General features: G+C 67.8%; 222 protein-coding genes, 2 tRNA genes, 5 pseudogenes and 1 riboswitch (2 of these 230 cut by a window edge). Of the genes and pseudogenes, 99 read left to right on the forward strand and 130 right to left on the reverse strand.

The window, feature by feature from the left end:
* The 9 genes from gltB to hisI all read right to left on the reverse strand — a co-directional run.
* Positions 1-2,685, reverse strand: partial view of a glutamate synthase large subunit gene (gene gltB / locus AC4D2O_RS07190; protein WP_490906121.1) — the 5' portion only. It extends 1,932 nt beyond the left edge of the window; the window shows 2,685 of its 4,617 coding nt (coding positions 1-2,685); it begins with the start codon at positions 2,683-2,685; the stop codon falls past the left edge of the window.
* A gap of 317 nt (positions 2,686-3,002) precedes the next feature.
* Entirely contained in the window at positions 3,003-4,256 is a 1,254-nt protein-coding gene (gene lgt, locus AC4D2O_RS07195) for a prolipoprotein diacylglyceryl transferase (protein WP_490906122.1), read from the reverse strand.
* The gene (gene trpA, locus AC4D2O_RS07200) at positions 4,253-5,029 is read right to left on the reverse strand and encodes a tryptophan synthase subunit alpha (protein ID WP_490906492.1); all 777 of its coding nucleotides are present in this window, start codon (positions 5,027-5,029) and stop codon (positions 4,253-4,255) included. Before trpA ends, lgt begins: the two co-directional genes overlap by 4 nt.
* A 74-nt stretch (positions 5,030-5,103) precedes the next feature.
* The gene (gene trpB / locus AC4D2O_RS07205; protein ID WP_490906494.1) at positions 5,104-6,459 is read right to left on the reverse strand and encodes a tryptophan synthase subunit beta; all 1,356 of its coding nucleotides are present in this window, start codon (positions 6,457-6,459) and stop codon (positions 5,104-5,106) included.
* A 141-nt stretch (positions 6,460-6,600) separates the two neighbouring features.
* The gene (gene trpC, locus AC4D2O_RS07210; protein WP_490906123.1) at positions 6,601-7,425 is read right to left on the reverse strand and encodes an indole-3-glycerol phosphate synthase TrpC; all 825 of its coding nucleotides are present in this window, start codon (positions 7,423-7,425) and stop codon (positions 6,601-6,603) included.
* A complete protein-coding gene (locus tag AC4D2O_RS07215) occupies positions 7,426-7,674 on the reverse strand; it encodes an HGxxPAAW family protein (RefSeq protein ID WP_442884872.1) in 249 nt (82 codons plus the stop codon).
* 192 nt (positions 7,675-7,866) lie between these two features.
* Entirely contained in the window at positions 7,867-8,730 is an 864-nt protein-coding gene (locus AC4D2O_RS07220; RefSeq protein WP_490906124.1) for a Trp biosynthesis-associated membrane protein, read from the reverse strand.
* Entirely contained in the window at positions 8,727-10,280 is a 1,554-nt protein-coding gene (locus AC4D2O_RS07225) for an anthranilate synthase component I (protein ID WP_490906125.1), read from the reverse strand. Before AC4D2O_RS07225 ends, AC4D2O_RS07220 begins: the two co-directional genes overlap by 4 nt.
* 5 nt (positions 10,281-10,285) lie before the next feature.
* Positions 10,286-10,726 (reverse strand): phosphoribosyl-AMP cyclohydrolase, encoded by a 441-nt coding sequence (gene hisI, locus AC4D2O_RS07230; RefSeq protein WP_490906126.1) that lies wholly within the window; start codon positions 10,724-10,726, stop codon positions 10,286-10,288.
* 81 nt (positions 10,727-10,807) lie between these two features.
* Here hisI and AC4D2O_RS07235 point away from each other — a divergent pair, with 81 nt between their 5' ends.
* Positions 10,808-11,452 (forward strand): TIGR03085 family metal-binding protein, encoded by a 645-nt coding sequence (locus tag AC4D2O_RS07235; protein ID WP_490906127.1) that lies wholly within the window; start codon positions 10,808-10,810, stop codon positions 11,450-11,452.
* Positions 11,453-11,511: 59 nt separating this feature from the next.
* On the opposite strand, the gene hisF is transcribed toward AC4D2O_RS07235, so the two are convergent.
* From hisF to aspS, 9 genes are all read right to left on the reverse strand, one after another.
* The gene (hisF, locus tag AC4D2O_RS07240; protein ID WP_490906128.1) at positions 11,512-12,282 is read right to left on the reverse strand and encodes an imidazole glycerol phosphate synthase subunit HisF; all 771 of its coding nucleotides are present in this window, start codon (positions 12,280-12,282) and stop codon (positions 11,512-11,514) included.
* Positions 12,283-12,290: 8 nt separating this feature from the next.
* Entirely contained in the window at positions 12,291-13,136 is an 846-nt protein-coding gene (hisG, locus tag AC4D2O_RS07245) for an ATP phosphoribosyltransferase (protein ID WP_490906129.1), read from the reverse strand.
* A gap of 62 nt (positions 13,137-13,198) precedes the next feature.
* A complete protein-coding gene (locus tag AC4D2O_RS07250) occupies positions 13,199-13,462 on the reverse strand; it encodes a phosphoribosyl-ATP diphosphatase (protein WP_334209689.1) in 264 nt (87 codons plus the stop codon).
* A 91-nt stretch (positions 13,463-13,553) separates the two neighbouring features.
* Entirely contained in the window at positions 13,554-14,036 is a 483-nt protein-coding gene (gene ribH, locus AC4D2O_RS07255; protein WP_490906130.1) for a 6,7-dimethyl-8-ribityllumazine synthase, read from the reverse strand.
* Between the two features lie 22 nt (positions 14,037-14,058).
* Entirely contained in the window at positions 14,059-14,697 is a 639-nt protein-coding gene (gene ribB, locus AC4D2O_RS07260; protein ID WP_490906131.1) for a 3,4-dihydroxy-2-butanone-4-phosphate synthase, read from the reverse strand.
* A complete protein-coding gene (locus AC4D2O_RS07265) occupies positions 14,694-15,350 on the reverse strand; it encodes a riboflavin synthase (protein ID WP_490906132.1) in 657 nt (218 codons plus the stop codon). Before AC4D2O_RS07265 ends, ribB begins: the two co-directional genes overlap by 4 nt.
* Positions 15,351-15,402: 52 nt before the next feature.
* Complete coding sequence (gene ribD, locus AC4D2O_RS07270) at positions 15,403-16,473, reverse strand: bifunctional diaminohydroxyphosphoribosylaminopyrimidine deaminase/5-amino-6-(5-phosphoribosylamino)uracil reductase RibD (protein ID WP_490906133.1); 1,071 nt, start codon at positions 16,471-16,473, stop codon at positions 15,403-15,405.
* Complete coding sequence (gene pnuC, locus AC4D2O_RS07275) at positions 16,473-17,156, reverse strand: nicotinamide riboside transporter PnuC (RefSeq protein ID WP_490906134.1); 684 nt, start codon at positions 17,154-17,156, stop codon at positions 16,473-16,475. Before pnuC (AC4D2O_RS07275) ends, ribD begins: the two co-directional genes overlap by 1 nt.
* A gap of 114 nt (positions 17,157-17,270) precedes the next feature.
* A riboswitch (FMN riboswitch) is annotated at positions 17,271-17,415 on the reverse strand.
* 142 nt (positions 17,416-17,557) lie between these two features.
* On the reverse strand, positions 17,558-19,342 hold the full coding sequence (gene aspS, locus AC4D2O_RS07280) for an aspartate--tRNA ligase (RefSeq protein ID WP_490906135.1): 1,785 nt from the start codon (positions 19,340-19,342) through the stop codon (positions 17,558-17,560).
* Between the two features lie 185 nt (positions 19,343-19,527).
* Between aspS and AC4D2O_RS07285 the strand changes: the two genes are divergently transcribed.
* Positions 19,528-20,790: an APC family permease gene (locus AC4D2O_RS07285; protein ID WP_490906136.1), complete on the forward strand. Its 1,263-nt coding sequence runs from the start codon at positions 19,528-19,530 to the stop codon at positions 20,788-20,790.
* A gap of 78 nt (positions 20,791-20,868) precedes the next feature.
* Here the strand turns inward: AC4D2O_RS07285 and hisS are convergent, their stop codons facing one another.
* Positions 20,869-22,197: a histidine--tRNA ligase gene (gene hisS, locus AC4D2O_RS07290; protein ID WP_490906137.1), complete on the reverse strand. Its 1,329-nt coding sequence runs from the start codon at positions 22,195-22,197 to the stop codon at positions 20,869-20,871.
* A 344-nt stretch (positions 22,198-22,541) separates the two neighbouring features.
* On the opposite strand from hisS, the gene AC4D2O_RS07295 reads away from it, so the two are divergent.
* Both AC4D2O_RS07295 and AC4D2O_RS07300 read left to right on the forward strand, forming a co-directional pair.
* Entirely contained in the window at positions 22,542-24,308 is a 1,767-nt protein-coding gene (locus AC4D2O_RS07295; RefSeq protein ID WP_490906138.1) for a DUF349 domain-containing protein, read from the forward strand.
* 111 nt (positions 24,309-24,419) lie between these two features.
* A complete protein-coding gene (locus AC4D2O_RS07300) occupies positions 24,420-25,070 on the forward strand; it encodes a hypothetical protein (RefSeq protein ID WP_490906139.1) in 651 nt (216 codons plus the stop codon).
* A 10-nt stretch (positions 25,071-25,080) separates the two neighbouring features.
* Here AC4D2O_RS07300 and AC4D2O_RS07305 read toward each other — a convergent pair whose 3' ends face one another.
* The 9 genes from AC4D2O_RS07305 to pdxT form a co-directional block, all read right to left on the reverse strand.
* Complete coding sequence (locus AC4D2O_RS07305; RefSeq protein ID WP_490906140.1) at positions 25,081-27,486, reverse strand: RelA/SpoT family protein; 2,406 nt, start codon at positions 27,484-27,486, stop codon at positions 25,081-25,083.
* A 178-nt stretch (positions 27,487-27,664) separates the two neighbouring features.
* Positions 27,665-28,663, reverse strand: a complete 999-nt coding sequence (gene secF, locus AC4D2O_RS07310) for a protein translocase subunit SecF (RefSeq protein WP_490906141.1) — start codon at positions 28,661-28,663, stop codon at positions 27,665-27,667.
* Positions 28,660-30,525 (reverse strand): protein translocase subunit SecD, encoded by a 1,866-nt coding sequence (gene secD / locus AC4D2O_RS07315; RefSeq protein ID WP_490906142.1) that lies wholly within the window; start codon positions 30,523-30,525, stop codon positions 28,660-28,662. Before secD ends, secF begins: the two co-directional genes overlap by 4 nt.
* An 84-nt stretch (positions 30,526-30,609) precedes the next feature.
* Positions 30,610-31,221, reverse strand: a complete 612-nt coding sequence (yajC, locus tag AC4D2O_RS07320; RefSeq protein WP_490906143.1) for a preprotein translocase subunit YajC — start codon at positions 31,219-31,221, stop codon at positions 30,610-30,612.
* A 102-nt stretch (positions 31,222-31,323) separates the two neighbouring features.
* Positions 31,324-32,439, reverse strand: a complete 1,116-nt coding sequence (gene ruvB, locus AC4D2O_RS07325; protein WP_490906144.1) for a Holliday junction branch migration DNA helicase RuvB — start codon at positions 32,437-32,439, stop codon at positions 31,324-31,326.
* Positions 32,436-33,065, reverse strand: a complete 630-nt coding sequence (gene ruvA / locus AC4D2O_RS07330) for a Holliday junction branch migration protein RuvA (protein ID WP_490906145.1) — start codon at positions 33,063-33,065, stop codon at positions 32,436-32,438. The genes ruvB and ruvA overlap by 4 nt, the downstream gene beginning before the upstream one ends.
* 156 nt (positions 33,066-33,221) lie before the next feature.
* The gene (gene ruvC, locus AC4D2O_RS07335) at positions 33,222-33,797 is read right to left on the reverse strand and encodes a crossover junction endodeoxyribonuclease RuvC (protein WP_334209672.1); all 576 of its coding nucleotides are present in this window, start codon (positions 33,795-33,797) and stop codon (positions 33,222-33,224) included.
* Between the two features lie 45 nt (positions 33,798-33,842).
* Positions 33,843-34,601, reverse strand: coding sequence for a YebC/PmpR family DNA-binding transcriptional regulator (locus tag AC4D2O_RS07340; RefSeq protein ID WP_490906146.1), 759 nt, complete (start codon positions 34,599-34,601; stop codon positions 33,843-33,845).
* 2 nt (positions 34,602-34,603) lie between these two features.
* Positions 34,604-35,416 (reverse strand): pyridoxal 5'-phosphate synthase glutaminase subunit PdxT, encoded by an 813-nt coding sequence (pdxT, locus tag AC4D2O_RS07345; protein ID WP_490906147.1) that lies wholly within the window; start codon positions 35,414-35,416, stop codon positions 34,604-34,606.
* A 113-nt stretch (positions 35,417-35,529) separates the two neighbouring features.
* Here pdxT and AC4D2O_RS07350 point away from each other — a divergent pair, with 113 nt between their 5' ends.
* The 4 genes from AC4D2O_RS07350 to AC4D2O_RS07365 all read left to right on the forward strand — a co-directional run bounded on the left by AC4D2O_RS07350 (position 35,530) and on the right by AC4D2O_RS07365 (position 38,867).
* Complete coding sequence (locus AC4D2O_RS07350) at positions 35,530-36,801, forward strand: MurT ligase domain-containing protein (protein WP_490906148.1); 1,272 nt, start codon at positions 35,530-35,532, stop codon at positions 36,799-36,801.
* Positions 36,801-37,571, forward strand: a complete 771-nt coding sequence (locus AC4D2O_RS07355) for a type 1 glutamine amidotransferase (protein ID WP_490906149.1) — start codon at positions 36,801-36,803, stop codon at positions 37,569-37,571. The genes AC4D2O_RS07350 and AC4D2O_RS07355 overlap by 1 nt, the downstream gene beginning before the upstream one ends.
* A 216-nt stretch (positions 37,572-37,787) precedes the next feature.
* Positions 37,788-38,150 (forward strand): VOC family protein, encoded by a 363-nt coding sequence (locus tag AC4D2O_RS07360; protein ID WP_490906150.1) that lies wholly within the window; start codon positions 37,788-37,790, stop codon positions 38,148-38,150.
* 162 nt (positions 38,151-38,312) lie between these two features.
* The gene (locus AC4D2O_RS07365) at positions 38,313-38,867 is read left to right on the forward strand and encodes a hypothetical protein (RefSeq protein ID WP_490906151.1); all 555 of its coding nucleotides are present in this window, start codon (positions 38,313-38,315) and stop codon (positions 38,865-38,867) included.
* 41 nt (positions 38,868-38,908) lie between these two features.
* Here the strand turns inward: AC4D2O_RS07365 and AC4D2O_RS07370 are convergent, their stop codons facing one another.
* Together AC4D2O_RS07370 and AC4D2O_RS07375 are read right to left on the reverse strand one after the other, a co-directional pair.
* Positions 38,909-39,403, reverse strand: a complete 495-nt coding sequence (locus AC4D2O_RS07370) for a DUF1990 family protein (RefSeq protein WP_490906152.1) — start codon at positions 39,401-39,403, stop codon at positions 38,909-38,911.
* A gap of 36 nt (positions 39,404-39,439) precedes the next feature.
* The gene (locus AC4D2O_RS07375; protein ID WP_490906153.1) at positions 39,440-40,627 is read right to left on the reverse strand and encodes a GNAT family N-acetyltransferase; all 1,188 of its coding nucleotides are present in this window, start codon (positions 40,625-40,627) and stop codon (positions 39,440-39,442) included.
* A 259-nt stretch (positions 40,628-40,886) separates the two neighbouring features.
* Here AC4D2O_RS07375 and AC4D2O_RS07380 point away from each other — a divergent pair, with 259 nt between their 5' ends.
* From AC4D2O_RS07380 to AC4D2O_RS07395, 4 genes are all read left to right on the forward strand, one after another.
* Positions 40,887-42,896, forward strand: a complete 2,010-nt coding sequence (locus AC4D2O_RS07380; RefSeq protein ID WP_490906154.1) for a M3 family metallopeptidase — start codon at positions 40,887-40,889, stop codon at positions 42,894-42,896.
* 22 nt (positions 42,897-42,918) lie between these two features.
* Positions 42,919-43,635, forward strand: a complete 717-nt coding sequence (locus AC4D2O_RS07385; protein WP_490906155.1) for a GNAT family N-acetyltransferase — start codon at positions 42,919-42,921, stop codon at positions 43,633-43,635.
* Positions 43,636-43,665: 30 nt separating this feature from the next.
* Complete coding sequence (locus AC4D2O_RS07390) at positions 43,666-44,166, forward strand: DinB family protein (RefSeq protein WP_490906156.1); 501 nt, start codon at positions 43,666-43,668, stop codon at positions 44,164-44,166.
* Between the two features lie 101 nt (positions 44,167-44,267).
* Positions 44,268-45,077, forward strand: a complete 810-nt coding sequence (locus AC4D2O_RS07395) for a MerR family transcriptional regulator (RefSeq protein WP_490906496.1) — start codon at positions 44,268-44,270, stop codon at positions 45,075-45,077.
* A 110-nt stretch (positions 45,078-45,187) separates the two neighbouring features.
* Here AC4D2O_RS07395 and pdxS read toward each other — a convergent pair whose 3' ends face one another.
* Positions 45,188-46,102, reverse strand: a complete 915-nt coding sequence (gene pdxS / locus AC4D2O_RS07400) for a pyridoxal 5'-phosphate synthase lyase subunit PdxS (RefSeq protein ID WP_334209659.1) — start codon at positions 46,100-46,102, stop codon at positions 45,188-45,190.
* Between the two features lie 229 nt (positions 46,103-46,331).
* Here pdxS and AC4D2O_RS07405 point away from each other — a divergent pair, with 229 nt between their 5' ends.
* Positions 46,332-46,769: a hypothetical protein gene (locus AC4D2O_RS07405; protein WP_490906157.1), complete on the forward strand. Its 438-nt coding sequence runs from the start codon at positions 46,332-46,334 to the stop codon at positions 46,767-46,769.
* 959 nt (positions 46,770-47,728) lie between these two features.
* On the opposite strand, the gene AC4D2O_RS07410 is transcribed toward AC4D2O_RS07405, so the two are convergent.
* A complete protein-coding gene (locus AC4D2O_RS07410) occupies positions 47,729-48,664 on the reverse strand; it encodes a LysR family transcriptional regulator (RefSeq protein ID WP_490906158.1) in 936 nt (311 codons plus the stop codon).
* A gap of 210 nt (positions 48,665-48,874) precedes the next feature.
* Between AC4D2O_RS07410 and AC4D2O_RS07415 the strand changes: the two genes are divergently transcribed.
* The 4 genes from AC4D2O_RS07415 to AC4D2O_RS07430 all read left to right on the forward strand — a co-directional run bounded on the left by AC4D2O_RS07415 (position 48,875) and on the right by AC4D2O_RS07430 (position 52,086).
* Positions 48,875-49,621 carry a LysE family translocator gene (locus AC4D2O_RS07415; protein WP_490906159.1) on the forward strand — a complete coding sequence of 249 codons (747 nt, stop codon included), beginning with the start codon at positions 48,875-48,877 and terminating at the stop codon, positions 49,619-49,621.
* A gap of 53 nt (positions 49,622-49,674) precedes the next feature.
* Entirely contained in the window at positions 49,675-49,887 is a 213-nt protein-coding gene (locus AC4D2O_RS07420; RefSeq protein WP_490906160.1) for a hypothetical protein, read from the forward strand.
* Between the two features lie 272 nt (positions 49,888-50,159).
* Positions 50,160-50,951: a ZIP family metal transporter gene (locus AC4D2O_RS07425; protein ID WP_490906161.1), complete on the forward strand. Its 792-nt coding sequence runs from the start codon at positions 50,160-50,162 to the stop codon at positions 50,949-50,951.
* A 181-nt stretch (positions 50,952-51,132) separates the two neighbouring features.
* Complete coding sequence (locus tag AC4D2O_RS07430; RefSeq protein ID WP_490906162.1) at positions 51,133-52,086, forward strand: manganese catalase family protein; 954 nt, start codon at positions 51,133-51,135, stop codon at positions 52,084-52,086.
* A 159-nt stretch (positions 52,087-52,245) separates the two neighbouring features.
* Here the strand turns inward: AC4D2O_RS07430 and AC4D2O_RS07435 are convergent, their stop codons facing one another.
* Genes AC4D2O_RS07435 through AC4D2O_RS07450 form a run of 4 tightly spaced genes read right to left on the reverse strand, consistent with a single transcriptional unit; the run spans position 52,246 to position 56,456 of the window.
* Positions 52,246-53,349 carry a zinc-binding dehydrogenase gene (locus AC4D2O_RS07435; RefSeq protein ID WP_490906163.1) on the reverse strand — a complete coding sequence of 368 codons (1,104 nt, stop codon included), beginning with the start codon at positions 53,347-53,349 and terminating at the stop codon, positions 52,246-52,248.
* Position 53,350: 1 nt separating this feature from the next.
* The gene (locus tag AC4D2O_RS07440) at positions 53,351-54,358 is read right to left on the reverse strand and encodes a Gfo/Idh/MocA family protein (protein ID WP_490906164.1); all 1,008 of its coding nucleotides are present in this window, start codon (positions 54,356-54,358) and stop codon (positions 53,351-53,353) included.
* Positions 54,355-55,482, reverse strand: a complete 1,128-nt coding sequence (locus tag AC4D2O_RS07445; RefSeq protein WP_490906165.1) for a glycosyltransferase — start codon at positions 55,480-55,482, stop codon at positions 54,355-54,357. Before AC4D2O_RS07445 ends, AC4D2O_RS07440 begins: the two co-directional genes overlap by 4 nt.
* A gap of 2 nt (positions 55,483-55,484) precedes the next feature.
* The gene (locus AC4D2O_RS07450; protein ID WP_490906166.1) at positions 55,485-56,456 is read right to left on the reverse strand and encodes a glucosyl-3-phosphoglycerate synthase; all 972 of its coding nucleotides are present in this window, start codon (positions 56,454-56,456) and stop codon (positions 55,485-55,487) included.
* A 213-nt stretch (positions 56,457-56,669) separates the two neighbouring features.
* On the opposite strand from AC4D2O_RS07450, the gene AC4D2O_RS07455 reads away from it, so the two are divergent.
* On the forward strand, positions 56,670-57,353 hold the full coding sequence (locus AC4D2O_RS07455) for a histidine phosphatase family protein (protein ID WP_490906167.1): 684 nt from the start codon (positions 56,670-56,672) through the stop codon (positions 57,351-57,353).
* A gap of 525 nt (positions 57,354-57,878) precedes the next feature.
* Here AC4D2O_RS07455 and AC4D2O_RS07460 read toward each other — a convergent pair.
* Positions 57,879-58,517, reverse strand: coding sequence for a hypothetical protein (locus tag AC4D2O_RS07460; protein WP_490906168.1), 639 nt, complete (start codon positions 58,515-58,517; stop codon positions 57,879-57,881).
* 409 nt (positions 58,518-58,926) lie between these two features.
* Positions 58,927-59,334: a four-helix bundle copper-binding protein gene (locus AC4D2O_RS07465; RefSeq protein ID WP_490906169.1), complete on the reverse strand. Its 408-nt coding sequence runs from the start codon at positions 59,332-59,334 to the stop codon at positions 58,927-58,929.
* A 297-nt stretch (positions 59,335-59,631) separates the two neighbouring features.
* Between AC4D2O_RS07465 and AC4D2O_RS07470 the strand changes: the two genes are divergently transcribed.
* From AC4D2O_RS07470 to AC4D2O_RS07490, 5 genes are all read left to right on the forward strand, one after another.
* Positions 59,632-59,994: a heavy-metal-associated domain-containing protein gene (locus AC4D2O_RS07470; protein ID WP_490906498.1), complete on the forward strand. Its 363-nt coding sequence runs from the start codon at positions 59,632-59,634 to the stop codon at positions 59,992-59,994.
* Positions 59,995-60,071: 77 nt separating this feature from the next.
* A complete protein-coding gene (locus AC4D2O_RS07475; RefSeq protein ID WP_490906170.1) occupies positions 60,072-62,318 on the forward strand; it encodes a copper-translocating P-type ATPase in 2,247 nt (748 codons plus the stop codon).
* 958 nt (positions 62,319-63,276) lie between these two features.
* Entirely contained in the window at positions 63,277-63,957 is a 681-nt protein-coding gene (locus tag AC4D2O_RS07480; RefSeq protein WP_490906171.1) for a DUF305 domain-containing protein, read from the forward strand.
* A 307-nt stretch (positions 63,958-64,264) separates the two neighbouring features.
* On the forward strand, positions 64,265-65,344 hold the full coding sequence (locus tag AC4D2O_RS07485; RefSeq protein WP_490906172.1) for a T6SS phospholipase effector Tle1-like catalytic domain-containing protein: 1,080 nt from the start codon (positions 64,265-64,267) through the stop codon (positions 65,342-65,344).
* 24 nt (positions 65,345-65,368) lie between these two features.
* A complete protein-coding gene (locus AC4D2O_RS07490; protein ID WP_490906173.1) occupies positions 65,369-65,593 on the forward strand; it encodes a hypothetical protein in 225 nt (74 codons plus the stop codon).
* Between the two features lie 204 nt (positions 65,594-65,797).
* Here AC4D2O_RS07490 and AC4D2O_RS07495 read toward each other — a convergent pair whose 3' ends face one another.
* On the reverse strand, positions 65,798-66,076 hold the full coding sequence (locus AC4D2O_RS07495; protein WP_490906174.1) for a GVDTG sorting domain-containing protein: 279 nt from the start codon (positions 66,074-66,076) through the stop codon (positions 65,798-65,800).
* 266 nt (positions 66,077-66,342) lie between these two features.
* On the opposite strand from AC4D2O_RS07495, the gene AC4D2O_RS07500 reads away from it, so the two are divergent.
* Positions 66,343-66,705 (forward strand): recombinase family protein, encoded by a 363-nt coding sequence (locus tag AC4D2O_RS07500; protein ID WP_490906500.1) that lies wholly within the window; start codon positions 66,343-66,345, stop codon positions 66,703-66,705.
* On the opposite strand, the pseudogene AC4D2O_RS07505 reads toward AC4D2O_RS07500, so the two are convergent.
* The 3 genes and pseudogenes from AC4D2O_RS07505 to AC4D2O_RS07515 all read right to left on the reverse strand — a co-directional run.
* Positions 66,622-66,912: pseudogene (locus AC4D2O_RS07505) on the reverse strand (hypothetical protein); the annotation flags it as partial. The gene AC4D2O_RS07500 and the pseudogene AC4D2O_RS07505 overlap by 84 nt on opposite strands.
* Before the next feature lie 577 nt (positions 66,913-67,489).
* Positions 67,490-68,006 (reverse strand): annotated as a pseudogene (locus tag AC4D2O_RS07510) (recombinase family protein).
* Between the two features lie 218 nt (positions 68,007-68,224).
* Complete coding sequence (locus AC4D2O_RS07515; protein WP_490906175.1) at positions 68,225-68,803, reverse strand: recombinase family protein; 579 nt, start codon at positions 68,801-68,803, stop codon at positions 68,225-68,227.
* A gap of 71 nt (positions 68,804-68,874) precedes the next feature.
* On the opposite strand from AC4D2O_RS07515, the gene AC4D2O_RS07520 reads away from it, so the two are divergent.
* From AC4D2O_RS07520 to AC4D2O_RS07530, 3 genes are all read left to right on the forward strand, one after another.
* Entirely contained in the window at positions 68,875-70,644 is a 1,770-nt protein-coding gene (locus tag AC4D2O_RS07520) for an IS30 family transposase (protein WP_490906176.1), read from the forward strand.
* Between the two features lie 130 nt (positions 70,645-70,774).
* Entirely contained in the window at positions 70,775-70,945 is a 171-nt protein-coding gene (locus tag AC4D2O_RS07525) for a hypothetical protein (protein ID WP_490906177.1), read from the forward strand.
* Positions 70,946-71,172: 227 nt separating this feature from the next.
* The gene (locus AC4D2O_RS07530; protein WP_490906178.1) at positions 71,173-71,976 is read left to right on the forward strand and encodes a hypothetical protein; all 804 of its coding nucleotides are present in this window, start codon (positions 71,173-71,175) and stop codon (positions 71,974-71,976) included.
* Positions 71,977-72,342: 366 nt separating this feature from the next.
* On the opposite strand, the gene AC4D2O_RS07535 is transcribed toward AC4D2O_RS07530, so the two are convergent.
* Positions 72,343-72,600, reverse strand: a complete 258-nt coding sequence (locus AC4D2O_RS07535) for an META domain-containing protein (RefSeq protein ID WP_490906179.1) — start codon at positions 72,598-72,600, stop codon at positions 72,343-72,345.
* Between the two features lie 453 nt (positions 72,601-73,053).
* On the opposite strand from AC4D2O_RS07535, the gene AC4D2O_RS07540 reads away from it, so the two are divergent.
* Positions 73,054-73,302, forward strand: coding sequence for a hypothetical protein (locus AC4D2O_RS07540; RefSeq protein ID WP_490906180.1), 249 nt, complete (start codon positions 73,054-73,056; stop codon positions 73,300-73,302).
* A 175-nt stretch (positions 73,303-73,477) separates the two neighbouring features.
* On the forward strand, positions 73,478-73,705 hold the full coding sequence (locus AC4D2O_RS07545) for a hypothetical protein (protein ID WP_490906181.1): 228 nt from the start codon (positions 73,478-73,480) through the stop codon (positions 73,703-73,705).
* Positions 73,706-73,752: 47 nt separating this feature from the next.
* Here the strand turns inward: AC4D2O_RS07545 and AC4D2O_RS07550 are convergent, their stop codons facing one another.
* A complete protein-coding gene (locus AC4D2O_RS07550; protein ID WP_490906182.1) occupies positions 73,753-73,974 on the reverse strand; it encodes a hypothetical protein in 222 nt (73 codons plus the stop codon).
* Positions 73,975-74,094: 120 nt separating this feature from the next.
* On the opposite strand from AC4D2O_RS07550, the gene AC4D2O_RS07555 reads away from it, so the two are divergent.
* Positions 74,095-74,289, forward strand: coding sequence for a hypothetical protein (locus AC4D2O_RS07555; protein ID WP_490906183.1), 195 nt, complete (start codon positions 74,095-74,097; stop codon positions 74,287-74,289).
* A 404-nt stretch (positions 74,290-74,693) separates the two neighbouring features.
* Here AC4D2O_RS07555 and AC4D2O_RS07560 read toward each other — a convergent pair whose 3' ends face one another.
* Together AC4D2O_RS07560 and AC4D2O_RS07565 are read right to left on the reverse strand one after the other, a co-directional pair.
* A complete protein-coding gene (locus tag AC4D2O_RS07560; protein ID WP_490906184.1) occupies positions 74,694-75,077 on the reverse strand; it encodes a DUF7793 family protein in 384 nt (127 codons plus the stop codon).
* A gap of 503 nt (positions 75,078-75,580) precedes the next feature.
* A complete protein-coding gene (locus AC4D2O_RS07565) occupies positions 75,581-76,084 on the reverse strand; it encodes a zinc-binding dehydrogenase (protein WP_490906185.1) in 504 nt (167 codons plus the stop codon).
* Between the two features lie 79 nt (positions 76,085-76,163).
* Here AC4D2O_RS07565 and AC4D2O_RS07570 point away from each other — a divergent pair, with 79 nt between their 5' ends.
* From AC4D2O_RS07570 to AC4D2O_RS07585, 4 genes are all read left to right on the forward strand, one after another.
* Positions 76,164-77,729: a DHA2 family efflux MFS transporter permease subunit gene (locus AC4D2O_RS07570; protein ID WP_490906186.1), complete on the forward strand. Its 1,566-nt coding sequence runs from the start codon at positions 76,164-76,166 to the stop codon at positions 77,727-77,729.
* A gap of 650 nt (positions 77,730-78,379) precedes the next feature.
* Positions 78,380-79,033, forward strand: a complete 654-nt coding sequence (locus AC4D2O_RS07575; protein ID WP_490906187.1) for a hypothetical protein — start codon at positions 78,380-78,382, stop codon at positions 79,031-79,033.
* Positions 79,034-79,398: 365 nt separating this feature from the next.
* The gene (locus AC4D2O_RS07580) at positions 79,399-79,905 is read left to right on the forward strand and encodes a GNAT family N-acetyltransferase (RefSeq protein ID WP_490906188.1); all 507 of its coding nucleotides are present in this window, start codon (positions 79,399-79,401) and stop codon (positions 79,903-79,905) included.
* An 85-nt stretch (positions 79,906-79,990) separates the two neighbouring features.
* Positions 79,991-80,491, forward strand: a complete 501-nt coding sequence (locus AC4D2O_RS07585; RefSeq protein ID WP_490906189.1) for a GNAT family N-acetyltransferase — start codon at positions 79,991-79,993, stop codon at positions 80,489-80,491.
* A 109-nt stretch (positions 80,492-80,600) separates the two neighbouring features.
* On the opposite strand, the pseudogene AC4D2O_RS07590 reads toward AC4D2O_RS07585, so the two are convergent.
* Positions 80,601-80,906 (reverse strand): annotated as a pseudogene (locus AC4D2O_RS07590) (beta-galactosidase); the annotation flags it as partial.
* Here AC4D2O_RS07590 and AC4D2O_RS07595 point away from each other — a divergent pair.
* Positions 80,881-81,915, forward strand: a complete 1,035-nt coding sequence (locus AC4D2O_RS07595; RefSeq protein WP_490906190.1) for an NAD(P)-dependent alcohol dehydrogenase — start codon at positions 80,881-80,883, stop codon at positions 81,913-81,915. The pseudogene AC4D2O_RS07590 and the gene AC4D2O_RS07595 sit on opposite strands and share 26 nt — an antisense overlap.
* A gap of 264 nt (positions 81,916-82,179) precedes the next feature.
* On the opposite strand, the gene AC4D2O_RS07600 is transcribed toward AC4D2O_RS07595, so the two are convergent.
* From AC4D2O_RS07600 to AC4D2O_RS07620, 5 genes are all read right to left on the reverse strand, one after another.
* Complete coding sequence (locus AC4D2O_RS07600; protein WP_490906191.1) at positions 82,180-85,218, reverse strand: alpha-mannosidase; 3,039 nt, start codon at positions 85,216-85,218, stop codon at positions 82,180-82,182.
* Between the two features lie 707 nt (positions 85,219-85,925).
* Positions 85,926-86,504 carry a vitamin K epoxide reductase family protein gene (locus AC4D2O_RS07605; protein WP_490906502.1) on the reverse strand — a complete coding sequence of 193 codons (579 nt, stop codon included), beginning with the start codon at positions 86,502-86,504 and terminating at the stop codon, positions 85,926-85,928.
* An 80-nt stretch (positions 86,505-86,584) separates the two neighbouring features.
* The gene (locus tag AC4D2O_RS07610) at positions 86,585-87,292 is read right to left on the reverse strand and encodes a DsbA family protein (RefSeq protein WP_490906192.1); all 708 of its coding nucleotides are present in this window, start codon (positions 87,290-87,292) and stop codon (positions 86,585-86,587) included.
* A 109-nt stretch (positions 87,293-87,401) separates the two neighbouring features.
* Positions 87,402-88,292: a cation efflux transmembrane domain-containing protein gene (locus AC4D2O_RS07615; RefSeq protein ID WP_490906193.1), complete on the reverse strand. Its 891-nt coding sequence runs from the start codon at positions 88,290-88,292 to the stop codon at positions 87,402-87,404.
* Complete coding sequence (locus AC4D2O_RS07620) at positions 88,292-88,636, reverse strand: ArsR/SmtB family transcription factor (RefSeq protein WP_490906194.1); 345 nt, start codon at positions 88,634-88,636, stop codon at positions 88,292-88,294. Before AC4D2O_RS07620 ends, AC4D2O_RS07615 begins: the two co-directional genes overlap by 1 nt.
* A gap of 60 nt (positions 88,637-88,696) precedes the next feature.
* On the opposite strand from AC4D2O_RS07620, the gene AC4D2O_RS07625 reads away from it, so the two are divergent.
* A complete protein-coding gene (locus AC4D2O_RS07625) occupies positions 88,697-89,512 on the forward strand; it encodes a DUF1648 domain-containing protein (RefSeq protein WP_490906195.1) in 816 nt (271 codons plus the stop codon).
* Positions 89,513-89,611: 99 nt separating this feature from the next.
* A complete protein-coding gene (locus AC4D2O_RS07630) occupies positions 89,612-91,003 on the forward strand; it encodes an amidase family protein (protein WP_490906196.1) in 1,392 nt (463 codons plus the stop codon).
* 162 nt (positions 91,004-91,165) lie between these two features.
* On the opposite strand, the gene AC4D2O_RS07635 is transcribed toward AC4D2O_RS07630, so the two are convergent.
* Positions 91,166-91,239: transfer RNA gene (locus AC4D2O_RS07635), tRNA-Met, on the reverse strand.
* Between the two features lie 368 nt (positions 91,240-91,607).
* Positions 91,608-91,805, reverse strand: a complete 198-nt coding sequence (locus AC4D2O_RS07640; protein ID WP_490906197.1) for a hypothetical protein — start codon at positions 91,803-91,805, stop codon at positions 91,608-91,610.
* Between the two features lie 301 nt (positions 91,806-92,106).
* Here AC4D2O_RS07640 and AC4D2O_RS07645 point away from each other — a divergent pair, with 301 nt between their 5' ends.
* On the forward strand, positions 92,107-92,931 hold the full coding sequence (locus AC4D2O_RS07645; protein WP_490906198.1) for a sigma-70 family RNA polymerase sigma factor: 825 nt from the start codon (positions 92,107-92,109) through the stop codon (positions 92,929-92,931).
* Between the two features lie 153 nt (positions 92,932-93,084).
* Here AC4D2O_RS07645 and aztD read toward each other — a convergent pair whose 3' ends face one another.
* The 4 genes from aztD to aztB are packed head-to-tail and all read right to left on the reverse strand — an operon-like array spanning position 93,085 to position 97,451.
* On the reverse strand, positions 93,085-94,338 hold the full coding sequence (gene aztD, locus AC4D2O_RS07650; RefSeq protein ID WP_490906199.1) for a zinc metallochaperone AztD: 1,254 nt from the start codon (positions 94,336-94,338) through the stop codon (positions 93,085-93,087).
* A gap of 26 nt (positions 94,339-94,364) precedes the next feature.
* Positions 94,365-95,294: a zinc ABC transporter substrate-binding protein AztC gene (aztC, locus tag AC4D2O_RS07655; RefSeq protein ID WP_490906200.1), complete on the reverse strand. Its 930-nt coding sequence runs from the start codon at positions 95,292-95,294 to the stop codon at positions 94,365-94,367.
* Entirely contained in the window at positions 95,291-96,553 is a 1,263-nt protein-coding gene (locus AC4D2O_RS07660) for an ABC transporter (RefSeq protein WP_490906201.1), read from the reverse strand. Before AC4D2O_RS07660 ends, aztC begins: the two co-directional genes overlap by 4 nt.
* On the reverse strand, positions 96,540-97,451 hold the full coding sequence (gene aztB / locus AC4D2O_RS07665; protein WP_490906202.1) for a zinc ABC transporter permease AztB: 912 nt from the start codon (positions 97,449-97,451) through the stop codon (positions 96,540-96,542). The genes AC4D2O_RS07660 and aztB overlap by 14 nt, the downstream gene beginning before the upstream one ends.
* A 53-nt stretch (positions 97,452-97,504) precedes the next feature.
* Here aztB and aztA point away from each other — a divergent pair, with 53 nt between their 5' ends.
* On the forward strand, positions 97,505-98,230 hold the full coding sequence (gene aztA, locus AC4D2O_RS07670; protein ID WP_490906203.1) for a zinc ABC transporter ATP-binding protein AztA: 726 nt from the start codon (positions 97,505-97,507) through the stop codon (positions 98,228-98,230).
* 288 nt (positions 98,231-98,518) lie between these two features.
* Here aztA and pgsA read toward each other — a convergent pair whose 3' ends face one another.
* The 4 genes from pgsA to AC4D2O_RS07690 all read right to left on the reverse strand — a co-directional run bounded on the left by pgsA (position 98,519) and on the right by AC4D2O_RS07690 (position 102,237).
* On the reverse strand, positions 98,519-99,178 hold the full coding sequence (pgsA, locus tag AC4D2O_RS07675; RefSeq protein ID WP_490906204.1) for a phosphatidylinositol phosphate synthase: 660 nt from the start codon (positions 99,176-99,178) through the stop codon (positions 98,519-98,521).
* Positions 99,178-99,792, reverse strand: a complete 615-nt coding sequence (locus AC4D2O_RS07680) for an HIT family protein (RefSeq protein WP_490906205.1) — start codon at positions 99,790-99,792, stop codon at positions 99,178-99,180. Before AC4D2O_RS07680 ends, pgsA begins: the two co-directional genes overlap by 1 nt.
* A complete protein-coding gene (gene thrS, locus AC4D2O_RS07685; protein ID WP_490906503.1) occupies positions 99,792-101,786 on the reverse strand; it encodes a threonine--tRNA ligase in 1,995 nt (664 codons plus the stop codon). Before thrS ends, AC4D2O_RS07680 begins: the two co-directional genes overlap by 1 nt.
* A gap of 148 nt (positions 101,787-101,934) precedes the next feature.
* Entirely contained in the window at positions 101,935-102,237 is a 303-nt protein-coding gene (locus AC4D2O_RS07690) for a chorismate mutase (RefSeq protein ID WP_490906206.1), read from the reverse strand.
* Positions 102,238-102,363: 126 nt separating this feature from the next.
* Between AC4D2O_RS07690 and AC4D2O_RS07695 the strand changes: the two genes are divergently transcribed.
* From AC4D2O_RS07695 to AC4D2O_RS07705, 3 genes are all read left to right on the forward strand, one after another.
* Positions 102,364-102,621 (forward strand): mycoredoxin, encoded by a 258-nt coding sequence (locus AC4D2O_RS07695; RefSeq protein ID WP_334209629.1) that lies wholly within the window; start codon positions 102,364-102,366, stop codon positions 102,619-102,621.
* Between the two features lie 102 nt (positions 102,622-102,723).
* Positions 102,724-103,809 carry an S-(hydroxymethyl)mycothiol dehydrogenase gene (locus tag AC4D2O_RS07700; RefSeq protein WP_490906207.1) on the forward strand — a complete coding sequence of 362 codons (1,086 nt, stop codon included), beginning with the start codon at positions 102,724-102,726 and terminating at the stop codon, positions 103,807-103,809.
* Complete coding sequence (locus tag AC4D2O_RS07705) at positions 103,809-104,438, forward strand: MBL fold metallo-hydrolase (RefSeq protein ID WP_490906208.1); 630 nt, start codon at positions 103,809-103,811, stop codon at positions 104,436-104,438. Before AC4D2O_RS07700 ends, AC4D2O_RS07705 begins: the two co-directional genes overlap by 1 nt.
* A gap of 91 nt (positions 104,439-104,529) precedes the next feature.
* Here the strand turns inward: AC4D2O_RS07705 and AC4D2O_RS07710 are convergent, their stop codons facing one another.
* The 5 genes from AC4D2O_RS07710 to AC4D2O_RS07730 all read right to left on the reverse strand — a co-directional run bounded on the left by AC4D2O_RS07710 (position 104,530) and on the right by AC4D2O_RS07730 (position 108,400).
* On the reverse strand, positions 104,530-105,270 hold the full coding sequence (locus AC4D2O_RS07710; RefSeq protein WP_490906209.1) for a lipoate--protein ligase family protein: 741 nt from the start codon (positions 105,268-105,270) through the stop codon (positions 104,530-104,532).
* A gap of 56 nt (positions 105,271-105,326) precedes the next feature.
* Positions 105,327-106,043 carry an alpha/beta hydrolase gene (locus AC4D2O_RS07715; RefSeq protein WP_490906210.1) on the reverse strand — a complete coding sequence of 239 codons (717 nt, stop codon included), beginning with the start codon at positions 106,041-106,043 and terminating at the stop codon, positions 105,327-105,329.
* Positions 106,044-106,064: 21 nt separating this feature from the next.
* A complete protein-coding gene (locus tag AC4D2O_RS07720; protein ID WP_490906211.1) occupies positions 106,065-107,096 on the reverse strand; it encodes an aldo/keto reductase in 1,032 nt (343 codons plus the stop codon).
* A 123-nt stretch (positions 107,097-107,219) separates the two neighbouring features.
* Positions 107,220-107,504, reverse strand: a complete 285-nt coding sequence (locus tag AC4D2O_RS07725; protein ID WP_490906212.1) for a DUF427 domain-containing protein — start codon at positions 107,502-107,504, stop codon at positions 107,220-107,222.
* 119 nt (positions 107,505-107,623) lie between these two features.
* On the reverse strand, positions 107,624-108,400 hold the full coding sequence (locus AC4D2O_RS07730; RefSeq protein ID WP_490906213.1) for a thioesterase family protein: 777 nt from the start codon (positions 108,398-108,400) through the stop codon (positions 107,624-107,626).
* Between the two features lie 304 nt (positions 108,401-108,704).
* On the opposite strand from AC4D2O_RS07730, the gene AC4D2O_RS07735 reads away from it, so the two are divergent.
* Positions 108,705-110,255: an MDR family MFS transporter gene (locus AC4D2O_RS07735; protein ID WP_490906214.1), complete on the forward strand. Its 1,551-nt coding sequence runs from the start codon at positions 108,705-108,707 to the stop codon at positions 110,253-110,255.
* 23 nt (positions 110,256-110,278) lie between these two features.
* Here the strand turns inward: AC4D2O_RS07735 and AC4D2O_RS07740 are convergent, their stop codons facing one another.
* A complete protein-coding gene (locus AC4D2O_RS07740; RefSeq protein ID WP_490906215.1) occupies positions 110,279-111,136 on the reverse strand; it encodes a Rieske (2Fe-2S) protein in 858 nt (285 codons plus the stop codon).
* Positions 111,137-111,363: 227 nt separating this feature from the next.
* On the opposite strand from AC4D2O_RS07740, the gene AC4D2O_RS07745 reads away from it, so the two are divergent.
* From AC4D2O_RS07745 to AC4D2O_RS07755, 3 genes are all read left to right on the forward strand, one after another.
* Positions 111,364-112,230: a pentapeptide repeat-containing protein gene (locus tag AC4D2O_RS07745; RefSeq protein WP_490906216.1), complete on the forward strand. Its 867-nt coding sequence runs from the start codon at positions 111,364-111,366 to the stop codon at positions 112,228-112,230.
* 89 nt (positions 112,231-112,319) lie between these two features.
* Positions 112,320-113,231 (forward strand): KPN_02809 family neutral zinc metallopeptidase, encoded by a 912-nt coding sequence (gene ypfJ, locus AC4D2O_RS07750; protein ID WP_490906217.1) that lies wholly within the window; start codon positions 112,320-112,322, stop codon positions 113,229-113,231.
* 11 nt (positions 113,232-113,242) lie between these two features.
* Positions 113,243-114,004 carry a glycosyltransferase family 2 protein gene (locus AC4D2O_RS07755; RefSeq protein WP_490906218.1) on the forward strand — a complete coding sequence of 254 codons (762 nt, stop codon included), beginning with the start codon at positions 113,243-113,245 and terminating at the stop codon, positions 114,002-114,004.
* Here AC4D2O_RS07755 and AC4D2O_RS07760 read toward each other — a convergent pair.
* The 5 genes from AC4D2O_RS07760 to AC4D2O_RS07780 form a co-directional block, all read right to left on the reverse strand.
* Positions 114,001-114,624 (reverse strand): DNA alkylation repair protein, encoded by a 624-nt coding sequence (locus AC4D2O_RS07760; RefSeq protein ID WP_490906219.1) that lies wholly within the window; start codon positions 114,622-114,624, stop codon positions 114,001-114,003. The two genes, AC4D2O_RS07755 and AC4D2O_RS07760, sit on opposite strands and share 4 nt — an antisense overlap.
* A complete protein-coding gene (locus tag AC4D2O_RS07765; RefSeq protein WP_490906220.1) occupies positions 114,624-115,364 on the reverse strand; it encodes a hypothetical protein in 741 nt (246 codons plus the stop codon). The genes AC4D2O_RS07760 and AC4D2O_RS07765 overlap by 1 nt, the downstream gene beginning before the upstream one ends.
* Positions 115,361-116,281, reverse strand: a complete 921-nt coding sequence (locus AC4D2O_RS07770) for an ABC transporter ATP-binding protein (RefSeq protein ID WP_490906221.1) — start codon at positions 116,279-116,281, stop codon at positions 115,361-115,363. The genes AC4D2O_RS07765 and AC4D2O_RS07770 overlap by 4 nt, the downstream gene beginning before the upstream one ends.
* Positions 116,282-116,304: 23 nt before the next feature.
* A complete protein-coding gene (locus AC4D2O_RS07775; protein WP_490906505.1) occupies positions 116,305-116,673 on the reverse strand; it encodes a GntR family transcriptional regulator in 369 nt (122 codons plus the stop codon).
* A gap of 67 nt (positions 116,674-116,740) precedes the next feature.
* Positions 116,741-117,562 (reverse strand): CPBP family intramembrane glutamic endopeptidase, encoded by an 822-nt coding sequence (locus tag AC4D2O_RS07780; protein ID WP_490906507.1) that lies wholly within the window; start codon positions 117,560-117,562, stop codon positions 116,741-116,743.
* 185 nt (positions 117,563-117,747) lie between these two features.
* On the opposite strand from AC4D2O_RS07780, the gene AC4D2O_RS07785 reads away from it, so the two are divergent.
* The 5 genes from AC4D2O_RS07785 to AC4D2O_RS07805 all read left to right on the forward strand — a co-directional run bounded on the left by AC4D2O_RS07785 (position 117,748) and on the right by AC4D2O_RS07805 (position 122,399).
* The gene (locus AC4D2O_RS07785) at positions 117,748-118,635 is read left to right on the forward strand and encodes a ribonuclease Z (protein ID WP_490906222.1); all 888 of its coding nucleotides are present in this window, start codon (positions 117,748-117,750) and stop codon (positions 118,633-118,635) included.
* Positions 118,636-119,048: 413 nt separating this feature from the next.
* Positions 119,049-119,606, forward strand: coding sequence for a GAF and ANTAR domain-containing protein (locus tag AC4D2O_RS07790; RefSeq protein ID WP_490906223.1), 558 nt, complete (start codon positions 119,049-119,051; stop codon positions 119,604-119,606).
* A 71-nt stretch (positions 119,607-119,677) separates the two neighbouring features.
* Positions 119,678-121,129 (forward strand): MFS transporter, encoded by a 1,452-nt coding sequence (locus AC4D2O_RS07795; protein ID WP_490906224.1) that lies wholly within the window; start codon positions 119,678-119,680, stop codon positions 121,127-121,129.
* A 35-nt stretch (positions 121,130-121,164) separates the two neighbouring features.
* Positions 121,165-121,620 (forward strand): GNAT family N-acetyltransferase, encoded by a 456-nt coding sequence (locus tag AC4D2O_RS07800; RefSeq protein ID WP_490906509.1) that lies wholly within the window; start codon positions 121,165-121,167, stop codon positions 121,618-121,620.
* A 248-nt stretch (positions 121,621-121,868) separates the two neighbouring features.
* Positions 121,869-122,399 (forward strand): sigma-70 family RNA polymerase sigma factor, encoded by a 531-nt coding sequence (locus AC4D2O_RS07805; protein ID WP_490906225.1) that lies wholly within the window; start codon positions 121,869-121,871, stop codon positions 122,397-122,399.
* Positions 122,400-122,445: 46 nt separating this feature from the next.
* Here AC4D2O_RS07805 and AC4D2O_RS07810 read toward each other — a convergent pair whose 3' ends face one another.
* On the reverse strand, positions 122,446-123,726 hold the full coding sequence (locus AC4D2O_RS07810; protein WP_490906226.1) for a hypothetical protein: 1,281 nt from the start codon (positions 123,724-123,726) through the stop codon (positions 122,446-122,448).
* Positions 123,727-124,061: 335 nt separating this feature from the next.
* Between AC4D2O_RS07810 and AC4D2O_RS07815 the strand changes: the two genes are divergently transcribed.
* Positions 124,062-125,108, forward strand: coding sequence for an AAA family ATPase (locus AC4D2O_RS07815; protein WP_490906227.1), 1,047 nt, complete (start codon positions 124,062-124,064; stop codon positions 125,106-125,108).
* Between the two features lie 34 nt (positions 125,109-125,142).
* Here the strand turns inward: AC4D2O_RS07815 and AC4D2O_RS07820 are convergent, their stop codons facing one another.
* Complete coding sequence (locus AC4D2O_RS07820) at positions 125,143-126,024, reverse strand: alpha/beta fold hydrolase (protein ID WP_490906228.1); 882 nt, start codon at positions 126,022-126,024, stop codon at positions 125,143-125,145.
* Between the two features lie 63 nt (positions 126,025-126,087).
* Between AC4D2O_RS07820 and AC4D2O_RS07825 the strand changes: the two genes are divergently transcribed.
* Positions 126,088-126,642 (forward strand): TetR/AcrR family transcriptional regulator, encoded by a 555-nt coding sequence (locus tag AC4D2O_RS07825; protein ID WP_490906229.1) that lies wholly within the window; start codon positions 126,088-126,090, stop codon positions 126,640-126,642.
* Between the two features lie 117 nt (positions 126,643-126,759).
* Here AC4D2O_RS07825 and AC4D2O_RS07830 read toward each other — a convergent pair whose 3' ends face one another.
* On the reverse strand, positions 126,760-128,205 hold the full coding sequence (locus AC4D2O_RS07830; RefSeq protein WP_490906230.1) for an NAD(P)-binding domain-containing protein: 1,446 nt from the start codon (positions 128,203-128,205) through the stop codon (positions 126,760-126,762).
* 56 nt (positions 128,206-128,261) lie between these two features.
* Entirely contained in the window at positions 128,262-128,729 is a 468-nt protein-coding gene (locus AC4D2O_RS07835) for an arsenate reductase ArsC (protein WP_490906231.1), read from the reverse strand.
* Between the two features lie 205 nt (positions 128,730-128,934).
* Between AC4D2O_RS07835 and AC4D2O_RS07840 the strand changes: the two genes are divergently transcribed.
* The 3 genes from AC4D2O_RS07840 (at position 128,935) to AC4D2O_RS07850 (ending at position 131,491) form a co-directional block, all read left to right on the forward strand.
* The gene (locus tag AC4D2O_RS07840) at positions 128,935-129,297 is read left to right on the forward strand and encodes an ArsR/SmtB family transcription factor (RefSeq protein ID WP_490906232.1); all 363 of its coding nucleotides are present in this window, start codon (positions 128,935-128,937) and stop codon (positions 129,295-129,297) included.
* 91 nt (positions 129,298-129,388) lie between these two features.
* The gene (locus AC4D2O_RS07845; RefSeq protein WP_490906233.1) at positions 129,389-129,811 is read left to right on the forward strand and encodes an arsenate-mycothiol transferase ArsC; all 423 of its coding nucleotides are present in this window, start codon (positions 129,389-129,391) and stop codon (positions 129,809-129,811) included.
* A gap of 159 nt (positions 129,812-129,970) precedes the next feature.
* On the forward strand, positions 129,971-131,491 hold the full coding sequence (locus tag AC4D2O_RS07850; RefSeq protein ID WP_490906234.1) for an arsenic transporter: 1,521 nt from the start codon (positions 129,971-129,973) through the stop codon (positions 131,489-131,491).
* A gap of 66 nt (positions 131,492-131,557) precedes the next feature.
* On the opposite strand, the gene AC4D2O_RS07855 is transcribed toward AC4D2O_RS07850, so the two are convergent.
* Complete coding sequence (locus AC4D2O_RS07855; protein WP_490906235.1) at positions 131,558-132,295, reverse strand: GAF and ANTAR domain-containing protein; 738 nt, start codon at positions 132,293-132,295, stop codon at positions 131,558-131,560.
* Positions 132,296-132,502: 207 nt separating this feature from the next.
* On the opposite strand from AC4D2O_RS07855, the gene AC4D2O_RS07860 reads away from it, so the two are divergent.
* The 3 genes and pseudogenes from AC4D2O_RS07860 to AC4D2O_RS07870 all read left to right on the forward strand — a co-directional run.
* Positions 132,503-133,384, forward strand: a complete 882-nt coding sequence (locus AC4D2O_RS07860; protein WP_490906236.1) for a GAF and ANTAR domain-containing protein — start codon at positions 132,503-132,505, stop codon at positions 133,382-133,384.
* Between the two features lie 413 nt (positions 133,385-133,797).
* Positions 133,798-135,159: a Na+/H+ antiporter NhaA gene (gene nhaA / locus AC4D2O_RS07865; RefSeq protein WP_490906237.1), complete on the forward strand. Its 1,362-nt coding sequence runs from the start codon at positions 133,798-133,800 to the stop codon at positions 135,157-135,159.
* A 99-nt stretch (positions 135,160-135,258) separates the two neighbouring features.
* Positions 135,259-135,474, forward strand: a pseudogene (locus AC4D2O_RS07870) (recombinase family protein); the annotation flags it as partial.
* Between the two features lie 369 nt (positions 135,475-135,843).
* On the opposite strand, the gene AC4D2O_RS07875 reads toward AC4D2O_RS07870, so the two are convergent.
* Positions 135,844-136,254, reverse strand: coding sequence for an ACT domain-containing protein (locus AC4D2O_RS07875; RefSeq protein WP_490906238.1), 411 nt, complete (start codon positions 136,252-136,254; stop codon positions 135,844-135,846).
* Positions 136,255-136,491: 237 nt separating this feature from the next.
* Here AC4D2O_RS07875 and AC4D2O_RS07880 point away from each other — a divergent pair, with 237 nt between their 5' ends.
* From AC4D2O_RS07880 to AC4D2O_RS07895, 4 genes are all read left to right on the forward strand, one after another.
* Complete coding sequence (locus AC4D2O_RS07880) at positions 136,492-136,719, forward strand: hypothetical protein (protein ID WP_490906239.1); 228 nt, start codon at positions 136,492-136,494, stop codon at positions 136,717-136,719.
* 155 nt (positions 136,720-136,874) lie between these two features.
* The gene (locus AC4D2O_RS07885; protein ID WP_490906240.1) at positions 136,875-138,629 is read left to right on the forward strand and encodes a PHP domain-containing protein; all 1,755 of its coding nucleotides are present in this window, start codon (positions 136,875-136,877) and stop codon (positions 138,627-138,629) included.
* 689 nt (positions 138,630-139,318) lie between these two features.
* A complete protein-coding gene (locus AC4D2O_RS07890; RefSeq protein ID WP_490906241.1) occupies positions 139,319-140,068 on the forward strand; it encodes a DUF7793 family protein in 750 nt (249 codons plus the stop codon).
* Positions 140,069-140,444: 376 nt separating this feature from the next.
* Positions 140,445-140,639, forward strand: coding sequence for a hypothetical protein (locus tag AC4D2O_RS07895; RefSeq protein WP_490906242.1), 195 nt, complete (start codon positions 140,445-140,447; stop codon positions 140,637-140,639).
* Positions 140,640-141,132: 493 nt separating this feature from the next.
* Here the strand turns inward: AC4D2O_RS07895 and AC4D2O_RS07900 are convergent, their stop codons facing one another.
* A complete protein-coding gene (locus tag AC4D2O_RS07900) occupies positions 141,133-141,498 on the reverse strand; it encodes a hypothetical protein (RefSeq protein ID WP_490906243.1) in 366 nt (121 codons plus the stop codon).
* Between the two features lie 964 nt (positions 141,499-142,462).
* On the opposite strand from AC4D2O_RS07900, the gene AC4D2O_RS07905 reads away from it, so the two are divergent.
* On the forward strand, positions 142,463-142,819 hold the full coding sequence (locus tag AC4D2O_RS07905) for a hypothetical protein (RefSeq protein WP_490906244.1): 357 nt from the start codon (positions 142,463-142,465) through the stop codon (positions 142,817-142,819).
* 93 nt (positions 142,820-142,912) lie between these two features.
* Here AC4D2O_RS07905 and AC4D2O_RS07910 read toward each other — a convergent pair whose 3' ends face one another.
* On the reverse strand, positions 142,913-143,083 hold the full coding sequence (locus AC4D2O_RS07910; RefSeq protein WP_490906245.1) for a hypothetical protein: 171 nt from the start codon (positions 143,081-143,083) through the stop codon (positions 142,913-142,915).
* A gap of 216 nt (positions 143,084-143,299) precedes the next feature.
* On the reverse strand, positions 143,300-143,518 hold the full coding sequence (locus AC4D2O_RS07915) for a hypothetical protein (protein ID WP_490906246.1): 219 nt from the start codon (positions 143,516-143,518) through the stop codon (positions 143,300-143,302).
* Between the two features lie 251 nt (positions 143,519-143,769).
* Here AC4D2O_RS07915 and AC4D2O_RS07920 point away from each other — a divergent pair, with 251 nt between their 5' ends.
* Entirely contained in the window at positions 143,770-143,988 is a 219-nt protein-coding gene (locus AC4D2O_RS07920) for a hypothetical protein (protein WP_490906247.1), read from the forward strand.
* Between the two features lie 18 nt (positions 143,989-144,006).
* Here the strand turns inward: AC4D2O_RS07920 and AC4D2O_RS07925 are convergent, their stop codons facing one another.
* From AC4D2O_RS07925 to AC4D2O_RS07940, 4 genes are all read right to left on the reverse strand, one after another.
* A complete protein-coding gene (locus AC4D2O_RS07925; RefSeq protein WP_490906248.1) occupies positions 144,007-145,227 on the reverse strand; it encodes an RNA polymerase sigma factor in 1,221 nt (406 codons plus the stop codon).
* A gap of 92 nt (positions 145,228-145,319) precedes the next feature.
* A complete protein-coding gene (locus AC4D2O_RS07930) occupies positions 145,320-145,676 on the reverse strand; it encodes a YciI family protein (protein WP_490906249.1) in 357 nt (118 codons plus the stop codon).
* Complete coding sequence (locus AC4D2O_RS07935; protein ID WP_490906250.1) at positions 145,598-146,095, reverse strand: helix-turn-helix domain-containing protein; 498 nt, start codon at positions 146,093-146,095, stop codon at positions 145,598-145,600. Before AC4D2O_RS07935 ends, AC4D2O_RS07930 begins: the two co-directional genes overlap by 79 nt.
* 644 nt (positions 146,096-146,739) lie before the next feature.
* Positions 146,740-147,204, reverse strand: coding sequence for a Fur family transcriptional regulator (locus AC4D2O_RS07940; protein ID WP_490906251.1), 465 nt, complete (start codon positions 147,202-147,204; stop codon positions 146,740-146,742).
* Between the two features lie 684 nt (positions 147,205-147,888).
* Between AC4D2O_RS07940 and AC4D2O_RS07945 the strand changes: the two genes are divergently transcribed.
* From AC4D2O_RS07945 to AC4D2O_RS07970, 6 genes are all read left to right on the forward strand, one after another.
* Positions 147,889-149,247, forward strand: a complete 1,359-nt coding sequence (locus tag AC4D2O_RS07945; RefSeq protein ID WP_490906252.1) for a TrkH family potassium uptake protein — start codon at positions 147,889-147,891, stop codon at positions 149,245-149,247.
* Positions 149,248-149,254: 7 nt separating this feature from the next.
* Entirely contained in the window at positions 149,255-149,938 is a 684-nt protein-coding gene (locus AC4D2O_RS07950; RefSeq protein ID WP_490906253.1) for a potassium channel family protein, read from the forward strand.
* A gap of 1,366 nt (positions 149,939-151,304) precedes the next feature.
* On the forward strand, positions 151,305-151,706 hold the full coding sequence (locus AC4D2O_RS07955) for a VOC family protein (RefSeq protein WP_490906254.1): 402 nt from the start codon (positions 151,305-151,307) through the stop codon (positions 151,704-151,706).
* Positions 151,703-152,182 carry a mycothiol transferase gene (locus tag AC4D2O_RS07960; protein WP_490906255.1) on the forward strand — a complete coding sequence of 160 codons (480 nt, stop codon included), beginning with the start codon at positions 151,703-151,705 and terminating at the stop codon, positions 152,180-152,182. The genes AC4D2O_RS07955 and AC4D2O_RS07960 overlap by 4 nt, the downstream gene beginning before the upstream one ends.
* Before the next feature lie 64 nt (positions 152,183-152,246).
* Complete coding sequence (locus tag AC4D2O_RS07965) at positions 152,247-152,603, forward strand: YciI family protein (protein ID WP_490906256.1); 357 nt, start codon at positions 152,247-152,249, stop codon at positions 152,601-152,603.
* 434 nt (positions 152,604-153,037) lie between these two features.
* Positions 153,038-153,475, forward strand: coding sequence for a VOC family protein (locus AC4D2O_RS07970; RefSeq protein WP_490906257.1), 438 nt, complete (start codon positions 153,038-153,040; stop codon positions 153,473-153,475).
* Between the two features lie 166 nt (positions 153,476-153,641).
* Here AC4D2O_RS07970 and AC4D2O_RS07975 read toward each other — a convergent pair whose 3' ends face one another.
* The 6 genes and pseudogenes from AC4D2O_RS07975 to nrdH all read right to left on the reverse strand — a co-directional run bounded on the left by AC4D2O_RS07975 (position 153,642) and on the right by nrdH (position 159,143).
* Positions 153,642-154,343, reverse strand: a complete 702-nt coding sequence (locus AC4D2O_RS07975; RefSeq protein WP_490906259.1) for a class I SAM-dependent methyltransferase — start codon at positions 154,341-154,343, stop codon at positions 153,642-153,644.
* 170 nt (positions 154,344-154,513) lie between these two features.
* Positions 154,514-154,651, reverse strand: a pseudogene (locus AC4D2O_RS07980) (RNA polymerase subunit sigma); the annotation flags it as partial.
* Between the two features lie 37 nt (positions 154,652-154,688).
* Positions 154,689-155,663, reverse strand: a complete 975-nt coding sequence (gene nrdF / locus AC4D2O_RS07985; protein ID WP_490906260.1) for a class 1b ribonucleoside-diphosphate reductase subunit beta — start codon at positions 155,661-155,663, stop codon at positions 154,689-154,691.
* A 574-nt stretch (positions 155,664-156,237) separates the two neighbouring features.
* Entirely contained in the window at positions 156,238-158,397 is a 2,160-nt protein-coding gene (gene nrdE, locus AC4D2O_RS07990) for a class 1b ribonucleoside-diphosphate reductase subunit alpha (protein WP_490906261.1), read from the reverse strand.
* Positions 158,394-158,861, reverse strand: coding sequence for a class Ib ribonucleoside-diphosphate reductase assembly flavoprotein NrdI (gene nrdI, locus AC4D2O_RS07995; RefSeq protein WP_490906263.1), 468 nt, complete (start codon positions 158,859-158,861; stop codon positions 158,394-158,396). Before nrdI ends, nrdE begins: the two co-directional genes overlap by 4 nt.
* Before the next feature lie 36 nt (positions 158,862-158,897).
* Positions 158,898-159,143 carry a glutaredoxin-like protein NrdH gene (nrdH, locus tag AC4D2O_RS08000; RefSeq protein WP_105030477.1) on the reverse strand — a complete coding sequence of 82 codons (246 nt, stop codon included), beginning with the start codon at positions 159,141-159,143 and terminating at the stop codon, positions 158,898-158,900.
* 504 nt (positions 159,144-159,647) lie between these two features.
* Between nrdH and AC4D2O_RS08005 the strand changes: the two genes are divergently transcribed.
* The 4 genes from AC4D2O_RS08005 (at position 159,648) to AC4D2O_RS08020 (ending at position 163,978) form a co-directional block, all read left to right on the forward strand.
* Positions 159,648-160,601 carry a LysR family transcriptional regulator gene (locus tag AC4D2O_RS08005; protein ID WP_490906265.1) on the forward strand — a complete coding sequence of 318 codons (954 nt, stop codon included), beginning with the start codon at positions 159,648-159,650 and terminating at the stop codon, positions 160,599-160,601.
* A 91-nt stretch (positions 160,602-160,692) separates the two neighbouring features.
* Entirely contained in the window at positions 160,693-161,718 is a 1,026-nt protein-coding gene (locus AC4D2O_RS08010; RefSeq protein ID WP_490906266.1) for an SDR family oxidoreductase, read from the forward strand.
* Between the two features lie 28 nt (positions 161,719-161,746).
* Positions 161,747-162,367, forward strand: a complete 621-nt coding sequence (locus AC4D2O_RS08015; protein WP_490906268.1) for a DUF1349 domain-containing protein — start codon at positions 161,747-161,749, stop codon at positions 162,365-162,367.
* Between the two features lie 381 nt (positions 162,368-162,748).
* Positions 162,749-163,978 (forward strand): glycosyltransferase, encoded by a 1,230-nt coding sequence (locus AC4D2O_RS08020; protein WP_490906269.1) that lies wholly within the window; start codon positions 162,749-162,751, stop codon positions 163,976-163,978.
* 153 nt (positions 163,979-164,131) lie between these two features.
* Here the strand turns inward: AC4D2O_RS08020 and AC4D2O_RS08025 are convergent, their stop codons facing one another.
* Together AC4D2O_RS08025 and AC4D2O_RS08030 are read right to left on the reverse strand one after the other, a co-directional pair.
* Positions 164,132-165,049, reverse strand: a complete 918-nt coding sequence (locus AC4D2O_RS08025; protein WP_490906271.1) for a methylenetetrahydrofolate reductase — start codon at positions 165,047-165,049, stop codon at positions 164,132-164,134.
* A gap of 229 nt (positions 165,050-165,278) precedes the next feature.
* On the reverse strand, positions 165,279-166,433 hold the full coding sequence (locus AC4D2O_RS08030) for an App1 family protein phosphatidate phosphatase (protein WP_490906272.1): 1,155 nt from the start codon (positions 166,431-166,433) through the stop codon (positions 165,279-165,281).
* A gap of 189 nt (positions 166,434-166,622) precedes the next feature.
* Here AC4D2O_RS08030 and AC4D2O_RS08035 point away from each other — a divergent pair, with 189 nt between their 5' ends.
* The 3 genes from AC4D2O_RS08035 to AC4D2O_RS08045 all read left to right on the forward strand — a co-directional run bounded on the left by AC4D2O_RS08035 (position 166,623) and on the right by AC4D2O_RS08045 (position 168,174).
* Positions 166,623-166,976, forward strand: a complete 354-nt coding sequence (locus AC4D2O_RS08035; protein ID WP_490906273.1) for a hypothetical protein — start codon at positions 166,623-166,625, stop codon at positions 166,974-166,976.
* Positions 166,977-167,128: 152 nt separating this feature from the next.
* Complete coding sequence (locus tag AC4D2O_RS08040; protein ID WP_490906274.1) at positions 167,129-167,512, forward strand: hypothetical protein; 384 nt, start codon at positions 167,129-167,131, stop codon at positions 167,510-167,512.
* Positions 167,513-167,562: 50 nt separating this feature from the next.
* Entirely contained in the window at positions 167,563-168,174 is a 612-nt protein-coding gene (locus AC4D2O_RS08045; protein ID WP_490906276.1) for an HD domain-containing protein, read from the forward strand.
* A gap of 137 nt (positions 168,175-168,311) precedes the next feature.
* Here AC4D2O_RS08045 and AC4D2O_RS08050 read toward each other — a convergent pair whose 3' ends face one another.
* On the reverse strand, positions 168,312-168,992 hold the full coding sequence (locus AC4D2O_RS08050; protein WP_490906277.1) for an SDR family NAD(P)-dependent oxidoreductase: 681 nt from the start codon (positions 168,990-168,992) through the stop codon (positions 168,312-168,314).
* Between the two features lie 87 nt (positions 168,993-169,079).
* Here AC4D2O_RS08050 and AC4D2O_RS08055 point away from each other — a divergent pair, with 87 nt between their 5' ends.
* From AC4D2O_RS08055 to AC4D2O_RS08070, 4 genes are all read left to right on the forward strand, one after another.
* The gene (locus AC4D2O_RS08055; protein ID WP_490906278.1) at positions 169,080-169,937 is read left to right on the forward strand and encodes a helix-turn-helix transcriptional regulator; all 858 of its coding nucleotides are present in this window, start codon (positions 169,080-169,082) and stop codon (positions 169,935-169,937) included.
* A 694-nt stretch (positions 169,938-170,631) separates the two neighbouring features.
* Positions 170,632-170,949, forward strand: coding sequence for a hypothetical protein (locus tag AC4D2O_RS08060; RefSeq protein ID WP_490906280.1), 318 nt, complete (start codon positions 170,632-170,634; stop codon positions 170,947-170,949).
* Positions 170,950-171,366: 417 nt separating this feature from the next.
* Positions 171,367-171,660, forward strand: a complete 294-nt coding sequence (locus AC4D2O_RS08065) for a hypothetical protein (protein ID WP_490906282.1) — start codon at positions 171,367-171,369, stop codon at positions 171,658-171,660.
* 197 nt (positions 171,661-171,857) lie between these two features.
* A complete protein-coding gene (locus AC4D2O_RS08070) occupies positions 171,858-172,160 on the forward strand; it encodes a DUF4193 domain-containing protein (protein ID WP_490906283.1) in 303 nt (100 codons plus the stop codon).
* A 54-nt stretch (positions 172,161-172,214) separates the two neighbouring features.
* On the opposite strand, the gene AC4D2O_RS08075 is transcribed toward AC4D2O_RS08070, so the two are convergent.
* Complete coding sequence (locus AC4D2O_RS08075) at positions 172,215-173,348, reverse strand: hypothetical protein (RefSeq protein WP_490906284.1); 1,134 nt, start codon at positions 173,346-173,348, stop codon at positions 172,215-172,217.
* A 248-nt stretch (positions 173,349-173,596) separates the two neighbouring features.
* Here AC4D2O_RS08075 and AC4D2O_RS08080 point away from each other — a divergent pair, with 248 nt between their 5' ends.
* The 3 genes from AC4D2O_RS08080 to AC4D2O_RS08090 all read left to right on the forward strand — a co-directional run bounded on the left by AC4D2O_RS08080 (position 173,597) and on the right by AC4D2O_RS08090 (position 175,595).
* Positions 173,597-173,863, forward strand: coding sequence for a hypothetical protein (locus AC4D2O_RS08080; RefSeq protein ID WP_490906285.1), 267 nt, complete (start codon positions 173,597-173,599; stop codon positions 173,861-173,863).
* A 129-nt stretch (positions 173,864-173,992) separates the two neighbouring features.
* On the forward strand, positions 173,993-174,268 hold the full coding sequence (locus AC4D2O_RS08085; protein ID WP_490906286.1) for a hypothetical protein: 276 nt from the start codon (positions 173,993-173,995) through the stop codon (positions 174,266-174,268).
* Between the two features lie 28 nt (positions 174,269-174,296).
* The gene (locus tag AC4D2O_RS08090) at positions 174,297-175,595 is read left to right on the forward strand and encodes a pyridoxal phosphate-dependent decarboxylase family protein (protein WP_490906287.1); all 1,299 of its coding nucleotides are present in this window, start codon (positions 174,297-174,299) and stop codon (positions 175,593-175,595) included.
* On the opposite strand, the gene AC4D2O_RS08095 is transcribed toward AC4D2O_RS08090, so the two are convergent.
* The 3 genes from AC4D2O_RS08095 to AC4D2O_RS08105 all read right to left on the reverse strand — a co-directional run bounded on the left by AC4D2O_RS08095 (position 175,579) and on the right by AC4D2O_RS08105 (position 178,482).
* Positions 175,579-176,037 carry a hypothetical protein gene (locus AC4D2O_RS08095; protein ID WP_490906288.1) on the reverse strand — a complete coding sequence of 153 codons (459 nt, stop codon included), beginning with the start codon at positions 176,035-176,037 and terminating at the stop codon, positions 175,579-175,581. The genes AC4D2O_RS08090 and AC4D2O_RS08095 overlap by 17 nt on opposite strands.
* A gap of 325 nt (positions 176,038-176,362) precedes the next feature.
* Complete coding sequence (locus tag AC4D2O_RS08100; protein WP_490906289.1) at positions 176,363-176,776, reverse strand: VOC family protein; 414 nt, start codon at positions 176,774-176,776, stop codon at positions 176,363-176,365.
* Positions 176,777-177,600: 824 nt separating this feature from the next.
* Positions 177,601-178,482, reverse strand: a complete 882-nt coding sequence (locus AC4D2O_RS08105) for a hypothetical protein (protein ID WP_490906290.1) — start codon at positions 178,480-178,482, stop codon at positions 177,601-177,603.
* 431 nt (positions 178,483-178,913) lie between these two features.
* Between AC4D2O_RS08105 and AC4D2O_RS08110 the strand changes: the two genes are divergently transcribed.
* A complete protein-coding gene (locus tag AC4D2O_RS08110) occupies positions 178,914-179,567 on the forward strand; it encodes a class I SAM-dependent methyltransferase (protein WP_490906291.1) in 654 nt (217 codons plus the stop codon).
* A 32-nt stretch (positions 179,568-179,599) separates the two neighbouring features.
* On the opposite strand, the gene AC4D2O_RS08115 is transcribed toward AC4D2O_RS08110, so the two are convergent.
* A complete protein-coding gene (locus AC4D2O_RS08115; RefSeq protein ID WP_490906292.1) occupies positions 179,600-179,755 on the reverse strand; it encodes a hypothetical protein in 156 nt (51 codons plus the stop codon).
* A gap of 398 nt (positions 179,756-180,153) precedes the next feature.
* Here AC4D2O_RS08115 and AC4D2O_RS08120 point away from each other — a divergent pair, with 398 nt between their 5' ends.
* The 3 genes from AC4D2O_RS08120 to AC4D2O_RS08130 all read left to right on the forward strand — a co-directional run bounded on the left by AC4D2O_RS08120 (position 180,154) and on the right by AC4D2O_RS08130 (position 182,058).
* Positions 180,154-180,630: an AAA family ATPase gene (locus AC4D2O_RS08120; protein WP_490906294.1), complete on the forward strand. Its 477-nt coding sequence runs from the start codon at positions 180,154-180,156 to the stop codon at positions 180,628-180,630.
* A gap of 17 nt (positions 180,631-180,647) precedes the next feature.
* Positions 180,648-181,220 (forward strand): P-loop NTPase family protein, encoded by a 573-nt coding sequence (locus tag AC4D2O_RS08125; protein WP_490906295.1) that lies wholly within the window; start codon positions 180,648-180,650, stop codon positions 181,218-181,220.
* 433 nt (positions 181,221-181,653) lie between these two features.
* Entirely contained in the window at positions 181,654-182,058 is a 405-nt protein-coding gene (locus AC4D2O_RS08130) for a hypothetical protein (RefSeq protein WP_490906296.1), read from the forward strand.
* A gap of 171 nt (positions 182,059-182,229) precedes the next feature.
* Here the strand turns inward: AC4D2O_RS08130 and AC4D2O_RS08135 are convergent, their stop codons facing one another.
* The 5 genes from AC4D2O_RS08135 to AC4D2O_RS08155 all read right to left on the reverse strand — a co-directional run bounded on the left by AC4D2O_RS08135 (position 182,230) and on the right by AC4D2O_RS08155 (position 186,213).
* The gene (locus AC4D2O_RS08135) at positions 182,230-182,832 is read right to left on the reverse strand and encodes a hypothetical protein (RefSeq protein ID WP_490906297.1); all 603 of its coding nucleotides are present in this window, start codon (positions 182,830-182,832) and stop codon (positions 182,230-182,232) included.
* On the reverse strand, positions 182,829-183,578 hold the full coding sequence (locus AC4D2O_RS08140) for an NUDIX hydrolase (RefSeq protein WP_490906298.1): 750 nt from the start codon (positions 183,576-183,578) through the stop codon (positions 182,829-182,831). The genes AC4D2O_RS08135 and AC4D2O_RS08140 overlap by 4 nt, the downstream gene beginning before the upstream one ends.
* A complete protein-coding gene (locus tag AC4D2O_RS08145) occupies positions 183,578-184,681 on the reverse strand; it encodes an AAA family ATPase (RefSeq protein ID WP_490906299.1) in 1,104 nt (367 codons plus the stop codon). The genes AC4D2O_RS08140 and AC4D2O_RS08145 overlap by 1 nt, the downstream gene beginning before the upstream one ends.
* The gene (gene pnuC, locus AC4D2O_RS08150) at positions 184,678-185,361 is read right to left on the reverse strand and encodes a nicotinamide riboside transporter PnuC (protein ID WP_490906301.1); all 684 of its coding nucleotides are present in this window, start codon (positions 185,359-185,361) and stop codon (positions 184,678-184,680) included. Before pnuC (AC4D2O_RS08150) ends, AC4D2O_RS08145 begins: the two co-directional genes overlap by 4 nt.
* Positions 185,362-185,583: 222 nt before the next feature.
* Positions 185,584-186,213, reverse strand: a complete 630-nt coding sequence (locus AC4D2O_RS08155; RefSeq protein WP_490906303.1) for a hypothetical protein — start codon at positions 186,211-186,213, stop codon at positions 185,584-185,586.
* A gap of 469 nt (positions 186,214-186,682) precedes the next feature.
* On the opposite strand from AC4D2O_RS08155, the gene AC4D2O_RS08160 reads away from it, so the two are divergent.
* The 5 genes from AC4D2O_RS08160 (at position 186,683) to AC4D2O_RS08180 (ending at position 190,672) form a co-directional block, all read left to right on the forward strand.
* A complete protein-coding gene (locus AC4D2O_RS08160; protein WP_490906304.1) occupies positions 186,683-187,519 on the forward strand; it encodes a formate/nitrite transporter family protein in 837 nt (278 codons plus the stop codon).
* Positions 187,520-187,800: 281 nt separating this feature from the next.
* Complete coding sequence (locus AC4D2O_RS08165; protein ID WP_490906305.1) at positions 187,801-188,712, forward strand: hypothetical protein; 912 nt, start codon at positions 187,801-187,803, stop codon at positions 188,710-188,712.
* A 127-nt stretch (positions 188,713-188,839) separates the two neighbouring features.
* Positions 188,840-189,583 (forward strand): hypothetical protein, encoded by a 744-nt coding sequence (locus tag AC4D2O_RS08170; RefSeq protein WP_490906306.1) that lies wholly within the window; start codon positions 188,840-188,842, stop codon positions 189,581-189,583.
* A gap of 72 nt (positions 189,584-189,655) precedes the next feature.
* Positions 189,656-189,961, forward strand: coding sequence for a DUF6966 domain-containing protein (locus AC4D2O_RS08175; protein ID WP_490906307.1), 306 nt, complete (start codon positions 189,656-189,658; stop codon positions 189,959-189,961).
* A 408-nt stretch (positions 189,962-190,369) separates the two neighbouring features.
* Positions 190,370-190,672, forward strand: a complete 303-nt coding sequence (locus AC4D2O_RS08180) for a hypothetical protein (RefSeq protein ID WP_490906308.1) — start codon at positions 190,370-190,372, stop codon at positions 190,670-190,672.
* Positions 190,673-190,929: 257 nt separating this feature from the next.
* Here AC4D2O_RS08180 and AC4D2O_RS08185 read toward each other — a convergent pair.
* From AC4D2O_RS08185 to AC4D2O_RS08255, 15 genes are all read right to left on the reverse strand, one after another.
* Positions 190,930-191,005 (reverse strand) — tRNA-Ala (locus AC4D2O_RS08185).
* A 94-nt stretch (positions 191,006-191,099) separates the two neighbouring features.
* Positions 191,100-191,780, reverse strand: a complete 681-nt coding sequence (locus AC4D2O_RS08190; RefSeq protein ID WP_490906309.1) for a histidine phosphatase family protein — start codon at positions 191,778-191,780, stop codon at positions 191,100-191,102.
* Positions 191,777-192,184, reverse strand: coding sequence for a ribosome silencing factor (gene rsfS / locus AC4D2O_RS08195; RefSeq protein WP_104049834.1), 408 nt, complete (start codon positions 192,182-192,184; stop codon positions 191,777-191,779). The genes AC4D2O_RS08190 and rsfS overlap by 4 nt, the downstream gene beginning before the upstream one ends.
* A gap of 27 nt (positions 192,185-192,211) precedes the next feature.
* On the reverse strand, positions 192,212-193,276 hold the full coding sequence (locus AC4D2O_RS08200; RefSeq protein ID WP_490906310.1) for a hypothetical protein: 1,065 nt from the start codon (positions 193,274-193,276) through the stop codon (positions 192,212-192,214).
* Between the two features lie 82 nt (positions 193,277-193,358).
* The gene (gene nadD / locus AC4D2O_RS08205) at positions 193,359-194,069 is read right to left on the reverse strand and encodes a nicotinate-nucleotide adenylyltransferase (RefSeq protein WP_490906511.1); all 711 of its coding nucleotides are present in this window, start codon (positions 194,067-194,069) and stop codon (positions 193,359-193,361) included.
* A 38-nt stretch (positions 194,070-194,107) separates the two neighbouring features.
* On the reverse strand, positions 194,108-194,344 hold the full coding sequence (locus AC4D2O_RS08210; RefSeq protein WP_490906311.1) for a hypothetical protein: 237 nt from the start codon (positions 194,342-194,344) through the stop codon (positions 194,108-194,110).
* A gap of 109 nt (positions 194,345-194,453) precedes the next feature.
* The gene (locus AC4D2O_RS08215; protein ID WP_490906312.1) at positions 194,454-195,773 is read right to left on the reverse strand and encodes a glutamate-5-semialdehyde dehydrogenase; all 1,320 of its coding nucleotides are present in this window, start codon (positions 195,771-195,773) and stop codon (positions 194,454-194,456) included.
* A 47-nt stretch (positions 195,774-195,820) separates the two neighbouring features.
* Positions 195,821-196,978 carry a glutamate 5-kinase gene (proB, locus tag AC4D2O_RS08220; RefSeq protein WP_490906313.1) on the reverse strand — a complete coding sequence of 386 codons (1,158 nt, stop codon included), beginning with the start codon at positions 196,976-196,978 and terminating at the stop codon, positions 195,821-195,823.
* Between the two features lie 3 nt (positions 196,979-196,981).
* Positions 196,982-198,565, reverse strand: coding sequence for a GTPase ObgE (gene obgE, locus AC4D2O_RS08225; RefSeq protein ID WP_490906314.1), 1,584 nt, complete (start codon positions 198,563-198,565; stop codon positions 196,982-196,984).
* A gap of 117 nt (positions 198,566-198,682) precedes the next feature.
* Entirely contained in the window at positions 198,683-198,943 is a 261-nt protein-coding gene (rpmA, locus tag AC4D2O_RS08230) for a 50S ribosomal protein L27 (protein WP_028280075.1), read from the reverse strand.
* A 56-nt stretch (positions 198,944-198,999) separates the two neighbouring features.
* Entirely contained in the window at positions 199,000-199,308 is a 309-nt protein-coding gene (gene rplU / locus AC4D2O_RS08235; protein ID WP_087073581.1) for a 50S ribosomal protein L21, read from the reverse strand.
* Between the two features lie 341 nt (positions 199,309-199,649).
* Positions 199,650-203,093, reverse strand: coding sequence for an Rne/Rng family ribonuclease (locus AC4D2O_RS08240; RefSeq protein ID WP_490906315.1), 3,444 nt, complete (start codon positions 203,091-203,093; stop codon positions 199,650-199,652).
* Between the two features lie 467 nt (positions 203,094-203,560).
* Positions 203,561-205,534, reverse strand: coding sequence for a 1-deoxy-D-xylulose-5-phosphate synthase (dxs, locus tag AC4D2O_RS08245; RefSeq protein WP_490906316.1), 1,974 nt, complete (start codon positions 205,532-205,534; stop codon positions 203,561-203,563).
* Between the two features lie 118 nt (positions 205,535-205,652).
* Positions 205,653-207,026 (reverse strand): class I SAM-dependent RNA methyltransferase, encoded by a 1,374-nt coding sequence (locus AC4D2O_RS08250; RefSeq protein ID WP_490906318.1) that lies wholly within the window; start codon positions 207,024-207,026, stop codon positions 205,653-205,655.
* Between the two features lie 5 nt (positions 207,027-207,031).
* Positions 207,032-209,008 (reverse strand): APC family permease, encoded by a 1,977-nt coding sequence (locus tag AC4D2O_RS08255; RefSeq protein ID WP_490906320.1) that lies wholly within the window; start codon positions 209,006-209,008, stop codon positions 207,032-207,034.
* A gap of 102 nt (positions 209,009-209,110) precedes the next feature.
* Between AC4D2O_RS08255 and AC4D2O_RS08260 the strand changes: the two genes are divergently transcribed.
* Together AC4D2O_RS08260 and AC4D2O_RS08265 are read left to right on the forward strand one after the other, a co-directional pair.
* The gene (locus AC4D2O_RS08260) at positions 209,111-209,785 is read left to right on the forward strand and encodes a potassium channel family protein (RefSeq protein WP_334209525.1); all 675 of its coding nucleotides are present in this window, start codon (positions 209,111-209,113) and stop codon (positions 209,783-209,785) included.
* Entirely contained in the window at positions 209,782-210,468 is a 687-nt protein-coding gene (locus AC4D2O_RS08265; RefSeq protein ID WP_490906323.1) for a potassium channel family protein, read from the forward strand. Before AC4D2O_RS08260 ends, AC4D2O_RS08265 begins: the two co-directional genes overlap by 4 nt.
* Before the next feature lie 4 nt (positions 210,469-210,472).
* On the opposite strand, the gene AC4D2O_RS08270 is transcribed toward AC4D2O_RS08265, so the two are convergent.
* From AC4D2O_RS08270 to dut, 4 genes are all read right to left on the reverse strand, one after another.
* Positions 210,473-211,261: a DUF3159 domain-containing protein gene (locus AC4D2O_RS08270; protein ID WP_490906325.1), complete on the reverse strand. Its 789-nt coding sequence runs from the start codon at positions 211,259-211,261 to the stop codon at positions 210,473-210,475.
* Between the two features lie 10 nt (positions 211,262-211,271).
* Positions 211,272-211,682 (reverse strand): hypothetical protein, encoded by a 411-nt coding sequence (locus AC4D2O_RS08275; protein ID WP_490906327.1) that lies wholly within the window; start codon positions 211,680-211,682, stop codon positions 211,272-211,274.
* 5 nt (positions 211,683-211,687) lie between these two features.
* The gene (locus AC4D2O_RS08280) at positions 211,688-212,560 is read right to left on the reverse strand and encodes a DUF3710 domain-containing protein (RefSeq protein WP_490906328.1); all 873 of its coding nucleotides are present in this window, start codon (positions 212,558-212,560) and stop codon (positions 211,688-211,690) included.
* 86 nt (positions 212,561-212,646) lie between these two features.
* A complete protein-coding gene (gene dut / locus AC4D2O_RS08285) occupies positions 212,647-213,153 on the reverse strand; it encodes a dUTP diphosphatase (RefSeq protein ID WP_490906331.1) in 507 nt (168 codons plus the stop codon).
* A 106-nt stretch (positions 213,154-213,259) separates the two neighbouring features.
* On the opposite strand from dut, the gene AC4D2O_RS08290 reads away from it, so the two are divergent.
* Positions 213,260-213,736: a DUF3093 domain-containing protein gene (locus AC4D2O_RS08290; protein WP_490906332.1), complete on the forward strand. Its 477-nt coding sequence runs from the start codon at positions 213,260-213,262 to the stop codon at positions 213,734-213,736.
* Positions 213,737-213,755: 19 nt separating this feature from the next.
* Here AC4D2O_RS08290 and AC4D2O_RS08295 read toward each other — a convergent pair whose 3' ends face one another.
* Positions 213,756-214,001 carry a DUF4193 family protein gene (locus AC4D2O_RS08295; protein WP_490906513.1) on the reverse strand — a complete coding sequence of 82 codons (246 nt, stop codon included), beginning with the start codon at positions 213,999-214,001 and terminating at the stop codon, positions 213,756-213,758.
* A 286-nt stretch (positions 214,002-214,287) separates the two neighbouring features.
* Between AC4D2O_RS08295 and sepH the strand changes: the two genes are divergently transcribed.
* A complete protein-coding gene (sepH, locus tag AC4D2O_RS08300) occupies positions 214,288-215,598 on the forward strand; it encodes a septation protein SepH (RefSeq protein ID WP_490906334.1) in 1,311 nt (436 codons plus the stop codon).
* Here sepH and AC4D2O_RS08305 read toward each other — a convergent pair.
* The 5 genes from AC4D2O_RS08305 to AC4D2O_RS08325 form a co-directional block, all read right to left on the reverse strand.
* Positions 215,595-215,804, reverse strand: a complete 210-nt coding sequence (locus tag AC4D2O_RS08305) for a hypothetical protein (protein WP_490906335.1) — start codon at positions 215,802-215,804, stop codon at positions 215,595-215,597. The two genes, sepH and AC4D2O_RS08305, sit on opposite strands and share 4 nt — an antisense overlap.
* A gap of 2 nt (positions 215,805-215,806) precedes the next feature.
* Entirely contained in the window at positions 215,807-216,553 is a 747-nt protein-coding gene (locus tag AC4D2O_RS08310) for a thymidine kinase (protein WP_490906336.1), read from the reverse strand.
* Entirely contained in the window at positions 216,546-217,745 is a 1,200-nt protein-coding gene (locus AC4D2O_RS08315) for an alkaline phosphatase family protein (protein WP_490906338.1), read from the reverse strand. The genes AC4D2O_RS08310 and AC4D2O_RS08315 overlap by 8 nt, the downstream gene beginning before the upstream one ends.
* 2 nt (positions 217,746-217,747) lie before the next feature.
* Entirely contained in the window at positions 217,748-218,425 is a 678-nt protein-coding gene (locus tag AC4D2O_RS08320; RefSeq protein WP_490906340.1) for a DUF5998 family protein, read from the reverse strand.
* A gap of 70 nt (positions 218,426-218,495) precedes the next feature.
* Positions 218,496-221,339: a bifunctional acetate--CoA ligase family protein/GNAT family N-acetyltransferase gene (locus tag AC4D2O_RS08325; protein ID WP_490906341.1), complete on the reverse strand. Its 2,844-nt coding sequence runs from the start codon at positions 221,337-221,339 to the stop codon at positions 218,496-218,498.
* 110 nt (positions 221,340-221,449) lie between these two features.
* Here AC4D2O_RS08325 and AC4D2O_RS08330 point away from each other — a divergent pair, with 110 nt between their 5' ends.
* Positions 221,450-222,876 carry the 5' portion of a DNA gyrase/topoisomerase IV subunit A gene (locus AC4D2O_RS08330; protein WP_490906342.1) on the forward strand. It continues 1,249 nt past the right edge of the window, so the window shows 1,427 of its 2,676 coding nt (coding positions 1-1,427); the start codon lies at positions 221,450-221,452; its stop codon lies off the right edge, out of view.

A 222,876-nucleotide genomic window follows, 5' to 3' on the forward strand; every position in this document is an offset into this window, starting at 1 on the left:
CACGATGGCGGAGACGGGCTCCACCTCGTCGATGCCGATGGGCGGGCGGGCGTCGCCGCGCAGCTTCAGGAGCCCGCGGAGGGTCATGAGGTCCTTGGACTGGTCGTCCACGCCGCGCGTGTAGGCCTTGAAGATGTCGTAGCGGCGCTCGCGCGTGGCGTGCTGCAGCCGGAACACCGTCTCGGGGTTGAACAGGTGGGGCGGGCCCTCGCGGCGCCACTGGTACTCGCCGCCGTTGTCGAGGCCGCGGTGGGGGTCCTCGATGCCGTCCTGCGGGTACGCGCTCTCGTGGCGGGCCGCGGTCTCCGCCGCGACGACGTCGAGCCCGACGCCGCCCAGCTGGGTCTGCGTGCCGTGGAAGTACTCGTCGACGAGTTCCTGCGCGAGTCCGAGCGCCTCGAAGGTCTGGGCGCCGCAGTAGGAGCTGACCGTGGAGATGCCCATCTTGGACATGATCTTCAGGACGCCCTTGCCGAGGCCCTTGATGAGGTGCGCGACGGCCTTCTCGGCGGTGACGCCGGTGATGTCCCCGTTCCGGACGAGCTCCTCGCAGCTCTCCATGGCCAGGTAGGGGTTGACCGCCGAGGCACCGTAGCCGATCAGGACGGCGACGTGGTGGACCTCCCGTACGTCGCCGGCCTCGACCACGAGGGAGGTCTTGGTGCGGTTCGCGCTGCGCAGCAGGTGGTGGTGCACGGCGCTGGTGAGCAGCAGGGACGGGATGGGCGCCCACTGGGCGTTCGAGTCGCGGTCGGAGAGCACCACGTACTCCACCCCGCGGTTCAGCGCACTGGAGACCTGCTCGCAGATCTCGGCGAGGCGGGCACGGAGGGCCGCTTCGCCGCCGTCGTGCCGGTACAGGCCGCGCACACGGACCGTGAGGCGGTCGCCGTCGTCGGTCTCGAGGTTGGCGATCTTCGCGAGTTCGTCGTTGGTGATGACGGGGAACTTCAGCGCGATCTGCTTGGAGCGCACCTGCCCGGTGGACAGCAGATTGCCGTCCGGGCCGATCGTGACGCCCATCGAGGTCACGAGTTCCTCGCGGATGGAGTCGAGCGGCGGGTTCGTGACCTGCGCGAAGGACTGCACGAAGTAGTCGAACAGCAGGCGCGGGCGCTTGGAGAGCACGGCGATGGGCGTGTCGGAGCCCATCGCGCCGAGCGGCTCGGCGCCGTTCTTCGCCATGGGGCCGAGGAGGATGCGCAGTTCCTCCTGCGTGTACCCGAAGGTGCGCTGGCGGCGGTTGATGGACGCCTTCGTGTGGATGACGTGCTCGCGTTCCGGCAGGTCCTCGAGCTGGATCAGGTTCTCCCTGACCCACTCGCCCCACGGGTTCGCGGCAGCCACCTCGGCCTTGACCTCCTGGTCCTCGATGAGCCGGCCGTCCTCGGTGTCGACGAGGAACATCTTGCCGGGCGAGACGCGTCCCTTGCGGACCACGCGGGAGGGCTCGATGTCGAGCACGCCCACCTCGGACGCGAGGATCACGAGCCCGTCCTCGGTGACCCAGTAGCGGGCGGGGCGCAGGCCGTTGCGGTCGAGGACGGCACCGACGAGGCGCCCGTCGGTGAAGGACACCGCGGCCGGGCCGTCCCAGGGCTCCATGAGCATCGAGTGGTACTGGTAGAAGGCGCGGCGGGCCGGGTCCATGGTGGCGTGGTTCTCCCACGCCTCGGGGATCATCATCATGATCGAGTGCGTGATGGGCCGCCCCGAGAGGGTCAGCAGTTCGGCGACCTCGTCGAAGGACGCGGAGTCGGAGGCACCCGGCGTGCAGATGGGGTACAGCTCCTCCGGGGAGTCACCGAGCAGCCGGTTGGACAGCTGCGACTGGCGGGCGCGCATCCAGTTGCGGTTGCCCTTGACGGTGTTGATCTCGCCGTTGTGGGCGATGGTGCGGAACGGCTGGGCCAGGGGCCAGGAGGGGAACGTGTTCGTGGAGAAGCGGGAGTGCACGATCCCGAGGCGCGTCTTGAAGCGCTCGTCGGAGAGGTCGGGGTAGAACGGCTCGAGCTGCGCCGTGGTCAGCATGCCCTTGTAGACGATCGTCTTCGAGGACAGGGACGGGAAGTAGACGCCGAACTTGTTCTGCGCGCGCTTGCGGACCCGGAACGCGCGTGCGTCGAGGTCGGACACGGCGCCGTCGGCCGGCGCCAGGAAGAGCTGCACGAAGTGGGGCATGCACGCCCGGGCCATGGCGCCCACGAGGTCCGCCACGACGGGCACCACACGCCAGCCCAGCACGTCCAGGCCTTCGGCCTCGGCGATCGATTCGAGGCCCGCACGGGCCGTCTCCTCCTCCTTCGCCTCGGTCGGCAGGAACGCCGTGCCGACCACGTAGGAGCCGGCGGCGGGCAGCGGGAAGTCGACGACGGCGCGGAAGAACTCGTCCGGGATCTGCGTCAGCAGGCCCGCGCCGTCGCCGGTGCCTTCGTCGGCGCCCACGGCGCCGCGGTGCTCGAGGTTGCGCAGAGCGGTCAGGGCGGCGTCGACGATGTCGTGGCCGGGCTCCCCGCGCAGGGTCGCGATGACGGCCAGGCCGCACGCGTCCTTCTCGTTCTCGGGGTCGTAGAGGCCCGTGGCCTCCGGGATGGCGGCGAAGCGCGTGAAGGGAGATTCGACGGGCGCCGTGGTCGACGGCGTGGGCTGCGTCCCGGTTGAGGTCTCTGGTGTTTCAGCAGTCATCGGATAAGGATCCTTCCCCCTTGATGGAGCGTCAGGAGGGGACAGCCTTGGCCCCGCGGTGTCCGCTTCGAGCGGGCACCGTGTCTTGTTCATCTGTCCGCCTGCGCCGGGTCGGCCCGGCGCTTTTGGCGGGCAGTCGCAGTGTTCGTGCTGCGCCGGGTGGGGCGATTCAGGTGCGGGCGGAGGTGATCCGGCCGTCGCACCGATGGTCCACAACTGTGTGGTGTTGCGTCCTTGGAGGGCGGTGGCCCGGGGACTGCTTGCGGGGACCGAATCCCGCGGCTCCGCTTTCGCGGGGCCCTGAGGAACATGGAGCGCTACTCGGGAGCCGTTGTTTCGGAAAGGTTACCACGGTCGTTCCGCGCCCTCTGCGCGGTGTCCGCCACGTGGCTACCTGTGGCCGAAGCGTTACCGGAGGCGGCCCGCGGAGCATCGCCGGCCGTGTCCGAGGAGCGCGCCGGGACGTCGTCCCCGCCGATCCTGTCGCCCTTCGCATCGCCGTTCACCCGACCGTTCGCAGGGGCGTCCGTGTCGCTGTCCACGCCACGGCCGCCGCCCGTGGTGCTGGTCGTGCCGGCGACCTTCCCGTCATCTCCGGACGCCGGGAGGTCCGCGTCGCCCTTCCGGTCCGCGTCGCCTGCGGAGTCCGCGCCGTCCTTCCGGTCCGCGTCACCCTCTACGGCGCCCTTCGGCTCCCGCCCGGGCAGGTACACGGAGGAGTCGTCGACGGGTCCGCGCCGGACCGACAGGTAGACGAGCACGGCGAGCGACACGAGGAAGACGGCGATGCTGGTCCACACGTTGAGGCGCTGCGTGATGCCGAAGAGGGTGACCATCTCGGCGTCGTCGATGCGCAGCGCCTCGATCCAGACGCGCCCGAGGGTGTAGTAGGCGGCGTACAGCCAGAACATGCGGCCGCCACGGAGCCGGAACCTCCGGGCGAGCAGCAGCAGGAGCGCCACGCCGGCGAGGTTCCACAGGAGTTCGTAGAGGAAGGTCGGGTGGAACAGCGTGCCGGGCGCCTGGTCGGGCGGGAAGTTCGGGTTGTCGGCGTCGATCTCGAGGCCCCACGGCAGCGTGGTGGGTGCGCCGAAGAGCTCCTGGTTGAACCAGTTGCCGAGCCGGCCGACGGCCTGCGCGAGGAGGACCCCGGGCGCGGCGGCGTCGGCGAACGCGGAGAGCTTCACGCCCGCGCGCCGGGCACCGATCCACGCACCGACGGCGCCCAGGGCGATCGCGCCCCAGATGCCGAGCCCGCCCTGCCAGATCTGCGGGATCCGCGCGAGGTCCCCCTCGGGCCCGAAGTAGGCGTCGGGCGAGGAGACCACGTGGTAGAGCCGCCCGCCGATGATGCCGAACGGGATGGCCCAGATGGCGATGTCCCAGACGGCGTCCGCGTGGCCGCCGAAGGAGACGAAGCGCTTCTGCGTCAGGATCAGGGCCAGGATGATCCCGGCCAGGATGCACAGTGCATAGGCGTGGATGGTCAGGGGGCCGAGGTCGAAGCTCGCCCACTCGGACGGAGGGCTCGGGATCGAGGCCGCGATGGTCAGGGTCGTGCCCGCGCTCACGCCGCCCCTCCCGTCGGCGCCTTCGGCGTCCCGGTGCTCAGCTCGCGGGTGAGGTCGGCGACCGCGTCCACGCCGCCGTCACGCAGGGCTGCCACGAGGGCCGTCCCGACGATGACGCCGTCGGCGTAGGCGCCGATCTCCCGCACCTGGGCGGAGGAGGAGACCCCGAGCCCCACGCAGACGCGGTCCGCGCCCGCCGCGTGGGCGGCGTCCACCACGGCGCGTGCCGCAGCTCCCACGGAGGTCCGGGCGCCGGTGACGCCCATGACCGAGACGGCGTAGACGAAGCCCCGGCTGGCCTCCACGGTGGCCTGCATGCGCTGCGGCGACGTCGAGGGCGCCACGAGGAACACGCGGTCCAGGCCGAACTCGTCCGACGCCTCGAGCCACTCGGCCGCCTCGTCGGGGATGAGGTCGGGCGTGATGAGCCCGGCTCCGCCGGCGGCCGCGAGGCGCTCGGCGAACGCGCGGACGCCCATGCGCATCACCGGGTTCCAGTAGGTCATCACCATGACGGCGGCGTCCGTCTCACGCGTGATGCCCTCGACGACGTCGAAGATGCGGGGCACGGTGAAGCCGTTGGCCAGCGCCTCGACGGTCGCCTCCTGGATCACCTGCCCGTCCATCACGGGGTCCGAGTAGGGGATGCCGATCTCGATGAGGTCGACGCCGTTCCGCGCCAGGGCGATGCCGGCGTCGATGCTGGTCTGCACGTCGGGGAAGCCCGCGGGCAGGTAGCCGATGAGCGCCGCGCGCCCCTCGCTCCGGGCCATCTCGATGGCGGCGGCGGCCTTGGACTGCCCGGCGGTGGCGGGGCCTCCGGCGGGACCGTTCGTGGACTGCGTGGTCACAGCTGCTCACCCTCCTCCGCGATCTCCTGCTCGGCACTGTCGTCCGGCAGCAGGTCGAAGTAGCCCGCGGCGGTCGCCACGTCCTTGTCGCCGCGGCCCGAGAGGTTCACGACGACGATCCGGTCCGAGGGCTTCTCCCCCGGTGCGAGATCCGCGGCGAGGCGCTGTCCCACCTTCATGGCGCCCGCGAGGGCGTGCGCCGTCTCGATGGCGGGGATGATGCCCTCGGTCCGGCTGAGGAGCTGGAACGCCTCCATGGCCTCCGCGTCGGTGATGGGCTCGTAGTGGGCGCGCCCGATGTCGGCGAGGTAGGCGTGCTCGGGACCCACGCCCGGGTAGTCGAGTCCGGCGGAGATGGAGTGCGACTCCATCGTCTGGCCGTCCTCGTCCTGCATGAGGTAGGACCGTGCGCCGTGCAGCACTCCGGGGCGGCCCAGGGTGATGGTGGCCGCGTGCCGCCCCGATTCGACGCCGTCACCGCCTGCCTCGAAGCCGTAGAGGGCCACGTCGCGGTCGTCGAGGAAGCCGTGGAACATACCGATGGCGTTGGAGCCGCCGCCCACGCAGGCGCAGACGGCGTCGGGCAGCCTGCCGGCCTGCTCGAGGATCTGCTCGCGCGCCTCCTCGCCGATGACCTCGTGGAAGTACCGCACCATCGCCGGGAAGGGGTGCGCGCCGGCGGCGGTGCCGAGGAGGTAGTGCGTGGTGTCGACGTTCGCCACCCAGTCGCGCAGGGCGTCGTTGATGGCGTCCTTGAGGGTCTGCGAGCCGTTGGTGACGGGGATGACGGTGGCGCCGAGCAGCTGCATGCGCGCGACGTTCAGGGCCTGGCGGCGGGTGTCCTCCGCCCCCATGTACACGACGCATTCCAGACCGAGGAGGGCCGCCGCCGTCGCGCTGGCGACGCCGTGCTGGCCGGCGCCGGTCTCGGCGATGACGCGCGTCTTGCCCATCCGCTTGGCGATGAGGGCCTGGCCGAGGACGTTGTTGATCTTGTGGGAACCGGTGTGATTGAGGTCCTCGCGCTTGAGGAACACCCGGACCCCGCCGCAGTGCTCGGCGAAGCGCTGCGCCTCGGTGAGCAGGGACGGCCTGCCGGCGTAGTTCCGGTTCAGCTCGGCCACCTGCGCGGTGAACGCGGGATCGGCCTTCGCCTTGTCGAACGTGTCCTGCAGCTCGTCGAGGGCGGCGATCAGCGATTCGGGCATCCAGCGTCCGCCGTACGCGCCGAAGTACGGTCCGGGGGCATGGCGGAGGCTCTCGTCGTGGCTGAGGAACGCCTCGGCCGTCCCGGCGTCGATGGCGTCCGCTGCTCCGGCGTCCGCGCCGGTCAGGCCCGTGTCCTGGTGCATCTCGGTCATGGCTTCAGCGTTCCTGTCCTGTTGGTCCTGGTCCGGGCGGCGGTGCCGTCCGTGTCCCTCGTGGGCCGGTGGCTGCCGGCCCGTCCTGCTGTGCGCCGCGCACCCTTGGCGGGGCCGCGGAGGCTGCGGCTGTCAGCCGCGGGCTGCCATGCCGGCATCCCATGCGGCGCTGCCGGCCCGCCGGAAGGCGCCGATCGTGGTGGCGGGGTCCTCGTGGCGCACGAGCGCCTCCCCCACGAGGACGGCGTGCGCACCGCTCGCGGCGTACCCGGCGACGTCGTCGGCGTCCCGCACGCCCGATTCGGCGATGATCACGGTGCCGCCCGGGATGAGGTGCGCCAGCCGGCCGAAGACGTCCCGGTCGATCTCGAGGGTCTTCAGGTTGCGGACGTTGACGCCGATGATGGAGGCCCCGGCGGCGACGGCGCGGCGGACCTCCTCCTCCGTGTGCGTCTCGACGATCGCGTTCATGCCGAGCCGGTGGGTCAGGGCGAGGAAGGAGGTGAGCTGCTCGTCGGTGAGGGCCGCGACGATGAGCAGGACGACGTCGGCGCCGTGCGCGCGGGCCTCCCAGATCTGGTACTCGTCAACGGTGAAGTCCTTGCGGAGCACGGGCAGGCCCACCGCGGCGCGGACGGAGTCGAGGTCGGCGAGCGAGCCGCCGAAGCGTCGTTCCTCCGTGAGCACCGAGATGACCGCCGCACCGCCGCGCTCGTAGGACGCGGCGAGGGCTGCGGGGTCGGCGATGTCCGCCAGGGCGCCCTTGGAGGGGCTGCTGCGCTTGACCTCCGCGATGACGGCGATGCTGCCGCCGTGCCCGGCGCCGAGCGCCTCGAAGGCGTCGCGGGGGGCGGCCGTCGCGTGGGCTGCTGCGCGCACGTCCTCGAGGGGCCGCGCGCGGCGGCGGTCCGCGAGGTCCTCACGGACGCCCTCGATGATGTCGTCGAGGACGGTCATCTAGTGGCCGTTGTTCTTGAGCTTCGACCCGCCGACGCCGTAGCCGATCCTGCGCAGGATGAAGCCGACGATCAGGCCGATGAACATGACACCGATGCCGGCCCAGAACAGCAGGGTGCCGAAGTCCTTGTTGCCCTCGGTGCTGGCCAGGATGTAGGCGAAGGAAGCCACGGCCGCGCCGGCCAGCATGATGAGGACGCAGGTCCACGCGGCGGGGCTGTTGCCGTGACCGATCGTCTCGTCGCCCATCTGGGCGTGGTTCGCGGGGGTGTTGCGGTTAGCGGAGGCGCGGGTCTCGGATGCCATGGGAAATCTCCTTCGAACGGGTCTGGTCCCATTCTGCCATCGATGGGTCGGCGCGGCGGTACGGAGGCGGTCACGCGTGCGGCCGTCGCGGCGTGGCGCATGGCGTGCTGGGACCGGATGCGCTGCGGCCGAAGGTCAGCCCGTCGGGTCGTTCCCCCGGGAGAGCTCGTCCCAGCTGTCGATCTCGTCGGCATGGGCGCTCGTGCGGCGGGGGCGCGGGGCCCGCCCCTCGGCGTGCCCGGGGTCGGAGTCCGCTGAGCCGGTGGCGTCGGCGGCGTCGGAGGTCGCGGGGACTGCGCCACTGCGGTCGGGGTCGGCGTGCTCGCGCGTGACCGCGCGGGCGCCCGGCGCGCCGCCGTCCTCGTCGGCACCGGCCTCCCCACCCGTGCCCGCGGCCTCGGGGACGACGCCGGGGGCCACGTCCCCGGTCGACGGCACGGGTGCGCCGGGCTGCAGGCTGCCCGCCGCGGGATGGACGCCGCGGGCGGCACCGGCGTCGTACCGCCGGTTCACGCCCCACGTCCTGCCGGCCAGGACCACCCAGGCCGCCGCGAGGACCAGCAGGACACCGGCTCCCGCTGCCAGCCAGGGCATCGCGCTCGCGGTCACGGCCGCGCCCGCGGAGCCGCTGACCCCGATCGCCGTCCCGATGGCGGGTTCGGCCGCCGTGGCCGGATCGAGGGCGACGGCGGCGCTGGAGAACGCGATGCCGACACCGGACAGCACCAGGATCACCGCGATGACCCACCGGGCCACCCGACCCGCGATGGAGACCGCCAGGGCCGCGGCGAGGGCCACGAGCGCGAACGCCGTCACGGGCGTCGCCGCATCGCTCCCGGGGATGCTGAGGTCGGGTGTCTGCACTGCCTCCTGTGGCAGGCGCACGCTGAGCCAGGTCTGCGTCGTGGACCCGAACGCGAGCAGCGCCAGGATCACGATCGCCATCACGACGGTGCCGCGCCGCGTGAGACGGCCGGCGGCGGGACGTTCGGCGCTCACGGCAGGTCCGCCGTCGCGGTCCGGAGCCCGGCCGCGGTCAGGGCGGCGCGGAGGGGCGCCGCGGCCTTGTTGACCGTCTCCAGGGCCTCCGCCTCGAGGACGGAGTCCGCGACGATGCCGCCGCCGGCCTGCACGTAGGCCTTGCCCTCGCGCAGCAGGGCCGATCGGATGGCGATCGCCATGTCCATGTCGCCCGCGAAGTCGAGGTAGCCGACCACCCCGCCGTAGATGCCCCGGCGATGCGGCTCCACCTCGTCGATCAGGCGCAGGGCGCGGGGCTTGGGGGCACCGGACAGGGTCCCGGCGGGGAAGGTCGCGGCGAGGACGTCGTAGGCGGTCTTCGAGGGCGAGAGCCGGCCGACCACCGTGGACACCAGGTGCATGATATGGCTGAACTTCTCCACCTCCATGAACTGCGTGACGTCCACGCTGCCCGGCAGGCAGACCTTCGAGAGGTCGTTGCGGGCCAGGTCCACGAGCATGAGGTGCTCCGCCTTCTCCTTCGTGTCCGCGCGGAGTTCGACGGCGAGGTCGCGGTCCTCCTCGGTGGTCCTCCCCCGCGGCCGCGATCCCGCGATCGGATGGGTGATGACCTCCTCACCCGTGACGGTGACCAGGGCCTCCGGCGAGCTGCCCACAATCGAGTAGCCGCGTCCGTCGGCGTCCTCGAGGCTGAAGAGGTACATGTAGGGGCTCGGGTTGGTGGTACGGAGGATCCTGTACACGTCGAGCGCCGAGGCATCGCACTCGATCTCGAAGCGGCGGCTGATGACCACCTGGAAGACGTCGCCGTCGACGATGGCCCGCTTGCCGCGCTCGATGGCCTGCAGGTACTCGGGCTCGAACCAGGACTCGCGGACCCGGTCCATGGACCGCTCCGCCGTCGGCGCGCCGACGGCCATCACGGACACGGCGAGTTCCGTGGGGGCCACGAGCTTCGCGAGCATCGCACGGATGCGGGCGACGGCGTCGTGCCAGGCCTCGTCCACGCGCTCGTCGGTGCCGTCGAAGTTGATCGCGTTGGCGACCAGGGTGAGGGAGCCTTCGGAGTTGTCGTGGATGGCGAGGTCCGAGACGAGGCACATCGCGAGCTCGGGCAGCAGCAGATCGTCCTCGGGCGGGCTCGTCAGTCTCTCCCAGTGCCGCACGGCCTCCCAGCCGACGAACCCGACCATGCCGGAGGTGAACGGGGGGAGGTCCTCGAACCGTTCGGTGCGCAGCGCCTCGACCGTGCGGCGCAGGGCCTCCACGGGATTGCCGCCCACGGGGACGCCGGCCGGCGGTTCACCGAGCCAGTGCGCCTCGCCGTCGCGCGTGGTGAGGGTGGCGCGGGAGTGCGAGCCGATGAAGGAGTAACGCGACCACACGCCGCCCACGGCCGCGGACTCCATGAGGAACGTGCCGGGCTGCCCGGCCGCGAGCTTGCGGTAGATGCCGATGGGCGTGTGCGCGTCCGCGAGGACCTTCAGGTGCACGGGCACCACGCGGCGGGCCTCGGCCAGGGCGCGGAACTCCTCGAGGGTGGGGCTGATGGTGCCCAGCTGCTGCATAGGGGTCAGGATCCTTCGGGGTCGGGGCGGTCGGCGGTCACGGCGGCGAGCGCGCGTCCGTCGAAGCAGGTCCTGGTGCCGGTGTGGCACGCGGCGCCTTCCTGGTCGACCGTGACCAGCAGGGCGTCGCCGTCGCAGTCGAGGGCGACGCCCTTGACCCACTGGCGGTGACCGGAGGTGTCACCCTTGCGCCAGTACTCGGCACGGGACCGCGAGTAGAACGTCACGCGGCCACTGGTCAGGGTGCGCCGGAGGGCCTCCTCGTCCATCCAGCCGAGCATGAGCACCTCGAGGGTGTCGTACTGCTGCACGACGGCGGCGACGAGGCCGGCGTCGTCCTTCTTGAGCGCGGCGGCGACGGCCGGATCGAGCGCGGCGTGCTCCCCGAGGGGCGGTCGGGCGGAGGGCGTTGCGGACACGGGCGGGGCCGGAGTGGAAGGTGACATCACCCCTGATTCTAGTGCGGTCGCGGGCGCGCGCCCCCGCACCTGCCCCGGCCTGCGCACGGCATGCTATTTTCAGCTGTGATGCACTACGTAACCCCGTCCCGCGAGGTCCTGGCCGAGACGCTCCTGGCAGCCGGTCCCGACGCCCCCACGCTGTGCGAGGGGTGGCAGACGCGCGACCTCGCCGCGCACCTGTACCTGCGGGAGCACAAGCCCGCGCTCGGTCTCGGGATGGTGGTGCGGAGGCTGTCGTCCGTCACCGAACGCGCCATCAGCGAGACCGCGGAGCGCGCGGCCTCGCCCGCCGGGTACGAGGCCCTGGTCAACCGCTTCCTGGCGGGCCCTCCGGCGCTGTCGCCGATGCGCATCAACGCGATCGACAAGAGCGCCAATCTCATCGAGTACTTCGTCCACACGGAGGACGTCCGCCGGGCCACCACGCGCTGGGCGCCGCGGGCGCTCGACGAGGACTATGCGAACGCCCTGTGGGAGGAGCTCGTCAAGCGGGCGGCCATCCTGTACCGCGGCGTGGATCTCGGCGTGGTACTGGTGAGGCCGGACGGCCCGCGGCACGTGGCCAAGCGCGCCCCCGTCTCGGTGGCGATCGTCGGAGATCCGGGCGAGCTGCTGCTGCATGCCCACGGGCGGCGCCGACAGGCGCTGGTCACGTTCGAGGGCCAGCCGGACGCCGTCGCGCTGCTCGAGAGCGCCGACGTCGGCCTGTAGCCTGCTTCCCCCTGTGGGCGGCCGGCCGGGTCGACCCCGTCCACCCCGCCGGCCGGAGACTAGCGGACGGGGAAACCCGCCTCGCGGATGGCCGTCTTGACCTGGGCGATCGCGTCGACCGGACCGAAGTGGAAGACGGATGCCGCCAGGACGGCGTCGGCCCCGGCCTGCACCGCCGGCGGGAAGTGCTCCGGCCTGCCCGCACCACCCGAGGCGATCAGCGGCACGCCCACCGCCGCGCGGACGGCCCGGATGAGCTCGAGGTCGAAGCCCTCCTTCGTGCCGTCGGCATCGATCGAGTTCAGCAGGATCTCCCCCACGCCCCGATCCGCGGCTTCCTTCGCCCACGCGACGGCGTCGATCCCGGTGCCCTTGCGTCCCCCGTACGTGGTGACCTCGAAGCCCGACGGCGTGCTGGCGTCCCGCGTGCGGCGCGCGTCGAGGGAGAGCACGAGGACCTGGGCCCCGAAGTGCGCGGTGATCTCGTCGATGACCGACGGGCGCGCGACGGCGGCCGTGTTGATCGACGCCTTGTCGGCGCCGTGGCGCAGGAGACGGTCGACGTCGGAGATCTCGCGGACTCCCCCGCCCACGGTCAGGGGGATGAAGACCTCCTCGGCTGTGCGGGCGACGACGTCGAAGGTCGTCTCCCGGTTGCCGGAGGAGGCGGTGACGTCGAGGAACGTCAGTTCGTCGGCGCCGGCGCGGTCGTAGCGGTGCGCGAGCTCCACCGGGTCGCCGGCGTCGCGGAGGTCGGCGAAGTTGACGCCCTTGACGACGCGCCCGGCGTCGACGTCGAGGCAGGGGATGACGCGGATGGCGACGGTCATGGCCGGTCCTAGATCCGGCAGGCGTGGATGGTGCTGACGAGGATGGCGCGCGCGCCGAGCTCGTACAGCTCGTCCATGATGCGGTTGGTCCGGTTGCGCTTGACCATCGCGCGGACGGCCACCCAGTCGGAGTCGCGCAGCGGGGAGATGGTCGGCGACTCGAGCCCCGGAGTCAGGGCCGCGGCCCGGTCCACGAGGTCCGTGCGGATGTCGTAGTCCATCATCACGTACTGGCGTGCCACGAGGACGCCCTGCAGGCGCCGCAGCAGCACGTCGAGCCCGGCGGGCGCCTGGGCGGCGGACCTGCCGATGAGGACGGCCTCGCTCTGCAGGATGGGCTCGCCGAAGATCTCCATGCCCGCCGCGCGCAGCGTGCTGCCGGTCTCCACGACGTCGGCGATCGCGTCCGCGACGCCGAGGCGCACGGAGGACTCCACGGCGCCGTCGAGCCGGACCACGGAGGCGGTGATGCCGCGTGCGGCGAGGTAGTCGTTGAGCAGTCCCTCGTAGCTCGTGGCGAGCCTGCGGCCCTCGAGCTCGCCCACGGAGGAGAAGTCCCCGACGGGCCCGGCGAACCGGAAGGTGGAGGCTCCGAAACCGAGCTGCATGAGCTCCTCGGCCTTCACCTGGGCGTCGAGGAAGAGATCGCGCCCGGTGATGCCGACGTCGAGCGTGCCCGAGCCGACGTACACCGCGATGTCGCGGGGGCGGAGGAAGAAGAACTCGATCTCGTTCTCGGGATCGACGAGCACGAGCTCGCGGGGGTCGCGGCGCTGGCGGTAGCCGGCTTCGACGAGCATGGCGGAGGCGGCCTCGGAGAGGGCGCCCTTGTTGGGGACTGCTACACGGAGCATGGGGATCCTAGGGTGGAGGAGGGACGGGGGCAAGCAGGGCCGCGGGCGGGTTGCCGGCGCGGCTACAGATGCTTGTACACGTCCTCCAGGGTGAGCCCCTTCGCGAGCATGAGGACCTGCAGGTGGTAGAGCAGCTGGGAGATCTCCTCGGCGGCGTCCTCCAGGGACTCGTACTCGGCGGCCATCCACACCTCGGCGGCCTCCTCGACGACCTTCTTGCCGATGCCGTGCACGCCGGAGTCGAGCTCGGCGACGGTCCGGGAGCCGGCGGGACGGTCGGCGGCCTTCGCGCTGAGTTCCTCGAACAGGGATTCAAAGGTTTTCACATCCCCTAGGCTATCGGCTCGCCGGGCTCCTCCGTCCCGCGGCCGCCGTCGTGTGACGGACGCCTCCGCCGCCGGCTCCGTGCGCACCGCGCTACTCGGTCCAGGGGCGGAGGACGGCGGCCGTGGCGAGAGCGGCGGACACCGCCTCGTAGCCCTTGTCCTCGGAGGAGCCCGGCAGACCCGCGCGGTCGAGTCCCTGCTGCTCGGTGTCGCAGGTGAGCACGCCGAAACCGACCGGCACGCCGGTGCGCACGCTCACGTCCGTGAGTCCCGACGTCGCCGCCTGGCACACGTAGTCGAAGTGCGGCGTTCCGCCGCGGATGACGACGCCGAGGGCTGCGACGGCGTCGAACCCCGGTGCGAGGCGGGCGGCGGCGACCGGCAGTTCGAAGCTGCCGGGGACGCGGATCTCGGTCACGATCGCGCCGGCGTCGGCTGCGGCGCGCCGCGCGCCGTCGAGGAGGCCGTCCATGATCTGGGTGTGCCAGCTCGCGGCGATGATCGCGAGGCGGAGGGGTGCACCCTCCGGTGTGAGTGCGCTGATGTCGATGCTCGGGGCTCCGTGGCCGCTCATGGTTCTCCTTCGGTGGGGTTGGTCAGGCGTGGTGTGCGGAGGCGGTTCGCGCCACGTAGGCGACGAGGTCCTCGATGGAGACGAGCGGGATGCCGTGCTCGTCGGCGAACTCCCGCAGGGCGGGCAGGCGCATCATGCCGCCGTGGTCGTGCACGAGTTCGGCGATGACGGCGGCGGGCCGCTTGCCCGCGAGGACGCTCAGCTCGACGCCGGCCTCCGTGTGTCCGGCGCGTTCGCGGACGCCGCCCGGTGCGGCGCGCAGCGGGAAGACGTGACCGGGGCGGGTGAGGTCCTGCGGGCCGCTGGCGGGGTCGGCGAGGACGCGGGCGGTCCGGGCGCGGTCCGCGGCGCTGATGCCGGTGCTGACGCCCGCCGCCGCGTCGCACGAGACGGTGTAGGCCGTGCCCTTGGCATCCTCGTTGACCGCCGTCATGGGCGGCAGGAGGAGGCGGTCGGCGTCGTCGGCCCGTAGCGGCACGCACAGCACGCCGGAGGTCCAGCGCACCGTCCAGCCGACCAGTTCCGGCGTCGCGTCCTCGGCGGCGAAGACGATGTCCCCCTCGTTCTCGCGGTCCTCGTCGTCGACGACGACGGCCGCACGGCCCGCGGCGAGGGCCCGGATGGCGTCCTCGACGGTGTCGAAGCGGATGGCGCCCGTCACCGGAGGGTCCGGCCCGTGTCGTCCTGCCGCTGTGCGTCGACGGCGGCGAAGCCGAGGAGCCTCTCGGCGTACTTGGCGAGCACGTCCATCTCGAGGTTCACCGGGTCGCCGAGCGCCTTGGTGCCGAGGCCGGTCGCGCGGAGCGTGGTCGGGATGAGCCCGACCTCGAACCACTGCTCCGGGTCCTGCGGCGGGCTGACGGCCGTGACCGTCAGGGAGACGCCGTCGATCGCCACGGACCCCTTCTCCGCGGCGTAGCGGCCCAGCGTCGCGGGGAGCCCGAAGCGGAGCCGGTGCCAGGCGCCGAGGTCCTCGCGCTCGAGCAGCACGCCGATGCCGTCCACGTGTCCCTGGACGACGTGCCCGTCGAGGCGGCCGCCCGCGGGGACGCACCGCTCGAGGTTCACCGGGGCCCCCGGCTGGAGGCGTCCCGTGGTGGTGCGGCGGAGGGTCTCGCCCATCACGTCGACGCCCACGCGTGCCCCGTCGAGGGTGACGGCGGTGAGGCAGACGCCGTTGACGGCGATCGAGGCGCCGGGGGCGAGGTCCTGGCCGGTCTCGGGCGCCTCGACGACGAGGAGGCCGCTCTCGCCGTCGGGTGTGAGCTCGAGGGAGACGACGCTCCCCTGCTCGGAGACGATTCCTGTGAACACTGGTGCTTCCTTCGGGTTGCGGGCGGGTGTGAGGTGTCGTGGCGGGCGGATGTCAGGCGGGTGGGTCGGGTGTCCGGGACGGTGGCCGCAGATGCAGCCTCACGTCCGGGCCGAACCTGCCGACCGCGGGCCCCCCGGCGTCGTCCAGCTGCCAGCGGGAGGCGGCGTCGAGGGTCGTGACGCCGAGTGCGGGGAACGCCGGGGCCCCGTCGCCGAGGAGCAGCGGGGCCACGTAGCTGAACAGTTCGTCCACCACGCCCGCCCGGAGGAAGGCGGAGGCGACGCGGGGGCCTCCCTCGACGAGGAGGTGACGGACTCCCCTGCCGTACAGCGCGTCGAGCACCTCGCGCACGTCCCGGGTAGGCAGGTGGAGGAATCCCTCACCGCGGACGGCGGCGCCGTCGGGGACGATGCTCTCGCCCATGACCACCCGCAGTCCGGCACTCCCGGCAGGTACCGGGACGTCGCGTCGTGCGGTGAGCCGCGGATCGTCGGCGAGGACGGTGCCGGTGCCCACCAGGACGGCGTCGGCGAGGGCGCGGATCCTGTGGCCGTCGGCGCGTGCCTCGGCACCGGTGATCCACTGGCTCGTGCCGTCCGGGGCGGCCACGCGGCCGTCGAGGGACTGCGCGGATTTCAGGGTCACGAACGGACGCCGGTCGGTGAGGCTGTCGGTCCACCGCTCGTTCAGTGCCTGCGCGCGGCCGGCCTCGAGCCCGCCGACGCAGTCGATGCCCGCGTCGCGCAGCCGCTGCGCGCCGCCGGCCGCGGCCGCGTTGACGTCGTCGGCCGCATACACGACGCGGGCGACGCCGGCGTCGATCAGCGCCGCGCTGCACGGACCGGTGCGGCCGGTGTGACTGCATGGTTCCAGGGTCACCACCATGGTGGCTCCCCGCGGGTCGTTGCCGCGGTCGCGGGCGTCGGCGAGGGCGGCGGGCTCGGCATGCGGCGTGCCCGCACCCCGGTGGTGGCCTTCTCCGAGGACGGCGCCGTCGGGCGCGAGCAGGACGGCGCCCACGAGGGGGTTGGCGCCCCGCACGCCGCGCGCGGCGAGGTCGAGGGCGCGCAACATGGCCGCCGCTTCGGCCGGCGTGGTACCGGGTGTGCCGGGCGTGACCATCAGCGCAGCGTCGGATCCGGGAGGAGGATCTCGATGCCAGGCTTCGCGGTGCGCTGGGCGCGCGCCCAGACGAAGAAGCCGACGAGCGTGAAGGCGCCGTAGAACATGTACATGAAGGCGCTCGCGTAGTAGCCGGCGCTGAAGAGCAGCGGCACGCCGACGATGTCCACGGCGACCCAGACGAGCCAGAACTCCACCCAGCCCTCGGCCATGCCGTAGGTGGCGAGCAGGGATCCGACGAAGGTCCAGGCGTCGGCCCAGACCGGCTCGTAGGAGCCGAGGAGGCGGAAGAGCGGAGTCAGCGCGAGCGTGCCGATGAGCAGGAACGCGACCATGCCGAGACGTGCCCTGGTGCCGGCCCACTGCGGGACGACGGCCTGGCCGCCGCGGTGCCGGCTCGCCTGCCACTGCCGCCAGCCGTAGACGGAGACGGCGATGAACATCACCTGCCGCCCGGCCTGGCCGAGGAGATTGGCCGCACTCGCCGCGCCGAAGAGGGAGCCGAGGAACACCGTGAGCAGCAGGAGATTGCCGACGATGCCGACCGGCCACGCCCACACGCGGCGGCGCATGCCGCCGAGAGCGCTGAGCAGGCCGAAGATGTTACCCACCACTTCGCGCAGCAGGAGGGAACCGTTGCCTACGGGGATGCGGGCTTCGAAGAGCCACTGCAGAAAATCCATGCCGATCCTTCGCCGATAGAACGGCTCCGGGGATGGCAGAAGAAGGGGCGCACCGCCGTGGCTGTACCACGACAGGACCGCAGCCCGGATGCGGGCAGCGGCAAGCCCCTGCTGTGCGTGCTTCTCCCATCCAGACTGTGACTGTCGGTCCCGGAATTCCACCGGCTCAACCGTCCACTGCCCGCGCGGGTGCGCGGATGGTGGACGGGTCGCGGACTATAACCGCCGGTTCGGACTTACACCGACCCCGGAGCACATACAGAGCTGATTATTTCACAGCACGCGGGCCGGGGCGGAGGATCCGTCACAATTCGTCCGACAGCGATCAGGACGGGGCTCGACGACAGGAACGGGGCACCCCGTCCGGAGTACCCCGTTCCTCTCGGCGGCAGACCTGCAGGTCAGCCGGCCGACGTCGGCTGCGCGTCGGCCTTCGGCTTCGCGTCGACGCCGGCCTCCTTGCGCTGCTGCGCCGTGATCGGCGCGGGTGCGGCCGTCAGCGGGTCGTACCCGCCGCCCGACTTCGGGAAGGCGATGACGTCGCGGATGGAGTCGGTGCCCGCAAGCAGGGAGACCACGCGGTCCCAGCCGAGCGCGATCCCGCCGTGGGGAGGCGCGCCGTACTTGAAGCCCTCGAGCAGGAACCCGAACTTCTCCTGGGCTTCCTCGGCGCCGAGGCCCATGACGGCGAACACGCGCTCCTGCACGTCGCGCCGGTGGATACGGATGGATCCGCCACCGAGCTCGTTGCCGTTGCAGACGATGTCGTAGGCGTAAGCCAGTGCGTTCTCGGGATCCGTGTCGAAGGTGTCGAGGAACTCGGGCTTCGGGGACGTGAAGGCGTGGTGGACGGCGGTCCAGGCACCGCCACCGACGGCGACGTCACCGGCGGCGACGGCGGCCGACGCGGGCTCGAACATCGGGGCGTCGACCACCCACACGAAGGCCCAGTCGCCCTCCCTGATGAGTCCGGTGCGGTGGCCGATCTCGACGCGGGCCGCACCCAGCAGGGCACGGGAGGAGGTCTTCTCGCCGGCGGCGAAGAAGATGCAGTCGCCCGGGTTCGCGCCGACGGCGGCGGCGAGGCCCTCACGCTCGGTGTCGTTGAGGTTCTTAGCCACGGGGCCGCGCAGGCTTCCGTCGTCGTCGATGAGCACGTAGGCGAGGCCCTTGTGCCCGCGCTGCTTGGCGAATTCCTGCCAGGCATCGAGCGTGCGGCGGGGCTGGGAGGCTCCGCCGGGCATGACGACGGCGCCCACGTAGGGGGCCTTGAAGACGCCGAAGCCGGTGTCCTTGAAGAACTCGGTGAGCTCGGTGAGCTCGAGTCCGAAGCGCAGGTCCGGCTTGTCGGAGCCGTACTTCGCCATGGCGTCGGCGTAGGTCATCCGGCGGATCGGGGTGGGGATCTCGACGTCGATCAGCTTCCACAGGCGCGTGACCAGCTGCTCGCCGAGGGCGATGATGTCGTCCTCCTCGACGAAGCTCGCCTCGATGTCGAGCTGCGTGAATTCGGGCTGGCGGTCGGCGCGGAAGTCCTCGTCACGGTAGCAGCGGGCGATCTGGTAGTACTTCTCGAACCCGCCGACCTGCAGCAGCTGCTTGAACAGCTGGGGCGACTGCGGCAGGGCGTACCAGGAGCCCGGGGCCAGGCGGGCCGGCACGAGGAAGTCGCGCGCACCCTCCGGCGTCGACCGGGTCAGGGTGGGCGTCTCGATCTCCACGAAGCCGTCCGCGTGGAGCAGCTCCCGGGCGACCCGGCTCGCCTCGGAGCGCAGGCGCAGGTTGGCCTGGGGGCCGGGCCGGCGGAGGTCGAGGTAGCGGTGGCGCAGGCGCGCCTCCTCGCCCACCTCGACGTGCTCGTCGATCTGGAAGGGCAGCGGGTCCGCGGTGTTGAGGATCTTCACGGTGTCCGCGATGACCTCGATCGCGCCCGTGGCGAGGGCGGGGTTCTCGTTGCCCTCGGGGCGCTGGTGCACCGTGCCGACGATCTGCAGGACGTACTCGTTGCGCAGGCTGGAGAACACGTCCTCCTCGCGGACCACGACCTGAGCGAACCCCGAGGCGTCACGGAGGTCGAGGAACGCCACTCCGCCGTGGTCGCGGCGGCGGGCGACCCAGCCTGCCAAGGTGACCGTTTGTCCTACGTGCTCGGGCCGAAGGGAGCCGAGTTCATGCGTGCGGAGCACAGCATTCCTTCCCACAGTTGTGTCAGATGAGTCGCAGGCGTCGTAAGCACCTGCCTAGAGTTGCTTCAAGCCCGACCAACTTTACCGGTCCCGGTCTGGCCGCCCGGACAGGAACCCCGAGGGCGGTGTCGTCCTGGCCTCCGGGGTTCCTGTGCGGGCGGCCAGACCGATCCCTGAGGAGGACCATGTCCGAGCAACCGGCGCTGCGGCGCGTTCTGGGCGGCTTCGACGCCACCACGGTCGGGGTCGGCGCGATGATCGGCGCCGGCGCCTTCGTCGTCTTCGCGCCGGCCGTCGCGGCCGCGGGGACGCTCCTGCCCCTTGCCGTCGTGATCGCCGGGTTCGTCGCCTACTGCAACGCCTCGGCGACGGCCTCCCTCGCCGTGCGGTACCCCGCGAGCGGGGGCACCTATGTCTATGGACGCGAACGCCTCGGGCACTGGCCGGGCTTCCTCGCCGGCTGGGGCTTCGTCACCGGCAAGGCGGCGTCCTGCGCCGCGATGGCCCTCGCCTTCGGCCTGTACGCGGCCCCGGGCGCCGAGAAGGCCGCCGCGGTGGCCGCCGTCGTGGGCCTCACGGCCGTCAACCTCCTCGGCGTGACCCGCACGGCCCTCGCCACGCGCGTGATCGTCTCGCTCGTGGTCCCGGTCCTGGCCTTCGTGATCGTCGTCGGCTTCTCGTCCCCCGCCGCCCCGTCCATGACCGGGGGCGGGGCCGCCGGGATCGGGGGCGTGCTGCAGGGCTCCGCGCTGATGTTCTTCGCGTTCGCCGGCTACGCCCGGATCGCGACCATGGGCGAGGAGGTCCGGAACCCACGCCGGAACATCCCCGCAGCCATCCTCGGCGCCCTCGGCTTCACGCTGCTGCTGTACCTGCTCCTGGCGCTCTCGCTCCTGCACGCGCTCGGTCCGGAGGCGCTCGCGGGCGCCACGGCACCGCTCCGGGACGTGATCGACGTCGCTGTCCCCGGGGAGGGATCCATGGGTCGGGGTGGAGCCGTGGTCACCATCGCTGCAGCGCTCGCCAGTCTCGGGGCCCTGCTCGCGCTCGTCGCGGGAGTGGGCCGCACGAGCCTGGCCATGGCGCGCCAGGGCGACCTGCCGCGCGCGCTCTCGCGCATCTCCGCGCGCCACTCCGTGCCCTGGGTCGCCGACGTCGCGACGGCCGCCGTCGTCGTCGGCCTCCTGCTCGTCACCGACGTGCTGACGGTGGTCGGGTTCTCCAGCTTCGGTGTGCTGCTCTACTACGCGATCGCCAACATCGCGGCCTTCACGCTCACCGAACGGCAGTGGTACGCCCCGCGCTGGCTGAACGCGCTCGGCGCGGCAGGGTGCCTCCTGCTCGCCTTCACCCTCCCGGCGGTGTCGGTCGTCACGATGCTCGGCGTACTCGCCGCGGGGGTCGCTGTCCGGGGCGTGGTGCTCGCCCGACGCCGCCGGCGGGCCTGACCGCGGCGGCTTCTGCGCGGACCGCCGCGCCTGGGACGGACCGCCGCGCCTGGCGCGGCGGCCCGGTCGCGCCCGGCGTCAGGCGGTGGTGACCACCGGCCGGAGGTCCTCCGCCGGTGGCGCCCAGGACGCCGGGTCCGCCGGGGTCTGCTCGCCCGACCGGATGTCCTTGACCTCGTGGGCGCCGTCGGAGGCCGTGAACCACACGAACGGGATGCCGCGGCGATCGGCGAACCTGATCTGCTTGCCGAACTTCTCCGCGCTCGCCGCCACCTCGGCCGGGATGCCGCGACCGCGCAGCGCCGCGGCGACGTCCTGGGCCTCGGACCAGGAGTCGTCGTCGGCCAGCGTCACGAGCACCGCCGTCGGCACCGAGCGGGAGACCGTGGCGAAGCCCTGGCTGAGGATGCGCGAGACGATCCGGGTGACGCCGATGGACAGCCCGACGCCGGGGAAGGTGCGGTTGCCCTTGCGCGCCAGGGCGTCGTAACGGCCACCGGAACAGATGGAGCCGAGCGCCTCGTGCCCGTCGAGGACCGTCTCGTAGACGGTGCCCGTGTAGTAGTCGAGTCCGCGGGCGATGCTGAGGTCGGCGACCACGCGGCCCGGCGCGCGGCGCGATGCCTCGCCGACCACCTGGCGCAGCTCCTCAAGTCCTTCCTCGAGGAGCTCGTTCGTGACGCCCAGGGCGCGGACCTGCTCCACGAAGGAGGTGTCGGCGGTGCGGATCGAGGCGAGGTCGAGGGCGAGGCGCACCTGTTCGTCGTCCGCGCCCACCTCGTCGCGGAGCAGAGTGCCCACCTTCTCGGGGCCGATCTTCTCCAGCTTGTCGATGCTCCGCAGCACGGCGGCCGTGTCGTCGAGACCGATGGCCCGGTAGAACCCCTCCGCGAGCTTGCGGTTGTTCACGCGGAGCGTGAAGTCCGGGATCGGCAGGGCGCCGAGGGCCTCCACCACGGCGAGGGCGAGTTCGACGTCGTACCGGAACGGCAGGACGCCGTCGCCCACGACGTCGATGTCCGCCTGCGTGAACTCGCGCGCGCGGCCCTCCTGGGGCCGTTCGCCGCGCCAGCACTTCTGGATCTGGTACCGGCGGAACGGGAAGGCGAGGTGCCCGGCGTTCTCCACGACGTAGCGCGCGAACGGGACGGTGAGGTCGTAGTGGAGGGCGAGTCCGCTCTCCGAGGCGGACGCCTCGTCGGCCTGCAGCCGCGAGACCGCGTAGACCTCCTTGTCGATCTCGCCCTTGCGCAGGAGATGCTCGACGGTCTCGACCGCGCGTGTCTCGATACTCGAGAAGCCGTGCAGCTCGAACGTCCGCTGCAGCACCCCGAGGACGTGGAGCTCGATCAGGCGCTCCTCCGGAAGCCATTCGGGAAAGCCTGACAGTGATGCCTTGCGGGCCATGGGGTGGTTCTCCTCCTGCGATGGGGACCGGCCCTCGCGCACGGAGCAGCGGACCGGTTCTGCGGCCTCAATCCTAGGTCCCGGCGGTGGCCTGCGAAAAAAGGAGCGACGACAGCGGCCGAAGGCAATGCCCGCTCCCCGCCGTGACGCGGATCAGGGGCCAGTGGGTAAAGTAACCTCAGGGCAGGTTGCGCGCTGCTCGGGCAATCGGTGGGCGCTGAGGAGACTCGTTCGGCGGGCTCTTCCGCCGCTACCCGAAGGGCCGGGCCGATAGACTCCTAGACCCTGCATGAAATGGCCCCGGCGTTGCTCACGGCCATCCGACGAGCGAAAGACTTCTAGCGGTGACAGACAGTCAGCAATCCGACGAAACGACCATCGGCCAGCACTCGCAGCAGGACGCTGCGGGGGCCGACGGTGCCCCCATGCCCGCAGCCTCTCCCTCCGCCCCTGACACGGGCGGGGACCCGGACCAGACGCAGGACGCTGCTCCCGCCGACCCCGTGCAGGGCGTCGACGCCACTGTGGCGGACGCCGTAGGCACGCCGGAAGCCGAAGCATCGGCGGCAGTGGAGCCCGTGGCGGCCGAGCCCGAGGACCAGCCCGTTGTGGCCGAGCCCGAGGACCAGCCCGTTGTGGCCGAGCCCGAGGCGGCCGGCGACACGGACGCCGTGGCGCCGGCAGAGGCCGCACACGCCGCCACCGAGCCGTCGGTCCCGCTCGCTCCCGAGCCCGCCCCGCTGAGGACGCCGTCGCCCAGCGCCGCCCCGCCGCGCGCGCCTCTGCCCACAGCGATGGCGCCCCGCCCACTGAAGAAGGCCGCGCAGCCCCTGGCGGCCCCTCCCGCCCACAGCACGTCCCTCGAGGAGGCCGGCCGCTTCGCCCGCGTCGAGGATGACGGTCATGTCTTCCTCCTCGTGGACGGCGCCGAGCACCCGGTGGGCCAGTACCCCGATGCGACGCGCGAGGAGGCGCTCGGCTACTTCGTGCGCAAGTACGACGACGTCGTGGCCCAGGTCGCACTGCTGGAGCAGCGTGTCCAGGCGAAGGCGCCGTCGTCGGACATGGCCAAGACCGCCAAGCACCTGCGCGCGCAGGTCGGCGAACGCAAGATGGTCGGCGACGTCCTCGCGCTGGAGGCGCGGATCGACGCGCTGCTCGGCGAGATCGGCAACCTCGAGAAGGCCGAGCGGGCGGCGCAGGACGCCCTGAAGGCGAAGGAGCTCGCCGCGCGCGAGGCCATCGTCGCCGAAGCCGAGGAGCTCGCGGAGCGTGACCCCTCCACCGTGCAGTGGAAGGCCAGCAGCACGCGCATGAACGAGCTCTTCGAGCTGTGGAAGGCCGCACAGAAGAACGGGCCGAGGCTCGGCCGGGGCACGGAGGACGCCCTCTGGAAGCGCTTCCGGTCCGCGCGCACCGTGTTCGACCGTCACCGCCGCGCGTACTTCTCCCAGCTGGACAGCGACAACGCGGAGGCGAAGCAGGCCAAGGAGGCGCTCATCCGGCGCGCCGAGCAGCTCTCGGACTCCACGGACTGGGGCCAGACCGCCGCCGAGTACCGTCACCTGATGGACGAGTGGAAGTCGTCCAAGCGCGCGAGCCGCAAGGACGACGACGCCCTGTGGGCCCGCTTCCGCGCCGCCCAGGACCGCTTCTTCGAGGCCCGCAAGGCCGCGAACGAAGCCGTCGACGAGGAGTACGCGGGCAACCTCGCGGTCAAGGAGGGGCTCCTCAGGGAGGCCCAGCAGATCCTGCCCATCCGGGATCTCGCGGCCGCGAAGAAGGCGCTGCAGTCCGTGCGGGACCGGTGGGACGAGGCGGGGAAGGTCCCGCGCGCCGACATGGGACGAATCGACGCCGGGCTCCGGAAGGTCGAGGACGCCGTCAAGGCGGCCGACGACGAGAACTGGACGAAGACGAACCCCGAGACGAAGGCCCGCACCAACAGTGCGCTGAGCCAGCTCGAGGCCACCATCGCGCAGCTCAGGGACGACCTCGCCGACGCCGAGAGCGCAGGGAACGCCAAGAAGATCGCGTCCGCCCGGGAGGCGCTGGCAGCCCGCGAGCAGTGGCTCGAGATGCTGCAGAGGTCGGCCCAGGACTTTTCCTGACCCAGGCCTCCCAGCGGGAGGGTAGCGGCGTCGAACAGGCCCTCCGGCACCGTTGTCCACATCGGTGCCGGAGGGCTTCTCCGTGCTCCCCGCGGTGGGGATGCTGGAGCAATGCCTCCCCTGGACAGCACCGCATCCGGAGCACCTCCGGAGCGCGTCCTGGGGCCGGGGCAGCCCGTCACGTCCACCGGCGGGGCGCTGTTCCATGCCGGGGAGATCTTCACGTCGGCCGAGCTGCAGGCCATGCGGCTCGATGGCCTGGTGCGCCTCGTCATCGGTGACTCGTACCTCCGCAGCGACTTCAGGGAGGGCCCCGCCACGAGGTCACGGTCGGCCGTCCGCAGCGTCCCCGCCCCGATGCGGCCACGGGTGGCCCTGGGCCGCTCCACCGCGGCCTGGGTCTACGGGTGCGCTCCGCCGCCCGCCCTGATCAGCCTGGTGACGGACCACCGGCGCCGCACCACGGCGCTGCCGCCCTTCACTCCCGCCGTCATGCATCAGGTCGCGCTCGGCCCGTTCGACGTCAACCTGATCGGCGGGGTGTCCGTCACCACGCCGCTCCGCACGGCGCTGGACATCGCCGTCCACGGCGAGGATCGGGACGCCGTGCCCGTCCTCCGGGCGATCGGCAGGGCCGCGGTTCTCGACTGTCCCCTGCGGCTCGTCGAGGCGGCGCTCGTCAATGCTTCGCGGGTGCCGGGCAAGTCGCGGGCGCTCGCCCGGCTGCGCGCGGCCCGGCGCCCGCGGGACGTGCGGGCATGACGGTCGGTCGTCAGGGGCGTCGCTGGGAGCCCGTGGTCCTGTACACGTCGAAGACCCCGTCGATCCGGCGCACCGCGCTGAGGATGTGGCTCAGGTACTTCGGGTCGCCCATCTCGAACGCGAACCGGGACATCGCCACCCGGTCCGACGACGTGTTGACGTTCGCTGCGAGGATGTTCACGTGGTTCTCGGCAAGCACGCTCGTCACGTCGGAGAGGAGGCTCTTGCGGTCGAGGGCCTCGACCTGGATCTCGACGAGGAACACACTCGACTGCGTCGGTGCCCACTCCACCGGCACGATCCGGTCCGGCTGGTCACGCAGTTCCTGCACGTTGCGGCAGTCGCTGCGGTGCACGGACACCCCGGATCCGCGCGTGACGAACCCGATGATCGGATCCGGCGGCACGGGAGTGCAGCAGCGGGCGAGCTTGACCCACACGTCGCCGACCCCGCGGACGGTGACGCCCGAGTCGGAGAACTTGGGCCGGCGGGGCTGGGTGGCGACAGCCGTCTCCGCGATCTTGTCCTCGGCGTCCTCGTGGCCGCCCATGAGCGCCACGAGGTGCTCGATCACGTTCTGGGCCGACGTGTGCCCGTCCCCGACCGCCGCGTAGAGGGCCGAGATGTCCTGGTGCCGGAGCTCCTGGGCGACCGTCAGCAGGGCGCTGTGCGTCATCATGCGCTGCAGCGGGAGGTTCTGCTTCCGCATGGCGCGGGTCAGCAGCTCCTTGCCCTTGTCGATCGCCTCCTCGCGGCGTTCCTTCGTGAACCACTGCCGGATCTTGTTGCGGGCGCGCGGGCTCTTGACGAAGCCCTGCCAGTCCTGGCTGGGCCCGGCACCCTCGGCCTTGGAGGTGAAGATCTCCACCCAGTCGCCGTGGTTCAGTTCGCTGTTGAGGGGCACGAGCTTGCCGTTGACGCGCGCACCGATGGTCCGGTGGCCCACCTCGGTGTGGACGGCGTAGGCGAAGTCGACGGGCGTGGAGCCGGCGGGCAGCGCCATGACCTCGCCCTTGGGCGTGAAGACGAAGACCTCGCGCGCATTGATCTCGAAGCGCAGGGAGTCGAGGAACTCGTCCGGGTCCGACGTCTCCTGCTGCCAGTCCACGAGGCTCCGCAGCCAGCCTAGGTCACCGTTGTCGGCCGCCTCGGGCTGCTTGCCCCCGTTCTTGTACTTCCAGTGCGCTGCCACGCCGTACTCGGCGCGGCGGTGCATGTCGTGCGTGCGGATCTGCACCTCGACGGGTTTGCCGCCCGGGCCGATCACCGTGGTGTGCAGCGACTGGTACATGTTGAACTTCGGCATCGCGATGTAGTCCTTGAACCGCCCGGGCAGGGGGTTCCACCGTGAGTGCAGCGATCCGAGGGTGGCATAGCAGTCCCGCACGCTGTCGACCAGGACGCGCACGCCCATCAGGTCGTGGATGTCGTCGAAGTCCTTACCCCGGACGATCATCTTCTGGTAGATCGAGTAGTAGTGCTTGGGACGGCCCGTGATCGTCGCCTTGATCTTCACGGCCCGGAGGTCTTCCTCGATCTGGTTCCGGACGAGGCTCAGGTGCTTCTCCCGCTCGGGCGTCCTGTCCCCCACCATCCGGACGATCTCCTCGTACACCTTCGGATGCAGCGCGGCGAAGGACAGGTCCTCGAGCTCCCACTTGATGGTGTTCATGCCGAGGCGGTGCGCGAGGGGCGCGAAGATCTCGAGCGTCTCCCTCGCCTTCTTCGCCGAGGAGGCGGGCGAGACGAAGCGCCAGGTGCGGGCGTTGTGCAGCCGGTCGGCGAGCTTGATCACGAGGACGCGGATGTCCTTCGCCATGGCCACGACCATCTTGCGCACCGTCTCCGCCTGCGCGGCGTCGCCGAAGGACACCTTGTCGAGCTTGGTGACGCCGTCCACGAGCATGGCCACCTCGGGACCGAAATCCCGTTTGAGCTCCTGCAGGGTGTAGGAGGTGTCCTCGACGGTGTCGTGCAGGAGGGCTGCGGCGAGGGTGGTGCCGGTCATGCCGAGTTCGGCGAGGATGGTGGCGACGGCGACCGGGTGGGTGATGTACGGGTCGCCGCTCTTGCGCGTCTGGCCCTCGTGGCTCCGTTCGGCCACGAGGTAGGCGCGCTGGATCAGGTCGAGGTCCTCGCGCGGGTTGTTGGCCCGGACGGTGCGGAGCAGGGGCTCGAGCACGGGCGAGTACCCCGAGGAGCCGCGCCCGGCGAGGCGGGCGATGCGCGCCCGCGTGCGGCCGCGGCGTCCGGGAGCGACCTGGTCGGCGCTCGTGGCGGACGGCGCGGACGTCGGCGACGCGGGCTGCACGAGCCCGCGGGCGGGGCCGGGGCGCGAGGCATCGGTGGCGACCGGTCCGTGGACCCCGGGCGTCGGAGCACCCTGGTTCTCTCCGGGATTCACCGCTTCAGCCATATCCAGTTCCTCAATCTCCATCCGGAATCCGGCAAGGATCCATCGTGCCGCCGGTTCTGCGGCACCTTCAAGTCTAGCCGGGGTCGAACCGACTCAGCCGCAGCGGACCGTGGGGGCCGCTGCGGCTGAGGGGCGTGCCGGGCGTCGGGGGCCCGTCCGACGGAGGTGTCGTCCGGAATCAGACGGCTGCCGCCTCCAGCGAGCGGCGGTTCAGGACCTTCTTCTCCTGCTTCTTCAGCTCCGGCTCGTTGAGCCGCAGCGCGGCGTACAGGGGTGCCGCGATGAAGATGGTTCCCAGGGTGCCGAGGATGATGCCGATGAACAGGGCCAGCGAGAGGTCCTGGAGGGTGCCCGCCCCGAGTATGAACGAGCCGATGAAGAGGATCGACGCCACAGGCAGGATCGCCACCACGGAAGTGTTGATCGAGCGCACGAGGGTCTGGTTCACGGCGAGGTTGACCTGCTCGGCGAAGGTGCGCTTCGTCGAGATGGTGATGTCGGCGGTGTTCTCCCGGATCTTGTCGAACACCACCACTGTGTCGTACAGGGCGTAGCTGAGGATGGTCAGGAAGCCGATGATCGCCGACGGCGTGACTTCGAAGTCACTGAGTGAGTACAGGCCCGCGGTGACGACCATGACCACCACGAGGGCCGCCATCGCGGCGAGGGCCATCTTCCAGGTGCGGAAGTAGATCGCCATGAGGATCGCGGCGAGGAGGACGAACACGCCGAACCCGATCAGCGCCTGGCGGCTGACGTCCTCGCCCCAGGTCGGACCGACGAAGCTCGAGGTCACCTGGTCCTCGCCCACACCGTACCCGCTGATGAGGTTGTCGCGGACGCTGAGCGTCTGGTCGTCCGACAGCCGCTCGGTCTGGATGCGCATGGTGTCGGCCGCGATGTTGGTGACGCGCGGGACGGCGTCGGGCACCACGTCGGTGACGGCCCTCTCGCCGACAGCCACATCGGTGTTCTCGGTCGCGGAGACGGTGAACTCGGATCCGCCCCGGAAGTCGATGCCGAGGTTGAACCCGCCCTTGACCACCGGGATGATGATCGAGATCAGGACGGCGATGCCGGCGATGAGGAACCAGAGGTTCCGCTTGGCGACGAAGGGGTAGGAGCGCTTTCCCGAGTACAGCTCGTTGCCGAACGTGGCGAAGCTTGTGCGGCTCATTCTTTGGTCTCTTTCTGGGAGGATCCGGTGCGCCCGGCAACGGTGGAACCGGTCCGCGCGGAGACGGAGGCTTCGGGGCGTCCGGCACCAGTGGGATCCACGACGGGATCCGCGACGTTGGAATCCGCGACGGTAGAACCGGCGGCCGAGGACCCTGTGCGCCCGGCGAGGGCCTTCTGCTGCTCCGCGCGGCGGCGCTCGGCGATGGTCAGGCGCCGCTCGGCTTCCGCCGAGGCGCCCTTGTTCTTGGTGCGGGCGATGGTCACGGGCTTCTCGCCCGGCTCGCGCAGGCGGCCGGCTCCCCGGTAGAGCGGAATGCCGCCGAGCCGGCTCGGGTCGAGCCCGGACCACGGGTGTCCCTCGCCGAAGAACTTCGTCTTCGCGAGGAGGCGGAGCACCGGATGGGTGAACATGAACACGACCACGAGGTCGGCGATTGCCGTGAGGCCGAGGGTGAACGCGAAACCGCGCACGTTGCCGACCGCGACGAAGTAGAGCACGAGGGCGGCGAGCAGGTTGACCGCCTTGGAGGCGAGCACCGTCCGCTTGGCACGGCGCCAGCCGTTCTCCACGGCGGAGACGAGGCCGCGCCCGTCGCGCAGTTCGTCACGGATGCGCTCGAAGTAGACGATGAACGAGTCGGCAGTCTGGCCGATGGCGACGATCAGGCCGGCGACGCCCGCCAGGGAGAGGCGATAGTTCTCCGTCCAACCGAGGATGCAGATGGCGAGATAGGTCAGCACGCCCGCGACCACCAGCGAGGCGATCGTGACCAGACCGAGCAGCCGGTACTGGAACATCGAGTACGCGGCCACGAGCACCAGCCCGATGAGGCCCGCGATGAGGCCGAGTCGCAGCTGGTCGGCGCCGAGTGTCGCGGAGATCTGCTGTTCGCTCTGGATCTCGAAGCTGATCGGCAGGGCACCGTACTTCAGCTGCTCCGCCAGGGCCGCTGCCGACTCCTCGGTGAAGTTGCCCGTGATCTGGGGGTTGCCGTCGGGGATGACGGCGTTGGTGGTGGGCGCGGAGACGATGCGCCCGTCGAGCACGATGGCGAACTGGTTCCGGGGGTCGCCCGGACCGATCGCGTACAGGCGTTCGGTGACCTCGCGGAAGATCTCCGTGCCCTCGTCGTTGAAGTCGATCGTCACGGCCCAGGTGTTGAGGGTCTGGCCCTGCTGGCTGCGCTGCAGGCCGTAGCTGGCCGTCGAGATGTCGGTGCCCGGGACCTCGACGGGGCCGAGGATGTACTTGCCCTGCGTGTCGGGTTCGCAGGCGACCATGGGCTGGTCGGCGGGAGCGGGCTCCTCGGCGGGCTCGAGGGCGGCCGGATCGAGGCAGTTCAGCGCCTCGAACTCCTTGTAGAGCTCGGGCGTGATCCAGTTCGGGTCGCTCGCGTTCTGGGGCTCGGCGGCCGGCTGGGGCAGCTGGTCGTCGGGGGTGGGCGTCTCGGCGGCTGCCGCCTGACCCGGGCCGCCCGTGAGGACGGGACGGAATTCCATCTGCGCGGACGCCTGGATGAGGTCGCGCGTCTCGGGGTCCGGGGTGCCGGGCAGCGACACGATGACGTTCTGGCCGGACTGCGTGTTGATCTCGGCTTCGGCGACACCGGAGCCGTCGACGCGCTGGCGGATGATCTCCACGGCCTGGTCGAGCTGTTCGGGCGTGATGTCACTGCCGTCCTGGACGCGCGGGGCGAGGATCATCTGCGTCCCGCCCTCGAGGTCGAGGGCCAGGCGGGGGCTCCAGCTCGCGGTGCTCCAGTAGGAACCCGCTCCCAGCAGGATCGCGAGCAGTGCTGTCAATGCGCCCAGCCAGACAAGTGTCCGCTTGGCTGCCGTCCCGGGACCGGTACGAGGCATGGTGGATGTCCTTATTCAGTGGCGCGTCTCGGGCGCCGGGTTGATGCTGGAGGCCGCGGCTGAGTACCGGCGCCCTACGGAATGCTAGTTCTCGGGGTTCGCTCTGGGGTCGCGGGGATCGCGCGCGTCGCGGTTCTCCCCTGCGGCTTCGCGGTTCAGGCGCGCCAGGGTCTCCTCCGGGGACTCGGCGCCCGGGCCGCCGGTGCTCCCGGCAGCCGTGGCTCCCGACGCGGTGGACCCGGCGGACGGCGTGCGGTCCGACCGATCGGTGATGTCGCCGCTGATCGAGGACGCGTCGTCGGGGACCGTGGTGCCGTCGACGGTGCCGAGGGTGTCGACGGTCTCGACGGGGTGGACGTCGCCGGCTGGGTCTTCGGCGGTCCTGGTGTCCTGCTGCACCACCTTGGAGAGGGCCTGCGTGTGCACGGTGGCCAGGTTGCCGGGCGAGAGCTCGAGCACGGCCTTGTTGTTTTCCTGGTCGATCGAGACGATCGTCCCGTAGAGCCCGAACTGGGTCATGACCTCGGTGCCCGGCTCCATCTGCGTGCGCATCTCCTTCACCTGCTGCTGCGTCTTCCGCTGGCGGCGGAACATGGTGAAGATCAGAAACGCCAGCGCCAGCGGCAGCAGGAGGGAGAAGATGTCGAAAGCGGGGGCATCTCCTGAGGCGGACTGCGCGACTACGTGTGCAAGCACTGGGAATTCCGTTCCTGGGACTGGGTGAGGCGGCGGCAGCATTGTGCCCCGGCACACATTGGAAGACACCAGTGTAAAGGGGATTTCTGGGCGTCCGGCGCGTCAGGAGTCCGGTTGCGCCCAACTGTCAAGCACGGATTCGGTGTCCAGCAGCGATTCGGGGGCCACGGAGAAGAGGTCCTCGGGCATCGCCGCCGCGACGTTCGGCGGCATCTCGAGGCCGAGGTGCTTCCAGGCGGCCGCTGTCGCGATCCGTCCGCGCGGTGTCCGCCCGAGCATCCCCTCGCGCACCAGGTAGGGCTCGGCGACGGTCTCGACCGTCTCGGGCTCCTCCCCCACTGCGATCGCGAGCGTCGACAGCCCCACCGGCCCGCCGTTGAACTTGGTGATGAGCGCGGTCAGGACGGAGCGGTCTAGTCGGTCGAGGCCGCGCGCGTCCACCTCGTACATGTCGAGTGCGGCACTCGCGGTGCGGGCGTCGATGAGGTCGATGCCGTGCACGAGCGCCCAGTCCCGGACGCGGCGCAGCAGCCGATTGGCGATACGCGGCGTGCCCCGGGACCGGCCGGCGATCTCGGCGAAGGCCGCCGAGTTCACCTTCATGTCCATGAGCATGGCCGAGCGCCGGAGCACGAGTTCGAGTTCCTCCGTAGAGTAGAACTCGAGGTGCCCGGTGAAGCCGAAGCGGTCGCGGAGCGGGCCGGGCAGGAGCCCCGCGCGGGTCGTGGCTCCGACGAGGGTGAAGGGCGGCAGCTCGAGGGGGATCGCCGTCGCGCCCGGGCCCTTGCCCACGATGATGTCGACCCGGAAGTCCTCCATGGCCATGTAGAGCATCTCCTCGGCGGGCCGGGACATGCGGTGGATCTCGTCGAGGAAGAGCACCTCGCCCTCTGTCAGGGAGGAGAGGATCGCCGCGAGGTCGCCCGCGTGCTGGATCGCCGGCCCCGAGGTGATGCGGAGCGGGGCGTTCATCTCCGCCGCGATGATCATGGCGAGCGTCGTCTTGCCCAGCCCGGGCGGCCCGGAGAGCAGCACGTGGTCGGCGCTGCGGCCGCGCAGGCGGGAGGCCTCGAGGACGAGCGAGAGCTGGCGGCGCACCCGCTTCTGCCCCACGAAGTCGTCGAGGTTCTTGGGGCGGAGCGCCGCCTCGACGGCGCGGTCCTCGGGATCCGCGGCCGGGGCGACGAGCGGCGCGTCCTCGGGCTGCTTGTCCGTCATGATCCCACCCTCGTCCGGGCCGAGCTCCGTGCGCCGTCCTGGCCGAGCCTGCGCAGCGTGAGCTTCAGGATCTGGCCCACGTCACCGGTCGCTGCCACCTCGGGTGCCTCGGCGACGGCGGCGTCGATCGCCGCGCCGGCGTCCTTCTCGGACCAGCCGAGGCCCATCATGGCGGTGAGGACCTGCCCCTGCCAGGTCCGGGCCGGCACGCCGGGCTTCGCCTCCAGGGGCACGAGCTTCCCGGCGAGTTCGAGCACGATGCGCCGTGCGCCCTTCGGGCCGATGCCCGGTACCTTGCTGAAGGCCTTGTCGTCGCCCGACGACGCCGCGATCCGGATGGCGTCCGGTGCGTGCACGGCGAGGACGGCGAGGGCGAGGCGGGGGCCGACGCCGCTGACGGCCAGGAGTGTCTCGAAGACCTCGCGCTGGTCGGCGTCCTCGAACCCGAAGAGCGTCATGGAGTCCTCACGCACGATCATCGCGGTGGCGATGGACGCCTGCTCCCCCACGCGCAGCCCGGCGAGCGTCTGCGGCGTCGCCTGGACCTGCATGCCGAAGCCGTTGACGTCGAGGACGGCGGAGTGCAGGCCCACGTGGGTCACTGTCCCGCGCAGGGAACTGATCATGAGGTGCTCCAGGGCAGATGCTGAGGGGTCGGCCGGGCGGTCGCCCGGCGTCGAACATACGTTCTAATGTCTAACGGTACCGGCGTGGCGCCGTTCGATCGAGTCGCCACACGGGGAATGTGCGCGGACGGCCTCGGACAGGTCCCGACGTCGGCGCTACCGCCGTCGGGCCCGCGCCTCCGCCTCGGCCCAGATGCGCTGCGCGGGGGTGATGGATCCCCCCGCAGCCGACGCAGCCGCACCCTGGACACCCACTCCCCTGCGCCAGGCGTGCGTGATGGCGAGGGCCAGGGCGTCGGCGGCGTCGGCCGGACGGGGGGCGGTCTCGAGCCGGAGGATCTTCGTCACCATCTTGGTGACCGCGACCTTGTCCGCCTGGCCGTTGCCGGTGACGGCGGCCTTCACCTCGGTGGGCGTATGCAGGGCCACCGGGATGCCGCGCCGCGCCGCGGACACGATCACGACGCCGGACGCCTGCGCCGTGCCCATGACGGTGCTGACGTTGAGCTGGCTGAAGACGCGTTCGACGGCGAGGACCTGGGGCTGGTGCAGGTCCAGCCACGAGTCCACGGCCTCGGAGATGACCAGCAGCCGCTCGTCGAGGCTCCTGCCGGCCTCGGTCCCCACGACGCCGACGGCGACGAGCGTGGAGCGGCGGTTCGGTTCGATGTCGACGACGGCGAGCCCGCACCGCGTGAGGCCGGGATCGACGCCCATGACGCGGTAGGTCATGGCGCTAGCCGTGCCGGGCGCCCCGGGATGTGCAGCGGCGCGATGTCAGTCGTCGTTCTCGAGCTCCGCCAGGACGTCGTCCGGGAGGTGCGCGTTGGAGTAGACGTTCTGGACGTCGTCGAGCTCCTCCAGCGCGTCCACGAGCTTCAGGAACTTCCGCGCACCGTCCGCGTCGAGGTCCACCTGCATGGACGGGACGAACTCGACGTCGTCGGTCTCGTACTCGATGCTGCTCTCGTCGAGCGCGGCGACCACGGCCCGCAGGTCCTGCGGCTCGGAGACGATCTCGAACGACTCGGTCGATTCCTTCACCTCGTCCGCGCCGGCGTCGAGGACGGACATCAGCAGTTCGTCCTCGGTGAGGCCGTTCTTCGGCAGCGTCACGACGCCCTTCCGCGCGAACAGGTACGCCACGGAACCCGGGTCGGCGATCGTGCCGCCGTTGCGGGAGATGCCGAGGCGCACCTCGGAGGCGGCACGGTTCTTGTTGTCCGTCAGGCACTCGATCAGCAGGGCCGAGCCCTGGGGGCCGCGCGCCTCGTACATGATCGTCTGGTAGTCGACGGCCTCGCCGAGCAGGCCCGCTCCGCGCTTCACCGCGCGGTTGATGTTGTCGATGGGCACGGAGGTCTTCTTGGCCTTGGAGACGGCCAGTTCGAGGCCGGGGTTACCCGCGACGTCGGCGCCGCCGGCCCGCGCGGCGACCTCGATGTTCTTGATCAGCTTGGCGAAGGACTTCGCGCGCTTGGCGTCGATCGCAGCTTTCTTGTGCTTGGTTGTTGCCCATTTGGAGTGCCCCGACATGCTTACGCTTCTCCTCTGATCATCCGGATAAAGAGTTCGTGGACCCGCCGCTCCCCGGTGACTTCCGGGTGGAAACTCGTGGCCAGCAGGTTCCCTGAACGCACTGCGACGATTCTACCGACCGGCTCCAAGTCGGCTCCGGATGCACCGGTACCCTGTGGATCGCGGCCGGGGACGCCGGCGGCGGGGCCCGCCTGCGGCGTCTCGGCGGCCGGCACCTGGGCCAGCACCTCGACGTCGGCTCCCACCTTCTCCACCCACGGTGCGCGGATGAACACGGCGCGCACGGGTTCCTCCGCGGCGACCGGCCCGGTCGTCGCGAGGCCGGCGAAGGGGAGGTCGGTCTCGAAGGATTCGCGCTGGCGGCCGAAGGCATTGCGCCGCACCACCATGTCGAGCCCGCCGAGGGTCTGCTGGGGGTTGCCGTCCCGGTCGGTCGACGGATCGGCGATCACGTCGGAGAGCAGGATCATGCCGGCGCACGATCCGTAGACGGGCAGCCCGCCGGCGATCAGCTCACGCAGGGGTCCGGCCAGGCCGAAGGTGCGCGTCAGCTTGTCCATCGTGGTGGATTCGCCGCCGGGGAGGATCAGGCCGTCGATCGCGGCGAGCTCCGACGCCCGCCGCACGGGCACGGCGCGGCCGCCGAGGGACTCGATGGTCGCGACGTGCTCGCGCACGTCGCCCTGCACCGCGAGCACACCGACGACGACGCCGCGATCCGCCGGCGCGGGTACCGGTGCCCGGGCGGCAGGACCGGCTGCCTCCGGGACACCGGGCGTGCGTGGGGACACCGACGAGAACGGGGAGGTCATCCCCCGATTCTAGGCCGTTCCCGCCCGTGCGGCGGTGCCCGGGCGGACCGGCGTGAGCAGCGCCTCGCCGCCGCGTCCCGGGAGGACGCGCACGCCTGCGATAATTTGTAGGCATGAATCCCCTTCCAGTCCTCGTGGGCAAGGCCGTGCGCATCGCCTCCCGCCTGCGCGGCGGCGGCTCCGCACTTCCCGGCCTCGTGGTCGAGCGCCTCGACCCTCGCTTCATGGGCCGCGCCCTGTCCACCCTCCCGCACGGCGTGGTCGTGGTCAGCGGGACGAACGGCAAGACCACCACCACCAAGATGGTCGTGGAACTGCTCGAGGGTCAGGGCCTGAAGGTGTTCACCAACCGCACCGGCAGCAACTTCACGCGCGGCGTGGCGGCGGCCCTCCTCGGCGACGTCGACTGGCGCGGCCGCCTCGACGCCGACGTCGCCGTCCTCGAGCTGGACGAGGCGCATGCCGTGCACTTCGTGAAGCTCGTCCCGCCGCGGTACTCGCTCCTCCTGAACGTGCTCCGCGACCAGCTGGACCGCTTCGGCGAGATCGACGCGACCACGCGCCTGCTCGAGCGCATCGCGCTGGCGACCACGGAGACGGTCGTGCTGAACCGGGAGGACCCCCGCGTGGCGGGCCTCGCCGCCTCCCTCCCGACCACGCAGGTGAGCTACTTCGGCCTCGACGCCTCGCTGCGGAGCACCTTCCCGAACGACGACGAGCTGCGCGGCGCCGCAGGTACGGCGCCCGCCTCCGCGCTGGCGGCCGACGTCGTCCTCCGCTCGGTGGACGGCAACGCGGCTTCCTTCGAGGTGGACGGCACCACGACGCACACCGAGCTGCGGCTGCGCGGCGTCTACAACATCTTCAACGCCGCGGCCGCTCTCGCGGCGGCGCGCGCCGTCCTCGGCGGCGCGGCGGACACCGCGCGGCTCTTCTCCTCGCTGGCCGCCGTGGAGCCCGCCTTCGGGCGCGGCGAGAGCCTCGTGGTCGACGGCCAGGCGCTCGAGCTGGTGCTCGTCAAGAACCCCAGCGGCTTCCGGCTCGGCCTGAAGTCCTTCGACCCCGCGGGCTGCGCGACGATGATCGCGATCAACGACAACTACGCCGACGGCCGCGACATGTCCTGGCTGTGGGACGTCGACTTCGACTCGCTCGGCCTCGGCGGTGTGGAGATGGTGAGCGGCGTCCGCGCCTACGACATGGCGCTGCGGCTGAAGTACGACGACGTCCGGGTGGGCGCCGTCGAGCCGGACATCACCGAGGCACTGAAGCAGTTCGTCCGGGGGTCCGAGGGCCGGCCCAAGCGGATCTTCTGCACGTACACGGCCATGCTCGCGGTCCGCCGCGAGCTCTCCAAGATCACGAAGGTCGAGGTTGTCTCCTGATGAGCGACGCCCCCTCCGCCGGCGCCCTGAGCGAGGCACCCGCCGACCCCTCGAAGGGGACCCTGCGCATCCTGCAGCTGTACCCGCGGGAGATGAACATCTACGGCGACTACGGCAACGTGCTCGTCCTCAAGCGCCGCCTCGCATGGCGCGGCTACGGCGCGGAGATCCTCGAGCACAACGCTGGCGACGCGTTCCCGGACGACGTCGACATCATCATCGGTGGCGGTGGCCAGGACAGCGGTCAGGTGGTCATCCAGGACGACCTGCAGGCCATCGCCCCGAGGCTCCGCGACCTGGCGGAGGACGGCACGCCCATGCTGCTCATCTGCGGCCTGTACCAGCTGTTCGGCAACGTCTTCCACACGCATGACGGCACCGTGATCCCGGGGATCGGCGTACTGGACCTCGAGACGCGCGGCGGGACGGAACGCCTGATCGGCAATGTCGTGGCCACCAGCGAGGAGTTCGGTGAGGTCCACGGCTACGAGAACCACAGCGGCCAGACCTTCCTCGGCGACGGGCTGAAGCCGCTGGCGACGGTGGTGAAGGGCGCGGGCAACAACGCGCACGAGAAGCACGAGGGGGCGCGGTACCGGAACATCGTGGCGAGCTACCTGCACGGGTCGCTGCTGCCGAAGAATCCGGCGATCGCCGACTTCCTCCTGCGCACCGCCGCGGAACGCAGATTCGGGGCCTTCGACGACGCCGGCCTGGACGACTCCCTGGCCGACCTGGCGCGGCAGCACGCGGGCGCCCGGCCCCGCTAGGACCACCGGCAGGACCACGGGTGCCGGGAGGGAGGCGTGCCGGCGCGTCCGGCATCCTCGGCGTCCTTCCGTGAGGGACAGGGCCCCGCCGTGCGCGTCAAGGGGCGACGGCGCCCCGACCCACCCCGGAGTGCTGGCGGTAGCGTTCGAAGGGACGGACCCCGGCCGGGGCCCGCCACACCATCGGGCCCGCACAGGGTCCGCGGAAGGAGCGTCATGGCCAACGGAGTAGCGACAGTCTGGGTGCCGGTCGAGGACATGGGCAGGGCCCTCGCGTTCTACCGGGACACCCTGGGACTGGACGTCACCATGGAGCAGGAGGACTGGTCAATGGTGGACGCCGGCGGGCTGACGATCGGCCTCAACGGCCGCGAGGACACGCACGGCGGTCGGGGCGGCGGCGCCGTCATCAGCTTCCAGCCTGAGGGCTCCATCGAGGAGGAGCTGGAGCGCATCTCGAGCCGTGGCGGCGCGTCCATCGAGGGCGAGATCAGCGAGTACGCGTGGGGGCGGATCCTGCCGTTCAAGGACAGCGAAGGCAACGACCTCCAGCTCTACTCTCCCCCGTCCGAAGGCTGAGCGCGGCGCAGGGCACCGCCCCGGCGCACCCGGCCACACCACGCCGGCCGGCCACGCTCCGTGACCGGCCGGCGCCGGCGAACCGTTGCGGACTCGTAACGGTCACGCCGTTGCACCCTCCGTCCCCTGTCCCTCGGCCCGTAGGCATGGCAGGGTCGGCTCATGGGCGTATCCGGTGCAGGGACACGGTCGCGACTCGCCGTGCTGGGCGCTGCTGGGCTCGCGGTGACGCTGACTGGCTGCGAGCCGTTCACCGGGCACGCCTGCCCGGCCATCGGCTGGGTCAACGCGGTCGAGATCAGGCTCGACGGTTCCGCGGACGACGTCGAGCGGGTCGCGTGGGTGGAACTCTGCGACGACCGCGGCTGCTCCACGCCGGAGGCCCCGCCGGCGCCTCCCGCCGAGAGTCCGCCCCCACCGCCGTCCTTCCCCGGGTCATCTGCCCTCCCGACGCCATCCGCCCTCCCCACGGCGGCCCCGGCGTCGTCGCACGATCCCGAGGCGCCGTACTACCGGGCGGAGCCCAGCGGGGATGGACGCTGGACCGTGCAGGTCGGCATGTCCACCCCCGAGACCGTCACCATCAGGGCCTTCGCGGCGGACACCGCCGTCCTCGCCGAGGCGACCGTGGACCTGGCCTGGGAGCGGGTCGGAGGGTCGGAGGCGTGCGGCGGACCGATGGCCACCGAACCGCTCGGCCTGGCGATCCGCGGCTAGGGTACCCGGACACCCTGGCGCGGTGCGGCAGGAGGACCCGGTTACTGCCGCAGCGCGCGCAGGTACCGCCTGCGCACGATGCGCTGGGCCACGAGGATCAGCGGGAAGAGCGCCCGCCACGGCTGCGATGACGCGGCACGCGTGAGTGATCGGATAGTGATGAGCACCGTGTCACCGTCGCGATGCACGATGAACGCCTCTTCCCCGCGCACAGGATGCCCCGGCCGCGTCCGGTAGGAGAAACCGATTCTTTCCGGCTGCTCCACGACGGCGACCACCTCGACCGGTTCCGCGACGGTCAGGCCGAGGATGGTCGCGGTCACGGTGAGTCGTTCTCCCGGGACGACCGGCCACGGACTGCTCACGGAGAAGCCGCTTCGGGTCTTCACCGCCCAGCGCAGCACCTCGGATCCCGCTCGCTGCCAGGTCGTGTCGCCGCGGCCGAGGACGGCTGTCACCTCGGACCGGCGGAACGCGCCATCGGTGGGCGGCCACAGCGGCTGATCCGGGGCCGTCGTCGCCTCCGGTCGGCGCACGGGGTTGCCCTGCAGCGGCCGCGTCCGCGCCGACCCTCAGGCACCGGATGCTGCCCATTCGCGGGCGAGCAGCGCGTACTGCACGGTGTCGGCCCACGTTGCGCCGTGCGGCGTGCCCTCGACGAACAGGCCCTCGCGCCGCAGTCCCAGTTTCTCGATCGCCCTCACCGAACTCCGGTTGTCCACATCCGCGCGGGCGACGATCCGGTGCCAGGCGAGCTCGGAGAATGCGATGTCGAGCAGTGCCTGCCCGGCCTCGAGCGAATACCCGAGGCCGGAGGTCTCCGGATGCAGGAACATGCCGAGTTCGCCCTGCAGGCCCTCGGCCGCACGCACGAGGACGGCGTCGCCGACCACGCGCCCGGACGCGGACTCGACGACGGCGTAGAACCGGCGGTCCCCCGGGCGTTCGAGCGACCAGCCGGCGGCCCGTCCGGCCAGCCATCCCGCGTACCGGCCCGGCTCCATCGGACCGTGCCCGAGGTACCGCGAGGCGTGGGCGTCCGACCGGTAGGCCAGAACCGCCTCCTCGTCCCCGGGAAGGAGGCGGCGCAGGAGGAGACGGGCGGTCCGCTTCCCGCCATGCAGCGGATCTTCGTCGTCGCCGCCGAGCGACGCGTCGGGCATTTCGTCGCGGTCGTCCTCCGCACCGGCGGCCGGTTCCCGCAGCGATCCGCCGTCGTGCGCGAGCCGGTAGCGGCCATCGGCCAGCGCGTCCTGCACCGCACGGAGGGTCTCGCCCTCCTCATGCCCCGTCGAATCGACGGCGTGGCCGTCCAGCATGCCGAGGTCCGCGAACTGGTCCCACAGGGCGAGGATCGGGCCCTCGTCGACGAGCGCGCCGGGGCCGACACGCTGCCGGGCCCGCGCGAGCGCCGTCGGACGGTCGGGGCGCAGCACGACGTACTGGAGTTCCATGCCGGGGTTGCGCTGGAGCGCACGGCGGTAGTGCCCGAGCATCCACGGCCCCACGATGCCGTCCACCACCACGGTGTACCCACCGTGCGCGTAGGTGAAGGCGGCCTCGGCGATGACACCGACGACGACCTGGTTCTGTGCGTCGGACTCGGGGAGGTAGGGCGGGATACCGCCGGAGACGATCGCGTGCCAGAAGTCGTCGGTGTGAAGGTGGACGGCTCGCGGGTAGGTGCTCGCCAGCGCCCGCGCGATCGTCGACTTGCCCGACCCCGGTGGCCCGGTCAGGACGATCACGCTGCCGCTCATGCCTCCGAATGTAGCGGACGACGGAGGCCCCCGCCGGAACGAGCGACGGCCACGAGGTATGCGTCGTACACGGGTTCGCCGTCGGACCCGACGACGAGCGGGTGCACGCCGTTGATGTAGTCGACGAATCAGCCGTCCGTCTGGGAGTAGCTGTCGGTGCCGTGCACCCCTGCCGTCATGATGAAGGCAGGGGCACACGGCCGCGCGCAGGGTCAAGGGTGGTGCGGTGAAGGGCAACAACGTGCAAAAGTTAGTTCCCATGAGCAACCCTTTCCTCGCACCGAGCACCCTCGACTACCAGCTGCCACCGTTCGCTGGGATCGAGGACGAGCACTACCTGCCTGCCTTCGACGCCGGGTTCGCAGAACACCTCGCCGAGATCGACGCCATCACGGGCTCCGCGGAGGCACCGACGTTCGAGAACACACTCATCGCTCTCGAGCGCGCGGGAAGCACACTCGACCGCGTGGCCCGCGTGTTCTTCAGCAACTCGGTCAGCCACGCGACCCCTGCCATCCAGGAGCTCGAGCAGCAGGTCGCTCCGCGCCTCGCCGAGCACGAGGACAACATCAAGCTGAACAGGGCCCTGTTCGAGCGCATCCGGCAGGTGCCGCTGGACGGGCTCGACGACGAGTCGGCGCGCCTCGTCGAGGAGCACCTCCGGAGCTTCGTCCGGGCGGGCGCCGAGCTCGACGACGATGCCCAGGCCACGCTCCGCCGGCTCAACTCGGAGCTGTCCGCTCTCAGCACCGAGTTCTCCCAGAAGCTCATGAAGGACACCAACGACTCCGCGTTGCTGCTCGACACCGCCGAGGAGCTCGACGGGCTGTCCGCCGACGCCGTCTCCGCCGCGGCGACCGCGGCCGCGGACGCCGGTCACGACGGCAAGTACCTCCTGACGCTCATCCTCCCCACGGCACAGCCCGCCCTGGAATCACTCACGAACCGCGACGTCCGCCGCCGCCTGCACGAGGCATCGGTTCACCGCGGCGCACGCGGCAACGACGCGGACACGCTCGCGATCGCCACCCGCATGGCGACCCTGCGCGCCGAGCGCGCCGCCCTCCTGGGATTCGACACGCACGCCGCTGCCGCCACCGACAGCCAGACCGCGCCCTCCCTCGAGGCGATCATGGACCGGATGCGTGAGCTCGCCGCACCGGCCGTCCGCAACGCCCGCGCCGAAGCCGCGGAGCTGGAGGCCGAGGCCGGCCACCCTATCGAGCCCTGGGACTGGGCCTACTACGCCTCGAAGGTCCGGAAGGCGAAGTTCGACGTCGATCTGGACGCCCTCCGCCCCTACTTCGAACTCGAGCGCGTCCTGCAGGACGGCGCGTTCTACGCCGCGAACCGGCTGTACGGCCTGACGTTCACGGAACGCCCCGACCTCGTGGGCTACCACCCCGACGTCCGCGTGTGGGAGGTCTTCAACGAGGACGGCTCAGGCCTGGGTCTGTTCCTCGGCGACTTCTACACCCGCGACACCAAGAGCGGCGGCGCCTGGATGAACTCCTTCGTGGACCAGTCGTCGCTCGAGGGGACCCGCGCCGTCGTCGTCAACAACCTGAACATCTCGAGGCCGGGTGCGGGCGAGCCCACCCTCCTGTCCTACGACCAGGTGGTCACCACGTTCCACGAGTTCGGCCACGCCCTGCACGGACTGTTCTCCGACGTGACCTACCCGCTCTTCGCGGGCACGTCCGTGCCGCGCGACTTCGTCGAATACCCCTCCCAGGTCAACGAGATGTGGATCCTGTGGCCGGAGATCGTGGCGAACTACGCGCGCCACCACGAGACCGGGGAGCCGCTCCCCCAGGACGTCATCGATCGTATCCACGCCGCCGGCGCCTGGGGCGAGGGCTTCGAGACCACCGCGTACCTCGGAGCCACGCTGCTGGACCTCGCCTGGCACTCGATCCCCGCGGGGACCGTCATCGAGGACCCCCTGGCCTTCGAGGCCACCGCGCTCGCCGACGCCGGCGTCGACTTCGCGCCCGTGCCGCCCCGCTACCGAACCTCCTACTTCAAGCACATCTTCGCGGGCGGCTACGCGGCGTCGTACTACGCCTACATCTGGAGCGAGATGCTCGACGCCGACACCGTGGAGTGGTTCAAGTCCTCGGGGGGCCTCACCCGTGGGAACGGCGACCACTTCCGCCGTGAACTGCTCTCGCGTGGCAACAGCATCGACCCGCTGGAGGCCTTCCGCCGGTTCCGCGGGCGCGACGCGGACCTGCACCCGCTGCTCGTCCGCCGCGGCCTGGCGTGAGCACGGGCCCGGGCTGCACCGGATGGTGACGATCGCGCAGTCCCAGCGGCTCCAGGCCGCGTGGTACGCGGCGCTCGCCGCGGCCACGGGCGGCAAGACCTTCTCCACGCACGGCTGCACCTGGGTCTGGCTGCCGGCCCGGCGGGAACTCCTGATGATGTTCCCCGACGCCGTCAGCGCCTCCGCCGTGCGCCCTGCCCTCGCCGAGGGCATGAGGCTCGGCGCCGCGTCGGCCCGGGTGTGGCTCAACAGCGCGGTGGACGCCACCGACCTCCGGCCCCTCGGGTTCGCCCCGAGCTGGCAGCCGTGGTGGATGGCGGCGCCGGTCTCCGCCGTCGTCCGGTCCGGGGACGGCGACGCCGTGCTCACCACCGAGGTGCCCGACTACTCGGGACCGCTCGCGCAGGAACTGCAGGTGGTCCGGTCGGAGCCGCGGCAGGCCTGGCACGCCGTGACCCGGGACGCCGTGAGCGGCAACATCTCGGGCGCCGCGTACTCCTTCCACCCCTCCGGCGACCCGGGCCTGCACGGGCTCGGCGGGATCCACCACCTCGAGGTGCTTCCCGCCCACCAGCGCCGCGGACTCGCGACGGCCCTCCTGAGCGCCACCGCCCGGGCGGCCGGCCAGGCCGGCGCGGTGCACCTCGCCGTGAACGCCACGCCGGAGGGATACGAGTTCCTCTCCCGGCGCGGGTTCACCCTGCTCGGTCGCGGCCGGACTTACTCGCTGGGCCTCTGAGCGTCGCACCGGCGTCGCTACTGTGGGGGCATGATGATCGATCCACGCCCCTTCCCTCCCGCGGCCGCGGATGAAGCGGCCACGCTGACCGGGTTCCTGGACTACCTCCGGGGGACGGTCGTCCTCAAGGCCCGAGGACTGAGCGACGCCGACGGCGCCCGCCAGATGGTGCCCTCCCCCACGACGGTCTCGGGGATCGTCCGCCACCTCGCTCAGGTGGAACGAAGCTGGTTCCAGGACGACATCGACGGCGGCACCGATGGCCCGTGGGCCCGGTCCCGGCGAGACCGGGCCTGGGAGTTCGGCGTCACCGCGGAGGACAGCCTGGACGATCTCCTGTTCGACTACGCCGCCGCGTGTGCGGAGTCGAGGCAGGTGCTGTCGGGGCATGGCCTCGATGACCCGTGCCTCGGTTCGTCGACGGAGCACAACGTCCGCTGGGTGCTCGTCCACATGATCGAGGAGACCGCGCGTCACTGCGGCCACCTCGACATCATCCGCGAGCTGCTCGACGGCACGACAGGGCAATGACCCGTTCCGCCGTCGCTTGACCCTGCCCCCGGGGCCGGGTGGACGCTCGAGGTGTGGCAGGACCGCCACGACGACATCGCAGGGAGGTACCGGTGCCGCTGATGAGCAGTGGGGCGTTCAGTCGCCGCACGCGACTGAGCAGCAAAGCGCTGCGCCTCTACGCGCAGAGCGGCCTGCTCCCGCCCGCGCGGGTGGATCCGCGGAACGGCTATCGGTTCTACGGCGACCACCAGGAGGCCGACGCACGCCTGATCATCCTGCTGCGAGGGCTCGACATGCCGCTGGGCATGATCGCCGCCGTCCTGCAGGAGGACACCGGCCGACGCGCCGACCTGCTCGCCGAGTACTGGGCGGGCGTCGAAGCGACCAGGCTCGCTCAGAGGCACCTGGCGGCGTACGTGATGTCGCACCTCATGGACGGGAAGGAGACGTCGATGGACGTCAGGACGAGGCAATGCAGTGCCACCACCTATGTGACCGAGAGGAGGCGTCTGCGCCCGGAGGAGATCCCGGACTTCATCCGCTCGTCGTGCGACCGCCTCGCCGCGGTGGCCGAGGGGCTCGGCGGGTGGGCGGGGCCGCTGACCACCATCTATCGGAGCCCGGTCAACGACACCACGGACGGCGTCGTCGAGAACGCCGTGCCGGTGCGCGGCGATGTGCTGCCGGCGGACGTCACCGGTGCGACGAACGTGCTGGTCGAACCGGCCGGGGAACTCGCCTACGTCAGGCTCACGCAGGCCGAGGTGGTGTATCCGCAGATCCTCACGGCGTACGACGAGGTCTACGCCTGGCTGTCACGCGAAGGCTTCACTCCCTCGCTCCCACCGCGGGAGGTCTACTTCGCCGCGTTCGACGACGCACACCCGGAGGCCGAGGTCTGCGACGTCGCGGTCCCCTTCCGCAGGTGACCCGGGACCCCGTAGCCCGGAACGGCCCTGACGCGGAGAGGACCGCAGCCCGAGGCGGGCTGCGGTCCTCCGATCCGTTGAAGCGGTTGCTCCGGTACTACGCTCCGGTATTACCAGCCGCGCTCGGCGAGACGGTGGGGCTGCGGGATCTCGTCGACGTTGATGCCGACCATGGCCTCGCCGAGACCGCGGGACACCTTGGCGATCACGTCGGGGTCATCGTGGAAGGTGGTCGCCTGGACGATGGCGTTCGCGCGCTCCGCGGGGTTGCCGGACTTGAAGATGCCGGAGCCGACGAAGACGCCGTCCGCACCGAGCTGCATCATCATGGCGGCGTCCGCCGGGGTGGCGATACCGCCCGCGGTGAACAGGACCACGGGCAGGCGACCGGCGGAGGCCACCTCCTTCACGAGCTCGTAGGGTGCCTGGAGCTCCTTGGCGGCGACGTACAGCTCGTCCTCCGCCATCGAGGACAGGCGGTTGATCTCCGAGCGGATCTTGCGCATGTGCATCGTGGCGTTCGAGACGTCGCCGGTGCCCGCCTCACCCTTGGAGCGGATCATCGCCGCGCCCTCGTTGATGCGCCTCAGCGCCTCGCCGAGGTTGGTGGCACCGCAGACGAAGGGGACGGTGAACTTCCACTTGTCGATGTGGTTGGTGAAGTCGGCCGGTGTGAGGACCTCGGACTCGTCGATGTAGTCGACGCCGAGGGACTGCAGCACCTGTGCCTCGACGAAGTGGCCGATGCGCGCCTTCGCCATGACCGGGATGGAGACGGTCTCGATGATCTTGTCGATCATGTCGGGGTCGCTCATGCGGGACACGCCGCCCTGCGCGCGGATATCGGCGGGGACCCTTTCGAGCGCCATGACTGCTACCGCGCCGGCGTCCTCGGCGATGCGTGCCTGCTCGGCGGTGACGACATCCATGATGACGCCGCCCTTGAGCATCTCGGCCATGCCGCGCTTGACCCGGTTGCCGCCGGTCTGAGCTGTGGTTGCCGATCGGTCTTCAACGGTGGACACGATTTGCCCCTCAAGGTAGATAAAAGCTGACCCTCCATGATACGACGCAGGGCGGCCCTGCCCTGGTCGCCGGCCGTGGCTCGTCACCGGCCGTCACGCGCCGCGGCGCGGCGTCGTCGGTCCGTGGGAGCCGGAACGAGTGCGACGCTCCAGCAGACAGGCTCGCCCTGCTCAGAATTCAGGCGCTTAGGGAAGCGAGCAAAGAGTGTTGTCCAGCTTATTGTGAGGCATGCGTCTGACCCGTGATCGTGATCGACCTGCCAAGCAGCAAGTGGCCCTAGTCCTCCTGATCGGAGTCTTGTCAGCAGGGCTGTGGTACGGCTGGTTTGCCTGGGACACCGAGTATCAATACGACCGATCGACGGGCCGCATGGGCGGCCCATACGCCGTATGGCAGGGCGTCGGGGCGCTCCTTTGCAGCATCCCAGTGTTCTGGTTGGCGCAACGCCTCCTGCGTTTCGTTGTCGCCTTCCTGGTGATGCCGAGCTGCTTCACCTTCGCCTGGATCACCACAGCTGCCACGACTGACGTCACCGGGCTCTGGTTGGTCGGTGCAATTCTCGTTGGCTTCGGCTCCATTGTCGGTTCGGCTGTGATGCTTGGACTTACTGCTGCCGTTGACTCTGATCTCAGGACAGACAACCGCTCCGCCGCTACGCCCACCTGAAATTCCTCACCCCGCATCCTGCCAGCTACTTGAGCGGCAACGAGGTAGCAATTTCTACTCGTCGCACCCGCCGAGCGGTCGGCAACTCGGACCGAGGACTGCTCACGGTTGTCCCGCAGGACGATCCACCGTGCATGATGGCCAGCCCTACACAGGTCTTCCGCTTCGTCCAAACACTCAAGGGCCACACCGATCTGATGTAACACGCATGGAGGCGGCGGCTGTTTGTGCTGATGTAGTCGGATCAATTGCTACGACCATCTCCCGCCAGCAACCACCCGAAGCACACTCAGTTGCTAATTCTCCCGCGACGCTGGGAGCAGGCACAGGAGGGAAAGCAGAGTCGGACGGAACGTTGCCCTCATCAATCTGACCCCACACCAGACCACCGACCAAGACCGCCAAGAGCACCATAAGCATTTCAGGTCCGATCAGCCAGGCGCGGACTATACGCCTGAACCTCGACCGGCCCGCAGGCTGCCCTACGGATGAATCCCCGTTCTGAAATAGCCCTTCCGAGTTTCGGGACAGTCCCTCCGGACCCGTCGTCATCCAGTTGGCCGGCCCTTTGAGTCACCAGGGAAGCTGTGAATCACTTCACCTGTTTGGGTGTCGATGATGACAACCGAGCGCGAGGGCTATCCCGGGTGCGAGGCGACCGCGGACCCAACCTCACTCGAGGGCACCGATACCGCTTGACCGTTCGCGTTTCTCGCATTCCACCAGCCCTCGTATCCGCCAACCTGGGCCTCGTCCGCAGTCGCTGACTGGCTGAGCTCTGGTGGGGGTCTTGCCGGTCCGGCGCCTCGCTGGTGCACGATGTCATACCAGGACCCGCGACAACAGCGGCAGCAGCCGTCGTCGCCGACCACGTCGCACTTCTGCTGTTCCCCGAAGGACATCCAAACACGAAGTACTCGGCATGTCGTGATGCCGCTTGATGCCCGTCTGAGCAGCCTTCAGCGCTCCTTTGTCGACGGATGGCTGGGGGCTTGTGGTGATGGTGACGTGGCGGCTTCCCGGAGTGCGGTGAGTGCGGTGTGGATGAGGCGTGCCCGGACGGGGTGCGTGCGCGTGAAAGCGACGATACGACGGCTGACGCTGGGGCCGGTGAGGGGCCGGGTGGTGAGGTTCTCGGGTAGCCCTGTCAGCGCGATCGTGGGAAGAACGGTGATACCGAGGCCGGCTGCGGTGAGGCTCAGCGCGGCGTGGTGATCATCGAGGCGAGCGATATAGCGTGACGTGAATCCCGCGGTCGTGCAGGCCCGGGCGATGATGCGCCCGGTGGGCCCGTCGTGGATGTCATGGTCGATCCACGCTTCGTCACGGAGGTGGACCAGGTCCACCGTGTCGTGCGCGCACAAGGGGTGGTCCTTGGGGAGGACCAGGTGTAGTTCTTCCTCGGCCAGGACGTGCCGTTGGTAGCCCTCAAGGGTGATCGGGTCCGCGTCGAGGGCTTCGTTGCGGATGTCGATGTCGGGTTGGTGTCGTCCTCCGCCTGGGTGGAGTTCGTTGATGCTGATCTCCACCACGGTGGTCGGGGAACTGGTTCGTAGGACACTGACGACGTGTGGCATCCAGGCTTGGGCGACGGAGGCGAAACACGCGAACGTGATGCGCTCGGCCCTTCCTGCCCGGAGGTCCGCCACAGTCCGTTCGAGGCGTTCCAGATCCGAGAGGGCCCGGCTGCTTTCTTCTGCCAGGTGAAGAGCGGCCGGTGTGGCCTCGATGCCCCGCCCGCTTTTCTCGAAGAGCACCAGCCCGGTCTGCTTGGCCAAGACCTGGAGATGCTGACTCACCGTGGCAGGGGTGAGATGCAATCCCTTGGCGGCACCGTGGACTGATCCGGCAGCGATCACGGCCCGCAGGACGATGAGCTTATGAGGGTCCAGCACAAATTAATTCTAAGGTAACGCCTGACGATCCTTGCCAAATACTTGCTGGTGCCGCACGGTGCCTGGCTGTCATGGTGGAAGTGGAAACAGAGGGGCTGCCTCGCACGAGCATCCCTCGTCTGCCGCACTACTCACCCTGATCGAGAATCCAGCGCGTTGTCACCTTTCTGCCGACGTGCCTGCTCGATGCTGTTCGAGAAAGGCCATCCCGTGGACGTATCGAATTACCTCATGCTGCTAGGAGTCGCGGTCATTCTCGCGATCACCCCGGGGCCGGATACCTTACTGACCGTGCAGTACGCGCTGCGCAGGCCAAGCGCAGGGCTCTTCGTGGCCCTCGGCGCAGGAGCAGGGATCTTCGTGTGGGCGGTCCTGGTCGCCGCCGGCGTCGCGGCCTTCTTCCAAGACGCGCCCGCGGCCTTCCATGCTCTTCGCGCCCTGGGAGGTGCGTACCTCTTCTACCTCGGCTACCGCACCCTCACCATCCACGCCCGCGACCGCGGAGCACACACCACGACGCCAGTGACAGTAGCTGCAGTTGGTGCAGCGCAGGACCCTTACACGGGCACTGTCACCACGGATGACTCGGCTACTACCCGCACCTACACCCCTGCCGATGACCTGCGCCCACAAGGCACTACCCCGACGAGATGGTCGGCGTTCAGCGCCGGGGTGCTGTGTTGCCTCACGAACCCGAAAACGGGACTGTTCTTCCTCGCCCTCATACCCCAGTTCACCCCCGCCGACGCACCACCTCTCTACGTTGTAACCGTTGTCGGTGGCACCGTCGCAGCAGTAATCGGCGGCTACCTCGCCATCGTCGCCCTCGGCGCGCACACCGCCGGAACATGGCTCAACCGACCCACAGTCACCCGGTGGATCCATCGAGTATCGGGCGTCGTCTTCATCGTGCTCGGGCTCATGACCACCACCCCCGTCATCACCGCCCTGCTCTGACCGATGACAGTCACGCCGTCACACGCGGGCACCAGCCTCGAACAGGTCCGTCGATGATGTCCCTGCTGCTCATCCTCGGAAGCGTGATCACCGTCTTCGTGAGCATCGGTCGGGCCACCACTCCCTCCCAGGAACGAGTAGCACTGAACCAATGGGCCCCGCTCGATCTGTACTGGAACTTCAGGCACGGACTCTTCGTCTGCTCCAACCACTCCACACTCGACCGACTCATGAACAACCACCCCGAACAAACCGACGATCACTAGGGGCACCTCGCACCAGGTGAGAATCGACAAACCTGCCGACCACGCGAGGGACGATGAAAAAGGGCGCGTGGGTACCACAGGTGTCGATGTCGCGAGCCCCGCCGGTCGTGTACATGCCGGCCTCCGTCACGGCGCCGAGACCGACGCAGGAGACGTCGAGGCTCCGAAGGTGTGGGGACACTCACCTCGAGGAAGGGCATGGGCCGGTGGCCGAGGATCGTGAAGAAGGAGTTTCTCGCCGTCGTCATTGGTCTGGTTCTTATACTGGCCGCATGATGATGTCGCTGCTGTTCGGTGTGGTGGCCTCCAGCGCGCTGATCATCGGCGCGCTGATCGGTGTGCGGTTCGACCTGCCCAAACGGGTGCTGGCGATCCTGCTGTCTTTCGCCGCAGGATCCCTGATCACGGCGCTGGCCTTCGAGTTGTTCGAGGACGCTTTCGAACAGGGAGGCATCTGGCGGGCAGCACTAGGGCTACTCGCAGGCGCCCTCGTCTTCACCGTCCTGAGCGCCCTCCTTGACCGGTGGGCTCAAGCCAGCGAGGATCCCACGCCAGCCGACGAACACGAAGGCAGCGCGAAACTGGACACCGACGCTGCCGTCTCGGAACGCTCAGCCTCGCAAGCCTCCGTGAGCGGCGCGGCAGGCCTGGCCCTGCTCGCCGCCGTCACCCTCGACGGAGTCCCGGAGAATGTCGCCCTGGGTGTGGCGCTGGGTGGAGGAACCGGCGGCCTGGCCCTACTGGCCGCGATCTTCGTCTCCAATCTCCCCGAAGCCCTGGTAGGAGCATCATCGATGCGCTCCCAAGGCTCATCGACGGGGAAGATTCTCGGGCTATGGGGAGCATGCGCCGTCCTGCTGGTCGCCGCTGTTCTCATCGGCGCGGGCCCCCTCTCCGGAGCGGACCCGGAAGCGATCTCAGTGCCCCTGGCTTTCGCCGCTGGTGCTGTCATCGCGTCTCTGGCCGACACCCTCATGCCCGAAGCCTACGAACACGGCGGACCTGCAGTAGCCATGAGCACCGCCGCCGGCTTCGTCCTGTCCTTCACCCTGTCCCTTATGTGAGCGTCCAAGCAGGTGCTCCTGCGCGTTGCTTGGCCCCTGATACCCCTGCGCACTAGTGCACACTCCGGACATTCGTTCGCGCTTGCTCGCAGCTGGTCACTGCCCACTTGTGATCTCGGGCCCGGCAGTGAAAGGTGAAGGTAAGGCGGCTTTCCTTTTCCGCCTGTCATCAGGAGGTTCCATGTTCTTCCACGTTCAGCAGCTCATCAACGAGATCATCCCGGACGAGCCGGATCCCGCGGCCGCCAACGCCCTGCAGGAGGGCCTCGGCGGACAGTTCGGCGAGATGCGCACCATGATGCAGTACCTGTTCCAAAGCATGAACTTCCGGGGCGCCGCCGCCAAGCCCTACCGCGACCTGATCCAGGGCATCGGCACGGAGGAGATCAGCCACGTAGAACTGATCGGTACCACCATCTCCCGGCTCCTCGACGGCTCGCCCCGCTACCAGGGCAAGCTCGACGACCCGCTGGATACCCCCGGCGCAGGCGGCTCGATCCCGCTGAACCTCGCCCTGTCCCAGGGCAACATCCACCACTACCTCGTGGGCGCGCAGGGTGCCATGCCCGTCGACTCGGCCGGCAACCCCTGGAGCGGCAGCTACGTCTACAACTCCGGCAACCTCCCCCTGGACCTCCTGTACAACCTGATGCTCGAGGCGACCGGCCGACTGCAGAAGTGCCGCATGTACGAGATGACGGACAACAAAACCGCCCGCTCCACGATCTCCTACCTGATCGTCCGCGACCAGGCACACGAGAACGGGTACGCGAAGGCCCTCGAGACCCTCGGGGTGAACTGGAAGTCGCTGCTGCCGATCCCGAAGACCAACGCCGAGCAGTTCCCCGAGGTCAAGAAGCTCCTCGACCTCGGGCTGCAGAGCAAGCAGTACACCTTCGACCTCAAGGGACAGTCGGAGGCCGGGAAGATCTACCAGGGGCTGTCGCCATCAAATGACGGGACGAATCTGGATGCCAGCGAACAGGCCCCTGCGGGTGTGCCGTCGGAGATCGCCCCCGAGCGGCTGGAGGAGTTCGCCCCCGGCCTGGATCCCGAACTGCTCCAGCTGATCCAGGCCACGGCCGACATGGAGATGGCCGACATCGACGCAACGTTCGGCCCGATGTCCAAGTAACTGCGCCACCACGAACGGAGGGGATGCCCGCAACCGGCGGACATCCCCTCGGGATGTACGTCGTGATGCAGGCGAACACGCACCGGACATGATCACAGGTCATTCGCCTCGCGACAGCTCGTGACGGGGCAGCCAGAAAACAGCGGCGACGATACCTACTTACAGGTATCCGGGGGCTACAGCGAAAACAGCAGTAAGGACATGCCGTTGGCGCTGGGAGACGTCATGTATCAGCCGCGATGCGTCGTCGTAGGGTACGACGTCGGAGATCAGGTGCTTGCGGATCACATCGCCGTGGGAGCGGAGCAACTTGATGGTTTCAGCGGAGAGCCGGGCACGGTCCCAGTGCCCCGCCAGGCCGCGGGGTACCCGGCCGATCTGCGCGCAACGTAGGTTCAGTCCGTTGTGATGGAACTCCTCGCCGAGGCGCACGGCGTCCGCTCCGCTGGTATAGAAGGCCAGATCGATAATGCTTCCCTGAGGGCGGGCGGCACGGAGGGCGGCATGGAGTGCCTCGGGACGTCCACGGCATTGGAACACGACGTCCGCTCCCCGGTCTGCGGGGCCATGGCGCCACCGTGTTTTCAGTAGCTTGCCGGGATCGTCGTCCAGGTCCAGGGCCAGGAAACCCAGGTCTGCCGCCACCCGGCGGCGGCGGGGGTCCGAGTCTGCGACGGCAACCTCGCGCGCGCCGAGCGACTGGGCGAACAGGGCGGTGAGAAGCCCGATGGGACCGGCTCCGGTAACCAGCACCTCACGTCCGTCCACGCCATCAGCAAGACCGCGGACCATGCCGCCGGTTGCCTCCGCTGCCGCATGCAGCAGACCGTTGGCGCAGATCGGCCCGAGGTGCGCCACGAAGACGCCCAGCAGCGGATCAAGGTCCTCGCCCAGTAGCACCAGATGCTCATTGAGCGGATCCGCCACATGCGCAGTGGCATGCCCGAACGCGCAGGCGAGGACGTCTCCCTCCGAGAATGCGGCAGTTCGCGATTCCGCTACCCTGGCAACTTCCATATAGCCGAGCCTGCGAATCGGGTAGGCGGTGCCGGCGGAGTGCGGCAAGAAAACGCCCAGGTCGGGATCAAGTCGCGACCGCAGCCCAGGGTGGTCCCCTTTCACAAAGGCAAGTTCCGTGCCCGCGGACAGGCCGGTGACGAGGGTTTCGAGCAGCAGTCCACCCTCGGGAACGTCGGGTAACTGCTCCTCGATGATTTCCAGGGAGCCAGGTGCCGGGATGACGAGGTTGCGGCGGCGCTTCACCCTATTGTCCCGCGGACCGCTCTTGGGGCAACCTCACCGGCAGTCCGGTGCGGGCCGATTCAGCGATGGCGCAGCCAAGCCGATGACTTCCCAGGGCCTCAGCATAGGGAGTGCGCGTGGCTTCCCGCTCACCTTGGACGGCTTCGATGAATTCCCGGTCCACCGTTACCCGTGGGTCCTCCGCGCTTTCCAGATCCGTTCGTGAAGTGCCGTTGAAGCTGCTGAGGCCGGCTTCGGATACCTCCAGGTACAAACCACGGCTCACCGTATGTAGAGCAGCCCGGTGTTTGGCGGCCAGCACGGACGTCGCGGCCAGCGTGGCCACCGCTCCGGAGGCGAAGCGCATTGTAGCGGCCGTGGCGTCGTCGACGTCATCGGATTCCTGGCTGGCGCTGCCTGCTGTCTGCCTGTCGGTTTCCGGCGCGCCGCGGATGCCGGCGGCATAAACTTCGACGACGTCGCCAAGGAGGAAACGGGCAGCGTCCAGAACGTGGGTCAGCTGTTCCACCACCTGCCCCCCGGAGCGGTCCACCCGACCCCACCACGGGACCGGCGGGCGCTTGTCGAGCCAGTAGCCGCTGGCCAACAGGGCAGGCGCCTCCGCCAGCAGATCGCGCGCGTGCTCCATGGTGTCGGCGCAGCGCCAGTGGTATCCGGTGCCGGTCACCACACCGGCAGCCTCGACGAGCACTCCGATTTCTTCCGCGCTTTCCCGGCCCAGACCGACCGGCTTCTCCACGAACAGAGGTAGGCCCCGGGAGAGCGCGGCGCGCTCACCCGAACCGTGCGCGAAGGGAGGAACACAGACATAGGCGGCATCGGCATCCGTGAGGTCGAGCGCTGTCTCGGGGTCGGTGAAGGCTCGTGCGTCCAGCTCTCGGGCCAGTTTCTCCGCCGCCTCCGGATGGGCGTCGGTGACACTGGTGATCCGGACGCCGAGCTGCTGCAGGGTGCGCGCATGGCGCTGCCCTACGGAACCGGCCCCGATAAGAGCTACTTTCACCGTCATCGAGCCTCCTGAAGAATCTGGTCGTATAGGTGCAGGTAGCTGGCGGCCATCGCCTCCGGCGTCCAGATGGACGCCGCCTCGATGCAGTCCTCGGCACGGATACTGTCCAGCTTCTGCAGGAACCCTGCCAGCTCCGGTTCCTCGGCGGCAAGAAACCCGGTACGGCCGTGCTGCACCAACGAGGGCAGCACCCCTAACGGTGTCCCAACGACGGGAACGCCCCGTGACAGGGCTTCCACCACCCCTGTCGCTCCGGGCTCGGCCCATCGGTTGGGCGCCAGGAGTACCCGGGCGGAACGCAGAACGCGTTCCTTCGCTTCGCCGCCGACACCCCCGATCCACCGGTACCTGTGTCCGTCGAGCAGCGGACGAACCTCGTCCTGGAAGTAGATGACATCGGGGTGGGATGCGAGCTGGGCGTCACCGGACGCGAGACGGCGGTCCAGCTCCGCGGGATCATCGATGCCGGCAACCGGCCCGGCGAGTACCAGCGGCAAGCCCGCCTGCCGGCAGATCCGCACTGCCGCATCCTGCCCCTTGTCCCGGGTGATGCGGGCCAGCACCAGGGCATGATCTGCTTTGTCCGCCCGAATCTCCAGTGCCGGCGGGGCCGCAAGCGGGACGACACCGATGACCTGGCGCCGCAGTGCCTCCGGTGCGCGGTCCAGCTGGGACTGCGATACCGCGGCGAACCGGACACGACCACGACCGTCGAAGGATTGATAGAACGCGCCGTGCTTCGCCAGATCCCAGTGCAGGGTCTGCAGCACTGGCGGGGCGGCCGTACCCATCGCAGCAAAGACTGCAGGTCCCACGACTTCGAGATGATCATGGACAACATCCCAGCTGCCACCGTCATAGATGGCCTGAACGATCCCCTGCATCTGGGCGTGCGCGATACCCGAGACCTGGTTGTAGGGCCGGGCGATCGCGGCGAACTGCGGCCCGGCCAACGGATACAGGTAGCCGTCGGCTTCGATCGTGCTGGTACCGACGGTGGCCAGCGTGACATGAACACCGGCCCGGCGCAGTTCGGGAATCAAGGTGGCGATGACCGTTTCGATGCCACCGTAACCGGAGGGTGGGACGGGCAGCCACGGGCCGGCATTCATGAGAACCCGCACGCTCAGGCCCACTCGCCGGTCAGGGACCAGTATTGTCCGATGTCCAGCATGGGCGGGCGTTCGGACACCCCGACGACGGCGGTGTCCCCAATGTAATTTTCCCCGTTCCGCAGGAACTGCGTCAGTTCCACGGTGCGGGGGGCAGCCGGGGCAAGCCCGCGCCTGTGAAGTCTCGCCTGCACGGTGAGATGGATCTGCATCGCCATCCTGGCCAGCTCCCCATCGGTCGAGTTGCGGTGACGGCGCTCTCCGAGATCCACCTGAGCCATACCGTTCAGGCCCACCGTTTCCAGCACATCGATCAGCATGCCGATCTCGACTCCGTAGCCGGAGACAAACGGTATGCATTCGAGCAGGCTGCGGCGCGCGGCGTACTCCCCGGCCAGCGGTTGGACGACCCCCGCCAACTCGGGCCAGAAAAGATTCAGCAGGGGACGCGCCACGAGTTCGGTCACCCGGCCACCCCCGGCCGGCATGACCTTCACCCCGTCGTCGAGGGGGCGGTCGTAGTAGCTCTTGACGAAGTGAATCTGCGGATCCGTCAGCAGCGGACCGAGCAGACCGACCGCGAACTGCGCGTTGAATTCCCGCAGGTCGGCATCGATGAACACGATGATGTCCCCCGAAGCGATCGCCAGGGACTTCCACAGCGCTTCGCCCTTGCCAGGAATACATCCGGTGTCCGGCAGGATCTGGTCCTGGTGCGCGATCGTGGCTCCAGCGGCCGCCGCCACCGCGGAGGTATCGTCCGTGGAGTTCGAATCGATCACGATGATCTCGTCCAACAGGGGCAGCTCTTCCATCAACTCGGCGCGCAACGCGGTGATGATCGACCCGATAGTTGCTGCCTCGTTCTTCGCAGGGAGCACCACGCTGACCCGCTGACCTTGCTTGCGCTCCATCAGGTCCTGCCGGTGGAACACGCTCCCCCGGAAGCTCCGGACCGAATACCAATCCTGAACCTCTGCCCGCATGCCGGTTTCCTCTCGCCAAGCGTCCCGGTGGACCCCGACCCGTCTATGGATAGGATCAGGTCGAAGCCTACGGTTCCGCCAAGCCCTTGGGAATAGATCAAGAACCCGGCGGTCCGTGACCGGACGCCGCTTCGATCGGGACGGCGCAGGCCTGGATCAGAGTCGGATCATGGCCGGAAGCCTTGGGGAAACCAACGGCACTGAGGAGAATTGATGCACCAGACACGGGCCAGCGGAACCCCTCCCCGTCTGGTGCTATGGAGGCATGGGCAGACTGAATGGAACGTGCTCGAGAAAGCACAGGGCCACGCAGACATCCCCCTCGATGCAACCGGTCGCCGCCAGGCACAGCAGGCCGCGAAGCTATTGGCTACCTTCCAGCCCCGCTTCATCTGGTCCAGCGATCTGGAACGCGCCCGGCATACCGCCGCCGAACTGGCCCGACTGACCGGTCTGGAACCGGTGTTGGACAAGCGGCTCCGCGAATACCACGTGGGTATCCGGGAAGGTACCACCTTCGGCGAGTTCCGGCAGCAGCACCCGGACGTTCATAGAAAGTTCTTCACCGAAGAGAACTACCGGGTTCCCGGTGCCGAACTGCCCTCGGAGGTGAACCAGCGGATGAAGACCGTGATGGTGGAGGCAGCCCGAGCCCTGCACGGCGGCGGCACCGGTGTGCTGGTCGGACACGGGGCAGCCCTGCGCAGCGGACTACTGGCCTTCTTCGACGCCCCAGCCCACATGCGCGAGATGTTCGCCGGCATGGCCAACTGTGCCTGGACCGTTCTGGAAGAACACCCCGACCGCGGCTGGCAGATTATCGACTTCAACGCACAAACCCTGCCCGCGACGTCGGTGCCGCTGGCCGACGACATGCCGGCCGCGCACGACGCATAGAACCAGACCGGAGCCGCGCGCCGGCCAATCCTTCTTTCAGGTGGCAGCGCGTCCAGCGCATCAGCGGCAGATGCAGGATACTTGCCCGGTAGGGAAGAGCCCGGTCAGGTATGACCAGATAGCTTTCCGGGCTTCCAGCACTTGTTCTTGTCGATGGGCGCCCGCAACAGGCGGAGATCCCCTCTGGTTGTGCATGGCGATGCATGAACACCCACGGTCGACGCTTTTCAAGACAGGCTGACGGGTCGAATTCCGGGCGTTCCCTCCCGCCGTAAGTACAGGACATCCCTTGTCTCGAAAACTTGTCTCGCCGTGTTTCATGGCAGAAGTGCTCGCGCTCCCCACAGTCAGCACCGGGCCGAACAGCCCGCTGGCAGACACCAGCAACGAAGCCCATCTTCCACTTGGACCGGCAACATCCGAAGGGAACCAGCCTGTCCCCAGCGCCCCCTCCAAAGCTCTATAGCAATCACCTGGACGGCTCCGGTGTGTCCTCATTCGGCCGGTTGGAGGTTATGGGCAGTATCAGTCGGAATGCTCTGCCGATTCCTTCAGCTCCTGGCACAGGTCGACCACATCCCTGGTCGTGTTCTTCAGCACCTCGGTGGATTCGGGTTCGAGAGCGGCCTCATCGTCGGTGAGAACGGTTCTGATGGTCACCTTGCCGTCCTCGAAGTAGCCGAACTCAGGAAAACCCGCTGCGGCCAGCGCAGCGGCATCAGTCTCACTTACGGGGTAGATGACAGAGGGCCCCCCGATCTTCTCCTTGATGGTCAACCCGTCCGCCGAGATGTAGATGTTCGCGGGTCCGGAATTGTCGAGTTCGTCGAGAAAGCCTCCGTGCGGCAGATCTCCGCCGGGTTCAGCGATCACATCCGTGGTGATGTGACCCCGGAGCTTGATCACCGTCGTCCCATCACGCTTCACCCGAACTTTCTCGTACGAGTCTCGGACGTCCCCAGCCCTCAAAGTGATCGTGGTGCCGCACGCGGTAAACACAACGTCCTCGTAGTAGCTTGCGGGCGCCGGCTGATACCCGTCGGTTTCCGGGGGCGGCCACGGTGCAGGGGTGTCCTCCTCGTGAGCGGTGGCGGCCGACGCGGATCCAGCGACAAGAGACAGCGTGGCGAGGAGGGAAAGGCACAGCTTGTTCTGGGTATTCATTTCAGGCTCCTGAGTTCGGCAGGAGTACGGTTGCCGCGGATCCTGCCCTGATAAGCGTCGGATGCCCTGAAGGCGACTGGTCCGCTGACAGGACCGGCATCGCCGTATCCGCCAGTCCGGGCGCACACCGCGAGAACCTACGCCCGCTCTATCGGACTGTCAATAGAAGCCGGCCCCGAATGGCTACCCATCTAAGGGGAAGAGCCCGCTCCTATGAGCTGGAATGAGGACCTCAAGTGTCACTACCGCACCTCCTCCCCCGGGTCGCCGCGGTCAACAGCTGACCACGGGCGCCGAGAATGAGCACTGAGAATGAGCGTGTGGCGTGATGGGGTGAGGGTTTCCGAAGGAGGTTCCTCGGTGGCTGCCCCTCGAGGCTGGGGCGTGGGGAAGCCACCGATGACCGAGCTCAGCTGAGAGTAGCGGCGAGTTCGCGGCAGGCCCTCTCGCAGCGGCGGCAGGCTTCGGCGCAGATCCTGCAGTGCTCGTGCATCTGCGCGTGCTGCTCACATTCATCGGCGCACGCCTTGCAGGCGACTTCGCAGGCCAACAGGACAGCTCGCGTGATGTTCGCGTCGTAGCCGGTGTGCCGGGAGAGGACCCGGCCGGTCGTGGTGCAGATGTCTGCGCAGTCGGCGTTCGTGCGGATGCACTTTGTGAGTTCGGCAACCATATCTTCGCTCAGACACGCGTCCCCACACGCCGTGCAGGTCTGTGAACACTCAAAACAAGCCGCAATGCATTGGGCCAGTTTCTCGCGGTCGATGCCGCCAAGATCCTTCGGGTACGTCTCGAGCATGGAGGTGATGTGAGTCATTGTTCCGCTCCTCTTCCGTCGGTCTGCTGAAGGTCAAGGGGCATCCGGGACCGGCGCCCCGAGTGTCACGCTAGCCCCCACTCACCATCACCGGCCATGAATTCGTCGATGTGAAGGCCATGCAGAATCTCCTTGACAGATACCCCAGGGGGGTATAATTTCGTTGCTGTCGGGCTCTCCTGTGAGGCGCCCGGCATGACATCCGGAACTGTCGTGATGTTGGGCGGGCTCACTGATAGTGACCGCCTGCAGCGCTTCGGTTCCCCTCACGCATTCGCATGTTCCTCGGAGGTTCCCATGTGCGGCACATCTGCTTTGTCGACTGCTTCACCCACTGTTTCGTCCACCGTTTTGCTTCCCGCCACGGAGAAGAACTCCTCCGGGTGTTCCTGCTGCGCCCCTCAGGAGGCTGTAGCGCCGGCTGCTCCGGTCACGTCCGATGACGTGTCCGCGGCGTTCCCGGTTCTTGGTCTGACGTGCGGCTCCTGCGCGTCCAGGGTGAGCGGGGCTGTCGGGAAGATCACCGGGGTCCGTGAAACGCGCGTCGACCTTGTCGCCGGAGGCACTTCCACCCTGCATGTCACCAGCGCCACACCCCTCGACGCCGAGGTTGTCGCCTCGGCGATCAGCGACGCCGGATACCAGCCGGCGTCCACCTAGTTCTTGCAGCGCTTGATGCAGGAGCGCTGCAAGGCCTAGAACATATCTGCTCTCAGGTGCCCCGGAAGGGCTCGATCATGACGAACAACGCGCACTACCACAACCACCACCAGGGATCCCCCGGTCCCACCGCCACAGAAGCTGCAGTCAATGGCAGTGATGATGTCCACACCACCCACGGCCAGGCGATGCCCCAGGCCGATGCTCACTCCGCTCTCGCCGAGACGCAGCATCCCACGAGCCACACCGGTCATTCGGGACATTCCGGCCGGGCTGTCGATGAGGATCATCAGGTCCATTCGCACGGGGAGCATGCCGGGCATTCCACGGCGATGTTCAAGAACAAGTTCTGGCTCAGTCTGGTCCTCGCGATCCCCGTGGTCGCGTTCAGTCCGATGTTCACCATGCTCTTCGGATACATGCCACCGGAGTTCCCGGGCTCGATGTGGATCGCCCCGGTCCTGGGCACGGTCATCTTCGTCTACGGCGGGGCCCCGTTCCTCAAAGGCGGGGTGACGGAACTGAAGTCCCGGCAGCCGGGCATGATGCTGCTGATCGCGATGGCGATCAGCGTCGCGTTCATCGCGTCCTGGGTCACCACGCTGGGTATCGGCGGGTTCGACCTGGACTTCTGGTGGGAGCTCGCCCTGCTGGTGGTCATCATGCTGCTCGGGCACTGGATGGAGATGAGGGCTCTCGGCTCAGCCGCCGGCGCCCTCGACGCCCTGGCCGCCCTCCTCCCCGACGAAGCCGACAAGGTCACCGGATCCGGCGTCGAAACCGTCCCGGTGAGCTCCCTGGTCACCGGGGACATCGTCCTCGTCCGCTCCGGCGCCCGAGTGCCGGCGGACGGACAGATCATCGACGGGACCGCGGAGTTCGACGAGTCGATGATCACCGGGGAGTCCCGCACCGTATCCCGCACAATCGGTGAGACCGTCGTCGCCGGAACCGTCGCAACCGACAATGCAGTGAGGGTGCAGGTGACCGCGGTCGGCGCGGACACCACCCTCGCCGGGATCCAGCGCCTGGTCGCCGAGGCGCAGGCCTCCTCCTCGAGGGCTCAGGCCCTCGCCGACCGGGCCGCGGCCCTGCTGTTCTACTTCGCCCTCGGCGCCGGCATCCTGACCTTCATCGCCTGGATGGTCCTCGGAAGCCCGGACGACGCTGTCATCCGCACGGTCACCGTCCTCGTGATCGCCTGCCCGCACGCCCTGGGTTTGGCGATCCCGCTGGTGATCGCGATCTCCACCGAACGGGCCGCGAAAGCCGGGGTGCTGATCAAGAACCGCATCGCCCTGGAGAGGATGCGCACCGTCGACGTGGTCCTGTTCGACAAGACCGGCACCCTCACCGAGGGCCAGCACGCCGTCACCGCGACCACCACTGTCAACGGTGTCACCGAGGCCAAACTCCTGGCCCTGGCGGGGGCCGCGGAAGCCGACAGTGAGCATCCGGTCGCCCGGGCCATCGTCACCGCCGCACGGTCCAATGCCGACGCCGCGAACCTCGGCTACACGGGCACGGGTTTCGCGTCCATGACCGGTCGTGGTGTCCGCGCCTCCGTGAACGGGTACGACGTCGCCGTAGGAGGCCCCAACATGCTCAAGGAACTCGGACTGGGTACCCCTGCCGACATCGGTGGGACGGTGCAGGAATGGGTGGGCCGCGGCGCGTCGGTGCTGCACGTCATCCGCGACGGCTCCGTGATCGGCGCGGTCCGGCTCGAGGACAAGGTGCGGGAGGAATCCCGGGCCGCCGTGAAGGCCCTGCAGGACCGCGGGGTGAAGGTCGCGATGATCACCGGCGATGCACGCCAGGTCGCCGACGTCGTCGGCAAGGAGCTGGGCATCGATGAGGTGTTCGCCGATGTCCTGCCGCAGGACAAGGACTCCAAGGTCACCGAACTGCAGTCGCGCGGACTGAGAGTCGCGATGGTCGGCGACGGCGTGAACGATGCCCCCGCCCTCGCCCGGGCGGAGGTGGGCATCGCCATCGGCGCCGGAACAGACGTGGCCATGGAATCGGCCGGTGTCGTCCTGGCCGGGAACGACCCGCGGGCAGTGCTGGCGATGATCGACCTGTCCCGGGCCAGCTACCGCAAGATGATCCAGAACCTCGTCTGGGCCACCGGGTACAACGTCCTCGCCGTCCCCCTGGCCGCCGGCGTGCTCGCGTTCGCGGGGATCCTGCTCTCCCCCGCCGCCGGCGCGGTCCTGATGAGTGTGTCGACGATCGTGGTCGCCCTCAACGCGCAGCTGCTGCGCCGGATCGACCTCGACCCGAACAGGCTGGACGACCGCACGAGCACGAGCACGAGGTGATGTTGGGCTTGCTGATGAACGCGAATCGGCCGTGAACCGATGATCCTGTGACGCCAACGTCGACCGACAGGATCGGATGACAGGGTCAACGGGTTCCCATTGGGCGTCGCCCTCTGGTTGGGCTGGAATGAAACGATAAAATCTAGGAAGCAAGGGAAGGGGTGGTCCATTGGCCAGGACTCGGCTGACACGGGCCATTGCTTCCCTTCGGACTGCGCAACGCTCCTTCGTGCCGTTCGTTCTGACGTTCACCGGGCTGACGGCCATCATCGTTGGGATCATCGCGATGCACGTATGGATGGGCGGACACGGTTCGACGTCCCACCACGCCGCCACCGCCACCGCCACCCCGATCAGCACCCCAGCTACATCGCCGACCACCATGATGGTCGCTGCAGCGGACAGCACCGCAGTACACACGGTGGGAGCGCCCGGACATGCCCATGATGGTCGCGTTGACCGGACAATAGCAGGGGCTTTGGGCGACACGGCTGCTGTCCACGCTGCCGCAACAAATACTGCTCTGGCTACTGTGTCCGGTACGACGTCGGGTACCGCCGACGGTGGGATCCTCGCCGGATACTGCGGGGACTGCGCAGACGAGATGATGCTCGGAATGTGCGTGCTGGCGATGATCGTCGCCGGCACCGCCTGGCTGCTCACTCCTGCCGGTCGCGCCCTGCTCTCGACCGTCGTCCGTCGCGGCCCCCCTTTCCTGGGCCGGGCATCACGACCTGCACCTGCCCCTTCGCTGACTCTTCTCTGTATCAGCCGGACATAGGATCCGCGGCCCGCACGCACTCCTTTTCAGGGGTGGCAGGGCCACTTTCCTGGTTGGGGCGCGTCCATGTGCGCGGCCCGGCAACTTCCTCCACGGCGACCGGTATCTCACCGACTCGTAGACGCTGCGAGGGATTGATCGTATGTCCCCACCTGAGTGTTGAAGGATCTGACCACCATGAAGCGTTCTTTTTCCGTTGCATCCCTGTCCGTTGCCGCCCTGATCACCCTTTCCGCCTGCGGTTCGTCCTCCGGCGGAGATATGGAGGGCATGGACATGGGCCAAGAAAGCTCCGCCGCGGCTGCCCCCACAGCGAGCACTGAATCCAGTGCCGGTGCGTCGCCGGGTGCCTTTGATGAGGCTATGGCTGAGCACAACGACGCGGATGTGATATTCGCGCAGATGATGATCCCGCACCACCGGCAGGCCGTGGAGATGAGCGAGACGATCCTGACCAAGGACGGCATCGACCCGCAAGTCACCGAGCTCGCGACCATGATCAAGGAGGCGCAGGGCCCTGAGATCGAGACGATGACCGGATGGCTCGAGGCCTGGGGCGAGCCCATGGAACCCGAAGTCGGCATGGAAAGCCGCGACATGGGCGGCTCGGGAGACATGGGGGGCATGAGCGGGATGATGAGTGAGAACCAGATGGCCGAGCTCGAGTCCGCCGAAGGCGTTGAGGCATCGCGCATGTTCCTGGAGTCCATGACCGCCCACCATGAGGGCGCGATTGACATGGCTCAGGACGAGATCGACAACGGGCAGAACCCCGATGCGGTCGAACTCGCCGGAACCATCGTCGAGACCCAGCAGACCGAGATCGATCAGATGCGGCAGCTGCTCTCCACCCTGTAACCCGCAGAATCAGCTGAACCCTCGCCAGGGAGGCATTGCCCGGGGTGAACGTGACCCGTTCGGCGATGAACTCGAAGCCCGCGAGTGGTTGGCCACCCAGCCTGCCCCTACACCCCTTCCCTCTGGGAACACCATCGCGTCGGGGCCGTCAGAACCAGCCCGCTCCCCCACCCGCCACAACAGCGGCTGGTGACGAATGATGATGCGGTGCAGGTCTGAATCAGGTCCTCCTCATCGGCAGGGCCGTCACGGGCTCCGTTGATTAGGCTGTTGTGTTGGACCAGCAGCTAAGGGCGAGAGGGCACAGATGAATATCACGCTCTTCCTTGATGGGACATGGCAGGATCGCGACGATAACACCAACATTGCGCAGCTCCACGAACGTACCGCTCCCCGGGACTCCGCAGGAGCAGTGCAGGAGATCTACTACAACCCGGGTGTGGGAACAGGTGCCGGTGTCTGGAAGCGTCTGACCGGTGGAGCCTTCGGCGGGGGCCTGAATGAGGACATCATCAACGCGTATCGTTTCATTGCCGAGCGTCACCGCTGCGACGATGACCTGATCTACCTTTTCGGTTACAGCCGTGGTGCCTTCACAGCACGTAGCCTGGCCGGTGCCATCGCCAAGTGCGGGGTCATCGCACCCGATGTCCTTTCAGCTGAGGCAGTATTCGCCCGCTACAGGCGAGGAAGTGGCGCCCCTGGTCTGCGGGAAATGCAGACCGAAGGAGAACCGGCGACAACAGCGGAGGACCACCTCCTCCTTGAACACTCGCGGCTCGTTCGCATTCGGTTCATCGGGGTCCTCGACACCGTCGGTAACCTCGGCATTCCCGGAGGCGTCGGGCGCTGGCTCGCCCGCGGCCGTTACAAGTTCCACGACACAGCACTGAGCGGGCTGGTGGATCACGCCTATCACGCAGTAGCGATCGATGAGCACCGCGCGCACTTGACGCCCTCGCTATGGACCGACGTACCGATTCCAACCGGTGATCACACCACGCACGTTGAGCAGCGGTGGTTCGTTGGTTCCCACACCAACGTCGGCGGCGGTGGCACGTCAAAACCGGGCGTCGCCAATCCCCTCTCGGTGCTCACGCGTGAGTGGATCGCCAGACATGCGCTTGAGGCCGGACTCGCACTAGAACCACCGGCAGTACCTCTCGAGGGGAACGAGTGGCGGGGACCGATCCGCTTCTATGCCAATGCCCTCTGCGGCATAGCCCGCTTCCTACCCTGGAACAAGCGACACCTGCGCCCAGTGCGCACCAGCATAGGTGAAACAGTAGATGACTCAGTACTGCTGCGCTGGGGAAAAGGAGACCCTCCTTATCACCCGAGGAACCCGAACCTCTCGCCATGGGTCCAGGAACGCAGCAACCATTGAGTGCAGACTCCCCCTGAGCCTTGAGTGACGAAGCGGGGACGCTCTTTAGACCTGCGCTACGACATCGTTCGCGAAGTCGACGAATTCCGCATGCCCGAATCGCGCACCATGCCGATCCACTACGCGAAGCGGATGGACGAACGGATCGAGGAGTTAGTCATGCGCGAGGAGTTGATCATGCTCACCGCGGCCGAGCTGAACGACGAGAACTGCCGGCTACGTCACTCCCCAGCCGCTACTTGGATGTGAAGCGTCGCTGCAGTTCCTCCACCTGTGGGCGGGTGGAGCCCGAAGGGTGGAGCTCAAAGCCGTGCACTTGTGGGTGAACCGGTCGCTTCGGACTTTGCATAACCATTGCCCCTGCCGGACACGGAGAAGCGCCGCACACGGTAGGTGTGCGGCGCTTCCCCGTTCAGCTCGTGATCACGAGGTGGTCAGGAAATGCGGCTGATGTTATGCCTTGGCGCTGCTGCGGCGCACTGCGTAGGTTCCGCCGGCTGCTGCTGCGAGGACGAGTCCGCCACCGAGGGCGAGCATGCCGGTCGAGCTGGAGGACTCGGTGGCGACACCGGTGTCGGCTCCGCCGTAGGGCATCTCGCCCATCTGGGTCTTCATGAGCGTGCCGCACAGGGCGGGCGAGGTTGTGCCGAGGGGAAGCTCGGGAGCGATCTCGGAAGGGCTGCCGAAGACCTCGGGTGAGACGCCGGCAGTTGCCGGGTCCAGGCCGTGCACGACGACGACGGCGGTGCCGGCGGCGAGCGACTTCTGGGTGGCCTCATCGATGGTGATGGTGCGGTTGATGGAGTAGGTGCCGCCCTGGCCGCCGAGGGCGAGGTTGAGTCCCTCGGCGGGGGTCGACGCACCGGAGGCAGCGCCAGGAGTCCCAGGAGCGGGCGCATGTAGTGCTAATCGCCGGCTGGTTCGTAGTCCCAGTCGATGCGCTGAATGTCGGCGACCATGAGGCGCTTGAAAGGAGTCCCGGGATGCTCGTCGGCTACATGCGCGTGTCGAAGTCCGACGGATCGCAGACCGCCGACCCGCAACGGGACGCCCTGCTCGCAGCCGGCGTCGACGAGGCCCAGCTGTACGAGGACCTCGCCTCGAAGAAGAAGGACGACCGCCCCGGGCTGACCGCCCGCCTGAAAGCTCTCTGGCAGACGGGAGGGTTAGCAGAACCTTCAGGAGTCGCCTGCGTCGGCCTCAGGGGTTGGGTCTTCGGTAAGCCAGTTGATCGCTTCACGCTCGTTGTGAAAGTGCCGGCTTGGTACCGCGGATCTGTGATTGAACGCGGTGAGCACCCTGCCGACCTCGTCCTGGCTCAGTATGGCAACCCGGGTCGAGGCGATGTCGTCGACGAGTAGCTGCTTGGCCTCGGGTGTGATGCGGTCGACCAACCCAATGTGCACGAGCATGGGCCGTGTCCCGTAAGGAGACATCGCGCTGATCGCCGAAATCCTTGATCGAACATCATCAGCGTCCATAGTTACGCCCTCAGTCCACCGCACCCGCAGAAACCCACCCTCGTCACTGACCGTGTAGCGAGGCGTAACACCGTAATCCGATGGCATTCATTCACTCCCTACTGAGTCTGGTTCGGTTCCCAGCTCTGGCCCAGTCCCTGTCTGTCACATTCTCGGTTCTTCCAGCGTAGCGGGATTGGCGCGTGCTGGGGTTGGGCGGTCATGTGGGTCGAGAGCGCGGTCTCGGATCTGACACAAAACCTGGGAAGGTGGTGGCTCTCGGGTACTAGGAGGGCCCGCACTACGATAACAATGCAGCGCAACAAAACTCAGCTAGCACGACAGACCGTTCACGTTCTAGGGGCGGTTTGATAACGAAAAGACTGATACCGATATTGCTGCTAGCAGTCGGGGTGGTCCTCATGGTCGCGCAGATCCATGCAGAGAGCGAACCTGGAGCCATTCCACTGGCACTCATCACACTTGGTCTCGGCCTGCACTTCATCACGCGCGCTCGAAACTGCCGGCACTCGTAGTCGCCCGCTCCCCAGCAAGTATGTCTACACGCTTTGCGAGCAGGCCTGCTATGAGAGTTGGCATCAGACCCGATTAGGCCAATTCATTCGCGTCGATACTCAGGTAGCGGTACACGGTCGCGCGGCTAGCCCCGGCGATCTTCCCAACATCAGCTGGTGCGAGTCCTTACGCTTTCAGGGTCTCGAGCACGTCTGACCTTCGCATGATCGGCGGTGGCTTCCCGCCGGCCAGCCTTCCGCCCGTGTTCCGCGGCCGCCGCCATACCCGCCCTGGTCCGTTCATCAAGCTGGTCACGCTCGAGCTGAGCGAAGGCGGACCTGACGGTGAGCATGGCCCGCCCCATGGGCCCGGTCGTGCTGATGCCCTCGGTAGCGCTGCGGAAGTGCACCCCTGCTTTCTAGATCGTCGATGAGGGCCAGCAGGTTGCGTGTACTGAGTCCCAGCCGAGCCGCCTTCCACACCACGACCTCATCACCTCTTGGCAAATGATCGAGCAGCTTTTCGAGCTAGGGCCGGCTGGCCGTCGTTCCACTCACCCCATGATCGATGAAGATCCGATCGCAGCCCGCAGCAGTGAGCGCTGTATGCTGCAGATCCGCGTTCTGCTCCAAAGTGCTGACTCTGGCGTATCCGCTGCTTCCCATCTCCGCGTTCGCCACACTCATCAAAGGCCTGTTTTTCCTTTGTTGAAAATCGCTGATATGCGAGACATTGCTGAGACAGATCCCGGCCGCGAGTTCCCCGCTGATGATGGAGTTTACTGGCCCACCTCTCGACCACCTTGCTTATCCAGTCAAAGGATCCTTTGAGGAGAGCACGTATGAGGCGGTGGAGCACACCACATTTGGGGAAGCTGTGAACCCTCGAGACACCTTCGCGCCGGTTATGGAGTGGTAATTCGGGCTCGACGTTGAATCTCCCGGTACACAATGGTTCGGGAGACGCCCATGAGTTCGGCGATTTCGACCCGGGTATGTTGACCGGCGTCGACGAGGCCGAAAAGATGCTTGCGCTGGTGGTTGGAGAGCTTTGGTTGTTTGCCGCGGAGTCGGCCCTTGGCTTTGGCGATAGCCATGCCTTCGCGGGTACGAGCCCGGATGAGGTCGGATTCGAATTCGGCCACAATGCCCAGCACGTTGAACAAGAGTCGACCGATCGGATCTGTCGGGTCATAGATGCTTCCGCCGAGGCTGAGGGCGACGCCTTTGCGCGTGAGCTCGTCTGCGATGTTGCGGGCATCTGGGACTGAGCGTGCCAGTCGGTCGAGTTTCATCACGACCAAGGTGTCGCCTCTCCGGCAGGAGGCTAGCGCCTCCCTCAGTCCGGGCCGGGTGCGGTTCGTGCCGGTGAATCCGTGGTCGACGTGGATGTCTTCTTCATCCACGCCGAGAGCCATGAGCCCGACTTGCTGAGCGGTGAGGTCCTGGCCAGCCGTCGAGACGCGCGCGTATCCGATCTTCACGGAATCAGTGTTGCAGATAGGCCACTTGGATTCTGTTGGTCGAAGCAACACCTATTTGAGGGGTTTCTTCGATGTATCAACAGTTCGATTCGCCTACGGGTGCCAGGTTTCTTGCCTTCATCCGGGAGGGTAAAAGTTTCAGAGAGTCGATACGGTTGACCGGGATAGGCCATGGTCGTGGGTACCGGTGGTTACGTGATGAGTACCGTCGTTTGCGTGGTGAAGGCTTCGATCACGTTGTTGCTCAGGTCGAGCTCGGATTCACCTCGAGCTACGCCGAAAAATGGGAGCAGTGGTACCTCACCCACGACGGGCGCCACCACCTGCAATTGGACCCGGCAGTCGTGGAGGCGTTTTGGGCTGCTCATTCGACAGGCATAAGCGTTACGGCCGCCGGTGCCGTAGTAGGGCTGGATCATAAGACTGTATACCGGTGGGTCTATCAGCGCTTCGTGGAACTACGCAACGTCTCTTCGCTCACCGAGGTGGTTAAGAATCTGCGGTTGTCCTCCACGACTGCGACGAAGTGGGAACATCAGCGCCGGAAAGCGGTGGACGCTGAAAAGGCCAGGGTGGAGCAGCTCGACAGGGACGCGATACGTACGGCCAGGATTGTTGCCGAGCGAGTGGTCAAACCGGTGTCGCCGGCGCAGAAACGGCGTGCTCTGCGCGAGGCGCGGTACTGGGAGTTGGTGGGCTCTGGTACTACCAACGCTGCCGCCTGCAGGATATTGGGCGTGAGCAGAGCCGTCGGAATCAGGTACCGGAACCTTCGGGCAGCACAACCACGCCCCAGCACCACACCACCCTCCGGGCGGTACCTATGCCTGCAGGAAAGACTGCAGATGGCGGATCTGCTGCGCATGGGGTGCTCCCTGCGGGCGATCGGACGGGAGCTCGGCCGACACCCCTCAACCATCAAGCGTGAACTCGATCGGCACCGGGACGCCAAGGGTCGGTACCTGCCCCACATGGCCGATCATGCTGCCCGCCAGCAACGCCTCCGGCCACGAGAACGAAAACTCGTACTCAGCCCGCGCTTACATGCCCTGGTGCAAGCCAAACTCGCCATCCACTGGTCACCGGAGCAGATCTGCGGATGGCTGACCCAGCAGTTCCCGACAGAACCGAGCCTGCGCCTCTGCCCGGAAACCATTTACCAGGCACTGCTGTTCCATGACCACGGCGGGCTATGGGTAGAGGGGAAACCGCGGCTGCGTACGGGACGGAAGATCCGCAAACACCGGTGGCGCACCGGGGCGGGCAAAGGCCCGTCGGTGCAGAACATGACCATGATCGATCAAAGGCCAGCCGAGATCGAGGACAAGACAGAAGCCGGCCATTGGGAGGGCGACCTCATCGTCGGGAACAGCTCGATCTCGGCAATGGTGACACTACGAGAGCGGAAAACCCACTACGGGATCATCATCAACCTTCCGCACGGGCATACCGCGGCACAGACGAACGAGGCCATCATCACCGCCCTCGCAGACGTACCATCTCGCCTGAAGCGGACCCTGACCTGGGACCAAGGGGTTGAGATGGCCAGACACAAGGAGCTCGCCGCCGCGACCGGGCTACGAATCTACTTCGCTGAACGCTCCAGCCCCTGGCAGCGCGGCGCGAACGAGAATTTCAACGGATTGGTCCGCGAGTACTTCCCCAAGAGCACGGACCTCTCCGTGCACTCCGCCGATCGGGTGAAAGAAGTCGGCGACGAGCTGAACGCCCGGCCACGCAAGAGCCTCGGCTATCGCACCCCCGCAGCAGCCCTCCACGCAGAGGAACACGGTGTCTATGACTCATCGCGGATTGGCACCCAGACACCTAAGAGCCGGTAAAGGTGGTGCTGGTACTTCGTCGTGATCGATTGGAAGCCCCTCCGGGCGCCAGCATAGTTCTCCGCCGCTTCCCTTTCCCGGCGAACCACAGCGCTAGGCTGGGAGCGTCGCTTATTTAGAAGGAGATCTGGTGCAGCAGTGGATGTGGGTCCTTTTGGCACTTCCGCTTATCGTTTTGGCTTCCGTGGTGCTCCTAAAAATCAACACGGAGAGATCGAAGATAAGCACCCGCCGCCTCTGGCTGATTTTCGGGCTAATCCTTCTTGCGATGTTTGTCTTTATCATTCTGGCCGTATCCTGAGCCTTGGATCAGACTCGATAGTCCACACGTGTTGCGTCGACCGCTTGAATCCGCCCCACCTCTCCGCCCTTGTTTACCGTCCAGGGTAAACGCCCATTTTGCGACCCGACGGCAGCAGTGAGACCTGCCGGTGCTCAAGGTCGCCTGCACGTGCGCGGGCCGATCGGCTTGCGGGCGTGTAGGAGCGTCGGCGGTCGGACACGAACTGCGCGTGTGATACTCAGCGAATGGGTGTCTGGGGATACGGAATTTTTGATAGCGATGATGCGGTGGATGTCCGGGAGACGTTCAAGGACCTAATTGGTAAAGGTCTCCACCCCAGGCTCGCCTCGCAGCAAACCATTGACGAGTATTGCCTCGAACCGATCGAGAACATCGACAACAACCAAGTCGTCCTCGCTCTGGCCAGTGTCGAACACGACCTCGGCATCGCTGACGACTACATCACCGAGCAGGCGCTGCGGATCATCGCCTCCGAGGAACAGCTCGAGCTCTGGGGCGCGGACGCCCCTCGACGAAAGAAAGCCCTACAAGCCCTTCGAAGGAAACTGCTCAAGGACCTGCCAGCACCGAAGAAAGTACGGGCGCCCACATTCAAGGACACTCCCTACACCGTCGGACAGCACATCCTGTTCCGGGATGAAAAGTCAGGCTCCAGACTCCTATTGCGCGTCGTCGGCCACAACACATACACCAAGGGACGGTACCCCCGGTTCACCGTTCTCAATTGGAACGGCGATGAGGCGGGACTCCAGGAACCATCCAAGCTTCGTCCTCTGCGTCTTGCTGTGCCCTTCTTCAAACAACGCATCTATATCGGCGCCCTCATCGTGGGAGGACGGGTAAAGAAAACAAACCTGACGCTGCTCGCTGACACTACCGTCGTGGAATCCGACGACGAGTACAGCACGCACTTCCTGCGCTGGTCAGACTTGGTCGAACACGTGCGCGATGAGGTTACAATCCTTTCACCCACCCTCACGGAACCGTCTGCATCCGACAGCAGCTCACCAACCAGTGCTACAACGTAGTCGGGTACTGCTAGGCAACTCGCTGCCCTCAACGAGCTGACGCCGCACGGAAGCGGACCGGCTTACGGGCAGGTCAAGATCGGCTTCTGGCTAGGTGTTTTCATTTCGGTTGCCTTCTGGTCCCTGTTTGTCTTCATCGTCCCGGACCGCGGCCTGTACGATTCGCTTCTCGCCCTGCCGCTGCCAATCCTTGCAACCTGTGGCACCGTCTCGGGTTACTACAAATACCGGCAACTACTTCGCGTGAAGTAGTCCAACTAGCCCTACGCTCTCGAGCCATGATTTGAACCCGGTGAAAGCCCAGGGACGGTTGATGACCGGCTCACGGGCGCCTCTTATGCCGGTGTGACGCCAACTGAATGCTGTTTAGTCAGCTGCTCGAACGAACGTGAGGCTGCCTAGCTCGCTAGCCATAGCGAGCGTTTCACCGTCCCAGGTGTAATCAATCGGTCTTCCAATGAAGGACGAGACCCACGCGTCCATGCTTGCCTCCGGTTCGAAGCAGCCTTTCTCCGTTGAAATGATTCGTCCCGCGTCGATGGTGATCTTGTCCGAAGTGACGCTGACAGGAGCGGTCAAGGTGTTGCAGGGCGCGTTGATCACGGCGGTGTACTCGTTGTTCATCGTCGTCATTCTCCACCGCACAGGGTGCTGGGTGATCCAGGCAAGTTCCCCGTTGGTGTCAGATCCACTTTCGGTCTGGAACCGAATGCCCTCGAGGTCACGCTCTGCAGTAGACCCGCATCCGCTGAGTACGAGAGCTGCCGCTCCTAGCAGAGCTGATTAATAGGCGCGATCGATTCATGGCTCAACATCAGCATGACGCGGCGGTCCTAGGCCATAATCGACGAGAAAAGTACCCAGACTGAGTTGATTACCGGCAAGCTCAGAAGGTCTCTGCTGCCGGACCCGACGGGGCTCCCGCTAGAGGATCCCGCTATGGGAACGGCCTACGTGCGCGATCCAGAGGGTTCAGGACCGAAAACGCAGACTCGCACGACCCACGATTGGGTCGACTTAGGGGAACGCTCACTCGACTCGCGCTAGGCTCACCAGAAATGAACTAATGGGGGCAGCATGAAGGCTTGGTATCTGAGCGTTGTTTCATGGATCGTAACGGCACTCATCGCAGTCCTCGGAGTCACAGCGGCGAGCACCATCTGGTACTTCCAGGAACCGGTGGTCGACTCAGTAGCTCAACCCAGTAGCTACTTCATCGCCGCCGCCTCGGGCCTCGCGGTGCTCACCCTCAGCTTTCTCCTCAGCTGCGCACTCACTGTCTTCGCTGCACAGTTCGCGGCGAGACGGCACACCACAAACAGCTAGCCCCGGCAGGCTTTCCCGCTGAAGGACCGGCTTACGGGCGGCCCGTCCCGACCATGAGGACATACTTAGTTGCTAGTGGCACCCTGCAAGCTGGTCTCCTGACTGCGAAGGGCTTTCGTTCCTAACAAGTAGGATGCGACTAGTAACTTGGCAACTACACATTTGCGTCATAACAATGAAAGAGAAGACAGTGTCTAATGATACAACCAGTAAAGATGCGAGGAATAAGCTTGCAATTAGCCTTATCGCATTAATTGGATGCTTCATCTTCGCATCAAGTTTAATTATTCAAAGCGAGTCTCCGGTCCTTGGGGTGATATTTTTACTCCTCATAGTAGCCTTATCAATCGAGGTGGGAGCAAATGCCCTTTTAAAGGGTAGAAGAAAACGGCACGATCACTGAGCGCTGGTCGGTCACAGCTTCCATCATGCTGTTCTGTGACGGATCGCTCATTGCGTCGGCTTGGATGAGTGCTTTGCAGCTCTGGCGTATAACCACACGCTGGCGGCCAGGAAAACGAGGGCGAGAATCTGCACGGCCCAGTACAGCCCAGTGGCAGCGCGACCTTCGTACGCTACGGATACCCAGTTGCTCACTAGTATCAGCAACATGAGAATGCCCCCGTACACGGCCTCGCCTTTCGTCGGCCACTTCCAAAACTTGGACTTCATGCCCCAAGGCTATGGGCGGGGTCAATAGGCAGCTGAGCGGCATGCGTAGATCCGAATCGGACGCAGCGGGATCGGCTTACGGGCAGTGGGGGACGCCCCTACCGCCTCTTAAGATGAACTATGAACAAGATCATGAAGCGCGGTTTCTGGATTTTCTTCTTCCTAATGATGTGCGTTATCGCCTACCATCTTTTTGGATGGATCGGCGTCCTGGCGTTCATCGCTGTTGTGGTTCTATGCGGAGCCGCAACGATCCCTATCAACCGGAAGGTGCGGGAAGACGAACGCACGGCGCGTCTTCGCACTGACCGGTAATTCTCCGTAGGGGATCGACTATGGGATGACTTAGGGGAGGTTGCTACGCCGCATGGCCATGGGACAAACGCGAACCGAAAGACCGGCAGCTAAGCGTTACTGGCGTGTCGCATGGATCGCCCTATTTGCGTCAATAATCCTCGGAGCGATCCTCGCGCTGCCCCTGAATGTCAGCCCGTTCGTCACCATAGGGTTCATCGCTGTGCTGCTCCTACTCGCGACGCTGCCACTTGCACTTGCTGCGAGGAAAGAACGGATTAAACAGGTACGGCTTGAGCGCGACGGCGGACAGTCGTAGGTTGCTGATCGTTCCCCGTTGAAGGATCCTCCTGCGTACACGCTTCGCTGGATCCTGCCTGGATCCTGCACGGCGACAAGACTTGTCCATAACGAGCAGTCATGCATCAGCCGGAGTGGGGGTGGTCAGCTAACCAGGCCTGAGCTTCCTCGACGGTGTTGAAGTGGCGTGTCGGGTAGGGCGGTTCGTGGACGTCGGTGAAGTAGCTGGTGATGAACCGGTCAACCGGTGACGGGCCGACCGAGGCCAGGGCTGCGATGTTCAACCCGCGGGCCAAGATCTTCAGCGCGCCTCTGCTGAGGGTCACCATCTCGTTGAGCATCACCAGCATCGGCGGACACACGTCCGGGCACAGGGCATTAGCCCGCTCGACGAGGGAAGACGCCATAGGGTCGGTCACGGTCACCCGTGTGATCCATTCGATCCATATCACCTCACCGCGCATCTCCGCGGTGAAGGCGTCCTCGACGAGCATGGTTCGGTCAGACATGAAGCTGCCCCTCAGATCAGTAGGAATCGGCGGTGATCCTTAGTTCTCCACCGTAGTCGCCAGCTGCGCACACTACGTGCATGCCCTTTAGACCGCGATCTGTGCCACGTACCCGTTGCCGAACCGTATGCCCAGGATCATCTGTCCAGATGTTCATGGTGGGTCTTTGTGGATGTCGGTGCGGGGCGGCGGCACCCGGGCGAGGACCACCCGTTGCTGCGCATCCGGACGGTCGGCGGGCTCGAGCATCCCACCGGTATTGGCTCATATGTTGGGGAAGGCGATGGTGGGCTTGTCGTTCCGGAGCTATAACAGGACGGCACTAGCAGTGTTGACAAGAATGATTCGGCATCCTTCACGGGCCAGAGCGCTACTCATCCCAGCAGTATAGGAACGCCGGCTGGTCGATGGCTTAGCTGGTGGCCTGACCTGTAGCTTCGTCGGACCGCATGCAACTCATATGACGCATTCCCCCCTGGACAGGAGCATTCCCTCCTGCAAGTTCACGCATCCGCAATGTGGGCGACGAGCTTGCCGAATACAGCTCCGCCCAGACGATCGAGCGCGGCTGGAATATCTGCGAATGCGACGACCTGAGCGATGGGCATACGAATGTGACCCTCGCGGACGAGCGATCCCAGTGTCGCGACGGCGTCATCACGCTGCGCCGTAGTACGCACGGTGTTCAGAGCGCCGGTGATCGAGATGCTGCGCATGAGGATCTGGAACGGCTCGATAGACGGGAACGTAGTCCCGCCCGCGAAACCGACCAGTACGAATCGTCCACCCATGGCGATGGAGTCGAGCGCCTGTTCGGTCAATGGAGCACCAACCCTGCGTGACCACATGGAAGCCCCAGCCCAGTACGGCATCGACCCGCGCATCTCCGGCAACAACGGATGATCCCGGGCCACGTTCGAGCCATCAGACATGGGTCCGGCACTTGTTTTCACGACCATTTCACTATCAAGAGAGCCCATGATGGCATCTAGTTCCAGCGAATCCACCCTGGGAACCGCTCCCCCAGCGACAGGTGCCGGTGCCCCAGCGGTCCCGTCCGATGCCCGGTTGCCCCCGGGTAGCGCGATGATCATTGGGCTCCTGATGGCCTCGGCCTTCGTCGTCCTGCTCAACGAGATGATGCTCGGAGTTGCCCTGCCGACCCTGATCAATGATTTGGACATCACGCCGACGACCGGTCAATGGCTGACCACCGCGTACCTGCTGATCCTGGCCGTCCTCATCCCCGCCACAGGATTCGTGCTGCGCAGGTTCAACACCCGACTGATCTTCTTGACATCTATGACACTGTTCCTGAACGGAACGGTCATCGCTGTCATCGCCCCTGGGTTCGGTGTCCTCTTGTCTGGGCGGATCCTTCAGGCAGTCGGTACTGCAGTCTTCATGCCTCTGCTCATCACCACCACGATGCGCCTGGTCCCGGTCTCACGCCGCGGCCGCATGATGGCCATCGTCACCGCAGTACCCGCCATCGCCCCCGCAGTCGGACCCGCTGCCTCCGGGCTGATCCTGTCCCAGTTCTCCTGGCGATGGCTGTTCATCCTCATGCTGCCGATCATCGTCGCGACACTGATCCTCGCTGCCGTGAAACTGCGGAAAGTCACCGTACCCGAGCAGGCAACACTGGATGGTGTGTCCCTGCTGCTGTCCGTCATCGGGTTCGGCAGTCTGGTCTTCGGACTGGCATCCATCGGCGAATCCGTATCCGGCCACGCACCCATCAACACCTACCTGCCGATCCTCATCGGCATGATTGGCGTGGCAGCATTCGTCTACCGCCAGGTCTGGCTGCAACGCCACCGGCACCCGATGCTGGACATGCGGATCTTCCGGAAGAGCTCCTTTGTCCTGCCCATGATCGTGATGACGTTCCTGCCCATGATGGGATTCGCCATCACCATCATCCTGCCCATGATCCTGGCCGGCGTCCTCGGACTGACCACGCTCCAGATGGGCCTGTTCCTCTTCCCGGGAGGGGCGATGATCGCGATTGTCTCCGCACTCGGGGGACGGATCTACGACAAGGTCGGACCCAGGCCACTAGCAATTCCCGGCTCCATCCTGTGGGTGGCGTCCATCTGGTTCCTGACCACCATCACCGAGAACACCAACGTCTGGCTCGCCCTCGGTGTCTACCTGATCCTCACCGGAGCACAGGCAATGATGTGGACCCCCATGACCACCTCGGCCCTCAGCTCCCTGCCCGATAACCTTTACGCCCACGGCACCGCGGCGCTCTCCACTATCCAGCAACTAGCCGGCGCGATCGGAACCGCCATCCTCATCTCCGCCTACACCATCGGAGCCAACGTCACCCATACTGGAACGCTGAACCTCGATGAGAGCACTGACGCCGGACAAGCTGCCTTCACCGTCGCCGCGACCCTCGCCCTCGGAGCCGTTATCGGCAGTCTGCTCGTGAAGAAGCCACAGTCGGGTCGACCTGGTCTGAGCGGCGGAGGTCGATGTCGTCTCCGGCAGGGGCCAACCCCGTTCACCACATTCCCAGAGGACTGTCCGGTAGGGACTGTCCGACAAACGGTGTGTGGAGTCGGGACTGTCCGAGAAACGGTGTGTGGGGTCCGGCGTTTCATCAGTGAGTGGTCTTCTCGAGTCGTCCGGCGAAGGTGATCGCCAACGCGTCCAGCGCTGGCTTCCACCTGATCACCCAGCGTGCGCTGCCGCCGCCTCGTTCGGTAAGTGTCCCCTCGATGGTCGGGTGTCTTCAGTTAGGTAGTGCCGATGATGAGTGAGCTGGCTACTACTTATTTGATTGTTGGCCCGATCTGCGGCGTCCACCCCGGGGATTGATCCATCAGCATGAAGGCTGCCGCTCACCGAGCGGTGAACGACAGCCTTCGCACTAGGTATGCGGGGGTTAGCAGCGGTTGCGGCGCTGTTCGGCGGTTGAAGGGTTGTTGAAACAGGTTTCCCCGGTGCTGCGGAGGTTCGTCGTGACGATTGGTGCCCCGGGCGCCCTAGTCTCCTCGACCAGCGGCGTGATCATTTGAGGGGTTACGGTGACGTCGGGCTCCGCCGGGACAGTTGCCGTTGCGACCTGCTGCCGTGTCTGTCCGTCAGTGCTCGTTACTACCGGGGCGATAGGTGTGCACAGGACATCCGATTCCTCGGAGCCGGGCCGGGACCCGGTGGTGACGATGGGGGTACCTGGCACTATTGCTGTCGTCACCGCTGTGGTCCCCGGAGTATTGGTCGTTGTTACCGACGGAACTCCGGGAACAGGGGCATCGGTGCGGGCTGCGAAGGTATATACCGTCGTCGTGGTGGTCGTGGTCCGCGTCGTCGGCTGCGAGCTCGTCGCTGTGCGTTCCGTCTGCTGGGTGGTCATGGTGGCGATGGCTGTCTGGAAGGTCGTGGTGGTGCACGATTCACGCCCCTGGGTGCTGGTGAAGACTTCAGTGAAAGGCGTCGTCGTAGTGATCAGTGTTTCCCGCGGCTGGGTGGTCGTGGTAACCCGTTCCCGAGGTGTGGTGGTGGTGGTGACGATCGTGGTGGGGGTCGTCGTGGTGGTCAGGACAGCCCTGTCGCACCTTTCGACGGACTTCGCTGCCTGTTCATTGTTCACCCTGCGGCAGTTGGTGGTCGTGGGTGTTCGCGTGCTGCTTGGCGTGCCTTGCTCCGTGCTGGGGGTGGAAGTCGGGGTGCCGAAAACAATGACGTCTTCACTGGTCGCGTCGCCCGCGTTGCGTTCTTCCTCGGTCACCACAGATGTGCCGGCACGCTCGGTGCGAACGACGATGGCCTCGCCAACGTTGCGCTCCTGGGTTGAGATTTCCGGGTTAGGTTGCCGGACTGGAAGCGACGTGTCCACGGTGACAGGATCACCCACTGGGCGGTCCGCACTGAAGGTGGTCGTCGGAGTGCCTGAAAGAACATCCGGACCAACGACGACAGTCGTGACGGTGCACGTCTGAGTATTGGTGCTAATGGTCCCGCCCAGCGCCGCACAGTTGGCTCGTCGTTCATCGGGACCGGCGGACACCGGGCCGGCGGGGGCCAACGCGACGACCAATGCCACCGTCGTCGCAGCCACTAAAGAAGAAAAACGCACCATAGCATCCCCTCACGGATTGACCCCGCGCGCGCGGGGTGTACCGACCGTACGGAGGCGGGGATGCCACGGCAACGAAGTTTGGTCGGTTTCAACAGAGTCGAGTAGCAAGCCAGCCATAAGCAGGTAATTCATTCGGTCGAAAGAGGGGTGCACAACGTTGCGTATGCCGATCCCTAAGCACCATCGGTCCCCGGGCTGGTTCAGGGAGGTGCATATACTCGCTGAATGTCTGAGACGATCCGGGTTCGCCATGCACAGTTGGCCGACGTGCCGGCGATGGCCCGGGTTCATATTGATGCTTGGTTGGAGACGTATCGCGGTCTGATTGCTGATCAGATCCTCGATGATCCAGCGTTCTTCTCCGCGCGGGAGCGGCAGTGGACGACGGCACTAACGGATCCGCGGTTCAGCTCCCACCGCGTAGCGGTTGCGGAGCAGGGCGACGTAATCACCGGCATAGCGATGTCAGGACCGACCGCTGAAAAGTCTGAAGCCCTGCGCCTGTACGTCTTGTACATACTACGGCAGTGGCATGGTTCGGGAGCCGGCACCGCTTTGCTGGAAGCGGTACTCGCGCCAAGCGAGGCGGCGACGCTCTGGGTGGCCGATCCCAACCCCAGGGCGCAAGCGTTCTATCGCAAGCACCGGTTCGAACCGGGCGGAATCGAGAAGGTCGAGGACGACCTCAAGGAAATCCACATGGTCCGGCCCCGCAGCCCCACTAAGGCTTGAGAGTCATGGCCGGATAGGCATCGGGTTGCGGGCACCTGCAAGACCTATCACCTGACGGCCCGGGTGAAGAGCCTATAGTTGCCCGATGATCCGGTTGCGCAGGTGGTCAGACCCCGATGCAGAGATGTTGCTCGAAGCGAACACGACCGCAATGACGACCTTCATTGCTGGCCCGGAGTCCGCCGAGCAAGTAGCGAAACGACATGAGCACTACCTTCGCCTATGGCAGGAGGGTACTGCCAGAATGTTCGCGATCGTGGACGGTGATGACGCTGTTGGTGGTATCGGCTGGTGGCAGATCGATTGGAATGGTGCGTCCGCTGTCGAGACCGGATGGTTTGTCCTTCCACGAGCCCAAGGGCGCGGTGTGGCAGGTGCGGCGGCCCCTCTCATCGTTGATGATGCTGTCAGTTTCGCCCCGTCGGGGTCCAGCCTTTACGCCTTTCCGTCAGTTGAGAACGTTGCCTCCAACGCGCTGTGCTTTCGGTCTGGTTTTGAATTGATGGGTAGTGATCAGTTTCCATTCAGAGGTCAGGATCTGCAGGTAAATGTTTGGAGACACGAGCTTGCAGCGAACCTTCCATGAACCCACACGCAGTTTCGACTTCCTAGGCGGAGCTAGGCTGCCTAGGGAAACCGTGGCCCAAACGGGTCCGGCTTCCGCCGCTTATTGAAGATGCTGGCGCTGTCCTCCTGACTGCGGCAAGCCAACCGGGCTCGCTGTTCCGGATCCCGACGGCCGCGTCGGTGAACAGCCGTGCTGGTAGGCCACCCTTATTCCATTCCGCGAAGATGTAGGGGCCAGGCCGAACGATGGCACGCATTCCTTCGGCGGCAACGAGGTCAAGGAAAGAAATCGCACTCACTTCCGACGGCAGGTTCACGTGACCCCGGTGCAGGGTTGGGTGAAGAATCGATGGTGTCTGTTGTCGGAACCAGCCCACCCTCCACGGGCGGCGATCAGGAGTACACAGCATGAAGGCTTTGCAGTACCACGCCATTGGTGCGCCCCCTGAAGTGGTAGAGGTAGAAACCCCGGAGCCCGGCCCCGGCCAGGTCCGATTGAAGGTCACCGCCGCCGGCGTGTGCCACTCGGACGAATTCATCATGAGCCTGCCCGAAGACCAGTACGTCTACGGTTTGCCGCTGACGCTGGGACACGAGGGCGCCGGCATCGTCGACGAACTCGGGGACGGAGTCGTGGGCGTGGAACTCGGCGATGCCGTAGCCGTGTACGGCCCCTGGGGGTGCGGTACCTGCTACGCGTGCTCGCAGGGGAAGGAGAATTACTGCCCCCACGCCGCCAGCCTCGGTATCGCACCTCCCGGCCTCGGAGCCCCGGGCGCCATGGCCGAATACATGATCGTCGACAACGCCCGTCACCTGGTACCACTCGGGGACCTCGACCCCGTGACGAACGTATCGCTGACTGATGCCGGCCTTACCCCCTACCACGCGATCAAACCCTCACTACCGAAACTCGTCCCTGGTTCCGTCGCTGTCGTCATCGGCACAGGAGGACTCGGACACGTGGGCATCCAGATCCTGCGCGCATTGACCAACGCCACCGTCGTCGCTCTGGACGTGAACGAGGACAAACTGCAACTAGCCAAGGACGTCGGCGCCCACCACGTATTCCTGTCCGACAACGACGCCATAACCGAAGTGAGGAACCTGACGCACGGCCTCGGAGCGCAAGCCGTGTTCGACTTCGTAGGAATACAACCAACCATGACCATCGGTCAGGCAATGATCCGCGCCGAAGGAGACCAGGTCCTGGTAGGAGTCGGATCAGGGTCCCTACCGGTAGGAATGCTCGACAAACCCTATGAAGCCACCATTCGCAGCCCCTACTGGGGCTTCAGGTCAGAGCTGTTCGAGATCCTCGACCTCGCCCGCTCCGGCGCCGTCCACGTCGAAACCGAAGTCTTCACCCTCGATGACGCGCCCCGCGCCTACGAAAAACTGCACGCCGGGAATCTCCGCGGACGAGCCGTCATCGTCCCCTGACCCCCCGGACAAAGGACCACAGGCAGAACCCGCCGCCGCAGGCCGGAACCCGATGCGGGATTCCCACCCGGCCATGCACGTTCTCGATTCCAAGATCAACCTGGATCTCGTGGAGCGGCTGGGCACTGCCGGGAGGGTTGTCGATGCCGTGGCCCTCCTGCCATGCAGTGGGACGCTGAGGTGAACGTTGCGGTGTTCGGTGGAGTCGGATCACTGATCACGTCGAACTCTTGAGAGGACCTGAGCAGAGTAGTGCCGCAGTGGTCAGCTCCTGTGGCGGACGAAGCGCAGCGTGACCAGCTGGAAGGGCCGTAACACCAGCTTGACCACGGATCCCTCCTCAACAGTCACACCCGGGGCTTCCTTGGGGCGCTCCAGCAAGTCCGTGGCCACCGCGCCAGAGCACTGGAAGTGGGCCCTCAGGTGTCCGGTTGAGCGCTCCCCCAACGATTCGTAGAGCCGGACGATGACGTCGCCCGTGCCGTCTTCGGCCAGCTTCACTGCTTCTATGACGATTGCGGGGCTGGACACGGAAAGCAGGGGTTCCACGGGCCGTGCGCCGGAGATGAATCTTGGCTTCAGGTTGGTGCGGTACCCCTCTTCCACGGCGTCGGCGATCGCAGCGCCGGGCCTGATGGACAACTCAAGAGTGTGCTCACCTCGGTCTGCTTCCGGGTCCGGGAACCGGGCAGAGCGCAGCAGTGAGGTGCGGACCGTCGTCGTGGTTCCACCATCGGCGCGGACCGCCCTGGTGACGTCATGCCCGTAACTGGAGGAGTTGCTCACTGCTACGCCGTAACCGGGTTCCGCGACGTGGATCCAACGGTGAGCGCAGATCTCGAACTTGGCTGCTTCCCAGGAGGTGTTGGTGTGCGTCGGCCGGAAGACGTGGCCGAACTGTGTTTCGGACGCTGAACGATCCGCCCTGACGTCCAGCGGGAAGGCGATCTTGAGCATCTTCTCGCGTTCCTGCCAGTCAACCGTGGTGGCGATCCCCAGCGAGGCCGCACCGGGCTCGAGAGTCAGGCGTTGCGTGATGGTGGAGGCACCCACCTTGCGTCTGACCATCACGACGACGCCCGCTGGTGAGCGCTCAATGTCGACGGCATCCGCTTGGGTCAGTGGGGTGACGTTCCGGCGGTAGAACTCTTCGATGTCCCAGGCGTCCCATTCGTTGGGACTGTCCCTGAAAAGCTCCAACAGGTTCCCGGCCTGCCCGGGGGCGACGGCGTCGCGGCCGCTGGCGTGGTCCAAGAGGGAGGTCAGCAGGCCGTCCGGGTTCAGGACCGCGCGGATGATGCCATTATCCAGCACGTAGCCGTCGTCGTGCTCGTCCACCTGAACACAGGAACGGGGGTTCGTGGTCTCAGCAGCACCCAGCGCGGGCACGCCGTTGCGCTGATGCGGCGCAGCGTTCAGCAGGAACTCATGGCCGCCCTCGCCCACCAGGGCCTGGGCGGCTCGGCCGATGATGTCCTCGAGATCCCGGGCTATGGCTTCATAGTTCCGTTCGGCGTCCTGGTGGACCCAGGCAATGGAGCTGCCAGGCAGGATGTCATGGAATTGCTGCAGGAGGACCAGCCGCCAGAGCCGCTTGAGCTCGTCCGCGGGATACGCGTAGGCCCCGCCGATCCGGACAGCGGCAGTGGCGCACCACAGCTCGGCCTCGCGCAGGAGGTGCTCACTGCGACGGTTGCCGCGCTTGGTCTTGGCCTGGCTGGTGTACGTTCCACGGTGCATTTCCAGGTACATCTCACCCACCCAGACCGGCAGGTTGGTGTACTCGGCCTCGGCCTTGGTGAAGAAGTCCTTGACGGTGCCCATGCGGACCTTCGGGGAACCTTCCAGATCCGCCGTGCGATGCGCTGCAGCAACCATCTCGCGCGTGGGGCCGCCTCCACCGTCGCCATAACCGAAGGGCACCAGTGACATGGTTCCCCGGCCGTGGTCGCGGTAATTGCGCTCCGCGTGGGCCAGTTCGCGGCCATGCAGTTCAGCGTTGTACGTGTCCACCGGCGGGAAGTGCGTAAACAGCCGGGTGCCGTCGATGCCCTCCCACGCAAAGGTGTGGTGAGGCATCCGGTTGACCTTGTTCCAGGAAATCTTCTGGGTGAGGAACCAGCGCGAGCCGGCTTCCTTGACGATCTGCGGGATGGCCCCGGAGTAACCGAACGAATCCGGCAGCCAGGCTTCCTGGCACTCGATGTCGAACTCGTTCAGGAAGAAGCTCTTGCCTTCCACGAACTGGCGGGCCGTGGCCTCGCCTCCTGGCATATTGGTGTCCGATTCCACCCACATGCCGCCCACTGGTCCGAACTGGCCGGACTCGACTTTTTCCCTGATGCGTACAAAGAGCTCGGGGAAGAACTCCTTCATCCACGCCATCTGCTGCGCCGAAGAACAGGAGAAGACGAAGTCCGGGTCTTCATCCATCAAGGCCACCACGTTGGAGAAAGTGCGGGCACACTTGCGGATGGTTTCACGGATGGGCCACAACCAGGCGGAGTCGATGTGCGCATGGCCGGTAGCCAGCAGTTCATGGGCGGACGCGTAGGCGGGACGGCTGAGGACCTGCGCCAGCTCTGCGCGGCCCGCAGCCGCGGTTCCCGCGACGTCGTCCGGGTCCATGACGTCCAGCATGCGTTCAAGTGCGCGGAGGATCTCGTGGCGCCGCGGCATCTCCATGGGAAGTTCGTGCATCAAGCCGCTGAGGGTCCAGATGTCCTGGTTGAGTTCCCACACGGTTTCGTTCAGTTCAGCAATGGCGATGCGGCCCAGACGGTACCGGGACTCCTCACCGGAGGTGGCCCTGTCCCCCAGCGGTGTAGGGGCGAAGGACCAGTCCGCTGCAATATTCGGGTTGGCTGCGGCCTCCACATAGAAGTCCACCGAATGCCCTCCGCCGAGGAGCTTCAGCGGAACGTGAAAGTTCCGTGGCGAGATCGCCTTGATGATGCTTCCATCCGAGCGCCACGCAGTGCCTTCACACTGAAACCCTGGGCCGGTGCTGTTGAAGCCGAGATCCACGATGATCTCCACCGCGGTGGAGTCAGCCATGCCCCAGTCCTGCGGCACCTCGCCCTGCAGGCGCAACCACTTGGTGCTCCAGGCCTTGCCCCACGCGGCACCCGGCTCCTGCGACGTGAAAACCTGGCGTAGCGCATCTGCGGCGGGCACGGGTTCCCCTGGGGCGTCCCAGCTGCTGAGCTGAAGCGGAATCGCCCTGCCGTAAATGGCCGGACGAATACGTTCCCGAACAAACCGACCGAGACGCTGCTCGGCATTCAGGCGGTCGTCGTGCATCTAGATCTCCTCCTAGGATTCGGGTCGGCTGATCAGAATCGGTGATGGGTATGAACCGCTGGGTGGCAGTGCTTCCCCTCACATGAGGAGCGCCAGCGAGCAGGTGGTTCACGATGGTTTGCACCATCGAGCTACTTCGGATTCAAGCGTGATGAACACCCGTCGAAGCACGCCACGTTCCGCCCACGCCTTCGAGCGGGCCTTGCCCGTGAAACCGTAGCCCCGGTGCAGAAGCCCTCAGCGCGGAGGGGACCGGCCCCGTCATGCCTGCAGGGATCTCAGATCCCCTCATTCTGTAGCTTTTCTGACGTCGAGCATAGAGGCCATCTTGTTGTCCTTGACCCTACTTCCCGGGGTCTCCGAGAGGCCTGACGGGTCCTGGACAGGAAGGAGGAGTTCTGACCTACTGAACGTGGCGAAGGATTTCGTCTACGACTTGAGTGAGGCCCTTACCTGGTTTCCGGGGGGCGCCGGAATCTTTGATGGGTAGGCGTTCTCCGCAGCGCAGGGCAAATTGATGCGCACCGGCCACGAATCGTCCGGCTCCCCCAACACCAAGGGAAAACCCATGCGCCTGCTGCCTTCCATGGCAAATGGCCAGGGCCTGATGACTCTCCTTGCCAAACCCTCGAACCGAGGTTCGCCTGCAGTGGACTCTCCCCCAACACGGCGACGCGGCAGACGCCCTGGATTGTTTGCCGGCGGCCTCAGGTGAAGACGTGGAGGAAGCGGAAGAACACGGACGTTGCCACGGCGATCCAGGCCAGGACGATGATCGGTCCGACCCACGCCGCGAGCCCGCGGGTGAGGGCGGCGGGAGCGGGAATGACCCCGTGGACCATGTTCCGGACGGTGGTGAGGATGAACAGGGGGATCATCGCCGCCCACACGACCATGCAGTACAGGCAGAGGATGTAGATCTCGAACAGCGCCTGGCTCCACAGCCAGGTCGCGAACACCGCCCCGAGAGTGATGCCTGCCTGCAGGCCCACCCAGTACCAGCGGTCGAACCGGGCACCGGCGAGCAGTGCCATGCCGGTGGTGATGATGATCGTGAAGCCCACGAGCCCGATGAAGGGGTTGGGGAAGCCGAGGAGCTCGGACTGCCAGGTCTCCATGACCTGTCCGCAGGACACCCACGGGTTGATGTCGCAGCTGGTCACGTGATCCGGGTTCCGATAGAGCTCGAGCTTTTCCAGGATCAGGATGCCCGCGGCCACCCATCCGATGACACCGGTGGCGACGAGCATGATCCCGAACGGGACCCTGCGCGCGAACCCAGGCATGGCGGACACATCATCCTGCCCGCTCCCCTGGGCTGCTCCCGGGGATGCTCCGGTGTCACTGCTGGAATGAGCCATGGTGTTCAGTCCTCGATGGCGGTTTCGATGAGGCTCCGGAATTCCTCGACCGTGGCGGGCTGGATCTTCCGTCCGTCGAGGAAGAACGTCGGGGTTCCCTCGACATCCAGTGCCCTACCGTCCGCCTTGTCGGCGTTCACACGCTCCATGGTCGCCGGGTCGGCGATTGCAGCGTCATAGGCTTCCATGTCCAGGCCCAGGTCCTCGGCGTAGCCGCGGAAGACCGGCGACTCGTCCTCGTTGGTGTGGCTCCACTCGGTCTGCGTCTCGAACATGCGGGCGTGCATCTCCTTGAACTTGCCCTGCTGCGCTGCGGCCTCGACGGCGGCGGCCGCGGTCTCCGAGTTCGGGTGCCCGGGCAGCGGGAAGTACCGGGAAACGACGGTCAGGTTCTGCCCGTATTCCTCGGAGAGGTCTTCCACGAGCGGGTACGCGGCGAGGCAGGACTCACATTCGAAGTCCAAGAACTCGACCAGCACGGCTTTCTCATCCGGTGCCTGCGACAGGCGGTGGCTGTCCTCGCGGACGACGTCGGCTGCGGAGCTGGTCGTGCCCGCAGCCTGACTGTTGTCCTCGCCGAACGTGTTGAACAGGATGGCCAGGCCGATGACGAGCGCTGCTGCGGCGAGCAAACCGATTGCAATCCGGTTCGGCAGACTCAGGCCCTTCTTCGTGTCAGGGGTCGCGCTGGGAGCGGGGGCGGGGGTCGGCACGGTGGTGTCTCCTCGTCATGGAACTGCGTGGTCGTACTTGCTCCCTGCCCGGTGCGGGGAACCGTTGGTCGATCGGATGAAACGGGTCGATCGGTTGTCGATCGGGTGATCAGTCGTGTGTGCAGCAGGCGCAGGACGCGCCGACTGTCGTGCTGTGCGGGATGCTGGTCGTGGCGCTGGGCCCGGTGGGGCGGGACGTCGACGTGAGCGGCGCAACTCCCGCAGGGGCGCTCGATGGCGCCACAGCTGCACCGATCATGGTGTCGGTGCTGCAGCAGGAGTCCGTGTCGCTGTCCGGGGTGCTCCCGCAGGTGTCAACGCTTCCGTCGGCGTCGAGGTTTCCGGACGACGGCGCACAGCAGGAGTCTCCCTTCCACGCTTCGCGGCCTTCCTTGATGGCGACGGCGGCAATGACCAGGGCGGCGACCGGGTCCGCCCAGGACCAGCCGAGGGTGCTGTTGAGCAGCAGACCGACGAGCAGGACCCCGGACAGGTAGGTGCAGAGCAGGGTCTGCTTCGAGTCCGCGACGGCCGAGCGGGAGCCGAGCTCCCGAGCGGCTCGGCGCTGGGCCCAGGACAGGAATGGCATGACCGCCAGGCTCACCGCGGCGAGGACGATCCCGACCAGTGAGTGCCGGGGTTCGGACGCACCGAGCAGGGTGCGGACGGCGTCGAAGGTCACGAACGCGGCGAGGCCGAAGAAGGAGAACGCGATCAGGCGCAGTGCGGTTCTCTCGCGGGCTTCCGGGTCGCGCCCGGCGAACTGCCAGGCCACGGCCGCCGCGGACAGCACCTCCACGATCGAGTCCAGCCCGAAACCGATCAGGGCACTCGAGGACGCGACCGTGCCGGCGCTGATCGCGACGACCGCTTCGATGACGTTGTAGGTGATCGTCGCGGCGACGAAGAGCCGGATCCGCCGGGACAGGACCGCGCGCCGCTCAACCGTGGGCGCTGGGGGCGCTGGTTGCACCGATATGGGTGAGGTGTGGGTGCTCATCAGCAGCAGACCTTCCCCTCGACGTGGTTCTCCCGGGTGGTGCAGCAGCACTCGGCCTCGCTGACGACCACGACGTCGAGCAGCACGGTCAAAGCATCACCGAGCCGCCGGTCCGCCAGCTCGTACCGGACCCGTCGCCCCTCAGGAACGGCGACGACCAGCCCACACCCGCGCAGGCAGGTCAGGTGGTTCGACAACCGCTGCTTACTCACGCCAGCCAGCTCGGCCAGCTCACCCGGGTACGACGGTGCGTCCCGTAGCGCCAGCAAGACCCGAGCACGGACTGGGTCCGACAGGGCGAAGCCGAACCGGGCAAGCACCGAGTGATGAGTAACAGTGCCCATCCCCCAATGGTACAGGTTCCCGTGTACTACCAAGAAAGGGCGAGGCGTCGAGGTCGCCGGGTGCTTCAGGAAAGCCCTGCTTTCGAGGTGATCGGTGGTCGCGGTACGGTCGAAGACATGGGGACACTGACGACGCCTGACCTGAATCGCGGGCGATGGTTCGCGTGGACTCCGCTGTGGGTAGCCGTGGTGCTGCTCGCCGCGGTGTCCGGTTACGGATCGACGATCTACGACCAGCTACCCGAGGTCATCGCAACCCATTGGGGCCCCGATGGAGCCCCTGACGACTGGTCGCCCAAGTCGTTCACCAGCGTCTACCTGCCTTTGCTGATCGCCGCCGCCGCGTGCGCGTTCATGGCTGGTGCGGCTGCACTCGTCCCGAGGATGACGCCGCCCAAGCCGGAGCAGAGCGAGTGGGAGACCTATCGTCGGGAGGGTGATCGACGCGTTACTATCGTGATCCTCTCGACAGCCGCCCTGATGACGGTGCTGCTGGTCTCGGTCGCCACGCTTCAGGTGTGGGCTCAGGTTCAGTCGTTCTCCGCATGGCCTGTCCTTTTGGGCATCCTCGCAGCGGTCATGATCGCCGTCCCGATGTCTCGAACCGTGTCGTCCGACATGAAGCAGCGAGCCTCGGCCGCCGGCGTCCGGCCGAGCAGTGACGAGGAGCTGGAAGACAGTCGATGGCTCCCCGGGGGCATCCTCAACGACTCGGACGATCCGCAGATCCTGGTGCCGAAGCGGGAGGGAACCGGGTACGGCCTGACCATCAACGTCGGCCACTGGAAGGGGCGTGCAGTCGTCGTTGGGTTCCTCGCGGTCACCCTGGGGCTCCCTTTGGTTCTCATCCTCATCGTTTCCCGGTCGTCAGCATGAGCTGCCGCATGAGACGTCCACGAGCCGCAGGGAACTCGGATAGGACGACCTGCTGAAACCGGTAGTGCCCGAAGCCACATCGTGTAACACTGCAACGTCATGCCGGAAACCTCGCCGACACTTCCCCTGACTAGGTTCGATACGTCGAAGCAACTCGTTGACCTATTAGGAGATCCTGTGCTGAGTCGTCGTGCTGTGCTTTCTGCTGTTCCCGCCGTCCTGGCGGTGGCCGCAATGCCCCCTGGCGCGGCCATCGCCGCCTCGGGTCATCGCCCACTGAACGTCACGTCGCCGGCGACAGGAGTCGATCGCACGGTATGGCGCGAGTATGGCCGCGCCCTGGTGACCGGTCACCACGGCGGGCCCTTGCGCGGGAAGACTATTGCGGTCAAAGACCTTTTCTCCCTTGCCGGGCACCGGGTCGGGGCCGGCAATGAGACCTGGCTGGCCCAAGCAGGGGTAGAGACAACCACGGCTCCGGCTGTTGCCCGGTTGCTGCGGGCCGGAGCCGACGTGGCCGGCATCGCCCGCACCGACGAGTTCGCCTACAGCCTGGCCGGCACGAACGCCCACTACGGCACCCCGCCCAATCCGGCCGCTCCTGCCCGGATCCCCGGAGGCTCGACCTCCGGACCGGCCAGTGCCGTAGCACTCGGTCAGGCCACCATCGGCTTAGGCACCGACACCGGCGGCTCCATTCGCATCCCTTCCTCCTACCAGGGTCTCTACGGCATTCGTCCCACTCACGGGGCCGTGTCAGTCGAGGGATTGATTCCCCTGGCCCCATCCTTCGACACGGTCGGATGGATCACCCGCGATTCTGCCACTCTCGCGGCAGTGGGCAAGGTCCTGCTCGGAAACATGCGCAAAGCTCGCCCCCCGCGCCGTGCCCTCTTCTCAGAACGGCTGCTGTCCGTGGCGACAGGGGAAGTCCAAGCTGCCGTGGCCGCGGCCATCGACCGGTGGGGCACCATCCGAGGCCTCCCCGAGGTAGTCCCTATCGACTTCGACACCACCGTGCTGCCGCAGTGGGTGCGCTGGTTCCAGACCGTTCAGGGGTACGAGGCCTGGCAGGCCCACGGACCCTGGATCTCCCGGCACTGGGACACGCTGAACCCGGATGTGCGATCACGCTTCGAAACCGCCTCCAGATACACCCTTGCTGACCGTGACGCCGCGGCCGTGGGACTGGTCGGCGCCCGACAGACGGTTGATCGGATACTCGGTGACGATTTGTTGCTGCTGCCCTCCGCATCGTCGGTCGCCCCCACCCGCGACGAGGCCTCTCTCGGTGGGACGGTCATCGAACAAGCTCGAGCGACTACGTTCCAGCTGACTGTTACCGCCGGACTTTCGGGCCGGTGCGCGATCAGCGTCCCTGTCCCCACCCCCGGGGCACCAGTCGGGCTCAGTATCGTCGGCCCCCGCCACAGCGACAGCCCCCTCCTGCACCTGGCAACCCAGATCCAGCGCGCAGGAATCAGCCAGTAACTCGACGTCGGCCTGGCTGTGCACACTTGTTATCGGCGGTGATGGAAAGAGGGACTCGATACGGCTATACGGAACGCGGCATAGCGCCCATGTGTCGCCTTAGCCCCGGCCCTATGAAGTTCGGGCACCTACTCGACAAGATTGTGAGTAGGTGCCCGGTTGTTGCGGGGACAGGATTTGAACCTGTGACCTCTGGGTTATGAGCCCAGCGAGCTACCGAACTGCTCCACCCCGCGGCGCAAGAACGACCTTACGCACAGCACGAGGAATCCACCAATCGGGTCACTCCAGGAGCCGGAGCGTTCGAACTGATTCCTGCAGAGCCGCTCTCCTCCACCTGTCCCAGCCGGGCAGCACCTGGCTCAGGGTTTCCTGTCGGTGGGATCCACGACGGCAAGCGACCCACGAAGCTGCACGTGAGGGTCCAGGGGGAGGTGCGTGAGGCAGGGCAACCGGGGTGGGCGCGGCAGCCAGGGCAGCCGGGGCAGCGTTGTGACCACCCGGTTCTGGTGGTTCCGGGCACAGACCGGGCCGGCCGATCGATTCGTTCCGCGCGCCGGAGCGGCGGGAAGCCGGTGCTCACCGGACGGAGGCCTGCACCCCGTCATGGTTCGGGCGCGACCAGGCCCCGGCGCTCAAGTTCGTCCAGCACGCGCTCGAGGCCGTCGGACCAGGGCGACGCCCGGAGCCGACCGGCCGTTCCCTGCCGGCAGGGAGACTGGGCCCCATGCTGCAGCAGGAGCAGGTCCGCGTCGGAGACGATCTGTAGATCTTCGGGCAGCCATCCGCTGCGGTGGGTCATCGCGTGTCCTCCCGGGTCGTGAGCCGTTGCTGGTTGGACGGACCAGTGAGAGCGGAATCATCGGCCGGACCCGGAACAATCCGCCGTCCCTGAGGCCGTCCCTGGCGTCGGCTGAGTCGCCCGTAGAGACCGTCAACCCGACCGTTAGCGCAAGAACCTCAACCTTTGGGCAGGATTGCCCCAGCGCACCCCTCCGGCGAAAACCCGCTGATAGCTTCGAAGCGACATCCTGACGCCCCGGCAGACCCTTGCCGGACACCAGCGGACAGCGATGCCACCGAAGCAGCTGGGGAGCTTGCTCATGTACTCACGCGACCGCGAAGAACTCATCGTCGCCAATCTGCCTCTGGTCGGATATCTCGTCTCCGCCCTGTGCGCCCGCGCCACACACCTCTCGAGGGACGACCTCGCGTCGGTGGGTGCGATCGCGCTCATCACCTCTGCGGACTCGTTCGACCCCACACTCGGCGTGCCCTTCGGCGCCTACGCGCGGCGCCGCATCACCGGCGCGTTCGCCGACGAGCTGCGGTCCAACGACTGGGCACCTCGATCCGTCCGCCGCCGTATCGGCGAGACCCTGGCGGCGCAGGACGCGCTGGCGGCATCACTCGGGCGCACCCCGACCGTCGACGAACTCTCCATGACGCTCGGTGTCAGCCGCCGCGAAGTACATGCGGCGCTCGACGACGCCGGCCGTTCGGTCCAGACGCTCGACGAGACCGTGCTGGACATCGTCCCCGCCGCGGAGCAGCTTCCCGAAGCCGCGCTGCTCGCCGAGGAGCAGGTGCACCACCTGCGGGCCGCTGTCACCAACCTCCCGGGGCGCATGCGCCACATCATCGAGCAGGTCTTCTTCGAGGGCAGGTCCGTCACCGAGGTCGCTGCGGAGCTCGGCACCACTCACTCGGCCGTGTCGCAGCAGAAGTCCGAGGCGTTGCGTCTGCTGCAGGACGGACTTGCGACCCACTACGCCGATGCCGCGGGCACCCCGTCCGTGCCGGTGTCCAGGATCTCGCCGAAGCGCCGCGCCGAGTACCTCTCGGCCCTCGGCGCTGCGCTGACGCCCCTCCATAAGACAGCCGCTTCACGCACATCAGCCAGGCCGGCGTTCGCGTCGGCGTCCTGAGCCGGATTCCTGAGCCGGATTCCTGATCGGTGGTGCCTTGGCCGGTGCCGCCTCGACTGCCCGCGACGGACACGGGCGCTGCTGGTCCCCGGTTGCTGACACCGCAAGGGGCGGCACCCACGGGTGCCGCCCCCTGTCGTACCGTGCGGTCGGTCAGCCTTCGACGGCCGTGATCTCGTTGGGCGCGCCCGGAAGCTCGTCAGAGGACGTGATCCCGCCGGTGGCGATGTCGACGGCGTGGAGCTTCTTCGACGCCGGATCGGTGATGTAGGCGGTGCCTCCGACGACCTTGAGGGCGGGGTGCGGGTCCTGCCACTCGGCGGGGCCCTCCCACGGGTCGATCACAGGGATCGAGGTGGTGATCTCCCCGGTCTCGGGGTCCATGCTGTGCAGGGCTCCGTCGGAGGCGAGGATGAGCACCTCGTCGTCCGGGCCGCGGGCCACGTCGCGGAAGGTGTACTCGACGCCCTCGGGGAGGTCGATCACCTTCATGGTCTTCGCCTCGGTGTCGATCAGCGTGAGCTGGTGCAGGAGGTAGCCCTCGAGGTCGGGATCGTCCTTGTAGTCCCCGGCGATGATGGGGCTGGTCTCGCTGACGTAGGCGTTGCCCATCCGGCCGAACTCGTCCGGGGCGTCGATCTTGGTGATCTCTCCCCTGTCGTAGACGAGCGCGCCGTCGCTGCAGCCGAAGACGACGACCTCGTTCATCGCGGTCCCCTCGCCGTGGACGGAGGGGCACTGGTCGCTGGTGGCGATCTCGTTGCCGTCGGCGTCGATCACCTTGATGCCGGAGCGGCTCTCGGAGGTGCCGACGGTGGTGAGGAAGGTGCCGTCCTCGAGGACGATCGAGACACCGTGGTGGGCCTCGTCGCCGGGGATGACCTCGGTCGCCGGGAGGCTTTCGGGATCCTCGAGAAGATCGTCCGTGGTGTAGATGGTGGTGTCGCTCGTGCCGTCGGCGTAGAGGACGGTCTTGTCGCCGTGCTGGACCACGTGTCCGGCGGTGTCGGCCTCGAACACGAGGTCGGTGAGCTTCGGTTCCGCCTGCTGGGACCCGGAGGAGCCGGTCCACGTGCCGAGGTCCAGGACCTGGAACCCGGCGGGCACGGTGACCAGCGCGTGTCGCCCGTCTCCCGCGGGGTTGAGCCGGGTGAAGCCCTGGATGGGGAGGTCGCCGACGAGGTCCAGCGTGGTGCCGTCGACGACGACGATGCCGCCGTCGTAGGTCAGGGCGACGCGGGGAGTGGGCGACGCGGCTGCGGCCGAGGTGGTGGTTTCCGGTGCGGCTGATGCCTCCGAGGCGGGTTCCGACGAGGATCCGCACGCGGTCAGGAGCAGTGCGGACGTGGCGACGGTCGCGGCGAGGGACAGGTGCCGTGAGCGTTTGGTGAGCGGGATGACTGTCATGATCTTTCTTCCTGTGGTGTCGGATCTCAGGGTGAGAGCCCGGTGGAGATGCGCTCGGTGTTGATGCGCATCATGGCGAGGTACGTGTCCGCACCTTCGCCGGGGTTGGTGAGCGACTCGGTGAAGAGCTCGACGACGTCGACCTCGATGTCCGCGCCGTCCGCGAGGACCTGAACGAGCCGGTCCGGCTGGGAGGACTCGGCGAAGATGGTGCTCACCCTCGCCTCCTCGATGGCCGCGACGAGGTCGCGCAGGTCGGAAGCGCTGGGCGAGGCGAGTGTGGTGCCGCCGGGGATCACAGCACCGATGACCCGGAAGTCGTAGCGCTCCGCGAGGTAGCCGAAGACATGGTGGTTGGTCACCAGGTTCCGCCGGTCCGCGGGAATCGTCGCAAAGGCTTCGGTCATGGCTCCATCGAGCTCTGTGAGCTTTGACTGGTAGGTCGCGACGGAGGTTTCGACGGCTTCAGCATCGATGCCATCGATGCCGAGAACCCGCTGCTCCAGTTCGTCGACGACGTCGACCATGAGTGCCGGATCGGTCCAGAAGTGCGGGTCCGGTGCACCCTCCGATTCACCACCGGATTCACCTCCGGTGTAGGCGAGGGGTTCGATGACCTCGCCGGCGACGAGAAGGGGGACATCCTCGGACCGGGCGCTGTCGATGTGCTGCTGCAGGCCCTCCTCGAGACCGAGACCGTTGGTGACGATCAGGTCGGCTTGCCGCATCATGGCGCCGTCCTGCGCGGAGATCTCGAAGGAGTGTGGATCGGCGTTGGGTTGCATGAGGACGCGGACCTCGGCCTCGTCCCCGACGACGTTCTGCACGACGTCGCCGAGGATGTTGGTGGTCACCACGATGACCGGTTGATCGCTTCCGGCCGCGGCGCAACCCGAGGCGCTGATGAGGGTCGTCGCAGCCAGCACCAGGGCCATCTGCCGTTGTGTCCTGTTCATCGACCGACCTCTGCCAGATGCGCGGGGACGGTGTCCGTGTCGAACGTGCGGGCGATCCGGGCGTTGTCGGCGAAGTCGATCTCGAACAGCTGCTGCTCGGCGGGAGCGTTGAGGTACGCGCGGTGCTGGTCGGCGACCAGCTCGACCCCGGAAAGGAGCGCAGGGTCCTTCAGGGTCTCGGTCAGCAGGGGCTCCGTCACGGCGAGTGTCTCGCCGGTGTCGGCGGACAGGACGAGCACCCGCCCGTCATCGGCGAGGGCGACGACGTGCCCTTCTCTGTCGTCCACGGCGGAGACCTGCAGGAGTGGCACGTCGGTCTGGACGAGCTGCCAGGAACGCTCCCGGGTGTCGAGCAGCCAGACGCCCTGGTCGCCTGCGACCGCGGCGACGGTCGGCCGTCCTTCGCGGGCCCGGAACTCCGTCGCCCTCGCCGTATCGGTGCCGGCCGGGTAGGGGATCCGTTCGTACGTGACGTCCTCGCCGTCGAGGGTGGCGAGGAGGGCGCCGTCGTGGCACCCGATCACGGTGCCGACCGACGTGGTGATGGTGCCCCGGGCGTCGATGCAGTCGGCGGTCGCGCCATCGATCGGTTCGCCGTCGGCGTCGTATGCCTGGACGGAGGCTGCCGTCCCCCCGGCGCCGGGTCGGGTCAGGAGTGTGACGTCCGAAAGCGGGACGAGGATTCCGGGGTGCGGCTCCACGGAGAATTCGGTACGGACGCCGAGCTCCCCCTTCGCGAGTGCGTCGTTGTCGAGCACGGTGGCCTCACCGCTGTCGGGGAAGTAGACGCCGGTGGCGGAGGAGCCGGAGGTGACGACGGCTTCACCCAGTCCTTCCACCGTGCCGACTGTTCTGGATTCGCCGCGGTAGTAGTGGAAGTGGTCCTCGTGGTCCCATGTCCACATGCCGCTGTCGATGACCGTCATGGCTCCGCTCGTGGCGGACGATGCGAAGAGGTAGCGTCCGTCCGTGGATGTGCTGCTGACGTCCTGGACCTCGCCGGCAGCGGTGGTCGTCTCCTTCGCCAGGTCGAGCAGATCGATCCGGCCCTGCGGGTCCAGGGTCATCAGGTGGAGCTGGGGCTCCGCGACTTCCGTGGAGCCCTCGAGCGTCCCGTGACCGTCCCCGATCGGCGCAGCGGTGGTGGTACTGACCGGAGGATCCGTGACGCTGCCACCGGAGGATCCGGGCGAGGAGCAGGCGGCCAGAGTGAGGGCGAGCAAGGGAAGAGGGACAAGCAGGAGATTAGGCGTGCGCACGGAGGACTTTCTGTGAAGGAGGTGCCGGCGTCGAACCGGCGGAACGCTCACCAGAGCTGGTGGGGCTGGTGGAACTGCCGGGGCGGCGGCGGGTCAGGCCTCGGAGGATGCTCGACAGGAAGGCGCACCCGATGGCCGCGAGGGCGATCGAGGCGCCGGCGGCCGTGCCGTAGTACCAGGAGGCGAGGAGTCCGAGGAGGACGGCTACTGCACCGATCAGTGCCGCGAGGATCATGGTGTCCGGAACACGCGTGGTCCATGGAGCGGCGGCAACGGCCGGGCCGAGCAGCAGTCCGATGACGAGGAGAGCACCGACGGCCTGATAGGACGCGACGACGGCGAGCGTGACCAGTCCGACGAGGAGCACCTGGGCGAGCCGTGGACGCATCCCCATGACCTGGGCGATCCTGCCGTCGAAGGCGAGGGCCACGAAAGCGCGGTGGAAGGCCACCGCGACGATCACGGTGACGAGCAGGGCACCGGCAAGCACCCGGATCTCGTCCGTCCCGATCGCCAGCACGTCGCCGAACAGGATCGCCGTCGCGTCGGTCGCGAAGCTCCTGGAGTGGGAGATGATGATGACCCCCGCGGCGAGCATGCCGACGAAGAACAGGCCGATGCTCGTGTCGTGGGACAGGCGTCCCCGCCGGGCCAGAAGGCTCACGCCGAGACTCATGACGAGGGCACTGGCTGCCGCCCCGAGGATGACCGGGAACCCGGCAAGGGTGGCGAGGGCAACCCCGGGCAGCATCCCGTGCGCCATTGCCTCGCCCAGGAAGGCCATCCCCCGGATCACGACCCACGTGCCGACGACGGCGCAGATCACTGCACAGAGCGAGCCTCCGAGGAGTGCTCGCAGCATGAAGTCACTGGTGAATGGTTCGAGGAGGAAGGGCACGCCGCAACTCTAGACTTAAATGCGAATCATTCTCAACGTGCTAGTTTCGATCCATGTCCGTCCTTCGAAACTTGTCCGCCCGGCCCGCCGACCGACCGGCTCCGGTCGACGCAGGGCGGCTCGGGTTGACCGACGTGTGGTTCGACCACGACGGCGTCGATGCCCTACGCGGCGTCTCCCTGTCGATCCAGCCGGGTGCGGTCACGGTGATCGTCGGCCCCAACGGGTCGGGGAAATCGACCTTGCTGGGGGTTCTCGCCGGCCTGCTCGTGCCCCGTCGGGGCACGGTGTCCCTACCGCCGCACAGGCGCCGCGCCCTCGTGGCACAGCGCAGCGAGGTCTCCGACCGCATGCCGCTGACGGTGCGCGACGTCGTGACGATGGGTCGGTGGGCCGACGCGGGCCTGATGCGCCGCCTGCGCGCCGACGACCGGCGGATCATCGGCGAGTGCATCGACCTCGTCGATCTGCGGGACCATCAGGACCGCTCGTTGAGCTCCCTTTCGGGCGGCCAACGGCAACGTGCCCTACTGGCTCAGGGGTTGGCTCGACGCGCCGACCTCGTGCTGCTCGACGAACCCACGACCGGCCTCGACGCCGTCACCCGCGCCGTCGTCGCCGATGTCCTGCGCGCGGAGCGGGCCCGCGGAGCCACCGTTGTCTGTGTGAGTCACGACGACGTCGCGCTTGCAGCAGCCGACCACGTCATCCGGCTCGACGCCGGGCGGACCGCACCTGTGGAGACCGACCTCCATCGACAGGCAGGCGTGTCAGATTGACTCCAGACCTTCACCCAGGGTCTGAGCGCGTCCCAGTTCCTGTTCCCAGGCTCCCACCCGCACACGCACGGGAGAGCCGACGCTCGTGAGGATCTGGGCAGTGGCGAAGGAATGGCGTATAGGTTCGGTAGAGCCGGCGTGCCAGCGCATCGCGTGCTGCTGGACGTCGGACAGGAGACGACGTTGTCAGGATCGGTCGGACCGGGTCAAAGATGTGCTGTCGAGAAGCTCATCGTTGCTTTCTGACCGCCTCTACCGGGAGGCGCTGCGCACCGAGGCCCACAGCCCCTACTCGCCGGGGGCGTCCCGCGACGCTTCGGAGGGATCGGACGGCGCCGGCGAGGCGTTCAGGGACTGGCGCCGGACGGCCCTGATCCTCTGGAGGACCGTGACGAGGCTGGCCACCGCGAGGATGACGAGGACCGTCAGCAGCACGCCCTCGGGCAGGCCCAGTCCCGTCAGTCCCGTGACGACGAGGATGGAGACGAGCCGCTCGGCGCGTTCGGCCACCCCCACGTTCGCCGTGAAGCCGAGCGATTCCGCCTTGGCCCGCGCATAGGAGACGAGCATGCCGAGAACGAGGCAGGCGAGGGCCGCCACGCCGATGGCTGCGTTCTGCCCGCCGGTGAAGAACCAGACGGCGACGCCGGCGAACAGCGCGCCGTCCGCGATGCGGTCGAGGGTCGAGTCGAGGAAGCTCCCCCACGGACCGCCGTGGCCCTTCAGGCGCGCCATGATCCCGTCGATCACGTCGGAGAACACGAAGAGCGTGATGAACACCGTGCCCCAGAACAGCTCTCCGAGCGGGTAGAAGACCAGCGCGCCGCCGGCCACGCCGATGGTGCCCATGATGGTCACGGCGTCAGGCGTCACTCCCCAGCGGAGCAGGGTGCGGGCCAGCGGGGTGAAGAGCCGGGTGAAGAAGCCGCGCGCGTAGCGGTTCAGCATCAGGTGACCGGTCCCGCTGTGCCGCCGACCGAGGGCCACGCGGAAGCGACCTGCTCGCGGACCTCGCCGAGCGTCTGCGTGATGGCCTTGGTCTGCGCGATGATCGGCAGGAAGTTGCCGTCCCCGCCCCAGCGCGGCACCACGTGCTGGTGGAGGTGTGCCGCGATCCCCGCGCCGCCCGTCACGCCCTGGTTCATGCCGAGGTTGAAGCCGGAGGGGTTGGACACGCCTCGGAGCACGCGCATCGCGGTCTGCGTGAGGGCCGCGATCTCGGCGGTCTCCGCCTCGTCGATGTCCGTGTAGTCGGGGACGTGCCGGTAGGGGCAGACGAGCAGGTGACCGGCGTTGTACGGGAAGAGGTTGAGAAGCACGAAGGCGTAGGTGCCGCGGTGCACGATCAGCGACTCCTCGTCGCTCAGCTGCGGTGCGCGGCAGAACGGGCAGGTCTGCTCGGAGGTGACCTGCTCCTGCCCGCCCTTGATGTAGGCGAGGCGGTGCGGGGTCCACAGGCGTTGGAACGCGTCGGGCACGCCCGCGAGCTCGAACCGGTCCGTGACCTCGGCGTCCCCCGGGTACCCCGTGGCAGGGCTCCCGTCCCGACTCCCCCCGGCCATCAGCGTGTTGCCTCCCTGCTGCGGACCGCCTCCACGATGCGGCGGACGGCCTCGTCCACGGGCACCTGATTGTCCTGGCTGCCGTCACGGAACCGGAAGGAGACGGCGCCGGCTTCCTGGTCCTCGCCGCCCGCGATGAGGACGAAGGGGATCTTCTCCTTGCTCGCCGTGCGGATCTTCTTGGGGAAGCGGTCGGATCCGGCGTCCACCTGCGCCCGGATGCCCTCGGCCTTCAGCTTGTCGACGACCTCGAACAGGTAGTCGTTGAACGCCTCGGCGACGGGGACGGCGAGCACCTGCACGGGTGCCAGCCACGCCGGGAACGCTCCGGCGTAGTGCTCGGTGAGCACGCCCATGAAGCGCTCGATCGACCCGAACAGCGCGCGGTGGATCATCACCGGTCGCTGGCGCGAGCCGTCGGCGGCCTGGTACTCGAGCTCGAAGCGCTCGGGCAGGTTGAAGTCGAGCTGGATCGTCGACATCTGCCAGGTGCGCCCGATCGCATCGCGCGCCTGCACGGAGATCTTCGGTCCGTAGAACGCCGCTCCCCCGGGGTCGGGCACGAGCTCGAGCCCGGAGGCCTCGGCGACCTCGGCGAGCGTACGCGTGGCCTCGTCCCAGATCTCGTCGGAACCGACGGACTTCTCCGGGTTGCGCGTGGAGAGCTCCAGGTAGAAGTCCTCGAGCCCGTAGTCCTTGAGGAGTCCGAGCACGAAGTTCAGCGTGCCCGTGAGCTCGTCCTTCATCTGCTCGCGCGTGCAGTAGATGTGGGCGTCGTCCTGGGTCATCCCCCGCACGCGGGTCAGGCCGTGGATCACCCCGGACTTCTCGTACCGGTACACCGACCCGAATTCGAACAGGCGCAGCGGCAGCTCGCGGTAGGAGCGGCCGCGCGACCGGAAGATCAGGTTGTGCATGGGGCAGTTCATGGGCTTGAGGTAGTAGTCCTGCCCGGGCTTGCGCACCGTGCCGTCCTCGTTGAGCTCCTCGTCCACGTGCATCGCGGGGAACATGCCGTCGCGGTACCAGTCGAGGTGGCCCGAGACCTCGTAGAGGTGACCCTTGGTGATGTGCGGCGTGTAGACGAACTCGTATCCGGCGTCGGTGTGACGCTGGCGGGAGTAGTCCTCCATCGCCTTGCGGATGATGCCGCCCTTGGGGTGGAACACCGGCAGGCCCGAGCCGAGCTCGTCCGGGAACGAGAAGAGGTCCAGCTCCGTGCCGAGGCGGCGGTGGTCGCGGCGCTCGGCCTCGGCCAGGCGCTCCTGGTAGGCCTTCAGGGCGTCCTTCGTGGGCCACGCCGTGCCGTAGATGCGCTGCAGCTGCTTGTTCTTCTCGTTGCCGCGCCAGTAGGCGGCCGCCGATCGCGTCAGTGCGTAGGCGTTGGAGATGAGCTTGGTGTTGGGGAGGTGAGGGCCGCGGCAGAGGTCCTTCCAGACGACGTCCCCGGACTTGCGGTCCACGTTGTCGTAGATGGTCAGGTCGCCGGCGCCGACCTCGACGGAGGCGCCGTCGTCGTCCGTGGCCCCGCCCTTGAGTCCGATCAGCTCCAGCTTGTAGGGCTCGTCGCTCATCGCCTCGCGGGCCTCGTCCTCGGAGACGACGCGGCGCACGAAACGCTGGTTCGCGTTGACGATCTTCAGCATCATCTTCTCGAGCTGCTTCAGCTCGTCCGGCGTGAAGGGCTCCTCGACGTCGAAGTCGAAGTAGAAGCCGTCGGTGATGTAGGGGCCGATGCCGAGCTTGGCGTCGGGGCGCAACTGCTGCACGGCCTGCGCCATGACGTGTGCGGCCGAGTGGCGCAGCACCTCGAGGCCTGCGGGGTCCTCGAGCGTGACTCCCTCGACGGACGCGCCGTCGGGCAGCTCTTGGTCGAGGTCCTTGAGGGTGCCGTCCACGCGCATGACGACGACGTCGCGCCGCTCGGCGAAGAGCTCGGTGCCGGTGGTGCCCGTCGTCGCCTGCTTCTCTTCGCCGTCGACGATGAGCTTCATGGGCTGGGGCGCTGACACGGGCAGTCTCCTTGGGGATCGGGAATAGGTGCCCGAACGGGCGCGACGGCACCCGATGAGGGCTGGGACCGCCGTCCTGATCGTATCGGGTGGGCGGAGGGCCGACCAACAAGCTCGCCGCGGCCAGGGCTCACGGCTCCCGTCGTACCCTCAGTTCGAACTCGATGAACGCCGAGATCATGGCGCGGTACGTCTGCTCCACGACGGTGGGATCCACGCCCTGCCTCGACGCGTACTCGCGCACGTTGGTGATGACGCGCTCTACGCGTGCCGGGGCGCGGACCGAGGCGTCGTCGTGCTTGAGCGTGCCCGCCCGGCGGACGAGCCGTTCCCGGCGGGAGATGAGGGCGACGATCTGCTCGTCCACCTCGTCGATGGCCACCCGGACCGCCGCCAGCTGCTTCGCGTTCTGTTCTTCGTCTGCTTCAGCCATGGCGTGAGCCTACCGGTGCACGGAATGGCGCGACGGCGATCCGCGTTGACGGATGTACGGGCGCAAGGAGCGGCCCGCGTATCGACACAGGGGACGGCGAGCCCGCCCCCGGACCTGAGGAGCACCGTGGACTACACGCCAGAAGCCGGATCCATCACCATGTTCTCCACCTCGTGGTGCGGATACTGCCGTCGACTGAAGTCGCAGCTGGACGCGCAGGGCATCGGCTACACCGAGGTCAACATCGAGGAGGTCGAGGGGACCGCGGAGCTCGTGGAGTCGCTGAACGGCGGCAACCAGACGGTGCCCACCGTGATCTTCCCGGACGGGACCACCGCGACGAACCCCTCCCTGGCGGACGTCAGGACCAGGCTCGCCGCCTAGAGTCCTCCCCGAACGCCGTCCCCGCGCTCGGGCCGTCCCCCATATGCTGGAAGCGGCGCCCGTCGGTCGGTGCGCCGCTCCCAGCGGAAGGACAGCGAGAACATGGTGCACAGAGTCCAAGGCGTCGTGGTGCGGGCGAAGGATGCCCCTGCCTCCATCGAGACCATCCTGGTACCCGATCCGGGGCCGGGCGAGGCGCTCGTCGACATCCTGACCTGCGGCGTCTGTCACACGGACCTGCACTACAAGCAGGGCGGCATCAACGACGAGTTCCCGTTCCTGCTGGGGCACGAGGCAACGGGTGTGGTGAGTGCCGTGGGCGATGACGTGACCACAGTCGCTCCGGGCGACCGGGTGATCCTCAACTGGCGCGCCGTCTGCGGCGAGTGCCGCGCCTGCCGCCGCGGCGAACCCCAGTACTGCTTCAACACGCACAACGCCACGCAGAAGATGACCCTCGAGGACGGCACCGTCCTGTCCGCCGCACTCGGCATCGGCGCCTTCGCGGAGAAGACCCTCGTGGCGGCCGGGCAGTGCACCAGGGTGGATCCGGCGGCGGACGCCGCAGCCGTGGGCCTCCTCGGGTGCGGCGTCATGGCCGGCATCGGAGCGGCCATCAACACGGGCAACGTCTCCCGCGGAGACTCCGTCGCGGTGATCGGATGCGGCGGGGTCGGCATCGCCGCCGTCGCAGGCTCGAGGCTCGCCGGAGCCACCACCATCATCGCCGTCGACATCGACGACCGGAAGCTCGAGCTCGCGCAGGGCCTCGGCGCCACCCACGTCATCAACTCGAAGAACGAGGACCCGGTGGAGGCCATCCGCGCCCTGACCGGGGGCAACGGTGCCGACGTCGTGATCGACGCCGTCGGCCGCCCGGAGACCTACCGGCAGGCGTTCTATGCGCGCGACCTCGCGGGCACCGTGGTGCTCGTGGGCGTCCCCACCCCGGACATGACCATCGAGCTTCCGCTGCTCGACGTCTTCGGGCGCGGCGGCTCGCTGAAGTCGTCCTGGTACGGCGACTGCCTGCCCAGCCGCGACTTCCCCATGCTCGTCAGCCACTACCTGCAGGGGAACCTCGACCTCGACGCCTTCGTGACCGAGCGCATCCGCCTCGACCAGGTCGAGGAAGCCTTCGAGAAGATGCACGGCGGCGCCGTCCTCCGCTCGGTGGTGGAGCTCTGATGGCCGCGCGCGTGGAGCACCTCGTGACCTCGGGCACCTTCTCGCTCGACGGCGGCACCTGGGACGTCGACAACAACGTGTGGATCGTGGGCGACGACGACGAGTGCGTGGTGATCGACGCCCCGCATGACGCGGCAGCGATCGTGGAGCAGGTCAACGGGCGCACAGTTCGGGCGATCCTCCTGACCCACGCGCACGACGACCACATCCGGGCCGTCGCCGACCTCTTCGACGCCGTCCACGCGCCGATCTACCTGCACGACGGCGACCGGGAACTCTGGGACATGGTGTTCCCGGCGCTGAGCCCGGACCAGTCGATCAGCGACGGCGACACCATCGACGTCGCCGGCGTGACCCTGACCGCGCTGCACACGCCCGGACACTCGCCCGGCTCGGTGTGCTATTACCTCGAGGAGGCCGGCACCGTCTTCACGGGGGACACGCTCTTCCAGGGCGGACCCGGGGCGACGGGCCGGTCCTACAGCGACTTCCCGACCATCATCGAGTCCATCCGGACCCGCCTGCTCACCCTGCCGCCGGAGACCATCGCCCGGACCGGCCACGGGGACAGCACGACGATCGGTGACGAGGCCCCGCACCTCGAGGAGTGGATCCGGCGCGGGCACTGACGGGCCGGACGCCCCGGGTCGCCGGCCCGTCAGTGCCCGGCGACCCTGGGGACGACGGCGGGCCGGGCTGCCGGGCAGTCCGGCGTGGCCGTCAGGCAGGGCGCGTCGGTTCCTGTTCCTCGAGGCGCACGACGGCGGCGTAGGCCGCGAGCAGTGCGGCCTCGACGTCGTCGACCGTCACGCCCGGTGCGAGGTCCTCCGCTGCGCCGGCCGTGACGGGCCGCCACGCGAGGCCGAGGTCCGCGTAGACGTCGGTGAGCACGTCCCGCAGGGGTCCCGCGTCCTCGACGACGACGACGGACGAGAACAGCCAGGCCCCTGCAACCACGCGCTGGGCGGTGCCGACGAGCTTGACGGCGGGCATGCCGTCGCGCCGTCCGTGCACGCTGAACTCTCCCGGGCAGTACTCCCCCGGCACCTCGCCCACGCCGGCCTCGAGGCCGACGCCGGAGAGCACGTCCGCGAAGAAGTCGCCGAACGCCGCGAAGCGTGCCCGCGTCCCGGCGACGGCGTCGTCGGCGGGCTCGAGGTGGTCGACGATCAGGCATCCCCCGTGGTACGCGGCGGCCCGCCCCCCGGCCCTGCGGACGAGCGGTGCGAACCCGTGCGATGCCGCCGATCGGGTTGCGGCAGGGAAGCCCGGGAGCCGTGCATCACGCTGCCCGAACGCGACGGTTGGGCTCGGACGGTAGAGGCGCAGTGTCGCCGGACGGGTGCCGGCGGCGACCTCGTGCAGCAGCCCCACTCCCCGGTCGAGCTCTCCGGCCGCGTCAGCCGATACGGGGTCGACGACCAGCGCCAGCTCGGGTGCGCCCTTCCAGGGAGTGCTCATCCCTCCATCGTAGGCAGTGCAGGTGGCCACGGCGCAGGTACCCGGGCAGTCGGTGGTCAGGGCGTCGGCATCGCCGTCCAGTCGAGCCAGAGCACCGCCTCGAGGGCGATGGCCGGCGGCACGGTGTGCGGTCCGTCGAACTCCCGGTGGACGACGTCGTACCCGCGTCGCCTGAGGGCGGGGACCACGCGCCTGCTCGTCGCGTCGATCGGCAGCACGGCGTCCTGCGTGCCGTGTGCGATGAACACGGCCGGCCGGCCGTTCTGCGGCCCGGGAGGGACGAAGCCCGGCGAGAAGGCGACCACCTTGCGGAAAAGGTTCCCGTTGGCGAGACCGAGCCCCAGCGCGTAGGACGCCCCGTCGGAGAAACCCGTGATGCCGATGCGCTGCGGGTTCACCGGGACGAAGGAGAAGACCTCCTGGAGGGCCCTGTCGATGACGACCGCGTCCGGCCCGAATCCGCCACGGACCGCGTCCCAGGTCCCGGCTCGGGATGCAGGCGCGAGGATGACGATCCCCAGCGCCTCGGCCGCAGCGCGCAGCACGGACAGCCCGCCCTGCGCATCCCCGCCGGCACCGTGCAGCGCCACGAGGAGGGGCGCGGGTTCGTCGGTCGGCAGGCCCTCGGGGACGAAGACGATCGGGTCCCGCGACCCGGCCACGCCGAGCGCGTGCACACCGGCCGCGACAGCGGGCCCGGCACCTGAGGCGCCGGGACGTGCCGTGAGGACGGCCGGATCCTCCGCCGCGTCCCCCGGTCGTGTGCTCTCCATCGGTCCTCGCGCGACTCCCGCCTACCGGCCGCCCTCGATCCTGCGGCTGCGCTGCTCGATGCCCGGCGTGCCGTAGGGGTAGTCGCTGAAGGTCGGTGCGCTGACCTCGCCGAGGCGGGCCAGTTCCTCGGCCGTCAGCTGCAGATCGGCGGACGCGAGGTTGTCGGCCAGCTGGTCCTGTGTGCGGGCACCCAGGATCACGGACGTCACGGCGGGCTGCGCGGCCACCCAGGCCAGGGCCACGTGCGAGGCGTTGACGCCGCGCTCGCCCGCGATCCCGGTCACCGTGTCGATGATCCGCCAGGTCCGCTCCTGCGCATTGCGCTTCTCCCACGCCTCCATGCCGCGCTGCGGGTTCTCGCCGAGCCGGGTGGCGCCGGTCGGCTCGGTGTCCCGGGTGTACTTGCCGGTGAGCCAACCGCCGCCCAACGGGGACCACGGGAGCATGCCCATCCCGGCGTCGAGCACGGCAGGGACGATCTCCGCCTCGATCTCGCGGACGAGCAGCGAATACTGCGGCTGGAGGGTGACCGGCAGGGAGTAGCCGCGCTGGCGCGCGATCATCACGGCCTTCGTGAGCTGCCAGCCCGTGTAGTTCGAGAAACCGTAGTAGCCGATCCTGCCCTGCACCACGGCCTCGTCGAGGAAGCCGAGGGTCTCCTCGAGGGGCGTCAGCGGATCCCACGAGTGCACCTGGTACAGGTCGATGTGGTCGACGCCCAGGCGCGTGAGGGACGCGTCGAGCGCCCGGCGGAGGTGGCGGCGGGACAGGCCGAGGTCGTTGACGTCGTCGCCCATCGGGAACCTGCCCTTGGATGCCAGGACCATGCGGTCCCGCTCGGCCGGATTCCTGGCGAGCCACCGGCCGATGATCTCCTCGGACGTGCCCGCGGTGTAGACGTCCGCGGTGTCGATCAGGTTGCCGCCCGCCGCGGCGTAGTCGGAGAGGATCGCATGCGACGCCGCCTCGTCCGACTCCGCGCCGAAGGTCATCGTGCCGAGGGCCAGGTGGGACACCGAGGTGCCGCTGTTGCCGAGTTTGCGGTACTCCATGGGTACTCCTTCGTCTGTGCGCCCGGGGGCGCCGTCGTCGGGTAGGGCTGGGCTGGTGCTCGTGCCGGGGCCACGGGAAGGGGCGCCGTCTGCGGGACGGCGCCCCTTCCCGTGTCTCGGCGATCAGTCGCTGACCGTGACGCCCTTCCAGAAAGCGTAGTGACCGCGGATGTTCTCCGCGGCTTCTTTCGGCTCCGGATAGGTCCAGGCGGCGTCCGCGTTGCGCTCGCCGTCGACCTCCAGGCTGAAGTAGGCGGCCGTCCCCTTCCAGTGGCAGACGGTCTGCTTGTCCGAGGGGACAAAGTACTCCTGCGCGATCGACTCCGGCGGGAAATAGTGGTTCCCCTCGACCTGGACGGTGTCCGCCGACTCCGCGATGACCCTGTCGTTCCACACTGCTTTGGGCATGCTTCCTCTTCCTCGGTCCCCACGGCGCGTGGGTGCGGTGACCGTTTCCGCCTGCGACGGCGGTCACACGGGGTGCAACGATCGGACACCGCGGAGCATTCCGGCGCGGCGCGCAGGGGTCAGAGCTTCCGCACGGTCAGGATCTGCTCGACACGGCCGAAGGGCCCCTCGAGGTCGTGCACCACGCTCGAGGTCAGACCCACCCCGTGCTCCCCGAACGTCACCCGGGTGTCGAGGCCGAGCCACTCGCCGCGCGGCATGCGGTGGAGGTGGATCTGCAGGTCGACGTTGGGATACATCCAGCTGTCGCCACCGGGCGGCACGCGGGTCGCGATGCCGTTGGCGGCGTCCATCATCCCGACGAGCCGCACGACGTCGGGGGTCACCTGTCCGTCGACCATCGCGTGGGGATTCCTCAGCCACACCTGGCCGCGGCCCGGGCGGTGCCCGGGGACCACGCGAACCTCGAGGGACCGGATGAAACCACCCGGCCACGCCGTCATGCCCTCGTGGGGTCCGGCCTCCTCCGGTCCCGGAATGCGGGGGTCCTCGACCGCGGCCACCTCCGCGGTGTCCTGGGCGCCGAGCCGCCACGCCTTCGCGACGATCGCGGTCCGCCCGCCGGACTCCATGCGGGCTTCGAGCAGCTCGATCGTGCGTCCCGGGCGGACGACGGCGGTGGTCACCCCGAACTCGCCGCCGGGGATCATGCCGAAGATGTCGAAGCTGAGGCGGCTGAGCTGCATGGCCTCGCGCGGCGCGCACTCCAGCAGGCACTGCGTGAGGAGACCGGAGATGGGAGCCATGTGCTGCTCCTCCGGGTTCCAGGCACCCTGCGCGTGGATCGTCGAGTCGAATCTCCCGCCGCCGAGATCGCGGTAGAAAGAATCAGGCACGGAGAACTCCTTCGTCGGGGGAAGCGGGGCAGCGCCGGAGGGACTGCCGGTGCACCAGGTACCGGGCCGGCAGGATCCGGGCCGGGCACCCGCCCATGCTAACGGAGCGGCGACCGCCGACAGCCCGGCGGCGGCGGTGCAGCGGGGGCGCTGGGCGGGCCGCCGGAATAGACTTCCGACGGCCGGGGTTCAGTTGATTGACCGGACCACCGTCCCCCGTGGCCCAGCCGGGCGTCCACCGACCCGGCACCCAGAAGAGCTCCCTCCCGTGGAGCAGCAGAAGATCGAACCGAGCGGATCACCCATGGCCCAGAGTCCCCCGTCCCGCGTCTCCGACGCGCTCCCCATTCCCGACCCCGTCGCGCTGCCCGGCACGGCAGCGAAGCCCGGCGCCGTCTCCCCTGCTTCCCCGCGGCCCGCCGGCGTCCAGGGCGCCCTGCCGGCCCGCGACAAGCTCGTCATCACGCTCCTGCTCATCTCCGCCTTCGTGGTGATCCTGAACGAGACCATCATGGGTGTGGCGATCCCCCGGCTCGTCGAGGACCTCGGCATCACCGTGGGCGCCGGCCAGTGGCTGAGCACCGCGTTCATGCTGACCATGGCCGTCGTGATCCCCGTGACCGGCTTCCTGCTCCAGCGCTTCAACACCCGGCCGGTCTTCATGGCCGCCATGGGCCTGTTCAGCCTCGGCACGCTGATCGCCGCGCTCGCACCCGGCTTCGCAGTCCTCGTGGTCGGACGCGTGGTCCAGGCCAGCGGCACCGCGATCATGATGCCCCTGCTCATGACCACGGTCATGACCCTCGTGCCGCCGGCCTCGCGCGGCAAGATCATGGGCAACATCTCGATCGTCATCTCCGTGGCGCCCGCGCTCGGCCCCACCATCTCGGGCGCCATCCTCAGCGTGCTGGACTGGCGCTGGATGTTCTGGCTCGTCCTGCCCATCTCGCTCGCATCCCTCGGCATCGGGGCCGCCAAGATGCAGAACGTGACGACGCCGCGCAGATCCGCGATCGACGTCGTGTCCGTCATCCTGTCCGCGCTCGCCTTCGGCGGCATCATCTACGGGCTCAGCCAGCTGGGTGAGGCCTCGACCGGAAGCGCCGTGCCCGCATGGCTCCCGCTGGTCGTCGGCGTCGCCGCACTCGGCCTCTTCGTCGCCCGGCAGCTCATGCTGCAGCGCCGGGACGCCGCGCTGCTCGACCTCCGCGTGTTCACCTCGCGGAACTTCACCATCTCGATCGTGGCGATCGCTGTGAGCATGATGGCGCTCTTCGGCACCATCATCCTGATTCCCATCTACGTGCAGACCGTGCTCGGGATGGACCCGCTCGTCTCCGGGCTCCTGCTCCTGCCCGGCGGCCTCGCGATGGGCCTCCTCGGTCCCGTGGTCGGGCGCATCTACGACCGGCGGGGCCCCCGCGTGCTCCTGGTCCCGGGTGCCTTCCTGGTCAGCGCGGTGTTCTGGTCCATGACCCAGGTGAGCGAGACCACGCCGGTCTGGCTGGTCCTCGTGGCGCACGTGCTCCTCAGCGTGGGCCTCGCGCTGATGTTCACCCCGCTGCTGACATCGGCGCTCGGCTCCGTCGAGCCGCCCCTGTACTCCCACGGCAGCGCCGTCTTCGGCACCGCCCAGCAGCTGGCCGGCGCCGCCGGTACGGCCCTGTTCATCTCGGTGATGACCATCCAGAGCACCTCCCTGCTGGGAGAGGGCGTGGCCCAGGAGGCCGCTCTCGCGGCCGGGATCCGTTCGGCCTTTTTGTACGGTGCTGTGATCTTCCTGCTCGCCGTCGTCGCCTCGTTCTTCGTGCGGGCACCGCAGGTGGCCGCGGGCTCATCCGCCCCGGTGCACTAGCAGGCCCGTGCACCGGGTGCTCGTCAGGACACCGGCTGGCGCAGCTCGATGAAGCCGTCGGCCGTCACCCGGGTCTCGTAGACGGGCTGCGGCACGGCGGCGGGTCCGCGGTAGTTCTTGCCGTCGTCGAGCCGGAACATGCTCTGGTGCCACGGGCAGGTGATGCAGCCGTCCTCGATGGTGCCCTCCTCCAGGGGCCCGCCGAGGTGGTTGCAGACGCTGTCCATCGCGGTCAGCTTCCCCTCGTGCCGCAGCAGCAGGATCGGCACGCCGTCGGTGCGCACGGTGTGCCGTCCGCCCTCGACGACGTCGGTGTCCTTCGCCACGCGCGTCCAGTCCGTGGGCGCCTCGTGCCAGGCGGTGCGGTTGACGTTGACGCCGCTCGCGTAGCTCAGGTGCCCGCCCAGGAACGCACTGAACAGCATCGAGCCGAGGCCACCGAGGCCGAACAGCACGCCGAGGGCACGCCGGTCCCTGGCCCGAGCGACGGCGGACGCGGTGTAGAGCAGCAGGGCGACGGAGTTCCCGGCGGCATGCACGATCCCGACGCGCCGCTCCTTCTCCTGCGTGTCGGACCAGTCGTGCAGGCCCGTCATCGCCGTGGGGACGGCCGAGAGGATCCCGACGGTCACGAGGAGGTCGGCGGCCTTCCGGGAGTCCTTGCCGCCGGTGAGGTCGAGGAACGAGGCCATGCTCCAGGCGCCCGACGGGATGACGATGAGCATCGGGTGGAGGTGGTGTCCGATGGCGGTCCCGCTGAGCAGGTTCCGGATCGCCCGGGGCCGCACCGCCTTCGAGACCGCAGCGGCGATCGGGTCGGCGATCCTGTCCAGCGCCTTGGCCTGCTCGAGTCCGTCCAGCATCGCGTACACGAGGTTCATCCGTTGCTCCTTCAGATCGGGACGGCATCTCGCCGGTCCAGGGTGACCGCGGTGCCGCCCGAACCCACCGTTACAGCAGGTGGCGGGCCTGACAACCGACTCCGATGCGACGAGGTTCCGCTTGGCGCTGCCGGGGATCGGTGCGAGAATCCCGGGGTGGCAGGCGAGGGATACCGGCTGCGCCACCGCCGGGCCTCCGACAGGTCCGCCCCCTGACCACGAGAGGAATGCCCGTGCCCGCCGTCCCGCTGCACCTCTCCGGCCACCCGGACATCGCCCTGACCGTGGACTGCGGCAACTGCTTCGCCCTCTGCTGCTCCGCGCTGGGCTTCGAGCGGTCGACGGACTTCGCACACGACAAGCCGGCCGGCCAGGCGTGCCGGAATCTCGCCCCGGACTTCTCCTGCACCATCCATGCACAGCTGCGCGGCGAGGGCTACCGGGGGTGCACGGTCTTCGACTGTTTCGGCGCCGGCCAGCACGTGGCCCAGGACCTGTTCGGCGGGCGGAGCTGGACGGCCCACCCGGAGGTACGGGCACCGATGTTCGCGGCCTTCCCGATCGTCCGGCAGCTCCACGAGGTGCTGTGGTACCTCGACGAGGCCGGGCGCCTCGGCCGGGCGTCGGCCGCCGTCCCGCACGCCGTCGGCGCCGCCGTCACGTCGCTGACGGAGGAGACGGTCGGGCTGACGCGGCTCGAGCCGGCGCAGCTCGCCGCCGTCGACCTCGCGGAGCTCCGCGGGCGGGTCGGCGAGGCCCTGAAGGACATCAGCGTCGCGGTCCGGACTGCCGCGGGCGGCAGGGGTGTCCCCCGGCGCCTCGTCCCGGGTGCGGACCTCCTCGGCGCCGACCTCGCGGGACGGGTGCTGCAGGGGGCGAACCTGCGGGGCGCCTACCTCATCGCCGCGGACCTGACGGGCGCGGACCTCCGCTGGGTGGACCTGCTGGGCGCCGACCTCCGGGACGCCCGGCTGCAGGGCGCCGACCTCTCACGCGCACTGTTCCTCACCCCGATGCAGGTCGCCGCCGCGTCGGGGGACGGCCGGACCAGGCTGCCGGAGCGCATCGATCCTCCTGCCCACTGGGGCGGCTGACAGGACGCACGACGCCGGCGATGCCGGGGCGGCACGCTCCCCGGCGGGTTGTGCCCGAGGGAAACGCTAAGTCGGCTTATTGTTGGATCATGAGTTTCAACGACAACGCCCGGTTCGACCCGTCCCGCGTCAGCGACCGGCGTGGACGCGGCCGGGGCGCCGCCGTGGGCGGCGGAGTGGGCGGCGGGCTGCTCCTGATCCTCTCGCTGATCTTCGGACCCGGGGTGGTGGACCAGCTCGGGCTCAGCGAGGGCACCGGGACCGGTGTGTCTCAGGAGCAGGGCAGCGGCGCGGAGCCGGCCATCAATGCCTGCCTGACCGGCGTCCAGGCCAACGAGCAGCTCGACTGCCGCATCCTCGGCACCGCGGAGAGCCTCGACAGCTTCTGGACCCCCTACCTCGAGCAGGTCGGCGTCGCCTACACCCAGCCCGGCGTCGTCCTGTTCACCGGGCAGACCGACACGGGCTGCGGCGCGGCGACGAGCGCAGTGGGCCCGTTCTACTGCCCCACCGATGAGCAGACGTACTACGACACCGCGTTCTTCGACGAGCTCGTCACGCGGTTCGGTTCGTCCAGCGGTCCGCTGGCCCAGGAGTACGTCGTGGCGCACGAGTTCGGCCACCACATCCAGAACCTGATCGGCACGCTCGGTGCCGCACAGCAGGACCCGCAGGGCGCCGAGTCCGGTGGCGTGCGCGTCGAGCTGCAGGCCGACTGCCTCGCGGGCATGTGGGCGGCGCACGCCACCTCGGTGCCCGACCCGGAGTCCGGTGAGCCGTTCCTCCGGCCCTTCTCGGACGTCGACCTCTCGGACGCGCTGTCGGCAGCATCCTCCGTGGGCGACGACCGCATCCAGGAGTCGGCGACGGGCCAGGTCAACCCCGAGGGGTGGACCCACGGCTCCAGCGCCCAGCGCCAGGCCTGGTTCTCCCAGGGGTTCCAGACGGGCGATCTCGGCTCCTGCGACACGTTCGCCGCACGCGACCTCGACACCCCCTGAAGGATCTCCCCATGACCGACCGGCTCGCCGTCGTCGTCCCCGTCTTCAACGAACCCGATGTGGCGCGCACCCTCGAAGCGCTCCACCGGCAGCGGGACCGCGCCGGTCTGCACGTCTACGTGGTGGACAACGGCTCCACCGACGACACGATCCAGCGGGTGCGGCGCTTCGCCGCCGCCCGGCCGGATCTCGGCGTCACGGTCCTCAGCGAGCTGCAGAAGGGCACCGGGGCGGCGAGCGACACCGGTGTCCGCAGGGCGATCGACGACGGATACGCGCTGATCGCCCGGACCGACGGCGACAGCGAGCCCGCGGAGGACTGGGCCGGCCGCATCCGCGCCCTGTTCGAGCGCCACCCGGGGGTGGCGCTGGTCGGCGGCACCAGCGTCCCGCTGCGCGACAGGCACTACCGCCGACGCGACGACCTCCTCATGCCGGGCGCCCTGCGCCTGCTGCGCGTCCTGATCACGGTGAAGCACCTCGACGCCGCGTACCTCCGCTTCGTCGCGGGCCACAACATGGCTGTCCGGGCCTCGGCGTACCTCGAGACCGGGGGCTTCGAGCGGACGGCGATCGACACGCGTGACGAGGACATCGACTTCTCCGCACGGGTGACCCATCGCCTCGGTCGCGGCGCGGTGCTCATCGATCCGCGCCTCCGGGTGGCCACCTCCATGCGGCGCGTGCGGCGCTACGGACTCAGCCTGATGGGCCTCCACCATCTGGTACCGGCCCTGCGGGGGCGGCTCATCCGTACCATCGACGTCCGCTAGCCTGCTCCGCTCGCGCGGACCAGGTCCACGGCCTCCTCGACGGCGGACACCCTGCCCTGCTGGGCGCCCGAGACGAGGCGGACGGTCCTGCGGAACGAGGCGTCGTCGCCCTCCCCCGTCCGGAACGCCGGCAGGTGCGCGAGGACCGCGGCGCGCCGGAGCCATGCATCGTCCGCGGCCGCCCAGCGGTCCAGGACCGCCCGGGCGCGGACGGCCTCGGGTCCCGGCAGGCGGAGGAGCAGCGGCCCGACCACGTCGACGGCGAGCGGATCCACGAGCTCGGGCAGGTGTGCCGACCGGAGGAAGCCCTCGATCCGCGTGAGGTCCGAGGAGCGGAGAAGAAGCACGGAGGACTGCAGGAGCACGACGGCGGCCAGTCGGCGCTCGAACACGGGCCGCGACCACAGTTCGGACGCGAGGGCGGTGACGTCGTCGTGCCCCAGGTCCGGGTACCGCCGCGCGGCGTTGCGGACGGTGCCGCGCACGGCGCCCATCGAGGCGCCGTAGTACTCGAGGCGGTCGCCGTAGCGCCGTTCGAAGTCCTCCGCGCGCTCCCACGAGCTCTCGTACTGGAGGGACTCGTCGATGAAGCCGGCCGGCCCGGCTGCCTCCTCGAGCATCAGGCGGGCATCCTGCGCAGGGTGAGGTAGGAGCCGGCGGCGAGCAGCGCACACAGCAGGATGGCCCACAGGGTCAGTCCGAGCGACCCGGCGTCGAGGATCCACTGCCCGACCTCCGGCCATGCCTGCTGCCGCGTCACGAGGGCGACGACGCCCACGAGCGCGAGGCCGATCCCGATCAGGACGATCGTCAGCACCGCCGTTCCGTACCGCTTGTAGATCGTGGCGAACCAGAATCCGATGATGAAGAACAGCATGGTCAGGACGAAGTACGTGAGGCCTGCCGCGAGCGGTCCGCCCTCCCACACCCAGCCGAGGTAGGCGAAGTAGCCGTTCATGCCGTAGCCCTCCGTGGCCTGTTCGACCAGCCCGAGCAGCACGAACACCAGCGACATCCCGAGTCCGCTCACCGCCGCGGCGGCGAGGGAGCCGAGGTAGAACTCCCGGCGCGTCAGGCTCATTGCCTGCGAGAAGGGGAAGGTCAGGGTCATGGCCTGGATGCCGACGACGAGGAAGTACCACAACGGGGCCTGCGCCCCCCCGCCGGTCTTGACCGTCTCGACCCCTGCGTTCTGGAGGATCCAGTAGATGAGCAGCGTCAGGACCCAGGCTCCGGCCAGCACGAGGGCCGGCACCCAGAGGAACGTCTGGGTGTTGACGAACTGCAGGCGCACGACGTTGCGGGTGCGGTTGCGTACCGCGGCAGGGCGCGTCCCGCTGCCGGACTCGAGGGTGGTCATCGGAGGCTTCCTTCTTGGGCGGCCCCGGCGAATGCGTCCGCACCGGGCGCTTTCTGCTGGGTGAGACGGACGATGAGCTGCTGCAGGGAGACCGGGGCGAGATCGAGTCCCGCCGCGATGAGCGCACCGCGCTCGGCGCCGTCGAGCCGCCCCAGGAACGTCACGGATGCCACGCGGCCGAGGCTCTCACGGTGGATGACCTCGCGGCCGCGCAGGGCCTGCTCCACGACGGCGGCGTCGCCGACCACGTTCGTGGCCTGCGCGCGGGCGTCCTCGGTGGACTCGTCCATGATGATGCGCCCCGCATCGATCACGAGCACGCGCTCGATGAGGTTCGAGACCTCGTCGATGAGATGGCTGGACAGGAGCACCGTCCTCGGGTGCTCCGCGTAGTCGGTCAGCAGGCGATCGTAGAAGGTTTGGCGTGCGACGGCGTCGAGACCGAGGTACGGCTCGTCGAAGAAGGTGATCTCCGCACGGGACGCCAGCCCGATGATGACGCCGACGGCGGAGAGCTGCCCACGCGAGAGCTTCTTGATGGTGCGCTTCAGCGGCAGCTGGAACTCCTCCACCAGCTCGTCGGCGAGATCCTGGTCCCACCGCGGGAAGAACAGACGCGCGGAGGCGAGGGCGTGGCGTGGTGAGGCGTCGTCCGGATACTTCTGGCTCTCCCGCACGAAGCACATGCGGCTGAGGACGCGGGAGTTCTCGTAGGGGTCCTCACCGAACACGCGGACCTGTCCGCTCGTGGGGAGGTTCTGCGCGGTGAGGATCGACATCGCGGTGGTCTTGCCGGCGCCGTTGCGGCCCAGGAAGCCGTAGATGGTGTCCCGCTGGATGTCGAAGGCGACGTCGTCGAGGGCGAGGACGTCCCTGTAGCGTTTCGTGAGGTTCCGTGCCTCGATGACTGTGTCCATGGTGTCCTTCGATTCGATAGACCTTATGGGGTTGCCGGCTCGGCGCCGGCGCGGATGAGGGCCGCGACGTCGTCGGGTTCGAGCCCGATCCTGTGCGCCTCGACGAGCAGGGGTTGCACGTAGCGCACGGCGAAGTCGCTGCGGCGCTCCTTGAGCAGCAGATCGCGGGCGCCGGCCGCGACGAACATGCCGATCCCGCGGCGCTTGTAGAGCACGCCCTTGTCCACCAGCATGTTCACCCCCTTCGCCGCGGTGGCGGGGTTGATGCGGTGGAAGGCCGCGAGTTCGTTGGTGGACGGCACCTGCGTCTCCTCGGAGAGGGTGCCGTCCACGATCGAGTCCTCGACCTGCTCTGCGATCTGCACGAACAGGGGCTTCCCTTCCTCGACCACCGCGACCTCCACCTCCACTGGTTAGTTACTCAACTAGTGAACCCCTTCAGTAGGGGTGGGTCAAGGGTCAGTAGAGGAAGATGTCGAACCAGGCACGGTTGTGGGCGTGGATGAGCACGAGGAAGAGGACGAAGTCGAACAGGAGGTGCACGCAGACGATGTAGGAGAGGGAACGGGTCCGGGTGAAGATGAACGCCTGCAGCAGCGCGAAGGGGAAGATGAACAGCGGCGCCCACGCGTGGAAGCCCAGCTCCCACAGGAAGGACGTGAAGAGCACCGCCTGCAGCACGTTGGCCTGCACCATGGGCAGGTGCCGGCGGAGGAGGGCGAACACCGTGCAGATGAAGAACAGCTCGTCCCAGATCCCGAGTCCGTTGGTCCCGATGAACAGGCGGACGATCTCATCGGGCTCGGTCGCCGCGGGCCAGTTCGTGTACACGCCGGTGCGCAGCATGTAGACGGGCAGCAGGGCGTACCCGATGATCACGACGACCGGCAGGTACCACTTCTCGGTGCGCGTCCAGGGGATGCCGGTCCGCACCGGGAAGGCGATGGCGTGATCGCGGTAGGCGAAGCGTGAGACCGCGTAGGGCACGCCGACCGCGAGGATCATCGCTGTGCCCATCACCGCCATGTGCTCCGGGCTGATATCGGTGGTGATGGGGACGAGGCTCATGACCGTGAGGCCGAAGGCGACGAGCAGCAGGTCCCGGAACAGCGCCCGGTCGACCACCGCGGCCGTCACGAGCGCCCCCACGAGGAGGCAGTAGCCGATCAACGGCTGGTGCAGGACGAACAGGACGAAACCCGCGACCGACACCAGGGTGGCCGGGACCAGTGCCGGCGACGGCGTGGCCCATCGACCCTGGTTCCAGGCCGCCTGCCGCATCGCCTCCGGCCCCGGCGCCGGCGGCGCGATTCGTCGGTCCACCCCATCACGCTCCTGATCACGTGTGCGCTCCCCCGGCCGCGCCGGGGAACGCTCCCCATTGTTTCGCCTGCCGCGCGGTCGGTCCACCGCAACCCGCCGCACGCCGCCAAGGAGCGCTGCAGGCGGGATGCGAGACTGGGGCCATGCGTGAGCTCGTCATCCTCGGCACGGCGTCGCAGGTGCCCACCCGGACCCGCAACCACAACGGCTACTTCCTCCGCTGGGAACGCGAGGGAATCCTGTTCGATCCCGGCGAGGGCACACAGCGGCAGATGCTCCTGGCCGGCGTCCCTGCGTCGAGGATCACGCGGATCTGCCTGACGCACGTCCACGGCGACCACTGCTTCGGTCTGCCCGGCGTGCTGTCCCGGATGGTGCTCGACGGCGTCGCCCACCCCGTGCACCTGCACTACCCCGCGTCCGGGGAGGCCGTGGTGCGGGTCCTGGTGGGTCTCGCGACGCCCGGACTGGACATGCACCTGCATCCCCACGGCGCGGCGGGCGCGATCGCTCCGGAGATCGAGGTGGAGCCGCTCCGCCACCGCATCGAGGCGTACGGCTACCGGGTCACGGAACCCGACGGGCGCTCCTTCCTCCCCGAGCGGCTCACCGCCGCCGGCATCACCGGACCCGACGTCGGCCGCCTGCAGCGCGAGGGCTCCCTCCGCGGAATCCGGCTGGACGACGTCAGCGAGCACCGCGCCGGTCGACGCTTCGCGTTCGTCATGGACACCGCTGTGTGCGACGGTGCCTCGGCGCTCGCGGACCGCGCCGACCTCCTGGTCTCGGAATCCACGTTCAGCGACGACGACGCGGACCTCGCCGAACGGTACCGGCACCTCACGGCGGGCCAGGCGGGCGCGATCGCCGCAGGCGGCGGCGCGGGGACCCTCGTGCTCACGCACTTCTCGTCCCGGTACGACGACGTCGGCGTGCTCGCCGCACAGGCCCGCGCCACGGCCGGCTCCGTGGATGTGGTCGCCGCGGCCGATCTGGACCATGTACCGTTCCCGCGGCGCCGCGGCCGCTGAGGAGGCACGTCACCGCGGACACCCGGGGGATCCGGTACCCGCGGTAGAGTGGACGTCGTCGTTTAGTAGTGAGCGGTGTATGCCTTCCGACCGCTGTTCCGCGGGCGCGCTGTGACGCCGTCGAACACGATCTCCTCAGTAGGAGCACGATGGACGAATGTTCCCCCTCATCCTTCGCGCCCAGCACGCCCTCGGCGCGTCTGATGGGTCTCCTGCGTCTCCCGGCGCCCGATCCGACGATCCGCTCCCCGGCTCCCCCGCCCACACGGCGGTCTTCCTCCAGAACCTGGTCCTGGAGAGCAGGGACGTCGACCACTTCCTTCAGAACCTCGCCCAGGTGGCCGCCCAGCACCTGTCCGCGCCGGAACGCGAGGTGCTCTGCGGGGCGACGCTCCTGCGGCCCCGGCACGCACGTGGCCCTGGCCGGCAGCAGCGACGCCGCCCTGGCGCTCGACCGGGTGCAGCACTTCTTCGGCGACGGCCCCTGCCTGACCGCCACCCGCACCCGGCAGATCGTCCAGGTCCGCGACACGCGCGCCGACGGACGCTGGCCGGAGTACCACGCGGCGGCGGCTGCGCGCGGGATGCTGTCCATCCTCGGCGTACCCGTCCCTTTGGAGGGTGGGGCCAGCTGCGGGCTGAACCTGTACTCCGGCACCACCGACGGCTTCACCCCGGAGACAGTCCGGGCGGCCGAGGTCTTCGCACGCGAAGCCTCGATGTCCCTGCGCCTGGCGGTACGGATCACGCACCTGTCGGACAAGGCCGACCAGCTGACGTCCGCACTCGACTCGCGGACCACGATCGACCTCGCCGCCGGGATCGTCATGGGCCAGAACAAGTGCAGCCAGTCGGCGGCGGTCGCGATCCTGAGGGCGGCTGCGAACCATCGCCGGATCGGACTCCGCGAGCTGGCCGCGGAACTGGTGCGCACCGTGACGGACGAAGCGCCGGTCACGCACTTCGACTAGGCCGCTGCGCCGCGCCGGGGATGCGCCGGAAGTCCTTCCGGCGCATCGGGGTTCTCAGTACACTGATCGGCATGACCGGGCAGGAACCGCCCACGCACTCCACCGCTGCGGCTTCCCGCAGCGGCCCTGGTGTCGCGGAGGGGACCCCGGGTGCCGCCCCGCTCGAGGACCTCGACGCCATCGACGGGTCGATCCGCTCCCCGCAGCAGCGGTCTCGGACCTTCGCCGGGATCCTCGTGAACACCGCCCTCGCCAACATCACCACCAGCTACCTCTGGTTCGCCCTGACGTTCTGGGTGTACCTCGAGACGCGCAACGTCATCGCCACGGGGGTGGTGGGCGGTGCGTACATGCTCCTGATCGCCCTCTCCAGCATCAGTTTCGGCACCTTCGTGGACCGCTTCCGCAAACTGGCCGTGATGCGGTTCGCCGCCGGCTTCACGCTGGTGATGTTCCTGCTGTCCGGTGCGATGTTCCTGGTGACGCCCACCGCGTGGCTGCTGGACCTGACGCAGCCGTGGTTCTGGGTGTTCACGCTGGTCATCCTGATCGGCGCGGTGGTGGAGAACATGCGCAACATCGCGCTGTCCACCACCGTCACCATCCTGATCGAGCCTGACCGGCGAGCCAATGCCAACGGACTCGTCGGCATGGTGCAGGGGCTGATGTTCATCGTCACCTCCGTGCTGTCCGGGCTCTCGATCGGCCTGCTGGGGATGGGCTGGACCATCGCCGTCGCCGTCGTCCTCACCGCCCTGACCGCCCTCCACCTGTTGACCCTGCGCATGCCCGAGGAGGTCCGCGCCGCCACGAGCGACGCCCACGGCGGATTCGACCTCCGCGGGTCCTTCTCCGCCGTGCTGGCCATCCCCGGGCTGTTCGCCCTGATCCTGTTCTCGACGTTCAACAACTTCGTGGGCGGCGTATACATGGCGCTCATGGACCCCTACGGCCTGGAACTGTTCTCCGTGGAGATGTGGGGCACGCTGTTCGCCGTCGGCGCCACGGGCTTCATCGTGGGCGGGGCGCTGATCGGCAAGTTCGGGCTCGGGTCCAACCCGCTGCGGACCATGCTCCTGGCGGTGATCGCGATGGGGGTGCTCGGGGCGGTGTTCACCATTCGGGAGTGGGGATGGCTGTACATCGCCGGGATCTGGGCGTATCTGGTCCTGATCCCCTTCATCGAGGCCGCCGAGCAGACGGTCATCCAGCAGACGGTCCCGCTCGAGCGGCAGGGCCGCGTGTTCGGATTCGCCATGGCGTTCGAGTCCGCGGCAGCGCCGGTCACCGCGTTCGTCATAGCGCCGATCGCCCAGTTCTGGATCATCCCCTATGCGCGGTCGACCGAGGGAGCCGCCGCGCTGGCCCCGCTGCTCGGCGAGGGCACGTCCCGCGGGATCGCCCTGGTGTTCCTGGTCGCCGGGATCATCATGATCCTCGCCGCCGTGGCCGCGTTCTTCACCCCGGTCTACCGCCAGGTGTCGGCGTCGTACGCGCGCGCCGCCGCGAGCCTGGCGCAGTGACGTCCGCCCTGCCGGCGGGAGGCCCCGAACCTCGGGTGCGGACGGCGGTACAGGGTGACGCCGACGTGGCCGGTGCGCTCCTGTACGCCTTCAACACCGAGTTCGAGTCCGCGACCCCGACCGCGCAGCTGCTCGGCGAGCGCTTCCGCCGGCTGCTTGCGCTGCCCGATGTCGTCGTGGTCCTCGCGGAGGACGAGGCCGGCGACGCGACCGGGTTCGCCCTCCTCACCCTGCGTCCCACGCCCTACTACGACGGACCCCTGGCGCAGCTCGAGGAGTTGTACGTGCGGCCCGGCCTGCGCGATCAGGGCATCGGCACGGCGTTGCTGACCGCGTCGATCGACCGCGTGCGGTCCCGTGGTGCCGAGGAGATGCACATCAACGTGGACGAGATCGACGTCGACACCCGGCGCTTCTACGAGCGCCACGGGTTCGTCAACATCGAGCCCGGTGCCGACTCCCGGATGCTCTGCTATCTCCGGGAGTTCTGAGGATCCCGCACGTTTTCGTTTTTCTCCTGTTCCCGATGGGCCTGCGCGTGGTTGGCTGTCCTTAGGTTACTTAGCAATCAGGTGATTGGGACCGCTCCGTGTCCTCAGCTGCTGGTTGACGCCGATGGTGGCCAGAAGGTCTCAAGCCCATGCGTACCGCTCCGACGCCGCTTCCTGTGCGGTGTCCACCCCCGTCCGTCGCTCCTCCTCGCATCGAGCCATCCGGTCCGGCGGACCAGGTCGAGGAATTGATCCTGCGTGTCGGGCAGGGTGATGAGCATGCGTTCGAGAATCTCTACCGGCAGACGTCCCACCGCATCTACGGGCTCGTCCGCAAGATCGTCATCGATGTCGAGCTGAGCGCGGAGACGACACAGGACGTGTTCCTCACCCTGTGGCAGGGTGGGGCCGCGCGCTTCGACCCCTCCCGGGGTACCGGGATGTCCTGGCTGATGACCCTCGCGCATCGGCGTGCCATCGACAAGGTCCGGTCCGAGGAATCACACCGCACCAGGACCCTCCGATGGGGGATCAAGAACCAGGACGTCGACTACGACCAGGTCGCCGATACGGTTCTTCATCGACTCGAAGCGAGCGCTGTCCACTCGAGTCTGGCCTGCCTGTCCGTCGTGCAACGCGAGGCCATCCACCTCGCATACTTCGCGGGCATGACCTACGTCGAGGTCGCGGGCCACCTGGACATCCCCGTCTCGACCGCCAAGACCCGCATCCGGGACGGCATCAGGCGGCTGAGGGACTCCGTCCTCGATGCTGCCTGAAAGCCGGCGGACGATGGCCCCTCCCGTTCGTGCTGGCCGTTGGTCGTCAGCGGGACCGGCGCTCCGCTGTCCGGGGTGCTGCGCCAGGGGGTGGTTCCACGGTGCGTCGGGTCGCGGCGGAGCGGCACAGGACCTCGATGACGAGGATCAGCAGTACGACGACGGCGAGCGTCACGCCGGCCACGGCGCCCGTCGGGTCCGGCCAGAAGGCGAGGAGGACGACCGCTCCGCCGACGACGGCAGCCTGGACCCCGCGCCGGTGACGTGCCAGGGCCCGTCGCCACGGCCTGTCGCTGCCGGTCCTTCCGGTCACGGCATGACCGGCGCTCGCCAGGTGACGGCGGACACGCGTGGCGGTGCGTGACGGACCGCCGAGGAACGCGATGAGGGAGACCACGAGGCCGACGACGAGGGTCAGCCGCGCGCTGGTCCGAAGCGGCGTAATAGGGGCGTCGAGGAGGCTCTCGGCCGCTGCCGGTGACACCGCCTCGGGCGGGACCCGCGTGAGGTAGATGCCGCGGCCGACAGTGAGCCCGAGGATGAGCAGGGCCATCGCGACGGCGAGCGCCAGGCCGAGAAGACCGGCGACGCGCCGCCGTCGCCCCCTGGGTGCGACCGCGAGGGCACAGACCGCAGCCAGGATCGACAGCCCGGCGAGAAGTGGCGCGGCCCGGTCGAGCGTGCCGAGGGCCTCTGCGGCTCGAACCAGTTCGGGTGAGTGGAACAGCGTGATCCGTGTGTCGATCTCGGGAATGCCCGCCGCGATGCCGACTCCCTGCTGGAGGAGCCGGCCCTTCACCTCGACGATGATCTCCTGTGAGCCGATGGTCACGGCGCCGCTCTCCTCGATGACGACCGTCCCACCGGTGCGGCCTTCGGCCCGGTTCACCAGGGCCTGATGGGCCGTCCGGTTGGCCCGCATCCACAGGTCCTCGAACTGGGGGCTCTCCACGAAACCAGTCACCGTGGAGCCGACGAGTTCTTCGAGCTGCTCGGCGAGTGCCGGTGCGAGGCCGGTGATGAGAGGAGCGACCCGAGGGGTATCGGCGGTCAGTTCGGTCAGGGCATCCCGAGTGGTTCCCTCGAGATCCACGGCCGTGGTGATCTGCTCGGTGACCGTGCCGGCGATCTCGCGCTGCACGGCCGGATCCGCAGCCAGGGGCGCCACGATGGCGACGTAGCGGTCGGTGTCCAGCAGTACTGCCCGCAGATACAGGGCGGGTACGGCGACGACGGCCAGAACACCGGTGAGGACCACGAGGACGATGGCCGTGATCCAACGCCACCGGCCGGCCGGAGACGCGCTCCGCGGTGGCACATCCGCCACGGCATCCCGATCCCGTCCCCGGTCTCCCCCGTCTCCCCCGTCTCCCCTGTCTCCCCGGGTCCATCGGTGGGCGGGTTCCCCGCCCTCGGCGCTCATGGCGACTGACACTCCCTCCGGTCCCGGAACTGCGGCCCTTGAATACTCCGCTCACTCATGCCCTCCGGCCTCACCCGCGCGGGATGATCCGGCCGGTCCTCCCTCCCGGCTACGCCTCCACCGGCGTCGGGGTGCAGGACTACAGTTGGACCCACCCGCCGGGACGCCCACGGACCGGTCCTGATCCAGCCACCGCGCATCCGTCACCCGCCCTTCAGACGTCGTCACAGGAGAAACACATGGCCCCCAGCCGCAACCCTCTCGATGAGCTGCGCGAGACGCTCGGCCACCTGGCGGAACAGATCAAGTTGCCGGGTTCGGAGCGGATCGACGACCGCGTGGGCGATTTCCTCGGCGCGCGGCCCGGACCTGCCCGGCCGCTCGCCGAGGTCCAGGCGGAGCTCGACGCACTGGTCGGACTCGAGAGCGTGAAGGAGCAGGTGCGGGCACTCGTCGCACTGCTGCAGGTCCAGGCGCGCCGCAAGGAGCACGGCCTGCCGGAGGTCGCGACGTCGCAGCACCTGGTGTTCCTCGGGAATCCCGGCACCGGCAAGACCACCGTGGCGCGTCTCCTCGCCGAGATGTACCGCGCAGTGGGGCTGCTGCAGAAGGGTCATCTGGTCGAGGTCGACCGGTCCGGCCTGGTCGGCCAGTATGTGGGCGAGACCGCGATCAAGACGGATCGGGTGATCCGCCGTGCGCTGGACGGCGTCCTGTTCATCGACGAGGCCTATGCACTGAGCCCGGAAATCGGCCGCGTGGATTTCGGGCCCGAGGCCATCGAGGTCCTGCTCAAGCGGATGGAGGACCACCGCCACCGCCTCGTGGTGATCGTGGCCGGCTATCCGCGGCTGATGGAGTCGTTCCTCCTGTCCAACCCGGGCCTGCGCTCCCGATTCGCCCGCGAGATCACCTTCCCGGACTACTCGGTCGACGCACTAAAGACGATCTTCAATCAGATGCTGGCCCAGCACGAGTACGCCCTGGAGCCCGGGGCGGATGAGATGCTTCATCGCATCCTCGCCAATATCCACGCCGGCGAGGACTCCGGCAATGCGCGCTTCGCACGCACCCTGTTCGAACAGGCGCTCAACCGTCAGGCGCTGAGGCTGTCGCTCGATGCAGACCGCGATCTCGGCGCGCTCGATCGGGACGATGTCATGACGCTCACCACCGACGACCTCGTGAAGGCCGCGCAGGCCCTGGGCGAGGAACCCGAGCCGGAGCACCAGCCGGTGCCCGAGCGGTCGTCGTGGTGGCGCTGGCTGACCTCGCCGACCGGTTGAACCGGCCGGATACCCGGCGCTCCATGTCCGGGAGTCATGCGGCGCGGTCGAACCACCCGAGTGCGAGGTCGGCGACCTCGGCCGGGGCGTCGTCGGTGATGAAATGCGCCGCGTCCTCGACGTAGGCGAACTCGACGCGATCGGCGTACCGCTCCGGGTTGCGGCAGATGCGCTCGAGGACCTGCTCGGTCCACGGGCGGTCCCGGCGGCCGTAGACGACCAGGGTCGGCACCGTGAGCCGCCGACGGCGGTAGACGCCACGCATCATGCGCGCGGCTTCGGGCAGGATCATACCGCGGGTGAGCGGACGTACCGCCTCGTCGATCTCGGGCCGGCGCAGCGGGGCGAGGTTGGCCTCTACGGTCGCCTCCGAGATGGGGCGGGCTACATAGGCCCCGGAGAAGATCCCCCGGAGTGAGGTGCCTGGACGGTGCCAGATGAAGGGGGGCAGGTGCCGGAAACCGGGGATGATCTTCGGGCTGAACGCGAAGAAGGCCGGCGGCACCGCGAGCTGGACGGCCGTCCGAACCCGCTCGGGGTGGTCGTAGCTCAGCTGGATGGCGGTGATGACGCCCATGTCGTGGGAGACGACGTGGGCCCGCTCGATGCCGAGGACGTCGAGCAGAGCGAGCAGATCGCGCAGCCGACTCTCACGATCGATCCGCGGATCGTCGGCCACGGTCCAGCCCGCGCCGCGCAGATCGGGACAGATGACGCGGTAGCCGCGCGCGGCGATGAGCGGGGCCACGGCGCGCCACTGCCACCAGTGCTCGGGAAATCCATGCAGGAGCACGACCGGATCGCCCTCGCCCATGGTGGCGACGTGCGTCCGCAGGCCGGGCGTCTCGACGACGAAATGGTCGAAGCCGGCTGCGTCGGGCAAAGGTGGCGACCAGGTCGAGGTGGGCGTCGACATGGCGACCTCCTTCGTGGGCCGGAGATACTATGTCCATAGTAGACCCCGCGGAAGGGGGTGTCGATGCCGGCGTCCACACGCGAGCGGAGCCTTGAGGCAGCTGTGGAGTTGCTCGGTGCGGAGGGCGTGCGCGCGATGAGTCATGCCCGGGTCGATGAACGGGCCGGCCTACCCCCAGGGTCCACCTCGAACTGGTTCCGCACGCGCCGGGCGCTGCTCGGCGGGGTGGTCGACTGGATTGCCGAGCGCGAGCGGGCTGATTTCGACCCGACCGCGATGCCGGTCATCACGGGTGCCGACGGACTGATCGAGGGTTTGTGTGCCATGGTCGAGCTGCAGGCCGGGCCGTTCGCTGTGCGGACCCGCGCGCGCTACGCCCTCTTCCTCGAACTCGCCGCCGATCCTCAACTCGGCGAGCCTCTGCGGCAGCAGCGCCGCGAATTCGAGACGTGGACCGAGGAGATCGTGACGGCCGTCGGTATCGCCGACCCCGTGCCGGCCACCCGGGCCCTCATGGCGCTTGCCGACGGACTGCTCCTGCACCGCCTCACCGTGGACCCCCGGCTCGACATGCGCCCGGCCATCGAACGCGCAGTGCACGCCCTCGCAGGGTCCTGACCCCACGCTCAGCGCATGCGCCGTCGACTCCGCCCTCAGTGCTTTCTCGTGGGTGCTCCGCGATCCACCGCTGACGAACGGGTGATGGGATCGGCAGCTGGTAACCGGTGGCGTGTATCAGGTGCTGGCTACCGGGGCGGGAACGGGCGGCCAGTCCAGCGTGCCGGGCCCGGGCTGGTGGTCGGGGGTTCCACAGGACGCACCAGCGGCCTCATTGCTGATGCGGGCCTCGTCAGGTGTGGCTGCGGTGGGAATGTCGCAGGAGCGGCCGAGGTCGGTGCTGCAGACCCCGGTTTCGGGCAGTTCGAGCTGGAGGCGGGAGGCAGCTTCAAGGTCACCGGCGATCGCGGCGGTCACGGAGCGGACCTGCTCGTATCCGGTGGCCAGCAGGAAGGTGGGTGCACGTCCGTAGGACTTCATCCCGACGAGGTAGAAATCCTTCTCCGGGTGAGCCAGGACGTCCGCGCCATGGGCCGGAACTGTTCCGCAGGAATGGAACTCGGGGTCGATCAGGGGTCCGAGGGCACGCGGCGCCTCGACGGCGGAATCGAGCTCGAGGCGCAGCTCGCGCAGGATGTCGAGGTCCGGACGGAATCCGGTGGCGGGCACGAGGACATCGACGGTGAAGGTGCGGGGCCCGTTCGGCGTCGACGCGGTGACGGCCAAACCCGCGTCCGTCGCGTCGAGTCTGGTGATGGTGAAGTCGGTGACGAGCTCGATGACGCCGTCGCTGACGAGGGTGCGCAGGCGGCTGCCGAGCTGGCCGCGGGCGGGCAGTCCGTCGAGGTCCCCGCCGCCGTAGAGTTTCTGCGCGGAGCCGCTCCCGCGAACGGCCCAGAGGATGCGGGTACCGGTTTCGTTCCTGGCAACCTGGCCGAGGTTGATCAGGTTGTTCGCGGCCGAGTGGCCGGCACCGACGACCATCACGGTCTTGCCGGCGAACCGGTCGCGGTCGGCTCCGACGATGTCGGGCAGCGCTGTGGTGATGAACGCGGACGCTCCGTCCTCCCCTGGGGCCTGCAGCCCGGCCTGGCCGAGGGGGTTGGGCTGGTCCCACGTGCCGGAGGCGTCGATGACGGCGCGCACGAGGTAATCCGTGGTGCCTTCGGGGCTGGTGACGCGGACGAGGAAGGGGGTGGTGTCGCGGTCCTTCGTGCGGGTCTTGTCCATACCCAGCCGGGTGACCGCAGTAACGGTGGTCTTGAAGTGCAGGGTCTGCTTGATCGCGGGGATGGCAGCGAGGGGTTCGAGGTAGGCCTCAACCAGGTCGCGCCCGTACGGGAGGGCGGTCGGGCGTGGTTCGGTCCATCCGGTGGGTTCCAGGAGGCGCCGGGCTGCGGGGTCGATGTTGTACTGCCAGGGCGAGAAGAGGCGGATGTGCGCCCACTGGCGCACCGCTGCTCCGACGGTGTCGCCCTGTTCGAACACGATCGGGGTCAGTCCCTGCTCGAGGAGGTTCGCGGCCGCGGACAGTCCGGTCGGCCCGGCGCCGATGACGGCGACCGGTAGGTCGGTGAGCTCGCTGGCGCCAGTAGTGGTAGTGGCGGTGTGGGTGGCTGTCATGACGGTGCCCTTCGAATCCTGGGAACGCTGAGCGATGAGCAAGGATGCGGTGCCGGTCAGGCGCTCGGCGTACCGGTGCTGGCGCTGGTGGCGGGCAGGAGTTCGCTGATGAGCTGCTGGATACGGCGCTTGATCTCGTCGCGGATCGGACGCACTGATTCGACGCCCTTGCCGGCGGGGTCCTCGAGGACCCAGTCCTCGTACCTCTTGCCCGGGAAGTACGGGCACTCATCCCCACACCCCATGGTCACGACGACGTCGGAGGCCTTGACCGCGTCGGTGGTGAGGATCTTCGGGGTCTCGGCGGTGATGTCGATTCCCTCCTCCCCCATGGCTTCGACCGCGGCGGGATTGACCTGGTCGGCGGGCTGTGACCCGGCCGACAGGACCTCGATACGCCCCTCAGACAGGTGGTTCAGGTACGCCGCGGCCATCTGGGAACGACCGGCGTTGTGGACACAGACGAACAGGACCGACGGTTTCCTCTGATCAGTGGTTGCTACAGCTGCAAGTTCAGTGGTCATGGTGATCCTTCGGTCCTCGCTCCAACCCGGTGATCCGGACAGGCATGGTCAGCGGTGGTCGGGTCGATCAGCTCGCAGGTACCTCGCGCGCGCAGCCCTCGTAACAGATCGACTTTCTTCGATAGTGAGTATGGGGAGGTATATCGACGATTGTCAATGTGTCCGTATGCTGGGTGGCATGACGACAGTTTCCGAGCCTCGAGCCATGGCTGCAACCACGGACCTCGCACCTGCCGAGGTGGTTGATGAGGGCAGGTGCTGCGTGCCCTCCGGGACGCCGGCGATGAGCGCGGAGCGGGCTGAGGAGCTGTCCAGGCAGTTCAAGGCGATCGCTGAGCCGAACCGGTTGCGTCTGGTCTCCCTGATCTCCTCCAGCGCCGAGAACGAAGCCTGCGTCTGTGACCTCACCGAACCGCTGAACCTCGGGCAGCCCACGGTGTCGCATCATCTGAAGATCCTCGTCGACGCCGGGATCCTGCACCGCGAGAAGCGCGGCGTGTGGACGTACTTCTCCGTCGTGCCCGGAGCCTTGGACGCCCTCGCCGGCGTCCTCACCGAACCCAAGTAGAACCCCCAGCCTCCCGGGCACGTCCGGTTCCTACCTGGTTCCTGCCTGGCCATGTTTCACTCCCGTCCGACCAGAAGAAGTGAGTACCCCTGTGAGTTTCAAGGCCGACAAGCCCTCCGTCCTGTTCGTGTGCGTGAAGAACGGAGGCAAGTCCCAGATGGCCGCCGGCCTCATGGACAAGGTCGCCGGGGAGTTTGTGACCACCGCCTCCGCCGGATCAAAGCCCGGGTCCGGGGTCAACGGTCTCTCAGCCCAGGTCCTGGCCGAAGTAGGGGTCGACATCAGCCAGAACGTCCCTCGCCAGATCACGCGTGAGGATCAGGAGCAGGCGGACCTCGTCGTCATCGTCGGCCCCGAAGCGCAGGTCGACGAGGTCGAAGGCACCTTGTACGAGCGGTGGGAGACGGACGAGCCCAGCGACCGCGGCATCGACGGCATCGAGCGGATGCGCCTGGTCCGCGACGACATCCTCGACCGTGTCACCGCCCTCCACACCACCCTCACCACCCGCTGACCCGACCCCACCCTCTTCCCGCCCCGGGCGACAAGGGTCACGATCGACTGCCCTGTTCGCCCGGCGTTCGATCACGAGCTCGCCACGACCTCACCACGACCTCACCGGTGAGCTCGTCCGTGCGTTTGTTCTGCCCCTCCTGTTAGGAGCCCTGCTGCTATGACTGCCATGACCGTGGTCGCCGTTCTGATCTTCCTCGCCACCCTGACCCTGGTCATCTGGCAACCCAGAGGCCTCGGCATCGGCTGGTCCGCCCTCGGCGGCGCCGCCCTGGCCCTGATCACCACAGTGGTGAGCCTGTCGGACATTCCGGTCGTGTGGGACATCGTCTGGAACGCGACCTTCGCGTTCGTCGCGATCGTGATCATCTCCCTCATCCTCGACGAATCCGGGTTCTTCAGATGGGCTGCCCTGCACGTCGCCCGCTGGGGCAGGGGCAACGGGCGCTTGCTGTTCACGCTCATCGTTCTGCTCGGAGCGGCTATCGCGGCGGTGTTCGCCAATGACGGCGCGGCCCTCATCCTCACCCCGATCGTCATCCAGATGCTCCTGGCCCTGAAATTCCCCGCCAAAGCGTCCCTCGGGTTCGTCATCGCCTGCGGGTTCATCGCCGACGCAGGCAGCCTGCCCCTGGTCGTGTCGAACCTCGTCAACATCGTCACTGCCGACTTCTTCGACATCAGCTTCGCCCGCTACGCCGTCGTCATGGTCCCGGTCGGCATCGTGTCCGTCGCCGCGAGTCTCGGCGTCCTGCTCCTGTTCTTCCGCAAGGTCATCCCTCACCACTACGACGCCTCCGTCCTCGAAAAGCCGAAGTCAGCCATCGCGGACCCCCTGACGTTCAAGACTGGCTGGGTGATCCTCGGCGTCCTGCTCATCGGCTACTTCGCCGCCGAACCACTGCACATCCCCCTGTCCGCCGTCGCCGGCATCGGCGCCGTCGTCCTCATGCTCGTCGCGTCCCGCAAACCAGCCTTCCTCTTCCCCCGTACGCCCGTCCCAGCGGTGCAGGGACCTCTGTCCGAAGGTGATGCTGCTGGGCGGGCAGCCGACCTCGACTACGAAACGGTCGGAGCGGCCCACCGCTCCACCGGTGGCACCGCGAACAGCGCCCACAGCGCCCCTGACGGGCACCATGACGCAACCATGTCCTCAGCCGGCGGCGGTGCAGTAGCGCTCTCGAACGATCGAATCTCGGTCCCGCGGATCCTGCGGGAAGCACCCTGGCAGATCGTCCTGTTCTCCATCGGCATGTATCTGGTCGTCTACGGGCTGCGGAACCAGGGCCTCACCGACGAACTCGCCGGCGTGTTCTCGGCCATCAGCAACAACGGGGTCCTGATCACCGCCCTCGGCGTCGGCGTCATCGTCGCGGTCCTCGCATCCCTGATGAACAACATGCCGACCGTCCTGATCGCCTCCCTGGCGATCGGCGCCGCAGGGGCCACCGGCCTGACACAGGAAGCGATGATCTACGCCAACGTCATCGGCTCCGACCTCGGCCCGAAAATCACACCTATCGGCAGCCTCGCGACCCTGCTCTGGCTGCACGTTCTGGACCGCAAGGGCATCCATATCGGCTGGGGCCAGTACTTCCGCACCGGCATCATCCTGACCATCCCCGTCCTCATCATCACCCTCCTCGCCCTCGCCGGCTGGCTCGCGATCATCGGAGTCTGAGGAAGCGGCTACCGCTGGGATACCCCCTTCAGGACACGGCGGAACCAGATGGGCAGCCCAGTGCAGTCAGGCAGCGGTTTCGGTGAGGATGCCGCGCGCGACATCGTTGACGCTGACAGCACGGTCGGTCGCAGCGACGATGATCAGGCGGAGGGCTTGTTCCCGGGTACAGGTGTAACGGGCCATGAGCAGGCCGGTCGCGGTGTCGATGACTGATCGGGAATGGAACGCCGCGGTGAGGCCCTGCATCCCGCCGGCGAGTTCCACGGTCTGCGCTGTGTGGAGCAGTGTGGAAGCGCTGCTGACGGCGAAGCGCTGAGCAAAAGCCACAGCGGTCGGGGTGAAGGCATGCGGAATCGTGGAGTAGAAATTGAGGGCGCACCGGGTGTCATCGGTGAGCTCCACAGGAACGGCCAGAACGGACGCGATGCCGATGGTCACCAATGCGTCCCGATACGCCTCGCCTACCACTGTGGTGTGAGCGGGGGCGGTGAGGTCAGGGAGGTGGACGAGCTGCCCGGTCCGGGCTGCTGTCAGGCACGCCCCGTCGTCGAACCGGTACTGAACCTCATCCACCGCTTGTGCTGTGTCGTTGCTGCTGATGACGGTTTCTGCGCGTCCGGCCCTGAGGAACGTCACCCCGCACAGAACGGTGGAACCACTGACGGACATGAGCGCGGCGGTGAGTTGGGCGACGCGGGTGAAGGAGCTGTCCAGGGAATCACGCACCGCGGAGCGGCCGAACGCATCATCGTCCGGTCCGTAGCCGTTTTCGGGTGAGAAAGAGGCATCATGGTCGTTCATCCTGCCCCTTTGGGGGATCGGGTCCGACCAATGGATGCGCCCGTCTGTCATAACAGCGGGCACCATCGAGAAGAACTAAGGCGAGGGATCCAGCCGGGACCCTCTCCTTTCAGGGTACGCCCACCGCAGCGCCAGGCCCTGCATATAGCTAGACAGCAGAGCTATAGACTTACATTCGTCGACTAGCAGCAGGCGGCGCTATTCCTCGTGCGCCCATCACCGTGGTGGGATAAACCCGAGGATGAGAGTAGGCCCGCCATGCCAGAACTACCCGGCTTCGAACTTCGCAATACCGATCTTCCCGGCACTGATGCACCAGCCTTCGCACTAGCCGACCCGGCAACCGGCCATGGTGAGCCTCCCGCAGCGACTGCGACTGGTTTTTCGGAGTCCGTGCAGGACCTGGTGCTCGACAGCGTGGACATCGCCGATTACCTCACCTCCCTCGCGCGGGAGGCCGCTGCAACCTTCGCCGCAGAGAGCCGTGATCTTCCCATCGCCGTGGTGTTGCTGCGTCCCCGTAAGAGGGCCATCGTCGGGGCCAGCAGTCCCCGCGCCCAGGCCGTAGGAGAAGTGCAGTTCCTCTTCGATGATGGTCCGTGCCTGCGCGCCGCACGCGAAGGCGCCCCCTGCCTCGTACAGGACTTCCGGACCGAAACCCGGTTCGGTGGTTACGCACAGCGCATCACCGGCAGCGGCATCCTGTCTGCGCTGGCAGTTCCGATCCCACTTGACGGCGGCGCCATGGCAGCCCTGGACCTGTATTCCAGCGACGTCGACGTGTTCGGCGCCCACCTCATCCGCGCTGCCGAACACCTCGCGCAGGACGCCTCCCGAGCGCTCCGGACCGCTGTGCGGATAGCGCACCTGGGTGAAGCCATGACCGACCTGAAAACAGCCATGGAGACCCGGGCGACCATTCAGATCGCGGCGGGCATCATCATGGGGCAGAACCGTTGCACTCACGAGCGGGCAATGATGATCCTCAAGGCAGCCTCCAGCAGCAGGAACACGCCACTGAACGAGATCGCCGCACGCGTGGTGCACTCCCTGAACCAGGAACAAGCGGCTTCACACTTCGAAGCCTGAAGCGAGCAGACCTCATTCTGCGCATAGACCTGCGCAAGCATGAGCATCGGGCTATCCGGCGACCAGGAATAGAGTGGGCTGACCTCACCAACGTGGCGGGATTCTTGGAGACGGGTTGGCGGGTTTGGCCGCTCCAACACCGTCCCGCAGGGGATCCTTCAGCGTTCCTCAGCCGACGGATGCCTAGGGGCTTGTGGTGATGGTGATGTGGCGGCCTCCCGGAGTACGGTGAGTGCGGTGTGGATGAGGCGTGCCCGGACAGAGTGATGCCGAGGCCGGCCGCGGTGAGGCTCAGCGCAGCGTGGTGATCATCGAGGCGAGCGATATAGCTTGGCGTGAAGCCCGCGGCTGTGCAGGCCCGGGTGATGATGCGCCCGGTGGGATCAGTACGTTATGCAGCTTTAGGAGGCCTCATGTCCGATAACCCCTCACCCGAGACAGCACGATCTTCACGCGTACTGTTCGAGCGATCCAGCTACCCGGAGTACTTGCGTATTACGGAGATACTCCGCAAGGAGACCGTGGGTGGCATCCTGCTGCTCATCGCCGCGGCGATCGCCATCATCTGGGCGAACTCGCCCTTCGGTGATACGTACTTCGCCATCCGCGACTTCGAGTTCGGCTACGAGCCGTGGCACCTCAAGCTGTCCGTCGGCGCGTGGGCGTCGGACGGCCTGCTGGCGGTGTTCTTCTTCCTTACCGGTCTCGAACTCAAGCGCGAGTTCGTCGCCGGCGACCTGCGACGCATAAGTCGTGCGATCGTGCCCGTGGCGGCTGCCTTCGGTGGTGTCGTCGTCCCTGCGCTCATCTATGTTGCCGTCAACCTGTCCTCACCGGACGCACTGAGGGGCTGGGCGATCCCCACGGCGACGGACATCGCCTTCGCCCTGGCCGTGCTCGCGGTCATCGGTTCCCACCTACCGGGTGCGCTGCGGATCTTCCTTCTCACCCTCGCCGTGGTCGACGACCTCATCGCGATCGCGATCATCGCCTTCTTCTACTCGGAGGACGTCAGCTTCGTCTTCCTGTTGTGGATGCTCCTGCCGCTCGGCCTATTCGCCCTACTCGCCCAGCACAGGCCGAAGTTCTTCGGCAGGACCGTCCTCGGCCCCTGGCTGATCCTCTTACCCCTCGGTGTCGCTACCTGGGCGTTGATGCACGCCTCGGGTGTCCATGCCACGGTCGCAGGCGTACTGCTCGGCTTCTGCGTCCCCGTGCTACGGCGCGCTCCTGACGGAACACCCAAGCTTCCAAGGCCTAACAAGCCAGGACTCGCCGAGGTCTTCGAGCACCGCTTCCGACCCCTGTCCACCGGCTTCGCGGTTCCCGTCTTCGCCTTCTTCTCAGCCGGTGTGGCGATCGGCGGGGCGGAAGGATTCATGTCGGCCCTCACTGATACCGTCCTCATCGGCATCGTCCTCGGGCTCGTACTCGGCAAGCCGATCGGTGTCCTCCTGACCACGTTCATCGTCACGAAATCGACGAAGGCAAGCCTGGATCCCGGGCTGAGCTGGTGGGATTTGCTCGGCGTGGGCATCCTCGCGGGGGTCGGCTTCACGGTGTCGCTTCTCGTCAACGACCTCAGTTTCGGTGCGGGCAGCGAGCAGGAAGACCACGCGAAGGTCGCCATTCTCACGGCATCGCTCCTGGCCGCCTTGCTGTCCAGTGTGGTGCTGCGATCCCGCAACAAGCACTACCGCCGCATCGAGGAGCAGGAGAAAGTTGATGCTGACGGCGACGGGATCCCCGACGTCTACGAACAACGCGAGAACTAGCGACCAGTACCGCAACCGGTACCACCGCTTGCACGCGAGCTACCACCCTGGCATCGGTCGCGAACTCACCCGGCGGCCCCCAGCGTGTGAAAGAGTGGTGTGGGCAAGCTGATTGGGTACGCGAGGGTGTCGACGCGCGCCCAGGACACGGACCGGCAAATCGCTGACCTCCTCGCCGCCGGCGTCCGCCGCGATGACCTCTGTGTCGATCAAGGGGTCGGTGGTGCTCATGCCCGACGCCCACAGTTCGACAAAGCTCTCGAGGCCCTGCAGGAGGGCGATACTCGCCGCGCTGACCGGACTGGACCTGGCACAGCTGGTCGCCGTCGACCGGATGCCGATCGCCACAGCGCTACGAAGCGCTCGGGCGACATCGGCCTGGCGGGAACTCATCAGCCCCGAGTCCCTGGACCTGGACTTCGATCCCAACACCTAGAAGCACTATCCGCACCAACACACCGAATCCGCCGCAGCGGTTCTGCACATACCTTCTGCCACTGCTTTAGATGCTCGAACAGGGACCAGAACCAACAGTGTCTCAATGGGTCCCCTAGCGAGACAGAACGAAGTTTCTGGAGTCGGTGGAAGCGTCTTGGAGATGTGTAGCGAATACGTCCGTTTGTGACATTGCGGGAATCACCCTAGGTACTCGTGTAGGTGGTTCTTCTCATCCATGGTGGCACTTCAATGAGGCCGGATCAGATGACCGTCATTACGCAGAGCTTGTATGGCTTGCTCCAAGGACTCCTCGCGAAGGAGTAGGAGATCGCTGTCGAACGTCGATATGACGAACACGGGCAGGCCCTGCTGGGCGACCGCAGTTGTAAGACCGGCAACGACTCCAGCCGTCGTGAATGGGATCGGCCCGTCAACGTAGAGGCAACGCCATCCCGCATCCACCTCGTCGGATGAAAGACCGGCACTTTCTTCCGCCACCACGGAAAGCTCCTTCTGAGTGCGGGTGATCGACCACACCCCAGGCAGCTGACCGAGGTTCTCCAAGGAACTGGACGGATCAAAACGGTAGATGCTCAGATGATTCGGGAGAAGTGTCAGGCTGACTGTCGCCACAGTAGGGACTGAGTTCTTGGTCATGATTACACCGATTCGGTGTCGCGGAAGACGCTCAGGGTGGCGTCACTTTGATCGCCCGGCCACTATGACAGACGCCGTCAGGGCCCTACAACTCGGAGGGGCAGCACGACAGGACTCAAGGTGTCTCGAGGTCACAGCCCACGTCGAAGCTCTCCCGAACTGTGACCTCGCACTAGTGAATTCTTGGTGCCGAACGGGGTTGTTCAGGATTCACCTCCCGCTGTTTGACTCGATGGCATGACCTCTCTTCATGGGCCGCTGCCCGACAGCTCGCATCTGCGCCAGGACATCAACATCTCCGAGGAAGCCACCCTCGAGGAACCCGACGCATCCTCGGCGGCCAGCACCACGTCCTCCCTCAATGCCGGCCAGCACGCGGCAGGCGTGAGCCCCGTGGACGCGTACCAGGGCGATGGCGGCAGCGCCGAACAGGATGCGGCCGCTCCGGCGGCCGAGGAAAGCTAGACAGTGTCCTAGCCCGTGTCTTAGGCAGTTTCGGCAGTCCGAGAAGGTGGCAGGGTGCTCCTCACCGAGGTGCCATTCACTACAGGTTCATGTCTGCGTCATACGTCGTGTCTACGCTTCAACAGCGTTCCCCAGACCCCGCAGCAAGGACTCCCATGTGCATTTCTGATACCGACCACCACGACCAAGGATCCCAACAGGACGCCGCGGACGTGGAAATTGCCTCGTTCGGCTGGAACAGACGAGCGATCCTCCGCTCAGCAGCGGTGCTCGCAGGAACGGGAGCCGCGCTGGCACCAGCTGTGACGGCGGTCGCGGCTCCTGGAAACGGTCAGGGGCGCGGCAAGCGTGAATCCGACCCGACGCTGACCTGGCTCGTGGGCGACCACCACGTCCACACGCAGTACAGCCATGACGCCAAGTACCGTGTTACGCAGCAGCTCCAGCAGGCCCGTCACTATGGCGTCGACTGGTTGGCCTTCACCGAGCACTCGAACTTCGGGCATGCCAACAATGGAGGAGTCGTCTCCTCAAACCGCGAGATCCTTGAACAGCGCGCAGTGAACCCCGACCTCCTGATCTTCCAAGGCCTTGAGTGGTACATCCCGGCGGCCGAGCACGGCTCGGTCCTCGTTGCGCCGGGCCCGCACGAAGTCGACCTGTTACGCACTTTCGAATTGGTGTTTGACGGCAAGCTCAACCGCTGGGAGAAGCCGTCACCGGGCTCCGCCGAGGAGCGGTTCGCGGAACAAAAGGCGGTCGAGGCCATCGCTTGGCTCGCCGAGCAGCGGCGGACGGGCTACGTAGACGACGTCGTCGTCCTCGCAAACCATCCGCTCCGCCTCGGTATCGACTCGCCCCACGAACTCCGGGCTTGGCGTGATTCAGCGCGTGACGTGATGATCGGAATGGAGGGGGCGCCCGGCGCGCAGGGAAGCGGGATCAGCCAGAATACGGTGCCGGGTGACCAGCGGGGCGAGTACGTCAACGCTCCGAGCCAGTTCAGCTTCGGCGGGTTCCCCGCCGATGCCTACCGGCCCTACGGAGGCTTCGACTGGGCGACGGCGACCGTCGGAGGCGTTTGGGACTCGCTCCTCGCGGAGGGTCTGCCGTTCTGGATTACCTCCAACTCCGACAATCACCTGACGGTGAAAGACACCCTCCGCACCGGGCCCTACCCGGACCGGGAACCGTACCTTAGCCTGCCGAATGAGTTCGACCGCTGGAGCGTCGAAGGGCGCCGTCCGGACCCCATGGAGACCGGGCAACCCCAGGGCGGCAGCGACTTCTGGCCCGGCCAGTTCAGCCGCCTCCATACCGGTGTCACGGAGGGCTCGTACACCGGCGTACTGGACGCGATGCGCCGAGGCCGCATGTGGATCGATCACGGCCATCTGCTGGCGGGGCTCGACGTGCGCGTACGGGAACTCAAGGGCGGCAAGAATAACGACAAGAGGACCAAGAAAGACGACGGCGTCACGCTTGGTTCGCGCCTGCAGGTGCGGCGGGGATCGGATGTTGAGGTGTCCATCACCCTTACGCCGACGCAGTACCGGAACGCTGCAGGCATTCTCCCCCGAGTGGCCCACGTCGATGTCATCAGTGGGCCGGTGACCGGGTTGGTCGCGGACCGGGACGCCCTGCGCGCTCCCAAGACGCGTGTGTCCCGCCAATTCGACGTGTCCGGCAGCACTGGTGTCATTACGGTCACGCATACCTTCCGTGACGTCGCCGAAACGTTCTACCTCCGCGTACGTGGCAGCGACGGCCGCCGGACAGGGCCCGGCTACCACGGTGCCGCCGTTGACCCCTCGGGTCCACAACGCCACGGGAGCGGAACCGTCGAGGCCGATCCCTGGCTTGACACCTGGTTCTACGCAAATCCTGTCTTCGTGGATGTCACCAAGTGATTACTCACGTTGTTGGCCACCTCAGCCCTTTGTAGCGTCGGAAGGGACCCGAGGTGGCCCGGACCACCCTGCGCCGAAACAGTAAGGAATCCGCTGTGAGTCGATCTTCATGACTGATGTCGCAAGCTAGCTGTTCTATGTCATGAGGTTGGTGACGCCCTGGTGAAGGCGTGAGGCCGGTAGCCGGTTCCTGTTCAGCTACTTCACCAAAGTCCACAATCCCCCTACCCCACGCCACTTCGACACCGCCAACCAAGCCCGCACCTGGCTGATCACCCGCCCCCACGCCGGCTAACACCACAGCCGTCCTGTCTGCGTGACCGAACACTGCCACCCATCCAATGCATCCGACCCGAGTCACCATTGCTGACGGAACCATCAAAGGCTCCGGTTCCCCTTGATGGGAATACAGCGGCTGAGACTCAATGATGAGACCACGCCTTCACCGCAGACCCCAGGAGTCACCTGTCTCCACCAACCGTGATCAGCCCGACCAGATCATCCAAGCAAGGATCCTCTAAGGAGTCGCCGATAAGCCAGCGCTCAGGAAGGTTCTTCAGCCGCTCTACTTGCAGCGTCGCCTGATCGCACAGCATGCCGTGTCTTTGAGGATGACGGCGCCGCCGGCACGAGAGTTGCCGTGGCGCTGGTGCCGGTAGGTTGTACCCGTCGAGATCAGGGAACTTATGGTGAAGCAGGAAACACGAGCCCGCTATGCGCTCGAGGACGCCGGAAACTATGTGTCCCTTCAGTGGAGTCCGGGGATCACCATGGAAGCCTCCGACGTGGTGTCTGCGACCACAGCAGTCACCGCCGCATCCCCTGACGGTCCGCGACCCCTCCTGGTGCGCATCGGTCTCATCGAATACATCACGTCGGAAGCTAAACAACTGCTGATCAGGGACATCTGCTCCTCCCGCAGCGCCATCATCGGCGCCGACGATATGGGACGGGTCCTCACAGCCTTCGCCCACCGGTCAGTAACACCCACCCGGTACTTCACCGATGACGAGGAAGCCACCGAATGGTTGCTCGATCCCACCCGTGAGCACCCCAGCATCTTCGGTGAGAGCTACGGAGTAGAAAAGTCCTTCACCTCGGAAATGAGCGACGGCCTGCTGTGGGTGACATGGACCCAGGCCATACACATCACAGACGCCATCGCGGAGAACATCGTCCTTCGCGCCGAGTTCATGAACCCCACCTCGTGTCCGCCCATGCTCCTGGAACTCCATCAGGTCATGTCAGCCAGCGACAGTGCGATGAAAATCCTCGCGGACGGGTTGAACATCGCTGCCCTGGCCGTCGTGAGCGATGATCCCCGTGGCCAGACGCTGATCACTTACTACAGGCAGCGGGCGCGCCCGCCCTACACAACCCGCCACTTCAGCACCGTCGAGGAAGCCAAGCACTGGCTGACACTCATACCGCTCCCATAGCCTCCAGGTTCGAGGCGGGCGCACCCAGCGCAACCGGTACAACCATCCGTGCTGGAGCTACTCAAGCCAGCGCAACCTACTGCTACATCCATCCAGTCAAAGGATGCCTTAACGGGACCCGCTGCAGGTGTCCGCGCTCCCAACACGCGTCCGCATAGAGGGTGTTCACCGGGCATTAACTCGGCCGGGTCATACGGGAACGGCGCCAACCAGCGCGGAGTAGTCCGAGACGACTGGCGCAGGGTGAGTCGTATGCATCCCGGTGAAGGACCGGCATACGGGCGTTGAGATGATCGGTAGAAATAGACGCCGGACTGGCGCCACGCTTCGTTGGCACTGCTTAGATGAGCGCATGACCTCAACACCAAGGCGGCCCATGAACAAGACCTTCGCGCAGGTGGTAGCGGCAATAGTCGGTTCCAGTGTCCTGACACTGCTACTTGTAGCAGGGTTGTTGTTGGGTCAATTCAGCGGGGGCCGGGAGAATGCATGGCTACTAATCAGAAGCACTTTGCTCGTCGGGTTCCTCCTCCTCGTCTTCCGCTACTTCCTCGGAAAAGGACGACCTTGATAACAAACGACCCCCCAGAAAAGAATGCGATCGTAGAGATTCGCGAGGTCTGGAGTTCCCCCTTGAGCGCGGCCGATGCCCTCGACGCTATAGCTCGATCCTTGTTCAACTCGAGCGCGAAGGTCGAAAGAACAGGGAACGCGGTGTTGATCCGGACAGGCTCCACCTGGCGGTACCGACTCCTTGGTAACGCACCATCAGGCAGCGCGGCACTACCGGTCGCGCTCACTGTGACAGCAACCTCCCTCGGAGATCGTACTGAACTTGAAGCTCATGCATTTGACACCTTCGGTTGGCGAACCACCGACCAAACCTTCTTCGGCGCCAAGGAGTCATTCGAGCAACGGCTGAGCGAGCTATTGGTAACCGCTGCTATGGCAGCCGAAGCAGTCAACGGTCCCGCAGGAGCCGCCTAACGTGTCCTACAACCAGACTCTCCCGGCGCGTTCGCCGATCGCTGAGCGGGACGGCCCGGTGTTGAACACGCGTTGGCTTACACGTGTGACGCCCTCGGCTTTTTGACCTCCTGCTCGATAAAGTTCAGGATCCGGTGCAGGTCCTTCTTACCCTGGCCATAGTCGAACAGTGTGGTACCTAGCCGGGGTTCAGACAGGGCATCGATAGTGGTGTGCCCTGAATCGTCTTGAGTGAGTAGCAGGGTGATTCGCAGGCCCCATGTTTTCCAGTTCATTCGAGCACTGAAGACTGCTCGATTGGAAGACAGCTCGACGAGTTGGTATCGGTTCATTTGGTCGGTCACTCGGCTTGCTGCTTCGAGTACCCTTTCGCGGGGCGCGTCGATGAGCAGGGAACCTCTGGTACGCGCCTGGTAGGAAGTAAGCCCATAGGGATCAGTCATGGACTGAAGCTAGCAGTCGGGCCGTCCGGCGCAGGATCCATCACCGAGACATCTTTCTGGAACTAGAGTCGGTCGAATCACGCAAAGGGATCAAGGGGCGTCATGGGCAGTAGCAGCTCGCAGCGGAAGAGAAGTCAGGCCGCTGGTCTTATCGCAATAGTCTGCCTTTTTGTCGCGTCAATGGTCCTGCGCGCACTCATCGACAATGACAGCCCTTGGGTCTGGGCGGGCGTCGTTACCCAAGCGGTTGCGGTCATCGCCGTCGTGGTTTATCTAGTCCAATTCGTTCGAAGACAACGTGACGATTACTGGAAGGAGCGAGGCCGCAACCCTCGCGATCCACACCAACCACTTTCGGGAGTTTCGCTTGAGGATCGCCCTACGGACCCCAAGGAAACGATGTACCTAGACCACTGAGGTGAGGGGTCTACTACTCTGCGACCATAACGATCCGAAGGGTCGGAATCGAGCCTCCAAAGCTAGTTGATTGTTTGGCATCTAAACTGCGCGGGGATGGGCACAAGAGACACCACCTTCGGTAGTACCTCTCATCGCGAACAGTGAAGGATGTCGAAGTGGACTTGAAACGACATAAGACGTACTTGGCCGCAACCATCGTTTTCGCCGTAGCGGCAGCTTCATCAGTCCTACTAGATGACTCTCATTGGTTCACCATTGCGGCCCTGATCCTGCTGGCGTCGTCGGCATACCTATGGGGACGAGCTGATCGCGACGATACTCCGCGGAAGGTTGAACCAAGCTTGTAGCAACGCTCCAGGAAGGCGCCCCTCCCGACCATCCCCTTGCGGGCACCCTCGACGTTTCCCAGCTGCTCACATACATAGACCCCCGCCGGATCCTCGTTGAACCGATCGGCGCGCTGTACGGTCTGACTTACATTGCACACACGTCGAGGGGAACGACCATGAGGTATCGGCGACGGGCCGCAGCTGTCATTGCTCTGGTGACCCTTCTATCCATCTCGATGGAGTTCAGCGACAAGCTGCTCCCCGGCCTCACCGAAGTTACTTTAGATCGGCCAAGACTGAGACCATCCGCAACCTCCATCCTTGCTTTAGTGTATGCAGGTCTTATCGCCTTCAAAAAGTCGCTGACCTTCAAGCCCACCACTAATAAATGGAAGCGGCCACTCCTAGTCGCCTTAGCTGTAGCAGGGGCCATTCTTATCCTGGTCAATGGGTTTACCGTCCCGTTTGTCGGATTCGTTCTCTCCGGGCTAGCCTTCGCTGCTTGCCTTCTTTGGTTCGATTCTGATGTCCGCGGAATCCAAAACGTGGAGGAAGATCTCCCTGCACGTTGATGCAGGAGGCGGGAATCATCATGGAAGCCTCCATCTCTCACCGCAGGCAAAGCGGAGCTCGGTGTCCGCTACAGGATCCCGCAGCGAACACCCTCATTCAGGCCGATCGGTTGCCTTCTTGCGCCCCCGGTAGTACACCATCAGGCCAATACTCAGGAGGAGCAGTACGCCGTAGAGCACTTTGGCCTCGAGACTCGAACCGATAAAGATCATGACAATCGCGAGTGCGGCTATCACGACATACAGGCCAATCATGAAGTTCATGCCTCAAGGTATACCGAGCAGGCGGCTTCTCGACTGAACTCGTCGGTGGGCGTGTGCGAATTCCCCAATGGTCCTTCTTGCATACGAGCCACAGGGCAGGGCTCGCTGACGTGAGAACCTTAGTGATCGTTAGTCTCGGCCCATGACAGGATTCCCGCAGGTGCTGCACACGGTTCTCGGCACTCCTGATGTCCGAGGACTGGCGGAGTTCTACCGTCAGCTGCTCGGACTCCAGTACCGGCCAGGAGATGAACCCCCGGGTGCGGGCATGCCCGACCCGCGGTCCCCGTCGCCGACGGCGACTGGCGCACCGTGCTTGCCGGCCAGCTCGGCGAGCAGCGGCCCAGCAACCAGGCCCGCGCCGAGCGACTCCGCGCCGGCAACCCCGTCGAGGACGGTCTGGCCTTCTCCTGCACCGCCGAGCTCACCGTTCACCGCGCGCTCAAGCAGCTTCAGCCGCTTACGCCGCCGCCGCCGAGCTTGACGATGTCGACGAGCAGCTGCAGCAACTGCGCCGGGAGACTCGCGACCAGCCGCGGAGAACCTCGGGGCGCGGGTCGGCCGATGCAGCGGGAAGGACGGATGGCAGGCCGTGGGCCCCTGGCATCGCCCCAGGTCACGGCGGCCCCGCAAAGGCTCCTATATCGGAGATGGCCGACGTCGGGCACGCACCCCAGGAGGCGCAGATGAGCACGGGCGACGAGCGGCTGGACGTTGTCGAGGATCGCATCGACGAGGCCAAGGAGGCCGCCGACCGGCTCGAGGACAAGGAGGGCATGAGCCTGCGCCAGCGCGAGACGGACCAGCACGGTACCTTCGAGCCCTCGGGCGACGACCGGAACGCGGGAGAGAACCCGAGCCAGGGGCGCGACGCGGGAGCCCCGGGCGAGGCCTCGGAGCGGTGACCGCCGAGCCCGCCGTCCTCAGTCGGGCGCGGGCTCGGCGCCGGCGGCGCGCCTGACCTCGGCCAGGCGCTGCTCCAGGAAAGCGCGCTCCGCGGCGTTCGCCGTGAGATCCATCGCGCGCCGGTACGACTGAGCCGCACCGGCGGCGTCGCCGAGGCGGCGCAGCAGGTCGGCGCGGTTGGCGGGAAGGTAGGGGTAGTCGGCGAGCCGGGAATCGGTCGCCAGCTCGTCGAGGAGCGGCAGGGCGGCGGCCGGACCGTCGGCGAACGCCACGGCGGCGGCCCGGTTGAGCGCGACCACCGGGGTGTTCCACACCGCCAGCAGCCGGTCGTAGAGGTGCACGACGCGCGGCCAGTCGGTCTGCTCCAGGGACGGCGCCATCGCGTGCACGCCGGCGATCGCCGCCTGCAGGGTGAACCGCCCCGGTGGGCCGGACGCCAGCGCCCCGGCCGTCACCGTGAGCCCCTCCAGAATCGCGCGCTGGTCCCAGCGCGTCCGGTCCTGGTCTGCGAGCAGGAGCAGCCGGCCCTGCTCGTCGGTCCGGGTGGCCCGGCGCGCGTCGGTGAGGAGCAGCAGGCCCAGCAGCCCGCGAGTCTGGGCCTGCTCGGGGAGCAGCGCCGCGAGGGTGCGCGCGAGGTGCAGGGCCCGGTCGCAGAGCTCTTCACGGACGAGCGCGTCCCCTTCGCCGGCCGTGTGGCCGGTGCTGAAGAGCAGGTGGACGGCGGTGAGCACGCTGTCCAGGCGCTCGGGCAGCTCCGCCCGGCCCGGAACCCGGTAGGGGATCCGCGCTTCGGAGATCTTCTTCTTGGCCCGTGTGATCCGTGCCGCCATCGTCGGCTCGGACACTAGGAAGGCCCGGGCGACGTCGGGCGTGTGAACGCCGCAGACAACGCGCAGGGTGAGGGCGACGCGGGCCTCGGGGGCGAGGGTGGGGTGGCAGCAGGTGAACACCAGCCGGAGCCGGTCGTCCGGCACCGCGGCGTCGGGCCAGTCCACGTCGGCCGAGTCGTGCGGATCGACGGTCGCCGGCTCCACGAGCAGCGGGAGCTTGCGCCGGAGGGTGACCTCGCGACGCAACCGGTCCAGCGCCTGGTTCCGCGCCGCCGTGGTCAGCCACGCGCCGGGCCGCTCCGGGACGCCGTCCCGGGTCCAGGCCTGCAGCGCGCTGACGTACGCCTCCTGCGCGCACTCCTCCGCGACGTCCAGGTCGCCGGCGACGCGCACCGTGGCGGACAGCACGAAGGCCCATTCGGAGCGGTGGGCCTGCGCCAGCGCGGCAGCGACCTCGTCCGCCTGCGTGGCGGACGCGGTCGGCTCGTCGCTGGGAGCGATCAGAACGGGTTGGTCGTCGGGTCCACGACCGGGCGAACCTCGACGCCGCCGCCGGGGGCCGGGCAGAGCTTGGCGATCTCGACGGCGTGGTCGAGGTCGCGCGCCTCCACGACGTAGAAGCCGTTGAAGGCCTCTTTGGTCTCGACGAACGGGCCGTCCGTCACCGTGCCGGCACCCTTGATCGTGGTGGCCGTCGTAGTGGGCGCGAGCGCCTCCCCGCCCGCGAGGGACCCACCGAGCTCGAAGACCTGCTGGGTGAACGTGTTGTGCGCGTCGATCACCGCGCCCCACGCGTCGGGCGACGCGTTCGCGTAGAACGCCGGGTCTTCGTAGATGAGGATTGCGTACTTGGCCATGGAGCTGCCTCCTGCACTGGGTCGCGGGCCGGTTTGTCCGGCTCCGTCACTAACGACGACGAACATCCTGCCGCCGGATCGACAGCTAGGCCAGGATTTTCTTCAAGATTCTTCCGCCGCCGCCGCCGCCGTGCGTGCCGGAGTCCGCTTTGCGTGCTGAAGTGCACTCCAGCGGCCCCACCCAACTCGCCTCGCGCGATCTCGGTGCGGGCTTTGGCGTAGGCGCCGGTGATGTAGTCCTCGAGCTTGGTGTGTTCGCGGCGCCACTGGCCTCGGCCGGCGATCTGAATGGCCGGCAGGTCCCCTGAGGCGATGAGTCCTCGAACGGTGTTGTGCTTGGTGTTCAGCTCGTCGGCTACCTGCTGCAGGGTGGGGAACCGCAGCGGCCTGGGCTGCTCCTCGAGGGATTGGTCTGTCATGTACGCAGCCTTCCAGCCACCAAACGCGGCAACCCGGACCGACGCCTCAATTCATGCCCCAAAGGGGTGGAGACGGAACCGCACCACACGGTTCCGTCTCCGGTTTTTCCTCATGACAAAGGGAATTTTCGGGCTCCATATCGTGGGAGCCTCGTCTGCACTGTCGCCGTGCTGGTGGCAGGCTTACGCGCGTTGCACGCCGCAGCACGATTAAGTCGTTTCTGAGGGTGAGTTGGCCGGTACTGGATTAGGGGCGCCAGCCGGTATAGGTGTACGTGCCGCCGGTGACCGGGCTGGGCGTTTCGGTAGTGACGTAGGCTCCAGGTGCAGCGGACGCAGACGGGCAGGATGTGTAGGTGCCTGCGGTGATTTGGTTTCGCCGGGTCGTGCGCGCCGTAGTGACATAGTTTCCGCCCAGCGAGGCGGGGATGAAGTGGTTTCGGGAGGCCGGGCGGAGACCTGACGGGCTGGTCCGGGTGGTGGAATCGATGAGAGTCATAGTGGTTCCTTCGTCTTGGATCCGGGCATGACGGCATGACGGCATGACGGCATGACGGCATGACGGTACAGAGCGCCTGCCCGGAAGGAGAACGCTGAACCGGGGTTCGGTCAGCGGCTGATTGCTGTGTGTTTTGTTGTGGGTATCAGTGGTCGTCGTCGGCCGACGTGGCGGTGCGGCATTGCTCGCACAGGCCGTTGAACGTCACCTCGGCGGCAAAGACCGTGAATCCTGCATTATCGGATGGCTGCAGGCAGGGAGCTTCCCCGATGACGCAGTCGACGTCCCTGACAGTGGCACACCTGGTACAGACGAGATGGTGGTGATTGTCCCCGACCCTGCACTCGAACAGAGCCGGCGATCCCGGGGGATCGAACCGGCGGACCAGCCCGGCCCCCGTGAAGGCAGCAAGGATCCCGTACACCGCCTGCGGGGAAGTACTGGACAGCTCGTCCTTCACACCCTCGAAAACACGCTCCGCACTTGAGTGCGGGAGCTGCTGCAGCACGCGCAGCACGGCGACCCGGGGGGCCGTCACCTTCAGTCCCGATGCACGGATCATCTGCCGTAGCAGATCGGTGTCGGGGCGGGAAGTAGCTGCGGTAGGCATGGATAACACTGTAGCGCTTGTTTTGAACTACTCAAAACAAGCCGCCGTTGAGAGTCCACCGTGAGGAGCACCCGATGACCGATGTCGCCAGCCAGCCGCACGCTGAAGGGGACGACAGCCCGCACCGAACCTCAGTAAAGAAACGCCAAGGTGGAAAGCTCTACATCCTCACCTGAAAGGAATGCAGCCAAAAGGTGTTCTTTCCTTACTATGCGTTCAGCCCGAATCTTGTTATCGCCCGCCCGGGCCTGTCGATCGGGTGTACTCGCCGGCGGTGTGGCAGGTGCCCGGTGTCATGGGCAGGGCCACGCGGAACTGCGTGCGGCCGGGTTCCAGTGCCATCCGCTACATCGGCTGGATTTGCGCCCGGTGGCGGTCTGGACCGGTGTGGTGAAACCAGCCTACAAACGGCCCTCGTCGCCTGAAACGTCGACGCCGCGAACACAGCCACTCCCCTACAGACGCTCATCCGGCTTGTTGGGAAGCGGTCCAGGGCTCTATTGGCGGGTATCAAGAACGTGTTAAGACAGCCTTCTGGCCCTTCAGCATGCGGTTGAATGAGCCACTGGTGCGGATCGTCCGCTCCTAGTTGTGCCATCCCTTGGAGGTCGGAGCATTCCCGTGAGGTCGAGCAGAAATACCCTCCGGGACTCTCGAACAGCCACCGTCGCTGCCATGCGCAGGATGGTCAGGAGTACGTCGTCCTGGGTCGCGCAGTTGGGCCCGCGGCACCCGGCTCAGGTGATCGTGCTGGGGTTCGCTGCCGCGATCCTCATTGGTACCACTCTGCTGATGATTCCCACCTCGAAGGTCGGAGTGGGCAGCGCCACCTTCCTCGAGGCCCTGTTCACGGCGACCTCGGCCGTGTGCGTGACTGGGCTGATCGTCGTTGATACTCCGGTCTACTGGACGGGCAGCGGCCACGTCATCATCCTGGCCCTGATCCAGGTTGGTGGCTTCGGCATCATGTCCTTTGCCTCCCTCCTAGGTGTCCTGTTGGCACGGCGCATGGGCCTGCGCTCCCGCATCTCGGCGGCGGCCGAAACAAAGAGCGTGGGTTTCGGCGACGTACGCGGCATCCTGCTTGGCGTCCTGCGCATCACCCTCGTCGTCGAAGCGGTCACCGCGGTTCTGCTGGCCGCACGCTTCCTGCTCGGGTACGGCTACAACCTCGGCGAGGCCATATGGCTTGGCATCTTCCACTCGGTCTCGTCCTTCAACAACGCCGGGTTCGCCCTGTTCAGCGACAACCTGATTGGTTTTGCCGGGGACCCATGGATTTGCCTGCCGATCTGCGCCGCGGTGATCATCGGAGGGTTGGGTTTCCCGGTCCTGTTCGAACTCCGCCGCCACTTCCGGTACCCCGGCAAGTGGCATATGAACACCAAGCTCGTCCTCAGCGGCACACTCATCCTCCTCGTCCTGGGCACGGTGTTCATCACTGCTGTCGAGTGGTCCAACCCCGCGACCCTTGGGGCGCTGCGGCCCCAGGAGCGGCTCCTCGCGGGGTTCTTCCAGTCCGCCATGACGCGCACCGCCGGGTTCAACAGTGTGGACTTCGCGCAGCTCAACCCCGTCACCCTGCTCGCCATGGACGTCCTGATGTTCATTGGCGCGGGCCCGGCCGGAACTGCCGGTGGCCTGAAGATCACCACGTTCGGTGTGCTGCTCTTCATCCTCTATACGGAGATCAGCGGCGGCAACGCGATCAACATCTTCGGCAAACGCCTACCCCGCTCGGTACATCGACAGGCGATCTCCATCGTGCTGCTCGCCGTAGGGCTCGTCATCGGCGCCACGATGTTCCTCATGCTCATCACCGACTTCGGCCTGGACCGGGTCCTGTTCGAAGTCGTCTCGGCCTTCGCGACCGTAGGTCTGTCCACCGGCATCACCGCAGGCATCCCGCCGGCGGGCCAGGTCGTTCTGATCCTGGTGATGTTCGCCGGGCGCCTCGGTCCGGTCACCCTCGCCACGGCACTGGCGCTGCGTTCCAAACCGCTCTACTACGAATACCCGAAGGAAAGGCCCCTCATTGGCTAGGCAACGCATGTTCTCCTCCAAACCCATCGAAGCGATCGCAGCCGCCGACTCCGTGGCGGTCATCGGCCTGGGCCGGTTCGGGGGCGCCCTGGCCCTGGAACTGGAGGAAGCCGGAACGGAAGTTCTCGGGATCGACAACGACGAAGATACCGTCCAGTCCTACAACGGCCGCCTCACCCACGTGGTGCGCGCCGACACCACCAAAGAAGAAGCATTGCGGCAGCTGTCCCTGCCCGAGTTCGACCGCGTCGTGGTCGGCATCGGATCCGACCTCGAGGCGAGCATCCTGACCACGTCAATCCTGCTGCGCTTCGATCGGCCCACCATCTGGGCGAAAGCCATCAGCGAACCTCACGCCCAGATCCTGTCCCAGCTCGGTGTGGAGCGCGTCATCCGGCCCGAGCACGACATGGGCAAGCGTGTGGCACACCTCGTCCGCGGCACCATGCTCGACTACGTGGAGTTCGAGGACAACTTCGCCATGGTCAAGACCCGGCCTCCACGCGAGTACTGGGACCGCGAACTCGGCACCACCGGCCTACGCGCCAGACACGGCGTTACGGTCGTCGCCGTCAAACGCAAGGGCGGCGAATGGGACTACACCACAGCCCAGACCACCTTGTACGACGACGACGAGATCATCGTCGCCGGCCCAACAGGCAAAGCGGAACTCTTCAGCTCACTGGTCTAGAACAACAGGTTCACGGGACCGCTCAGATCGGCTTGTGCAACACATGCCAGCCCGAGTGACTGATGTGTTGCCTCGAGCGTCGGCCGGCACACGCCGCCAGCGTTAAAGTGTCCTTGCCTGCCACCGGTCAATCCTGCCGATGAACATACCGCCAGCACCTTGTCTCGCGAACTCGTCTCACCGTGTTCCGCCCACGACACAGAAAACCGGCCTTCTGACCCCATGTGCACGGCACAAGCTCCCCACGCTTCGCTGCTTGTCCCGCACCCACTTGGACAGCAGGGACCAATAGCCGCCTGCGCATACCCACCACCGTCACCGACAAGGCACGGTACACCTGTGGTGAATGCTGGATGTGCACAGCCTCCAAGCCGCGCGTGTGAAGTGACAACCATCAGATCCTCGAGGGCTGCTGAGTTACCCCGGGGTCATCGACCTGTGAGCGGGTGGAGCCCGAAGGGTGGAGCTCAAAGCCGTCCACCTGTTGATGAGATCTCGTACTCGACGCCACCTATGAGGAATCCAACTAGGTAGCATCTGCAAAGACCGCCGGTAGGCTTTCGCGATGATGTCGTCCTGGGGGCTCGCCAGCCAATCGGCTTTGCAACGGATTCGATGGTCGTCGTCGCTGTGCGGCCTGGCTTCACTGTTGCTTCTGGTGCTGGGGTGGTGCGGCCTGATCTTTGCCCTCGGTTCGTTTGTCCTTCCGCCGTGGGTCGTAGGCGTTGTCCTGTTTGTCGTCTCCGTCATCCTCGGTCTTGTCCATCGGCGTCTGGTCGTTGGTGAGGATGACCGGAGAACATTCCCGGGTGACCGCACCGCCCCGGTTTGGAGAGCTGTTACGCCTCTGGCTGTCGGCGGGTGTGTGCTCGCTTTCCTTGGGGATGCCGCTTTCGGTGCTGCATATACGGTTTTGGACCCTTCCGCGTCGGATGGGTGCCGGGCCATCACCCGGGAGAGCTCTTTCCTCATGTCAGGCAGCGGCCAGGTCTATTCAGTGCATTCGGTTGGTGTCGGGTGGCGGACAGGGTCGTGGACGGCTGACGACGGGATCCGTCCGATCAATGACGGCCAGTACGAGCTGTCCTGGGGGCTGGGAGGTGGAGCATTACTGGTACACGGGGACGGTCATAATCCTGTCTATCCGAGCTTGCACGAGGTTGCCTGTTACTAGGCTCGGTGCCGTTCCAACTCCCCCACCGACTCCCCCACCGCCTTGACCGAAATCGCACCATTCCGCGCCGCGTCGCTTCGAATATCCGCAGGCGATATCGAGGGCCGATGAATTTTCTGTAGCAGGACCGTCTAAGAAGTAGTGGAGGGCCGTTCGGTCAGCTTCACAGAATCAATGTCAGGAGTAATCATCATGGCTGCACCCCTCGTTTACATCAGTTTCCCTGGAACGGCGAGGGAAGCACTTGGGTTCTATGCCGAAGTTTTCGGAGGCGAGTTGTCCCTGGACTCCTACGAGGATCACGGCAGGAACGATGGTCCACCGGATGCTGTCGCTCATGGTGTCCTCAGTGGCGTTGTTTCCCTGGCGGGCTCTGACACGCCGGAAGGAGAGCCCTCGGTGCGATGCGAGGGCCTGCTGCTCTCCCTGCTGGGCACCGTTGAGCCGGCAGTGCTGCATGAGTGGTTCGACAAGCTCTGCGTCGGCGGTACGGCAATCGATCCCCTGGTGCAACGGCCGTGGAACGGCGCTGACGGTCAGGTCACCGACCGACACGGGCTTCGGTGGCTCATCGGCTACGAGTCGAAGGCGTGAGCGACGCCCAACTGCTCGCCCACCTGGCCGCCGAACGAGACCACGTACTGCGCGCCGTCGAGGGGCTGACCGAACAGCAGATGAGCACGCCACTCGTACCGTCAGGCTGGACCGTGACCCGGCTGCTGAACCACCTCGCGTTCGACGACGAGATGTTCTGGATCTCAGCCGTCCTCGGCGGTAGCCCAGCTGCGATCGAAGCCCTCCATGACGGGTGGCACTCCGCACCCATGCCTGGTGTAGACGCCGTCCGTATCTATCAGGAGCAGATCCTTGGCAGCGACAGAATACTCGCCGCGGTTGATTTGGACGCCCCTCCCCGTTGGTGGCCCCCAGCCAGCCAGTTCGGGCAACCGCCCACGGCAGACGGGCGCGAGGTCGTGTTCCGCGTGCTCGCGGAAACCTCGGTGCACGCCGGCCACCTCGATATCGTGCGTGAACTCATCGACGGTCATCAGAACCTTGTCGTGAACTAATCAGACCCACACTTGAAGCCAATTCTGCAGCTGCAGGATCAGAAAGCCATCGAAAGGCCACCCTATGCCCGACTTCGCCATCCTCGTCTATGCAGACGAGTCTCTCCATGACCTCGAAGCCGCTGAACCCGACCTGGAGGAGAACGACCAGCACGCACGAGACCTCGAAGCCTCAGGCTCGACGTCCCTCGCCTACGCCCTCACGCCCAGAGCCAACGCGGTTTCCATTCGACGCGACGACGCGACAGCCGGCCCTTTCGTCGAAGCCAGTCACTTCGTCGCGGGCTTCTACGTCACCGAAGCCCCTGACCTCGACGCCGCCATCGCAATCGCTCGCCTGAACCCGGCCGTCCGCACCAGCACCGGAGGCGTCGAAGTACGCCCCGTCCATAGCGGTGGGATCATCACCAAGAGCCCGTAGAGCGGCCCATAGGCAAAGAATCCCCCGAGTGGTTGGGAGGGCAGGTGATGCCCAAGCCCACAGGTTTGTGCGAAACCGGGTAGCAGAACACTCGTTCCATTCACTCACCACCGATGGGCGAAAATCTCTCTAGAGCCCGCTGACCCCGCATCAGGAAGAAGTACCAGAACACCGGTGCATAACCGGTCGTTTGTGCACACCTCACGAATGGGGTGTAGAAGGCACACGATCCGGTCGAGGACCTGTGGGAAACGTATTGCTCTTAGCGCCCGCTCATCGTGCATTTCACCCTTCGGGGTAAGCGTGCGTCGCTCCCCGTCGGGACGGATCCGCGAGATAGGCCGAGCTCGGACGCGAGCGGTGAAGGACCGGCTGACGGGCGCAGCGAAAAGCTGCCCTGCCACCTCAGTGCACCTCTCGGTAGCATGCGAAGCATGACGATCAAACTAGAAAACGTCGGCATTGCCGTCCGCGACATCGACGCGACCATCGCCTTTTTCACGGACCTGGGCCTTGAACTCGTCGGCCGCGATACGATCAGCGGCGACTGGGCTGATACCGCCGTCGGCCTCGATGGCAACCATGCCAAAATCGCTGTACTCAAAACGCCGGATGGCTCCGGTCAGCTCGAGCTCTTCGAATACCTCCACCCTGACGCAATCGAGACAAGCCCCACCCTCCCGAACGAGATCGGTATGCACCGCGTCGCGTTCTCCGTGGATGACATCGACGCTGCACTCGAGATAGCCTCCCGGCACGGCTGTCATCCACTTCGCGGCGTGGCAACTTACCGCGACGTCTACAAGCTCACGTACCTGCGCGGCCCCAGCGGCATCCTGGTGATGCTCGCCGAAGACCTGAAGAAGAACTGACGGTCCTTAGACATTCGTGCAATGAAGAATCGCTTTACAAGCGTACGAGGAGAACGGCACGATCCGCGACACCATTGTGTATTCGATCATCGATGACGAATGGCCCACCGTGAAGTTCGCCTTGCACCATCAGATCGCTCAATCAAACGCGCATACCGCCTGAGGCTCAGGAAGCCGTCCGCTGTAGGACGTACTGCGCATCGAAGGTCTCCGGCGAGTAGGAGTAGTCCAGAATCGTGAATCCTGCTTTCAGGATCATGGGGTCTAGGATCCAGCGGAAGGTGGAGTGTTCGTCGCGGACGTGCTCTTCGAGCTCGGCCCGGCTCCACTCACCGTCGACGTCTGTTCCACCCAGGGCACACCATGCTTCGATGCGCTGGTCCGCATCGGCCGGGTCGAAATCGTAAACAACGTCCCAGAGGCGAAGAATGCCACCCGGCCTCATGAGCTGACCCATCCGCACAAGCGCTACCGCTTTCCAGAAGTCAGGAAGGTGATGCAACGCGTATCGCGAGTACACGACATCAGTTGGTTCACCCTCCGGGACGAAGCTGAGGAACCCGGCGTGGACCAGATCAACGTTTTTCAGATGCTGGTGATCGATTTTCCGTCGCAGGTACTCGAGCATCGGTTCTGAGACATCCACCGCGGTGACATGCGCGCCCGCCCGTGAAGCCGCCGCCGTGAACTGTCCGGTCCCTGCCCCAAACTCCACAATCCGAGACCCGACGGTCAGCCCGTACTCCCGAAGCAGCGAAACCTCGTCCTCTGCCCGGGAATTCATCTTGCCGTCGTACCGGGCCACATGTTCCACGTCCAGGTTCTCCCGGCCAGCCAAGAGAACTTCATCCGGATACCATGCAGCCACAAGCGTTCACTCCCCTTTGCCTGTTCCATCCTTCATGACCGGTCTCTTGCCGGGACCAGCTCAGCGTGCCGTGAACAACCTATTGAACAACTTAGAGCCCGACGCCGAGCCCGAAAGCATCCGGCCGTAACGCTTCCCGGCAGCCCGTGCATCGTGCCCGCGTGTCCAGGTCATGCTGAGTCGTGCAGGTAGGAGCTAAGCCGTTTGATGCCATCATGAATGCGGGTCTTCGCCGTCGGTATCAGGACACCAAGATGGTCGGCGACCTCGGCGTTGGTCATTCCGCCGTCATAGGCCAGATGGATGGCTTCACGCTGGACGGCGGCAGTGTTCCAAGACCGAGTACTAGAAGTCCCAGTCCTCGTCCTCGGTGTTCACGGCCTTGCCGATCACGTACGAGGAGCCCGAGCCGGAGAAGAAGTCGTGGTTCTCGTCGGCGTTCGGGGACAGCGCCGAGAGGATCGCCGGGTTCACGTCCGTCACGGACGACGGGAACATCGCCTCGTAGCCCAGGTTCATCAGCGCCTTGTTGGCGTTGTAGTGCAGGAACTTCTTGACGTCCTCGGCCAGGCCCACGGAGTCGTAGAGGTCGTGCGTGTACTGGACCTCGTTCTCGTACAGCTCGAAGAGCAGCTCGAATGTGTAGTCCTTGAGCTCCTGGCGGCGCTCCGGCGTCGCGCTCTCCAGTCCGCGCTGGTACTTGTACCCGATGTAGTACCCGTGGACGGCCTCGTCACGGATGATCAGGCGCACCAGGTCCGCCGTGTTCGTGAGCTTGGCCCGCGAGGACCAGTACATCGGCAGGTAGAAGCCGGAGTAGAACAGGAAGCTCTCGAGCAGCGTCGAGGCGATCTTGCGCTTCAGGGGATCGTCGCCGCGGTAGTAATCCGTGACGATGTGCGCCTTCTTCTGCAGGTTCACGTTCTCCGTGGACCAGCGGAACGCCTCGTCGATCTCCTTGGTGGAGGCCAGAGTGGAGAAGATCGACGAGTAGCTCTTGGCGTGCACCGACTCCATGAACGCGATGTTCGTCAGCACGGCCTCCTCGTGCGGGGTGATCGCATCGGGAATGAGGCTGACCGCCCCGACCGTCGCCTGCACGGTGTCGAGCAGGGTCAGCCCCGTGAACACGCGCATGGTGAGCTGCTGCTCCTCCGGCGTCAGCGTGGCCCACGACTGGACGTCGTTGGACAGCGGCACCTTCTCCGGCAGCCAGAAGTTGTTCACCAGGCGGTTCCAGACGTCCACGTCCTTGTCGTCCTGGATGCGGTTCCAGTTGATGGCCTGGACCCGGTCGACGAGCTTCAGTTTCTCGCTCATGGGTTGATTCCTTGTCTGGTTTGCAACTGTAGGTCGCTCTGATGTTCCGTTTGATGCCCTGAGTAGGTTCCTTCGAACGCTCGACATGAGTAGGAGGGGAGGCAGTTGTCGCCGCCCCTCCTACCCGTCAGCGGCTAAAGCACCGCTTATGTCCCGCTACTTCGATTCTTTCACGGTCGTGCGAGGGCTCGCCTTCCCGTGCTTGGCGGTGACGTATCGTCCCGTAATCGCGCTTCGGTAAGATCCTTTGGCCATGATGGAAACTCCTTCCTGTCTATCGATGCTCACAAGCTCCGACCAACGCGATCAGCGAGGACGGACAGTGATCCGGATGGTGCGGCGGATAGTACGTCGTACTACTGGCACTGCGACCACCTCCCTTCTTGGGGAGGGCCCGGGCGGAGGGTCGTCGACTGACGACCAACGACTCCTGTAAGCTCGACAGTCCAAGGGTCTACTTTGGAAAGTCTCACTACCGGGACTTTTTGAGGGGTCATGTTTCCGCATGGCCCCTCAAGCCTTTAACTACTTCGACGGTTCAAGTATCGAACTCTTCGAAGCCAAAATTCGTTGCCTACAGCATGCAACTGACGCAACCCTCCACCTCGGTCCCTTCCAGCGCGAGCTGGCGGAGACGGATGTAGTAGACGGTCTTGATGCCCTTGCGCCAGGCGTAGATCTGGGACTTGTTGATCTCGCGCGTGGTGGCGGTGTCCTTGAAGAACAGCGTCAGGGACAAGCCCTGGTCCACGTGCTGCGTGGCAGCGGCGTAGGTGTCGATGATCTTCTCGTAGCCGATCTCGTACGCGTCCTGGTAGTACTCCAGGTTGTCGTTGGTCAGGTACGGCGCCGGGTAGTAGACGCGGCCCAGCTTGCCTTCCTTGCGGATCTCGATCTTCGACGCCACCGGGTGGATGGAGGACGTCGAGTTGTTGATGTACGAGATGGAACCGGTCGGCGGCACGGCCTGCAGGTTCTGGTTGTAGATGCCGTGCTCCATGACCGAGGCCTTCAGGGCACGCCAGTCCTCCTGCGTGGGGATGTGCACATCGGCGAACAGCTCACGCACGCGCGGCGTCGCCGGCTCCCACACCTGGTCGGTGTACTTGTCGAAGAACTCGCCGCTGGCGTACTTGGACTTCTCGAAGCCGGCGAATCGGCGACCGGTCTCGATGGACATCAGGTTCGACGCCCGGATGCAGTGGTACACCACGGAGTAGAAGTAGATGTTGGTGAAGTCCAGGCCCTCTTCGGAGCCGTAGTGGACCCGCTCCCGGGCGAGGTAGCCGTGCAGGTTCATCTGGCCGAGGCCGATGGCGTGCGAGGCGTCGTTGCCCTTGGCGATCGAGGGCACCGAGCTGATGTGGCTCATGTCCGAGACGGCCGAGAGGGTGCGGATCGCGGTCTCGATGGTCCGGCCGAAGTCGGGCGAGTCCATGGTCTTCGCGATGTTCAGCGAGCCGAGGTTGCAGGAGATGTCCTTGCCCACCTGGTCGTAGGACAGGTCCTCGTTATACGTGGTGGGCTCGGAGACCTGGAGGATCTCGGAGCACAGGTTGGACATGATGATCTTGCCCTCGATCGGGTTGGCCCGGTTCACGGTGTCCTCGAACATGATGTACGGGTAGCCGGACTCGAACTGGATCTCCGCGAGGGTCTGGAAGAACTCGCGGGCCTTGATCTTGGTCTTCTTGATGCGGGCGTCGTCCACCATCTCGTAGTACTTCTCGGTGACCGAGATGTCGGAGAACGGCATGCCGTAGACGCGCTCGACGTCGTACGGGGAGAACAGGTACATGTCCTCGTCGCGCTTGGCGAGCTCGAACGTGATGTCGGGGACCACGACGCCGAGGGACAGCGTCTTGATGCGGATCTTCTCGTCCGCGTTCTCGCGCTTGGTGTCGAGGAAGCGGTTGATGTCCGGGTGGTGGGCGTGCAGGTACACGGCACCGGCACCCTGGCGGGCGCCGAGCTGGTTCGCGTAGGAGAAGCTGTCCTCGAGGAGCTTCATCACGGGGATGACGCCGGAGGACTGGTTCTCGATCTGCTTGATCGGTGCGCCGACCTCGCGGATGTTGGTGAGGGCGAAGGCGACGCCTCCGCCGCGCTTGGAGAGCTGCAGGGCCGAGTTGATGGACCGGCCGATCGACTCCATGTTGTCCTCGATGCGGAGGAGGAAGCAGGAGACGAGCTCGCCGCGCTGGCGCTTGCCGGCGTTGAGGAAGGTGGGGGTGGCGGGCTGGAAGCGGCCGTCGATGATCTCGTCGACCATCTGCTCGGCGAGCTGCTCGTTGCCGCGGGCCAGGTGCAGGGCGACCATGCAGACGCGGTCCTCGTAGCGCTCGAGGTAGCGCTTGCCGTCGAACGTCTTCAGCGTGTACGAGGTGTAGTACTTGAAGGCGCCGAGGAAGGTCTCGAACCGGAACTTCTTGGCGTAGGCGCGCTTGAAGAGGTCGCGGATGAAGTTCATCGTGTACTGGTGGAGCGTCTCGCGCTCGTAGTACTCGTTCTTCACGAGGTAGTCGAGCTTCTCCTCGAGGTCGTGGAAGAAGACCGTGTTGTTGTTCACGTGCTGCAGGAAGTACTGGTGCGCAGCCTCGCGGTCGGCGTCGAACTGGATCTCCCCGTTCGGTCCGTACAGGTTGAGCATCGCGTTCAGCTCGTGATAGCCCAGGTCCTTGAAGCGGTCCGCCGCGGCAGCGGGTGCGCCCGTCTCCGTCTCTGCAACACTCATGTCCAAAACTCTTCCAATCCTTTGGTTACTCGGTCCACGTCCTCGGACGTGCCCATGACTTCGAATCTGTACAGCACCGGCACGTGGCACTTGGCCGCGATGATGTCGGCGGCAAGGCAGTAGGTCTCACCGAAATTGGTGTTCCCCGCCCCGATGACCCCCCGGAGGAGGGTGCGGTTCTGCTCGTTGTTCAGGAACTTGACGACCTGCCGGGGCACCGCGCCCTTGCCGGTGATCCCTCCGTAGGTGGGGAGGACCAGGACGTACGGGCGGGTTGCCTGCAGGGTCGGCTCCTTGGTGAGCAGCGGCATGCGGGCGGCCCGGACCCCCAGCTTCGTGACGAAGCGGTGGGTGTTGTCGGAGACCGACGAGAAGTAGATCAGCGGGGCGTCGGTCACCGGCCCTTCCGCATCCCCGATGGGGGATGCGGAGGGAGCCTGGTCGTCCACGGCGAGAGCGCTCATGGCGATGCCACGCTGGGGAACCCCGGAGGGTTCCGCTCAGGCTACGGAGCTGACGGCCGAGTCCGCGAGGGCGCTGATCTTGTCAGGACGGAAGCCGGACCAGTGATCGTTGTCGGTGATGACGACGGGGGCCTGCATGTAGCCCATCGACCGGACGCGCTCGAGCGCCGTCGGGTCCTGCGAGATGTCGACGCTCTGGTAGGCGATGCCCTTCTTGTCCAGAGCGCGGTAGGTGGCATTGCACTGAACGCAAGCCGGCTTCGTGTAAACCGTGACGGTCATATCCTGATCCCCTTTTCCTCATTCGGCTGCTGATTTCATACCAGCAGCGTGCTGTCGAGACATGAGCGGCGCGGCCCCGGAAATGGGGAAGAAATCTGGGGTTTCTCGCACCTTGCGGCTCATGCTGTGCAGCGGTTGTTTCTGTCCCTCGATACTACATCTAGTGCGGGCCGTTGGGACATACCCCTACATGATGTATTACAAGTATGTCATTCCGGGAGTGAGTAGTCCACACGATGTCCACAGATCCGCGCCCGGCGGAACCCCGGAAACGCGCCGAACTCGGCTGGTTTCGCGGTCCCGGTCCACACGCTGTGGAGGACTTCCACACAGGCGCAAGAATTTTCGTGTCGCACTTTTTCTGGCGTGTCGTGTCGGTCCCCGGCGGGCACGAGCCGGGTCGGGGACGACGACGACCGGCGCGCCGGCCGGTCCCCCGGCTACCCCCGGTAAGCTCGACGCGATCCGTTCGGAGAAACCGCTGGACGACTGCAAGGGAGAGAGATGGTCAACCCTGTCCACCTGCGGACATTGCTCGAGGTCATCCGTCACGGGTCCTTCAGCGGGGCCGCCGTCAACCTGGGCTATACGGCGTCCGCCGTGTCCCAGCAGATGTCCGCCCTCGAGCGCGACACGGGCGCCACCCTCTTCACCCGCGCCGCGCGGAGCGCCATCCCCACGGACGCGGCGCTCGCCATGGCACGGCACGCGGCGAAGGTCCTCACGGACATCGACGCCCTGCTCGCCTCGACGGCCCGCGCCGGGTCCGGCCCGGCGCACGAGCTCCGGCTCGGGATCTTCCCGAGCCTCGCGACCTTCGCCCTGCCGCGACTGCTCCGCATGCCGGAGTGGCAGCGGCTCGGGGTGTCGCTGCGCCTGTTCGTCGGGGAACCCGCGCACGCCATCCAGGGGCTGCGGAGCGGTGGCGACCTCGACCTCGCGCTCGTCTACCAGGTGGGCCAGGCAGGTCTCGCCTGGCCTTCCACGCTCAGCCGCCAGTGGATCGGCGACGACGACTTCCGGGTCATCCTGCCCGCGAGCTGGGGTATCCGCAGCGGCTCCCGCGTCACGGCGGACCAGCTCGCGGACATGCCCTGGATCATGCATCATCCGGGCACCGCCGACGCCACCGTGATCGAGCGGCTCTTCGCCAGCTGCAACCTCCACCCCCGGATCGCCGCGTACTGCGACGACTTCAATGCCAGCCTGGAGCTCACGGCCGCCGGGCTCGGCGCAGCCCTCGTCCCCGAACTCGCCATGGTCAACCGGCCCGAGGGCATCGTGGCGCTCGACGTCCCGGAGATCCGCCTCGCCCGCAGCATCTTCGCGCTGCGGACGGGTGACGCCGACGACGCACGCGTACGGCTGTTCATGGACCAGCTCGCCGACATCCTCCGGAGCCAGAGCATCGGGCCGAAGCATACGGCCACCGGATACGCACCCACCGCCGATCGCTGATCAGCCGTTGCGCCGCCGGCGGTCGATCCGTAGCTTCGGACAGGGCGAGCACATCCGCCCGCCGTCCGGAACCTGCCGAGGAGGAGATCCAATGCGCATCAGGAACAGCGTGGTCGTCATCACCGGGGCGGCGAGCGGCATCGGCCGCGCCACCGCCCTGCGGTTCGCGCGCCGCCGGACGAGCCTCGTCCTGGCCGGCCGGCGCGTGGAGGCCCTCGAATCCCTCGTCGCGGAGTGCACGGCCCTCGGGTCCCGCGCCATCGCCGTCCCCACGGACATCTCGGACCACGATGCCGTCCAGGAGCTCGCGAGCCGGGCCGTCGAGGAGTTCGGACGGATCGACGTCTGGGTGAACAACGCCTCCGTAGCCGCCTTCTCGCCGTTCCTGGAGGTCCCGCTCCACGACTTCCAGCGCGTGATCGATGTCGATCTCATGGGGTACGTATACGGGGCGCGCGCCGCACTGGGGCAGATGCAGCAGCAGGGCTCCGGCGTCCTCGTCAACGTCTCCTCCATCCTCGGGGTGGTCCCGCAGCCCTACAATTCCGCCTACTCCATGGCGAAGGCCGCCGTGCGAGCGCTCGGCGTGAGCCTCCGCTCGGAACTGATGCTGGAGAAGAAGAAGCACATCCACGTGTCCACTGTGCTCCCACCGACCATCGACACCCCGTTCTTCCACCATGCGGCGAACTACACCGGCCGGCGCGTGGTGGCCATGCCTCCCGTCTTCCCCGCGGACCATGTGGCCAAGATGATCCTCGCGGTCGTCGAGAAGCCGGTCCGCGAGATCGCCGTCGGCCGGATCGGTCGCTCCATGGTGCGGCAGCACCGGCTCATGCCCGCCAAGGTGGAGAAGAGCATGGCGGTGCAGGCGGAGTTCAGCCAGCTGTCGAAGAAGGAGTCCGCGGAGGACTCGACGGGCAACCTCTACGGTCCCTCGCTCGACCCTGCGAATGCGGCGGTGGCCGGTGGCTGGAGCGGCCGGCGACGCACCGCGCAGCGGATGATCCTCGGCACGGCGCTCGTGGGTGTCGGCGCCGTCGTCTTCGGCGACAAGCTCAAGGCGGCCGTCCCCGCGGTCGTCGCGTCCGCGCGACGGGCGGTGGGCGACTCGTGACCCTCGCCGGGCGTGCGACGATGCGGGCATGACTGCACGCATCGACGTTCCCGGCCTGCCCTTCCCGCTCGAAGCCTCCGGTGCACCGGCACCGGATGCGCCCGTCATCAGCGACGACGGTGTCCGCCTGACGGCGGGCGCCGGTGCGGACCTGTTCCTCGACCCCAGCGGGCCGGCGTCCCCCCGCCCGGACGCGGAACGGTGGACGGCACCGATCGACGGCGACTTCCAGCTGCAGGCACGCGTCGCTGCGGGCTTCACCGCGGACTTCGACTCCGGCGTGCTGCTGGGCTGGTTCGACGACGACACATGGTTCAAGGCGTGTGCCGAACGGGACCCCGCCGGGATTCCCCGGGTGGTTACCGTGGTCACCCGGAACGGCGCCTCGGACGACAGCAACGGCTGGCCCATCGACGAGGCGGGCGTGTACCTGCGCATGAGCCGGTTCGGCTCCGCCTTCGCGCTCCACGCCTCCTCCGACGGCGACCGCTGGGACCTGGTGCGCTACTTCGCCCTGGACCGCCCTGCGGCCGAACCCCTGCGAGCCGGTTTCGTGGCGCAGTCCCCCTCCGGGACCGGCACCTGGGCCACCTTCCGGGACGTCCGCTTCACCCGCGCGACGCTCGCAGACGTTCGGGACGGCTCCTAGCCGCGGGACCGGTCCCCGGTCGAGTGGACCGGCCCTCTAGCCGGGCGCGGGAACCGGCGTGCGCACGAGCCGGGCGGCCTCGACCAGGTTCCGCAACGATGACTCGCGTACGCGGTCTCGTAGTTCACACACCACCTCGGCACAGGAAGGATAGGCTCACGCTATGGGCAGAACACCGCAGCCCTTGTCGCGTGAACGAGAGGCGCGCATCTTCGACGCCGCGGCGCACGCCTTCGTCACGCAGGCGTACGAAGCATCCTCTCTCAACCGCATCATCGAGGCCGCGGGGATGCCTAAGAGCTCTCTGTGCCGCCGGAGCGGATGTCGCCACCTCCGACCGCGCGCTCACAGCGCTGCGACAGCTGCTCGACGGGATCTAGAATGGCCGATGTCCTCTTCTGCCCGGTGACCTTCAACCTGGCCGAGACGACTCGCATGATTCAGGTCGCGCGTGCGCTCGATCCGATTCACCGCCCGGTGTTCATGGGTTACGAGGACGATTACGTCTCGCTCATCGTGGATGCCGGCTTCGAGTATCGTGCGTGCGCACCATCGTGGTCGGCAGCCGAGCGCCGACAGGCGATCGCCTTCGACCAGGGCCGCGCGTTGCGGACACCGTTCACCACCGAGCTGGTCAGGGCACGCGTCGATGTCGAGCGGAGACTCATCCGCGAGCTGGCGGCGCCCGCCGTGGTGACGGGATCGAATCTCACGTCCTTCATCTCGGCGCGCGCCGAAAAGGTACCGCTGTTCTATCCGGTGCCGTTCGCGCTCACCATCGCGCAGGTGAAGCAGACCACGCGTATGGAGCTCGTCCGCGGCAGTGGCCGGCCCGCGCGGGCGGCTGACCGTGTCGCCACCTCGCTGTTCCGCTGGACCTACATGCGCGCTCCGCTCGCTCCGCGGTCGTTCACCAAGGTCGCGAAGACCAACGGCGCTCCGCCGCTTCGCACGGTCGCGTCACTGCTGACCGCGGACCGGAACCTGCTCACCGAGATGCCGTGGGAACTGGAAGGCTTTCGGATTCCCACCGGGTTCGAGCGCATCGGCCCGATTTTTGCTCATATCGACGCACCCGTCCCGCCGATCGTCAACGAGCTGGCCTCGGCATCCGAACCGCTGATCTACCTCGCACTCGGCTCCTCCGCCGATCGGGCGCTCGCGCTCGCGGCGGCGCGGGCACTCGGGGAGTTGTCGGTTCACGTCGTCGCGCCGATTCTGCACTACCTGGAGCCCGGCGACGCCGTGCCCGCCAATGTGCACCTGACCAACCTGCTGCCGGCACATGAGCTCGGCGGCTTGGTGGATGCCGCGGTCGTGCACGGCGGGCAGGGAACGGTACAGACGGCATGCGCGACGGGCGTGCCGTTCGTGGGGATGGGATTGCAGCCGGAGCAGACCTGGCACGTTCGCGCCTGTGAGCGCCGCGGCAATGCCATCGCGGTGTCGCCGAAAGACGTATCAAAGCCCGCCTTCGTCGACGCCGTGCAACGCGTTCTCACAGACCCGGGCTTCCGCACCGCCGCCTCCGAGGTACGCGAGGCGTACGCGAAAGAAGACGGCGCGGCCAAAGCCGCTCGGGTCATCGAGGCCGCGATCACCATGCGGTAGGGCCGGAGTGGCGTGGCGCGGTCTCAGCCGGTACTCATCGTCAGGGAGTCAGCCGGTCGGATGCCATCTCCCTGTGGAATGGATCTAGTGGACGGAGAATCCGCCGTCCACGGTGACTACTTGTCCGATGCCGGTGCCTGCTCGCCGGCCTCCCTACAGGGATGCCGCGAGGCCTGCCTGCGGGGGTCGCTCGAGGTCGAGGGCGTCGAGGACGTCCAGTGCTGCGGCATGCTCGTTGAAGGTGTAGAGGTGGATGCCCGGAGCGCCGTCCCCGAGTGCTGCCCGCGCGAGTTCCACGGTGGCCGCGACGCCGACGCGGCGGCGCTCCTCCGGGGTGCGCGCGCCCTCCAGCCGGTCCCACAGGCCCTGGTCGACGTCGATGCCCGCGAGCCCGCTGAGCCTCTTCAGCCGCCGCGTGCTCGTCAGGGGCATGACGCCCGGGATGATCGGCAGGGTGACACCGGCGCGGCGCGCACGGCGGACGAGGTCCGCATAGTCGGAGGGCCGGAAGAACACCTGGGTGATCGCGAAGTCCGCTCCGGCGGCCTCCTTCGCCAGGAGCACCTCGACGTCCTGCTCCAGGGAGGGCGAGTCGGGGTGGCGGGTGGCGTAGGCGGCCACGCCCACGGAGACCCGTCCGGCGGCCAGCTGCGCGGTGTGCTGGGTCTCGACCTCGCGGATGAGGCGTACGAGCCCGTCGGCGTACTCGACGTCGCCCGCCTGGATCCCGTCCGCGTCCTGGGGGTGACCGTCCGGCGCATCACCGCGCAGCGCGAGGATGCCGCGCACTCCCCCGCCGATCAGCCGTTCGACGATGCCTGTCAGTTCCTCGCGGCTGCTGCCGATGCACGTCAGGTGCGCCAGTGGCTTCAGCGTGGTCTCGGTGAGCAGGCGCCGCAGCAGGGCGATCGCGGCTTCGTGGTTGCTGCCGGCGGCGCCGTAGGTGACGGAGACGAAGTCGGGCCGGGTGTCCTCGAGCCGGCGGATGGTCGTCCACAGCGACTCCTCCGCCTCGGCGTTCCGCGGTGGATACAGTTCGTAGGAGAGTGCGGGGTAGGACGGTGACGACATCGGGTCCTCTTCGTGCGTGCCGTCCGTCGCCCGGAGGGCATGGGATCGGTCGAAAGGCGGATGACCGCGAGGGGGCGCGGCGGGGCGGCGTACGAATGTCAGGCCCGCATGGGGGCACCCACACTCCCCTGCGGGAGTCGCTGACCGGCTGTACCTGGAACCACACGCTACGACAGGCCGCTGTGTGCATCAAGGATCGGCGGAAGAATGACGCGCGGCCACCCGCCCGTCAGGCCGACTCGGGCTCCTCCGGTACATCGGGCACGTCGGCGAGGTCCGGATCCTTCTGGATGATGCCGAGGTCCGCGAGCCGGTCGGACATACCCGCGCCGTCGGGCGCGTAGATCCATGGGATGCCCGGCGTCGGCTGGACCCCGGTCTTGGAGCGTCCGCCCGCGAGGACCGCCTCGCCCGTGGAGAGCTGGCGGATCGCGATGGCGCGGACGTTCTGCGGGTGGCGCTGCGCGAACTCCGAGTAGATCGACTCGTCGTGCTGGCCGTCGTCACCCACCAGGAGCCACTTCACGTCGGGGAACTCCTCGGCGAGACGCTCCAGGGACGTCCGCTTGTGTTCCTGGCCGCTGCGGAACCAGCGGTCGCGGGTGGGGCCCCAGTCGGTGAGCAGTTTCGGCCCCGCCGGGTACAGGTTGCGGGAGAGGAAGCGGGACAGCGTGGGCGCGACGTTCCAGGCACCCGTCGACAGGTACAGGACGGGCGCCGAGGGAAGCGACCGGACGATCCGCTCGTAGAGCACGGCCATGCCGGGCGTCGGGGTCCGGGCGTGCTCGTCCAGCACGAACGTGTTCCACGCGGCCAGGAACGGCCGGGGCAGGGCCGTCACCATGACGGTGTCGTCGATGTCCGAGACGACGCCGAACTCCGTGCCGTCCGCGACGATCCGCACCGGGGCCTCGACGACCTTCGACTCGCCGGACTGCACAGTGATGGTGTGCCAGCCGGCGTCGAGGGTCACCGGGATGCGGGAATCCACCACGCCGCCGCGGTCTGCCTCGACGTCATGCACGGTGTCCCCGATGGTGACATGGACGACGGCGTGCGGGACCGGGGCGCTCGTGAAGTTGCGCCAGCCGCGCATGCCCTCGGCCAGTGGCTTCAGCGGACCGGCCTCCGAACCCCGCCCCGTGTCACGCGGGTCGCTGAGAACCACGCGGCCGAGTACCCGCACCCACGACGTCGTGCCGTACCCGGTGTACGGGATGACCGTCTCCACCCTGCCGCGTCGCACCGCGAGGCGGGTCTGCAGCCGGAGCCAGGCGTCGTCGAGGCGCATGGCGAGGTGGCGTTGCCCGGCTCCTCCCCTCGGGGAGGGGCTACTGCTCGGGGTCGTGGAGGGCGGCTGCGGCTTCGCGGAACGGGGACACATGCGTTCCAGTCTGGCACGGCGTGCTCCGCCGGACGAGGTGGGCCCGTGCGCCATCGGTGGGCGCGGGCGCGTGAGTACAGGTAACGGGGGGCTAACAACTTCCGGATCGGGCTTGTGCTGTCTTGTAGGTGGGAACCGGTGGCTGCGACTCTGGAACTTCCAGTCAGCGAATCACCATCCGGGGGAACCATGGCATATGAGGGAGAAGTGCTCGGCGTCCGTTCCAAGGAAGGGACTGCCCTGCGCGCGTGGGACAGCGCCGCTCTCGAGGACCCAGACACGACGGCCGCCGATCTGGCGCACGCCGTGCTCTTCGGCGGGGCCCAGCCGGCCCTCGAAGCGGTGGCGGCGGGCGGCGTGGGCCTCACCGTGGATCATGCCAGGGCGCTGCACTTCGCCAACGAGATGGCTGAGCTGCGGCACTACGCTCCGCTGATCGCCGTGGTGGACGGGCTCCCCGCCCTCGCCCCCGGCGTCCGGCAGCTCATCGAAGGCCTCCCGGGGCGCGGCCTGTGGGACGGCCTGCCTGCCTGGCGGCTCTGACGCGCCCCGCTCACCCATCCGCCCCGGTTCCAGCGCCGAATACCGACCGGCCGTCGCCCTCCTGCGCGGCCTGCCGCCCACGGCGGCCCAACTGATGTCCTGACCCGCGCCTCGGCGTGTCGATGGGACCGCCCGGGAGGCGCTGGACAGGGATGGAATCGATAGTGGCGGACAGCCGTACCGTGCAGGAAGCCGCCGATGAGGCGCGCCGGTTCTCGCTCACGGTCCTGCCCTTCGTGCTCCGGCTGCAGTGGGCCCCGCGCCTCGTGATCCATCAGGCGGACATCTCGCGCGTGGGCGCGGCGATGGCGGCCTCCAGCGAGTCGACACTCCCCCTGCTGGTGGAGGTGACGGGCCTGAAGGAGATCACCTGGGATGCACGGAAGGCGATCATCGGGTACGAGCATCCGGCGAGGATCGCGATCGTCGGCTCGGATGCCGTCGACCTCGTGCTGACCGCTTTCACCGTGAAATCCTCCTCCGACATCCGGTTCTTCCTGGACCGTGACGAGGCCGTGCGCTGGTTGCTGCAGTAACTCCCGCAGCCAGGGGCGGAGGCACCCGGCACGTCTGCGATGATGGCGCCATGCATCTGCACGACTTCATCGCCCCCGCCACCCCGGCAGCCGCAGCGGCACTCGAGCTGGCGGCCTCCCACCATTCACCCGCCGTCCTCAACCACGTGGTGCGGTCGTGGCTCTGGGCGGAGGCGTTCGCGCGGGTCGAGGACCGGCGAGACATCGATCACGAGCTGCTGTACACCTCCGCCATCCTGCACGACATCGGGCTGGTTCCCGCCTACGACAACGTGGCGCTGTCCTACGAGGAGGCCGGCGGGCACGTCGCCGTCGCACTGACCACCGGTGCAGGCTGGGCACCCGAACGACGACGCCGGGCACTCGAGGTGATCGTCCGCCACAACTGGCCCTCCGTGGACCCGTCGGTGGACGTCGAGGGGTACCTGCTGGAGATCGCCACGGGGCTGGACATCAGCGGCGCCCGGGCAGACGTCCTGCCGGGGGGCCTGGTGCGCGAGGTCCTGGCCGCCTACCCCCGCCTCACCCTCGGCGAGGAGTTCACGGCGAGCGTGACGGACCAGGCAGGGCGCAAGCCCTCGACCGCGGCGCAGCGGATCGTCCGGGGCGGCGTCGCCGCGAAGCTGGCACACCACCCGCTGGAGACCAGCGCAGGCCCCTGACCTGCGCGCGCTCAGTCATCCGGGCGCCGTGAGGCCGCCAGTGGAACTCGGGCAGGTCCTCGCTCAGGATCATCGCTCCGGTCGAGAGCCGTGGACGACGGCGGTCCGTCGGCCACGGCTCCCGGCTCACCGGTGACTCAGTAGGTGATCCGCCCGAACCGGTTGTGGAACTCCCCGGTCGGCCCGTCCGCGCCGACGAGAGCGAGTGCGACCGTCGCGTCCGTCCCCTCCGTCACCGTCTGGTGCCCGCCGTGGCCGTTGAAGTCGGTCGCCGTGTAGCCGGGGTCGCTGACGTTGACGCGGAACGCCGGCAGGTTCTTCGCATACTGCACGGTGAGCGCGATCACGGCCGCCTTCGACGCCGCATACGGGATGACGGGGACCGCGAATTCGTCCGATCCCTCCGTGGAGAGACTGCGGGGCCAGCCAACCCCCGAGGCGACGTTCACGATCACCGGCTGCTCCGACGCCTGCAGCAGGGGCAGTGCCGCCTGTGTCACCCGGACGATGCCCACCACGTTGGTCTCGAGCACGCCCTGCATGACCTCCGGGGTGAGGTCGTCGATGCCGTAGGAGGTGCCGAGGATCCCCGCATTGTTGATCAGGACATCGAGGGCCGGGAGGGTCCCGAGCGCCGCGTCGACGCTCGCCTGGTCCAGCACGTCCAGTTCGACGACGTGGGCCCCGAGCTCGCGGGCGGCGTCCCCGTTCGCCACGTCGCGCATCCCCGCGTAGACGGTGTGGCCGGCATCGATCAGGCGGCGCGCTGTTTCGAGGCCGAGGCTCTTGTTGGCCCCTGTGATTAGTGTTGTTGTCATGAGTTCACTCTGTGCCCCGCGCGTCCGGACGCCAAGGCACCCCTGGACGGTAGGACCGGGAGTGCCACCCAGGGAGGGCGAGCCGACGTGAGCGCCGACGACGAATTCGCCAGTGTGCTCAGATCCTGGCGTGAGCGGCTGACACCCCGGGAGGTCGGGCTTCCCGCGGGTGCCGGCCGCAGGAGCGTGGGGCTCCGGCGCGAGGAACTCGCCTCCCTCGCCAACATCAGCGTCGACTACGTGGTCCGGCTGGAGCAGGGACGGGCCACCCATCCCTCGCCGCAGCTACTCGGCGCGCTCGCCGTCGCCCTGCGACTGTCCGACAGCGAGCGGGACCACCTCTATCGTGCCGCCGGCGCCGCGCCGCCGTCGGGCCAGGTGCCCCGGCACATCTCGCCCGGCGTGCAGCGGATCGTCGATCGCCTGGGGGACGTCCCGCTTGCCGTCTTCAGCGCCGCGCACGACATCCTGCTCTGGAACCCGCTCTGGGCAGCCCTCAACGGGGACCCCTCCGCGCTGACCGGGCTCGAACGGAACCTCGTGTGGCGTCATTTCACCTCCGGCCACGAGGGTACGGAGTTCGACGACCGGCACGCCGACGACTTCGCGAGCGACCTCGCTGCCGACCTGCGCACCGCGGTAGGGCGCTACCCGAACGACACCGAGCTGGGGCGGCTCGTCGCTGGGCTCCGGGCCGCTTCGGCGGAGTTCGAGCGGCGCTGGGCGGAAGCGCGGGTCGCCGAGCACCGCTCGAGCCGCAAGACCGTCACGGGTACCCCCGTCGGCCCGATCAGCGTCGACTGCGACGTCCTCACCGTGCCGGGAAGCGACCTGCGCGTCGTCGTCTACACGGTGGTTCCCGGCTCCGAGGACGAGGCGAGACTGGACCTGCTGCGGGTCACCGGCCTCCAGACCCTGGCGACAGCTCCGACCGGATCACCCTGACCGAGCCTCGACCCCTGCGGCCCATGCAGAGCTCGATGACCGGGACCGGCAGGACTTTCTCCCCCGGCGCGCAGAACGACGCTGCTTCTGAAGGATAAGCTGTCCGACGTGGGCGCTGGGCCCGCGGACTGGGGGAATCATGAGCAATGCGCTGAAGCGGACGTTCTGCGCTGCCGTCGTCATCTCGGCCGGCCTGACCTTCGGTGTGCCGGCGGCGTTCGCCGACGATCCACCCACGCCGCCCACCACGTCGCCGGCTCCTGTCGTCCCGAGTCCGGGCCCTCAGGCGCCGGCCCCTCCCCTTGCCTCGGTGCCTCGAGCTCCCCAGGATCCTGTCCCTCCACCGCCTCCGCCCGGGAACGAGCCCCCGACGCCGCCCGGCCGTCCCACGGCGCCGGCGCCCACCCCAGTCACGCCCACCCCAGTCACACCCACCCCAGTCACACCCACCCCAGTCACACCCACCCCAATCGCGCCCACCCCAGTCGCGCCCACTCCTCCGCCGCCCACTCCTCCGCCGGCGACCGACCCCGCGCCTCCGACCGACACCCCCGCTCCTCCGCCGCCTCCCGTCGCGCCCGTCGAGCAGGTCGGGCCCTCGATCCTCGCGCCGGTCGCTCCCGGTGTCGTTCCCGACGTCGCCCCCGAAGTGCCGCTCGAGGTCCCTGTCGAAGAGCCTACGGAGGCGGCTCCGGTGACCACGAGCCCTGCCGAACTATCGCCCCGTGCCACGCCGTCGCCGACGCCGACGGCCAGTCCTTCGGCATCGGCCACGGCGAGCGCGGAATCCGTCGCCATCGAGCGGAGCGACTCCCGACCGGGTCCGAACGTCCCACTGCTCGCGGTCCTGTCGGTCGTGATCGTCGGATGCCTCGCCGGGCTCGTGAGGGTCATCGGCCTCCCCGGGCAGAAGGAATCGCACGGATCGCTCGACGACCTGCAGCTGACGGCGGGAAGGGTCTCCGGGCATAGGACGGATACGCTCCATCGGGGCAGGCGGGAACGCGCTTGAAGCGCCGCCCTGCGCCGCGGCCCTCGTCCTGGAAGAGCGTCGGGACGAGGGCACCGAGAGCCCGTTGACTGAGGCGCAAAGCGGAACTACGCTGCCCGTGGCGTCGCACACCGACGCCTCTTGCGGCACCACCACCGCTCTCGTCGCCTCGTAGGCAATGAATCCCGTTCATCAGGCGGGATACCGGGCGCGCGCGATCCCGCATGGCCGAGGAGCCACCGTGAAAGACCCCGGTAGATACCGCTATCTCCCCCTGCTGCTCGCACTGACCTTCACCGCCGGCGTCGCACCTGCCGGAGCGGAGACCACGGACGAACCACCCGGCGGGCCGCCGCAGGACACGGATGGGGACTACGTGCCGGTTCCACGGTCGACCTCACCCGCGAGTCCGACGACGCGTTCCTCGACGAGCTCGACGTGTCCGGGCCGTACACGGAGCGCATCTCTGCGGACCGGACGAAGGTCTCCGTCTCGCTCAGGGCGCCGTCCCTCGTCTGGCCGTTGAGCGCCGTCGAAGCCGAGGTCTTCGCCGAGGAGGGGTTCCCCGGCTTGCTCTACTTCGAGGCGGGCCGAGTGGCGGTCGACCTCGAGTTCCCGGCGGATCCGGCCGTTCTGGAGCCCACGTCCGTCGAGGTCACCAAGAACACCGCCCGCGACATCACCGACGTCTGCGAACTGCTCGACGAGGCGCCGACGAAAAAGGAATCCTGATCCCTCAAGCCCGCGGCCGAGGACGACGACGGCCGCGCACAGGGAGGTGAGGCCTGCCGTGCTGCGCGAGCAATGCGGCAGGAGGGCAGGTTACACCCGGTCGCCCGATCCGCGGCAGCCGATGCGGCGTCACAGGCTCCCTGTTTGCGCATGTAACCTGTTGCGACTCCCCCACAACAGAAGGATGAGACACCGCCATGGCAACCGATTACGACGCACCGCGCGTCCGCGAAGAGGACCAGCCCGCCAACGAGTCGCTCGATGCGATCCAGGCCCAGCGCAGCGCAACGACGCAGACGGCCGTGATCGACACCGAGGACGTCGATACCGCCGAAGGTTTCGACCTGCCGGGCGCGATCCTCGACGAGGAACTCCAGGTACTGGTCGTCCCCGTGCAGGAGGACGAGTTCACCTGCATGTCGTGCTTCCTCGTCCACCATCGCACCCAGCTCGCCCGCGAGAAGAACGGCGACAGGTACTGCACCGAGTGCGAGGGCTGACACCGGGCACGACCGGGTCGGCGCCGGCGGGGGTGGCACCGGGCTGCTTCGGTGTCAATCCCCCGCGTCCGGTTCCTCGATGACCTCGCCGATGTACTGGATCGTCAGCACCGGTGACTCCATCTCGTCGGTACCGGCGACGAGCGCCACGTACAGGTGCTGACCCTCGAAGCCGGTGGCCACGTAATCGAAGCTCTTCCACGTGGGGTGTTCGGCGGCGCCGTACCATGCGGTCTGCAGCAGCAGGTCCTCCCATTCGGAGTCCGGAGGCATGCCGGCAAGGCCGAGGGCGGCGACGACGGTGTGCTCGACGGCCACGGGGCAGAGGAAGTACCGGCGTGAAGCGAACGGGCTGATGTCGAGCAGGGTTCCCTCCTGCAGGGCTCGCCGGCGTGCGGGTCCCACGTACTTCTCCGGGATCTCGTGGGTGAGTTGGTGCTCGAGCAGGTCGACCTGCTCGGTGCTGGGCATCCCTTCCGGATAGAGGTAGGGGTTCACCCGGGATGCCGGGTCGTAGGGTACGAACCAGGCGGGTGCGGCATCGTTGTCGGAGACCGCACGATACGCCTCCTCGAGTACGGTCGGGTCCTCGAGCAGCCCCGCCATCATGCGGTCCAGGTTCATCGCTCCGAGGTTGGCCCCGTACTCCGTATCGGCGTTCCTGATGCCCTTCTTGGCGAAGCAGTAGGCGGCGAGCGCATGGGCGAAGGTGCGCGGATCCTCCCAGCCGAGTTCGAAGTCCGAGGCCACCTCGGCCGCCACCACGGCGAAGCGCTGGAGGAAACCGGACGTGTAGTGGTGCCGGTACGCCGGTGGCAGCAGCTCCACCACCCGCGCGCCGGCGGAGGTGATGTACTCCTGCATATCACCACCCGCGGCCTCCAGGGTTCGTACGGCGAAGACGTCGTCGAAGATCCCCGCGAGCACGATTGGAATGGACTGCCGCAGCGCCCCACGGAGTAGTTGAGCGAGCACGAGCTCCCTCAACCGGTCCTCGGGCGAGTCGTAGTTGGATGCCGGGAGTTGGCCGTCCTCGTCGAGCTGCATGCGACCGATGCAGGCGCCCTGCAACTCCGGGCCACCGAAGTAACCGAAGATCGTCAGATGAACGCCCTCGAGCTTGCGGCCCTCATTGATCAGCTCGATCTGCCCGGGCGTCAGGTCGTGCGGGTCCATATCAGGTGGCACTGCGCTCCTCGATCGGGTGGCGCCAGACTAACAGCCGAGGTCTCGCGGTGCCGGAGCCGGTCCTCCTGTCACGTTCTGCTGGTGTCGGCGTTCCGCAGGTGGGAGTCCGACCGGCGGTCGTGCCCCGCCCCGACACTCAGGACGCCGGTCTGCGGGAGGCGCATCTGACGGGCAGGGCGTGCGTATCGGCTCCGGTTCCGGCCCTAGAATCGAGACGGTTGGGGAACCTACGACGGGAACGGGGCGAAATGAGCGACAGCAGCAGGTTGGATCCGGACAAGGAGTTTCCGGACGATCTGACGAGTGTGGACCGGGACGACCTGGACATCCTGAACAGCAGGAACCACCGCTCGCGGGACCTTCAGTACATCCGTGAGGGTGAGGTGGATCCGGAGACGGAGGGCCGGCACCACGAGCTCCGGGAGGAACTCGATCGCCGCCAGGAGGTGCGCGACCAGTCGTCCGGGCACGCCGCCGCACGCGAGGGGATACGAGCCGAGGCCGAGCGCGCCTGAGCTTGTCCGGCTCGTACTGGCGGTGCCGGTGCGCAGCCCGATCACCCCGGTGAGGACGCGGCCGAACTGTGACCCAACCGATACGTGTCGTCAGCGCCCTTCCTACTTCCCGAACCCGACACTTGGAGCATGGCGCTCATGGGGTTCGAATCGGCACGACCGACGCAGTGGTTGAAGAGCAATCGGGGGGCTCTGCCGTCGATCGTCGCATTGGCCGGCGTCGCCCTGTTCTGGATCGTCGGCGCGGTCGGCGGGATCGGCTTCCTGCGCGACGCAAGTTCGCCCATGACCATGCTGACCGGGCTCTATGTGATGCTGGCCGCCGTCGCAGTGTCGATCATCATCGCGACTCTCGCCCTGACCGACCTGACCCGCCGGTACTCACGCCCGCGCTCCGGGCGCTGAACTCCGTGCGCGGGCGTGGCATGCTGCTATGTCAGCACCGGAGGAGCGGTACAGCGACGCTTTGGCCGCAGCACACCGGCACACGCGGCAGTGGCTGGAAAGCCAGGACGACCGTCGTGTCGGCCCGAGCCTGACCGCCACGGAGCTCGCCGCGGAGTTCGGCGGACCCCTGCCGCGGCATGGGACCCCGGCCGCCGACGTGGTTGACCACCTCGCCACGAAGGCGGACCCCGGACTGATGGCCATGCCCTCCGGACGCTTCTTCGGCTGGGTCATCGGTGGAGCCTTGCCCGCGGCGCTGGCTGCGGACTGGCTGGTCAGTGCGTGGGACCAGAACTCGGCGCTCCGCTTCTCGAGCCCTGCCACAGCGGCCATCGAGGAGGCCGCCGGGGCGTGGCTGCTCGATCTCCTGGGCCTCCCCCGGGGTGCCGATGTCGGTTTCACCACCGGTGCGACGATGGCCAACTTCACGGGCCTGTCCGCCGCCCGGTGGCGCCTGATGACCGACGCCGGCTGGGATCTCGACGCCGACGGCCTTGCCGGAGGGCCCCGCATCCGCTGCTTCGTGGGCGCGGAGCGGCACGACACGATCGATCTGGGCCTGCGACATCTGGGACTGGGCCGACCCGCAGTGGTGCCCGTCGATCGGCAGGGCCGCATCGACCCGGGCGAACTGGACTGCGCCCTGGATCTCGCCCTGACCGGTACCGGATACAGCGGATCCCGCCCGTCAGGCCGCACTCCGCTGCTGGTCTGCCTGCAGGCCGGGAACCTGCACTCCGGTGCCTTCGATCCCTTCAGGGAGGCGATCACGGTGGCCAAGGCGCACGGCGCGTGGGTCCATGTGAACGGCGCCTTCGGACTGTGGGCCGCCGCCGTACCGGAACTGGCCGCCCTGACGGCGGGGCTGGAGGGCGCGGACTCGTGGGGTACCGATGTTCACAAGACGCTGAACGTGCCGTACGACTGCGGAATCACGATGGTCCGCGACACCGTCGCGCTGCGTGCTGCCATGGGTTTCCACACCGACTACCTGATCCATGACGCGACCGGCCCTGCCGATCCCTTCGAGACCGTCCCGGAGTTGTCACGGCGCGCCCGCGGGGTGCCGGTGTGGGCGGCGCTCAAGTCGCTCGGTCAGGACGGCGTTGCCGACCAGGTCCGGCGCCTGGTGCTCCACGCCCGTCGACCCGCGGAACAGTTGGCCGACCTGGAGGGCGTCCAGGTGCTCAACGACGTCTCCTACACACAGGTGTCGCTGACGTTCGGCGACGATGCCACCACGCGGTCGGTCACCCCGGCAGGCGTCGCTACTGGACTTCCCTGAAGTCGGCGCCGAGCGCCTCGGCAAGTCCAGCGAGATCACGGGTGCCGTCGGGCGACGCGCCGGCAGCGACCTCGGTGAAGTCGACGACGAACCAGTTCCCGCCCTCCACGAACCGGATGGATCCGTCGGCCTCCGCCGCGGCGGACAGGGTGGTGACGACGTGATCGAGATCCTCCGCGCGGTCGAAGTAGAAGACTTCGACAGTCTCCGTGCACTTGATCGACTCCGTCGTGACCAGGCCGACCGCGTCGTGGACTGACGTCGGCTCTTCCACCTCGTCGAGGCAGCCGACCTGCTCATCGACCGCGTCGACCGCCTGCTGCAACGACACGAACTCAGGCGGTTCGGACGGCGCTCCCGTGGCCGCGGTGCAGGCGGAGCATGCACCGATCAGGACGGCCCCGATACTCAGCGCGACGCCGAGCGGATGTAGTGGCTTCATCGATGTCCCCCATCTCGAAGAGTGTCAGGTCATCGTCGCACCAGCGAGGCTCGAAGTGTAGGGCCGCGTGAAGAATCCCTGTGCACTCGGCCGTCGAGGCGTATCGAAAACCATCTCGGCGGGCAGCCCGATCATGAGCGGGTTGAGCCGAGGAGCTTCCGACCCCTGGCCCCTGACCCCTGACCCCTGTCAGTCGATCAGGGCCGCCCCGAATCTCCCGGAAGTTTCCGCGATGGCCCGGGCAGAACGATGGCACTGCCATGTCGCTTGGCGCGAGGCTACGAGGCACCACTCGTGCAGCCATCCTTCAACGGACCAGCGGATGTCAGGCTACGAAGATGCAGAACGGATGACCGGCCGGATCGGCATAAACGTACAACGGCTCGTTCGGGTCGCCCGTCCGATCGAAGCGGAGCTCTGCCCCTAATGCCAGCGCCCTGGAATGGTGATGCTCGAGAGCTTCCCGATCGGGAACGGTCAGATCGAGGTGCATCTGCATCGGCACATCAGGCAAGGGCCATGTGGTCCGCTTCAGGTGATCAACCTGCTGAAAAGCAAGCCTGCGGTTGCCCTGTCCATCAGTGAGAACGAGCCAAGCGACATCGTCGGGCCTGCCCTCACCCGCGGGCTCATCTCCTGACCGGTACTGAAGTCCGAGCAGTCGACGGTAGAACTCCGCCAGTCCTCGCACATCCGTAGTGTCGAGAACCGTGTGAAGTAGCTGAGGAAATCCGGTCATGGGCCGAGACTAACGATCATCGAAGTTCCCTAGCCACATCCCACCTCTTCAGAACGAGGCTGAGGGCTGTGGCGGCTGCCAGTAGTCCGGCACCAACGTAGAAGTAGATCCTCATGCCAGCTCCCGAAGAGATGAGCTGTTGGCAAGGGTGCGTGCTCACTCCTCAGGTCGGAAAGTGCCTGCTACGGAATCCCATCAGGTTCAGCGCCCATCAACTTACCGGGTCAGGACGCATTCATTGTGACGGGCGCAGGTTCCGCACAATTGTCCAGAACGGATCCGGTTCGCGTTCAAGAGTGACTCGGGGATTGTTCCGAACATGGGTCTGCAGCGCCGATGGGCTGCTGTTGTTCGAGGGGTGGGCGTAGTAGTGCAGGACGCGGTGGCCCTGTCCCGTTTCGACGGCAAGGAGGACCCTGCTCAGCCCTGAAGGGTCCTCGAGCCGATCCTTGATCGCGTCCAACAGCTCAAGTTCGGATGCGACCGGCAAACCCGTCCGGTCCTGCTGAGGGCCGCGGCGTAGGGTTCATCCATGAGCGCATCGTCTCCGCCAGGTGGGCCTCGACCATCTCCGGAGGTGATCGTGCGATTGATGGAGCGGATCGTGAGTGAGCAGTGGCCCTCGGGATCAAAGCAGTTCAGTAGCTATTTCACGGACCTTGGCGGTGTACTGGGCGTACCGGACGAGCCCGACGGCGAAACTGCCCTGGGTGCGACTCGAGGACAGTTCGTCGTGCCAGGTGTTGCAGTGGAGAACGCTTCCTGGTCCGCGCTCAATAAGGCTGGACGAAGCCTCCGGTAGCGGATCCCTCAGCGGGCAAGAGTCACAGGTGACTGGTCGGACCAGGCAGTTTCGTCCAGGCCTCCTGGTGGGGTGGACGGTGCCAGTGGTGCCGTGGGCCCTCCCACTCGCGCGCAGCATCGGTCAGCCACATCGTCGTGTCGGGATTCCAGCCGGCGATGACCGTGGCCGTGCCAGGGTCGACGGGCAGGGCCCGGTTGGCGCTCGTGAGGTATCCGAGGGGTGTCAGGTGTACTGCGTCCCAGTGCTGTGCGACCTTCTCCCAGTCGGGGATCACCCATGCTCCGTCGTGTCCCGTGCAACGGAACCAATCATGGCGCCGAGATGCCGTGACCGGCAGAGGGTATTTCCGGCACAGGTCCACCCAGTCTTCTCCTGTCCGCAGTTCGTAGGTGCGGCCTGCGCCGCGCACCGGGATGACTGTGGCGTGCTCCCAGTTGAAGGCGTCCTCGATGAGATTCAAAGCCAGCGGTATCCGGCCCGTAGTCTGCAGCGTGCCCTGCGGGAAGGACCACCAGGATCCGGACCAGTTGGCTCGCGGATCCCTGGGCCGTTCCGTCTCAGCGCGGGCCTCCTCCGTGCGCGTGTCACGGGCCCACGCTGATAACGCCTGCGAGGGTTCCCTGAAAATAGGCGCTGAATCGTCTGCCGGCCGCCAGTCGATCGCCCACTGCTCCACCTGCCGGCCCTCCGGCCACCACTGAGTCGATGACGCCGACAGGACATGCTGAGCCATCGGTGCGAGGGCGGCTTTCACGTCCGGGAGCGCTCCGAGGACGTCCTCTCCGTCCGGTTCCTGCCACGGCCTGGACGTGTCGACCGCCAGCGACAAAGCCCTCCCGATCGCCTCACCGTCGACTGGCGTCATGTCGAGCGAGGCCAGCGCTGTGAGGAGGTCCGTCATGGAAGGCCGCGGAGGCTCATCCGTTTCCCCGTCCGACGATGCTGTCAGTAGCACTCGGGATATGCCCTTACCCGGATCCAGGTCATAGCTCAACCAGAACGCCGCCATCCTGATCGACGGATCGACCTCCATTGCTAGCCCCAGGCACAAGCGTCGTCCGCGAGGCCCGGTCAACAACACCTCGGCATCAGCATTCATCTGCCCACCCTACGGCGGACACCCGCGGACTACGGGCCGCATTGCCCTCCCGCCGATTTGAACGAGAACAGGTGGATCCCGTTGGCTGCCGCCATCGGGGTGGCCGAGTAGTAATCGTTGTCCTCGGGGTGTGGAGTACCGTCTGTGTGATGCCTGACGCCATCTTTGATCACCCGCGGGTCGCCCGCGTGTATGACCCCCTTGACCCTGACCGTAGTGACTTGGACACCTATATGGACCTTGTCGATGAGTTCGGGGCGGCGGCCATCGTGGACGTCGGGTGCGGCACAGGGACTTTCTGCTCCCGCTTGGCGGAGCGCGGTCTCCGTGTGCTCGGCGTGGACCCTGCCGGGGCCTCCGTCGATGTTGCCCGGACGAAGGTCGGCGCAGACCGCGCGACATGGGTTGTGGGAACCATGCTGGACGTAGCGGCAGATCCCGCACACCTCGAGCAGTATGACCTTGCCACGATGACGGCCAACGTCGCTCAGGTGTTCCTCGACGACGAGGCATGGTCGGCGAACCTGAGCGCAATCCGTGCCTGCCTTCGCCCTGGCGGCTACCTGGCGTTCGAGAGCCGTGTGCCTGCTGACCGGGGCTGGGAGCGGTGGACCAAGGAACGTACCCATCAGGTTGTCGATATCGAGGGTGAGGGGCCGGTAGAGGACTGGGTGGACGTCACACGAGTCGATGGCGAGTTCGTCACGTTCGAATCCCCGACCGTCTTCCTCGCTGACGGTCAGCGCATCGACTCGACCTCGACGCTTCGCTTCCGCTCCCAGGACGCATTCGAACGCTCCTTGTCGGCGGCCGGTTTCATCGACGTCGAGGTCCGGGATCTGCCCTACGCTCCCGGACGGGGCTGGTTGATCACGGCCCGACGGTAAACCCCTGGCCTTCGGACCACCAAGGGATCCGCTCAAGAGCTGACCGCCTGTTGGGTGAGGCGCAGATCCTCGTCGGTCATGTCCTGGTCCGCAGGCTCGGTGGTGGAGAGGATCAGCGACGCAGCGAGGAGGCCGCGCCGTCGCGTCCGGGTCGGCGCCGACAAAATAATCGACCGGTTCTGCCTCATTCGGCGCGGTGTGGATCTCCGCTCGCAGCCTGGACTGGTCCTCATTGAGGTCGCTGCGCCCCAGCACCCCCTCGAGCTCCGCCGGCGGTGGAGTGAAAGCACTGTCCGGGGCGCAGTCGGCGGGCGTATACACCGGCTCGAAGAGTGGCAGCTTCGCCAGTGCCCCCAGGTGGCTGCGCGTGGGGAATCGCTGACGGCAACCGGGGGCTTGTCCCGTTTCGTCTCCCCGGTCTCGCCAGTGCCCGCTGCCAGCGACAGGACTGCGGCCACGATGACGCTCGTACGTATGAGCGCTTGGCCTCTGTTCCCCATGATTCACCCCATCACGACCGTGACCATCGGACCGCTGTCGTCCTGCCGCGCCTCCGCCAGCACCGATGGCCGCTACGCTGGCTCCCATGCCTCACGTCCTGATCACCGGCATGTCAGGGGCCGGAAAGTCGACCCTCCTGCACGAGCTAGCCCGGCGGGGCTACCGAGGGGTCGACACCGACTACGACGACCGGGTACTTCTCGACGGCACCTGGGATGAAGCGCGCATGTCCGCGCTTCTCGCATCTGATCAACCCTTGATTGTCTCGGGGACTGCCGAGAACCAGGGACGGTTCTACCACCATTTCGCAGCTGTCGTGCTCCTCAGTGCACCGGTGGAAGTCCTCATCGAACGCGTCTCGGCTCGCACGAACAACCCCTACGGCAAGTCGAAGACAGATCAATCCCTGATCCGACAACATGTCCTCGACGTCGAACCGCTGCTACGCAGCAGCGCGACCCTCGAACTCGATGGTCGCAGGCCGGTTTCAGAGCTGGCAGACAAGGTCGAACCTTTCCTTGAGGTACCCGATCAGGCGTCGCGGGGGGCAGACATTGGATGAACGGTACGGTGAGACCCATGACAGCTGGACCAGCTCAGCGTGTTCTCTTCCATGGGGTGACCGGCAGCGGTAAAACCTCGGCTGCGCACGCATATGCAGTGGCGACCGGTGTGCCGGAGTTCTCTGCCGATGATGACCTCGGATGGCTCCCAGCATGGACAGGCCGTCCTGTCGAGGATCAGTACCGGATTGCCGCCGATATTGCCGCGCAGGACCGCTGGGTGCTCGACAGTGCCTACTCCAGTTGGCGGCACCTCGTCGTGACGCGGGCTGAGCTCATCGTGTTCCTCGACTATCCACGGTGGCTGTCTCTCGGCCGCCTGGTCCGGCGAACGATCCGACGGGTCGTGACGAAGGAACCAGTGTGCAACGGCAACGCGGAGACACTCCACCGTGTTCTGGCCAAGGACTCGATCATCCGATGGCATTTCAGAACCTTCAGCCGGAAGAAAGACACGATCGACCAGATCATCGCTGACCCGTTGATGCCTCCGGTGCTGTCGTTCCGGCGTCCACGCGATCTTGATGCATGGATTGCAGCGGGCGCTCGACCCCCGTCCGCAGCCGAATCGAAGCATCGGCGCCTGTGATGGACGTGTCAAGCCATCAGGGCGGTGAGCTCGGTCCGGTCAGTCACGGACCAGTGAGCTCACCAGGGATAGTCCGCGGGGACCGAAAGCCGCCAGTGGTGGGAGCAGCAGCGTGGTGATGCCGGACTCCGCCGCCGCTCCGTCATGGGTCGAACGATCCCCGGGTGGATCGGCCTCGATTCGGGGAGCTCGTCGAAGCGAAGCAGGGCAACTGCAAGGTCCTCGTCCAGACCTGCCCGGCGGAAGTGCAGCAGCTCCGCTGCGCGGTAGGCATCCCGGCTCGTGTCGGCATCTGCCGGGGCGGCCCGTCACGGAGCCGAAGTGATGCACGACCCGTGGATGAGGTGCCTACCGGGAGTCCGGGTGCGATGCGTCCAGAGGCCTCCGGCGACGTGAAGCGGCTAGGCTTTCCGGGGGCAACAGGAAGGGCACCATGCAGCACGACCGTAGCGACGGGGACTGGGCAAGCATGATGGAGGCTGCCAGAAGCATCATGGTTCACACCGCCCGCCGGCAGGAGCTTGTCACCTACTCGGAGCTCAACCGTCAGGTAGCCGAAGATGCTGATACGGAGCCCTTCGACTTCACGCGCGATGCTGAGCGGAACGCCTTCGGGACCTTGCTGGCGGACGTAGTGAAGGACGACCTGCTGCATAGCCGCTTCATGCTCTCCTCTGTGGCAACACTCTCGGACGTGGAGCGCGGGCCCGGCAGCGGCTTCTACACTCTCGCCGAGTACCTGGGACACCTGGAGCCGGACGCCTCACAGGATCGGCGCTACGAGTTCTGGGCTGATCAGCTGAGGCTCACCCTCGACCACTACAAGCGCCGGATCTAACGGACGAGAATCCCTCGCCAGACCGTAGTCCGCCAGGGTGGCATGGGCTTGTTTCGAGCAACAAGAACCGCCGGGCCAGGGCTTTCACTGTGGTCCGGCGGTTCGTGCTGGAGAGCATGCCCGAGCCCTTGACCTCGCTCGTCATGGACCGAGGTCCGACCTGTCTCCCCGCTACTGGTCGCCGAGCGGCCGCCCGTAGGGGTAGTCCACCCACTGGCCGACTGCCGCCCGTGCGCCCCGCTCGGTGGCCTGGAAGTCCGCAGGGTAGCGGGCGCCCTTGAGCTCCGCGTTGAGGTTGACGTCATGCCGGACCGTCCCGTCCGCGTACCGGACATCGAAGGCGATGTGCGACCGGGGCACGGTCCTTCGCAGGATGAGGGTCCGGTACTGGTCGGTGACGCTGGTGGCCCTGACGGCGACCGGCTCCTTCGCCCGGGCGTGCTTCTCGCGCTCCTCCGCCATGAACTGGATCCAGTCAGGCCCATCGACCGGTATGCCGTAGCCGTAAGCGATCCACGGTCCGGTGCCTACGTCGGGCGTGTGCTTCATCATGCTGGTCTCGGTGACCTGGAAGTCGGCCGGTGCGCGCCGGTACATGACTTTCACCAGGTCGATGTCCTGGTCAATGGTGCCGTCATCCCAGAGGACGTCGTAGCCGAAGGCGCGCTCCCGGCGGTGCCGCCAGCGGGAGCGCCGGTAGTAGGCCGTGGCCCGAAATGCGCTGGGTTGACGATCTCGCACCGACTCCGGACTGCCTGCGACCTCATCCTTCATCGGTCCCTCACCGCCGAGGGGCGCGTCATGGGCGGGCTGAGGTACTCGCTCTTCACTGTGAACACGGAGGCCGGCGCGCCCTTCGAGCGGGTGACCTTCTTCCCTGTGTCGACAAGGGCTCCACTCATCTTCCGGGTGAAGTTCCCGGCGTCGAGCTTGGCAGTGTTCCAGACCGCCTCGTAGACGTGGCGCAGCTGGTAGAGCGCGAACTCCTCAGGTACGAGCCTGGCGGCGGTGAGCGTGTACTCGATCTTCCCGGCCAGGCGCTCGAGCGCGGCGGTGAGGATGTCGCGGTGGTCGAAGGCGAGCTCTTCGTCGGCGAGTACGTCGTGGACGGGATGCCACTGGGCGGCAGCGGCGTCGCTGCCGGGATCGAGTTCGGGCAGGGTCCGGCCGTCGGTCGCGAGCAGCGCCAGGTGGGCGACGGACACGACGCGCATGCGCGGGTCCCGCTTCGGGGAGCTGTAGGTGGCGAGCTGCTCGACGTGGGCCCGGTGGGCGCCGAGATCCAGTCCCGTCTCCTCCTCGAGCTCCCGCCACGCTGCCTGGAGTGCGTCCTCTTCGGGCTCCACGAAACCGCCGGGGAGGGCAAGGGCTCCCCTGAAGGGATGGCCGCCGCGACGGACGAACGCCGCGTGCAGGGTGCTTCCAGTGACGGCGAAGACGACCAGGTCCACGGTCAGCACAACGGAGGGGTACTCCTTGGGCTCGTAGTCCTTGAGGAACTGCTCTTCTTCGGTGGTCATCAGGCTCCTGTCAGGACGGTGCGGGTGGCCCACGGCGGGGACGTGAAGCGGTTGCGCTGGACGATGATCAGGTCAATGATCTCAGTCGCGGTCTTCATACGCCGCTCGTGGTCACCGGTGATGAGGATCCAGGAGTGGCCGGCGGCGGTGAGCTCCTCCTTGAACCATTCGGTCATCTCGGACCGGCGGTGCTCGCCTTCACGCCAGCCGTCGTCCTCGAAGGCGACGCCCTCGTGGTCGGTGATGAGGTAGATGTCGCGGTGCGGCAGCTGGTCCAGGGCGCGGTAGGAGCCGTGACTGCCCTCTCCGATGTAGAACCGCTCCCACAGGGTCGTCGCCAGGCTGTCGGTGTCTGCGATGACCAGCGGGCAGCGCGCTGCCGCCTCGTTCTCCATCTCGTTCTGCCGCTCCCCGATGACGGTGAAGTCCTCGGAGGTCCAGACGAGGTCGGAGATGACGGAGTCGGGGTTCTGAGCCTGGGCGGCGTCGAGCTTGTCGTAGGTGTACTGGCGCCCGAACTCCGGGACGTCGACGAGCTCGGGGTAGCGGCCGCGGTAGTGCTCGGTGAGGGCCTTCGTGAGGGTGCTGGTTCCGGTCGATTCGGCGCCGACGAGGATCACGCGGACGGCCATGTCCTGACGCGCGGACTTGATGATGTTTCGCCAGGCCGCAGTGAGGTCGTCCCGGCAGAGTGTCCCACTGACGGGGTACGCGGTGCGGGCGGCGTCGACCATGACGTGCTCGGCGCCGAAGTACTCGGCCAGCTTCGTGCCGTACTCCTCGGAGCTGAAGACGGCGTCGATGGTGGTGATTCCCTTCATCTTGAGCGCGATGCGCAGGGACTCGTCGTGGGCCTTCCAGATCTCCGGGGAAGCGTAGTCCTCGGGGCAGTCGTTCGGCATGCCGATGACGGTCACGTTCGTCTCGTCGAACTCGGCGGCCAGCCACTTCACCCGGTCCGTCACCGTGATGTTCTCGAAGCGGTTGCCGAGGACGACGACGGCGAGTTTGGTCGCCTGGGCTGCGCTGCTGGCGATGAGGTGCCGGTGCCCGGCGTGGGGCGGGTAGAACTTCCCGACGATCGGGCCCTGGTCGATGGTCATGCCGGCACCTTCTCGGTCTCGATGGCGGTTGGCTGGTTGGTGCGGGTGCGCTTCCAGTCGATGAGTCCGTAGACGCACAGGGCGGTGAAGCCTATGTAGAGGATGGCGGTGAGATTCAGGCCGCGGGAGATGTAGAGCGGGACGCTGACCAGGTCGATGGTGATCCAGACGTACCAGTGCTGGAAGATCTTCTTGGCCTGCCCGTAGGTGGCCAGCAGGGAGGCGGCGAGGACGAAGGCGTCAGGCCAGGGAACCTGGGAGTCGGTGCCGTGGGTGAGGATCATGGCGATCCCGACGGTGGCGAGGACGACCGCGCCGATGCCGGTGATGACCTCGTTGCGGCTGGCGTCACGGATGGGCAGGTCGCCGGTCGCCTGGGTGTCCCTGGCTCCGCGGACCCAGTTGTACCAGCCGTAAACGGCGACGGTAGCGAACACGGCCTGCAGAACCGTCTCCCCGTAGAGGCCGGCGCCCAGGAACAGGATCATGAAGGCGATGTTGTTGACGATGCCGACCGGCCAGTTCCAGGCCCGCTGCCGGGCGACGCCGTAGACGCACGCCGCGCCAGTAACGAAGCCGATGACCTCGATCCAGCTGACGGGCGCTCCGAGCAGCTGTGCTGCCGGTGAGTTCATCCAGTCCAGTACCGCGTTCATGTCGAGCCCCTCGTTTATTGTCACTCTGACAATAACTACCCTAGGCCGAACGGGTGCAGAACGGAAGCCCTTGGCGACGGGAAGCAAGTAAGACGTGAGACACACGGACTGAAGATGCTGCCGACGTATGGGCCGGTTCGAGGCAACAGAAACCGCCGGACCAGGGCTTTTGCCCGCCGACGGCACCGCCCGGAGGCCGGACGCGCGTGAACACCAGGCAGAAGGAGGCCAACGGGACCCCGCCTCCTAGCCGGCGGCGACGTCGACGAGGGCGAACCGCTTGGACGCTTCCATGTCGGTGCCGGATGTCTGCCCGTCCAGAACCAGAGTGACGACCCCGTAGGTCTTCGGCGCGATGTCCGGAGTGACCGCGATCGTGAAGCTGACACTTCCCGTGCCATCGGCGATGGAGGACTGCTCGTCCACCTCCGTCGAGTCGGTCTGGTAGATGCCCATGAACATGAGGACGTTCTGCCCGGGCTGGTAACCCGTGCTGGTGACGGTGAACGAGGACCCGTGGGCGACAGTGATCCGAGGCGCACTGTCCCAGGTCACAGCAGTTGCGATGACGACGGGCGCCTCGACCGGCGCCTCGACCGTGGCTTCGGGGGCCGGCGCTTCGACGGGCGTCTCGATGACCGCGGGTGTTTCTACCGGCGCGGCTTCCTCCTGCGTCGGCACCGGTTCCGGCGTGCCTGAGGGAGTGGTGGTCGCGACCGGGGACGGCGTCGCTGAAGGGGAGGCTTCTGCAGACGCCGAAGCGGTAGGAGCAGCCGAAACGGATGCCGTCTCGGGCTCGTCCGAGGACGTGCTTGCACAGCCTGCGAGGAGTACGGTGATGGCCGCGAGGGCGATGACGGAGGGCAGCTTTGCCATGGAATCATGCTCCTGATGCAGTGTGATGGTCTGACAACGAGGGATCGCCCGGCAAGAACCCTGCACTGCTTCACCCCCAGTGCAGACGTTACTGACGGGACGAGGTCAGCGGGACGTGTTGAGCGCCTCCGCTGCAAACCGTGACCATTCCGGTACGTGTCGTCAGCCTGCTGGTGAAGTTGCCACCGAAGACTTGGGGCATGGCTCTCATGCGAAGACATGACCGACCTGCTCGCCTTCCGCGAGGACCTGCACGGGATCCAGACCTGGCAAGCTTCACCGGTCTGACTATGTCTCCTTGCGGTTACCGGTTTCGGGGTGATCAGCGTCAGAGGGTCTCGAAAAGATCAAGTACAGGCCGTCGCGAGCAGACCACGCGGGTCACTGCTTCACTGAGGTGACCCGAGAATTGGTGACGGGGTGACCGGAACCTCACCACCCGGGTTCTACCCAGCTACAGGAAGGTGACATGAGCGAGGACCGCAGACGGGAACTGGGCGCATCGAACGCCCCGGTCGAGGACGAACTCAAGGAATCCTTCGACAAGACGATCGAAGAAGGAGCCGAGAGACTCCACCGCACCACGAGGAACATCCTTGTGACCGGCGTCTTCGGAGGATTCGAGATCGGCCTCGGCATCATGGCCTACCTGGCCGTCATGCACGAGACGGGCAACCACCTGCTCGCCGGTCTCGCGTTCAGCGTCGGCCTGGTCGCACTCCTGCTGGCCCACAGTGAACTGTTCACCGAGAACTTCCTCATGCCCGTCGCCGCCGTCGTCGCCAAAGAGGGAAGCATCGCGCAACTGGGGAAGCTATGGGCCGGCACCCTGGTGGCCAACCTTGCTGGTGGGTGGGTCTTCGTCTGGATCGTGATGCAGGCCTTCCCGCAATGGACCGACACCGTCAGCGAGAGTGCCCACCACTATGTGGATGCACCTTTCTCCCTGCAGACCGTCGCCCTCGCGATCCTCGGGGGAAGCACCATAACCCTCATGAGCCGCATGCAGCAGGGCACCAACAACGACGTCGCCAGGATCGTCGCCACCATCATCGGCGGCTTCCTCCTGGCCGGCCTCCAGCTGTTCCACTCCATCCTCGACTCCCTGCTGATCTTCGCCGCCATCCACTCCGGCTCCGACATCAGCTACGGGCAGTGGCTCGCCTGGTTCGGGTACACCCTGCTCTTCAACATGCTCGGCGGACTGGTACTGGTCACCCTCCTGCGGCTCGTACGCACCAAGGAACTCCTTGAGAAACGCAGGAACGAAGCCCCTGATAACCCAGAAGCGCCCCACGACCGATAACAGAACTCCGCACCAACACCGGCGCCCTCACACACGCATCAAAGGTGCGAGCCACCACTAGGTGCGAATCTCCCAGCGCGACACATTGCCGGGACTCTGGTCTACCCGATCAAGGCCACAAGGATGAACTCAGCGAGACCTTCCCTCAGCGCCCTGCACCGGCCTGCAGACTCTGGCCGCCGCGACCGGCCTCGGATGACGCGCGGACCAGGTGCCGGAGCGGCGGGTACAGCTGTGGCTAGTGTTGAGGCTGTGATGGGGGAAGCGGGACGGTGCCTGGTATGAGCGTTGATTCGGCTTCGAAGCCCGAGAGGAGCTACGAGCCGCCCGGGGGCGACCTGGCCCCCATGCCCCAGCGTGCTCCGGCCCATTGGTCGCTTTGGTCCTACCTCTGGCGGTACGCCCTGTTCGCGATTCCCTACGGTGTCATGGGGTTGTTTATCGGGATGCTGGAGAGCACCGGTTACCGTGATCTCTACGGTCTGGACATGCTCGCCAACATCGTGAGGATGGGCTTCGAGTTCGTGGTGGCAGGCCTTTTCCTCGCCACCGGTGTGGCGCTCACCGTCTTCATCGTCACGACGCCTGCACGCCGCCTGTGGGCCGCACACCGGAAGGCAGGATGGAAGACCTGGCAGTGCAACAGCGCCCTGCAGGGCCAGAAGAACGAAGCTCGCAGACTTCGGACGGAGGCGCGACTTCGCGAGCTCGGGCTCGAGCCGATGTCCCGGGACGACGTGCCGACCGGATCAGCGCCGACCCGAGGCAGCGGCACCTCCTCCGCACGACACCGGGCAGAGACACCGTGGACGCGTGGGCTTGCCCGGACCCGGACGTTTGCCACATATGCCACCCTTCTTGCGATGTTCGGCGTCTTCTTCACCGTTCTCTTCAGCCCGCTGCTGGACAGGAGGGACGTGCAGACGTTCCGCTGCAAGGTCGTGTCGGCCGAGCCGAGAACGAGCTCGGGTGGTTCCAGGGGATCCGTGTCGACCGCCTCCGTCCTGGTCGACACGAGCTGCGGGCCGATCAACGTGGACCGGGGCGTGGACTTCGACAACCAGGAGGAGGTCGCCGCCTCGTTCGAGCCCGGCACCGAGTACGACTTCGAGATCGGCTGGTACTCACGCGTCGTGATGAAGGACCTCCTGGGCGATCTCCCGACGGCCGACCACTATCGGCTCGTGAAATGAGGGGTCCAGAGATGGAGGGACGACCTATGACCGGTGATTCCCCACAAGGACACAGCTCGACATCACTCTCGCCTGTTCCGCGCACTCTCTGCCCGACGCGTGTGGGCACCACCCCGGGGATTGCCGCATGACCAGCACGCAGCACAGCGTCGAAGCCGTCCGGCACGAGATCATCGTGGCCACCGCCGAGCTCCGCACGGTCGCCCACGCAGAGCACGACGAGCGGCGCGCCCATGTTGCGGACTGGCTTGATGAGTTGTTTGCCGGCGTCACAAAAGAGCAGGACCTCCACGAGGCTGTGGCCGAAGCCCTCACCCTGTACCGCGGCGGAATGGGATCGTTCGCGGATACGGGAACAGCCGCTTCCTCGAAGGCGGTCGACGAACTGTATGCCGTCCTCCGGCGGGGACGCACCTGGACTGAGGCCAGCTCCGAGACGGGCATCATGGCGAGCGAAACGGCGAAACCTGGCATCGACGACGAGGTCGTGCCAGACAGATTCACTACGGAGGACCTGCGCCTGGGCAAGAGGGCCGCAGGTCGCTACCGCACCGCCTGCGCTGCCTCATTTTTGGCATCTTTGGGAATCGCCCTTTTCGTGTTCCTGAATGTCCCGTGGGATACCTGGGTGCCCTACAACGGGATATACGCCCTCAACGGCAACGAGATTCCTATGCAGATCGCGCTGCTGCTGATTCCGTTGCCGCTCGGCTATCTCTGGCGAGAGGCCGGGAAGCCCAAGTCCCATCACCTGGGCAAGGCCGGCCGCGTCAGGGTGCACTCCCTTGCACTGGTGACCCTGAGCTTCGTCTACGGCCAGTGGCTCATTGCGGAGTGGATCCTGGACGTGGGCGGCTACTTTGCTGGATAACCCGACACTGCTCCCGCCTGCCCCGTGTACCCACGGCCGAATGCTTGTGCGCGCCACCCCTGGGATCGCCTCATGACCAGTAGGCAGCACACTGTGCAGGCCACCCGGGACGAAATCATCGGAGCCATCGCCGAGCTTCGCGCAGCCGCGCTGCTGGGCCAGGATGAGCAGCGAGCTCATGCTGCCGACTGGCTGGACGGACTGTTCGCCGGCGTCACGGATCGACGCGGCCTCCGCGAAGCATCAGCTCAGGCGCTGACGCTGTACCGCGGTGGGATGGGCTCGTTCCAGGATGTGGGCTACGAGGCTGCCGGGCACGCCGTTGACCGTCTGCGCGTAGCCCTGCGGCGTGGCCGATCCTGGTTCCTGCGCGGCTGATCTTGATCGGCACGCGAGAACGAACTTCGGGGCCCGGCTTCTCCTAGCCGCTGATGGCTGGTCCCTCGGCGCTGCTGATGACCGATTCGACCACGCCATGAGGATGCCTGCTGCCAAGTTGATGCGGGTCCTGCTCGCGGAGGCGAGAGCGAGATTGTCTCGCTCTTCGACGGCAGCGGTCAGCCGGACCGCAATCGCCAGGGGCCTCCGGGATGCCTCGTAGAGGGAATCGAGGCGAGCTGCAGCCCTGGTTGTGAAGGAATCAGGGTTGGGCGAGACAAGGCACAAGCCGACTTCCACCTGCTCGGCGAGCCGATACACCTGGAGGGCGACAGCTTGTCCAACTGGGGAGCCGGGCACCGAGCGGCGTGATGCGACGTCGTTCCGGCGCCAGATGCCAGCCTGAAAGTGGGCCACCTGACGCGCGGCCTTCGTGGTGCCGACGGCAAGAGGCTTCTTGCGCGGCCGCAGGAGGAAGACTCCGCATCCGGCAGCAGCGACAACGGGCAGGTCCTGCTCAACAGTGGCTGCCAGCTCTTCAAGGCACGCATCCAGGGGCTCTGCGGCGAGGACCAGGGCCGTGAGTGTCTGTTCGAGCTGTACGTCGAGATCGATGCAGGGTGTGGATGCCAAGGACGCTCCCAAATCGACGCCAACGAGAAGCCTCGTTGGCAGCTTGGGGACGCCACTGCTCAGCGCCACCACGACTAACGGTATGTGTGGGGCTGACAGTGGGGGAAATCAGGACAGGCTCCCGTGCCACCAAGGTGCACTGGGCCGGGCTCCGAGCCGGCTCGGGAACGAGTGCAAGCCGTGCTCGTCGTGAGCAGCGTCGGGAAGCAACCCAACCTGATGGAGCAACGCGCCCCACACGTCGCAGGAGCTGTGCTCAAAACGGTGGCATTGGCCGATTCGGGGCAACAAAAAACCGCCGGACCGGGACTTTTGCCCCGTCGTCCGGCGGTTCGTGGTGGAGCTAAGGGGATTCGAACCCCTGACCCCCTGCATGCCATGCAGGTGCGCTACCAGCTGCGCCATAGCCCCGTACTGTCGCTTCCGAAGATTCACACCCCGTCGAAGCAACTTGATCAGTCTAGTAAATTCTGGCGGCTTCGCCAAATCGACGGTCCGCCGCGGCTCACCCTTCCATGGGCTCCTCCGGCAGCGAGCCGAGGCCCACATTGTGCTCCGTCAGCTGCCACGAGAAGAGGGCATCGGCCCTGCCGACCACCTCGTGCACCTCGGACCAGTGACAGTTGGACAGCCCGGCGAGGGAACCCCACCGCTGGGGCGGCAACCCCATGAGCGCCGCCAGAGCAGCCCTGATCGCCCCACCGTGACTGACCACGACGAGGGTCTCCGCGGGCTCGATGCGGGCGACGGCGTCGGTCACCGCCGCGAGCATGCGATCCCCGACGTCGATCCGGTTCTCCGCGCCGCCTGCACGAACGTCCGGGTCACCCCCGCGCCAGGCCGCATTGTCCTCGGCGAACCTCTCGTCGATCTCGGCGAAGGACAGGCCCTGCCATTTCCCGGCGTCCGTCTCGCGGAGGCGCTCGTCGAAGGACACGGCCACGCCGCTGAGCTCCGCGAGAGCGGCTGCGGTGTCAGCAGCGCGCCGCAGGTCGGACGAGACGATCAGGGCGGGCTGCCGGGTGACCAGCACCTCGGCCGCCCGCGCCGCCTGCTCCCGACCCGTCTCGTCCAGGTCGATATCCTCCTGGCCCTGGAACAGGCCGGAGCGGTTCCACTCCGTGCGGCCGTGCCGCCAGAAGATGACGCGTCGCGCTGCGGGGTCGGCGTGGGGGTACCGCGTCACTCGGCGTCGTCGGACGCCGCGACCTGGGGCGAGCTCTGCAGCGCGCCCTCGAGCTGGAGGTCGACGGACGGGCAGTCCTTCCAGAGCCGGTCGAGGGCGTAGAAGACGCGGTCCTCTTCGTGCTGCACGTGGACGACCACCTGGGCGTAGTCGAGCAGGACCCAGCGGCCCTCGCTGCGCCCTTCACGCCGGACCGGCTTGAGGCCCTGCTTCGAGAGTTCCTCCTCGATGCCGTCGACGATCGCGTTGACCTGACGCTCGCTCGGCGCGGATGCGATCAGGAAGACGTCCGTGATGGCGAGCCGGTCGCTGACGTCGATGGCGGTGATGTCCTGTGCGATCTTGTCCGCTGCGGCGTGGGCCGCGGTGCGGGCGATGCTGATGGACTCTTCGGTAGCGCTCACTGATCTCCTTGTGTGGTGCCAGCGGTTTCACCCATTGAGGGAGCTGACTGTCAATACTATTCCGGTTGAGAGTGCCGCCGCGCCCACACCGAGCAACGAATACTGCAGGTAGCGCACCCGACGCAGGCGTCCCAGGCCCGCGGTCATCGCATCGAGCGGGTCGAGCCCGAAGGCGCTGCGGGCTCGGATCGGCTCGGTCTCGTGCACGGCGGGGCGCTGAGGCACTGCGGCGTCGATGCGGTCCCCACCGACGGCGGGTGCAGCAGACGCATCGACCGGTGCTGCCGCGAGCCGCGGCAGCACTACCGGTACGAGGGAGGTGGACGGCACCCGCAGGACGGCCCCGGAGCTTCCCGGTGCAGTGACGAACTCCGGCGGGGCGACGATCGACAGGTTGTGCGCCGCCGTCGGGTCACTCGGCTCCGGCGTGGACTGCCGGTTCTGCTCCGAGAGCTCCTGCATCCGGCGCGCACGGGAGTTGAGGACCGCGGCCCGCTCGGCGAGGGCCTTCTGCTTCGCCAGTACCTCGAGGTCCACCGTGAACGGATCATCGGTGCCCGACGCCTGGAGGGCGGCAACGTGGTCCCTTGCCTCCGCGGCGATCGCGTTCCGTGCGGCGAGAGCCTCCTCGACCGGCATGTCCTCCGGCCGTCGTCCCTCGCCTGCGTCGGCGGACGGGCGGTCCGCAGGAGTGCCGTGGACCGGCGGGGCGTCGACGGCGGTCATAGGGGCATCAGCCACCGGGCCGGCCTGGCGACGGCGGTCACGGCGTCCTCCGGGGACCGGCGTACCCGCGGTACCGCGATCGGGGAGCACTGCCCTGCCCCCGACCTGCTGCAACCGCAGCTGGCGGCGGGTGGGTGTCTCCACGCGGAGTCGTGCCTCCTCCGGTGTCCCCTGGGCGTCTGCGAGGGCACGGTACGTCCTCAGCGCCTCCCGGTCCCGGGCGCGCGCCTGTGAGTCACGTTCCCGCCGCGCCTCGGGCACCGCGTCGAGAGGCGCTTCGGCTGCCCTCCTGCTCCGCCGTGCTCCGTCGTCGGTGGTCGTGTCGGATCCGCCCACGACGGATCCGGACCTATTGCTGCCTGTCATCTCGAGTCCCCCTGACTCGGCACGGTCCGCTTCTTGAGACCCGGTCCTCCGTGCGTCGTCCTCTGCCTTGCCCATCGCGTGTTCACCCAGTTGGTTGTTGTACGGCGCGGGGATTGCCCCCGTGCTTCCCTTCTTCGAGAAGGACATCCTCGCCATCGGTGCCCGCGGTGAGACCGTCCTCGGGCGGTGCCTCGCCCCGGTAGAGCCGGTGCTTGGCGATGTACTGCACGACACCGTCCGGCACCAGGTACCAGACCGGCTTGCCCTCACCCACGCGGCGGCGGCAGTCGGTGCTGGAGATGGCCATGGCGGGCACCTCGAGCAGGCTGACGTCGCGTCCCCGCCCGTTCAGCTCATGGCCGGGCCGTGTGACCCCGATGAAATGCGCGAGCGACCACAGCTCCTCCGCGTCCTTCCAGGTGAGGATCTGGGCCATCGCGTCGGCACCGGTGATGAAGAAGAGCTGCGCGTCGGGCCGCTGGGCCTTCAGGTCGCGCAGGGTGTCGATGGTGAAGGTGGGGCCGGGGCGCTCGATGTCCACGCGGCTCACCGTGAAGCTGGGGTTGGACGCCGTCGCGATGACGGTCATGAGGTAGCGGTGCTCCCCCGCCGTCACGTCCTTGTCGGCCTTCTGCCAGGGCTGCCCGGTGGGGACGAACACCACCTCGTCCAAGTCGAACACCGAGGCGACCTCGCTCGCGGCGACGAGGTGGCCGTGGTGGATGGGATCGAAGGTGCCACCCATGACGCCGAGGCGCCACGGTGATCCGTCCCGATGCCGCCGGCCGCCCATGACGTCCCGCACGATACTGTCAGCTGCCACCTGGACCGCTAGTGCCGGTTCGCTTCACCGTGGTCGTGGTTGTTGGCGTGCTGCTTGTGCGGGTCGATGTGCTCCTCCACGGCCTCGTGGCGGTTCCGCACGTTGGAGAACGAGACGGTGACGAGCATCAGGAGGAGCAGGATGCCCATCACGATGAGCCCGTAGGCCAGAGCGGGCATCGGCAGCTCTGTATGGTGTTCCATGGCTTCGGTCGCCAGCAGTGCGCTGCCGAGGGAATAGAGCATCGTGGTTCCTCTGTCGGTTCTGGGTCTGCCGGTCCATCCGGTCCGGCGCGGGCGTTTCTCCCATGGTACGCGTAACGCAGGCCGGACCCACTCCGCGTCCGGCCTGCCGTCAGCGGCGGATCTGCCCCTCGCCCTGCACGATCCACTTGGTGGTCGTCAGTTCGGCCAGGCCCATGGGCCCGCGAGCGTGCATCTTCTGGGTGGAGATTCCCACCTCGGCGCCGAGGCCGAGCTCGCCGCCGTCGACGAACCGCGTGGAGGCGTTGACCAGCACCGCGGCCGAATCCACCCCGGCGACGAACTCCTCCGAGGACGCCAGGTTGTTGGTGATGATCGCCTCGCTGTGCCCCGTGCTCCAGCGACGGATGTGCTGCAGCGCCTCGTCGACGCTGTCCACGGTGCGCACGGCGAGATCGAGCTGCATGTATTCACGGCCCCAGTCCTCCTCGGTGGCCGACTGGGCGTCGGTTCCCGCGGGCAGCAGTGCGCGTGAGCGGTCATCGACGTGCAGGACCACCCCGGCGCGCACGAGCGCCGCGAGAACGCCCGCAGCGGCGCGGGAACGGCTGTGGACGAGAAGCGTCTCCACGGTGTTGCAGACACTGGGCCGCTGTGTCTTGGCGTTGAGGAGGATGTCGATCGCCATCTCCTCGTCCGCGCTCTCGTCGAGGAGGATGTGCACGTTCCCCTCCCCCGTCTCGATCACCGGGACCCGCGCCGACGTCACGACCGACTGGATGAGGTCCCGGCCGCCGCGCGGGATGAGGACGTCCACGCGTCCGCGGGCCTCCATGAGGACGCGGGCGCCTTCGCGGCCGAACTCGTCGATGGTGAGGACCGCGTCGTCCGGCAGCCCGTGGTCCTCGAGGGTGTCGCGGATGATCCCGACCAGCGCGGCGTTCGTGCCGGCCGCCGCGCTGCCGCCGCGCAGGATGACGGCGTTGCCGCTCTTGAGGGCGAGGCCCGCGATGTCCACGGTGACGTTGGGGCGCGCTTCGTAGATCGCCGCGACGACGCCGAGGGGCACGCGGACCTGCCGCAGCCTCAGCCCGTTGGGCAGGGTCTCGGCGCGGACCGCCGTCCCGACGGGGTCCGGGAGCGCTGCGAGCTCCCTCAGGGCGTCGGCGAGGCCGTCGATGCGCGCGGCATCGAGGCTGAGCCGGTCCAGCAGGTAGGCGGAGGTGCCGGAGGCGCGGCCGCGCTCGACGTCGGACCGGTTCGCCGCGAGGACGGTGTCGCGGCGCGCGACGAGGGCGTCGGCGACAGCGAGGAGTACACGGTCCTTGCGGGCGCGGTTGGCGCGCCCGAGCGTCCGGGACGCGACACGGGACCGGTCCGCGATGGAGTGGACGGCCGCCGTGAGCTGATCCGGGGACAGCGCGTCGGCGTCGTCGGTCCGGGGGGTCGTCTCAGCCTGCACATCGGTCATCCCAGCAGTCTAGCGAGGAGCCGCCCGCCCGCGGCGTCCGGGGCCATTCATGACGCTGCGGCGGCCCGCAGCACCACGAGATCGTTGACGTGCACGATCGAACGCTCGTACTCGGCGCCGAGCTCGTCGGCGAGGTCGTGCGTGGACCTCCCGAGCATCCGCGGCAGTTCGGCCGAGCTGTAGTTCACGAGGCCGCGCGCCACCACGGTCCCGTCGCCGCTCACGAGCTGGACGGGATCGCCCGCCTCGAAGACACCGGACACGTCGACCACCCCGGCGGGCAGCAGGGACCGGCGCCGCTCCCCCACGGCGCGCACCGCGCCGTCGTCGAGCACGAGGGTGCCGAGGACACGTGCGAGGTGCGCCAGCCAGAGCAGGCGGATGGGCTGGCGTTTGCCGGTGGGCGTGAACCAGGTGCCCACGTCCTCGCCGCGCAGGGCGGCGGCGGCGTTCGCGGTGGAGGTGACGAGGGCGGGGATGCCGGAGGAGGCGGCGATGGTCGCGGCCTCGACCTTGGTGACCATGCCGCCCGTCCCCACGCCTGCCTTGCCGGTGCGGCCGATCGTGACGCCGTCGAGGTCAGCCGGCGACCCGACGAGCGGGATGCGGCGCGCGCCCTCGCTGGGGGGGCCGTCGTAGAGGGAGTCGACGTCGGACAGGAGCACGAGTGCCTCCGCCTTGACGAGGTGCGCCACGAGCGCCGCGAGGCGGTCGTTGTCGCCGAAACGGATCTCGTGGCTCGCGACGGTGTCGTTCTCGTTGACGATGGGAACGACGCCGAAGTTCAGGAGACGCTCCATGGCGCGGTGCGCATTGGCGTAGTGGGAGCGCCGGATCAGGTCATCGGCGGTGAGCAGGATCTGGCTCACGGTGACGCCGTGGGCAGCGAAGGCCTGCGCGTACTGCGCCATCAGGAGGCTCTGCCCCACGCTCGCGGCGGCCTGCTGGGTGGACAGCTGGGACGGCCGGCGGGCGAGGCCGAGGGGCGCGAGCCCTGCGGCGATCGCCCCGGAGGACACCAGGATGACCTCGGTGCCCGCCGTGCGCCGCGCCGCGAGGACGTCGGCGAGGCCCGTGAGGGCCTCACCGGAGATGCCTCCGGACACGGACGTGAGCGACGACGAGCCGACCTTCACGACGATCCGCCCGGCAGCGGCGAGCCCCGCCCGGGACACGGAGGGCTGCCCGGCCCGCTCCAGCGCCACGCGTCAGTCCCCGGTCTCGCCGTCCGTGTCCTGCTGGCCGCCGGCCGGACGCGTGCGGTTCTGCACGGACTCAGTCCAGACACCGGCCTTGCGGTCGGCCTCGAGGTCGGCGCGGGCCGCGGCCTTCGCCTCCTTGCGCTCCTGGTACTCCTCGCGCTTCTGCTCGCGCGTGGGCCGCACGTACTCGGCGAGGCGGAGGTCGGAGCCGCGGGGGCCGGCGAGCAGCTCGGCGCCACCCATCATGGTCGGCTCCCAGTCGAAGACGACGCCGTCGCCCTCGCCGATCACCACGGTGTCGCCGGGCTTGGCGCCGGTCTTGAACAGCTGCTCCTCCACGCCGAGCTTGGCGAGGCGGTCCGCGAGGTAGCCGACGGCCTCGTCGTTGGTGAAATCGGTCTGCATGACCCAGCGCTCGGGCTTCTCGCCGAGCACACGGAAGAGCGGCAGGGCGTCCTTCTCCTCGTGCCGGATCCTGAAGGAGGCGGCGTTGACGCCGCGTGGGCGCAGCACGGGCGGTGCGACCTTCGGCGGTGCTGCGGCCACGGCCTTGCGCGCGTTCTCGACGATCTCCGCCATGGCGAAACCGAGCTGGCGGAGTCCCTCGTGGCTCGAGGCGGACACCTCGAAGACGCGGTAGCCGCGGGCCTCGAGGTCCGGGCGGACGAAGTCGGCCATGTCGCGCCCGTCCGGTACGTCCACCTTGTTGAGTGCGATCAGCCGGGGGCGCTCGTTGAGGGGGACGACGTCGCCGTCGGGCCCCGCGAAGCTCATGTCGACCGAGTACTTCTCGAGCTCACGCTCGATGATCTCGAGGTCGGCCAGCGGGTCGCGGTCGGTCGACAGCGCGGCGCAGTCCAGGACATGCACGAGGGCCGCGCAGCGCTCCACGTGGCGCAGGAAGTGGTGGCCGAGGCCCTTGCCCTCGCTCGCGCCCTCGATGAGGCCGGGGACGTCGGCGATGGTGAAGCGGGTGGAACCGGCCTCGACGACGCCGAGGTTCGGCACCAGCGTGGTGAAGGGGTAGTCGGCGATCTTCGGGCGGGCAGCGGACATCGCGGCGATGAGGCTCGACTTGCCGGCGGACGGGAAGCCCACGAGGGCGATGTCCGCGATGGACTTGAGCTCGAGGACCACGTCGCGTTCGTCGCCGGGGATGCCGAGGAGGGCGAATCCCGGGGCCTTGCGCTTCTGGGAGGACAGCGAGGCGTTGCCGAGCCCGCCCTGCCCGCCGGCCGCGGCGACGAATTCCGTGCCCTCGCCCACGAGGTCGGCGAGGACCTCGCCGTCCTTCGTCTTGACGACGGTGCCGTCCGGGACGGGCAGGATGAGCGTCTCCCCGTTCTTGCCGCCGCGCCAGTCGCCCATGCCGCTGCCGCCGTTCGTGGCGTGCCGGTGCGGAGCGTGGTGGTAGTCGAGGAGGGTGGTGGTCTGGTGGTCGACCCGGAGGATGACGTCGCCGCCGTCGCCGCCGTTGCCGCCGTCGGGCCCGCCCAGGGGCTTGAACTTCTCGCGGTGGACGGAGACGCAGCCGTGGCCACCGGTGCCTCCGGATACGTGCAGGACTACGCGGTCAACGAAGCTCGCCACGGTGGTCTCCTTCTACAAATCTCTCGCTGTGCCGAGTCTAATCGGCTTAAAAGAAGGTGGGGCGAGCCGTAGAGGCTCACCCCACCCGAATGCTTCTCGCACCGTGTACAGGCAGAATTACTCTGCTGCTGCTCCCACGATGTTGACGACCTTGCGTCCGCGGCGGGTGCCGAATTCGACGGCGCCTGCCTCGAGTGCGAACAGGGTGTCGTCCCCGCCGCGGCCGACATTGGCGCCCGGGTGGAAGTGGGTGCCGCGCTGGCGGACGATGATCTCGCCGGCCTTGACGACCTGACCGCCGAAGCGCTTCACGCCGAGGTACTGCGCGTTCGAATCGCGGCCGTTGCGAGTGGAGCTTGCGCCCTTCTTATGTGCCATGAGTTATGCCTGCCTTCGCTGAAGTGTCTACGTGACCGAACGGTAGCCCGAGGGGACTACGCGATGCCTGTGATTTTGACGCGGGTCAGTTCCGAACGGTGACCCTGGCGCTTCTTGTAGCCGGTCTTGTTCTTGAACTTCTGGATGACGATCTTCGGTCCACGAAGATTCTCGACGATCTCGGCAGTGACGGTGACCTTCGCGAGGTCCTCCGCTGCGGATGTGATCTTGGCGCCGTCTACCAGAAGGAGGGCGGGAAGCTTGAACGTGCTTCCGGCCTGACCGGTGACGCGGTCAAGGGTAACGAGGTCTCCTACAGAAACCTTTTCTTGGCGGCCGCCTGCGCGGACAATCGCGTACACCACTTGGGAACTCACTTCTCTCGACTATCTGACTTCTGATGAAAAAACCTGGGTGCGCCTCCGCAGCAATCCTGAAGGTTGCTCCTCGTACCGGATCCGCGCTGCGCGTCCCCGGCACCGCTGCCTGCGGCTGCTGGTGTCGGGAGGACATCTGCGTGCACCGGACATGCCGGTTAACAGGCGAGTGCACCGAGGGTCAAGATTACGGCAGTACGGCACCTTCCCGCAAATCAGGGGCAGGTGCACGGCCCCCCGGACCGGGGATGTGGAAGGCCGGGGTCCTCGCGGACCCCGGCCTTCCACCGCGGAGCGTGCAGCCGGGCCGGCCGGGCGGTCCTGTGGCGCTACAGCTCCGACGCCGGCACGCCGACGCCGAAGATCAGCGGCTCGGCGCCTGAGGGCTCGGGCGTGCGCACGGCCACAGGGGCCTTGGCGACGTGCCGTGTGCCGGACTGCCCGGCGACGGTCTCGGCGCCCTGCGTCTCGATCGTGGTGTCCGCCGCACCCTGGGCGCTGCGGGCCACCCGACGACGCGGACGGGTACGGGGAGCCGACGCCACGGGCGGTGCCGTCGCGGGAGCCTCCGGTGCCACAGGTGCCGTCGCCGGAGCAACAGGTGCCTCTGGTGCCTCCGGTGCCTCCGACGCCGGTCCCCCGGTGGCGGGTCCGCCGTCGTCCGTCGACGCAGCCGGGCGCTCCGCCTCGTCCGCCGCGGGCCTCCGGTTGAAGGCCTCGCTGAGGCTGTCGAGCGTCAGGCGGGTCGACGGCGCTGCGTCGCGCTCCTGCCGGGCCTGCGGCCGGCTCTCGGCGCGGGGCAGGGTCACCGTCTCGCCGTTGATCGTGAGGACGGCCTCGGTCACCTGGATGTCGGCCTCGGCGACCGCCTCCTCCGCGTGGTCCTCGTGCGCCTGGTCCTCATGCGCGTGGTGCGTCGCGGCCGCGATGCTCGCCAGGGCGGCACGGGCGGCCTCGGCCTTCGCCGCGCGTTCCGGGCTCTCGGCCACGGGGGCGGGAAGCTGCACGGGCACCTCGTCCACCGGCTGACCGCTCCGGCCCCGGTTCCGCTTGCGCTCGCTCCGGGACGGCTTGTCCTGACGCATCGGCTGGCTCTCGGGCAGGGGCAGGGAGCGGCGGTGTTCGACCGGCTCCATGTGCGTGACGACGCCGCGGCCCGCACAGTGCTCGCAGTCCTCCCCGAAGACCTCCAGCAGGCCGGTCCCCATGCGCTTGCGCGTCATCTGGACGAGGCCGAGCGACGTGACCTCTGCGACCTGGTGCTTGGTCCTGTCCCGCCCGAGGCACTCCACGAGGCGCCGGAGGACGAGGTCGCGGTTCGCCTCGAGCACCATGTCGATGAAGTCGATCACGATGATGCCGCCGATGTCGCGCAGGCGGAGTTGCCGTACGACCTCCTCCGCGGCTTCGAGGTTGTTCTTGGTGACGGTCTCCTCCAGGTTGCCGCCGCTGCCGGTGAACTTGCCGGTGTTGACGTCGACGACGGTCATGGCCTCGGTCCGGTCGATCACGAGGGATCCGCCCGACGGGAGGAACACCTTCCGCTCGAGCGCCTTCGCGATCTGCTCGTCGATGCGCGACGCCGCGAAGATGTCCTCCTCGCCCGTCCACTTCTCCAGGCGTCCCACGAGATCCGGCGCCACGTACATGACGTAGGCCTCGATGGTGTCCCAGGCGTCCTCCCCGGAGACGACCAGCTTCGAGAAGTCCTCGTTGAAGACGTCCCGGACCACCTTGATGGTCAGGTCGGGCTCGCCGTAGAGGAGCTCGGGTGCGAGCGTCTTCGTCGAGCCGGACTTGCGCTCGATCTCCTCCCACTGCGCGCGGAGCCGGTTGATGTCGTGGGTCAGCTCCTCCTCGCTGGCGCCCTCGGCCGCTGTGCGGACGATCACGCCCGCGTTCTCGGGCAGGCGGTCCTTGAGGATCCGCTTGAGGCGGTTGCGCTCGACGTCGGGCAGCTTGCGGGAGATGCCCGTCATGGAGCCGCCCGGGACGTACACGAGGTACCGGCCGGGCAGGGAGATCTGGCTCGTGAGCCGGGCGCCCTTGTGACCCACCGGGTCCTTGGTGACCTGCACCAGGACGGGGTCGCCGGACTTCAGTGCGAGCTCGATGCGGCGCGGCTGGCCGTCGAGGCCCGCGGCATCCCAGTTGACCTCGCCGGCGTACAGGACGGCGTTGCGGCCGCGGCCGATGTCCACGAAGGCGGCCTCCATGCTCGGCAGCACGTTCTGCACCTTGCCGAGGTACACGTTGCCGATCAGGGAGTCCTGCTGGGTCCGTGAGACGAAGTGCTCGGCGAGGATGCCGTCCTCGAGCACGCCGATCTGGATCCTGTCGTCGCGCTGGCGGACGATCATCTGCCGGTCCACGGATTCGCGACGGGCGAGGAACTCGGCCTCGGTGATGACCTGGCGGCGGCGACCGGTGTCGCGGGATTCGCGACGCCGCTGCTTCTTCGCCTCGAGCCGGGTGGAGCCGCGCACGCTGGTGACGCGGTCGGAGACGGGCTCGCTGGACTGCCGGGGAGCCCGGACGCGCGTGACCGTGTTGGGCGGGTCGTCGTCGTCGCCGCCCGAGAGCTCGAGGTCCTGGTCGCCACGGCGGCGACGGCGGCGGCGGCGTGAGGTGACGGCCGCGCCGTCGTCGGGTCCGTTGGTGGCGGGCTGCTCGTCCGAGGCCTCGGCGTCATCCGAGGCCGATCCGGCCTGCACGGCGTCGCCGCGGCGGCTGCGGGTGCGGCGGCTCCGCCGTGACCGGCGGTTGGAGTCCTCGGAGCTCGCGGAGTTCTCGGTGTCGTCCTCCGTGTCCTCCTCGCGGGGCGGGGTGACCTTGACGGAGGGCACGGTGACGGCGCTGAGATCGGGTGCGTGGAACAGGAGCGACAGGGGTGACTCCGGGACGGCGAAGGGGTCGCCGCGGTGTCCGTCGACGGGCTGGGCCGCGGCGGCGTCCGTGTCCTGCTCGGCGCCGGCATCCGGAATGGCTGCGGCGCCGGACGTCGGCCCCGCCTGCGGCTGTCCGGCGGACGCGCCCGCCACGGCGTCGCTCGGGGCGTCGGCGCCCGAGGTGTCGGCGCCCGAGGTGTCGGCGGGCCCTGTCTCGACGGCCTGGACGGGCTCGGAGGCGCGGCGGCTGCGGGTCCGGGTGGAGGTGCGTCGCGCGCGCGCCGGCTTCTCCCCGGTCTCGGCGGCGGTGTCGGTGCCGTCACCGGCGTCGGCCGGTGCCGCGGCCTCCTGCGGGGCTGCGGTCGTGATGGTCTCCGCGGCCGAGGCCGTCGTGGTCTCGGCGACGGGGAGCTGTTCGACGGGCCGGGCGGGGCCGGCTTCGGCCGTGGCCGCGCGGCGCCGCGTCCGTGGTGCCCGCGCGGGGGCGGCGGGTGCTGCATCGGCGCCGGCATCCGGGGTGGTCACCGGATCCGTCGCGGCGGCACTGGTAGGGGCGGCGTCCGACGCGTTGTCCGTCGGCGTGGCGTCGGTCGGGACGACGGCGGGCTTGCGTGCGCGCGTGGCCCGTTTGCGGACCGGCGCGGCGGGCGCTTCGCCGGCAGAAGAGTCGGCGACAGCTGCATCGGAGGACGCCGCAGGGACGGGTGCGCCCTCGGCGGTGGTGTCGACGGCCGGCGCCTGCACGGCGGGTGGGGCCCCCGCGGGGGCGCTGGCCGCGCGGCGCCTGCGCGGCGCCTTCACCGGCCCGGCCGGCTCCGGAGGCTGCACGGTCTCCGGTGCAACGGTTGTGTTCTGGTCGTTCCCCAGCTGTTCTGACTGATCCATGGGTGCTTGCTCCAAGCCCCTGCGGCGTCGGCCACATTCCAACGCCCTCCAGGGCGGTATGTCGGCCGGCCGCGGGCCTTTCGCCCGGCGGCCGGCCGGAAGTCGTTGTCATGTCGTCCGAGGTCACACCGTCATTGGGGTGCGGAATCATTCGGAGACCAGTGGCGCTTTTCCACCTCAGCCGTCCTTGTCGACGGTGGGTTCCTCCAGCGGATTCCACCTACTTCCGCCGACGGGGCGGACTCGGTAGGACGGAAGCATCGCTGGCTGAACGGAAGCCTGTCACTGGACCGGCGGAGGAATGTGGTTCCTTCGCCAGCCTTCGTCATTATCTCACACCACACCTCCTCGAGAGGGTTCCCGTGTGACGGCGAGCCCGCCCTATCGCGGATCGTGCTCCCCGGCAGGGCGGGCCCGACGGTCCCCGCCACCGGCCGACGACGACGCGGCCTGGACGCCGGGGGTCCTCAGAGCTTCGGGAGCTGACCTGTCGCGGGTGCGTGGTCCCCGGCGAGCGGCCGCGCGACCGGCACCTTGGTGCCCAGCACCTGCGCGACCACGTCGTGCGTGATCTGCTGTGCGGTGAGGCCCACGCGCTCGAGGACCTGATTGCGGGTGCCGTGGTCGAGGAACTCGACCGGGAGGCCCACCTCGTTGAGTGCGGTGTCGACACCCGCGGACCGCATCTCCTGGCGGATCCTGGAGCCGACGCCGCCGGCCCTCACCCCGTCCTCGATGACGATCACGATGCGGTGTTCGGCGGCGAGGTCGATGACGGACCGGCGCACCGGCAGGAGCCAGCGCGGATCGATGACGGTCGAGCTGATCCCTTGCGCGCCGAGCCGGTTGGACACATCCAGGGCGAGCTCGCTCATGGCACCGACGCTCACGATCAGGACGTCGTTGTGGCGGGACCCGGCCGGACGGCGGGACAGGATGTCGACGCCGTCGTCGAGGCGCTCTATCGCCTCGACCTCCGCGCCGACGGACCCTTTGGAGTAGCGCACCACGCTCGGGGCGTCGCCGATGGCGACGGCCTCCCGGAGCTCCTCCCGGAGCCGGGACGCGTCGCGCGGAGCGGCGAGGTGCAGGCCGGGAACGGCCTGCAGCAGGGCGAGGTCCCACATGCCGTGGTGGCTCGCGCCGTCGGGCCCCGTGACGCCGGACCGGTCGAGGACCACCGTCACACCCGCCTTGTGGAGGGCGACATCCATGAGCAGCTGGTCGAAGGCGCGGTTGAGGAACGTCGCGTACAGGGCGATCACGGGGTGCAGACCGCCGAACGCCATGCCGGCCGCGCTCGTGAGCGCGTGCTGCTCGGCGATGCCCACGTCGAACACCCGGTCGGGGTGGCGTGCCGCGAAGCGGTGGAGGCCCACGGGGATGAGCATGGCGCCCGTGATGCCCACGATGTCGGGGCGCTCGTCGGCGATGTCCGCGATCTCGTTCGCGAAGACGGAGGTCCAGGACTGCTGGCCCGCCGCGTCGACGGGCTCCCCCGTCTCGGGGTCGATCACGCCGACGGCGTGGAACTGGTCGGCCTCGTGTGCGCGGGCCGGGGCGTAGCCGTGGCCCTTCTCCGTGATCGCGTGGACGATCACGGGCCCCTCGTAGTTCTTGGCCAGGTGCAGTGCCTGCTCGACGGCGCTCTGGTCGTGGCCGTCGACGGGACCCACGTACTTCATGCCGAGGTCCTCGAAGAGGCCCTGGGGCGCCCACCAGTCCTTGATGCCCTTCTTCATGGCGTGCAGGCTCTTGTAGCTGAACTCGCCCATCGTGCCGCCGTCCTGCATGCGCTGCTTCACCCAGTCGAGGGTCCGCTCGTACACGCGGTGCGTGCGCACCGAATCCAGGGTGGGGCGGAGGGACGCGAGGTAGTCGGCCACGCCGCCGATGGTCGGCGCGTAGGAGCGGCCGTTGTCGTTGACCACGATCACGACGCGGCGCCGCTTGTCCGCGGCGATGTTGTTGAGGGCCTCCCAGGCCATGCCGCCGGTCAGGGCACCGTCGCCCACGAGCACGACTGTGTACCGGTCGCCCTCGCCGTTCAGGACCCGCGCGCGGGAGATGCCGTCGGCCCACGAGAGCGAGGACGAGGCGTGAGAGCTCTCGACGACGTCGTGCACCGATTCGGCGCGGGACGGGTAACCGGACAGCCCGCCCTGCTGGCGGAGGGTACTGAAGTCCTGGCGCCCGGTCACGAGCTTGTGCACGTAGGACTGGTGGCCGGTGTCGAAGATGATGCTGTCGCGGGGCGAGTCGAACACGCGGTGGATGCCGAGGGTCAGTTCCACCACCCCGAGGTTGGGCCCCAGATGACCGCCCGTGCGCGAGACGTTGCTGACCAGGAACGAGCGGATCTCCCTGGCGAGAGCCGTCAGCTGGACGTCGCTGAGCTTGCTCAGGTCCTGCGGGCCTTGGATAGTCTCCAGAAGTCCCATCGGCGCCTCCTCGGTTCGTTAGGCGTGGCGAAGGAATCGCCGCTGATTGGTCTTAACTCTAACGTTCGGGCCTCCGGCCCGGTGCCATCGGGCCCGGCGATCCGCGCCCGCCCGATCCTCAGGCCGACGGCGGCAGGAGACGCGCGAACGATTCCATGTGGTGTGTGTGGGGGTAGAGGTCGAACACGCGGAGGGTGTCGAGCGTCCAGCCGGCCGAGAGGAAGTAACCGAGGTCTCGGGCGAACGACGCCGGGTCGCACGACACGTACCCGACCACGCGGGGGCCGGCGTCGAGGATCTGCCGGACCACCTTCTTCCCGGCGCCCGCGCGCGGCGGGTCCAGCAGCACGGCGTCGAGCGGCTCGCTCCAGCGGCCGAGCACGGCGTCCACCCGGCCCTGCACGATGGCCACGTGGTCCTGGCCGTGGAGGTTGCGTTTCGCGTCGCGGCTCGTCCCGGCCGACCCCTCGACGGACAGCACCGCCCCGGCCGGGCCCACGGCGTGCGCGAGCGGCACGGTGAACAGCCCGGCCCCCGCATAGAGGTCGGCGATCCGCTCGCCCGCGGCGGGCTGGAGGCCGTCGAGCACCGCAGAGACGAGGGCCTCGGGAGCGCCGCGGTGGATCTGCCAGAAACCGGCCCCCGTGACGCGGTAGTCGACGCCCAGCACGCTCTCCTGCAGCCAGGTCCGCCCATTGAGCCTCCGCACCTGGCCGGACTCGGGTTCGAGGACCCCCACCGAGGCGCCGTCGATCGAGGACGCCACGGCCGCGATGCGCCGCGGGGAGGTGCCCGCGGCGGCGACGAGGAGGACCAGCGGCTCTCCCCCGCCGGACGGCGCGGCCACGTCCACCCGCTCGATGCCCGAGAAGTCGAGGGTCCACAGCCGCAGCGCGTTGATCGCGGGGACGGCCAGGGGCATCTCCCGGACGGGGACGACGGCGTGCGAGCGGTGCAGGTGCATCGCCAGGCGGCCGGCGGCGTCGACGGCGAAGGCCGCCCGGGTGCGCCACGCGAGCCCGTCGGCGGCCTCACCCGGTGCGGGCTCCGCGGTCACCGTCCTCTCGGTCCTGGCGAGGCGGGTGAGCTGCTCCTCGAAGATCGCGGCCTTCAGGCGCCGCTGCTCGTCGAGGGCGATGTGCCCGAACTCGGCGCCGCCGACGGGCGCGCGCCCCCGGGCCGCGGTGAAGAGGGCGTCCGCGAGCGGCCAGGGATGCGTTACGCGGTGCGGCGAGGCCTCGAGCACCTCGACGACGTCGGCTCGCCAGAAGCTCGCGTCGTCGTCCGTCCCGGTGAAGCGGACCCGCACGCGCTCGCCCGGCAGCGCATGCCGGACGAACACCACGCGGCCCTCGTGCCGGGCCACGAAGTGGCCGCCGTGCGCGGGCCGCTCGATCGTGAGTTCCGCCGTCGGCGCCGGTTCTGCCGCGGTGGCGTCGTTGGCGTCGGTGGCGTCGGTGGCGGGTGCTGCTGATGGTTCAGGGGCGGTCATGGTTCCTACTTCAGGTCCTGGTAGATGCGGGCCGCGTCGGAGGACGCGAGTTGCCACGGCACACTCGCGACCATCACGCCGGGCACGAAGTGCAGGCGCGCCTTGATGCGCAGGGCCGTCTGGTTGTGCACGAGCTGCTCCCACCACCTTCCCACCACGTACTCGGGGATGTAGACCACCACGAGGTCGCGCGGGGAGTCCCGGCGCATCGTGGTGATGTATTCGAGGATCGGGGTGATGGTGTCGCGGTAGGGCGAGGCGAGGACCGTGATGGGCACGGGGATCTCGTATCGCTCCCAGTCGGCGAGGGTGCGGCGTGTCTGCTCGGGGTCGACGTCCACCGTGATGGCGTCGAGCCGGGACGGCCGGGAGGCTCGCGCGAACGCCAGCGCGCGCAGCACCGGCTTCCGGACGTGGGAGACGAGGATCACGGCGTGCACCCGGGAGGGGAGCGCCCGGAGGTGGACGGCGTCGTCGATGGCGAGTTCGGCGGCCACGACGTCGTAGTGCTTCTTGATGCTGCGCATGACGACGACGAGCACGGCCATGGCGAGCACGGCGACCCACGCCCCGTACTCGAACTTGGTGACGAGCACGACGACGAGCACCGCCGCGGTGAGCGCGAAGCCCAGCGTGTTGATGGCCCGCGACTTGCGCATGGCCCAGCGCTCCTGGGTGCCGACGGTGCTGCGCAGGGCGCGGGTCCAGTGCAGGACCAGCCCGAGCTGTCCGCCCGTGAAGGAGACGAACACGCCCACGATGTACAGCTGGACGAGCGCGGTGACGTCCGCCCGGAAGAAGACGATGAGCACCACGGCGCCGAGGCCGAGCAGGAGGATGCCGTTGCTGAAGGTCAGGCGGTCCCCGCGGGTGCGCAGCTGCCGCGGCAGGTAGCCGTCGGTGGCGAGCGTGGACGCCAGCACGGGGAAGGCCGCGAAGGCCGCATGGGCGGCGAGCAGGAGGATCAGGGCCGTCACGGCGACCACGCCGTAGAAGGCCGGGGACCCGGCGTCGAACACGGTCCGGGCCAGCTGGCTGACCACCGGCGCCTGGATGTAGTCCGCCGGGATCGGCCCGCCGTCGAGGCGCAGCTGCGCCGCGGGGTCCTGCACCACGTGGACGCGGGCGGCGTTGGCGAGGTAGATGACGCCCGCGAGCATCGCCGAGGACACGAGCCCGAGGATGAGGATCGTCGTCGCGGCGTTCCGGCTCTGCGGCGCCTGGAAGCGCGGCACGTTGGACACGGGCCCCTCGAGCCCGGTCAGGGCCGCGGCGCCCGCCGAGAAGGCCCTGAGGATCAACAGCGCGCCGGCCAGGCCCACGAGGCCGGCGTCGAGCGCCGCCTCCGGCATGATCTCGAAGCGTGCGCTCGGCGCCTCGGCGAGGGTGCCTGCGAGGGCCTGGGCGATCCCGGTGGCACAGAGGGCGAGGATCCCGGCGAGGAAGGCGTAGGTGATGACGGCGCGGGCCCGGACACCGCGGGTGATGCCGCGCAGGTTCAGCAGCACGAGCACGGCGACACCCACGACGGCCAGCCCGACACGGACGCCCTCGAGCGCCGGGGCGAGCGAGACGAGGTACTGGGCGGCCGCGGAGACCGAGACCGCGACCGTCAGGACGTAGTCGATCATCAGCGCCGACGCGACGGTGGTCCCGGCCCGCGGGCCGATGTTCCGCTTGGCGATCTCGTAGTCGCCCCCGCCCGACGGATAGGCGCGCATCGCCTGACGGTAGGAGGCGACGACGACGAGCAGCACCGCGATCACGGCCAGGCCCACCCAGGGCGAGATGGCCACCGCCGCCACTCCCGCGAGAGCGAGGGTCAGGAGGATCTCGTCCGGCGCGTACGCGACGGACGAGATCGCGCTCGCGGAGAAGACGGGCATGGCGAGGCGCTTCGGCAGGGTCCTGCTCCTCAACCTGTCACTGGCGAAGGGCTTGCCCACCAGCACCCTCTTGACAGCCTCGAGAAAAGTCAGCACAGCCCAAACACTAGCGCGTCCGCGCCCCCGGGCAGCCACTAGGCTTGGTGCTGGTACGGCACGGAACAGCAGGATCTACACCAAGAATCAGGGGTGCCCTCGGTGGCTCATTTCGTGATCATGGGGTGCGGCAGGGTGGGCGTCAGTCTGGCGCACACCCTCGACGACTCCGGGCACTCGGTAGCGATCATCGATCAGGACGACCGCGCGTTCCGCCGGCTGCGGTCCTCGTTCGGCGGTCGCAAGGTGACCGGGGTCGGCTTCGACCGGGAGACCCTGAAGTACGCGGAGATCGGCGACGCCTACGCGTTCGCGGCGGTGTCCAGCGGCGACAACTCCAACATCCTCGCCACGCGCGTGGCCCGCGAAACCTTCCACGTGCCGCACGTCGTCGCGCGCATCTACGACCCGGGGCGCGCCGAGATCTACCAGCGCCTCGGCATCCCCACGGTCGCGGCGGTCCGCTGGAGCGCGGACCAGGTCCTGCGGCGGATCCTGCCCGAGCAGACCATCAACGGCGACTTCCGCGAGACCTCCGGCCGCCTGATCCTCGCCGAACTCGCGCTCGCGGACGCCTGGCTCGGGCGGTCGCTCCGCAGCATCGAGGCCGCCAGCGGCGTCCGCATCGCCTACCTCACGCGCTTCGGCGAGGGCATCCTCCCGACCGCCGAGACGAGCTACCAGCAGGGTGACATCCTGCACGCCATGATGAAGACGACGGCGACCGACGAGATCACCCGCATCCTCGCCGCCGCCCCGAAGGAGGAGAACCGATGAGGGTCGTCATCGCCGGGGCCGGGAGCGTCGGGTCCTCGATCGCCCGCGAGCTGCTGGGCAACAACCACGAGATCCTGCTGATCGACGAGAAGCCGGAGGTGATCGGCCGCAGCGGGCTCAAGGGGGCCAAGTGGCTGATCGGCGACGCCTGCGAGCTCACCACGCTGAAGGACGCCCGCCTCGAGGAGGCCGACGTCGTGGTGTCCGCCACGGGCGACGACAAGGTGAACCTCGTGGTGTCGCTGCTCGCCAAGAGCGAGTTCGGTGTGGGCCGCACGGTGGGCCGGGTGAACAACCCGAAGAACGACTGGATGTTCGACGACTCCTGGGGCGTGGATGTGGCCGTCAACACCCCGCGCCTCATGACGGCGCTCGTCGAGGAGGCCGTGGAGGTGGGCGACGTGGTGCGCCTGCTGACGCTGCAGACCGGGGTGTCCTCGATCGTCGAGTTCACAGTGCCCGCGGACTCCCCGCTCGTGGGCGGCACCATCGGCTCGATCCGCCTCCCCGAGGACTGCGCCGTCGTCGCCGTCCTGCGGGACGACTCCCCGATCACACCGAGCCCGGACGACGTCGTCGAGGACGGCGACGAGATGTTCTTCCTCGCCGCGATCGCCGCGGAGGACGATCTGCGTGCCGCACTCTCCGCGCGGACCGACCGGGGCGCCGGCCAACCGTCCTGAGGGGTCAGCCCTTCGGGTCGGCGTCGGACCCGGCCGCGGGCACCGCGCCCGCCGGGCGGGAGACCATCCACGCCAGCCAGAGGCCGAGGGCGTACAGCGGCAGGCCCATGGCCACGCGTGTGGAGCCGAGGGCCGCGATGTTCTCCACGAGGTAGAGCGGCACCTGCACCACGAGCCGCAGGGCCAGGACCGCGACGATGATCCAGGTGGCGAGGGCGTAGGCGCGGACGCGCACCGGGTCCTTGCGCCACTCGATGCCCTCGTTGCGGATGAACCCGAACAGGAGTCCGGCGAACGGCCAGCGGAGGAGCACCGAGGCGGTCATCGCCACGATGTAGGCGCCGTTGATGAAGAAGCCCGGCAGGAAGAAGTCCTCGGCGTTGCCGGTGCGCAGTGCCACGAAGGCGCAGAACGCGACGCCGACCAGCCCGGCGAGGGCCTGGGTCACCGGGGTGCGCGAGACGAGCCGGACGGCGGTGAAGACCGCCGAGGCGGCCAATGCCGCGATCAGGGACACCTGGAGGTCCCTCGTGAGGGTGAAGAGGATCGTGAACACGAGTCCGGGAGCCACGCTCTCGGCGAGCCCCTGCACCCCACCGACCGACGCGAGCACGTCGATCTGCCCGTCGTGGTTGCGCCGGACCCCGGACTTCGCCGCGTACTGCGACGCCAGCTCCGCCGCCGTCGGGGCTGCCTGCGGCGCGGGAGACCGCCCGGGGGCCGCGGCGTGGCCGGGGACTGCCCGTGCACTCTCCGGGCGGTCGGCGCCGGGCTCGTTCGTCGGGTGGCTCATGTGCTGTTCCTCATTCAAACTCGTCGGGGCGGCCGATGATCTCGTAGCGGGGGTTGTACACCGTGGGGATGCTGCCCACCAGGCTCAGCATCCCCTCGAAGCGCAGGGCGACCCCGGCCTCGACGCCCGGGACACGGCGCTGGCCCATCCAGACGATCCGCACGTCCTCGTGCGTCCCGTTCCAGTCGATCCTCGCGAGGGCCGCGAACGACGGCGGCGCCGTCACCGGGGTGATCGTGATCCTCACGATGACCCCGTGCGCCTTGATCCTGCCACGTCCGGGCAGGGCCGCGGAGTCGGTCTGCCCGGATCCGCCGGGCGGGCCGGGGCGTCCGGGCAGCGCCGCTGATCCGGCCGGCGCAGCGGTCGTGGGCCGGCCTGCGGGGTCGGCGGAACCTGGTGCGTACTGCCGATCCGGCACGGAAGTCAGCGGGTCTCGGTGATCTCGGGACCGCGCTCGAGCGGGTTCAGGTCCGGGCGGGTGGGTGTGAGGGGCGGCGGGCCCGCCGCGGCGTCCTTGGGCAGCCTGAGCGGGAGGAGCTCGCGCGGCGGAAGGGGGTGGTCGCCGCGGACCACCACGACGCTGCGGAAGAGCTTCTCCATGGGGGCCGCGGCGTTCTGGTCGAGCGCCGCAGGCCCGCCGAACACGCCGCGGAGGAACCAGCGGGAGCCGTTGACGCCGACGAAGCGGGCCACACGGTAGCCCGGCTGGCCGTCCGGCGTCTGGGCGGGCAGCTTCGCGAGGAGTTCCGTGCCGAGGCGGCCGGGCCGTTCCTCCACGGTGCCGCCCTGCGAGCCCACCGACGCGCCGATCTGCTCGCGGATCTCGTCCCACAGCCCTTCGGTCTTCGGGGCTGCGAAGGCCTGCAGCTGGAGCGTCGAGCCGCCGAGGTCCAGTGTCACGGCGATGACGCGCTTGCTGCGCTCCTCCACCTCGAGGCGCAGCTGCAGTCCCTCGGTGGCGTGGATGCGGAGGGCCCCGAGATCGATGTAGCCGCTCTCGGTCTCCTGCTCCGAGAGGTCGAACGGGCCGAGCGCGGACCGGTCGTAGTCGGCACTCGAGACATGACCCGCCGGCACGGGGGCGACCGGCGCCGCCGGGACCGCGGCGGCATCCTCGCCCGCAGTGTCCGCGGCGGCGGCCTCGGAACCGGTGCCCTCGGGTACGGCGCCCGTCGCGGCGTCAGCAGCTACGGGCGTGCCCTCCGCGGCCGCCGGTGCGTCATCGGCCGCTGCGGCGTCCTGCTGCGACGCGGCCGCGTCGTCGTTCTTCTTCTTCCTGAGGCGCCCAAAAGCCATCTCCGGGGTCCTTTCCTGATTCCGTGGTCGAGTAGGTGTCGAGTAGGTGCGGTCGTCGCCGGGGGCGGATACGTACCGCGCTGCGGTCAGCCCTCCGCAGGAGTGCCCACGGCGGCCAGGGCCGGGTCCTGTCCGAACCCACCGGTCGAGCCGAACCCGGCTGTTCCGCGGATGCTTTCGGGCAGTTCGTCGACGACGGTGAACGCCGCGTGCTCGACGCGCTGGATGAGCAGCTGGGCGATGCGATCGCCGCGGGCGAGACGGACGGACTCGGTCCGGTCCGTGTTGAGGAGGCAGACCTTGATCTCGCCGCGGTAGCCGGCGTCGATGGTCCCGGGGGCGTTGACGATGGTCACGCCGTGCCGCGCCGCGAGACCGGAGCGCGGGTGGACGAGGCCCACGTAGCCGGCAGGGAGGGCCACGGCCACTCCCGTGGGGACGAGTGCACGCTCACCGGGCTCGAGCACGAGGTCGACGGCGGTGCGCAGGTCCGCCCCGGCGTCACCGTCGGTGGCGTAGGCGGGAGGATCGAGACCGTCGTCGAGCATCGAGATCTGGACCGGGAGGTCCTGCTGTGTACTCATCGACCGCATCTCCCAAGCACGCTATCCGGTTACCAGCCCCCCACTTTAGCGCCTTTGTCCGGGGGCAGGCGGCGGTCGGGATGAGGAGCCGGGGAATTGGTGGAATGCTTGTGTCATGTCCAGCGCGCCAGGGGAAGCTCCCCGGAACACATCCGACCAGGCCGTCCTCTACCAGGAACGCCTGTGGCCGACGCCCTGGGTGTGGCTCATCGCGGCGGGCTTCTCGGCCGCCACGATCGTGATGTTCGCGCCCATCTCCGTCGAGGTGGCGATCGGTGTCGCCGTCGTCGTCGCGATCATCGTGTTCACCCTGCTCATCCTCTCGACGCCGCGCATCACCGTCACGGCGACCACCCTCACCGTCGGGCGCGCGAGCATCGAACGGTCCTACCTCGGCGCGGTGGAGTGGTTCTCCGGTGACGACGCCACGTACCAGCGCGGGCCCGGCCTGAACGGCCTCGCCTACCTCTGCATCCGCGGGTGGATCTCCCCCGTGGTGCGCATCGAGGTCACCGACCCCGAGGACCGAACCCCTTACTGGCTCGCATCCTCGCGTAACCCCGAGCGGCTCGCAGCGGCCCTCGGCGGCTGATCCCGCCGATCGGGGCGCCTCAGCCCTCGCAGTCCACGCAGTACAGGAGCCCGCCCCGCTCGTCGGCGATCTGCGACCGGTGGCGCACGAGGAAGCACGAGGCGCACGTGAACTCGTCGGCCTGCGCCGCCAGGATCTGCACCGAGATCTCCTCGCTGGAGAGATCGGCGCCCGGCAGGTCGAAGGAGTCGGCCGCCTCGAGCTCGTCCTCGTCGACCAGCGGCGCCAGGAGCGCCGTCGCCGATGCTGCGCCCGTGCCCGGCATGCCGGCCGGCGCCGCACCGTCCCCCTGCCGCCCGTGCAGCCCCGTGGCCTCGCCGTCGTTGCCCGTGTCCGCACCATCCGCTGTGCTCTCGAGTGTCATACCCGCCTCTTCCCCCTTCATCACCACTCACCCGACGGGCGAGCATCATCGACATCGCATAACGCCGACCGCCCGCGTTTTGTGCCCGGCGCCGGTGCGGCGTCCGCCACGCGGTGCCGCGTAGTAGGAATGGCCGCCATTCAGTGGCACAGTTTCACCTAGGAATTATTGTCGGCTGGAGGAATCGATGCAGGAGTTACGCCTGGTGGGTGTGGATGGCGAACATCTGCTGTTGAGCGGCGAGGAGGGCACGTCCTACCGGCTGCCCGTCGACGACGCGCTGCGCACCGCGAGCACCAGGGCCGGGGAGGCGCCGGCATCGTCGGCGACGGCGTCGCCGGCTCGGGAGGAGCCCCGGCGGAAGCCGGCGAAGCCCCCGGTCCAGCTGACCCCGCGGGACATCCAGGCGCGCATCCGTGCGGGAGCCACGGCGGAACAGGTGTCCGCCGAGTCGGGCCTCGACCTCGCCCACGTGGAGCGCTACGAAGGCCCGGTCCGCGCCGAGCGCGACTACGTGGCCTACCTCGCGCAGCGCGTCGAGGTCGCCACTCCCCTGCCCAGCCACGACGGGTACCGCTCCGCGTTCGGCGACAGCCCGGCGTCGCTGGGGGACATGGTGGCGTTCCGGGTCCGCAACTACGGGATCGACCCGGCGTCGGTCGAGTGGGACTCCTGGCGCCGCCAGGACGGCTCCTGGCACGTCGAGGCGTCGTTCGACCTGCCCGACGGCTCGCAGGTGGATCTCGGCGAGCAGCCGCCTGCCCGGTGGACCTACAACCCGACGCGGAAGACCGTCACCAACGGCAACCGGTGGGCGCAGGTGCTCAGCGAACTGGAACCGCTCGACGGACCGCTGCCGGCCCGCAGGCTCAGCGCCGTGGCGGACCGCGTCTTCGACTTCGAGGCGGAGAAGGCCGACGAGGCCGACGAGGCGTCCGCCGACCAGGACGGCCTGCTGGACGTACTCCGCTCACGGCGGGGCCAGCGCCTCGGGGCGGACGAGACCGGCGACGATGCCCTCGCGGAGCTCCTCAGCCGCGGCGGGATCCCGGCCGCCCACCCGCGCAACGACGACACGCCCGAGGAGCAGGACGTCCAGGTACCCGGTCTGGCCCTCGCCCCCGGTGCGGCCGATCACGCCGATCTCCTCGATCCGGCGCCGGACCCGGCTCAGCACGACGACGGCACGCCCCGGCTGTACGACGGCGTCAGCACCGATACGCGCGAGATCAGCGTGTTCGCGCAGCCCTCACGCCCGCAGCACCCGCCCGCAGCCGCACCGTCCGCTCCCCGTCCGACGGGAGCGGGAGCGGATCGCGGCGCAGCCGACGAGTCTGTGCGGGAGGCCAGCAGGGACGCGAACCCGGGCAAGGGAGGCGCCGGGAAGCCCGCCGCGGACAAGCCCGCCGCCGACGCGGCTGCGGAGCGCCGTGCGAAGCCGAAACGGTCCAGCGTGCCGAGCTGGGACGATATCGTCTTCGGCCGCAAGGGCGACTAGCGCCGCCCGGCCGGCCAGGGCGGGCCCGTCCTCCGGGGCGGTCCGCCCGCTCCTCGGCGGCGCGTCAGTGCGGCTCCGACGGCGACCCCGGCCAAGGCCCAGAAGGCACCCGCCCCGACCCCCGCCAGCACGATCCAGAACGGCACCCGCAGGGTGTCCTGGTCGCCGTGTGCTCCGTTCTCGGTATGTCCTCCGGTGTGCGGCATGCTCAGATTCTGCCAGACTCCCGCTGTTTCGGCTCGAAGGGCAGGGGCACCTGGTTGGAGTAGAGCGACGGCGACGTCCTGGTGGTCTGGCGGCGCATGTGGTGCCGCCGGCACAGCGTCTCGTAGCCGATCACTGGACCACGGCTCTCCCCCGACGTCTCGGGCCCCGCCGCCGGTCCTTCCGCCTCGACCGGTGTGCCCGCGTCCGGGTCGAGCGGCTGGTCGACGTCGCCCACGACCATCTGGTCACCCTCGACCACCATGACGCCGTCGACGGTGCGGGCGTTGTGGGTGGCACGCTTGCCGCACCAGCAGAGGGCCTCGACCTGCAGGACCTGCACGCGGTCGGCGAGCTCGATGAGGCGTTGCGACCCGGGGAACAGCCGGGTGCGGAAGTCCGACGTGATGCCGAAGCCGAACACGTCGATGTCCATCTCGTCCACGACGCGCGCCAGCTGGTCGATCTGGTCGACGGTGTAGAACTGGGCCTCGTCGCAGATGACGTAGTCGATCCGCGCCCCCATGGTCTGGCGGACGGTGAGTTCCACCCAGAAGTCGGTGTCCGGGAAGACCTCGACGGCCGGGACCTGCAGCCCGAGCCGGCTCGAGATCATGGACTCCCCCGCCCGGTCGTGGGAGCTGAAGAGCACCCCGCGGCGGCCACGGGCCTTGTGGTTGTGGTCCATCTGCAGCGCGAGGGTGGACTTGCCGCAGTCCATGGTGCCCGAGAAGAACAGCAGTTCAGCCACGCCCGGCCCCCTTGCCGCTGCCCCGCCGCTTGGGAGCCCGGGGCATGGCCAGGGTCAGCAGGGGGATGTCGCGCTCGGCGCGCGTGAGGGACCCGTGCTGCCCGACCATGTCGAAGGCCGCCGGGTCCGCGCGCCGTCCGTCGATCAGGGCGATCCCCTCGCGCGCCAGGACGAGCAGGTCGCCGATGCGCGGCAGGACGACGTCGCTCACCGTTCCGAAGTAGCCCCGGGCCACGGCCTCCTGGCGGGTCAGGACCCAGGCGCGGGCACCGAAGGCATCGTGCCAGCGCAGGGCCAGCGCGTCCCGGTCCGCCGCGGACAGCGACGGCTCGAGATAGAGGTGGACCATGCGCGGCTCGCCGCCGGTGTGCGCCACGCCGTCCACGAGATCCGCACGCTCGGAGTAGTCGATGCGCTGGGTCGGCGGGACGTCCACCATGCCGTGGTCGGCCGTGAGGAGCAGGAGCGTGTCGGACGGCACCCGGCGGGCCAGGAGCCTCAGTGCCGCGTCCAGGTCCTCCAGGGCGCGCACCCACTCCGGGGAGTCGACGCCGTACCGGTGGCCGGCCTTGTCGAGGTCGTTGACATAGAAGTACACGAGCATTCCGGGTGCCGCCGCCAGCTGCACCGCTGCTGCGTCGATCCGCGCCTGGATGGTGCCGGCGCCCACGAAGGTGGCGCCCCGCAGTGCCGCCCGCGTCATCGGCGAGTCCTCGAAGCGCGGCTGGCTGACGGTGACCACGGGCAGGTGGGCGGAAACCCTCTCGAAGACCGTCGGGTGGGGCTGCCACGCGAGCGGGTCGACGTCGGCGTCCCAGCGGCCCAGCATGTTCACCACGCGGCCCTGGGCGGGATCGAGGACGTCGTAGCCCACCATGCCGTGCTGCCCGGGAGCCAGCCCCGTGCCGAGGCTCGCGAGCGACGCCGCGGTCGTGGACGGGAAGGCGGAGGAGAGCACGCGGGCCGAGTCGAGGCTCTCGCGCAGGTAGGGCGCGTGCGCGGCGTACCTGCGCAGGAGCGGCATGCCGAGACCGTCCACCATGACGACGGCGACCCGCCGGGCGCTCGGGAGCGCGAGGGCGTTGGTGAAGCCGTCGACGCCGAGCGCTGCGGCCGCGCTCGTCATCACGTCGGCCACGGTGGAGGCACCGTAGAGGGGCGGAACCGGGAGGGGCTCCCTGTCGAAGACCACCGCTACTGCTGGTGGTGCGCCCGGGTGAACCGTGCGCCGAACCCCGGCTGGCGGCGGGCCGCCACGTCCGGGGCGGCGATGTGTCCACCGGCAGCGGGGCTGGCCGTGTTGGCCTTCCGCAGTGCGCGAGCGAACCCCTTCGCGTTCTGCACGGCCTGTGCGCCGTCCGCCTCGGCGCTGACGCGCAGGACGATGTCCTCCTGCGCCATGGTGCCGGTGAGGCCGTGGTCGGCGTCGCACTGGGGATCGCCGCAGCTCGCGGGGCCGATGTCGAGGCGCTGGCCGCCGGACCAGGCGATCGCGAGCGTCATCTCGCGGACGGGGTCGCTGGGCTTGTAGTCCTGCGGCTGGGCGTAGAGGTAGCTGAGGACCACCGAACGGATCTGGCTGACCGGGACGGACTCCGTGGAGATCTGCGCCGTGACCTGCTCGCCGGCGTCGTCGAGCTGCTGGTCGTCCACGTGCGTGATGACGAGCATGTCCTCCGTGAGCACGAGGACCGTGATGTGCCGGTGCACCTCGGTGCGCTCGAAGTGCGTCTCGAGGTGCGCGACGTGCGAGAGCGGCTCGCGCCCGTCGAGCGCGTCGTGGACGACGTCGGCCACGAGGCGCGGGTAGAAGCCCGCCCGCTCGAGGGATGCATCGAGGTCGCGCCACTGCGCGGAAAGCGATGGGGTCATATGCCCAGTTTCCCCCACCGGACCGTGTTGTGCCTAACCCGGGGCGGCGGTGCGGGCGCGCCGACGTCCGTCAGTCGCGCATGGCGCGGCGGGCGCTGTCGGTGCGCCGCTGCGGGTTCCCGACGTCGATGACGGCGCTGAGCACGGCGAGGCCCGACGACGCGACGAGGACCGGATTGAACTCGAGCCGCGCGATCTCGGGGTGGTTGTCCTTCAGCAGGGCCACGCGCGCCACGAGGTCCTCGAGGGCCGCGACGTCCGCCGGCGGGAGGCCCTGGTAGCCGAAGAGCTTGCGGGAGGCGCGCGGCGCGCGGACGAGGTCCGCGACGTCCCCCGTGCTCAAGGGCGGGACGGCGTGCGCCCAGTCGTCGAGGAGGTTCACGGAGTCGCCGGCGAGGCCGAAGGACACCACGGGGCCCATGAGCGGGTCCTCGATGGCGCTGATGCTGCAGGCCTGGCCCGACGGCGCCATCGACTGCACCTCCATGCCGAAGTGGCCGAACGGCGCCAGCACCTTCTCCATCCGGGTGATGTTGCGCCGCAGGGACTCGGCGTCGTCGATGTTCAGCCGCACACCGCCGAGGTCGAGGCGGTGCCGGAGGTGCTCGTCCATGGTCTTCAGCGCGACCGGCCAGCCCAGCCGTCCGGCCTGCTCCACCGCCTCGTCGGCGGAGGTGAAACGCGCGGAGGGCAGGAGCCGGATGCCGTAGGCGCCCATGAGCGCCGCGCATTCCTCGGGCGTGAGCCGCGTGAGTTCGATGTCCGCGACGCGCGCCCTGACCTGCCCGAGGACCTGCGTGGCCCCGTCGACGTCGACGCCCGCGGGGTCCAGGAACTCGCCGTGGTCGCGGGCACGCCAGTGCGCATAGCGGACGACGGCGCCCAGCGCGGCGAGCGCGGCCCCCGGGCTCGGGAAGCACGGCAGTCCGCGCTGGAGGGGCAGCACCGCGGCAGCGGTCTCGCGTTCGGCCGGCCCGGCGGCGGTCGGGCGCTCGGCGTGCCCGACCGTGGTCCGGGCGGCTTCGAGCGGCGCCGTGACGGTTTCGTCCGTCGCCCCGCCCGCGCCGGTGCCGACCGTCCCCTCCGCGCGGGAGCCTGTCGCCGGCGAGCACACGAGGCCGTCGAGCTGCAGGCGGGCGTCGAGGATCCCGGTGAAGGAGGCAATGACCGGCTTGCCGGCCCGCTCGGCGCACTCCTGCAGGCAGGCGGCCACGGCGTCGGCGGTCAGCCCGCGGGCCGGCAGCGTGGTGACGATCGCGGCGTGCACGGAGTCCGCTCGCAGGGCGTCGAGCACGGCCGCGGCGAGGGCGGGCAGGGCCACGGACTGCCCGGTGTCGAGCCGCAGACCGGCCTCCAGCCGTGCGACGGTCATGCCCTGCGAGACGACGCCGTCGGCCACCACCTTCCCGAGCGCGGACGAGTTGCTGAAGACCGCGACGCCGGGGCCCTGGGGCAGGGGCTGGCTCGCGACGATCTGCGCGATGTCCATCAGTTGCTCCGTCGTCTCCACCCTCATGACACCCGACTGCCGGAGCATGGAGTCGAGGGCCCCGGGCGGTGCCTGGGAGGTGCGCACCGCGTGGCCCGGCGGCAGCTGCAGTCCGGTGACGTCGGACTTCGCGACGATGACCGGCTTCGTCCGGGCCAGGCGCCGGGCGATCCGCGAGAACTTCCTCGGGTTGCCGATCGATTCGAAGTACAGCCCGACGGCGCGGGTGGTGGGGTCGTCCTCCCAGAACTGCATGGCGTCGTTCCCGGACACGTCGGCACGGTTCCCCGCCGAGATCACGGACGACACCCCGAGCCCGCGCCGGTGGGCGCTCGCGTAGAGGAGCACGCCGAGGCCCGCGGACTGGCTGAAGAGCGAGAGCGCGCCGCGGCGGGGCAGGGCAGGCGCCATCGAGGCGTTGAGGCGGACCGCGGGGTCGGTGTTCACCAGGCCCAGCGACGCCGGGCCGACCACGCGCATGCCGTGCGCCCTGGCCTTGTGCACGAGGGCGCGCTGCCGCGCGAGCCCTTCGTCGCCGTCGTCGGCGTAGCCCGCCGTCGCCACGAGGAGTCCCTTCACGCCGGCGCGGGCGCATTCGTCCACCACGGCGTCCACCTGGTCGTGGGGCACGGCGACGACGGCGAGGTCCACGGGCTCGGGGACCTCGGCCAGGGAGGCGTGCGAGATCATGCCGTTCAGTTCGAAGGCCTCCGGGTTGACGGCGTACACGCGGCCCGTGAAGCCGCCGTCGATGAGGTGCTCCAGGAGGGCGTACCCCACGGTGCCCCATTCGCGGCTCGCACCGATCACGGCGACCGACGACGGCGTGAGGAGCTCCGCCATGCTCCGGGCCTCCGCGCGGTGCTCCCGGGCCTCCATCACGGCCTGGGACTTCCGCGTGGGGTCGATGTCGAAGCTGAGCATCACCACGCCGTCGTCGAAGTGCCGCTCCACCTCGTAGCCGGCCTCGGCGAAGACCGTGATCATCTTGCGGTTCTCGGGGAGGACCTCGGCGGAGAAGCGGCGGATGCCGTTCTCGCGGGCCGCGGCCGCCAGGTGCTCGAGCAGGATGGAGCCGACGCCGCGGCCCTGGTGGTGGTCGGAGACGTTGAAGGCGACCTCGGCCTCGAGCGGGTCGTCGAGCCGGTCGTAGCGGCCGATGCCGATGATGTCGTCGCCGCGCGTGATGACGAAGGCCACGCGGTCGCGGTGGTCCACCTCGGTGAAGCGCTTGAGCTCCTTGGCGCTGAGCGTGGCCTTGTAGGTGAAGAACCGCAGGTAGATGGAGTTCTGCGACTGGCTCACGTGGAACGCCTGGACGGCGTCGGCGTCGGAGGGTGAGATGGGGCGCAGATGGCCTGTCCCGCCGTCGCGCAGGACGACATCAGCCTCCCAATATTCCGGGTATTGTCCGTCCGTCGCCATAGACTCAGGGTAGTCGGCATCCCCCCGTCCCCGGCCCGAGGCCGCGACCGGACGCGCGGATGCCCGCGATCCGCCCCATCCGAACCCCTGAGTTGTTGAGGAACCGCCACGTGGCCAGGCGCCAGAACTCCGTACCGCCGGAGGATTTCACCGAGAAGATCATCGACATCGATGTCGAAGCCGAGATGGAGGACTCCTTCCTCGAGTACGCGTACTCGGTGATCTATTCCCGTGCCCTCCCCGATGCGCGCGACGGGCTGAAGCCCGTGCAGCGCCGCATCCTGTACATGATGACGGACATGGGCCTGCGCCCGGACCGCGGCCACGTGAAGTCGGCGCGCGTGGTCGGCGAGGTGATGGGCAAGCTGCACCCCCACGGTGACACCGCCATCTACGACGCCATGGTGCGCATGGCCCAGGACTTCTCGCTGCGCCTGCCCCTCATCGACGGCCACGGCAACTTCGGCTCGCTCGATGACGGCCCCGCGGCCGCCCGGTACACCGAGGCCCGCCTCGCTGCCGCCGCACTGACTCTCACGAACCACCTCGACGAGGACGTCGTCGACTTCGTGCCGAACTACGACAACCAGCTGACGCAGCCGGAGGTCCTCCCGGCGGCGTTCCCCAACCTGCTCGTCAACGGCGCCAGCGGGATCGCCGTCGGCATGGCCACGAACATGCCGCCCCACAACCTCGGGGAGGTCGTCGCGGCGGCACGCCATCTCATCGCGAACCCGGATGCCTCGCTCGAGGACCTCACACGCTTCGTCCCCGGACCGGATCTTCCCAGCGGCGGCAAGATCGTGGGGCTCGACGGCGTGCGCGACGCGTACGCGACGGGTCGCGGCTCCTTCAAGACGCGCGCGAAGGTCACGGTCGAGCAGCTCTCGGCCCGGCGCACGGGGCTCGTGGTCACCGAGCTTCCGTACACCGTGGGCCCGGAGAAGGTGATCGAGCGGATCAAGGACGCCGTCACCTCGAAGAAGCTGCAGGGCATCTCGGACATCGTGGACCTCACGGACCGCACCCACGGGCTCCGCCTGGTGATCGAGCTCAAGAACGGGTTCAACCCGAACGCCGTGCTCGCGCAGCTCTACCGCTTCACGCCGATGGAGGACTCGTTCGGCATCAACAACGTGGCGCTCGTGGACGGCCAGCCGCGTACGCTCGGGCTCCGGGAGCTCCTGCAGGTCTACGTGACCCACCGGATCCTCGTGGTGCGCCGCCGCACCTCCTACCGGCTGCAGCGCAAGCGCGACCGCCTGCACCTGGTCGAGGGCCTGCTCGTCGCGATCGTGGACATCGACGAGGTCATCCAGATCATCCGATCCTCGGACGAGTCCTCCGCCGCCCGCGAGCGCCTGATGTCCATCTACGACCTCACCGAGATCCAGGCCAACTACATCCTCGAACTGCGCCTCCGGCAGCTCACCCGGTACTCGCGCATCGAGCTCGAGAAGGAACAGGAGCAGCTCCGCCTCGACATCGCCGAGCTGGAGGCGATCCTCGGCTCCGAGGAACGCCTGCGCACCCTCGT

The organism is Arthrobacter sp. TJ-238, from assembly GCF_058269215.1.

Excerpts from the sequence above, each read along its gene's own strand:
- AC4D2O_RS07390 (WP_490906156.1), top strand. The coding sequence starts at position 43,666 with ATGATGATCGATCCACGCCCCTTCCCTCCCGCGGCCGCGGATGAAGCG.
- AC4D2O_RS07215 (WP_442884872.1), bottom strand. The coding sequence starts at position 7,674 with ATGGGCGACGAGACGATCGGTCACGGCAACAGCCCCGCCGCGTGGACC.
- AC4D2O_RS07585 (WP_490906189.1), top strand. The coding sequence starts at position 79,991 with ATGATCCGGTTGCGCAGGTGGTCAGACCCCGATGCAGAGATGTTGCTC.
- nrdF (WP_490906260.1), bottom strand. The coding sequence starts at position 155,663 with ATGAGCGAGAAACTGAAGCTCGTCGACCGGGTCCAGGCCATCAACTGG.
- AC4D2O_RS08200 (WP_490906310.1), bottom strand. The coding sequence starts at position 193,276 with ATGACAGGCAGCAATAGGTCCGGATCCGTCGTGGGCGGATCCGACACG.
- AC4D2O_RS07235 (WP_490906127.1), top strand. The coding sequence starts at position 10,808 with ATGCACTACGTAACCCCGTCCCGCGAGGTCCTGGCCGAGACGCTCCTG.
- AC4D2O_RS08210 (WP_490906311.1), bottom strand. The coding sequence starts at position 194,344 with ATGCTCTATTCCCTCGGCAGCGCACTGCTGGCGACCGAAGCCATGGAA.
- AC4D2O_RS07285 (WP_490906136.1), top strand. The coding sequence starts at position 19,528 with ATGTCCGAGCAACCGGCGCTGCGGCGCGTTCTGGGCGGCTTCGACGCC.
- trpB (WP_490906494.1), bottom strand. The coding sequence starts at position 6,459 with ATGCACCAGGACACGGGCCTGACCGGCGCGGACGCCGGAGCAGCGGAC.
- AC4D2O_RS07765 (WP_490906220.1), bottom strand. The coding sequence starts at position 115,364 with ATGACCACCCTCGAGTCCGGCAGCGGGACGCGCCCTGCCGCGGTACGC.
- AC4D2O_RS07725 (WP_490906212.1), bottom strand. The coding sequence starts at position 107,504 with ATGCCCAAAGCAGTGTGGAACGACAGGGTCATCGCGGAGTCGGCGGAC.
- AC4D2O_RS08045 (WP_490906276.1), top strand. The coding sequence starts at position 167,563 with ATGCATCTGCACGACTTCATCGCCCCCGCCACCCCGGCAGCCGCAGCG.
- AC4D2O_RS08125 (WP_490906295.1), top strand. The coding sequence starts at position 180,648 with ATGACAGCTGGACCAGCTCAGCGTGTTCTCTTCCATGGGGTGACCGGC.
- AC4D2O_RS07450 (WP_490906166.1), bottom strand. The coding sequence starts at position 56,456 with ATGCGGGCAGAGGTTCAGGATTGGTATTCGGTCCGGAGCTTCCGGGGG.
- aztC (WP_490906200.1), bottom strand. The coding sequence starts at position 95,294 with ATGAACAGGACACAACGGCAGATGGCCCTGGTGCTGGCTGCGACGACC.
- secF (WP_490906141.1), bottom strand. The coding sequence starts at position 28,663 with ATGAGCCGCACAAGCTTCGCCACGTTCGGCAACGAGCTGTACTCGGGA.
- AC4D2O_RS08005 (WP_490906265.1), top strand. The coding sequence starts at position 159,648 with ATGGTCAACCCTGTCCACCTGCGGACATTGCTCGAGGTCATCCGTCAC.
- AC4D2O_RS08115 (WP_490906292.1), bottom strand. The coding sequence starts at position 179,755 with ATGAGGCAGAACCGGTCGATTATTTTGTCGGCGCCGACCCGGACGCGA.
- hisI (WP_490906126.1), bottom strand. The coding sequence starts at position 10,726 with ATGTCACCTTCCACTCCGGCCCCGCCCGTGTCCGCAACGCCCTCCGCC.
- AC4D2O_RS08145 (WP_490906299.1), bottom strand. The coding sequence starts at position 184,681 with ATGACCATCGACCAGGGCCCGATCGTCGGGAAGTTCTACCCGCCCCAC.
- AC4D2O_RS07605 (WP_490906502.1), bottom strand. The coding sequence starts at position 86,504 with ATGCCTGGGTTCGCGCGCAGGGTCCCGTTCGGGATCATGCTCGTCGCC.
- AC4D2O_RS07885 (WP_490906240.1), top strand. The coding sequence starts at position 136,875 with ATGTGCATTTCTGATACCGACCACCACGACCAAGGATCCCAACAGGAC.
- AC4D2O_RS08070 (WP_490906283.1), top strand. The coding sequence starts at position 171,858 with ATGGCAACCGATTACGACGCACCGCGCGTCCGCGAAGAGGACCAGCCC.
- AC4D2O_RS08280 (WP_490906328.1), bottom strand. The coding sequence starts at position 212,560 with ATGGCTTTTGGGCGCCTCAGGAAGAAGAAGAACGACGACGCGGCCGCG.
- AC4D2O_RS07850 (WP_490906234.1), top strand. The coding sequence starts at position 129,971 with ATGACTGCCATGACCGTGGTCGCCGTTCTGATCTTCCTCGCCACCCTG.
- AC4D2O_RS07760 (WP_490906219.1), bottom strand. The coding sequence starts at position 114,624 with ATGCTCGAGGAGGCAGCCGGGCCGGCCGGCTTCATCGACGAGTCCCTC.
- ruvC (WP_334209672.1), bottom strand. The coding sequence starts at position 33,797 with ATGACCTACCGCGTCATGGGCGTCGATCCCGGCCTCACGCGGTGCGGG.
- aztD (WP_490906199.1), bottom strand. The coding sequence starts at position 94,338 with ATGACAGTCATCCCGCTCACCAAACGCTCACGGCACCTGTCCCTCGCC.
- AC4D2O_RS07470 (WP_490906498.1), top strand. The coding sequence starts at position 59,632 with ATGTGCGGCACATCTGCTTTGTCGACTGCTTCACCCACTGTTTCGTCC.
- AC4D2O_RS07225 (WP_490906125.1), bottom strand. The coding sequence starts at position 10,280 with ATGCAGCAGCTGGGCACCATCAGCCCCACCCTCGAGGAGTTCCGCGCC.
- AC4D2O_RS07545 (WP_490906181.1), top strand. The coding sequence starts at position 73,478 with ATGAAAGAGAAGACAGTGTCTAATGATACAACCAGTAAAGATGCGAGG.
- AC4D2O_RS07640 (WP_490906197.1), bottom strand. The coding sequence starts at position 91,805 with ATGACCCACCGCAGCGGATGGCTGCCCGAAGATCTACAGATCGTCTCC.
- nadD (WP_490906511.1), bottom strand. The coding sequence starts at position 194,069 with ATGGGCGGCCGGCGGCATCGGGACGGATCACCGTGGCGCCTCGGCGTC.
- AC4D2O_RS07735 (WP_490906214.1), top strand. The coding sequence starts at position 108,705 with ATGGCCCAGAGTCCCCCGTCCCGCGTCTCCGACGCGCTCCCCATTCCC.
- AC4D2O_RS08090 (WP_490906287.1), top strand. The coding sequence starts at position 174,297 with ATGTCAGCACCGGAGGAGCGGTACAGCGACGCTTTGGCCGCAGCACAC.
- AC4D2O_RS07530 (WP_490906178.1), top strand. The coding sequence starts at position 71,173 with ATGGGTGTCTGGGGATACGGAATTTTTGATAGCGATGATGCGGTGGAT.
- AC4D2O_RS08305 (WP_490906335.1), bottom strand. The coding sequence starts at position 215,804 with ATGCCGCACACCGGAGGACATACCGAGAACGGAGCACACGGCGACCAG.
- AC4D2O_RS07420 (WP_490906160.1), top strand. The coding sequence starts at position 49,675 with ATGATGTCCCTGCTGCTCATCCTCGGAAGCGTGATCACCGTCTTCGTG.
- hisS (WP_490906137.1), bottom strand. The coding sequence starts at position 22,197 with ATGGCCCGCAAGGCATCACTGTCAGGCTTTCCCGAATGGCTTCCGGAG.
- AC4D2O_RS08100 (WP_490906289.1), bottom strand. The coding sequence starts at position 176,776 with ATGACCGGATTTCCTCAGCTACTTCACACGGTTCTCGACACTACGGAT.
- nhaA (WP_490906237.1), top strand. The coding sequence starts at position 133,798 with ATGTCCGATAACCCCTCACCCGAGACAGCACGATCTTCACGCGTACTG.
- AC4D2O_RS07825 (WP_490906229.1), top strand. The coding sequence starts at position 126,088 with ATGCCGGCGTCCACACGCGAGCGGAGCCTTGAGGCAGCTGTGGAGTTG.
- AC4D2O_RS07425 (WP_490906161.1), top strand. The coding sequence starts at position 50,160 with ATGATGATGTCGCTGCTGTTCGGTGTGGTGGCCTCCAGCGCGCTGATC.
- AC4D2O_RS07840 (WP_490906232.1), top strand. The coding sequence starts at position 128,935 with ATGGCTGCAACCACGGACCTCGCACCTGCCGAGGTGGTTGATGAGGGC.
- AC4D2O_RS07350 (WP_490906148.1), top strand. The coding sequence starts at position 35,530 with ATGAATCCCCTTCCAGTCCTCGTGGGCAAGGCCGTGCGCATCGCCTCC.
- AC4D2O_RS07690 (WP_490906206.1), bottom strand. The coding sequence starts at position 102,237 with ATGGCTGAAGCAGACGAAGAACAGAACGCGAAGCAGCTGGCGGCGGTC.
- AC4D2O_RS07520 (WP_490906176.1), top strand. The coding sequence starts at position 68,875 with ATGTATCAACAGTTCGATTCGCCTACGGGTGCCAGGTTTCTTGCCTTC.
- AC4D2O_RS07880 (WP_490906239.1), top strand. The coding sequence starts at position 136,492 with ATGACCTCTCTTCATGGGCCGCTGCCCGACAGCTCGCATCTGCGCCAG.
- AC4D2O_RS07895 (WP_490906242.1), top strand. The coding sequence starts at position 140,445 with ATGAACAAGACCTTCGCGCAGGTGGTAGCGGCAATAGTCGGTTCCAGT.
- AC4D2O_RS07540 (WP_490906180.1), top strand. The coding sequence starts at position 73,054 with ATGAAGGCTTGGTATCTGAGCGTTGTTTCATGGATCGTAACGGCACTC.
- AC4D2O_RS08040 (WP_490906274.1), top strand. The coding sequence starts at position 167,129 with ATGGAATCGATAGTGGCGGACAGCCGTACCGTGCAGGAAGCCGCCGAT.
- AC4D2O_RS07395 (WP_490906496.1), top strand. The coding sequence starts at position 44,268 with ATGAGCAGTGGGGCGTTCAGTCGCCGCACGCGACTGAGCAGCAAAGCG.
- AC4D2O_RS08105 (WP_490906290.1), bottom strand. The coding sequence starts at position 178,482 with ATGACGGACCTCCTCACAGCGCTGGCCTCGCTCGACATGACGCCAGTC.
- AC4D2O_RS07360 (WP_490906150.1), top strand. The coding sequence starts at position 37,788 with ATGGCCAACGGAGTAGCGACAGTCTGGGTGCCGGTCGAGGACATGGGC.
- AC4D2O_RS08270 (WP_490906325.1), bottom strand. The coding sequence starts at position 211,261 with ATGAGCCACCCGACGAACGAGCCCGGCGCCGACCGCCCGGAGAGTGCA.
- AC4D2O_RS07355 (WP_490906149.1), top strand. The coding sequence starts at position 36,801 with ATGAGCGACGCCCCCTCCGCCGGCGCCCTGAGCGAGGCACCCGCCGAC.
- AC4D2O_RS08120 (WP_490906294.1), top strand. The coding sequence starts at position 180,154 with ATGCCTCACGTCCTGATCACCGGCATGTCAGGGGCCGGAAAGTCGACC.
- AC4D2O_RS07595 (WP_490906190.1), top strand. The coding sequence starts at position 80,881 with ATGAAGGCTTTGCAGTACCACGCCATTGGTGCGCCCCCTGAAGTGGTA.
- ruvA (WP_490906145.1), bottom strand. The coding sequence starts at position 33,065 with ATGATCAGTTCCCTGCGCGGGACAGTGACCCACGTGGGCCTGCACTCC.
- nrdH (WP_105030477.1), bottom strand. The coding sequence starts at position 159,143 with ATGACCGTCACGGTTTACACGAAGCCGGCTTGCGTTCAGTGCAATGCC.
- AC4D2O_RS07500 (WP_490906500.1), top strand. The coding sequence starts at position 66,343 with ATGCGCGTGTCGAAGTCCGACGGATCGCAGACCGCCGACCCGCAACGG.
- AC4D2O_RS07875 (WP_490906238.1), bottom strand. The coding sequence starts at position 136,254 with ATGACCAAGAACTCAGTCCCTACTGTGGCGACAGTCAGCCTGACACTT.
- AC4D2O_RS08050 (WP_490906277.1), bottom strand. The coding sequence starts at position 168,992 with ATGACAACAACACTAATCACAGGGGCCAACAAGAGCCTCGGCCTCGAA.
- AC4D2O_RS08165 (WP_490906305.1), top strand. The coding sequence starts at position 187,801 with ATGAGCGTTGATTCGGCTTCGAAGCCCGAGAGGAGCTACGAGCCGCCC.
- ribH (WP_490906130.1), bottom strand. The coding sequence starts at position 14,036 with ATGAGCGGCCACGGAGCCCCGAGCATCGACATCAGCGCACTCACACCG.
- AC4D2O_RS08155 (WP_490906303.1), bottom strand. The coding sequence starts at position 186,213 with ATGGCAAAGCTGCCCTCCGTCATCGCCCTCGCGGCCATCACCGTACTC.
- AC4D2O_RS07745 (WP_490906216.1), top strand. The coding sequence starts at position 111,364 with ATGCCCGTGCCCGCCGTCCCGCTGCACCTCTCCGGCCACCCGGACATC.
- AC4D2O_RS08265 (WP_490906323.1), top strand. The coding sequence starts at position 209,782 with ATGAGGGTCGTCATCGCCGGGGCCGGGAGCGTCGGGTCCTCGATCGCC.
- AC4D2O_RS07385 (WP_490906155.1), top strand. The coding sequence starts at position 42,919 with ATGGTGACGATCGCGCAGTCCCAGCGGCTCCAGGCCGCGTGGTACGCG.
- AC4D2O_RS07340 (WP_490906146.1), bottom strand. The coding sequence starts at position 34,601 with ATGTCGGGGCACTCCAAATGGGCAACAACCAAGCACAAGAAAGCTGCG.
- dut (WP_490906331.1), bottom strand. The coding sequence starts at position 213,153 with ATGCGGTCGATGAGTACACAGCAGGACCTCCCGGTCCAGATCTCGATG.
- AC4D2O_RS07615 (WP_490906193.1), bottom strand. The coding sequence starts at position 88,292 with ATGAGCACCCACACCTCACCCATATCGGTGCAACCAGCGCCCCCAGCG.
- AC4D2O_RS07720 (WP_490906211.1), bottom strand. The coding sequence starts at position 107,096 with ATGGAGTACCGCAAACTCGGCAACAGCGGCACCTCGGTGTCCCACCTG.
- AC4D2O_RS07550 (WP_490906182.1), bottom strand. The coding sequence starts at position 73,974 with ATGAAGTCCAAGTTTTGGAAGTGGCCGACGAAAGGCGAGGCCGTGTAC.
- AC4D2O_RS07555 (WP_490906183.1), top strand. The coding sequence starts at position 74,095 with ATGAACAAGATCATGAAGCGCGGTTTCTGGATTTTCTTCTTCCTAATG.
- AC4D2O_RS07950 (WP_490906253.1), top strand. The coding sequence starts at position 149,255 with ATGTTCTCCTCCAAACCCATCGAAGCGATCGCAGCCGCCGACTCCGTG.
- AC4D2O_RS07630 (WP_490906196.1), top strand. The coding sequence starts at position 89,612 with ATGCCGGAAACCTCGCCGACACTTCCCCTGACTAGGTTCGATACGTCG.
- AC4D2O_RS07785 (WP_490906222.1), top strand. The coding sequence starts at position 117,748 with ATGCGTGAGCTCGTCATCCTCGGCACGGCGTCGCAGGTGCCCACCCGG.
- AC4D2O_RS08015 (WP_490906268.1), top strand. The coding sequence starts at position 161,747 with ATGACTGCACGCATCGACGTTCCCGGCCTGCCCTTCCCGCTCGAAGCC.
- dxs (WP_490906316.1), bottom strand. The coding sequence starts at position 205,534 with ATGGGACTTCTGGAGACTATCCAAGGCCCGCAGGACCTGAGCAAGCTC.
- trpC (WP_490906123.1), bottom strand. The coding sequence starts at position 7,425 with ATGACCGTCCTCGACGACATCATCGAGGGCGTCCGTGAGGACCTCGCG.
- AC4D2O_RS07700 (WP_490906207.1), top strand. The coding sequence starts at position 102,724 with ATGGTGCACAGAGTCCAAGGCGTCGTGGTGCGGGCGAAGGATGCCCCT.
- AC4D2O_RS07570 (WP_490906186.1), top strand. The coding sequence starts at position 76,164 with ATGATCATTGGGCTCCTGATGGCCTCGGCCTTCGTCGTCCTGCTCAAC.
- AC4D2O_RS07855 (WP_490906235.1), bottom strand. The coding sequence starts at position 132,295 with ATGAACGACCATGATGCCTCTTTCTCACCCGAAAACGGCTACGGACCG.
- AC4D2O_RS07485 (WP_490906172.1), top strand. The coding sequence starts at position 64,265 with ATGAATATCACGCTCTTCCTTGATGGGACATGGCAGGATCGCGACGAT.
- AC4D2O_RS07535 (WP_490906179.1), bottom strand. The coding sequence starts at position 72,600 with ATGAACAACGAGTACACCGCCGTGATCAACGCGCCCTGCAACACCTTG.
- pdxT (WP_490906147.1), bottom strand. The coding sequence starts at position 35,416 with ATGACCTCCCCGTTCTCGTCGGTGTCCCCACGCACGCCCGGTGTCCCG.
- AC4D2O_RS07795 (WP_490906224.1), top strand. The coding sequence starts at position 119,678 with ATGACCGGGCAGGAACCGCCCACGCACTCCACCGCTGCGGCTTCCCGC.
- AC4D2O_RS07305 (WP_490906140.1), bottom strand. The coding sequence starts at position 27,486 with ATGGCTGAAGCGGTGAATCCCGGAGAGAACCAGGGTGCTCCGACGCCC.
- AC4D2O_RS07380 (WP_490906154.1), top strand. The coding sequence starts at position 40,887 with ATGAGCAACCCTTTCCTCGCACCGAGCACCCTCGACTACCAGCTGCCA.
- AC4D2O_RS08030 (WP_490906272.1), bottom strand. The coding sequence starts at position 166,433 with ATGTGTCCCCGTTCCGCGAAGCCGCAGCCGCCCTCCACGACCCCGAGC.
- AC4D2O_RS07460 (WP_490906168.1), bottom strand. The coding sequence starts at position 58,517 with ATGAATACCCAGAACAAGCTGTGCCTTTCCCTCCTCGCCACGCTGTCT.
- AC4D2O_RS07405 (WP_490906157.1), top strand. The coding sequence starts at position 46,332 with ATGCGTCTGACCCGTGATCGTGATCGACCTGCCAAGCAGCAAGTGGCC.
- AC4D2O_RS07815 (WP_490906227.1), top strand. The coding sequence starts at position 124,062 with ATGGCCCCCAGCCGCAACCCTCTCGATGAGCTGCGCGAGACGCTCGGC.
- AC4D2O_RS08085 (WP_490906286.1), top strand. The coding sequence starts at position 173,993 with ATGGCGCTCATGGGGTTCGAATCGGCACGACCGACGCAGTGGTTGAAG.
- nrdI (WP_490906263.1), bottom strand. The coding sequence starts at position 158,861 with ATGAGCGCTCTCGCCGTGGACGACCAGGCTCCCTCCGCATCCCCCATC.
- aztA (WP_490906203.1), top strand. The coding sequence starts at position 97,505 with ATGTCCGTCCTTCGAAACTTGTCCGCCCGGCCCGCCGACCGACCGGCT.
- rpmA (WP_028280075.1), bottom strand. The coding sequence starts at position 198,943 with ATGGCACATAAGAAGGGCGCAAGCTCCACTCGCAACGGCCGCGATTCG.
- AC4D2O_RS07560 (WP_490906184.1), bottom strand. The coding sequence starts at position 75,077 with ATGTCTGACCGAACCATGCTCGTCGAGGACGCCTTCACCGCGGAGATG.
- AC4D2O_RS07955 (WP_490906254.1), top strand. The coding sequence starts at position 151,305 with ATGGCTGCACCCCTCGTTTACATCAGTTTCCCTGGAACGGCGAGGGAA.
- AC4D2O_RS08250 (WP_490906318.1), bottom strand. The coding sequence starts at position 207,026 with ATGACCGCCCCTGAACCATCAGCAGCACCCGCCACCGACGCCACCGAC.
- AC4D2O_RS07740 (WP_490906215.1), bottom strand. The coding sequence starts at position 111,136 with ATGAACCTCGTGTACGCGATGCTGGACGGACTCGAGCAGGCCAAGGCG.
- AC4D2O_RS07705 (WP_490906208.1), top strand. The coding sequence starts at position 103,809 with ATGGCCGCGCGCGTGGAGCACCTCGTGACCTCGGGCACCTTCTCGCTC.
- AC4D2O_RS07465 (WP_490906169.1), bottom strand. The coding sequence starts at position 59,334 with ATGACTCACATCACCTCCATGCTCGAGACGTACCCGAAGGATCTTGGC.
- trpA (WP_490906492.1), bottom strand. The coding sequence starts at position 5,029 with ATGGCCCGGAGCGAGGGGCGCGCGGCGCTCATCGGCTACCTGCCCGCG.
- AC4D2O_RS07965 (WP_490906256.1), top strand. The coding sequence starts at position 152,247 with ATGCCCGACTTCGCCATCCTCGTCTATGCAGACGAGTCTCTCCATGAC.
- AC4D2O_RS07780 (WP_490906507.1), bottom strand. The coding sequence starts at position 117,562 with ATGCGGCAGGCGGCCTGGAACCAGGGTCGATGGGCCACGCCGTCGCCG.
- ypfJ (WP_490906217.1), top strand. The coding sequence starts at position 112,320 with ATGAGTTTCAACGACAACGCCCGGTTCGACCCGTCCCGCGTCAGCGAC.
- AC4D2O_RS08320 (WP_490906340.1), bottom strand. The coding sequence starts at position 218,425 with ATGACCCCATCGCTTTCCGCGCAGTGGCGCGACCTCGATGCATCCCTC.
- AC4D2O_RS07430 (WP_490906162.1), top strand. The coding sequence starts at position 51,133 with ATGTTCTTCCACGTTCAGCAGCTCATCAACGAGATCATCCCGGACGAG.
- pgsA (WP_490906204.1), bottom strand. The coding sequence starts at position 99,178 with ATGCTGAACCGCTACGCGCGCGGCTTCTTCACCCGGCTCTTCACCCCG.
- AC4D2O_RS08135 (WP_490906297.1), bottom strand. The coding sequence starts at position 182,832 with ATGAAGGATGAGGTCGCAGGCAGTCCGGAGTCGGTGCGAGATCGTCAA.
- AC4D2O_RS08295 (WP_490906513.1), bottom strand. The coding sequence starts at position 214,001 with ATGCCGGGCACGGGCGCAGCATCGGCGACGGCGCTCCTGGCGCCGCTG.
- AC4D2O_RS07300 (WP_490906139.1), top strand. The coding sequence starts at position 24,420 with ATGCCTCCCCTGGACAGCACCGCATCCGGAGCACCTCCGGAGCGCGTC.
- AC4D2O_RS07770 (WP_490906221.1), bottom strand. The coding sequence starts at position 116,281 with ATGGACACAGTCATCGAGGCACGGAACCTCACGAAACGCTACAGGGAC.
- AC4D2O_RS07455 (WP_490906167.1), top strand. The coding sequence starts at position 56,670 with ATGCACCAGACACGGGCCAGCGGAACCCCTCCCCGTCTGGTGCTATGG.
- AC4D2O_RS07710 (WP_490906209.1), bottom strand. The coding sequence starts at position 105,270 with ATGAGCACTCCCTGGAAGGGCGCACCCGAGCTGGCGCTGGTCGTCGAC.
- ribD (WP_490906133.1), bottom strand. The coding sequence starts at position 16,473 with ATGGTCACGCCCGGCACACCCGGTACCACGCCGGCCGAAGCGGCGGCC.
- AC4D2O_RS07680 (WP_490906205.1), bottom strand. The coding sequence starts at position 99,792 with ATGGCCGGGGGGAGTCGGGACGGGAGCCCTGCCACGGGGTACCCGGGG.
- AC4D2O_RS08020 (WP_490906269.1), top strand. The coding sequence starts at position 162,749 with ATGGCCGATGTCCTCTTCTGCCCGGTGACCTTCAACCTGGCCGAGACG.
- AC4D2O_RS08130 (WP_490906296.1), top strand. The coding sequence starts at position 181,654 with ATGCAGCACGACCGTAGCGACGGGGACTGGGCAAGCATGATGGAGGCT.
- thrS (WP_490906503.1), bottom strand. The coding sequence starts at position 101,786 with ATGAAGCTCATCGTCGACGGCGAAGAGAAGCAGGCGACGACGGGCACC.
- AC4D2O_RS08035 (WP_490906273.1), top strand. The coding sequence starts at position 166,623 with ATGGCATATGAGGGAGAAGTGCTCGGCGTCCGTTCCAAGGAAGGGACT.
- AC4D2O_RS08010 (WP_490906266.1), top strand. The coding sequence starts at position 160,693 with ATGCGCATCAGGAACAGCGTGGTCGTCATCACCGGGGCGGCGAGCGGC.
- hisG (WP_490906129.1), bottom strand. The coding sequence starts at position 13,136 with ATGCTCCGTGTAGCAGTCCCCAACAAGGGCGCCCTCTCCGAGGCCGCC.
- AC4D2O_RS08240 (WP_490906315.1), bottom strand. The coding sequence starts at position 203,093 with ATGGATCAGTCAGAACAGCTGGGGAACGACCAGAACACAACCGTTGCA.
- AC4D2O_RS08025 (WP_490906271.1), bottom strand. The coding sequence starts at position 165,049 with ATGTCGTCACCGTCCTACCCCGCACTCTCCTACGAACTGTATCCACCG.
- AC4D2O_RS07480 (WP_490906171.1), top strand. The coding sequence starts at position 63,277 with ATGAAGCGTTCTTTTTCCGTTGCATCCCTGTCCGTTGCCGCCCTGATC.
- AC4D2O_RS07830 (WP_490906230.1), bottom strand. The coding sequence starts at position 128,205 with ATGACAGCCACCCACACCGCCACTACCACTACTGGCGCCAGCGAGCTC.
- hisF (WP_490906128.1), bottom strand. The coding sequence starts at position 12,282 with ATGACCGTCGCCATCCGCGTCATCCCCTGCCTCGACGTCGACGCCGGG.
- AC4D2O_RS07820 (WP_490906228.1), bottom strand. The coding sequence starts at position 126,024 with ATGTCGACGCCCACCTCGACCTGGTCGCCACCTTTGCCCGACGCAGCC.
- nrdE (WP_490906261.1), bottom strand. The coding sequence starts at position 158,397 with ATGAGTGTTGCAGAGACGGAGACGGGCGCACCCGCTGCCGCGGCGGAC.
- AC4D2O_RS08080 (WP_490906285.1), top strand. The coding sequence starts at position 173,597 with ATGAGCGACAGCAGCAGGTTGGATCCGGACAAGGAGTTTCCGGACGAT.
- AC4D2O_RS07365 (WP_490906151.1), top strand. The coding sequence starts at position 38,313 with ATGGGCGTATCCGGTGCAGGGACACGGTCGCGACTCGCCGTGCTGGGC.
- AC4D2O_RS07580 (WP_490906188.1), top strand. The coding sequence starts at position 79,399 with ATGTCTGAGACGATCCGGGTTCGCCATGCACAGTTGGCCGACGTGCCG.
- AC4D2O_RS07930 (WP_490906249.1), bottom strand. The coding sequence starts at position 145,676 with ATGGCCAAGTACGCAATCCTCATCTACGAAGACCCGGCGTTCTACGCG.
- AC4D2O_RS07945 (WP_490906252.1), top strand. The coding sequence starts at position 147,889 with ATGGTCAGGAGTACGTCGTCCTGGGTCGCGCAGTTGGGCCCGCGGCAC.
- secD (WP_490906142.1), bottom strand. The coding sequence starts at position 30,525 with ATGCCTCGTACCGGTCCCGGGACGGCAGCCAAGCGGACACTTGTCTGG.
- AC4D2O_RS07440 (WP_490906164.1), bottom strand. The coding sequence starts at position 54,358 with ATGACGGTGAAAGTAGCTCTTATCGGGGCCGGTTCCGTAGGGCAGCGC.
- sepH (WP_490906334.1), top strand. The coding sequence starts at position 214,288 with ATGCAGGAGTTACGCCTGGTGGGTGTGGATGGCGAACATCTGCTGTTG.
- AC4D2O_RS07475 (WP_490906170.1), top strand. The coding sequence starts at position 60,072 with ATGACGAACAACGCGCACTACCACAACCACCACCAGGGATCCCCCGGT.
- AC4D2O_RS08110 (WP_490906291.1), top strand. The coding sequence starts at position 178,914 with ATGGACCTTGTCGATGAGTTCGGGGCGGCGGCCATCGTGGACGTCGGG.
- ruvB (WP_490906144.1), bottom strand. The coding sequence starts at position 32,439 with ATGACGGACAAGCAGCCCGAGGACGCGCCGCTCGTCGCCCCGGCCGCG.
- AC4D2O_RS07900 (WP_490906243.1), bottom strand. The coding sequence starts at position 141,498 with ATGACTGATCCCTATGGGCTTACTTCCTACCAGGCGCGTACCAGAGGT.
- AC4D2O_RS07940 (WP_490906251.1), bottom strand. The coding sequence starts at position 147,204 with ATGCCTACCGCAGCTACTTCCCGCCCCGACACCGATCTGCTACGGCAG.
- AC4D2O_RS07620 (WP_490906194.1), bottom strand. The coding sequence starts at position 88,636 with ATGGGCACTGTTACTCATCACTCGGTGCTTGCCCGGTTCGGCTTCGCC.
- AC4D2O_RS08175 (WP_490906307.1), top strand. The coding sequence starts at position 189,656 with ATGACCAGTAGGCAGCACACTGTGCAGGCCACCCGGGACGAAATCATC.
- AC4D2O_RS08140 (WP_490906298.1), bottom strand. The coding sequence starts at position 183,578 with ATGACCACCGAAGAAGAGCAGTTCCTCAAGGACTACGAGCCCAAGGAG.
- AC4D2O_RS07935 (WP_490906250.1), bottom strand. The coding sequence starts at position 146,095 with ATGACAGACCAATCCCTCGAGGAGCAGCCCAGGCCGCTGCGGTTCCCC.
- AC4D2O_RS07375 (WP_490906153.1), bottom strand. The coding sequence starts at position 40,627 with ATGAGCGGCAGCGTGATCGTCCTGACCGGGCCACCGGGGTCGGGCAAG.
- AC4D2O_RS07835 (WP_490906231.1), bottom strand. The coding sequence starts at position 128,729 with ATGACCACTGAACTTGCAGCTGTAGCAACCACTGATCAGAGGAAACCG.
- AC4D2O_RS07600 (WP_490906191.1), bottom strand. The coding sequence starts at position 85,218 with ATGCACGACGACCGCCTGAATGCCGAGCAGCGTCTCGGTCGGTTTGTT.
- AC4D2O_RS08290 (WP_490906332.1), top strand. The coding sequence starts at position 213,260 with ATGTCCAGCGCGCCAGGGGAAGCTCCCCGGAACACATCCGACCAGGCC.
- AC4D2O_RS07755 (WP_490906218.1), top strand. The coding sequence starts at position 113,243 with ATGACCGACCGGCTCGCCGTCGTCGTCCCCGTCTTCAACGAACCCGAT.
- AC4D2O_RS07910 (WP_490906245.1), bottom strand. The coding sequence starts at position 143,083 with ATGAACTTCATGATTGGCCTGTATGTCGTGATAGCCGCACTCGCGATT.
- pnuC (WP_490906134.1), bottom strand. The coding sequence starts at position 17,156 with ATGGATTTTCTGCAGTGGCTCTTCGAAGCCCGCATCCCCGTAGGCAAC.
- AC4D2O_RS07715 (WP_490906210.1), bottom strand. The coding sequence starts at position 106,043 with ATGGAGAGCACACGACCGGGGGACGCGGCGGAGGATCCGGCCGTCCTC.
- AC4D2O_RS08325 (WP_490906341.1), bottom strand. The coding sequence starts at position 221,339 with ATGGCGACGGACGGACAATACCCGGAATATTGGGAGGCTGATGTCGTC.
- AC4D2O_RS08215 (WP_490906312.1), bottom strand. The coding sequence starts at position 195,773 with ATGACCGATGTGCAGGCTGAGACGACCCCCCGGACCGACGACGCCGAC.
- AC4D2O_RS07970 (WP_490906257.1), top strand. The coding sequence starts at position 153,038 with ATGACGATCAAACTAGAAAACGTCGGCATTGCCGTCCGCGACATCGAC.
- AC4D2O_RS08160 (WP_490906304.1), top strand. The coding sequence starts at position 186,683 with ATGAGCGAGGACCGCAGACGGGAACTGGGCGCATCGAACGCCCCGGTC.
- AC4D2O_RS08095 (WP_490906288.1), bottom strand. The coding sequence starts at position 176,037 with ATGAAGCCACTACATCCGCTCGGCGTCGCGCTGAGTATCGGGGCCGTC.
- AC4D2O_RS07920 (WP_490906247.1), top strand. The coding sequence starts at position 143,770 with ATGAGCACGGGCGACGAGCGGCTGGACGTTGTCGAGGATCGCATCGAC.
- AC4D2O_RS08170 (WP_490906306.1), top strand. The coding sequence starts at position 188,840 with ATGACCAGCACGCAGCACAGCGTCGAAGCCGTCCGGCACGAGATCATC.
- AC4D2O_RS07645 (WP_490906198.1), top strand. The coding sequence starts at position 92,107 with ATGTACTCACGCGACCGCGAAGAACTCATCGTCGCCAATCTGCCTCTG.